This is a genomic window from Streptomyces albidicamelliae, assembly GCF_025642175.1.
Lineage (GTDB): Bacteria > Actinomycetota > Actinomycetes > Streptomycetales > Streptomycetaceae > Streptomyces > Streptomyces albidocamelliae.
The window spans coordinates 3,940,857-4,171,542 of sequence record NZ_CP106795.1 but is presented as its reverse complement, the minus strand read 5'-3'; the positions used below and the strand labels follow the sequence as shown (position 1 = coordinate 4,171,542).

General features: G+C 72.1%; 179 protein-coding genes, 14 tRNA genes, 3 rRNA genes, 1 other RNA gene, 13 pseudogenes and 1 riboswitch (2 of these 211 only partly in view). Of the genes and pseudogenes, 109 read left to right on the top strand and 101 right to left on the bottom strand.

Annotated elements, in window-relative coordinates; genetic code table 11:
- A pseudogene (locus N8I86_RS19240) lies at positions 1 to 4,416 on the bottom strand (PAS domain-containing protein); it reaches 172 nt to the left of the window's first position.
- 308 nt (positions 4,417 to 4,724) lie between these two features.
- Complete coding sequence (locus tag N8I86_RS19235; protein WP_073887094.1) at positions 4,725 to 5,225, bottom strand: SSI family serine proteinase inhibitor; 501 nt, start codon at positions 5,223 to 5,225, stop codon at positions 4,725 to 4,727.
- Between the two features lie 219 nt (positions 5,226 to 5,444).
- Between N8I86_RS19235 and N8I86_RS19230 the strand changes: the two genes are divergently transcribed.
- Together N8I86_RS19230 and N8I86_RS19225 are read left to right on the top strand one after the other, a co-directional pair.
- A tRNA-Ser gene (locus N8I86_RS19230) sits at positions 5,445 to 5,535 on the top strand.
- Between the two features lie 196 nt (positions 5,536 to 5,731).
- A tRNA-Arg gene (locus N8I86_RS19225) sits at positions 5,732 to 5,804 on the top strand.
- A gap of 148 nt (positions 5,805 to 5,952) precedes the next feature.
- Here N8I86_RS19225 and N8I86_RS19220 read toward each other — a convergent pair.
- Positions 5,953 to 6,444 carry a MarR family transcriptional regulator gene (locus N8I86_RS19220; protein ID WP_073887092.1) on the bottom strand — a complete coding sequence of 164 codons (492 nt, stop codon included), beginning with the start codon at positions 6,442 to 6,444 and terminating at the stop codon, positions 5,953 to 5,955.
- 84 nt (positions 6,445 to 6,528) lie between these two features.
- Here N8I86_RS19220 and N8I86_RS19215 point away from each other — a divergent pair, with 84 nt between their 5' ends.
- The 8 genes from N8I86_RS19215 (at position 6,529) to N8I86_RS19180 (ending at position 16,417) form a co-directional block, all read left to right on the top strand.
- Positions 6,529 to 6,900, top strand: a complete 372-nt coding sequence (locus N8I86_RS19215) for an HGxxPAAW family protein (RefSeq protein WP_073887072.1) — start codon at positions 6,529 to 6,531, stop codon at positions 6,898 to 6,900.
- 100 nt (positions 6,901 to 7,000) lie between these two features.
- Entirely contained in the window at positions 7,001 to 7,879 is an 879-nt protein-coding gene (locus tag N8I86_RS19210) for a DUF2797 domain-containing protein (RefSeq protein WP_263278304.1), read from the top strand.
- 100 nt (positions 7,880 to 7,979) lie between these two features.
- Positions 7,980 to 8,720 carry a response regulator transcription factor gene (locus N8I86_RS19205; RefSeq protein WP_176985666.1) on the top strand — a complete coding sequence of 247 codons (741 nt, stop codon included), beginning with the start codon at positions 7,980 to 7,982 and terminating at the stop codon, positions 8,718 to 8,720.
- Positions 8,717 to 10,351 (top strand): sensor histidine kinase, encoded by a 1,635-nt coding sequence (locus N8I86_RS19200; protein ID WP_263278303.1) that lies wholly within the window; start codon positions 8,717 to 8,719, stop codon positions 10,349 to 10,351. The genes N8I86_RS19205 and N8I86_RS19200 overlap by 4 nt, the downstream gene beginning before the upstream one ends.
- Before the next feature lie 14 nt (positions 10,352 to 10,365).
- Entirely contained in the window at positions 10,366 to 11,883 is a 1,518-nt protein-coding gene (locus tag N8I86_RS19195) for a bifunctional glycosyltransferase family 2/GtrA family protein (RefSeq protein ID WP_263278302.1), read from the top strand.
- Positions 11,880 to 14,099, top strand: coding sequence for an ArnT family glycosyltransferase (locus tag N8I86_RS19190; protein WP_263278301.1), 2,220 nt, complete (start codon positions 11,880 to 11,882; stop codon positions 14,097 to 14,099). Before N8I86_RS19195 ends, N8I86_RS19190 begins: the two co-directional genes overlap by 4 nt.
- Positions 14,100 to 14,148: 49 nt before the next feature.
- The gene (locus tag N8I86_RS19185; RefSeq protein WP_263278300.1) at positions 14,149 to 15,579 is read left to right on the top strand and encodes an MFS transporter; all 1,431 of its coding nucleotides are present in this window, start codon (positions 14,149 to 14,151) and stop codon (positions 15,577 to 15,579) included.
- A gap of 79 nt (positions 15,580 to 15,658) precedes the next feature.
- Positions 15,659 to 16,417, top strand: a complete 759-nt coding sequence (locus tag N8I86_RS19180) for a TetR/AcrR family transcriptional regulator (protein WP_123437405.1) — start codon at positions 15,659 to 15,661, stop codon at positions 16,415 to 16,417.
- A 678-nt stretch (positions 16,418 to 17,095) separates the two neighbouring features.
- Here the strand turns inward: N8I86_RS19180 and N8I86_RS19175 are convergent.
- The gene (locus N8I86_RS19175; protein ID WP_073887065.1) at positions 17,096 to 17,569 is read right to left on the bottom strand and encodes a PPOX class F420-dependent oxidoreductase; all 474 of its coding nucleotides are present in this window, start codon (positions 17,567 to 17,569) and stop codon (positions 17,096 to 17,098) included.
- A gap of 193 nt (positions 17,570 to 17,762) precedes the next feature.
- On the opposite strand from N8I86_RS19175, the gene N8I86_RS19170 reads away from it, so the two are divergent.
- The gene (locus tag N8I86_RS19170; protein WP_260148149.1) at positions 17,763 to 18,458 is read left to right on the top strand and encodes a GAF and ANTAR domain-containing protein; all 696 of its coding nucleotides are present in this window, start codon (positions 17,763 to 17,765) and stop codon (positions 18,456 to 18,458) included.
- On the opposite strand, the gene N8I86_RS19165 is transcribed toward N8I86_RS19170, so the two are convergent.
- From N8I86_RS19165 to N8I86_RS19155, 3 genes are all read right to left on the bottom strand, one after another.
- Positions 18,455 to 19,276, bottom strand: coding sequence for a YceI family protein (locus tag N8I86_RS19165; protein WP_263278299.1), 822 nt, complete (start codon positions 19,274 to 19,276; stop codon positions 18,455 to 18,457). The two genes, N8I86_RS19170 and N8I86_RS19165, sit on opposite strands and share 4 nt — an antisense overlap.
- A 103-nt stretch (positions 19,277 to 19,379) precedes the next feature.
- A complete protein-coding gene (locus N8I86_RS19160) occupies positions 19,380 to 21,917 on the bottom strand; it encodes an MFS transporter (protein ID WP_263278298.1) in 2,538 nt (845 codons plus the stop codon).
- Between the two features lie 13 nt (positions 21,918 to 21,930).
- The gene (locus N8I86_RS19155; protein ID WP_073887063.1) at positions 21,931 to 22,434 is read right to left on the bottom strand and encodes a MarR family winged helix-turn-helix transcriptional regulator; all 504 of its coding nucleotides are present in this window, start codon (positions 22,432 to 22,434) and stop codon (positions 21,931 to 21,933) included.
- 205 nt (positions 22,435 to 22,639) lie between these two features.
- Between N8I86_RS19155 and N8I86_RS19150 the strand changes: the two genes are divergently transcribed.
- Positions 22,640 to 22,834, top strand: a complete 195-nt coding sequence (locus N8I86_RS19150; RefSeq protein WP_073890208.1) for a hypothetical protein — start codon at positions 22,640 to 22,642, stop codon at positions 22,832 to 22,834.
- Positions 22,835 to 22,846: 12 nt separating this feature from the next.
- On the opposite strand, the gene N8I86_RS19145 is transcribed toward N8I86_RS19150, so the two are convergent.
- The 9 genes from N8I86_RS19145 to N8I86_RS19105 all read right to left on the bottom strand — a co-directional run bounded on the left by N8I86_RS19145 (position 22,847) and on the right by N8I86_RS19105 (position 28,445).
- Positions 22,847 to 23,704 (bottom strand): ICP22 family protein, encoded by an 858-nt coding sequence (locus tag N8I86_RS19145; protein WP_263278297.1) that lies wholly within the window; start codon positions 23,702 to 23,704, stop codon positions 22,847 to 22,849.
- Positions 23,705 to 23,742: 38 nt separating this feature from the next.
- The gene (locus tag N8I86_RS19140; protein WP_073887061.1) at positions 23,743 to 24,690 is read right to left on the bottom strand and encodes an RNA polymerase sigma factor SigF; all 948 of its coding nucleotides are present in this window, start codon (positions 24,688 to 24,690) and stop codon (positions 23,743 to 23,745) included.
- A gap of 360 nt (positions 24,691 to 25,050) precedes the next feature.
- Entirely contained in the window at positions 25,051 to 25,887 is an 837-nt protein-coding gene (locus N8I86_RS19135) for an RNA polymerase sigma factor SigF (RefSeq protein WP_093696842.1), read from the bottom strand.
- 174 nt (positions 25,888 to 26,061) lie between these two features.
- On the bottom strand, positions 26,062 to 26,355 hold the full coding sequence (locus N8I86_RS19130) for a Dabb family protein (protein WP_073887059.1): 294 nt from the start codon (positions 26,353 to 26,355) through the stop codon (positions 26,062 to 26,064).
- A gap of 10 nt (positions 26,356 to 26,365) precedes the next feature.
- Positions 26,366 to 26,545: a hypothetical protein gene (locus N8I86_RS19125; RefSeq protein WP_073887058.1), complete on the bottom strand. Its 180-nt coding sequence runs from the start codon at positions 26,543 to 26,545 to the stop codon at positions 26,366 to 26,368.
- Positions 26,546 to 26,701: 156 nt separating this feature from the next.
- Positions 26,702 to 26,786: transfer RNA gene (locus N8I86_RS19120), tRNA-Ser, on the bottom strand.
- Between the two features lie 45 nt (positions 26,787 to 26,831).
- Positions 26,832 to 27,263: a tRNA adenosine(34) deaminase TadA gene (gene tadA / locus N8I86_RS19115; protein ID WP_241840762.1), complete on the bottom strand. Its 432-nt coding sequence runs from the start codon at positions 27,261 to 27,263 to the stop codon at positions 26,832 to 26,834.
- A gap of 65 nt (positions 27,264 to 27,328) precedes the next feature.
- Entirely contained in the window at positions 27,329 to 27,871 is a 543-nt protein-coding gene (locus tag N8I86_RS19110) for a tRNA adenosine deaminase-associated protein (RefSeq protein WP_073887056.1), read from the bottom strand.
- Positions 27,872 to 28,196: 325 nt separating this feature from the next.
- On the bottom strand, positions 28,197 to 28,445 hold the full coding sequence (locus N8I86_RS19105) for a hypothetical protein (RefSeq protein ID WP_073887055.1): 249 nt from the start codon (positions 28,443 to 28,445) through the stop codon (positions 28,197 to 28,199).
- Positions 28,446 to 28,539: 94 nt separating this feature from the next.
- Between N8I86_RS19105 and upp the strand changes: the two genes are divergently transcribed.
- Positions 28,540 to 29,175: a uracil phosphoribosyltransferase gene (gene upp, locus N8I86_RS19100; protein ID WP_073890207.1), complete on the top strand. Its 636-nt coding sequence runs from the start codon at positions 28,540 to 28,542 to the stop codon at positions 29,173 to 29,175.
- 308 nt (positions 29,176 to 29,483) lie between these two features.
- On the opposite strand, the gene N8I86_RS19095 is transcribed toward upp, so the two are convergent.
- Together N8I86_RS19095 and N8I86_RS19090 are read right to left on the bottom strand one after the other, a co-directional pair.
- On the bottom strand, positions 29,484 to 30,122 hold the full coding sequence (locus tag N8I86_RS19095; RefSeq protein WP_263278296.1) for a LytR C-terminal domain-containing protein: 639 nt from the start codon (positions 30,120 to 30,122) through the stop codon (positions 29,484 to 29,486).
- Between the two features lie 98 nt (positions 30,123 to 30,220).
- Positions 30,221 to 30,517: a type II toxin-antitoxin system VapB family antitoxin gene (locus tag N8I86_RS19090; RefSeq protein ID WP_004943146.1), complete on the bottom strand. Its 297-nt coding sequence runs from the start codon at positions 30,515 to 30,517 to the stop codon at positions 30,221 to 30,223.
- A gap of 114 nt (positions 30,518 to 30,631) precedes the next feature.
- Here N8I86_RS19090 and N8I86_RS19085 point away from each other — a divergent pair, with 114 nt between their 5' ends.
- Complete coding sequence (locus N8I86_RS19085; protein WP_263278295.1) at positions 30,632 to 32,209, top strand: DUF853 domain-containing protein; 1,578 nt, start codon at positions 30,632 to 30,634, stop codon at positions 32,207 to 32,209.
- Positions 32,210 to 32,231: 22 nt separating this feature from the next.
- Here the strand turns inward: N8I86_RS19085 and N8I86_RS19080 are convergent, their stop codons facing one another.
- From N8I86_RS19080 to N8I86_RS19060, 5 genes are all read right to left on the bottom strand, one after another.
- Positions 32,232 to 32,357, bottom strand: coding sequence for a hypothetical protein (locus tag N8I86_RS19080; RefSeq protein ID WP_263278294.1), 126 nt, complete (start codon positions 32,355 to 32,357; stop codon positions 32,232 to 32,234).
- A 54-nt stretch (positions 32,358 to 32,411) separates the two neighbouring features.
- Positions 32,412 to 32,732: a hypothetical protein gene (locus N8I86_RS19075; protein ID WP_241840704.1), complete on the bottom strand. Its 321-nt coding sequence runs from the start codon at positions 32,730 to 32,732 to the stop codon at positions 32,412 to 32,414.
- Positions 32,733 to 32,848: 116 nt separating this feature from the next.
- Positions 32,849 to 33,517, bottom strand: coding sequence for an HdeD family acid-resistance protein (locus N8I86_RS19070; protein WP_073887052.1), 669 nt, complete (start codon positions 33,515 to 33,517; stop codon positions 32,849 to 32,851).
- Positions 33,518 to 33,583: 66 nt separating this feature from the next.
- Complete coding sequence (locus N8I86_RS19065; RefSeq protein WP_263278293.1) at positions 33,584 to 34,177, bottom strand: HhH-GPD-type base excision DNA repair protein; 594 nt, start codon at positions 34,175 to 34,177, stop codon at positions 33,584 to 33,586.
- A 353-nt stretch (positions 34,178 to 34,530) separates the two neighbouring features.
- Positions 34,531 to 35,253, bottom strand: a complete 723-nt coding sequence (locus tag N8I86_RS19060) for a siderophore-interacting protein (protein WP_263278292.1) — start codon at positions 35,251 to 35,253, stop codon at positions 34,531 to 34,533.
- Between the two features lie 77 nt (positions 35,254 to 35,330).
- Between N8I86_RS19060 and N8I86_RS19055 the strand changes: the two genes are divergently transcribed.
- The 3 genes from N8I86_RS19055 to N8I86_RS19045 all read left to right on the top strand — a co-directional run bounded on the left by N8I86_RS19055 (position 35,331) and on the right by N8I86_RS19045 (position 40,310).
- On the top strand, positions 35,331 to 37,502 hold the full coding sequence (locus N8I86_RS19055) for a penicillin acylase family protein (RefSeq protein WP_263278291.1): 2,172 nt from the start codon (positions 35,331 to 35,333) through the stop codon (positions 37,500 to 37,502).
- A complete protein-coding gene (locus tag N8I86_RS19050; protein WP_073887048.1) occupies positions 37,495 to 38,082 on the top strand; it encodes a GNAT family N-acetyltransferase in 588 nt (195 codons plus the stop codon). Before N8I86_RS19055 ends, N8I86_RS19050 begins: the two co-directional genes overlap by 8 nt.
- Positions 38,083 to 38,246: 164 nt before the next feature.
- Entirely contained in the window at positions 38,247 to 40,310 is a 2,064-nt protein-coding gene (locus N8I86_RS19045; protein WP_263278290.1) for a copper resistance CopC/CopD family protein, read from the top strand.
- A gap of 528 nt (positions 40,311 to 40,838) precedes the next feature.
- On the opposite strand, the gene N8I86_RS19040 is transcribed toward N8I86_RS19045, so the two are convergent.
- The gene (locus N8I86_RS19040) at positions 40,839 to 41,273 is read right to left on the bottom strand and encodes a hypothetical protein (protein ID WP_263278289.1); all 435 of its coding nucleotides are present in this window, start codon (positions 41,271 to 41,273) and stop codon (positions 40,839 to 40,841) included.
- Between the two features lie 67 nt (positions 41,274 to 41,340).
- Positions 41,341 to 41,613 (bottom strand): saposin domain-containing protein, encoded by a 273-nt coding sequence (locus N8I86_RS19035; protein WP_263278288.1) that lies wholly within the window; start codon positions 41,611 to 41,613, stop codon positions 41,341 to 41,343.
- Between the two features lie 136 nt (positions 41,614 to 41,749).
- Between N8I86_RS19035 and N8I86_RS19030 the strand changes: the two genes are divergently transcribed.
- The 3 genes and pseudogenes from N8I86_RS19030 to N8I86_RS19020 all read left to right on the top strand — a co-directional run.
- Positions 41,750 to 41,872 carry a hypothetical protein gene (locus N8I86_RS19030; protein WP_263278287.1) on the top strand — a complete coding sequence of 41 codons (123 nt, stop codon included), beginning with the start codon at positions 41,750 to 41,752 and terminating at the stop codon, positions 41,870 to 41,872.
- A 94-nt stretch (positions 41,873 to 41,966) separates the two neighbouring features.
- Positions 41,967 to 42,410, top strand: coding sequence for a hypothetical protein (locus N8I86_RS19025; RefSeq protein ID WP_143611177.1), 444 nt, complete (start codon positions 41,967 to 41,969; stop codon positions 42,408 to 42,410).
- A 10-nt stretch (positions 42,411 to 42,420) separates the two neighbouring features.
- Positions 42,421 to 43,251, top strand: a pseudogene (locus N8I86_RS19020) (tyrosine-type recombinase/integrase); the annotation flags it as partial.
- 79 nt (positions 43,252 to 43,330) lie between these two features.
- On the opposite strand, the gene N8I86_RS19015 reads toward N8I86_RS19020, so the two are convergent.
- A tRNA-Ser gene (locus N8I86_RS19015) sits at positions 43,331 to 43,418 on the bottom strand.
- Between the two features lie 97 nt (positions 43,419 to 43,515).
- Here N8I86_RS19015 and ffs point away from each other — a divergent pair.
- From ffs to N8I86_RS18985, 6 genes are all read left to right on the top strand, one after another.
- Positions 43,516 to 43,610, top strand: an RNA gene (gene ffs, locus N8I86_RS19010) — signal recognition particle sRNA small type.
- Between the two features lie 70 nt (positions 43,611 to 43,680).
- The gene (locus N8I86_RS19005) at positions 43,681 to 45,975 is read left to right on the top strand and encodes a DNA polymerase III subunit gamma and tau (protein WP_263278286.1); all 2,295 of its coding nucleotides are present in this window, start codon (positions 43,681 to 43,683) and stop codon (positions 45,973 to 45,975) included.
- 134 nt (positions 45,976 to 46,109) lie between these two features.
- The gene (gene purD / locus N8I86_RS19000; protein ID WP_073887043.1) at positions 46,110 to 47,360 is read left to right on the top strand and encodes a phosphoribosylamine--glycine ligase; all 1,251 of its coding nucleotides are present in this window, start codon (positions 46,110 to 46,112) and stop codon (positions 47,358 to 47,360) included.
- Between the two features lie 302 nt (positions 47,361 to 47,662).
- Entirely contained in the window at positions 47,663 to 49,603 is a 1,941-nt protein-coding gene (locus N8I86_RS18995; protein ID WP_263278285.1) for a hypothetical protein, read from the top strand.
- A gap of 279 nt (positions 49,604 to 49,882) precedes the next feature.
- The gene (locus N8I86_RS18990) at positions 49,883 to 51,385 is read left to right on the top strand and encodes a N,N-dimethylformamidase beta subunit family domain-containing protein (RefSeq protein WP_263278284.1); all 1,503 of its coding nucleotides are present in this window, start codon (positions 49,883 to 49,885) and stop codon (positions 51,383 to 51,385) included.
- A 92-nt stretch (positions 51,386 to 51,477) separates the two neighbouring features.
- The gene (locus tag N8I86_RS18985; protein ID WP_073887037.1) at positions 51,478 to 52,377 is read left to right on the top strand and encodes a phosphoribosylaminoimidazolesuccinocarboxamide synthase; all 900 of its coding nucleotides are present in this window, start codon (positions 51,478 to 51,480) and stop codon (positions 52,375 to 52,377) included.
- Between the two features lie 67 nt (positions 52,378 to 52,444).
- On the opposite strand, the gene N8I86_RS18980 is transcribed toward N8I86_RS18985, so the two are convergent.
- The 8 genes from N8I86_RS18980 to N8I86_RS18945 form a co-directional block, all read right to left on the bottom strand.
- Positions 52,445 to 52,520 (bottom strand) — tRNA-Gly (locus N8I86_RS18980).
- 23 nt (positions 52,521 to 52,543) lie between these two features.
- Positions 52,544 to 53,158: a response regulator transcription factor gene (locus N8I86_RS18975; protein ID WP_263278283.1), complete on the bottom strand. Its 615-nt coding sequence runs from the start codon at positions 53,156 to 53,158 to the stop codon at positions 52,544 to 52,546.
- On the bottom strand, positions 53,155 to 54,411 hold the full coding sequence (locus N8I86_RS18970) for a sensor histidine kinase (protein ID WP_263278282.1): 1,257 nt from the start codon (positions 54,409 to 54,411) through the stop codon (positions 53,155 to 53,157). Before N8I86_RS18970 ends, N8I86_RS18975 begins: the two co-directional genes overlap by 4 nt.
- A 33-nt stretch (positions 54,412 to 54,444) precedes the next feature.
- On the bottom strand, positions 54,445 to 55,311 hold the full coding sequence (locus N8I86_RS18965; RefSeq protein ID WP_263278281.1) for an ABC transporter permease: 867 nt from the start codon (positions 55,309 to 55,311) through the stop codon (positions 54,445 to 54,447).
- Positions 55,308 to 56,246: an ABC transporter ATP-binding protein gene (locus tag N8I86_RS18960; protein WP_073887031.1), complete on the bottom strand. Its 939-nt coding sequence runs from the start codon at positions 56,244 to 56,246 to the stop codon at positions 55,308 to 55,310. The genes N8I86_RS18965 and N8I86_RS18960 overlap by 4 nt, the downstream gene beginning before the upstream one ends.
- Positions 56,247 to 56,384: 138 nt before the next feature.
- A tRNA-Gly gene (locus tag N8I86_RS18955) sits at positions 56,385 to 56,457 on the bottom strand.
- A gap of 82 nt (positions 56,458 to 56,539) precedes the next feature.
- Positions 56,540 to 56,611, bottom strand: a tRNA-Gly gene (locus N8I86_RS18950).
- A gap of 168 nt (positions 56,612 to 56,779) precedes the next feature.
- Positions 56,780 to 57,097 (bottom strand): histone-like nucleoid-structuring protein Lsr2, encoded by a 318-nt coding sequence (locus N8I86_RS18945; protein WP_031164632.1) that lies wholly within the window; start codon positions 57,095 to 57,097, stop codon positions 56,780 to 56,782.
- A 310-nt stretch (positions 57,098 to 57,407) separates the two neighbouring features.
- Here N8I86_RS18945 and purS point away from each other — a divergent pair, with 310 nt between their 5' ends.
- The 7 genes from purS (at position 57,408) to purM (ending at position 65,374) form a co-directional block, all read left to right on the top strand.
- Positions 57,408 to 57,680 (top strand): phosphoribosylformylglycinamidine synthase subunit PurS, encoded by a 273-nt coding sequence (gene purS, locus N8I86_RS18940; protein WP_073887029.1) that lies wholly within the window; start codon positions 57,408 to 57,410, stop codon positions 57,678 to 57,680.
- Positions 57,677 to 58,357, top strand: coding sequence for a phosphoribosylformylglycinamidine synthase subunit PurQ (purQ, locus tag N8I86_RS18935; protein ID WP_073887027.1), 681 nt, complete (start codon positions 57,677 to 57,679; stop codon positions 58,355 to 58,357). The genes purS and purQ overlap by 4 nt, the downstream gene beginning before the upstream one ends.
- Positions 58,354 to 60,612: a phosphoribosylformylglycinamidine synthase subunit PurL gene (gene purL / locus N8I86_RS18930; protein WP_263278280.1), complete on the top strand. Its 2,259-nt coding sequence runs from the start codon at positions 58,354 to 58,356 to the stop codon at positions 60,610 to 60,612. Before purQ ends, purL begins: the two co-directional genes overlap by 4 nt.
- Positions 60,613 to 61,251: 639 nt before the next feature.
- Positions 61,252 to 62,049 (top strand): maleylpyruvate isomerase family mycothiol-dependent enzyme, encoded by a 798-nt coding sequence (locus N8I86_RS18925; protein ID WP_263278279.1) that lies wholly within the window; start codon positions 61,252 to 61,254, stop codon positions 62,047 to 62,049.
- A gap of 56 nt (positions 62,050 to 62,105) precedes the next feature.
- Positions 62,106 to 62,540 carry an META domain-containing protein gene (locus N8I86_RS18920; protein WP_241840701.1) on the top strand — a complete coding sequence of 145 codons (435 nt, stop codon included), beginning with the start codon at positions 62,106 to 62,108 and terminating at the stop codon, positions 62,538 to 62,540.
- Positions 62,541 to 62,741: 201 nt separating this feature from the next.
- Positions 62,742 to 64,271 (top strand): amidophosphoribosyltransferase, encoded by a 1,530-nt coding sequence (gene purF / locus N8I86_RS18915; RefSeq protein ID WP_073886973.1) that lies wholly within the window; start codon positions 62,742 to 62,744, stop codon positions 64,269 to 64,271.
- Between the two features lie 35 nt (positions 64,272 to 64,306).
- Positions 64,307 to 65,374 (top strand): phosphoribosylformylglycinamidine cyclo-ligase, encoded by a 1,068-nt coding sequence (purM, locus tag N8I86_RS18910; RefSeq protein ID WP_123437428.1) that lies wholly within the window; start codon positions 64,307 to 64,309, stop codon positions 65,372 to 65,374.
- A 64-nt stretch (positions 65,375 to 65,438) separates the two neighbouring features.
- On the opposite strand, the gene N8I86_RS18905 is transcribed toward purM, so the two are convergent.
- Together N8I86_RS18905 and N8I86_RS18900 are read right to left on the bottom strand one after the other, a co-directional pair.
- Positions 65,439 to 65,690, bottom strand: coding sequence for a DUF3073 domain-containing protein (locus tag N8I86_RS18905; protein WP_073886969.1), 252 nt, complete (start codon positions 65,688 to 65,690; stop codon positions 65,439 to 65,441).
- A gap of 320 nt (positions 65,691 to 66,010) precedes the next feature.
- Complete coding sequence (locus N8I86_RS18900) at positions 66,011 to 67,108, bottom strand: Leu/Phe/Val dehydrogenase (protein WP_123437429.1); 1,098 nt, start codon at positions 67,106 to 67,108, stop codon at positions 66,011 to 66,013.
- A gap of 199 nt (positions 67,109 to 67,307) precedes the next feature.
- Here N8I86_RS18900 and N8I86_RS18895 point away from each other — a divergent pair, with 199 nt between their 5' ends.
- Positions 67,308 to 68,150, top strand: coding sequence for a hypothetical protein (locus N8I86_RS18895; RefSeq protein WP_073886965.1), 843 nt, complete (start codon positions 67,308 to 67,310; stop codon positions 68,148 to 68,150).
- Positions 68,151 to 68,668: 518 nt separating this feature from the next.
- Positions 68,669 to 68,875 (top strand): developmental transcriptional regulator BldC, encoded by a 207-nt coding sequence (gene bldC / locus N8I86_RS18890; RefSeq protein WP_003949541.1) that lies wholly within the window; start codon positions 68,669 to 68,671, stop codon positions 68,873 to 68,875.
- Positions 68,876 to 69,292: 417 nt separating this feature from the next.
- On the opposite strand, the gene N8I86_RS18885 is transcribed toward bldC, so the two are convergent.
- The 3 genes from N8I86_RS18885 to hrpA form a co-directional block, all read right to left on the bottom strand.
- Positions 69,293 to 69,484 carry a DUF6274 family protein gene (locus N8I86_RS18885; protein WP_073886963.1) on the bottom strand — a complete coding sequence of 64 codons (192 nt, stop codon included), beginning with the start codon at positions 69,482 to 69,484 and terminating at the stop codon, positions 69,293 to 69,295.
- 153 nt (positions 69,485 to 69,637) lie between these two features.
- Positions 69,638 to 69,712, bottom strand: a tRNA-Asp gene (locus N8I86_RS18880).
- Between the two features lie 96 nt (positions 69,713 to 69,808).
- On the bottom strand, positions 69,809 to 73,765 hold the full coding sequence (hrpA, locus tag N8I86_RS18875) for an ATP-dependent RNA helicase HrpA (protein ID WP_263278278.1): 3,957 nt from the start codon (positions 73,763 to 73,765) through the stop codon (positions 69,809 to 69,811).
- Between the two features lie 150 nt (positions 73,766 to 73,915).
- Here hrpA and N8I86_RS18870 point away from each other — a divergent pair, with 150 nt between their 5' ends.
- Complete coding sequence (locus N8I86_RS18870; RefSeq protein WP_263278277.1) at positions 73,916 to 74,971, top strand: ABC-2 transporter permease; 1,056 nt, start codon at positions 73,916 to 73,918, stop codon at positions 74,969 to 74,971.
- Between the two features lie 13 nt (positions 74,972 to 74,984).
- Here N8I86_RS18870 and N8I86_RS18865 read toward each other — a convergent pair whose 3' ends face one another.
- From N8I86_RS18865 to N8I86_RS18845, 5 genes are all read right to left on the bottom strand, one after another.
- A complete protein-coding gene (locus N8I86_RS18865; RefSeq protein ID WP_185091316.1) occupies positions 74,985 to 75,308 on the bottom strand; it encodes a hypothetical protein in 324 nt (107 codons plus the stop codon).
- A 113-nt stretch (positions 75,309 to 75,421) separates the two neighbouring features.
- A tRNA-Phe gene (locus N8I86_RS18860) sits at positions 75,422 to 75,495 on the bottom strand.
- A gap of 24 nt (positions 75,496 to 75,519) precedes the next feature.
- Positions 75,520 to 75,594, bottom strand: a tRNA-Asp gene (locus N8I86_RS18855).
- 36 nt (positions 75,595 to 75,630) lie between these two features.
- Positions 75,631 to 75,703, bottom strand: a tRNA-Glu gene (locus tag N8I86_RS18850).
- 80 nt (positions 75,704 to 75,783) lie between these two features.
- Positions 75,784 to 77,388, bottom strand: a complete 1,605-nt coding sequence (locus N8I86_RS18845; protein ID WP_263278276.1) for a metallophosphoesterase family protein — start codon at positions 77,386 to 77,388, stop codon at positions 75,784 to 75,786.
- 116 nt (positions 77,389 to 77,504) lie between these two features.
- Here N8I86_RS18845 and N8I86_RS18840 point away from each other — a divergent pair, with 116 nt between their 5' ends.
- The 4 genes from N8I86_RS18840 (at position 77,505) to N8I86_RS18820 (ending at position 82,676) form a co-directional block, all read left to right on the top strand.
- Positions 77,505 to 77,855, top strand: a complete 351-nt coding sequence (locus N8I86_RS18840; protein WP_185091318.1) for a metallopeptidase family protein — start codon at positions 77,505 to 77,507, stop codon at positions 77,853 to 77,855.
- A gap of 858 nt (positions 77,856 to 78,713) precedes the next feature.
- Positions 78,714 to 80,831: a DEAD/DEAH box helicase gene (locus N8I86_RS18830; RefSeq protein WP_263278275.1), complete on the top strand. Its 2,118-nt coding sequence runs from the start codon at positions 78,714 to 78,716 to the stop codon at positions 80,829 to 80,831.
- A 167-nt stretch (positions 80,832 to 80,998) separates the two neighbouring features.
- Complete coding sequence (locus N8I86_RS18825; protein ID WP_073886955.1) at positions 80,999 to 82,504, top strand: amino acid permease; 1,506 nt, start codon at positions 80,999 to 81,001, stop codon at positions 82,502 to 82,504.
- Between the two features lie 99 nt (positions 82,505 to 82,603).
- A tRNA-Lys gene (locus tag N8I86_RS18820) sits at positions 82,604 to 82,676 on the top strand.
- Between the two features lie 104 nt (positions 82,677 to 82,780).
- On the opposite strand, the gene N8I86_RS18815 is transcribed toward N8I86_RS18820, so the two are convergent.
- The 3 genes from N8I86_RS18815 to N8I86_RS18805 all read right to left on the bottom strand — a co-directional run bounded on the left by N8I86_RS18815 (position 82,781) and on the right by N8I86_RS18805 (position 84,768).
- Complete coding sequence (locus N8I86_RS18815; RefSeq protein ID WP_123437435.1) at positions 82,781 to 83,365, bottom strand: TetR/AcrR family transcriptional regulator; 585 nt, start codon at positions 83,363 to 83,365, stop codon at positions 82,781 to 82,783.
- Between the two features lie 94 nt (positions 83,366 to 83,459).
- Positions 83,460 to 84,125 (bottom strand): GTP cyclohydrolase II, encoded by a 666-nt coding sequence (locus N8I86_RS18810; RefSeq protein WP_073886951.1) that lies wholly within the window; start codon positions 84,123 to 84,125, stop codon positions 83,460 to 83,462.
- Positions 84,126 to 84,207: 82 nt separating this feature from the next.
- Positions 84,208 to 84,768 (bottom strand): MarR family winged helix-turn-helix transcriptional regulator, encoded by a 561-nt coding sequence (locus tag N8I86_RS18805; protein WP_263278274.1) that lies wholly within the window; start codon positions 84,766 to 84,768, stop codon positions 84,208 to 84,210.
- A gap of 77 nt (positions 84,769 to 84,845) precedes the next feature.
- On the opposite strand from N8I86_RS18805, the gene N8I86_RS18800 reads away from it, so the two are divergent.
- The 4 genes from N8I86_RS18800 to N8I86_RS18785 all read left to right on the top strand — a co-directional run bounded on the left by N8I86_RS18800 (position 84,846) and on the right by N8I86_RS18785 (position 88,681).
- On the top strand, positions 84,846 to 85,979 hold the full coding sequence (locus N8I86_RS18800; RefSeq protein ID WP_123437438.1) for a dihydrofolate reductase family protein: 1,134 nt from the start codon (positions 84,846 to 84,848) through the stop codon (positions 85,977 to 85,979).
- Between the two features lie 90 nt (positions 85,980 to 86,069).
- Positions 86,070 to 86,143 (top strand) — tRNA-Met (locus N8I86_RS18795).
- 302 nt (positions 86,144 to 86,445) lie between these two features.
- A riboswitch (cyclic di-AMP (ydaO/yuaA leader) is annotated at positions 86,446 to 86,613 on the top strand.
- Positions 86,614 to 86,622: 9 nt separating this feature from the next.
- Positions 86,623 to 87,669: a M23 family metallopeptidase gene (locus N8I86_RS18790; RefSeq protein ID WP_073886947.1), complete on the top strand. Its 1,047-nt coding sequence runs from the start codon at positions 86,623 to 86,625 to the stop codon at positions 87,667 to 87,669.
- Positions 87,670 to 87,736: 67 nt separating this feature from the next.
- Positions 87,737 to 88,681, top strand: coding sequence for an aldo/keto reductase (locus N8I86_RS18785; protein WP_073886945.1), 945 nt, complete (start codon positions 87,737 to 87,739; stop codon positions 88,679 to 88,681).
- A 72-nt stretch (positions 88,682 to 88,753) separates the two neighbouring features.
- On the opposite strand, the gene N8I86_RS18780 is transcribed toward N8I86_RS18785, so the two are convergent.
- The 4 genes from N8I86_RS18780 to N8I86_RS18765 all read right to left on the bottom strand — a co-directional run bounded on the left by N8I86_RS18780 (position 88,754) and on the right by N8I86_RS18765 (position 93,740).
- A complete protein-coding gene (locus N8I86_RS18780; protein ID WP_123437441.1) occupies positions 88,754 to 90,064 on the bottom strand; it encodes a PrsW family intramembrane metalloprotease in 1,311 nt (436 codons plus the stop codon).
- 110 nt (positions 90,065 to 90,174) lie between these two features.
- A complete protein-coding gene (gene trmB / locus N8I86_RS18775) occupies positions 90,175 to 90,999 on the bottom strand; it encodes a tRNA (guanosine(46)-N7)-methyltransferase TrmB (protein WP_073886942.1) in 825 nt (274 codons plus the stop codon).
- 39 nt (positions 91,000 to 91,038) lie between these two features.
- Positions 91,039 to 92,256 (bottom strand): L-2-hydroxyglutarate oxidase, encoded by a 1,218-nt coding sequence (gene lhgO / locus N8I86_RS18770; RefSeq protein WP_263278273.1) that lies wholly within the window; start codon positions 92,254 to 92,256, stop codon positions 91,039 to 91,041.
- A gap of 59 nt (positions 92,257 to 92,315) precedes the next feature.
- Positions 92,316 to 93,740 carry an MFS transporter gene (locus N8I86_RS18765; RefSeq protein WP_073886938.1) on the bottom strand — a complete coding sequence of 475 codons (1,425 nt, stop codon included), beginning with the start codon at positions 93,738 to 93,740 and terminating at the stop codon, positions 92,316 to 92,318.
- Between the two features lie 747 nt (positions 93,741 to 94,487).
- On the opposite strand from N8I86_RS18765, the pseudogene N8I86_RS18760 reads away from it, so the two are divergent.
- Positions 94,488 to 96,564: pseudogene (locus tag N8I86_RS18760) on the top strand (asparagine synthase-related protein).
- Positions 96,565 to 97,458: 894 nt separating this feature from the next.
- A complete protein-coding gene (locus N8I86_RS18755) occupies positions 97,459 to 100,794 on the top strand; it encodes an AfsR/SARP family transcriptional regulator (RefSeq protein ID WP_263278272.1) in 3,336 nt (1,111 codons plus the stop codon).
- 3 nt (positions 100,795 to 100,797) lie between these two features.
- On the opposite strand, the gene N8I86_RS18750 is transcribed toward N8I86_RS18755, so the two are convergent.
- Both N8I86_RS18750 and N8I86_RS18745 read right to left on the bottom strand, forming a co-directional pair.
- Positions 100,798 to 102,735 (bottom strand): sigma-70 family RNA polymerase sigma factor, encoded by a 1,938-nt coding sequence (locus N8I86_RS18750; RefSeq protein ID WP_263278271.1) that lies wholly within the window; start codon positions 102,733 to 102,735, stop codon positions 100,798 to 100,800.
- Between the two features lie 316 nt (positions 102,736 to 103,051).
- Positions 103,052 to 103,840, bottom strand: a complete 789-nt coding sequence (locus N8I86_RS18745; protein ID WP_263278270.1) for a TetR/AcrR family transcriptional regulator — start codon at positions 103,838 to 103,840, stop codon at positions 103,052 to 103,054.
- Positions 103,841 to 104,217: 377 nt separating this feature from the next.
- On the opposite strand from N8I86_RS18745, the gene N8I86_RS18740 reads away from it, so the two are divergent.
- Positions 104,218 to 105,594, top strand: a complete 1,377-nt coding sequence (locus N8I86_RS18740; RefSeq protein ID WP_073886929.1) for an NAD(P)/FAD-dependent oxidoreductase — start codon at positions 104,218 to 104,220, stop codon at positions 105,592 to 105,594.
- Positions 105,595 to 105,728: 134 nt separating this feature from the next.
- Positions 105,729 to 107,375 (top strand): ATP-binding SpoIIE family protein phosphatase, encoded by a 1,647-nt coding sequence (locus N8I86_RS18735; protein ID WP_073886927.1) that lies wholly within the window; start codon positions 105,729 to 105,731, stop codon positions 107,373 to 107,375.
- A gap of 97 nt (positions 107,376 to 107,472) precedes the next feature.
- On the opposite strand, the gene N8I86_RS18730 is transcribed toward N8I86_RS18735, so the two are convergent.
- Positions 107,473 to 108,729, bottom strand: coding sequence for an MFS transporter (locus tag N8I86_RS18730; RefSeq protein ID WP_198960332.1), 1,257 nt, complete (start codon positions 108,727 to 108,729; stop codon positions 107,473 to 107,475).
- A 134-nt stretch (positions 108,730 to 108,863) separates the two neighbouring features.
- On the opposite strand from N8I86_RS18730, the gene N8I86_RS18725 reads away from it, so the two are divergent.
- The 4 genes from N8I86_RS18725 to rrf all read left to right on the top strand — a co-directional run bounded on the left by N8I86_RS18725 (position 108,864) and on the right by rrf (position 115,214).
- A complete protein-coding gene (locus N8I86_RS18725; protein ID WP_073886901.1) occupies positions 108,864 to 109,412 on the top strand; it encodes a MarR family winged helix-turn-helix transcriptional regulator in 549 nt (182 codons plus the stop codon).
- Positions 109,413 to 110,058: 646 nt separating this feature from the next.
- Positions 110,059 to 111,584 (top strand): 16S ribosomal RNA (locus N8I86_RS18720).
- Positions 111,585 to 111,889: 305 nt separating this feature from the next.
- Positions 111,890 to 115,011: ribosomal RNA gene (locus N8I86_RS18715) — 23S ribosomal RNA — on the top strand.
- Between the two features lie 86 nt (positions 115,012 to 115,097).
- Positions 115,098 to 115,214: ribosomal RNA gene (gene rrf, locus N8I86_RS18710) — 5S ribosomal RNA — on the top strand.
- Together the 16S, 23S and 5S rRNA genes form the textbook arrangement of a ribosomal RNA operon.
- A gap of 69 nt (positions 115,215 to 115,283) precedes the next feature.
- On the opposite strand, the gene N8I86_RS18705 is transcribed toward rrf, so the two are convergent.
- Positions 115,284 to 115,832 (bottom strand): cysteine hydrolase family protein, encoded by a 549-nt coding sequence (locus N8I86_RS18705; RefSeq protein WP_073901287.1) that lies wholly within the window; start codon positions 115,830 to 115,832, stop codon positions 115,284 to 115,286.
- Positions 115,833 to 115,915: 83 nt separating this feature from the next.
- Between N8I86_RS18705 and N8I86_RS18700 the strand changes: the two genes are divergently transcribed.
- Positions 115,916 to 116,479, top strand: coding sequence for a GNAT family N-acetyltransferase (locus N8I86_RS18700; protein WP_073901285.1), 564 nt, complete (start codon positions 115,916 to 115,918; stop codon positions 116,477 to 116,479).
- On the opposite strand, the gene N8I86_RS18695 is transcribed toward N8I86_RS18700, so the two are convergent.
- The 7 genes from N8I86_RS18695 to N8I86_RS18665 all read right to left on the bottom strand — a co-directional run bounded on the left by N8I86_RS18695 (position 116,476) and on the right by N8I86_RS18665 (position 124,607).
- Entirely contained in the window at positions 116,476 to 118,098 is a 1,623-nt protein-coding gene (locus N8I86_RS18695) for a type VI secretion protein (RefSeq protein WP_263278269.1), read from the bottom strand. The two genes, N8I86_RS18700 and N8I86_RS18695, sit on opposite strands and share 4 nt — an antisense overlap.
- Positions 118,099 to 118,110: 12 nt before the next feature.
- On the bottom strand, positions 118,111 to 119,523 hold the full coding sequence (locus N8I86_RS18690) for an ATP-binding protein (RefSeq protein WP_073901282.1): 1,413 nt from the start codon (positions 119,521 to 119,523) through the stop codon (positions 118,111 to 118,113).
- A gap of 14 nt (positions 119,524 to 119,537) precedes the next feature.
- Entirely contained in the window at positions 119,538 to 121,094 is a 1,557-nt protein-coding gene (locus N8I86_RS18685; protein WP_123437449.1) for an SCO6880 family protein, read from the bottom strand.
- The gene (locus N8I86_RS18680; RefSeq protein ID WP_263278268.1) at positions 121,091 to 122,410 is read right to left on the bottom strand and encodes a hypothetical protein; all 1,320 of its coding nucleotides are present in this window, start codon (positions 122,408 to 122,410) and stop codon (positions 121,091 to 121,093) included. The genes N8I86_RS18685 and N8I86_RS18680 overlap by 4 nt, the downstream gene beginning before the upstream one ends.
- On the bottom strand, positions 122,400 to 123,230 hold the full coding sequence (locus N8I86_RS18675) for a hypothetical protein (RefSeq protein WP_263278267.1): 831 nt from the start codon (positions 123,228 to 123,230) through the stop codon (positions 122,400 to 122,402). Before N8I86_RS18675 ends, N8I86_RS18680 begins: the two co-directional genes overlap by 11 nt.
- 164 nt (positions 123,231 to 123,394) lie before the next feature.
- A complete protein-coding gene (locus N8I86_RS18670; RefSeq protein WP_014673544.1) occupies positions 123,395 to 123,703 on the bottom strand; it encodes a hypothetical protein in 309 nt (102 codons plus the stop codon).
- Positions 123,704 to 123,992: 289 nt separating this feature from the next.
- A complete protein-coding gene (locus N8I86_RS18665; protein WP_385326983.1) occupies positions 123,993 to 124,607 on the bottom strand; it encodes a TetR/AcrR family transcriptional regulator in 615 nt (204 codons plus the stop codon).
- Between the two features lie 98 nt (positions 124,608 to 124,705).
- On the opposite strand from N8I86_RS18665, the gene N8I86_RS18660 reads away from it, so the two are divergent.
- The 4 genes and pseudogenes from N8I86_RS18660 to N8I86_RS18645 all read left to right on the top strand — a co-directional run bounded on the left by N8I86_RS18660 (position 124,706) and on the right by N8I86_RS18645 (position 128,679).
- Positions 124,706 to 125,632: an oxidoreductase gene (locus tag N8I86_RS18660; RefSeq protein WP_073901278.1), complete on the top strand. Its 927-nt coding sequence runs from the start codon at positions 124,706 to 124,708 to the stop codon at positions 125,630 to 125,632.
- A 218-nt stretch (positions 125,633 to 125,850) separates the two neighbouring features.
- Positions 125,851 to 126,620 (top strand): annotated as a pseudogene (locus N8I86_RS18655) (trypsin-like serine peptidase).
- 122 nt (positions 126,621 to 126,742) lie between these two features.
- Complete coding sequence (locus N8I86_RS18650; RefSeq protein ID WP_073901276.1) at positions 126,743 to 127,744, top strand: C40 family peptidase; 1,002 nt, start codon at positions 126,743 to 126,745, stop codon at positions 127,742 to 127,744.
- Positions 127,745 to 127,974: 230 nt separating this feature from the next.
- On the top strand, positions 127,975 to 128,679 hold the full coding sequence (locus tag N8I86_RS18645; RefSeq protein WP_263278266.1) for a phosphatase PAP2 family protein: 705 nt from the start codon (positions 127,975 to 127,977) through the stop codon (positions 128,677 to 128,679).
- 70 nt (positions 128,680 to 128,749) lie between these two features.
- Here N8I86_RS18645 and N8I86_RS18640 read toward each other — a convergent pair whose 3' ends face one another.
- Positions 128,750 to 130,324, bottom strand: a complete 1,575-nt coding sequence (locus N8I86_RS18640; protein ID WP_263278265.1) for an FAD-binding oxidoreductase — start codon at positions 130,322 to 130,324, stop codon at positions 128,750 to 128,752.
- Between the two features lie 323 nt (positions 130,325 to 130,647).
- Between N8I86_RS18640 and pstS the strand changes: the two genes are divergently transcribed.
- From pstS to pstB, 4 genes are all read left to right on the top strand, one after another.
- Entirely contained in the window at positions 130,648 to 131,781 is a 1,134-nt protein-coding gene (gene pstS / locus N8I86_RS18635; RefSeq protein ID WP_263278264.1) for a phosphate ABC transporter substrate-binding protein PstS, read from the top strand.
- 124 nt (positions 131,782 to 131,905) lie between these two features.
- The gene (gene pstC, locus N8I86_RS18630; protein WP_123437457.1) at positions 131,906 to 132,913 is read left to right on the top strand and encodes a phosphate ABC transporter permease subunit PstC; all 1,008 of its coding nucleotides are present in this window, start codon (positions 131,906 to 131,908) and stop codon (positions 132,911 to 132,913) included.
- Complete coding sequence (pstA, locus tag N8I86_RS18625) at positions 132,910 to 133,971, top strand: phosphate ABC transporter permease PstA (protein WP_073901272.1); 1,062 nt, start codon at positions 132,910 to 132,912, stop codon at positions 133,969 to 133,971. Before pstC ends, pstA begins: the two co-directional genes overlap by 4 nt.
- A gap of 47 nt (positions 133,972 to 134,018) precedes the next feature.
- Positions 134,019 to 134,795, top strand: a complete 777-nt coding sequence (pstB, locus tag N8I86_RS18620) for a phosphate ABC transporter ATP-binding protein PstB (protein ID WP_073901271.1) — start codon at positions 134,019 to 134,021, stop codon at positions 134,793 to 134,795.
- Between the two features lie 273 nt (positions 134,796 to 135,068).
- Here pstB and N8I86_RS18615 read toward each other — a convergent pair whose 3' ends face one another.
- Positions 135,069 to 136,067: an inorganic phosphate transporter gene (locus N8I86_RS18615; protein WP_073901270.1), complete on the bottom strand. Its 999-nt coding sequence runs from the start codon at positions 136,065 to 136,067 to the stop codon at positions 135,069 to 135,071.
- A gap of 7 nt (positions 136,068 to 136,074) precedes the next feature.
- A complete protein-coding gene (locus tag N8I86_RS18610) occupies positions 136,075 to 136,695 on the bottom strand; it encodes a DUF47 domain-containing protein (RefSeq protein ID WP_015493282.1) in 621 nt (206 codons plus the stop codon).
- A gap of 218 nt (positions 136,696 to 136,913) precedes the next feature.
- On the opposite strand from N8I86_RS18610, the gene N8I86_RS18605 reads away from it, so the two are divergent.
- Entirely contained in the window at positions 136,914 to 137,219 is a 306-nt protein-coding gene (locus N8I86_RS18605; RefSeq protein WP_073901267.1) for a metal-sensitive transcriptional regulator, read from the top strand.
- 49 nt (positions 137,220 to 137,268) lie between these two features.
- Here the strand turns inward: N8I86_RS18605 and N8I86_RS18600 are convergent, their stop codons facing one another.
- Together N8I86_RS18600 and N8I86_RS18595 are read right to left on the bottom strand one after the other, a co-directional pair.
- Entirely contained in the window at positions 137,269 to 137,436 is a 168-nt protein-coding gene (locus N8I86_RS18600) for a hypothetical protein (RefSeq protein ID WP_185091321.1), read from the bottom strand.
- Positions 137,437 to 137,528: 92 nt separating this feature from the next.
- Positions 137,529 to 138,398 carry an SCO4651 family lipoprotein gene (locus N8I86_RS18595; RefSeq protein WP_263278263.1) on the bottom strand — a complete coding sequence of 290 codons (870 nt, stop codon included), beginning with the start codon at positions 138,396 to 138,398 and terminating at the stop codon, positions 137,529 to 137,531.
- A 194-nt stretch (positions 138,399 to 138,592) separates the two neighbouring features.
- Here N8I86_RS18595 and N8I86_RS18590 point away from each other — a divergent pair, with 194 nt between their 5' ends.
- Entirely contained in the window at positions 138,593 to 138,778 is a 186-nt protein-coding gene (locus tag N8I86_RS18590) for a hypothetical protein (RefSeq protein WP_073901314.1), read from the top strand.
- Between the two features lie 6 nt (positions 138,779 to 138,784).
- Here the strand turns inward: N8I86_RS18590 and N8I86_RS18585 are convergent, their stop codons facing one another.
- The 8 genes and pseudogenes from N8I86_RS18585 to mshD all read right to left on the bottom strand — a co-directional run bounded on the left by N8I86_RS18585 (position 138,785) and on the right by mshD (position 146,941).
- Complete coding sequence (locus tag N8I86_RS18585) at positions 138,785 to 139,210, bottom strand: NUDIX hydrolase (RefSeq protein ID WP_263278262.1); 426 nt, start codon at positions 139,208 to 139,210, stop codon at positions 138,785 to 138,787.
- A 17-nt stretch (positions 139,211 to 139,227) separates the two neighbouring features.
- Positions 139,228 to 140,296 (bottom strand): annotated as a pseudogene (locus N8I86_RS18580) (CHAD domain-containing protein).
- Positions 140,277 to 142,631 carry an RNA degradosome polyphosphate kinase gene (locus N8I86_RS18575; protein ID WP_263278261.1) on the bottom strand — a complete coding sequence of 785 codons (2,355 nt, stop codon included), beginning with the start codon at positions 142,629 to 142,631 and terminating at the stop codon, positions 140,277 to 140,279. The pseudogene N8I86_RS18580 and the gene N8I86_RS18575 overlap by 20 nt, the downstream one beginning before the upstream one ends.
- A gap of 176 nt (positions 142,632 to 142,807) precedes the next feature.
- Positions 142,808 to 143,560, bottom strand: coding sequence for a hypothetical protein (locus N8I86_RS18570; RefSeq protein WP_073901262.1), 753 nt, complete (start codon positions 143,558 to 143,560; stop codon positions 142,808 to 142,810).
- Positions 143,557 to 144,579: an ABC transporter permease gene (locus N8I86_RS18565; protein WP_263278260.1), complete on the bottom strand. Its 1,023-nt coding sequence runs from the start codon at positions 144,577 to 144,579 to the stop codon at positions 143,557 to 143,559. The genes N8I86_RS18570 and N8I86_RS18565 overlap by 4 nt, the downstream gene beginning before the upstream one ends.
- A gap of 398 nt (positions 144,580 to 144,977) precedes the next feature.
- A pseudogene (locus N8I86_RS39600) lies at positions 144,978 to 145,472 on the bottom strand (ATP-binding cassette domain-containing protein); the annotation flags it as partial.
- Positions 145,469 to 145,912: a GntR family transcriptional regulator gene (locus N8I86_RS18555; RefSeq protein WP_073901312.1), complete on the bottom strand. Its 444-nt coding sequence runs from the start codon at positions 145,910 to 145,912 to the stop codon at positions 145,469 to 145,471. The pseudogene N8I86_RS39600 and the gene N8I86_RS18555, both read right to left, overlap by 4 nt.
- Positions 145,913 to 146,014: 102 nt before the next feature.
- Entirely contained in the window at positions 146,015 to 146,941 is a 927-nt protein-coding gene (mshD, locus tag N8I86_RS18550; protein ID WP_073901259.1) for a mycothiol synthase, read from the bottom strand.
- Positions 146,942 to 147,119: 178 nt separating this feature from the next.
- On the opposite strand from mshD, the gene N8I86_RS18545 reads away from it, so the two are divergent.
- From N8I86_RS18545 to N8I86_RS18525, 5 genes and pseudogenes are all read left to right on the top strand, one after another.
- Positions 147,120 to 148,910 carry a bifunctional metallophosphatase/5'-nucleotidase gene (locus N8I86_RS18545; protein ID WP_073901258.1) on the top strand — a complete coding sequence of 597 codons (1,791 nt, stop codon included), beginning with the start codon at positions 147,120 to 147,122 and terminating at the stop codon, positions 148,908 to 148,910.
- Positions 148,911 to 149,036: 126 nt separating this feature from the next.
- Positions 149,037 to 149,480: pseudogene (locus N8I86_RS18540) on the top strand (ATP-binding cassette domain-containing protein); the annotation flags it as partial.
- A gap of 104 nt (positions 149,481 to 149,584) precedes the next feature.
- Positions 149,585 to 150,421 carry an endonuclease III gene (nth, locus tag N8I86_RS18535; RefSeq protein WP_073901257.1) on the top strand — a complete coding sequence of 279 codons (837 nt, stop codon included), beginning with the start codon at positions 149,585 to 149,587 and terminating at the stop codon, positions 150,419 to 150,421.
- Positions 150,422 to 150,475: 54 nt separating this feature from the next.
- A complete protein-coding gene (locus tag N8I86_RS18530; protein WP_073901310.1) occupies positions 150,476 to 151,171 on the top strand; it encodes an NUDIX hydrolase in 696 nt (231 codons plus the stop codon).
- 13 nt (positions 151,172 to 151,184) lie between these two features.
- A complete protein-coding gene (locus N8I86_RS18525) occupies positions 151,185 to 152,384 on the top strand; it encodes a MarP family serine protease (protein ID WP_073901256.1) in 1,200 nt (399 codons plus the stop codon).
- A 38-nt stretch (positions 152,385 to 152,422) separates the two neighbouring features.
- Here the strand turns inward: N8I86_RS18525 and N8I86_RS18520 are convergent, their stop codons facing one another.
- The 6 genes from N8I86_RS18520 to N8I86_RS18495 form a co-directional block, all read right to left on the bottom strand.
- Positions 152,423 to 152,602, bottom strand: coding sequence for a hypothetical protein (locus N8I86_RS18520; RefSeq protein WP_263278259.1), 180 nt, complete (start codon positions 152,600 to 152,602; stop codon positions 152,423 to 152,425).
- 160 nt (positions 152,603 to 152,762) lie between these two features.
- Positions 152,763 to 153,695 carry an alpha/beta fold hydrolase gene (locus N8I86_RS18515; protein WP_073901254.1) on the bottom strand — a complete coding sequence of 311 codons (933 nt, stop codon included), beginning with the start codon at positions 153,693 to 153,695 and terminating at the stop codon, positions 152,763 to 152,765.
- On the bottom strand, positions 153,692 to 154,180 hold the full coding sequence (locus N8I86_RS18510; RefSeq protein WP_073901253.1) for a phage holin family protein: 489 nt from the start codon (positions 154,178 to 154,180) through the stop codon (positions 153,692 to 153,694). Before N8I86_RS18510 ends, N8I86_RS18515 begins: the two co-directional genes overlap by 4 nt.
- A gap of 55 nt (positions 154,181 to 154,235) precedes the next feature.
- On the bottom strand, positions 154,236 to 155,678 hold the full coding sequence (gene nhaA, locus N8I86_RS18505) for a Na+/H+ antiporter NhaA (RefSeq protein WP_263278258.1): 1,443 nt from the start codon (positions 155,676 to 155,678) through the stop codon (positions 154,236 to 154,238).
- 205 nt (positions 155,679 to 155,883) lie between these two features.
- Complete coding sequence (acs, locus tag N8I86_RS18500) at positions 155,884 to 157,839, bottom strand: acetate--CoA ligase (RefSeq protein WP_073901251.1); 1,956 nt, start codon at positions 157,837 to 157,839, stop codon at positions 155,884 to 155,886.
- 117 nt (positions 157,840 to 157,956) lie between these two features.
- On the bottom strand, positions 157,957 to 160,515 hold the full coding sequence (locus tag N8I86_RS18495; protein ID WP_263278257.1) for a SulP family inorganic anion transporter: 2,559 nt from the start codon (positions 160,513 to 160,515) through the stop codon (positions 157,957 to 157,959).
- 339 nt (positions 160,516 to 160,854) lie between these two features.
- Here N8I86_RS18495 and N8I86_RS18490 point away from each other — a divergent pair, with 339 nt between their 5' ends.
- Positions 160,855 to 162,117 (top strand): polysaccharide deacetylase family protein, encoded by a 1,263-nt coding sequence (locus tag N8I86_RS18490; RefSeq protein WP_263278256.1) that lies wholly within the window; start codon positions 160,855 to 160,857, stop codon positions 162,115 to 162,117.
- Positions 162,118 to 162,120: 3 nt separating this feature from the next.
- Here N8I86_RS18490 and N8I86_RS18485 read toward each other — a convergent pair whose 3' ends face one another.
- The gene (locus tag N8I86_RS18485; protein WP_198960550.1) at positions 162,121 to 163,101 is read right to left on the bottom strand and encodes an ATP-binding protein; all 981 of its coding nucleotides are present in this window, start codon (positions 163,099 to 163,101) and stop codon (positions 162,121 to 162,123) included.
- Positions 163,102 to 163,201: 100 nt separating this feature from the next.
- On the opposite strand from N8I86_RS18485, the gene N8I86_RS18480 reads away from it, so the two are divergent.
- On the top strand, positions 163,202 to 164,026 hold the full coding sequence (locus N8I86_RS18480) for a Fic family protein (protein ID WP_073901249.1): 825 nt from the start codon (positions 163,202 to 163,204) through the stop codon (positions 164,024 to 164,026).
- Between the two features lie 407 nt (positions 164,027 to 164,433).
- On the opposite strand, the gene N8I86_RS18475 is transcribed toward N8I86_RS18480, so the two are convergent.
- Positions 164,434 to 165,264, bottom strand: a complete 831-nt coding sequence (locus N8I86_RS18475) for an HAD family hydrolase (protein ID WP_073901248.1) — start codon at positions 165,262 to 165,264, stop codon at positions 164,434 to 164,436.
- A 591-nt stretch (positions 165,265 to 165,855) separates the two neighbouring features.
- On the opposite strand from N8I86_RS18475, the gene ssd reads away from it, so the two are divergent.
- The 7 genes and pseudogenes from ssd to N8I86_RS18440 form a co-directional block, all read left to right on the top strand.
- The gene (gene ssd, locus N8I86_RS18470) at positions 165,856 to 166,962 is read left to right on the top strand and encodes a septum site-determining protein Ssd (RefSeq protein WP_263278255.1); all 1,107 of its coding nucleotides are present in this window, start codon (positions 165,856 to 165,858) and stop codon (positions 166,960 to 166,962) included.
- A complete protein-coding gene (locus N8I86_RS18465) occupies positions 166,959 to 168,158 on the top strand; it encodes a TadA family conjugal transfer-associated ATPase (protein WP_263278254.1) in 1,200 nt (399 codons plus the stop codon). The genes ssd and N8I86_RS18465 overlap by 4 nt, the downstream gene beginning before the upstream one ends.
- Positions 168,146 to 169,027, top strand: a complete 882-nt coding sequence (locus N8I86_RS18460; protein ID WP_404830817.1) for a type II secretion system F family protein — start codon at positions 168,146 to 168,148, stop codon at positions 169,025 to 169,027. The genes N8I86_RS18465 and N8I86_RS18460 overlap by 13 nt, the downstream gene beginning before the upstream one ends.
- A 100-nt stretch (positions 169,028 to 169,127) precedes the next feature.
- Positions 169,128 to 169,906 (top strand): annotated as a pseudogene (locus tag N8I86_RS18455) (type II secretion system F family protein).
- 77 nt (positions 169,907 to 169,983) lie between these two features.
- Positions 169,984 to 170,205, top strand: coding sequence for a DUF4244 domain-containing protein (locus tag N8I86_RS18450; RefSeq protein ID WP_263278253.1), 222 nt, complete (start codon positions 169,984 to 169,986; stop codon positions 170,203 to 170,205).
- A gap of 22 nt (positions 170,206 to 170,227) precedes the next feature.
- Positions 170,228 to 170,569, top strand: coding sequence for a TadE family type IV pilus minor pilin (locus N8I86_RS18445; RefSeq protein WP_317633611.1), 342 nt, complete (start codon positions 170,228 to 170,230; stop codon positions 170,567 to 170,569).
- 266 nt (positions 170,570 to 170,835) lie between these two features.
- A pseudogene (locus N8I86_RS18440) lies at positions 170,836 to 171,267 on the top strand (Rv3654c family TadE-like protein); the annotation flags it as partial.
- A 1-nt stretch (position 171,268) separates the two neighbouring features.
- Here N8I86_RS18440 and N8I86_RS18435 read toward each other — a convergent pair.
- Positions 171,269 to 173,905 carry a DEAD/DEAH box helicase gene (locus N8I86_RS18435; protein WP_263278251.1) on the bottom strand — a complete coding sequence of 879 codons (2,637 nt, stop codon included), beginning with the start codon at positions 173,903 to 173,905 and terminating at the stop codon, positions 171,269 to 171,271.
- 80 nt (positions 173,906 to 173,985) lie between these two features.
- Here N8I86_RS18435 and bldG point away from each other — a divergent pair, with 80 nt between their 5' ends.
- The 13 genes and pseudogenes from bldG (at position 173,986) to N8I86_RS18370 (ending at position 195,160) form a co-directional block, all read left to right on the top strand.
- Positions 173,986 to 174,327 carry an anti-sigma factor antagonist BldG gene (gene bldG, locus N8I86_RS18430; RefSeq protein ID WP_010986038.1) on the top strand — a complete coding sequence of 114 codons (342 nt, stop codon included), beginning with the start codon at positions 173,986 to 173,988 and terminating at the stop codon, positions 174,325 to 174,327.
- Between the two features lie 165 nt (positions 174,328 to 174,492).
- On the top strand, positions 174,493 to 174,927 hold the full coding sequence (locus N8I86_RS18425; protein WP_263278250.1) for an ATP-binding protein: 435 nt from the start codon (positions 174,493 to 174,495) through the stop codon (positions 174,925 to 174,927).
- A 298-nt stretch (positions 174,928 to 175,225) separates the two neighbouring features.
- Positions 175,226 to 177,631: a sodium-translocating pyrophosphatase gene (locus N8I86_RS18420; RefSeq protein ID WP_123437476.1), complete on the top strand. Its 2,406-nt coding sequence runs from the start codon at positions 175,226 to 175,228 to the stop codon at positions 177,629 to 177,631.
- Between the two features lie 225 nt (positions 177,632 to 177,856).
- Entirely contained in the window at positions 177,857 to 178,447 is a 591-nt protein-coding gene (locus N8I86_RS18415; RefSeq protein WP_317633610.1) for a small secreted protein, read from the top strand.
- Positions 178,448 to 178,475: 28 nt separating this feature from the next.
- Positions 178,476 to 179,996: a N5-glutamine methyltransferase family protein gene (locus N8I86_RS18410; RefSeq protein ID WP_263278249.1), complete on the top strand. Its 1,521-nt coding sequence runs from the start codon at positions 178,476 to 178,478 to the stop codon at positions 179,994 to 179,996.
- 268 nt (positions 179,997 to 180,264) lie between these two features.
- The gene (locus N8I86_RS18405) at positions 180,265 to 180,462 is read left to right on the top strand and encodes a hypothetical protein (RefSeq protein ID WP_073901147.1); all 198 of its coding nucleotides are present in this window, start codon (positions 180,265 to 180,267) and stop codon (positions 180,460 to 180,462) included.
- Between the two features lie 268 nt (positions 180,463 to 180,730).
- A complete protein-coding gene (gene topA, locus N8I86_RS18400) occupies positions 180,731 to 183,562 on the top strand; it encodes a type I DNA topoisomerase (RefSeq protein WP_263278248.1) in 2,832 nt (943 codons plus the stop codon).
- Positions 183,563 to 183,706: 144 nt separating this feature from the next.
- Positions 183,707 to 187,011, top strand: a pseudogene (gene tmk / locus N8I86_RS18395) (dTMP kinase).
- Between the two features lie 174 nt (positions 187,012 to 187,185).
- A complete protein-coding gene (locus N8I86_RS18390; protein ID WP_073901144.1) occupies positions 187,186 to 188,391 on the top strand; it encodes a DNA polymerase III subunit delta' in 1,206 nt (401 codons plus the stop codon).
- A gap of 147 nt (positions 188,392 to 188,538) precedes the next feature.
- Positions 188,539 to 190,158 (top strand): alpha/beta hydrolase, encoded by a 1,620-nt coding sequence (locus N8I86_RS18385; protein ID WP_073901143.1) that lies wholly within the window; start codon positions 188,539 to 188,541, stop codon positions 190,156 to 190,158.
- Between the two features lie 107 nt (positions 190,159 to 190,265).
- Positions 190,266 to 190,342 (top strand) — tRNA-Thr (locus tag N8I86_RS18380).
- Positions 190,343 to 190,570: 228 nt separating this feature from the next.
- On the top strand, positions 190,571 to 191,464 hold the full coding sequence (locus tag N8I86_RS18375) for a glycosyltransferase family 2 protein (protein WP_263278247.1): 894 nt from the start codon (positions 190,571 to 190,573) through the stop codon (positions 191,462 to 191,464).
- 412 nt (positions 191,465 to 191,876) lie between these two features.
- A pseudogene (locus tag N8I86_RS18370) lies at positions 191,877 to 195,160 on the top strand (BTAD domain-containing putative transcriptional regulator).
- 31 nt (positions 195,161 to 195,191) lie between these two features.
- Here N8I86_RS18370 and N8I86_RS18365 read toward each other — a convergent pair.
- Complete coding sequence (locus N8I86_RS18365; RefSeq protein WP_263278246.1) at positions 195,192 to 196,889, bottom strand: bifunctional 3'-5' exonuclease/DNA polymerase; 1,698 nt, start codon at positions 196,887 to 196,889, stop codon at positions 195,192 to 195,194.
- A 47-nt stretch (positions 196,890 to 196,936) separates the two neighbouring features.
- Positions 196,937 to 197,734: a Clp protease N-terminal domain-containing protein gene (locus N8I86_RS18360; RefSeq protein WP_263278245.1), complete on the bottom strand. Its 798-nt coding sequence runs from the start codon at positions 197,732 to 197,734 to the stop codon at positions 196,937 to 196,939.
- A 235-nt stretch (positions 197,735 to 197,969) separates the two neighbouring features.
- On the opposite strand from N8I86_RS18360, the gene N8I86_RS18355 reads away from it, so the two are divergent.
- Entirely contained in the window at positions 197,970 to 199,079 is a 1,110-nt protein-coding gene (locus N8I86_RS18355) for a DUF2786 domain-containing protein (protein WP_263278244.1), read from the top strand.
- 14 nt (positions 199,080 to 199,093) lie between these two features.
- Here N8I86_RS18355 and N8I86_RS18350 read toward each other — a convergent pair whose 3' ends face one another.
- Complete coding sequence (locus N8I86_RS18350; RefSeq protein ID WP_263278243.1) at positions 199,094 to 199,603, bottom strand: DUF4232 domain-containing protein; 510 nt, start codon at positions 199,601 to 199,603, stop codon at positions 199,094 to 199,096.
- 191 nt (positions 199,604 to 199,794) lie between these two features.
- Entirely contained in the window at positions 199,795 to 200,280 is a 486-nt protein-coding gene (locus N8I86_RS18345) for a hypothetical protein (protein ID WP_241841373.1), read from the bottom strand.
- A 229-nt stretch (positions 200,281 to 200,509) separates the two neighbouring features.
- Here N8I86_RS18345 and N8I86_RS18340 point away from each other — a divergent pair.
- The 4 genes and pseudogenes from N8I86_RS18340 to N8I86_RS18325 all read left to right on the top strand — a co-directional run bounded on the left by N8I86_RS18340 (position 200,510) and on the right by N8I86_RS18325 (position 202,143).
- A pseudogene (locus N8I86_RS18340) lies at positions 200,510 to 200,880 on the top strand (VOC family protein).
- A gap of 11 nt (positions 200,881 to 200,891) precedes the next feature.
- Positions 200,892 to 201,248, top strand: coding sequence for an ArsR/SmtB family transcription factor (locus N8I86_RS18335; protein ID WP_073901136.1), 357 nt, complete (start codon positions 200,892 to 200,894; stop codon positions 201,246 to 201,248).
- A complete protein-coding gene (locus N8I86_RS18330) occupies positions 201,245 to 201,727 on the top strand; it encodes an SRPBCC family protein (protein WP_073901135.1) in 483 nt (160 codons plus the stop codon). The genes N8I86_RS18335 and N8I86_RS18330 overlap by 4 nt, the downstream gene beginning before the upstream one ends.
- Before the next feature lie 146 nt (positions 201,728 to 201,873).
- Entirely contained in the window at positions 201,874 to 202,143 is a 270-nt protein-coding gene (locus tag N8I86_RS18325; protein ID WP_073901134.1) for a DUF397 domain-containing protein, read from the top strand.
- Between the two features lie 99 nt (positions 202,144 to 202,242).
- Here N8I86_RS18325 and N8I86_RS18320 read toward each other — a convergent pair whose 3' ends face one another.
- Positions 202,243 to 202,719, bottom strand: coding sequence for an ATP-binding protein (locus N8I86_RS18320; RefSeq protein ID WP_263278241.1), 477 nt, complete (start codon positions 202,717 to 202,719; stop codon positions 202,243 to 202,245).
- Between the two features lie 365 nt (positions 202,720 to 203,084).
- Between N8I86_RS18320 and N8I86_RS18315 the strand changes: the two genes are divergently transcribed.
- The 4 genes from N8I86_RS18315 (at position 203,085) to N8I86_RS18300 (ending at position 206,819) form a co-directional block, all read left to right on the top strand.
- Positions 203,085 to 203,909, top strand: a complete 825-nt coding sequence (locus tag N8I86_RS18315) for a helix-turn-helix domain-containing protein (protein ID WP_073901297.1) — start codon at positions 203,085 to 203,087, stop codon at positions 203,907 to 203,909.
- A gap of 109 nt (positions 203,910 to 204,018) precedes the next feature.
- Positions 204,019 to 205,479, top strand: coding sequence for an aldehyde dehydrogenase family protein (locus N8I86_RS18310; protein WP_073901131.1), 1,461 nt, complete (start codon positions 204,019 to 204,021; stop codon positions 205,477 to 205,479).
- Between the two features lie 134 nt (positions 205,480 to 205,613).
- Positions 205,614 to 206,153, top strand: coding sequence for a DinB family protein (locus N8I86_RS18305; RefSeq protein WP_073901129.1), 540 nt, complete (start codon positions 205,614 to 205,616; stop codon positions 206,151 to 206,153).
- A gap of 24 nt (positions 206,154 to 206,177) precedes the next feature.
- A complete protein-coding gene (locus tag N8I86_RS18300; protein WP_123437487.1) occupies positions 206,178 to 206,819 on the top strand; it encodes a PadR family transcriptional regulator in 642 nt (213 codons plus the stop codon).
- Positions 206,820 to 206,839: 20 nt separating this feature from the next.
- On the opposite strand, the gene N8I86_RS18295 is transcribed toward N8I86_RS18300, so the two are convergent.
- Together N8I86_RS18295 and N8I86_RS18290 are read right to left on the bottom strand one after the other, a co-directional pair.
- Positions 206,840 to 208,246: a glutamate decarboxylase gene (locus N8I86_RS18295; protein WP_263278240.1), complete on the bottom strand. Its 1,407-nt coding sequence runs from the start codon at positions 208,244 to 208,246 to the stop codon at positions 206,840 to 206,842.
- A gap of 26 nt (positions 208,247 to 208,272) precedes the next feature.
- The gene (locus N8I86_RS18290; RefSeq protein WP_263278239.1) at positions 208,273 to 209,559 is read right to left on the bottom strand and encodes an ion channel protein; all 1,287 of its coding nucleotides are present in this window, start codon (positions 209,557 to 209,559) and stop codon (positions 208,273 to 208,275) included.
- Positions 209,560 to 209,671: 112 nt separating this feature from the next.
- On the opposite strand from N8I86_RS18290, the gene N8I86_RS18285 reads away from it, so the two are divergent.
- The gene (locus N8I86_RS18285; RefSeq protein WP_263278238.1) at positions 209,672 to 210,436 is read left to right on the top strand and encodes a MerR family transcriptional regulator; all 765 of its coding nucleotides are present in this window, start codon (positions 209,672 to 209,674) and stop codon (positions 210,434 to 210,436) included.
- Between the two features lie 15 nt (positions 210,437 to 210,451).
- Here N8I86_RS18285 and N8I86_RS18280 read toward each other — a convergent pair whose 3' ends face one another.
- Positions 210,452 to 210,817, bottom strand: coding sequence for a YbjQ family protein (locus N8I86_RS18280; RefSeq protein WP_073901121.1), 366 nt, complete (start codon positions 210,815 to 210,817; stop codon positions 210,452 to 210,454).
- A 142-nt stretch (positions 210,818 to 210,959) separates the two neighbouring features.
- On the opposite strand from N8I86_RS18280, the gene N8I86_RS18275 reads away from it, so the two are divergent.
- A complete protein-coding gene (locus N8I86_RS18275; protein ID WP_404830816.1) occupies positions 210,960 to 211,991 on the top strand; it encodes a DedA family protein in 1,032 nt (343 codons plus the stop codon).
- An 18-nt stretch (positions 211,992 to 212,009) separates the two neighbouring features.
- On the opposite strand, the gene N8I86_RS18270 is transcribed toward N8I86_RS18275, so the two are convergent.
- Positions 212,010 to 213,665, bottom strand: a complete 1,656-nt coding sequence (locus N8I86_RS18270) for a threonine/serine exporter family protein (RefSeq protein WP_073901117.1) — start codon at positions 213,663 to 213,665, stop codon at positions 212,010 to 212,012.
- A 115-nt stretch (positions 213,666 to 213,780) separates the two neighbouring features.
- Positions 213,781 to 214,272 carry an inorganic diphosphatase gene (locus N8I86_RS18265; protein WP_073901115.1) on the bottom strand — a complete coding sequence of 164 codons (492 nt, stop codon included), beginning with the start codon at positions 214,270 to 214,272 and terminating at the stop codon, positions 213,781 to 213,783.
- A 124-nt stretch (positions 214,273 to 214,396) separates the two neighbouring features.
- Between N8I86_RS18265 and dacB the strand changes: the two genes are divergently transcribed.
- From dacB to folE, 6 genes are all read left to right on the top strand, one after another.
- Complete coding sequence (gene dacB / locus N8I86_RS18260) at positions 214,397 to 215,947, top strand: D-alanyl-D-alanine carboxypeptidase/D-alanyl-D-alanine endopeptidase (protein ID WP_263278236.1); 1,551 nt, start codon at positions 214,397 to 214,399, stop codon at positions 215,945 to 215,947.
- A gap of 100 nt (positions 215,948 to 216,047) precedes the next feature.
- The gene (locus tag N8I86_RS18255) at positions 216,048 to 217,181 is read left to right on the top strand and encodes a zinc-dependent metalloprotease (protein ID WP_073901109.1); all 1,134 of its coding nucleotides are present in this window, start codon (positions 216,048 to 216,050) and stop codon (positions 217,179 to 217,181) included.
- A gap of 191 nt (positions 217,182 to 217,372) precedes the next feature.
- Positions 217,373 to 218,404 (top strand): tRNA lysidine(34) synthetase TilS, encoded by a 1,032-nt coding sequence (gene tilS / locus N8I86_RS18250; protein ID WP_263278235.1) that lies wholly within the window; start codon positions 217,373 to 217,375, stop codon positions 218,402 to 218,404.
- A 77-nt stretch (positions 218,405 to 218,481) separates the two neighbouring features.
- Complete coding sequence (hpt, locus tag N8I86_RS18245; protein ID WP_073901105.1) at positions 218,482 to 219,042, top strand: hypoxanthine phosphoribosyltransferase; 561 nt, start codon at positions 218,482 to 218,484, stop codon at positions 219,040 to 219,042.
- A gap of 219 nt (positions 219,043 to 219,261) precedes the next feature.
- Entirely contained in the window at positions 219,262 to 221,301 is a 2,040-nt protein-coding gene (ftsH, locus tag N8I86_RS18240) for an ATP-dependent zinc metalloprotease FtsH (RefSeq protein WP_073901103.1), read from the top strand.
- Between the two features lie 107 nt (positions 221,302 to 221,408).
- On the top strand, positions 221,409 to 222,011 hold the full coding sequence (gene folE, locus N8I86_RS18235) for a GTP cyclohydrolase I FolE (protein ID WP_073901101.1): 603 nt from the start codon (positions 221,409 to 221,411) through the stop codon (positions 222,009 to 222,011).
- 22 nt (positions 222,012 to 222,033) lie between these two features.
- Here folE and N8I86_RS18230 read toward each other — a convergent pair whose 3' ends face one another.
- The 6 genes from N8I86_RS18230 to N8I86_RS18205 all read right to left on the bottom strand — a co-directional run bounded on the left by N8I86_RS18230 (position 222,034) and on the right by N8I86_RS18205 (position 227,204).
- On the bottom strand, positions 222,034 to 222,522 hold the full coding sequence (locus N8I86_RS18230; RefSeq protein ID WP_073901099.1) for a DUF3180 domain-containing protein: 489 nt from the start codon (positions 222,520 to 222,522) through the stop codon (positions 222,034 to 222,036).
- Between the two features lie 59 nt (positions 222,523 to 222,581).
- The gene (gene folK / locus N8I86_RS18225; RefSeq protein ID WP_073901097.1) at positions 222,582 to 223,193 is read right to left on the bottom strand and encodes a 2-amino-4-hydroxy-6-hydroxymethyldihydropteridine diphosphokinase; all 612 of its coding nucleotides are present in this window, start codon (positions 223,191 to 223,193) and stop codon (positions 222,582 to 222,584) included.
- Positions 223,190 to 223,549: a dihydroneopterin aldolase gene (folB, locus tag N8I86_RS18220; RefSeq protein WP_073901096.1), complete on the bottom strand. Its 360-nt coding sequence runs from the start codon at positions 223,547 to 223,549 to the stop codon at positions 223,190 to 223,192. Before folB ends, folK begins: the two co-directional genes overlap by 4 nt.
- A 271-nt stretch (positions 223,550 to 223,820) precedes the next feature.
- Positions 223,821 to 224,357 carry a nuclear transport factor 2 family protein gene (locus tag N8I86_RS18215; protein ID WP_123437494.1) on the bottom strand — a complete coding sequence of 179 codons (537 nt, stop codon included), beginning with the start codon at positions 224,355 to 224,357 and terminating at the stop codon, positions 223,821 to 223,823.
- The gene (gene folP, locus N8I86_RS18210; RefSeq protein ID WP_263278234.1) at positions 224,354 to 225,268 is read right to left on the bottom strand and encodes a dihydropteroate synthase; all 915 of its coding nucleotides are present in this window, start codon (positions 225,266 to 225,268) and stop codon (positions 224,354 to 224,356) included. The genes N8I86_RS18215 and folP overlap by 4 nt, the downstream gene beginning before the upstream one ends.
- Before the next feature lie 121 nt (positions 225,269 to 225,389).
- Positions 225,390 to 227,204: a phosphatidylglycerol lysyltransferase domain-containing protein gene (locus N8I86_RS18205; protein WP_263278233.1), complete on the bottom strand. Its 1,815-nt coding sequence runs from the start codon at positions 227,202 to 227,204 to the stop codon at positions 225,390 to 225,392.
- A 227-nt stretch (positions 227,205 to 227,431) separates the two neighbouring features.
- Here N8I86_RS18205 and N8I86_RS18200 point away from each other — a divergent pair, with 227 nt between their 5' ends.
- On the top strand, positions 227,432 to 228,559 hold the full coding sequence (locus N8I86_RS18200; RefSeq protein WP_073901089.1) for an alpha/beta hydrolase: 1,128 nt from the start codon (positions 227,432 to 227,434) through the stop codon (positions 228,557 to 228,559).
- A gap of 196 nt (positions 228,560 to 228,755) precedes the next feature.
- Positions 228,756 to 230,133 (top strand): annotated as a pseudogene (locus N8I86_RS39595) (hypothetical protein).
- An 85-nt stretch (positions 230,134 to 230,218) separates the two neighbouring features.
- Here N8I86_RS39595 and N8I86_RS18190 read toward each other — a convergent pair.
- Positions 230,219 to 230,686: the 3' portion of a PH domain-containing protein gene (locus N8I86_RS18190; protein ID WP_263278232.1), read on the bottom strand. Its footprint extends 864 nt past the window's final position; 468 of the gene's 1,332 nt are visible here — the last part of the coding sequence; its start codon lies beyond the right edge, outside the window — the gene reads right to left on this strand; its stop codon occupies positions 230,219 to 230,221.

The following is a 230,686-nucleotide window of genomic DNA, read 5'->3' as shown; positions in this document are numbered from 1 at the left end:
GCACGCAGCCAGTCGATGATCCCGGTGGCGCCGGTCTGCCGCCGCTGCACCTGCATCAGGTCCATCACCACGAGGTTCGGCCGGAACTGCCCCGCCAGCGTCACCGCGTCGTTGTCGTTCGCGGCCCGCGCCACCTGCATCCCGCGCCGCTCCAGCGTCGAGGTCAGCGCCAGCGCGATCTCCGCGTGCTCCTCGATGAGCAGCACCCGCGGCGGATGCTGCTCGGAGTCCCGCGGCGCGAGCGCCTTCAGCAGCACGGCCGGGTCGGCGCCGTACGCCGCCTCCCGGGTCGCCTGCCCGAGCCCGGCCGTGACCAGCACCGGCACCTCGGCCGCCACGGCGGCCTGGCGCAGCGACTGGAGTGCCGTGCGCGTGATCGGCCCGGTCAGCGGGTCCACGAACAGCGCGGCGGGGAAGGCCGCGATCTGCGCGTCGACCTCCTCGCGGGAGTGCACGATGACGGGCCGGTAGCCGCGGTCGCTCAGCGCCTGCTGGGTCGTCACGTCCGGCGCGGGCCACACCAGCAGCCGCCGCGGGTTGTCCAGCGGCTCGGGGGGCAGCTCGTCGTCGAGCGGCTGCGGCCGCGGGGTGTCCGCCACCTCGACGGCACCGCCGGGACCGTCCAGCGGCTCGGGCCCCTCGGCCGAGTTCGGCTCGGGTGCGCCTATGGCGTACGACCGTCCGGCGCCCTCCGTGCCCGGGACGAGCCGGGACTGCCCGGCGAGCGACGGCGGGGAGACGGGCGCCTGGCCGCCGAGCGAGGGCTGCGGCACGGGCACCTGCCCGCCGAGCGAGGGCTGTTCGGCGGCCGGGTGCGGCCGGGCGCCCTGCTCCGGCTGCGGCTCCGGCCGGGTGGCCGGGTCCGGCGGTGTGCCCAGCTTGCGGCGCCGGCCCGAACCGCCCGGGGTGTGCGGGGGCGGGGTGGCCGTGGGCTGCTGCACCTGCGCGGCCTGCCGCGCGAACGGCACGCCCTGTCCCAGCGTGCGGACGCTGATCGCCCTGCCCTGGGTCGAGTTGGGGTCCGCCGAGGCCTCGGCGGGGAGCGGTTGCGCGGCCCGCTGCGGCGGGGTGCCGGTGTGCTCGGCGGGCAGCGCGGTGCCCGCGGCGGGGGTGCCGGCCGGGTTCACCCGCGATACGGGCGTACCCGCGCCGGAGGTGTCACCGGAACCGGGCCACTGCTGGGGCACGGTGGCCGCGGGCGTCCGGCCGGTGGCCGACTCGGCGGGCAGCGGCTGTGCGGCCGGCGGAGCCACCGGGGTACCGGCCGGCGGGGTGCCGGGCTGTGCCGCGGGGGCCTGCTGCGCCTGGGCCGGGGGGCCGGCACGGACTGGCCGGCGGTGCCCTGCGCGGGAACAGAGGGCTCGGCGACGGCCACCTGCCGGCCGGGCACGTCGGCAGCGGGCTGGGCGGTGGGCCCGGTGCCGGGCATCGGCTGCGCGGCGACCGGGGCCGGTGCGGGCGTCCGGCCGGCGGGTGCGACCGGGCCCGCCTGGCCGGGGACTGCCGGCGCGACCTGGGCGGGAGCCGCCGGAACGCCCTGGCCGGGGGCGGCCTGGGCGGGCACGACCGGGACGGCCTGGGGCGCGGTGCCCTGGACCGCGGCCGCAGCGGGAGCGACCTGTCCCGGCACGCCCTGTTCGGGCGCGGGCGCCACCGGCTGGGCGTCCTCGGCGGGCTGGGCCACGGCCCGGCGGCGCCGGCCCGTGGGGGCAGTGGTGGGATGCGGCTGCGGCGGGGTGTGGTCCTCGTCCTGGCCGAGCGGTACGGCGTCGTGGCGGCCGTCGTCCCCGGCCGGTGCCCCGACGGACACCGGCGGCTGCGCGGGCACCTGCGCCGGTCCGGGCATTACCCCCGCCACCGGAGCGGGAGCGGCACCGGGCTCCACGGGCACACCGGCGCCGGGACCGTTCACGACGGCGGCACCCGGACCCACCGGCGCCCCGGTGCTCGGGCCGACCGGCACACCGGCACCTGTGCGGTCGGCCGGCACACCGGGACCCACGGGCGTACCCGGAGCCGCGGCGGCCGGGTTCGGCGTCGCACCCCGTCGGGCACGGCGACCGTGCCGACGGACTCCGGTGAGCGGTCCGCGTCGGCCGGGGGCAGCGCGAAGACCGTACGGGCGCCGGCCGCCTCCGCTTCCTGGGCCGCGGCACGCTCGGCCGCGGCGGCCAGCGCGCGCCGGCGCCGTCCGGTCGGCTGCGCGTCCTCGGTCGTGCCGGCCTCCGCGGGCACCGGCTCCGCACCGGCCGCGGGCAGGGCGGGCGGCAGGGCCGCCTGCGGTGCGTCGGCGTCGGGGAGGGCACGGTGGCCCGTCGTGGGCACGGGGACGCCCTGCGGCGGTACGGCACCGCCCAGTCCCGTGTGGGAGGCGGCGGCCCCGGCGGCGTGCTCGGCCGCGGTCACCACGGCACCCTCGGTCACACCCTGGCCGTCACCGGTGCCGCCGGCGATCTCGGCGGGACGCCCGCGACGGCGCCCGGTGCCACCGGACGCGCTCTCCGGGCTCTCGGCGGGAACCGCCACGACCTCGTCGGCGGGCGCACCGGCGCGCCGGCGGCGCCGGCCCGTCGGCGTGGGCGCCTCGGTGTCACCGGCCGCCTCACCGGCGCCCGGCATCTCGCTCTCCAGGAAGGCGTCCGTCGAGGACCGCCTGGCCCGCCGCCTGCCGCCGGCCGAACCGCCCGGCTCGACCGGCGAGGACTCCTGCGGCGCCCGCTCGAGCGCGGCCGGAAGCTGCGCGGCGACCGCACCGGCGCCACCGCCGAGCGGCACCTCCAGCACGTACGCGCTGCCGCTCATGCCCGGCACGTCGTGCGTCTGGAGCACGCCGCCGTGGGCGCGCACGATGCCGCGCACGATCGGCTCGTGCACCGGGTCTCCCCCGGCGTACGGCCCGCGCACCTCGATCCGCGCCACCTCGCCGCGCTGGGCGGCGGCGACCACGACGGTGTTGTCGAGGTAACCGCCCGCCGACAAGGGCGTGTTGCCGGTCGCGTCGACACCCGCCACGTCCGCCACCAGGTGGGCGAGCGCGGTGGCGAGACGCTGCGGGTCGACCTCGGCCTCGATGGGCGGCGCGTGCACCGCGAACTGCACCCGGCCGGGACCGATCAGCTCCACCGCCCCGTCCACACCGGCGGCGACGACCGCGTCCAGCATCACCTTCGTCCGGGTGACGTCGTCGGCGCCCGCGTCCAGCCGCTGGTACCCGAGGACGTTGTCGATCAGGGTCGTGATCCGCGAGTAGCCGGCCGAGAGGTGGTGCAGGACCTGGTTGGCCTCGGGCCACAGCTGTCCGGCGTCGTCGGCGGCCAGGGCGGACAGCTCGCGGCGCAGCTGGTCCAGCGGCCCGCGCAGCGAGTGCCCGAGCAGGGTGAGCAGCTGTTCGTGCCGTCCGGCCAGGGCGTCGAACCGGTCCTTCTCCCGCTCGGCGAGCGCGGCGTACCGCTCCTCGCCCGCCGCCAGCGCCTCCGCGTGCTTCTCGTCGAGTTCCTCCAGCTCGCTGACGTGCTGCTGGCGCAGCGCGGTCAGGTCGGAGGCGTGCTCCTCGGACAGCCGCTCCAGCTCGTCGGCGTGCGCCTTCTCCAGCGCGTCCTTCTCCTCGACGAGGGTGTCGTACGGCCGCCGGTCGGTGAAGGTCATGACGGCGCCGACGAGCTGGTCGCCGTCGCGCACCGGCGCGGTGGTCAGGTCGACCGAGACCTGCTCGTCGCCCTTGGACCACAGCACCTGCCCGCGCACCCGGTGCTTGCGCCCGGAGCGCAGGGTGTCGGCGAGCGGCGACTCGTCGTACGGGAAGGGGGACCCGTCGGCGCGGGAGTGCAGCACGAGGGTGTGCAGCTCCTTGCCGCCCAGTTCGCCCGCCCGGTATCCCAGTATCTGCGCGGCGGCCGGGTTGACGAGCACGATCCGCCCGTCGGTGTCGGTGCCGACGACGCCCTCCGCCGCCGCGCGCAGGATCATCTCGGTCTGCCGCTGGGAGCGGGCCAGCTCCGCCTCGGTGTCGACGGTCCCGGACAGGTCCCGTACGACGAGCATCAGCAGCTCGTCGCCGGTGTAGCCGTAACCGTCGTACGCCTGCTGCCCGTTCTCCAGGTTCGCGCTCGTGACCTCGACCGGGAACTCGCTCCCGTCGGTGCGCCGGGCGATCATCCGCGTCGGCTTGGTCCGTCCGCGCGGGTCCATGTGATCGGGCCGCCGCATCGATCCGGGGATGAGCCTGGAGTCGAACTGCGGGAGCAGATCGAGCAGCCCGCGCCCCACGAGCGCGGTCCCCGGTGCCTCGAACGCCTCCAGCGCGATGGTGTTGGCGTTGACGACGGTGCCGTTGGCGTTGACCAGGACCAACGCGTCCGGCAGCGCGTCGAGTATGGCTGCGAGGCGAGCAGCGCCTCGGGATGGCCTGCTGCTCACGAGACGCTTCCTCCCTGTTACCGCACCTTGCCGACCGCTCGGGCCATCTTGCCAACCGGCCCGCGACGTGTCACGCGAGGGAGTCTAAGCGCACGGGTTGCGGTTGCGACGCCGGATGAGAGGGAGGTCCCACGAGGAAGTGACGGCGAACGCGTGACCGCCCCCTTTGACTTCGCCGTACCTTCGCGGGACCTTTACGTCCCCGTTGATCCCGCGAGGAGCACGCCGTGGCTGGCCACGGCGCCGGTGGAGGGGTCCCCGGGTGCCGTGGACGTCCCCCGCCGGACCTGCGGGCGTGGCCGGGGGGCCTACGCGGAGGGTTGCGCGCCGAGGCGTGGCAGCAGCGGCACCATCCGGTCCCACCGCCCGATCTCGCACCCGTTGCTGCGGTCGTACGAGGCGTCGACCGGGTGTCCGGCCCAGGTGCCGGTGACATGGGCGGTGGCCGGCCCGCCGTAGACCATGGTGCAGGCGCTGCCGGGGTCCACCGGGGCGAACGGGTCCCGGCCCCACCGGGTGTGGGTGTCGAGCACCTGGCAGGCTCCGGCCACGTCCGGGTGACGGCCGGCCCCGGGGTGACAGGACACGTCGTAGGTGCCGTCCCGTCCGGTGCCGGCGTGGCGGACGACGACGGTGAGGTGATCACCGCCGTGGCGGGCGGTCTGCGGGGCCCGGTCCTCGGGCCGGACGGGCGGCGGCGCGGCACCGGCCGCCAGGGCGGGTACGGCGGTGAGCGGGACGAGGGAGGCGGCGGCGGCGAGGGACGACACGAGGACGCGGCGCCCGGCGACCTGCAGAACGGAAACCATGCCCTCTCCAACGCCCCGGCCCGCCGGACGTTGCGCCACTGCCCGGGGGCTCCCGCACCCGGCGGCACCGCCGTGCCCCGCCACCAGGCACGCCCGACGGGGAAGCCCTTTGCCCTGCGGCCCGACTGCCTAGTACCGTGGGGGGCGATTGGTGACACCGCACCCGACTGTGTCATCATCTGCACGCACCGATCGCGCGCTCGCGTGAGCGGTTGTGCTGGAGGCGTCGCCTAGTCCGGTCTATGGCGCCGCACTGCTAATGCGGTTTGGGCCTTAAAGCCCATCGAGGGTTCAAATCCCTCCGCCTCCGCACCGATCCCGAAGCCCCGGTCCTGTGGACCGGGGCTTCGGCGTTCTCGGCCCGCACCCCCCACTGGGCGTTTTCGCAGGTCACAAGGGGTGTGCGGATCGGATTTCACATGACGGCGGCAGTCATGTAATGTTCTTCCTGTCGCCGAGAGCGGGCCGGAAGGGCCGGGAGCGGAGACGGAAAACAGAATAAACAAGCACTCGTAGCTTAACGGATAGAGCATCTGACTACGGATCAGAAGGTTGCAGGTTCGAATCCTGCCGAGTGCACATAGGACCAGAGGCCCCGCGGATCACTCCGCGGGGCCTCTGGCTTTTGCCGTTCGGTCAGCCGGTGTGGCCTTCGTTGCGGCCGGCGCACCCGAAGGCGTCGAGCTCGCTGTGCTCCCGTGTTGAGGGCCAAAGGCGGGGGAGCGGCTCAGCACTCCTCCTCGGGATCGTTCCGGTTCAGCTTCTCCAGGTACTCGTGGGCCAGGGCGGTGGCCCGGGTGAACCAGTCCGTGATGATCGCCAGTTCGTCCGCGGAGTAGTCGGCGAACAGCACCGTCAGGCGCTCGTAGTGGCCCGCGTACACCGCCTCGACGCGGGCGACGGCGGCCGGTACGGCGGCCACGCGCACCCGGCGGCGGTCCGCGGGGTCGGGGCGGCGGGTGACGTATCCGGCGCGTTCCAGGCGGTTCAGGATGCCCGTCACCGCGCCGGTGGTGACGTGGGCGCGGGCCGCGAGATCACCGGCGGTGAGCAGGTTCTCCCCGGCCTCCAGGACGAAGGCGAAGCACGTGAGGTCCGTGACGTTCAGGCCCAGCCGCCGGGCCAGCTCCTGCTGGCCGATCAGGTGGGCGGCGATGAGGTGGTCCATCGCCGACAGCGCCTGGGCCGGGGTGGCGGGCGGTCGGGGCGTGCCGTGCATCTTTCGGAATCCCTTAGTTCGTGAGATATTCGGAGAGCCAAACTTCTTAGTGCGTGAGGGAATCTCTTCCCTGGAGGCGGCTCCATGAGTCTGTACGACGAGGGTCACACGATCGCCGGCTGGACCGGTGTCGGTATCGCCACACTCGGAAGCGCTGTGGCGGGGTGGGGGGTCTGCGCCGCCTCGGTGCCGCTGATCGGTGCGGGGCTGGCGGTGGTGGCGGTGAGCGCCCTGGTGACGTGGTTCCTCCACCTCACCGGCTGGGGCAAGCCGCCGGGCGTACGGCCCCGCGGCGAGTGGGGCATGCGGACCCGCGACACGGAGGCCCGCGCGGGCCACCCGGGCTGCGTGGGCTGCCGCCTCGCGGGCCGCGGACGCCGATCACTGGCCGTGACACCCGCCGCCGCCCCGGCGCCGATCCGCGCCGAATCGGTCCCGCTGTCACCCGTCGAGTGACGGCACCGTCCACGGGGTCGCGGCTCCGGGCCCCGGCCACCCGTAGCCCCGGCGGCCGCTCCCGTCCCGTTGTCAGTACCCGGTCCTACCCTCGTGGGTGATGGCGCGGATGTGGAAGTGCTCGGGGCTGCGGTGGGACGTGGACGGCCCCGTGCTCGTGTGGGACGGCGGGCGGCGCAGTGCGCTGCCCCGGGGGAAGCGGGTCGCCTTCGCGGTGCCGGAGGCGGGCGGGCGGACGTGCACGGGGGCGCGGGGGCACGCCTGTCCGGTGCGGGCCGCCGTGCCGGGGCGGAGTACGGGGGCCCGCTGCGAGGAGTGCGCGCGGCTGGACCGGGCGCACTCCGTGGCCGCCGACACCCTGGCCGACGACCCCCGCCCGTACCGCGTCTACCTGGCCTGGTTCGGTCCCGGCATGGTCAAGGTCGGCATCACCGCCGTCGAGCGCGGCCCGGCCCGGCTGCTGGAGCAGGGTGCCGTCTGTTTCAGCTGGCTCGGCTCCGGCCCGCTGATGGCCGCCCGGCGCACCGAGGAGCTGCTGCGGGCCGCGTTGCGGGTGCCCGACCGGATCCCGTACGCCGAGAAGCGGGCGGTGCGGTCGGCGCTGCCGGTGGCGGAGGCGGACCGCGCCGCCGAGGTGCGGGAGCTGCACGCGCGGGCCACCGCGCTCGCCGGGTGGCCCGAGTCGCTGCGTCCGGCGCCGTGCGAAGTCGTCGATCACGTCCGGGTCTTCGGGCTGGACGGCGTCCCGGCGGCGCTCGGTGAGGTCGTGGAACTGGTGCCGGGCGGGGCGTTGAGCGGTGAGCTGGTCGCCGCCGCCGGTCCCGATCTGCATCTCGCCGTCGGCGCGCGGGGTGTCGTCGTCCTCGATACCCGTCTGATGGCCGGCTGGGAGCTGACGCCCACGGCCGGCCCGGTCGACGGACTCACCCTGCCCGCAAGGGAGTTCAGGCGGAAGCGGGAGCAGGAGGGGCTTTTCTGACGGGCTGCCAGGAGGATCCCGGAGAGACGCCTGGGGTTTCTCAGAAAAATCACAGACGGGGGAAAGCCTCCTCTCAGAGGGCCCCGACATGGTGTGCACCATGACCACGACCTCGCCCCAGGGGCGCACCGAACTGCTGAGGCCGGACGGGAGCCCCGTCCGCGTGCTTGTGGTGGACGACGAGCTGTCGATCACCGAACTGCTGAGCATGGCTCTTCGTTACGAGGGCTGGCAGATCAGGAGCGCGGGGGACGGGCAGGGGGCCGTCCGGACGGCCCGCGAGTTCCGGCCCGACGCCGTGGTGCTCGACATGATGCTGCCGGACATGGACGGACTCGCCGTCCTCGGGCGGCTGCGCCGCGAACTGCCGGACGTACCGGTGCTGTTCCTGACCGCCAAGGACGCGGTGGAGGACCGTATCGCGGGGCTCACCGCCGGCGGCGACGACTACGTCACCAAGCCGTTCAGCCTGGAGGAGGTCGTCGCCCGGCTGCGCGGACTCATCCGCAGGTCCGGCGCCGCCGACCGGCGCTCGGAGTCCGTCCTCGTCGTCGGGGACCTCACCCTCGACGAGGACAGCCACGAGGTCTCGCGGGCCGGCGAGTCCATCCACCTCACCGCCACCGAGTTCGAGCTGCTCCGCTTCCTCATGCGCAACCCGCGGCGCGTGCTCAGCAAGGCGCAGATCCTGGACCGGGTCTGGAGCTACGACTTCGGCGGGCAGGCCAACGTGGTCGAGCTGTACATCTCGTACCTGCGCCGGAAGATCGACGCCGGCCGGGAGCCGATGATCCACACCCGGCGCGGGGCCGGCTACCTGATCAAGTCCGCCGTGTCATGAGCGGGCGACGGCGGACGCGTCCGCGGAAGCGCCGGGCCGGACAGCCGCGCACCCTGCGGACACGGCTCGTCGTCGCCTCCGTCGTGCTGATCGCGGTGGTGTGCGCGGTGATCGGCACGGTGACCACGCTGGCCCTGCGCAGCCATCTGAACGAGCAGCTCAACGGGCAGCTGAACGAGGTGGCCTCGCGCGCCTCGGGCTCCTTCGGGCCCCCGGGGCAGCGGCCGCGCGGCGGTGCCGTACCGGGCGGGCAGTCGTTCGGGAAGCACCCCACCGAGCTCGCCGCGTTCGTCACCGTGGGTCCGCAGCCCCAGGGCACCATCGCGGCCAAGGTCGAGAACGGTGTCATCACCGACGCCAAGCGCGGTGAGAAGTCCGCCAGCGACCTCCAGATGAGCGCCAGGGCGCTGACCGGCGAGCAGCTCGCCGCCCTCCGGTCCGTCCCGCGGGTGGACGGTCAGCAGCACACCGTCGACATTCCCGGGGAGGGCCGGTACCGGGTCGAGTACCGCACGGGCGACAACGGCTCCTTCTACGTCGCCATACCGACGTCCGGCGTCGACAACACCATCGACACCCTGATCCTCGTCGAGGTCAGCGTCACCGCCGCCGGTCTGGTCGCCGCCGGCATCGCCGGGTACGTGCTGGTCGGCGTCGCCACCCGCCCCCTGCGCAGGGTCGCCCACACCGCCACCCGGGTCGCCGAACTCCGCCTGCACACCGGCGAGGTGAACCTCAGCGAGCGCGTCCCCGACTCGGAGTGCGACCCGCACTCCGAGGTCGGCCAGGTCGGCGCCGCGCTGAACCGCATGCTGGACCACGTCCACGGCGCCCTGCACGCCCGCCAGCAGAGCGAGACGCGGGTACGGCAGTTCGTGGCCGACGCCAGCCACGAGCTCAGGACCCCGCTCGCCTCCATCCGCGGCTACGCCGAACTCACCCGGCGCGGACGCGAGCGCGTCGGCCCCGACACCCGGCACGCCCTCGGCCGGATCGAGTCCGAGGCCGGCCGGATGACCCTGCTCGTCGAGGACCTGCTGCTGCTCGCCCGGCTCGACGCCGGCCGGCCGCTCCAGTTCGAGCAGACCGATCTGATCCCGCTGGTCGTCGACACCGTCAGCGACACCCGCGCGGCCGGCATGGACCACAGCTGGCGCCTCGACCTGCCCGACGAGCCGGCCCTGGTCTCGGCGGACGCGGCCCGGGTCCAGCAGGTGCTGGTCAATCTGCTGGGCAACGCCCGCAAGCACACCCCGCCCGGCACCACCGTGATCGCGCGCGTCCAGCGACGCGGCACGTGGATGTGCGTCGACGTCGAGGACAACGGACCGGGGATCCCGGACGAGCTGCTGCCGCACGTCTTCGAGCGGTTCGCGCGGGGCGACTCCGCGCGCTCCAGGGCCACCGGGTCCACCGGGCTCGGACTCGCGATCGTGCAGGCCGTCGCGGCCGCGCACGGCGGTGCCGTGACCGTGGACAGCGTCCCGGGACGCACGGTCTTCACCGTGCACCTGCCCGCGCTCGGCCCCGCCGGGCCCCGGCCGGTGCCCGTGGCGAGGACGACGGACGACCGGGCCCCGCACTCACAGGCACAGCACAGTCCCACCACATGGGCGCGACAGGGCACTTGACGAAAGTCGGTCCCATGCGAACCGACTCTTCTCCCGGCACCCTGCCGGCGCGGGAGCACCTCCCGGCCGCAGACGCCGGAACGCCTGTCCTGGACGTAGTGATCCCCGTCTACAACGAGGAGAAGGACCTCCGGCCGTGCGTCCGCAGACTGCACGAGCACCTCACGCGGACCTTCCCGTACGCCTTCCGCATCACCGTCGCGGACAACGCGTCCACGGACGGCACCCCCCTGGTGGCGGCACGGCTGGCGGCGGAGATCCCGGAGGTCGCCACCTTCCGGCTGGAGCAGAAGGGCCGCGGCCGCGCCCTGAGGACCGTGTGGTCCGCGTCCGAGGCGCCGATCCTCGCCTACATGGACGTCGACCTGTCCACCGACCTCAACGCCCTGCTGCCGCTGGTGGCTCCCCTCATCTCCGGCCACTCGGACCTCGCCATCGGCTCCCGGCTCGCCCGTAGCTCCCGGGTCGTGCGCGGCCCCAAGCGGGAGTTCATCAGCAGGGCCTACAACCTGATCCTGCGCGGCTCCCTCCAGGCCCGTTTCTCCGACGCGCAGTGCGGCTTCAAGGCGATCCGGCGGGACGTGGCGCAGGCGCTGCTGCCGCTGGTGGAGGACACCGGCTGGTTCTTCGACACCGAGATGCTCGTCCTCGCCGAGCGGGCCGGGCTGCGCATCCACGAGGTGCCGGTCGACTGGGTCGACGACCCCGACTCCACCGTGCGCATCGTGCGGACCGCCACCGACGACCTCAAGGGCGTCTGGCGGGTCGGCAAGGCGCTGACCACCGGTTCGCTGTCGCTGGACCGGCTGGCCCGGCCCTTCGGCGACGACCCCAGGGACCGCGAACTGCCCGACGTGCCGCGGGGACTGGCCCGTCAGCTCGTCGGGTTCTGCGTGGTCGGCGGTCTGTCGACGCTGTTCTACCTGGCGCTCTACAGCGTCTTCCGGCAGTTCTCCGGCTCCCAGGTCGCCAACGCGCTCGCCCTGCTGGTCTCGGCGGTGGCCAACACCGCCGCGAACCGACGGCTCACCTTCGGGGTGCGCGGGCGCGGCGGGGCCGTACGGCACCAGGCGCAGGGCCTGGTCGTCTTCGGCATCGGGCTCGCCCTGACCAGCGGCTCCCTGGCCGCCCTCGGCGCGGCCACCGACAGCCCGGCGCACTCCACCGAACTGGCGGTGCTCATCGCCGCCAACCTCGCGGCGACCGTGCTGCGCTTCCTGCTCTTCCGCGCCTGGGTCTTCCCGGACCGGACCGAGTCCGACGGCCCCTCGCCGGTGGTCGCCACCCCGACCGTGGTCGCCGCCTCGCCGGCGGGGGCCGCCTCGCCGGTGGTCGCCGGCCACATCCCTTCCGTACCGGGCCCCGTGCCGGCCGCGCCGCTCCCGCACCGCCCGGTGCCCCACCTGTCGTACGACCCCTACCCGACCACCCAGGTCCGCGCCGGTGAGGCCGCGGACGGCAACCGGAGGGACGCCACGTTGCGGCTGCAGCCGGTGCGCCCCCACGACACAGAGCCGGGGGACCCCCGATGACCACCCACTACGACCAGCCGGCCGGCGAGCAGGCCGGCGCCACCGCCTGGGGCCCGCCCCCGGCCGCTCCCCCGCGTGCTCCGGAGGCCGGCGAGCCCGGACGGCCCTTCGCCCGCCGGCTGTGGCGCGGCCGGCCCGAGGACCCGCGCTGGGCGCGCCCCGCCTTCCTCGGGCTGCTGGCCACCACCCTCCTGCTGTACCTGTACGACCTGAGCGCCTCCGGTTACGCCAACTCCTTCTACTCGGCGGCCGTGCAGGCGGGCAGCAGGTCCTGGAAGGCGTTCTTCTTCGGCTCGCTGGACGCGGGCAACGCCATCACCGTCGACAAGCCCCCGGCCTCGCTGTGGCCGATGGAGCTGTCGGTGCGGGTCTTCGGCCTGCACTCGTGGGCGATCCTCGCGCCCGAGGTGCTGATGGGGGTGGCGACGGTCGCCGTCGTGTACGGCGGGGTGCGCCGCCGCTTCGGCCCGGTGCCCGGTCTGATCGCGGGCGCGGTACTCGCGCTCACCCCGGTGGCGGCGCTGATGTTCCGGTTCAACAACCCGGACGCCATGCTGGCGCTGCTGATGGCCGTGGCCTGCTACCTGGTGGTGCGGGCGGTCGAGGACGGCCGGACGAAGTGGCTGGTGTGGGCGGGTGCCGCGATCGGTTTCGCGTTCCTCGCCAAGACGCTCCAGGCGTTCCTGATCCTGCCGCCGCTCGCGCTCGTGTACGCGGTCTGCGCGCCGGTGCCGCTGAAGAGGCGTTTCGGGCAGCTGGCCGCCGCGACGCTCGCGCTGGTCGTGTCCGGCGGCTGGTGGGTCGCGGTCGTGGAGCTGTGGCCGGCCTCCTCCCGCCCGTACGTCGGCGGTTCCCAGAACAACAGCTTCCTGGAGCTGACCTTCGGTTACAACGGACTCGGCCGGCTGAACGGCGAGGAGACCGGCAGCGTCGGCGGCGGTGGCGGCACCGGCATGTGGGGCGAGACCGGCTGGGACCGCATGTTCGGCTCCGAGGTCGGCGGCCAGATCTCCTGGCTGCTGCCTGCCGCGCTGATCCTGCTGGCCGCGGGTCTCGTGGCCACCGGGAAGCGGAAGCGGACGTCGGTCACCCGTGCCTCGTTCCTCGTCTGGGGCGGCTCCCTGCTGATGACCACGGCCGTCTTCAGCTACATGGCGGGCATCTTCCACCAGTACTACACCGTGGCCCTCGCCCCCTACCTCGCGGCCGTGACCGGCATGGGTGCCGGGCTGCTGTGGGAGAAGCGGCGGGAGACGTGGGCGTCGATCACCCTCGCCGCCTCCGTGGTCGCGGCGGCGGCCTGGGGATACGTGCTGCTCGACCGCACCTCCGACTACCTGCCCTGGCTGAAGTGGCTGGTGCTGGTCGGCGGTCTGGCCGCCGCGCTCGGTCTGATCTTCGCCGGCCGTATCCCGCGGCGGCTCGCCCTCGGGGCGGCGGCGGTGGGCCTCGTGGCCGCGCTGGCCGGGCCGACGGCGTACACGCTCAGCACGCTCCAGCAGGGCCACAGCGGCTCGATCGTCACGGCCGGTCCGGCCGGCGCCAGCACGATGGGCGGCCGGGGCGGGGGTCCTGGTGGTGGCGGTATGCGCGGCGGGTTCCCCGGCGGCATGCCGGGCCAGAACCAGCAGAACGGCAACGGCAACGCCAACGGCGGTACGCAGGGCCAGAACCCGCAGGGCCAGAACCCGCAGGGCCAGAACCCGCAGGGCAACGGCTTCCCGGGCGGCGGCATGCCGGGGCAGCAGGGTCAGCCGGGCCAGAACGCCAACGGCTTCCCGGGCGGCGGCGTTCCCGGCGCCGGCCGGACGGGCGAGGGCGGCATGGGCGGCGGCGGTGGCGCCGGCGGCCTGCTGAACGGCGCGAGCGTGTCCGCCGCGGCCAAGAAGCTGCTGGAGACGAACGCGTCCGACTACACCTGGGTGGCCGCGTCCGTCGGCTCGCAGAACGCGGCGAGCTACCAGCTCGCCACCGGGGACCCGGTGATGGCCATCGGCGGCTTCAACGGCACCGACCCGTCGCCGACCCTGGCCCAGTTCAAGAAGTACGTGGCGGACGGGCGGATCCACTACTTCATCGCCGGCGGCGGCATGGGCGGCGGCGGGAACAGCGGCACGTCCTCGCAGATCAGCTCCTGGGTGCAGAGCAACTTCAAGAAGGTGACGGCGGGTTCGGCGACCTTCTACGACCTCACGCGCGCGACGACGTCCGGCTGACCGGAAACTACGTTGTACACCGTATAGCGCTCGCTATACGGTGTACAACATGTCCGCTCCCCAAGGCCGCCCCGGCCCGACCGTCCCAACGGGCCCAGCCGGCCCGCCCGGTCATCCCCAGCGCTGGCTGATCCTCGGCGTCATCTGCCTCGCGCAGCTCACCGTGCTGCTCGACAACACCGTCCTGAACGTCGCCATCCCGTCGCTGACCCGCGAACTGCACGCGGCGACCTCCGACATCCAGTGGATGATCAACGCCTACTCGCTGGTCCAGTCCGGGCTGCTGCTCACCGCGGGCAGCGCGGCCGACCGCTACGGCCGCAAGAAGATGCTGATCGCCGGGCTCGCCCTGTTCGGGATCGGTTCCCTGGTGGCGGGCCTGGCCGACTCGACGCCCCAGCTGATCGCCGCCCGGGCCGGCATGGGCGTCGGCGGCGCGCTGCTGCTGACCACCACCCTGGCCGTGGCCATGCAGATCTTCGCGCCCGAGGAGCAGCCGAAGGCGATCGGCATCTGGAGCGCCGTCAACGCCCTGGGCTTCGCGGGCGGCCCGCTGATCGGCGGCTTCGTGCTCGACCACTTCTGGTGGGGCGCGATCTTCCTGATCAACCTCCCGGTGGCGGGGCTCGCTCTGGTGGCGGTGGTGGCCCTCGTCCCCGAGTCGAAGGCACCCCGCGGCGACCGCCCGGACCTGCTCGGGGCGCTGCTGTCCACCATCGGCATGGCCGCGCTCGTGTACGCGATCATCTCCGGGCCCGGTCACGGCTGGACCTCGGCACGCGTGCTCGGCGCCGCGACCGTCGCCGTGCCGGCGCTGGGTGCCTTCGCCTGGTGGGAGAACAGGACCGACGAGCCCATGCTCGACCTCCGCTTCTTCGCCGACCGGCGGTTCACGGGCGCGGTGGCCGGGGCCGTGCTCATCACCTTCGGCATGGGCGGCGCGCTCTTCCTGCTGACCCAGCACCTGCAGTCGGTGCTGGGGTACGGGCCGTTGGAGGCCGGTCTGCGGACGGCTCCGCTGGCGCTGACGGTGGTGGCGCTCAACTTCACCGGCATCGCCGCGAAGTGGTCGGCCCGGCTGGGCACGCCGGGGTCGATCGCGCTCGGCATGGTGCTGATGTCGGCGGGTCTGGTGGCCATCGCCGAGATCGACACCGGCGGCTACGCCGGCACGCTGGCCGGACTGCTGCTGATCGGCGCGGGGTGCGCGGTCGCCAACCCGGCCATGGCGCACGCCATCATGAGCGCGATACCCCCGGAGCGGGCCGGGGTGGGGGCGGGCATCAACGGGACGCTCGCCGAGTTCGGCAACGGCCTCGGTGTGGCCGTGCTCGGTGCCGTGCTCAGTTCGTCCGTGGCCTCGGGGGAGTCCCTCTCGGAGGGTCTCGGGGCCGGGCAGCTGGTCGGCGCCGTCGCCGTCCTGGCCGGCGGTTTCGTGGCGGCGGGACTGTTGCGGCGGGCGGAGCGGGTGTCCGCCTGACGGCTGCGGGGGACAGGTAGGGGTGCGGCCCCGCGCGCCTAGGGTGGGGACGGTCGTCGGAATCGAGGAAGGTGCGCCGGTGGCGAAAGCAGCAGGTCGGTCGGCGCGGGCCAGTGTCTGGCTGGAGGGCGGGACCCGCCGGGGCGGGCGCAGCGGGCAGCCCTCGGGACTGGACCGGGAGCGGATCACCGAGGCGTCCGTACGGCTGCTGGACGCCGAGGGGCTGGCCAAGTTCTCCATGCGCCGCCTGGCCGCCGAGCTGAACGTCACCGCGATGTCCCTGTACTGGTACGTCGACACCAAGGACGACCTGCTCGAACTGGCCCTGGACGCGACCTACGGCGAGCTGCGGCTGCCCGACCCCGAGGACACGGAGCAGGACTGGCGGCAGCAGCTGCGGGAGCTGGCCACCGCCTACCGGGGGTTGCTGGTCCGCCACCCCTGGCTGTCCCCGCTGGCCGGGCGTTACCTCAACATCGGTCCGCGGTCGCTCGCGTTCGCCCACGTGATCCAGCGGGTCGTCCGCCGGACCGGGCTGCCCGCGCACGGCGTGACGGGGGCGATCGCGGCCGTCTTCCAGTTCGTCTACGGCTACGGCACGATCGAGAGCCACTTCTCCGCCCGGATCGCGGACACCGGGCTGACCCCCGACGAGTACTTCCGGCAGGCCATGACCGCCGTGTCCGAGGTCCCGGGGACCGCCGCGGTCGTCAAGGAGTCCGCGGACCTCATGGCGGCCCGCGGCGGCGACACCGTCGCCGAGATGCTGGAACGCGACTTCACCTTCGCCCTGGACCTCCTGATCGCGGGCATCGAGGCGATGGTCGCCCGCGGCTGACCACGCCGCCGTCCACCGGCCGCACCGCCGTCCGCCACCGCCCGAGTCGCGAAGGCGCTCACGGCCGACTGCCCGTCACCCCTGGGGCCACGCCGGCGTTGCGGCGCGCCGCTGAGCCGGACGCCCGGTGGGCGGGGCGCCGTCACCGGTCCGTCGCCGGTCGCGCCGGGATGCCGCCCGCGGCCGACTGCCCGCGTCCACCGGCTCGGTGCCTGCCGGCCGCCCGCGGCCGACTGCCTGCGCCGACCGGCCCGTGGCCTGCGAGCCGCCCGTCCCAGGACAGGGCGCGGCAGTGGCGATCACCTGGACCGGGCGCCGGCCCGTGTAGCCACGTGTGCCCGACCGGGGGCCGGGGCCGGTCGTCGGCCCTCCTCCGCCTCGCCGTCCGGGCGGCCGACCGCCTGCGCCGACCGGCCCGTGGCCTGCGAGCCGCCCGTCCCAGGACAGGGCGCGGCAGTGGCGATCACCCGGACCGGGCGCCGGCCCGTGTAGCCACATGAGCCCGACCGGGCGGCCGGGGCCGGGGCCGGTCGTCAGCCCTCCTCCGCCTCGCCGTCCGGGCGGCCGACCGCCTGAGCCCACCGGCCGGGGCCCGGCCCGCCGGCCGCCCTCGGCCGACTGCCCGTCGCCCGCCATCGGACCGCGCCGGGATTCCGCGCCGGAAGCCGAACCAGCCGGCTACGCGTCGTCTCCCGTCAGGCGTGCCGGGAAGCCGCCCGTGGCGATGGGGCCCCAGCGGTCGGGGGTCACCCGGATGATCGACTTGCCCTGCTTGAGCATCGCCCGCCGGTACTCGTCCCAGTCGGGGTGCTCGCCGGCGATGTTGCGGTAGTACTCGACCAGCGGCTCCACCGAGTCCGGGGCGTCGATGACCTCGGCGGTGCCGTCGACCTGAACCCAGGGGCCGTTCCACTCGTCGCTGAGGACGACCAGGGCAACCCGCGAGTCCCGCTTGGCGTTACGGGTCTTGGCGCGCTCGGGGTAGGTCGAGACCACGATCCGGCCCGAGTCGTCGACGCCGCAGGTCAACGGGGAGGCCTGCGGGCCCCCGTCGGCCCGACGGGTGATCAGGAGGGCCCGGTGGCGGGGGCGTACGAAGTCCAGCAGCTCGTCCAGCGATACACGGGTGTTCGTCGCGATGTTCGGTGCCATGGGCGCAGCCTAGGGGCAGCGCCGCGGGTTCGGCCCGACCCTGCTGGGCACAGGTTCACCGCGTCGGTGGATCTCCCGCACCACCGCGTCGGGCGAAGGTCACTTCACCGCAATGGAGCAGCTAAAGTGCTGATGTCCTGTGCTCGCAGTCGGGAATGTGCTGCGGAGCTCTCCTGCGCACGGCCGTACGGCCGTGTCATTCGAGAGGTTCGTGGTGGCTGCGTCCGACTTTTCCGATCTGACCGGATTTCCGGTCGGCCTCGAGCTGGCCGAAGCGCTCACCGCGGCGGCCCATGAGCTGCACGGGACGACCACTCCCGACGCCACCCTGACCACCGCGGTCCGGCTCGCGGTGCACCTGCTGCCCGGCGCCGAGCACGCCGGGGTCTTCGAGATCGAGCGCGGGGACACCCTGCGCACGGTCGCCTGGTCCGACGACGTCGTGCGGGACGCGGGCCACCCGGACCCGCCGTACTGGGAGCGGCTGTGGACCTCGCCGGTGGTGCGCATGGCCGACAGCGGCGGCCCGGACGGTGACCGGCCGGGACTGCGCTCGGTGCTCTCCATGCGGCTGCGGGCCGACAAGCGCCGGATGACCGTGCTGACCGCCTACGCCCGCGAGCCGCACGCCTTCGACGAGCGGACCGCCCGCCTCGGCCGGCTGTTCACCACCCATGTGAGCCTCGCCCTGAACTCGGCTACGGTCCGCGAGCAGTTGACGGAGGCCATGCACACCCGGGACCTGATCGGACAGGCCACGGGCATCCTGATGGAACGCCTCGACATCGACGCGGCGGCGGCCTTCGAGAGCCTGGTCCGTGCCTCCCAGCGGGAGAACGTCAAGCTGCGCGACCTGGCCCGCCGCATCGTGGGGTCGAGCGAGAACTAGGCGGTGGGCAGGAACTCGCCCTGGACCGCCTGGATGTCCAGCTCGATCCGCAGCGTGGTGCCGATGGCGGCGATGCCGGCCTGGAGGACCTGGTTGTAGTTCATCGCGAAGTCCTCGCGGCGCAGTTCGGCCGTGGCGCGGAAGGCGGCCCGGGTGCCGCCCCACGGGTCGGCGCCGGTGCCGAGGTAGGCCAGGTCCAGGTCGACCGGGCGGACCACGCCGTGCATGGACAGCTCGCCGTGCACGGTCCAGCGGTCCGGGCCGGCCGCGGTCACGCCGGTCGAGCGGTAGGTGATCTCCGGGTGCCGCTCCACGTCGAGGAAGTCCGCGGACCTCAGGTGCGTGTCGCGCATGCCGTTGCCCGTGTCGACCGAGGCCGCGCGGATCACCGCCGCCACCCGGGACCTGGTGACGTCGTCCGGCGCGATCTCGATGGTGCCGCCGAACTCGGTGAACCGGCCGTGCACGCTGGAGATCCCCAGGTGCTGGGCGACCGCGGCGACGGAGGAGTGCACCGGGTCGATCGTCCAGGGGCCGGGCGGCGGCAGTTCCGTGCCGCCCTGCCGGGCCAGCGTGACCGTGCCGACCTCGGCCCGGCCGCTCGCGGTGACGATCGCACTGGACGCGGCGGGCGCGTAGCCGACGGCCGTCACGATCACGGTGTACGCCCCCGGTGCCAGCTCGGTCGTGTCCCGTACGGCGCCCTCGGCGTCCGTCTCGGCCCGCAGCACCTGCGTGCCGGTCATGTCGGTCACCGTGACGACCCCGTGCGACACGGCCCACCCGTCCCGCGTACGGATCTTCGCGGTCAGTCCCATCCCGTTTTCTCCCTGCAAAGCATTACAAAATGGTCGTATGAAATCGGCCCGTGGCACACGCCGCAGCTTTCAGGAGCGGCGCGTGCCACGGGCCGTGGCCGAACTACTCGCCGGGGTGGGCGAGTTCGATGTCGTGGCCGTCGACTCCGGGGCCGGCGACGGTCAGGGCCGTGGCCACCGGCGGGTAGCCCGTCGCGATGACCGTGTACTCGCCGCCGTTGAGGTCGGTGAAGGCGTACGCACCGTCGGAACCGGTGGTGGCCGTGCCGACCACGTTGCCCGCCTGGTCGACCAGGGTCACCCGCGCGTCGGCCAGCGGACCGTGCGGGGCCCGCACGACACCCTGCAGCCGGGCACCGGCGTCCAGGTCCACCTCGATCCGGGTGACGCCGGTGGCGCCGACCTCGACCGGCAGCGCACGCGGGCGGAAGCCGCTCGCGTTGACGGCGACGGTCATCGTGCCGGGCACCAGGTCGGTGAGGGCGAACTCGCCCTGTTCCCCGGTGGCGGCGGTGGCCAGCAGGTCACCGCGCACGTCGGTGACGATCACCATGGCGTCCTTGACCGGCAGCGCGCTGCCCGCGGCCCGGACCACACCGGTCAGCCCGCTGGTGCCGCTGAGCAGGATGTCGTACGCCAGCGGCTCCTCGCCCACCACGATGGTGGAGGCCTGCGGCTGGTAGCCGTCGGCGGAGGCGATCAGGACGTAGCTGCCCGTGCCCGGGGCGGGCACCGCGTAGGAACCGTCGGCCTGGGCGACCGAGCGGCCCAGCTGCCGGCCGGACAGCGAGATCAGCGTGACCGCGGCCTGCGGGACCGGGGCGCTCTCGGCGCCGCGGACGAAGCCGTGCACCGGGGTGCCGCCGGCACCGCCGGGCTCGGCGGCCGTGGCGACGGCCGACAGCTGCCGGGTGGCCGTGGCGACGGCCGTGCCGTCGGTGCCCTCGGACAGCGGGGCTGCGGCCACGGCGACCGGGATCCGCTCGGTGGCCTGGGCCTCGGCGACGACCGGAGCGGCGGCCGGGTCGGCCACCACGGGGGCCTCGCCGTCGGCGGCCTGGGCGAGCCCGCCCAGGGTCCGCAGCGGGACCTCCTTGATGAACAGCGTGATCAGGAAGGCGAGCGCGGCGAGGGCGGCCGCGATCAGGAAGACGTCGGCGATGCCGTGGCCGTAGGCGCTCTCCAGCAGCGTCCGGATGGGCTTCGGCAGCGCGTCCATGTCCGGGATGCTGTCCGTGGAGCCCGAACCGCCGGCCAGGGCCTTCTGGTACTTGGGGCTCAGCGCGGAGACGCCGTCCTGGACGTAGTGCGTGATCCGGCGGGACATCACCGCGCCGAGGGCGGAGACGCCGACCGCACCGCCGAGGGAGCGGAAGAAGGTCACCGTGGAGCTGGCCGCGCCGAGGTCGGACGGCGCCACCTGGTTCTGCGTGGCGAGGACCAGGTTCTGCATCATCATGCCGATGCCGAGACCCAGCAGGGCCATGAAGATGGCCATCTTCCAGTAGTCCGTGTCGTACCGGATGCCGCCGAGCAGCGCCAGACCGGCCGTCACCAGCACGCCACCGCTGACCAGCCAGGCCTTCCAGCGGCCGGTGCGGGTGATGAACTGACCCGAGACGGTGGAGGAGACGAACAGACCGCCGATCATCGGGATGGTCAGGACGCCGGACATCGTCGGGGACTTGTCGCGGGCCAGCTGGAAGTACTGGCTGAAGAACACCGTGCCGGTGAACATCGCGACACCGACGAACAGCGAGGCCAGCGAGGCCAGCGTGATGGTGCGGTTGCGGAACAGGCGCAGCGGGATGATCGGCTCGCTGGCCTTCGCCTCGATGAGGACGAAGATCGCGCCGAGCACGACCGAACCGCCGACCATCGCGTACGTCTGCCAGGACACCCAGTCGTACTTGTCACCGGCGAAGGTGACCCAGACGAGGAGCAGGGAGACGGCGGCGGAGATGAAGGTCGCGCCGGCCCAGTCGACCTTGACCTCGCGCTTGACCACGGGCAGGTGCAGGGTCTTCTGCAGGACGATCAGCGCGATGACCGCGAAGGGGACACCGACGTAGAAGCACCAGCGCCAGCCCAGCCAGGAGGTGTCGGTGATGACACCGCCGAGCAGCGGGCCGCCGACGGTGGCGACGGCGAACGTGGCGCCCAGGTAGCCGGAGTAACGGCCGCGCTCACGCGGGGAGATCATCGCCGCCATGACGATCTGGGCGAGGGCCGACAGACCGCCCACGCCGATGCCCTGCACCACACGGCAGGCGATCAGCATGCCGGGGTTCTGGGACAGGCCGGCCGCCATCGAGGCGACCACGTAGATGACGAGGGCTATCTGGACGAGAGCCTTCTTGCTGTACAGGTCGGCGAGCTTGCCCCACAGGGGAGTGGCCGCGGTCATCGAGAGCAGGGCGGCGGTGACGACCCAGGTGTAGGCGGACTGGCCGCCGCCGAGGTCTCCGATGATGTGCGGCAGCGCGTTGGAGACGATCGTGGACGACAGGATCGCCACGAACATGCCGAGCAGCAGCCCGGACAGTGCCTCCATGATCTGCCGGTGGGTCATCGGGGCGTGACCCGAGCCTCCCCCGTGCTTGGCGTGGGCCCGCACACCGGCTGGTGTGGTCGTTGCCATGGGCTTCCTTCTCTTACGTGCTTGCGGGTGTACGGGTGGTCTCTTCGAATGCGGGGGCCGTGGCGGACGTGTGCCGCAGCGGGACGGACCGGCAGTCGCCGAAGGACGCGCGCAGGCGCGTCATCAGCCGGATCAGCTGGCCGACCTCCTCGTCGGTCCAGTCCGCCAGCCGTTCGGCGAGCAGGTGCGTGGTCCGCCGGGACAGCTCGTCCAGCTGCTCGACGCCCTCGGGCGTCAGGTGCAGGATGCGCGAGCGCTTGTCCGCGGGGTCCGGGTGCCGCTCGATCCAGCCGCGTGCGGCGACGTGCGCCACATGCCGGCTGGTGACCGACATGTCCACCGCGAGCAGCTCCGCGAGCTTGCTCATGCGCATGTCGCCATGGCGGCCGAGCAGGGTCAGCACGGCGGCCGAGCCGGTCGGGCAGTCGGGCGGCAGGATCCGCCCCATGTCCCTCTTCACGGCTCCGACGGCGCTGAGCTGACGCGCCAGCTCTTCGAACTGCGCCGGCTCGGCCATCACACCTCCCGTATTCGTTGCTTGGGGCAACCATAGACGTGTTTGGTTGCTGCAGGCAAACAAGTGGGGATGGGGCGGCGCAAAAACTTGGCAAAGGCAAGTATTGCGAGTGTAAATATGCAGGTGATGGCGGGTGGGGTGCCCCCCTCTGTCCCGGTGGCCCCGCACTTGGGTCGCTCAGCCGAATTCGCTAGTGTCTCGGGCCATGGCTAACACCCAGGGCCCTCAGGGCAATTACGACCCCGCCGGCAGCACCCAGATGTTCCGCGCGTTCGTCGACGAGACTCCCCAGGGCCGGCAGCAGCAGGCGGCTCCCTCGGGCCCCCGCGTCGGCCTGATCATCGGCATCGTGGTGGCGCTCGTCGTGGTGGCGGGCGTCGCCTGGCTGGCGTTCAAGTAGGACCCGCGGTCGCTACCGCCACCGGACGGTGACGTCCCGCGTCTCGATGTGCATGCCGAGCGGCACGCGCCAGGCGTCGACGCACACCGTCCAGGTGTGGTCCGTGCGCGCCCCCGGCCCGATCGGCGCCGGCAGGTCCTCGGTCGACTCGACCGTCCCCCAGTCGATGCCGAGTCCGCCGATGATGTGCGTCCCGAACGTCACCGAGCCGGAACGCACCGCCGTGCCGCCAGAGTTGTGGAAGCCGACGGTCACCTTCTGGCACCAGCGCTGGTCCGCGTCCGCCGTCGCGGGGTCGCCCCAGGAGAGGTCGGCCGGGGACGGCCGCGGGGCGGAGGTACGGCTCGGGGACGGGTCCGGGGCGTGAGTCGTCGGGCCGGGTGCCGGTGTCGCCCGGCCGGTCCCGTCGCCCGTGTGACCGGTCCGGCCGGTGTCGTCGGCCGGGTGTGAGGCGTCGGCGTCGCTTCCGGACCCCGGTGTGCCGTCCCGGGCGGGCTCCTGGGGGCCACCCGTCGTGCCCCGGTCGCCTGCCGGACCCGAACCGGCCGTGCGCGGGACCCTGCCGTCCCCGGCGCCCTTGCCGCCCTCGTCCCTCCCGTCGCCCTGCCGGCCGCCCGTGCCCTCGCCGTTCTCCCCGTCGAGGGGGACCAGCGTCACCGACCCGGTCGGGGTGCCGGTGCCCGGACCGGTGCCGTCGCCCGCGCCGACCGCGGCATAGCCGCCGCCCGGACCGCCGCCCGCGCACGAGGCCAGGACCCCGCCCAGACAGAGGGCGGCCGCCGAAGCCGCCGTAACGGCGCCCCGGCGGCCACGGTTCCCTCTCGGACACGCCCTGTCCGTGGCCCTGCCCGACCCTGTCGCTCGCAGCATCGAGCCAGTGTGGCTGACGGACCGTCAGAACAGAACCCTCAGTCGGAGATCAGTCCTTCGCGCAGCTGGGACAGGGTCCGGGTGAGGAGCCGGGAGACGTGCATCTGGGAGATGCCGACCTCCTCGCCGATCTGCGACTGGGTCATGTTGGCGAAGAAGCGCAGCATGATGATCCGGCGCTCCCGGGGCGGCAGCTTGGCCAGCAGCGGCTTGAGGGACTCGCGGTACTCCACGCCCTCCAGCGCGGTGTCCTCGTAGCCGAGCCGGTCGGCCAGGGAGCCCTCGCCGCCGTCGTCCTCGGGGGCCGGGGAGTCCAGGGAGGAGGCGGTGTAGGCGTTGCCGACCGCGAGGCCGTCGACCACGTCCTCCTCGGAGACGCCGAGCACCGCGGCCAGCTCGGTCACCGTCGGGGACCGGTCCAGCTTCTGCGACAGCTCGTCGCTCGCCTTGGTGAGGGCGAGGCGCAGCTCCTGGAGCCGGCGCGGGACCCGCACCGACCACGAGGTGTCGCGGAAGAAGCGCTTGATCTCGCCGACCACCGTCGGCATCGCGAACGTCGGGAACTCCACGCCCCGTTCGCAGTCGAAGCGGTCGATCGCCTTGATCAGGCCGATGGTGCCGACCTGGACGATGTCCTCCATCGGCTCGTTGCGGGAGCGGAAGCGCGCGGCCGCGTAGCGGACCAGCGGCAGGTTCAGCTCGATCAGGGTGTCCCGGACGTAGGCCCGTTCCGGGCTGTCCTCGTCCAGGGCGGCGAGCCGCAGGAACAGGGAGCGGGACAGGGTGCGGGTGTCGATGTCCCCCGAGGCCGGCAGGGCCGGGGCGGTCTCCTCGGGAGCGGCGGAGGGAACGGCCGTGGCCGGCGCGGCGTCGAGAGCCGGTACGCCTCCGAGGCCGTCGAGGACGTCGAGAGTGTCGAGCTCCTTGGGCGCTGCCTCACTCGTCGTCGGCGTAAGCACCTTCGAGCTGCCCTTGTCTGCGGACATGCCACCCCCTTTGGGTCGCGGGACGGTCGCGGCGGTGCTGCCTTTCGAGCAACGCAGCCTTCACCTGAATACCGGAGCCGGAGCCCCGGCAAACGCTCTTCCCGCAGAATGTCACATGTCGGCAACGCGCTGTAGTGACATGTCGACACCTGAGTGACGAATCGGCCCTGGAAAGAAGGGGTCTGACGGCTTTTCGGGACACAACTGTCGGCAACAGCCCTGGTGAGCGATTCGCTCGTGCCGGTTACCACTCGCTCGGGTTTGCGATGCAGTGCTGTTCGGGCCGTGCTCCCGTGCGCCCCGCCATGCACCGGCCGAACACCCGCCGTGCATCGGTCCGACGGCGACGGACTCCGCGGCCTATGCGTCGATGCGATTCGCCGAGCGGAGGCGCTGGAAGCTGCGGGCGAGCAACCGCGAGACGTGCATCTGGGAGACGCCGAGTTCCGCGCTGATCTGCGACTGGGTGAGATTGCTGTAGTAGCGCAGCAGAAGGATGCGCTGTTCCCGTTCGGGGAGTTGGACCAGGAGATGCCGGACCAGATCGCGGTGCTCCACGCCGTCCAGGGCGGGGTCCTCGTAGCCGATGCGGTCCAGCAGTCCGGGCAGTCCGTCACCCTCCTGCGCGGCCTCCAGGGAGGTGGCGTGGTACGAGCGTCCCGCCTCGATGCAGGACAGCACCTCCTCCTCGCTGATGCGGAGCCGCTCGGCGATCTCGGCGGTCGACGGCGAGCGCCCGAAGGCCGTGGTGAGGTCCTCGGTGGCGCTGTTGACCTGTACCCACAGCTCGTGCAGCCGGCGCGGGACGTGGACGGTGCGGACGTTGTCGCGGAAGTACCGCTTGATCTCGCCGACGACGGTCGGCATGGCGAAGGTCGGGAACTGCACGCCCCGGTCCGGGTCGAAGCGGTCGATGGCGTTGATCAGGCCGATGGTGCCGACCTGGACGACGTCCTCCATCGGCTCGTTGCGGGAGCGGAAGCGGGCGGCCGCGTAGCGCACGAGCGGGAGGTTCGCCTCGATCAGCGCCCCCCGTACCCGGTCGTGCTCCGGCGTGCCCGGCTCCAGTTCCTTCAGCTCGCCGAAGAGCACCTGGGTGAGGGCACGGGTGTCGGCGCCACGGCGCTTCTCGGGAGCCGGAGGCGCCTCAGCGGGCGCCTCCTCCTGGGGCGGCGCAGTACTGGCCGACACGGTCAACGCCACCTCTTCATCGGTCAATCATCCGTCAAAAGCGGTCATAGCATCACAAGACATGTGCACTGTGTGCAAGCACCGCATAACGCCGTGTTGTGGGTAAACTCCGACAAGTTGAGGGGCTGGACACGCGAAAGCCCCCCGCCGGTACGGCGGGGGGCTGCTGCTTGGAAGAGGTCAGAATTCGTAGTCGGCCATCACCCACGTGGCGAACTCGCGCCACAGCGCGACGCCCGCCTGGTGGGCCGGGTGCTCCAGGTACCGCTTGAGGGCGTCCGGGTCCTCGACGGCCGAGTTGATCGCGAAGTCGTAGGCGATCGGCCGGTCGCTGATGTTCCAGCCGCACTCCCAGAAGCGCAGCTCCTCGATCTGCCCGCCGAGGGCCCGGAAGGCCTCCACGCCCGCGACGACCCGCGGATCGTCGCGCTCGACGCCCTCGTTGAGCCTGAAGAGGACCAGGTGGCGGATCATGGGGATTACCTCAGCTCTTTCCTCCGTTGGCGACCCACGTCATGAAGTCGCCGATGGCCTTCGCCGCGTCCGAAATACCCTCGAAGCCTATCTGGACGTAGTCGGCCGCCTTGGCCGGGTCCGTGATGATCAAGTACAGCGCGAAGACCACGAGCACGTACACGGCGATCTTCTTGGCGTTCACCGCCACCGCGGCCTCCCCTGTCCCTCTGTCCCGTAGGCCCTGCTGCCGGCGGCGAGTGTAACCTTCACGCCTTTTCCGGGGGCCAACCGCCCGCCGTCCCGGGCTTCTTGTCCGCCCGGAACGCGGAAAGGGCCCCGTCTCGCGACGGGGCCCTTTTTCCAGCGGTAGCGGAGGGATTTGAACCCTCGGTGACTTGCGCCACACTCGCTTTCGAGGCGAGCTCCTTCGGCCGCTCGGACACGCTACCGAGGGAGACCCTACAGCACGGTGGGGCGTGGTCAGAAATCGGTATTCAGCGGTCCCGGAAAAACTCGGTGAGGAGCCGGGAGCAGTCGGCCGCGAGAACGCCTTCGACGACCTCCGGCCGGTGATTGAGCCGACGGTCGCGGATCACGTCCCACAGGGAGCCGGCCGCGCCCGCCTTCTCGTCCCGGGCGCCGTAGACGACCCGGTCCACCCGGGACTGGACGAGCGCGCCCGCGCACATCGTGCACGGCTCCAGGGTGACCACCAGCGTGCAACCGGTCAGCCGCCACTCCCCGAGCCGGGCGGCGGCCCGCCGGATCGCGAGGACCTCCGCGTGGGCCGTGGGATCGCCGGTGGCCTCGCGCTCGTTGTGCCCGGCACCCAGCACCGTCCCGCCGTCCGGGGACAGCAGAACGGCGCCCACGGGCACGTCCCCGCCCCGGACGGCCCGTTCGGCCTCGTCCAGGGCGAGTCGCATCGCGGGGTGCCAGGGGTCGCGCACGGGGTCCGGTGGGCCGGTCGTGACGTGGGCGTCCCGGCCGGTCAGCGGACGGTCTCCAGCACCTCCGAGGCGCCCAGCGCCTCGGCGATGGTGCTCAGCGCGTCCTCGGCGTCCAGGATGCGCAGCTCCTTCTCGCCGATCCCGAGATCGTCGAGGATCTGGCTGTCGCCCACGGGGCTGTGCGGCACCGCGTCGCCGCCGCCGCCCTCCTCCTCCTCGTCGTCGTCGTTCTCCTCGGACTCGCCGTCCTCGGTGCCGTCGAGGTCCAGGGCGTCCAGGTCCGGGCCGTCGTCGGCGCCGGGCTCCCGGCCCAGCAGTTCGTCGGTGAGCAGCAGCTCACCGTACGCGCTGCGCTGGGCGGCGGCGGCGTCCGAGACGTAGATGCGAGGGTCGTCCTCGCCGTCCACGCGGACGACGCCGAACCAGGCGTCCTCCTGCTCGATCAGGACGAGCACCGTGTCCTCGTCGGGAGAGGCTTCCCGGGCCAGGTCGGCCAGATCCGACAGGGTCTCCACATCGTCGAGCTCTGTGTCGCTCGCTTCCCACCCGTCTTCGGTGCGCGCGAGCAGTGCGGCGAAGTACACCGTGACTCTCCCACTGGTCATAGGCGTGCCGGTTGGGGGTCCCCCCGGCGGAGGTACGTGGGTGGAGAGAGCCTGGGCTCCGAGCCCCACCCACTCGGAATCGTGGCAGAAACAAGGCGTTCAGGGGACGTCTTCGGCTCCCTGTGTCTGGCTGTTTCGATCGTGGATCGGTCATCGACTCAGCAGCGCGCTCGTTGCCGCCACCTGCGGATCGTACGCGGCTTTGCGAAGCGCTCACGCACGCCCCGCCTCGGAAACGTCGGCGCGGGCCGGGATCTTCCGCGGCGCCAACTCCCTTACCGGGTCCAGCTCACGGCTTTCCTCCCTACCAGCGGAACGTCCGCATGCGCATCGCGTGGCGCAGGCGCGCGGCCTTGGCGCGTCGCGGCTGGACCCGGGCGCGCAGCTCACGGGCCTCGGCGAGATCACGGAGGAACTGGGCGCGCCGGCGCCGGCGCTCGGCGTCCGTCTCGGGTGCCGTGCGATCGCGGACCCGGGCGCCGGGTGTCGCGGGCGCGGCCGAGTCCGTGGTGTTCCCGGGCGCGTCCTCGGGAAGATCAGGCAGATCAGGCACGTCACACCACCCCAGTCCGTCCCTCCCACTTTCCCCCTTACGGGCGGTTTGACGCCAGCACGATGGAGCGCGGGGCGCAGGTACCGTTATGGGCATGCGTCTCCACGTCGTCGACCACCCCCTGGTCGCCCACAAGCTCACCACGCTGCGCGACCAGCGCACGGACTCTCCCACCTTCCGCAGGCTGGCCGACGAACTCGTCACCCTGCTCGCCTACGAGGCCACGCGGGACGTGCGCACCGAGGCGGTCGACATCGAGACCCCCGTGGCCAGGACCACCGGGGTCAAGCTCGCCCGGCCGCGTCCGCTGGTCGTGCCGATCCTGCGGGCCGGTCTCGGCATGCTGGACGGCATGGTGCGGCTGCTGCCGACGGCCGAGGTGGGCTTCCTGGGCATGATCCGCAACGAGGAGACCCTGGAGGCCTCCACGTACGCGACGCGCATGCCCGAGGACCTCTCCGGCCGCCAGGTGTACGTCCTTGACCCGATGCTGGCCACCGGCGGCACGCTGGTCGCGGCGATCCGGGAGCTGATCAAGCGCGGTGCCGACGACGTGACGGCCGTGGTCCTGCTCGCCGCCCCCGAGGGCGTCGAGGTCATGGAGCGCGAGCTGGCGGGCACCCCGGTGACGGTCGTGACGGCGGCGGTGGACGACCACCTCAACGAGCACGGCTACATCATCCCGGGCCTCGGCGACGCAGGCGACCGCCTGTACGGCGCAGCCGAGTAACGACCGGCGCCCCGCAAGGGGCGCGTGTCCCGTCCCGTATCAAAAGAACGACGCCCAGGGCGCCCCGTCAGGGGCGCGGGGAACTGCGCGAACAGCCACGACGGACCGGCGGCGGAAGTACGACGCCCAGGGGCGCCTCGTAAGGGGCGCGGGGAACTGCGCGAACAGCCACAACGGGCCGGCACTCAAGTGAAGACGGCTCCCCCGGCCAGGGGCCCCGCAGGGAGCCGCGGGGAACTGCGCGCCCAGCCCGACGGACCGGCACTCGATGAAACGGCGCGCGGCTCCCCGTCCAAGCCCCGCAGGGCTCAGCAGGCCTTCTTCGGCCGATCCGCCGAAGCCGCGGGAGCGGTCAGCGCCGTCAGCGCCTGCTGCGCCGCCGCCGGCTTGGCCAGCCCCTTGAACGCGTCCCCGATGATCAGGTCGAGGACGGCACCCTTGCGCCCCGCGTCCGTGCGGCGCTCGGCGTCGGCGAGCTGCGTGGCGAGCACCGGCAGCGAGGTGCTCTGCGCGGTGATGGGGCCGAGGAGCATCCCCGTGCCCTTGATCTTCTTGTCGAACTCCTTCGCCGCGTTGCCCACGTCACCGATCTTGAAGCCGCGCTTCTTCAGCTCGTCCGCGGTCTTCTTGGCGAGCCCGCCGCGGGTGGTGGCGTTGTAGACGTTCACGGTGATCGCGCCCGGGGCGGGCACGTCCTTCACCCGGGCCTCCGCGGCGGCCTTGGTCCGGCACTCCGTCTTCGCACCGGACGCCGCGGCCTTCTTGCCGCCGCCGGTGAAGACGTCGATGAGCTGCAGGGTGCCCCAGCCGACCAGGCCGAGCACCGCGACGGACGCCACCACGGCGGCCACGAGCCTGGCCCGGCGCCGGGGAGGGCGCATCCGAGGGTATTTGTCCCCCGTGATCCGGTACTTGCCGCCCATGCCGGGGGGCGTCAGCATGCTCATGGGCGCAGCGTAGTGCGCCCGAGCGGCGATGCCTATTAGATGATCAGTCGATGCCGCTCAGCGGAACCCGAAAGGGCCAACGGCCGTGTCGCGCCGCGTCAGTCGAGTTCGAGCACGCGCGCGTGCAGCACCTGGCGTTGCTGGAGGGCCGCACGGACCGCGCGGTGCAGGCCGTCCTCCAGGTACAGGTCGCCCTGCCACTTGACGACGTGCGCGAAGAGGTCGCCGTAGAACGTCGAGTCCTCCGCCAGCAGTGTCTCCAGGTCGAGCTGCTGCTTGGTGGTCACGAGCTGATCGAGGCGGACCGGGCGCGGCGCGACGTCCGCCCACTGCCGGGTGCTTTCCCGGCCGTGGTCGGGGTACGGCCGGCCGTTTCCGATGCGCTTGAAGATCACACGGAAAGCCTACCGGTCAAGACGTTCCGGGCGCAGCCATGGCGGCGGAGTGCGACGCTTGAAAAGGTGCCGCAAAACGGCCAAACGGGCTACTACCGGGAACTGGGGCCTGCGATGAGTGACAGCGAGACCGCTCCGCCCGCCGCCCCCGAGGGGGCCGACGCCCTCCCCGAGGAGGCGCGGAAGATCGCCTCCGGCTACGCGTTCACCGGCCCCGCCCTCGACCTGGGCGCCCTGTTGTGGGACGGGCGGTGCCACCCCGGCGCGCCGGTCCGCATCCCGCTGCCCATGCTCAACCGGCACGGTCTGGTCGCGGGCGCCACCGGCACCGGCAAGACCAAGACCCTCCAGCTGATCGCGGAGCAGCTGTCGGCGCAGGGCGTGCCGGTGTTCCTCGCGGACATCAAGGGGGACCTGTCCGGCATCGCGCGGCCGGGGCAGGACGGCGACCGGGTCCACAAGCGGTCCGGCGAGGTCGGCCAGGAGTGGGCCCCGGCCGCCTTCCCGGCGGAGTTCCTCGCGCTCGGCGGCCTCGGTCACGGCATCCCGGTGCGCGCCACGGTCACCAGCTTCGGCCCGGTGCTGCTGGCCAAGGTGCTGCGCCTCAACCAGACCCAGGAGCAGTCCCTCGGCCTGATCTTCCACTACGCCGACACCAAGGGCCTGGAGCTGGTCGACCTCAAGGACCTGCGGGCGGTCGTCGCCTTCCTCACCTCCGACGAGGGCCGGGCCGAGCTGAAGGACATCGGCGGTCTGTCGAAGGCGACGGCCGGGGTGATCCTGCGTTCCCTGACCGCGTTCGAGACGCAGGGCATGGCGGACTTCTTCGGTGAGCCGGAGTTCGACACGGCCGGCTTCCTGCGTACGGCCGAGGACGGCCGGGGTGTCGTCTCCGTCCTCGAACTCGCGGCCGTGCAGGACAGGCCGCAGCTGTTCTCGACGTTCCTGATGTGGCTGCTGGCCGACCTCTTCCACGACCTGCCCGAGATCGGCGACACCGACAGACCGCGGCTGGTCTTCTTCTTCGACGAGGCGCATCTGCTGTTCGACGACGCCTCCAGGGCGTTCCTGGACTCGATCACCCAGACCGTGCGGCTGATCCGTTCCAAGGGCGTCGGCGTCTTCTTCGTCACCCAGACCCCGAAGGACGTGCCCGCCGACGTCCTCGGCCAGCTCGGCAACCGCGTCCAGCACGCCCTGCGCGCCTTCACGCCCGATGACCAGAAGGCGCTGAAGGCCACCGTGCAGACCTTCCCCAGGTCGGCGTACGACCTGGAGGAGCTGCTCACCGGTCTGGGCACCGGCGAGGCCGTGGTGACGGTCCTCAGCGAGAACGGCGCCCCCACCCCGGTCGCCGCCACCCGGCTGCGCGCCCCGGAGTCCCTGATGGGACCGGTGGACACCGACGAACTGGACCGGGCGGTCCGCGCGTCCTCGCTCCACGGCCGTTATGCACAGGCTGTGGACCGGGAGTCGGCGTTCGAGCGGCTGAGCGCACGGCCGGCGCCGGCCGAGGCCGCGGCGTCCACGCCCGCACCTGCGAAAGCTCCGAAGGCCCCGAAGGAGGAGCCGTCGCTGGTCGAGCAGGTGGTGGGCAGCGGGATGTTCAAGTCCCTGGCCCGTTCCGTCGGCACGCAGATCGGCCGTGAGATCACCCGCTCCCTGTTCGGCACGGCCCGGCGGAGGCGGTAGCCCGCCCCCGCCGGGCGCGGTTTCAGCGGTCCCGCTGCTCGCGTGGCCGCTGGGCCTCCGGCCGCCGCTGGTCCGGCTTGGCCGTGGCGGTGCGCCTGGCCTCGGCGCGCAGCAGGGCGCGCAGGACGGCGTAGGGATCCATGGGCATGACGGTGCTGCTCCTTGCGTCGAGCCGACTGACCTGTGCGGGGGCGCGGGTCTGTCAGCAGCGCAGGACCACCGTGCGCAGCAGGCACGGGGCGTACGGCGTCCCCGGCGCCGGGTGGCGCACGGGTGCGGCGGGCCGGGCGGGCGCCGGGTCGGGCAGGGGCGCGGGACGTTCGGGCACGTCGGCCCGGTGGACGGCGCGGGCCGGCGGCCGCAGCGCCGTGTCGAGGACCTCGTGCTCGGCGGTCTCGGCGGCCGCGGTGAACGACGGCGCCGCCAGGGCCTGCACATGGGCGCCGGGCACCCACAGGGCGAGAAGCAGCACGAGCACCCGCAGCCGGGCACGGCCTCCGGGGGTGTTCGCGGTCCTGCTCACACCGGGTGTCTCCCCGGTACGGAGGGGGAGCGCAGCACCTCGTGCGCCGGATTCGCTGGCTCGGCGTACCGGCGGGGCGCCCGGTTGACGCGGGCGGAGGGCGTGGGACCGGCCGGTCACACGTTCTGCGGCACCTGCCGGGCGACCGAGCGGATGCGGAACGCCGTGACGATCTCGACGAGGCCCACCGCGATCAGCCAGATGCCGCCGACGAGGGTGAGCACGGCGACGGACTCGAAGGGCGAGACGATGAGCACGACGCCCGCGAGGAAGGTGACGATCCCGAGGAAGATCTGCCAGCCGCGGGCCGGCATCCGGGAGTCGTGGGCGGCGGCCAGGGTCTGGGTGATGCCGCGGATGAGCCAGCCGATGCCGATCCACAGGGCGAGCAGCAGGATCGACTCCATGGGGCCGCGGAAGCAGAACAGGCCGAGCAGGATCGACAGGGCACCGCTGACGAAGGCCAGCACGCGCAGGGACGTCGTCCGGTGTGTGCCGAAGGCGGCCGCCAGCTGGAAGACTCCGCTGATCAGCAGGTAGAGGCCGAAGAGGACACCGGCCGCTAGCAGGGAGGGTCCGGGCCAGATCAGCACCAGGATCCCGAGGATCAGGGAGACGATGCCGGTCAGCAGGACGACCTGCCAGGCGGCCTGCGACAGGGCGTGGAGGGGGCCCTCGAACGCCGGCTCGGGCTCATGGCGGGCGCCGGGCGGGTGGGCCGCGTGGACGTGCCGGTCGTCGTACTCGCGACCCCATCCGGGGCCGCTGTTGGGTGCCTCGGTCATGGTCCATGCTGCGAACGCGTGACGGCGTTCCGCCACTCGGACGGGCCACTCGGCTTACCCGGCCGCTCAGCCGCCCGCGGCCTTGGCGGCCTTCGCCGCCGCCTTCATCTCCTGCTTGTGGGCGCGCACCTTGGCCAGTGACTCGGGCCCGGTGATGTCGGCGACGGACCGGAAGGACTTCGCCTCGCCGTACGCGCCCGCGGCCTCCCGCCAGCCCTTGGGCGCGACCCCGAGCTGCTTGCCGAGCAGCGCGAGGAAGATCTGCGCCTTCTGCCGGCCGAACCCCGGCAGGTCCTCCAGCCGCTTCAGCAGCTCGGCCCCGCTCGCGACGCCCCGCCAGACGGCCTCGGGGTCGCCGTCGTAGTGCTCGGTCAGGTACTGGCACAGCTGCTGGACGCGCTTGGCCATCGAGCCGGGGTAGCGGTGGACGGCGGGCTTCTCGGAGAGCAGCGTGGCGAAGGCCTCGGGGTCCATCGCCGCGATCTCGTGCGCGTCCAGGTCCGCGGTGCCGAGCCGGTCGGCGATGGTCCGGGGGCCCTTGAACGCCCACTCCATCGGCACCTGCTGGTCGAGCAGCATCCCCACCAGCGCGGCGAGCGGCGATCGCCCGAGCAGCGCGTCGGCCTCGGGATCCTGGGCGAGATGCACGGTGACGTCCATGGGTCGATGATCCCCCGCCCCGGTCCGGCCCGCGCGCCCGGCCCCGCCCGGACGCACGCCGCCCTCCGGTACGCCCACGGCGGCCGCTTCCCGGTCCGCGTGGCGGGCGTGCCCCAGGGCCGTCGGTCAGGGCCCGGTCCGCGTGCGTGCCCGCGTGCCGGGCGCGCGCTCCCAGTCCGCGGTTCGGCGCGTCCCAGGGCCCCAGGTCCGGTGCCGTGCGCCTGACCGGCCGGGCGTCCACCCCTTCGCGGTGCCGTCGGCCCGGGGCTTGTGGCCGGCGGGCGTGCCCGACCCCTGGGGCCGGGCTGTCCGTCGCTCCGGTCGTCCGGTCGTCCGGTCCGCCGGGGCTCCGGTCAGTCCGCGCGCCAGTAGCCCAGGGCGTGCAGCCGCTGCTTCGGGACGCCCAGTTCCCTGCGGACGTACGACGCCAGCGTGCGGGTCGTGGCGGTGTCGCAGGCGATCCAGACGTACGGGTCCGGGGTGGCGGCGAGTACGGCGGGCAGTTCGGCGCGGACCCGTTCGACCAGGTGGGCGCCCGCGTCCCGGCGCGGGACCTCGCGTATCTCGTGGCGGTGCGGGTCGGCGTGGGAGGGGAGACCGTCCAGGCCGCCCTCGAACCAGAGCGTCGCCGGTGCCGAACCCAGCGCGCCGAGCAGGGAGTTGACGGCGGGCAGGGAGGCCGGGTCGCCGATCGCGACGAGGTGCGAGGGCGCGGGGTCGGGCCGCTGGAAGCCGGTGCCCTGCACGGTGGCCTCGATGGTGTCGCCGGGCCGTGCCGCCCGTGCCCAGTCGGAGGCGACGCCCTCGTGCAGGGCGAACTCCAGGGCGAAGGTGCCGGCCGCCGGGTCCGGGTCGACCAGGGTGTAGGCCCGCTGGTGCGGCCGGCCGTCGGCGGTGAACCACAGCCGCACCCACATCGTCGGGTGCACCCCGGTCGCGGCGAGCAGCCCACCGTCGCTCAGCAGCAGCCGCCGGTAGTCCGCGGTGACGTCCTCCGCCTCCGTGACCGTGAGCACGAAGTCCTTGGCGCGCAGCAGTTTGAGTACCGCGCCCTCCCAGCCCCGCCCCTGCCCCATGACCCCTCCACGGTTCGCGTACGATTCCCCACCAATACTTAGGCAAGGCTAACCTAAAGTAAGAGAGGGGCTCCCCGGTGACCACCGAGACCTACCGCGACGCCTGGGGCATTCCCCATCTGCGTGCGTCCGGCGCCCGTGAACTCGCCCGCGCCCAGGGCCGGGTGACGGCCCGTGACCGGGCCTGGCAGCTGGAGGTCGAACGCCACCGGGCCCGGGGCACGTCGGCCTCCTTCCTCGGCGTCGGCGCCCTCTCCTGGGACGTCCTCGCCCGCCGGGCCCGCCTCGACGACACCGCCCGCCGCTGCTTCGCCGCGCTGGAACACCGGGACCCCGAGACGGCCGACTGGGTCCGCGCGTACACCGACGGGGTCAACGAGGGCCTGGCCGCCGGCGCCCGCCGCGACCCCGCGTTCGCCCGCACCGGCCTCACCCCCGGCCACTGGCGGCCCTGGACCCCGCTGGGTGTCTGGCTCGCCACGCACATCCTGTTCGCCGGTTTCCCCGCCAAGCTCTGGCGCGAGCAGGCGATCCGCCACCTCGGCCCCGCCGCCGTCGGCCTGTTCGCCACCGACGGCCCCGGCACCGCGGGCAGCAACGGCTGGCTGGTCTCCGGCGAGCGCACCGCCACGGGCCACGCCCTCATCGCCGGCGACCCCCACCGCTTCATCGAGGACCCGGGCGTCTACCAGCAGATCCGCCTCGCCTGCCCCGAGTTCGACGTCGTCGGCCTCGCCGTGCCCGGCGTCCCCGGCATCGCCCACTTCGGCCACACCGGCACCGTCGCCTGGGCCATCACCAACGCCATGGCCGACTACCAGGACCTGTACCGCGAGCGGCTGCGCCGTACCGGGGCCGGGGTCGAGGCGCTCGGACCGGACGGGACCTGGCACCGGGCCGCACGGCACACGGAGACCGTGGAGATCGCGGGCGAGTCCCCGGTCGAGATCGAGGTGATCGAGACGGACCGGGGCCCGGTGATCGCGGGCGGCCCGGAGGGCCTGGACGCCGGTGTCCCCGCGTACGGCGGCACCGCTACCGCGGCCGGCGCGACGGACCCCGACGGGGGCGAGGCCCGGGCGCTCGCCCTCCGCTACCCGCCCCGCGTCACCGGGGACCTCGGCTTCGGCGCCCTGCTCCCCCTGCTGCGCGCCCGCACGGTCGGCGACGTCGACCGCGCCCTGGACGCCTGGACCGAGCCCGTCAACGTGGTCCAGGCCGCCGACACCGCCGGGGGCACCCTGCACCGGGTCGCCGGCCGCGTCCCCGACCGCGCGGCGGCCAACCGCCTCCACCCCGTCCCCGCCTGGCGGCCCGGCCACGCATGGCACGGCACGCACGAGACGCCGTACGCCGGACTGACCGACGGCGTCGCGGTGATGGCCAACCAGCGCGGCCCCGCCACCCCCCTCGGCGTGGAGTTCGCCCCGCCGCACCGCGCCGACCGCATCCACGCCCTCCTCGACGCGCGCCGCACCTGGACCGCCGACGGCATGGCGGAGATCCACACCGACACCCTCCTCGGCTCCGCCGGGGCCCTTCTGGACCACCTCGCCGCCCTCGACGGCCTCACCCCGGCAGCGGCCCGCCTGCGCGACCGCCTGCTCGCCTGGGACCGCCGGATGGACGCCGGCAGCACCGACGCTGCGGCCTACGCGGCCGTGCGCGGCGCGGTCGTACGGAACCTCGCCGCGGACCCGGTGTTCGCCCCGCTCACCGAGCCCCCGGCCTACCCGGAGGTCCTGCTCCCGTGGCTGGCCCTCGTCCCGCGCATCGGCTTCGCCCTCGAACACCTGCTGCGCGCGGAGGAGTTGTACGGCGTCGACCGTCCCGCCGCCGTGCGCGCGGCGCTGGAGGAGGTGGCCGCCGGGCCGCCCGCCGGCACCTGGTCCGACACCCACCGCCTGGCCCCCTGGCGGGCCCTGCCGTACGAACCGGGCCAGGCGGCGGGGCCGTACGAGCCGGGGGAGCCGTACGCCGAACCCGGACTGGGCGGCGACCACGACTGCGTGCTGTGCACCTCGGCCGTCCCCGGCCTCACCGACCGCGCGGCCCGCGGCCCGGCCGCCCGCTACGTCTGGGACCTGTCCGACCGCGCCCTGAGCCGCTGGGTGGTCCCCTTCGGCGCGGACGGCGTCCCCGGCGCCGCGCACCACCACGACCAGCTCCCCCTGTGGCTCGGGGGCGAACTCGCCCCCGTCGTCACCGACTGGGCCCTTCTGGAACGCACCGAGGAGACCGATGACTGACCTCCACGAACAGCACATCGACGGCTACGGAACCGTCGGCGTCCGCCCCCTCGACCCGCAGGCGGACGCGGACGTGGTCCACGCCTGGGTGAGCGAGGAACGTGCCTCCTTCTGGGGCATGAACGGCCTCACCAGGTCCCAGGTCGCCGAGATCTACGCCCACATGGCCGGCCTCGACACCCACCACGCCCATCTGGTCACCAAGGACGGCGCACCGGCCGCCCTGCTCCAGACCTACGAGCCGGCCGCCGACCGGGTGGGGGAGTGCTACGACGTACGACCCGGCGACCTCGGCGTGCACCTCCTGCTCGCCCCCGCCGGCGCCGACGGCGCGCACCCCGGCTGGACCGCGGCCCTGCTGTCCGCGATCGCGTCGTACGTCCTGCTGACCCTGGACCGGCGGCGGATCGTGGTCGACCCCGACGTCCGCAACACCAAGGCGATCGCCCGCTTCGAACGCCAGGGCTTCGCCCGCGGACCGGTGGTCGTCCTGCCCGAGGTGGACATCCCCGACGTGTACCTGCCGGAGAAGCACGCCCAACTCGCCTTCCTGGAACGGGAGGCGGCCTTCCCCGCCTGACGAGGGCCGAGGGCCCGACGCACCGGCGGTGGAGGGCCGGGTGACCACCCGGCCCGTCCGGTGAGCATCCCGGCCGGTCCTTGCGTACCTACAGGGAGGCCCGTCGGCCGATGCCGCTAGCGGGGCGGCGGGCGAAAGGCACGCGGGCGGTCGGGAGGGGCGACGTGCGCGACGGAATCCGGTGGCTGCGGCGGCTGACGCTGCTGGGGGCGGGCCTGCTGCTGGTGCTGCTCGGCGCGGCGGCTCCCGCCACGGCCCACGCGGCCCTGCGCGAGAGCGACCCCGGCGACGGCACCGTCCTCAGGACGGCACCCCGGCACGTGACGCTCACCTTCACCGAGTCGGTCGGCCTGCTCACCGACTCCTTCCGCGTCTACGACCCCGAGAACCACCGCCTGCGCACCGGCACCGCCGACCACGCCCCCGGCCGCTCCGACACGGCCCGCGTCCCCCTTCCCGCCAAACTGGCCACCGGCACCTACACGGTCGCCTGGCGGGTCGTCTCGGCCGACAGCCACCCGGTGTCCGGCGCCCTCACCTTCTCGGTCGGCAAACGCACGGCGACGGCGGCGAGCCCGGTACCGGACGAAACGGAGAACCCCGCCACGACGGCCCTGTACAACATGGCCCGTTACCTCGCCTACCTCGCCGTGGCCCTCCTGCTGGGCATCGCCGCCTTCGTGGCGTACTGCCGGCCGCCCACGGCCGCGCCGCTGCGCACCCCGGCCCTCGCCGCCGCCTGGACCCTCCTCGCCGCCACCGCCGCCCTGCTCCTGCTGCGGTCGCCGTACGAGCAGGGCACCTCCCCGGCGGACGCCCTCTCCGTCTCCTCCCTCACCCACACGGCGACGAGCCGCCCCGGCGCGCTGCTCCTCGCCCGGCTGGCCCTCCTGCTGCTGGGCGGAGCCGTCGTGGCGCTCCTCAGGGCCCGCCGCAGAAGGCTGCCCCGCCGCTTCACCCTGGCGGCGACCGCGCTCTTCTCCACCGCCCTGGCCGCCACCTGGTCGGCGGCCGAGCACGCCTCGGCGGGCCTCCAGGTCCCGCTGGCGATCACCTCGGCCACCCTGCACCTGCTGGCCATGGCCGCCTGGCTCGGCGGTCTGGTCGCCCTCCTGCGCACCCTGCGCCGGCTCGAGTCCGCCGCCGTCCCCGTGCTCACCCGCTTCTCCCGGATGGCCCTCGCCTCCGTGACGGTCCTTGTCCTGACCGGCGTCTACCAGTCCTGGCGCGGCCTCGGCTCCTGGCAGGCGCTCACGGACACGACGTACGGCCGCACCCTGCTGGCCAAGCTGGCCGCCGTGACCGCCCTGCTGCTGGCGGCGGCCTGCTCCCGGACCTGGACGAACCGCCTGACCGGGGCGGCCCGGGCAGCGCGCGCGGACACCGGGCGGGCCGCGGTGCCGGCCCGCACGCCGGAGGTGGCGACGGTGCCGGCCCGGGGCCCGGAGCCCGCGCCGGCGAGTGCGGCGGTGCCGGCCGACCCCCGAACCGGCGACGGCCGGGGCCTCGCTACCGCCGACTCCCCCGCCCCCCGCCGCCACCTTCCACCTGCTGCGCCGCTCGGTGCTGGCCGAGGCCGCCGTGGGCGTGCTCGTCCTGGTCCTGACGACGCTCCTGACCAGCACCCTGCCCGGCCGTGCGGCCACCGAGGCGGCGCAGACCGACACCGTGACGACCGGCATCCCGACGGCCTCGGTCACCACGGTCCCGTTCGACACCGGCGCCGCCGGCGGGACCGGCAAGGTGCAGATCACCCTCGACCCGGGCCGGGTCGGCCGGAACTCCGTCCAGGCGGTGGTCTACGGCCCGGACGGCGGCCTGGCCGCCGTGCCCGAGCTCCGTGTCTCCTTCACCCTGCCCGCCCAGCGGGTCGGCCCCCTGGACACGAAGGTCACCGACCGCGGCGGCTACTGGGTGGCCGACTCCTTCGCCCTGCCCATCCCGGGCACCTGGACCCTGAAGGTGACCGTCCGGATCTCGGACCTCGACCAGGTGACGGTGACGGCCCCGGTGCGGGTGACGAAATAGGAACCACGAACCACTCGCCGGCGGCCGACGAAGCAAAAGAAATCAGGGAGGGTGTGCTCGGTCACACCGCCGTGTTCTCTCCCCCCCCCCCCGAAGTCGGGCCGCCGGACGGCACCCGGCGCACGAAACGCCAGAGGGCCGGGCCGCTTTCACGGTCCGGCCCTCTGGGCTGGCGGAGGATACGAGATTCGAACTCGTGAGGGGTTGCCCCCAACACGCTTTCCAAGTCTGTTGGCGGTTGTTGGAGCTGTGTCCTGGGGCGTTCACCTGCGTTCAGGCGTGTCCGGTGCTTTGGCGCGGAAGGTCGTCCGGTCCCGGCTGAACGCCGATGGCCGCTGATGAATGAGACGGAAAGGAAACTGAGACGGACCGGCGCCGACGCCTTTTGCGGTTGGCTGGTGGCCGCCTGGTACCGGTGCGACCGTAACCGCATGGGCCTGTGGATGTCGTGGACGCTGGAGGGCGCGGGGAGTGCTGGTCAGACAGTGCTCGATGTCTCGGCGGCTGTCAGGGCCCTGTATGGCTCCGTCGAACGGTCACGTCGGGCTTTCGGCTCCAACGAGCAGGAGTGGCAGGAGCTGAGGAACGCGGCAGATCAGGTGGGCGCGCGAGTACTCGCTGAGGGCCTCACGGTCCTCAAGCGGGGCCAGCCATGGTCGCTATCCCTCGGCGGCGTGTCTGTCCTACTTATCCCCCGGTGAACGTGTATCGGCGGAGCCCTAAGAACCTCAGACCTCGTTTGCCTCCTGATTCGGGCGAGCGGTGCCGAGGTCAACCGGCTCGGCGGTGATCACGGCAAGGGCGTCCGGGAGTCGGCGGACGGCATCCTCCGCCTCCTTGTATTCCTCAGGACTGGGGAGGACAGTGCCGAAGCTGCCGCCGCGGTCGGCTGGCATGGCGCGCCAGCGCAAAACTGGGTCAAGCGCATTGAGAGCGCCAGAGACAAACCAGGCCAGACGACCGTGAGTACGCGCGAGGGAAATGGCCAGGACGGCGAGGGTTTCGCGCAGGTGTTCGAGCCGCTTGATCTGCGACGAATCCTCTTGCTGATCATTCCAAAAGAACGGGCTTGATGCATGGGCCTCGGCCGACCCAAGGACGGCCCGGAAACAACGCGGGATGGCCCTCGCACAGTGGGTTACGGGATTGCCAGGGTGAGCCACCTCGGGGCGTGCTGAGTGCCACCCGCCCGGTGGGACCAGTAGACCGACCGCCCCAGCGGTGTAGGGCTCATGACCTCAGGCCCAGCGCGGCCGCGATCTCCTGCGGAGACAAGTCCTGCTCGATCAGGGTGATCACGAGGCCTCCGTAGACGTCGACGTAGTTGAGGCACTGGTCGTGATCCATGGGAACGACCTCGCACACCTGCTGCATGGCCTCGGTGATTTCTTGGGCGGACACTGCCGGAGCCGGCTCTGGCCCTTCGTCGGCCATCGCCGGGGCGGCCAAACCGCCGGCCATCACGGCCCCGGCAAGTGCTGCAGCGATCATCGTGTACTTCATGTCAGGGAACCTCTCCGAAGCAGTGCTCGTCACGGTCATGCGGCCTGAGCGCTTGCCGCCCGGAACAGCACTGTTCCCTGTCTAACTAGGTCCCTGCCTGCGAAGATTTGAAGGATCACCCATATTTCGCATCAGGTTGACCCTCCCAGTTCTCGGGGTGCGGCATCCCTTCGAGCAGGCGCTGCCCCTTGTCGAGCGCTACCTCGACCTGACCGCGGTCCCCGATCCCGCGCCCACGCCGGGAAGGGTGCACGGTTAGGTCATCTGGGTGTATTCGCCGGTTCCGCTTCAGTGGGGTCATCGCTGTCCGTTACGGTGATCATGATTTTCGTCACCGTTTTGGGGAGCGATTCGTGACCCGTGCCGCCGTACGCCAGCGACTCACAGCCGCTGTGACCGCAGGCGTGGCCATCCTGGCCGTTCCGCTCGCTGCCAGTCCCGCGCAGGCTGCCCCCGTCACTGTGAACGTGACGTACGTCCACCGGCACTACGACGTCCAGTTCAAAGGCACCGTCAGCCCCGACGGTCCGACGGGATACACCATCAAGGGCACGTTCAATGCCCGCTGCGCTGCCGGTGCGCTGACCACCCAGTACGTGACCTTCGGCTACGGCCCGGCCAGTAAGGGCTGGTTCTGGAAGACCCTGTCCTGCGACAGCGATGACCTCCCCGCCCACATGGAAATCCGCGGCAACCGCCCCGCTGGCGACAAGATCGACCTGCAGGTCGGCGCTACCAGCGGCGTGGGCAACATCTACCAGTACGGGGACAAGGTCGTTGCCGACATCGGGAACTGACCTCTCCCCCGGGAGCTCCGCCGGCACAGCCCACCACGTCCACCGGACGATCCGGGTCGCCTCGGTGAGGCGGTGCGGCGCGGGCACGTCGCCACCAACGTGGCTGAGATCGCCAAGGCTCCTCGCCTCGAGGAGGAGGACATCGAGCCGTACACGATCGAAGAGGTTCAAAGCCTCCTCGTGGAGGCGGCCAAGCTCCGCAACAGCGCGCGCTGGGTCGTCGCCCTGGCCCTCGGTCTCCGCCAAGGGGAAGCGCTCGGGCTGCACTGGGAGGACGTCGACCTGGTCGCAGGGTATGTCCGTATCCGCAAGAACCGGTTGCGGCCCAAGTACGCGCACGGCTGTGGTGCGGATCCGTGTGGCAGGAAGGCGGGCTACTGCCCCAAGCGGTCGCAGATCCGATGCGAGCACAAGTCGACCAAGTCGCGCGCGGGGCGGCGCACCATCGGGCTGCCTGACCCATTGATCAAGATTCTCCGCCAGCACCAAGAGGCACAGGACCGGGAGCGGATCGCGGCCGGGACGGACTGGGAGGGCAAGGGCCCCGGTCGGCGGGCCGCTGAGCCCGAACACGGACTTCCACGTCTGGAAGCGGCTTCTCCGGGACGCGGGCGTGCGAGACGGCCGTCTCCACGACGCTCGCCACACCGCCGCGACCGTGCTCCTGATCCTCGGTGTCCCGGACGTCGTGATCGACGCGATCATGGGCTGGGAGCCTGGGGGAGCGGCGAGAATGCGCGCCCGCTACATGCATGTGACGGGAGTCATGCTCCGGAAAGTCGCTCAGCAAGTTGGAGACGCACTCTGGGCGCTGCCTGGCACCGAGGAAAAATCCGACTGAGACGGAAACTGAGACGGACAACGTCGAAGGGCCCCACTGCGAACAGTGGGGCCCTTCGACATCGTGCCCGGTGAGGCACTGGCGGAGGATACGAGATTCGAACTCGTGAGGGGTTGCCCCCAACACGCTTTCCAAGCGTGCGCCCTAGGCCTCTAGGCGAATCCTCCGCCGGAAACATTACATGACCGAGGAGGGTGCTCGCGAACCCGTTCCCGCAGGCCGTCATCGGGTACTGACCGTCGGCCGCAATCGGGTACTGTGGGCGCAGCCCCTCACGCGGCGCTATCTGACTGAACTCCCCCAGGGCCGGAAGGCAGCAAGGGTAGGTCGGCTCTGGCGGGTGCGTGGGGGGCCCTTGCGTTTCCGGGCCCGTCCCCCGGGTCCCGCGGGCGGGACCCGTTGTCGGTGGACGCCATTAACCTCGTATGCGTGTCGTCTCTCGCGCTGTATCGCCGCTATCGCCCGGAGACCTTTGCCGAGGTCATCGGGCAGGAGCATGTCACCGACCCGCTGCAGCAGGCGCTGCGGAACAACCGGGTCAATCACGCGTACCTGTTCAGCGGGCCGCGTGGGTGCGGGAAGACCACCAGCGCGCGCATCCTGGCCCGCTGTCTGAACTGCGAGCAGGGGCCCACCCCGACGCCGTGCGGAGAGTGCCAGTCCTGCCAGGACCTGGCGCGCAACGGCCCGGGCTCGATCGACGTCATCGAGATCGACGCCGCTTCCCACGGTGGTGTGGACGACGCCCGTGAGCTGCGCGAGAAGGCCTTCTTCGGGCCCGCCGCCAGCCGGTACAAGATCTACATCATCGACGAGGCCCACATGGTCACGTCGGCCGGCTTCAACGCGCTGCTGAAGGTCGTCGAGGAGCCGCCGGAGCACCTCAAGTTCATCTTCGCGACCACCGAGCCCGAGAAGGTCATCGGGACCATCCGCTCGCGTACCCATCACTACCCGTTCCGGCTGGTCCCGCCGGGGACCCTGCGGGACTACCTGGGCGAGGTGTGCGGGCGGGAGGACATCCCCGTCGAGGAGGGCGTGCTCCCGCTCGTCGTCCGCGCGGGCGCCGGATCCGTGCGTGACTCCATGTCCGTCATGGACCAGCTCCTCGCCGGCGCCGCGGCCGAGGGTGTGACGTATGCCATGGCCACCTCTCTCCTCGGCTACACCGACGGCTCCCTCCTCGACTCCGTCGTCGAGGCCTTCGCCACCGGGGACGGCGCCGCCGCCTTCGAGGTCGTCGACCGTGTCATCGAGGGCGGCAACGACCCCCGCCGGTTCGTCGCCGACCTGCTGGAGCGGCTGCGCGACCTGGTGATCCTCGCCGCCGTGCCGGACGCCGTCGAGAAGGGCCTCATCGACGCCCCCGCCGACGTCCTGGAGCGCATGCAGGCCCAGGCCTCGACCTTCGGCGCCGCCGAACTGAGCCGGGCCGCCGACCTCGTCAACGAGGGCCTGACCGAGATGCGCGGCGCCACCTCGCCCCGCCTCCAGCTCGAACTCATCTGCGCCCGCGTCCTGCTCCCCGCCGCCTACGGCGACGAGCGGTCGCTGATGGCCCGCCTCGACCGTCTGGAGCGCGGCGTCGCCTTCTCCGGCGGCGCCGGCGCGCCCGCCATGGGCTACGTGCCCGGCCCGGAGGCCCACGGCGGCGGCGCGCCCGTACCGTCCGGTGGCGCGCCCGTACCCCCGGCGGCGGCCCGGCCGCGGCACGCGCGGCGGTCCGGGGCACCGGCGGCCCCGGGGACGGCCCCGCCGCCCCTGCTCCGGCAGCCCCCGCGGCTCCGGCCCCCGCACCTGCCGCCCCCGCCCCCGTCCCGGCCCCTGCCGCGACCCCGTCCGCGGACCCCGAGACTCCCGCGCCCGCCGCCCCGGCCCCGGCACCGGCCGTGTCCGCCGCCCCCGCGGCGGCCGCCGCACCGGGCGCCTGGCCCACCGCCGCCTCCGCCGGCGGCGGGCGGCGCCCCGGCGGCTGGCCCACGGCGGCCGCGGCGGGCGGCGACCGGCAGGACCAGGCTCCCGCCCGGCCCGAGGCGCAGGCCCAGCCGCGGCACCAGCCGGCCCCCGCGCCGACGGCACCGGCGACCCCGGCGCCCGCCGCCCCGGCGGCCCCGTCCGGCGGTGTCGACCCCGGGCCCTCTGGCCGAACATCCTGGAGGCCGTCAAGAACCGCCGCCGCTTCACCTGGATCCTGCTCAGCCAGAACGCCCAGGTCACCGGCTTCGACGGCACCACCCTCCAGGTCGGCTTCGTCAACGCCGGCGCCCGCGACAACTTCGCGAGCAGCGGCAGCGAGGACGTGCTGCGCCAGGCGCTGAGCGAGCAGTTCGGCGTGCAGTGGAAGATCGAGGCGGTCGTCGACCCGTCCGGCGGCGGCTCCGCCCCGGCGCCCGGCGGTCCGTCGGGCTTCGGCGGAGGCGGTGGCTACGGCGGCGCCCCCACCGGAGGCGGTGGCTACGGCGCCCCGGCCGCCCCCGCCCCGCGGCTCCCCAGCCGTCGGCCCCGCAGCCGTCGGCGACCCCGCAGTCCGGCCCGTCCGGCACCGCGGCGGCGTCCAGACCCTCGCCCCGCCCCGCCGCCGCGCCCGAACCGCCCCCGGTGTCCCTCGAGGACGACATCCCCGAGGACGACGACCCGGACCTGGACGAGTCGGCCCTGTCGGGCCACGAACTGATCGTGCGGGAACTGGGGGCGACGGTGATGGAGGAGTTCTCCAACGAGTAGCCGGCGGGGACCGGCGAGGGGTCCGCGCGGCGGCCGGGCACGGTGCCCGGCGCACCCGCACCCCGCCCCTTGGTAGGAACGTACGGATCGACCGGCCCCCGGCCTTCGGCGACCTTGCCAGTAGGCTGACCCCCGTGAAGGTCCTCGTCATCGGCAGCGGCGCCCGCGAACACGCCCTGTGCCGCTCCCTGTCCCTCGACCCCGACGTCACCGCGCTGCACTGCGCCCCCGGCAACGCCGGCATCGCCGAGGTCGCCGAGCTGCACCAGGTCGACGCGCTCGACGGCGCCGCGGTGGCCGCCCTGGCCACCGGCCTCGGTGCCGACCTGGTCGTCGTCGGCCCGGAGGCCCCGCTGGTCGCCGGTGTGGCCGACGCCGTCCGCACCGCCGGCATCCCCGTCTTCGGCCCGTCCGGGGAGGCCGCGCAGCTCGAGGGCTCCAAGGCCTTCGCCAAGGACGTCATGGCCGGTGCCGGCGTGCCGACCGCCCGCTCCTACGTCTGCACCACCGCCGAGGAGGCCGCCGAGGCCCTCGACGCCTTCGGCGCGCCCTACGTCGTCAAGGACGACGGGCTCGCCGCCGGCAAGGGTGTCGTCGTGACCTCGGACGTCGAGGCCGCGAAGGCGCACGCGGCCGCCTGCGAGCGCGTCGTCATCGAGGAGTTCCTCGACGGCCCCGAGGTGTCGCTGTTCGCCGTCACCGACGGCGAGACCGTCGTCCCGCTCCAGCCGGCCCAGGACTTCAAGCGCGCCCTGGACGGCGACGAGGGCCCGAACACCGGCGGCATGGGCGCGTACTCGCCGCTGCCCTGGGCCGACCCCAAGCTGGTCGACGAGGTGCTGCAGACCGTGCTGCAGCCGACCGTGGACGAGATGCGCCGCCGCGGCACGCCGTTCTCCGGACTGCTCTACGCCGGCCTCGCGATCACGTCGCGCGGTGTCCGGGTCATCGAGTTCAACGCCCGTTTCGGCGACCCCGAGACCCAGGTCGTGCTGGCCCGCCTGAGCACCCCGCTGGCCGGCGTCCTGATGGCCGCCGCCACCGGCAACCTCGCCGATCTGGCGCCCCTGCGCTGGAGCGAGGACGCGGCCGTCACCGTCGTCGTGGCCTCGCACAACTACCCCGGCACCCCCCGCACCGGCGACCCCATCACCGGACTGGACGAGGTGGCCGCCGAGGACGCCCCGCACGCGTACGTGCTGCACGCCGGGACCAGGCGGGACGGCGACGCGGTCGTCAGCGCCGGCGGACGCGTGCTGTCCGTCACGGCCACTGGCACGGACCTCACCGAGGCGCGCGAGCGGGCGTACCGGGCGGTGGGCCGGATTGGGCTGGACGGTTCGCAGTACCGCACCGACATCGCGGCGAAGGCGGCCCAGGAGTAGGGCGTCTCCCGGGGCGCCCCCCCGAACGCGCCGGTCGCGCGCACTCTCGACCTCGTCGGGCCCCGGAAGCGGAATCCGGGGCCCGATCTTTGCTTTCTGTCATGCAGCTCTGACCAAAGCCATTCCATCGAGTGAGCAATCCCCCATCCGGCTGACGGGGGCCGAGGCCCCAACTAGGGTGCCGCGCAAGCGTTCCGGCACTTGGCCCACCGACATTGCGATGTCGGTGGCGGGTGCCACAGTGGGGGAGTGAGCAAGTCCAGGACAGCACGGCATCGACGGGGAGGGGGTGAGGTCGGCACGTGACCGGAATCGGTGTGGAGATGGGCGCGCAGGCCGCGCGCTCCCGGGCCCTGGCCGTGCTGCGGGTCCGCGGCCGGGCGCTGGGCGTGGCCCTGCTGCCCGCGGCCGCCGCGGTGATCCTGCTGGCCGGCGGCGCGACGGACCATCTCGTCGGCGAGGGCTGGGACACCGCCCGCTGGGTCGTGGGCGTACTCGCCGTGGTGGTGCTGCTGGCCGCCGTCGGCATCGGCCTGGTCGTCGCCCGCGCCCGCCCGGCGACGAGCCCCACCGTGCCGATCGCGGAGGAGTCCGCCCCCGATCTCTACCGGATGGTGCGCGACCTCGCCGACCGCCTGGACGTTCCGGCCCCCTCGTCCATAGCGCTGACCCCGGACTGCGACAGCTGGCTGGAGGACCGCGCCCATGCGGCGCACGGTCCGCCGTCGCGCCCGGCGCCGGACGAGATAGCGGGCCCCGCCCGGCGTTCCCACCGCCGCACCCCGGTGGCCCCGGTCCTCGTCATCGGCTCTCCGTTCCTGTGGTGGATGCGGGTCGGTGAGCTGCGCGCGGTCCTCGCCCCGGTCATCGCCGGCACGGGCCCGTCCGCCCAGCCGGACATAGCGGCCGCCCGCCGCTTCGTACGCGGGCTGGACGCGGCGGTCGCCGTCGCCTCGACATCGGGCCGCTGCCCGCTCACCCGCGGGATCTGCGCGACGCTCGGCTGGGTGGCGCGGCTGCTGCTGCGCGGCTGCCGGGAGCACGCGACGCAGATGGAGCGGGGCGTGGCCGCCGCCGCTGCCGAGCGGGCCCAGGCCGTCGACTACGGCCTGCGGATCGTCGCCCAGGAGCAGGTGGGCCTCGCCTACGCCGGCTGGGACCGGCTGCTGACCCGGGTCGCCCTGCCCGCCTGGCGGATGGGCCGCTGGCCGGCCCGGCTGGACGCGGGCGTGGTGGCGGCCCTCACCGAACTGTCCCGACGCGACCGTCTCGCGGAGGGCTTCGCCTCCCGGCTCGGCGAGCGCCCGGCGTGCGACCTGCTGGAGGAGCCCGGCACGATCGACGAGGCCGCCTCGCTGCTCGCCGCGCGCCTCTTCCACGGCGGCCCGGCCGAGGCGGGCCCGGACTGGGCCCCGGTGGACTGGCAGGCCTATCCGGAAGAGGTCGTGGACCGCACCTGGCGCGCCGACGCGGCCCGCCTGCACCGCGTCCTGGACACCCTGGGCGTCCGCCCCGCCCCCGGCCCCCACACCCCCGAACCGGGCGGCCCCACCCTGGCCCGGGTCCTCGACCACCTCGCCGAACCGGCCGCCCCCGACGGCACGGCCACGGACACCGCCGGTCCGGCGGCTCAGGGGAGCGGCACCCGCGGCGGCACGCGCGCGGACTCCGCGAGCCCCACGGACGAGCCCGTCGCGCCCGGCACGCGCGAAGCCCCCGGAGCCCGCGGTGCCCAGGACGCCCCCGAGGCCGCAGGCATCGCCGACCTCGCCGATACCGCCGACACCCTCGGCCCGCCGGAGCCGTACCTCGGATTCGGCGACGAGGACGACGCCGTTCCCGGTACCGAGCGCAGCGCCGCCCTCGCCGCCGGGATCAGTGCCGAGCTGGCCCGCGAGGAGGCCCTCGTGCCGAAGGGGGCCACCGCCGCCGGGCAGAGCCCCGAGAGCGCCCTGTGGGACGACGGCGGGCTGCCGTTGTTCCCCCTGCAACCCCCGCGCACCGGCCGTGAGCTGCTCGCCGACCACGTGACGGCGATGGTGTGCTGCGCGGCCGTCGACACCGCGGGCGCGGTTCCGGCCCTGGACTGGCTCGACGGCCCGTCCCTGCTGCTCGGCGGGGAGCGGGCGGCCGACCTCGGACCGAAGGTGCTCAGCCTGATCGAGGAGGGCGACCCGGGCCCACTGCGGGCCTGGCTGACCGCGTCCGGGATACGCCCGGAGAAGCCCGTACGGCTCGTCTGACCCGCACGGCCTCCCGCGTCGCACCGCCGTCGGCCGTCGCCGCGCCGCGCACCGGACCGGAGACGCGACTTCCACTTCAGGTCAATTCGCAACGACTAGTGACCGGGCCCGTGCGTTATGTGATGTGCTGGGACAGACCACGCCTTTGGCAAAGGCTTGCGACATACGACAGACCGACCGCACACGGCACGGCCGGAAGCAGCACGGCCGGGCCCGGTACGACCGGCACAGCGCGCACCACCGGGACAGGACACGGGGGCACGAGGGAGGGGAGCGACCATGGCCTCGGAGCACATCCGCCGCTGGGAGTCCGGAGCGCTCGCGCACGCCGTCACGGACCCCTTCGGTCAGGGCCCGGTGCCCTGGCTGCGTGGCAGTGAGACCTACTTCGACGACACGGGGCACGTCGTGCCCTGGTACGTCGATCCGAGCCCGCAGCAGGCCACCGGCGCCGGGGGCAGGGGCCGTGTGCCCGCGCCGCGTTCGGCCTACTCGGGCCCCCGCTCCGCGGACGACGTGCACCGCCAGATCAAGGGCTTCACCTCCACCGGCGCGGTCACGCCCGGCCAGGCGATCGACTTCCACATCACGGTCGACCCGCCGCAGGAGTTCAGTGTCGACATCTACCGGATCGGTCACTACGGCGGCGACGGCGCGGCCAAGATCACCACGAGCCCCCGGCTGTCCGGCATCGTCCAGTCCCCGCCGCTGGCCGCCGACCGCACGGTCTCCTGCCACCACTGGTGGCTGTCCTGGCGCCTGCAGGTGCCCTCGCACTGGAGCATCGGCGCCTACGTGGCGGTCCTGACCACCGCCGACGGCTACCGCTCCCACGTGCCGTTCACGGTCCGCGACGACCACCCCGCCGACCTTCTCCTGCTGCTGCCGGACATCACGTGGCAGGCGTACAACCTCTACCCGGAGGACGGCCGTACCGGCGCCAGCCTCTACCACGCCTGGGACGAGCAGGGCCGGCTGCTCGGCGAGGCCGACGCGGCCACCACCGTCTCCTTCGACCGCCCGTACGCGGGCGCCGGCCTCCCCCTGCACGTCGGCCACGCCTACGACTTCATCCGCTGGGCCGAGCGCTACGGCTACGACCTCGCCTACGCGGACGCCCGCGACCTGCACGCCGGCCGTGTCGACCCCGCCCGCTACCGGGGCCTGGTCTTCCCCGGGCACGACGAGTACTGGTCGGTGCCGATGCGCCGTGCCGTCGAGGACGCCCGCGACCGGGGCACCTCACTGGTCTTCCTCTCCGCCAACACCATGTACTGGCAGGTGGAGTTGGGGCCGTCACCGTCGGGTGTCCCGGACCGGCTGCTGACCTGCCGCAAGCGCAAGGGCCCCGGGAAGCCGGTGCTGTGGCGCGAGATCGACCGACCCGAGCAGCAGGTGGTCGGCATCCAGTACGCGGGCCGGGTGCCCGAGCCGCACCCGCTGATCGTCCGCAACGCCGACCACTGGCTGTGGGAGGCGACCGGCGCCCACGAGGGCGACGGCATCGAGGGACTGGTCGCCGGCGAGGCCGACCGGTACTTCCCGCGCACCCCGCTGCCCGAGCACGAGGAGCGCGTCCTGCTCGCCCACTCCCCCTACACCGACGGCGACGGCGCCCAGCGCCACCAGGAGACCTCGCTCTACCGCGCCCCCTCCGGCGCCTGGGTGTTCGCCTCCGGCACCTTCGCCTGGTCGCCGGCCCTGGACCGTCCCGGCCACGTAGACCCCCGTGTCCAGCGCGCCACGGCGAACCTGCTGGACCGTATCTGCAAACGCGACTGAGCACCCGCGGAACCCTGCCCACCCCCTGTCCGAAACCGATCGCCCCGATAAGGGAGAATCGAGGCACTTGGACAGAACCACGGGGAGGAACCGTGTCCGGATTCGTAGAAAAGCCCGAGCCGCCACAGGTGCCGGGCCTGGTGCACCTGCACACCGGCAAGGTGCGCGAGCTGTACCGGAACGAGGCGGGCGACCTCGTGATGGTCGCCAGCGACCGCATGTCCGCCTACGACTGGGTGCTGCCCACCGAGATCCCCGACAAGGGCCGCGTCCTCACGCAGCTCTCCCTGTGGTGGTTCGACCAGCTGCGCGACCTGGCCCCCAACCATGTGATCAGCACGGAGCTGCCGGCCGGCGCCCCCGCCGACTGGGCGGGCCGCACCCTGATCTGCAAGTCGCTGAAGATGGTCCCGGTGGAGTGCGTGGCCCGCGGCTACCTCACCGGCTCCGGACTGCTGGAGTACGACGCCTCCCGCACGGTCTGCGGTCTCGCCCTGCCCGAGGGCCTGGTCGACGGCTCCGAGCTGCCCGCCCCGATCTTCACCCCGGCCACCAAGGCCGAGGTCGGCGAGCACGACGAGAACGTCTCCTACGAGGAGGTCGCCCGCCAGGTCGGCGCCGAGACGGCCGCCCAGCTGCGCCAGGCCACCCTGGCCGTGTACGCGCGCGCCCGGGACATCGCCCGTGAACGGGGCGTCATCCTGGCGGACACCAAGTTCGAGTTCGGCTTCGACGGCGACACCCTGGTCCTCGCCGACGAGGTCCTCACCCCGGACTCCTCCCGCTTCTGGCCGGCCGACCAGTGGCAGCCGGGCCGCGCGCAGCCGTCGTACGACAAGCAGTTCGTCCGGGACTGGCTGACCTCGGCCGAGTCCGGCTGGGACCGCAGGAGCGAGCAGCCCCCGCCGGCGCTGCCGCGGCAGGTCGTGGACGCCACCCGCGCCAAGTACGTGGAGGCCTACGAGCGGCTGACGGGCACCGCCTGGGCGTAGCGGAAGGGCCCCGGCGCGAGCCGGGGTACACGCGAGAAGCCCCCGGCCGGAACCGGGGGCTTCTAAATGGAGCGGACGACGAGGCTCGAACTCGCGACCTCAACCTTGGCAAGGTTGCGCTCTACCAACTGAGCTACGTCCGCACTGCGCCGTGGCGCGAGAGCAACTATACCCAACCTCGCTCCCGTGCGAGACGCACTGCCGTATGACGGTTCTCCGCGCCGAGCTTCGTGACGGCGGAGGAGAGGTAGTTCCGCACGGTCCCCGGCGACAGCGCGGCCCGCTCGGCGATCTCCGCGACCGGCGCCCCGTCGGCGGCCAGCTCCAGCACCTCGGCCTCCCGCGCGGTCAGCGGGGAGTCCCCGGCGGAGATCGCGTCGGCGGCCAACTCCGGGTCGACGTAGCGGTTCCCGGCGTGCACGGTCCGGATGATCTCGGCGAGCCGCTGGGCGCTGACCGTCTTCGGGACGAACCCGCGCACACCGGCCGCGAGCGCCCGTTTCAGGTGTCCGGGCCGCCCGTGACCGGTGACGATCAGCACCTGGCAGCCCGGCAGTTCGGCACGCAGGGATGTGGCGACCTTCACACCGTCGGCGCCGGGCATCTGCAGATCGAGCACGGCCACGTCGGGCTCGTGCGCCCGGGCCATCGCCAGCGCCTCGGGTCCGCTCGCCGCCTCCGCGACGACGAGCAGATCGGCCTCCAGGGACAGCAGGGCGGCCAGCGCGCCCCGGATCAGATGCTCGTCGTCGGCGAGCAACAGCCGTACCGGACCGCTCATGACGTCACTTCACTCACTCTCTTCCCCAGCGCCGCGCCGTCCCCCAGCGGCACCTCGGCCACCACCCGGAACCGGTCCGCGTCGACCACCCCGGCCTCCAGCGTCCCGGCCACGGCGGCCAGCCGCTCCCGCAGCCCGGTGAGCCCGGAACCACCGCCGCTGGGGGCGGAGGCGCGGGCCGCCACCCCGTCGTTCTCCACCGTCAGCACCACATGCCCCTCCCGCACCCGCAGACCCACCGTGCAGCGGCCCGCGTCACCGTGCCGCAGCACGTTGGTGGTCGCCTCGCGCACCACCCAGCCCAGCGCCGACTGCACCTCGGCCGGCAGCTCCGCGGACTCCGCGCGCACCTCGCAGTCGATCCCCGCCGCCGTCAACACGCCTTGCGCTCCGGCGAGTTCCACGCCGAGGTCGGCTTCGCGGTAGCCGCGTACGACGTCCCGCACCTCCCGCTGCGACTCCTGCGCGATGCGCTGCACCTCGATCATCTGCTCCACGGCCTCCGGCCGTCCCCGCCGGGCGAGTTGCACGGCCAGCTCGCTCTTGAGGGAGATCACGGACAGGTTCCGCCCCAGCACGTCGTGCAGGTCCCGGCCGAACCGCAGCCGCTCCTCGGCGACGGCCAGCCGGGCCTCGACCTCACGGGCCCGTTCCGCCTCCCAGAGGACGGACAGCGTCCAGGCGCCGCAGCGGCAGGCGAGCAGCGAGAAGAGGGTGTGGAAGGCGGTCATCAGCCCGGTCGCGAGGATGCCGGCGGCGCTGCGGTCGGTGAGCCCGATGAGGCCCATGAGCACCCCCGCGAGCACCGCCGACCGGCGCAGGAACACCCGGACGGGAACCGTCAGTCCGTAGAGCAGCCCGAACGGCAGCAGACAGGCGCCGATCGCCAGCCGGACGGTCATCGGGTCGGCCGCGTGCAGCGCGGAGAGGGTGACGGTCAGCCCCAGGGCGAGGCCCAGCAGGACGCCCGGGGCGCGGTGGGCACCGGCCGGCAGTTCGGCGCGCCCGAGGTAGTGGTCGAGCACGGGCCGGGTGAGCCGGTTGCAGACCGCGCACTGAAGGACCGCCACGACGACGAGCAGCGCACCGAGGACGGCCGCCACGGGCCGGTGGCCGAGCCCGCCGAGCAGCGGCAGGAGCAGCCAGCAGAGCGAGAAGAACCAGGTGGTGACGTACCAGGTGACGACCGTGTACAGCTCGACCCGCTCGGCCTTGCTCCGCTCCCGCCAGTGCCGCTGCTGCCACCGCCGCATCCGCCTCAGCATCCGCGCGTCCCCCCCCGTTCCTCAGCGCCTCGGCTCCCAGCGGAACCACCGCCGTACAGCAAACACCGCCACGATCGTCCAGGCCAGCGCGGTCGCGAGGGCGCCCAGCGTCTCGTACGCGGTCAACTGGCCCGTCCAGCCGCCGCGGACCAGGCGGATCGCCGGGGACAGCGGCAGGAGTTCGCAGAGGGAGGCGAGCCGGTCGGGCAGGAACTCCGTGGGGACGGTGATCCCCGAGCCCAGCATGGACACGAACACCAGCGGCAGCGCGGTCACCTGGGCACTCTCGGCGGTCCGGGTGAAGGACGCGGTGAGCGCGGCGAGCGCGGCGCTGACCACCAGTCCGGCCAGCACCCCGGGCAGGAGCAGGTACGGCGCCTTCGGTGCCCCGGTGTGCAGCAGCACGGCGCAGCCGACGCTCAGTACGAGGGCCTGGGCGAGGCCGAGGGCGGTCGCGGGCAGGGCGGTGCCGACGAGGATCTCGGTGTCGGACGGTTCGCCGGTGCGCAGCCGTTTGAGGACGAGCTCCTCGCGGCGGGCGACGTAGGCGCCGACCAGGGAGGTGTAGACGGCGAAGAGGAAGGCGAAGCCGATGGCGGCGGTCAGCAGGACCGTGCCGATGCTCAGGCCCTCCTTCTCCAGGTCCAGCTGGTCGAGTGCCGGCCGCACGGTGAACGGCAGGGCGAGCGGCACGGCCAGCGCGGTGAACACCGCGCCCCGGTTGCGGCCGAGGAGCGTGAGTTCGGCCCGGCCCAGCGCCCGCAGCCGCCGCGCCGACGGCTTGAGCGCGCCGAGGGCCCCGCGGTCCGCCGCTCCGGCTCCGCCCGCCGCTTGCGTGCGGACCCCGCGCACGCGGTCGCCGCCCGTCTCGGTTCCGGTCCCGTTCATGCCGCCGCCTCCCGCTCCCCGGCGATCCCGAGGAACGCCTCCTCCAGTGAGGCCGACCGCACGTCCAGCGCGCCCAGCTCGACCCCGGCCCGCTCGGCCCACGTCAGCACCCCGGTGGCGGTCCGCTGCAACCGTGTCGTGCGCAGCCGTACGACCCTGCCGTCGCACTCGTGCCCGCAGACGCCGAGGTCGGCCAGGGGCGGCAGGTCGCCGAGGAAGTAGCCGTCCGGCAGCTCGAAGGACATCCGGGCGGGGCGCCCCGCGGTGACCTCGGCGGGCGTCCCCGAGACGGCGATACGGCCCTCGTGCAGGATGGCGAGCCGGTCGGCGAGCCCCTCGGCCTCCTCCAGGTAGTGCGTGGTGAGCAGCACGGTCGTGCCCGCGGCGCGCAGGGTGCGCACCAGTTCCCAGGTGGCCCGGCGGCCCTCCGCGTCGAGGCCGGTGGTCGGCTCGTCCAGGAAGAGCACCTCGGGGTCGCCGAGCAGGGCGAGCGCCAGGTCCAGCCGGCGGCGCTCACCGCCGGAGAGCTGCTTGACGCGCACCGACCGCCGGCCCGCCAGCCCGACCAGGTCCAGCGCCTCCGCCTCCGGACGGGCCCCGCTGGTGCAGCCCGCCCACATGCGGGCGGTCTCCGCGACGGTCAGCTCGGAGGGGAAGCCGCCCTCCTGGAGCATCACGCCGGTGCGGGGGCGTACGGCGGCCCGCTCGCGGAACGGATCACGGCCGAGGACCCGGACCCGGCCGCCGGCCGGCGCTGCGAGTCCCTCCAGCAGTTCGACCGTGGAGGTCTTGCCGGCCCCGTTGGTGCCCAGCAGGGCGAAGATCTCCCCGCGTGCCACGGAGAAGGTGATTCCGCGTACGGCCTCGAACCCGCCCCCGTAGACGCGCCTGAGGCCGGTGACCTCGATCACGTGCTCGCGTTCGTCTGTGTCCATGACCCCAGCGTCCCGGCGCCGCGAGCGGTCCGGCAGTGCGCGGTGTCATCGCCCGGCATGACAAATGTCAGAGGTGCGGCGGACACCTGCCGGGGACACGAAAAGACCCCGGTCCGATGGACCGGGGTCTTTTTCCCGAGCGGACGACGAGGCTCGAACTCGCGACCTCAACCTTGGCAAGGTTGCGCTCTACCAACTGAGCTACGTCCGCACTGCTCCCGACCGGCTCCCACCGATCGGTGCGAGCACCAGCCTACCTGATCCACAAGCGTGGTCGGCACGGCCGGTGCCAGAGCGGGTGACAGGGATCGCACACTGCGCCTTCCCCCTGGAAGGGGGATGTTCTACTACTGAACTACACCCGCATGTCCTCGGGATCCGGCCTTTCGGCCTCGCCCCTCGGCGTGTCCCAGACATTAGCTGATCAGCAGGGGGGTAGCGCAAGTCGGTTCCCCCGACGGCCCCGCCCGCCCGTCAAGTGCACGGCCCCCAGGGCCCGCTGACGGACCCTGAGGGCTGCCCCTTCGCGGGCTTCACTGCGCGGCGCTGAACGCCTCGTAGACCTTCTTGGGGATGCGGCCCCGGGCCGGGACGTCCATCTTGTTGGCCTGGGCCCAGGCACGGACGGCCGCCGGGTCGGGGGCGACCTCCGTCTGCTTGTACGCCTTGCCGGACCGGGACCGCTTGCGGCCGGCCTCGACGTAGGGCGCGAGCGCCTTGCGCAGTTTCTTGGCGTTGGTTTCGTTCAGGTCGATCTCGTACGACTTGCCGTCGAGTCCGAAGGCGATCGTTTCCGCCGCTTCCGAGCCGTCGATGTCGTCAAAGAGAGTGACCACGACCTTTTGCGCCACGAATATCGGTCCCTTCGTGCGGCACGTCGATACAGCTCACCGGCGTTGACGTGCCGAGTATCGGCTATTGCCAATTCATTTGTACAGTGCCCGGCAATGCAAAGTGAAGCCCGACTAAATCCGTCCGCGTGTCCGAGCACAATAGGCGCCGCGGATGGTCTCCCGAACTTTCCCAGAACTTTTCTCGGGTGCCGCGCTCCGACACCCGATCGTGATGCGGCTCACGTAGTTTCCTACAACTCTACTCGCGTAGAAATTTTGTGCGGGTAGTCTGAAGGAACCTGCTCAGCACCACACACCGGGAGTGCCAGTGGCACGCGTCGTAGTCGACGTCATGCTCAAGCCGGAGATCCTCGACCCCCAGGGCCAGGCGGTCCAGCGTGCGCTGCCGCGCCTGGGTTTCGAGGGGATCTCGGACGTACGTCAGGGAAAGCGTTTCGAACTGGAAGTTGACGGGCCGGTCGACGAGGCCGCGCTCGCCCGCATCCACGATCTTGCGGAATCCTTCCTCGCCAACACCGTGATCGAGGACTTCATCGTCAAGGTGGAAGACACGGTGGAAGTCGCGGAGGCCGCGAAGTGACCGCTCGTATTGGCGTCGTCACTTTCCCGGGCAGTCTCGACGACCGGGACACCCAGCGCGCGATCCGTGTCGCGGGCGCCGAACCGGTCGCCCTCTGGCACAAGGACAAGGACCTCAAGCAGGTCGACGCCGTCGTCCTTCCCGGCGGATTCTCCTACGGCGACTATCTGCGCGCCGGAGCCATCTCCCGGTTCTCGCCGGTGATGGAGTCCGTCATCGAGCAGGCGAAGGCCGGCCTGCCGGTCCTCGGCATCTGCAACGGCTTCCAGATCCTCACCGAGGCCCACCTCCTCCCGGGCGGCATGCTCGGCAACGACCACCTCCACTTCATCTGCCGCGACCAGAAGCTGCGGGTGGAGAACGCGGAGACCTCGTGGACCGGCGACTACCGCCAGGGCCAGGAGATCCACATCCCGCTGAAGAACATGGACGGCCGGTACGTCGCCGACGAGTACACGCTGGACAAGCTGGAGGCGGAGGGCCGGGTCGTCTTCCGCTACCTGGACTTCAACCCCAACGGCTCGCTGCGGGACATCGCCGGCATCACCAACGAGGCCGGGAACGTCGTCGGCCTCATGCCGCACCCCGAGCACGCCGTCGAGCCGCTGATCGGTACGGGCCGTACCGACGGCCTGCCGTTCTTCACCTCGATCCTCAAGAAGCTGGTCAACGCATGAGCCGGACGCCTCTGGACACGGTCGAGCACGCGGCCGCGACCCCCGACGTCGAGCTGCCCTGGGCCGAACTCGGCCTGAAGAAGGACGAGTACGAGCGGGTGGTGGAGATCCTCGGCCGCCGCCCGACCGGCGCCGAGCTCGCCATGTACTCGGTCATGTGGTCCGAGCACTGCTCGTACAAGTCCTCCAAGGTCCACCTGCGCCAGTTCGGCGAGAAGGCGCCCGAGTCGGACGCGCTGCTCGTCGGCATGGGCGAGAACGCCGGCGTGGTGGACGTCGGCCAGGGCTACGCGGTCACCTTCAAGGTCGAGTCGCACAACCACCCCTCGTACGTGGAGCCCTACCAGGGCGCGGCCACGGGTGTCGGCGGCATCGTCCGCGACATCATCGCGATGGGCGCCCGCCCGGTGGCCGTGGTGGACCCGCTGCGCTTCGGCGCGGCCGACCACCCCGACACCAAGCGCGTCCTGCCGGGCGTCGTCGCCGGCATCGGCGGCTACGGCAACTGCCTGGGTCTGCCGAACATCGGCGGCGAGGTCGTCTTCGACGCCTGCTACCAGGGCAACCCGCTGGTCAACGCCGGTGCCATCGGTGTGATGCGGCACGAGGACATCCACCTCGCGAAGGCCTCCGGCGCGGGCAACAAGGTCATCCTGTACGGCGCCCGCACCGGCGGCGACGGCATCGGCGGCGCCTCGATCCTCGCCTCCGAGACCTTCGACGACGCCAAGCCCTCCAAGCGCCCGGCCGTCCAGGTCGGCGACCCCTTCCAGGAGAAGCTCCTCATCGAGTGCACCCTGGAGGCCTTCCGGGAGAAGCTGGTCGTCGGCATCCAGGACCTCGGTGCCGCCGGTCTCTCCTGCGCCACCTCCGAGCTGGCCTCCAACGGCTCCGGCGGCATGCGCGTGACCCTGGACGACGTCCCGCTGCGCGACTCGACGCTCTCGCCCGAGGAAATCCTCATGAGCGAGTCGCAGGAACGCATGTGCGCCGTCGTCGAGCCGGAGAAGGTCGACCGTTTCCTGGAGATCTGCGAGAAGTGGGACGTCATCGCCACCGTCATCGGTGAGGTGACCGACGGCGACCGCCTGGAGATCTTCTGGCACGGCGGCAAGATCGTCGACGTCGACCCGCGCACGGTCGCCCATGACGGCCCGGTCTACGAGCGCCCCTACGCCCGTCCCGAGTGGCAGGACGCCCTCCAGGCCGACGACGCGAACAAGCTGCCCCGGCCCGCGACTTCGGCCGAGCTGGAGGAGCAGGTCCGCAAGCTCGTGGCCTCGCCGAACCAGGCCTCGAAGAAGTGGATCACCTCGCAGTACGACCACTTCGTGCAGGGCAACACGGTCCTCGCCCAGCCCGAGGACTCCGGCATGATCCGGATCGACGAGGAGAGCGGCCTCGGTGTCGCCATCGCGACCGACGGCAACGGCCGGTACGCCAAGCTCGACCCGTACCACGGCGCCCAGCTGGCCCTCGCCGAGGCGTACCGCAACGTCGCCACGACCGGTGCCAAGCCGCTCGCCGTCTCCGACTGCCTGAACTTCGGCTCGCCCGAGGACCCGGCCGTCATGTGGCAGTTCGCGGAGGCCGTCCGCGGTCTCGCCGACGCCTGTCAGCAGCTGGGCACCCCGGTGACCGGCGGCAACGTCTCGCTCTACAACCAGACGGGCGAGGCGGCCATCCACCCCACCCCGGTGGTCGCCGTCCTCGGCGTGATCGACGACGTCGCCCGCCGCACGCCGGTCGCCTTCCAGGAGGACGGGCAGCTGCTCTACCTCCTCGGCGACACCCGTGAGGAGTTCGGCGGCTCGGCCTGGTCCCAGGTCGTCCACGACCACCTCGGCGGTCTGCCCCCGCAGGTCGACCTGGAGCGTGAGCGCCTGCTGGCCGAGATCCTGATCTCCGCCTCCCGCGACGGCATGATCGACTCCGCGCACGACCTGTCCGACGGCGGCCTGGTCCAGGCGGTCGTGGAGTCCGCGCTGCTCGGCGGCAAGGGCGCGCGGCTGATCGTCCCGGACGGCCTGGACGCCTTCACGTTCCTGTTCTCCGAGTCGGCGGGGCGCGCCGTCGTCGCCGTGCCGCGCTCGGAGGAGGTCCGCTTCAACGACATGTGCGGTGCGCGCGGCCTGCCGGCCACCCGCATCGGTGTCGTGGACGGTGACGCGGTGGAGGTCCAGGGCGAGTTCGCCCTCTCCCTCGCCGAGCTGCGCGAGGCCCACGAGGGGACGATCCCGGCGCTGCTGGCGTAACTCCCGCCCGCTGCACGAAGGCCCTGTCCACCACACCGGACAGGGCCTTCACCAACCCCCCGAAGCCCGCACCCGCCCCAAGTCCCGCCCTCGGCCCGGCCCGGCCTGGTCGTGCCCTGCCAGGTCAGGTCCGGTGGTGTGGCCTGACGCGCCCCTGCGCCCAGCCCAACCTGGCTGACCTCGGCCCTACTCGATCCGGCCTGGCCTTGCCCTGCCCGACCTGGCCTGCCCTGGCCCGTCTGGCCCAGGCCCGGCCAAGCCCTGCCCTGCCCTGCCAGGTCCGGTGGTCCTATCCGGCCTGGCCGGGCTCGACCTTGCTGGTGCTGCCCGGTCCGGTGGTGCTGCCCGGCCCACCGGGCCCGGTCCCATCCGGCCCGCCCGATCCGGCCAGGGCGCGGCCCACTCCGGCCCGGCCCGGCGTTGTCCCAGCCGGTCTGGCCCGACCCTGCCCGGCCTGGCCCGGCCTCATCCGGCCCGGACTCGGCCTGCTCGGCCATGCTGGTCCGGTCCGGTCCGGTCCGGTCCGGTCCGGTGGTCCGGTCCGACCTGACCCGACTCGGCCCGGCCCAACCCGTCCCCCCGGCCCGCGCAGTCGTATTCGCTCGCGGTGTGGGCGGGGGCCTGCATAGGGTCGGCGGCATGCCACCGGCCAAGAAGCGTGCCCGTAGGTACGACCCCGTCCGGACCCGTGCCGCGGTCCTCGCCCAGTTCGCGAACGTCCGGGAGGCCGTCGGCGGTCTCGGGCCCGACCAGCTCGCGCTGCCGACCCGGCTCGGCGACTGGACCGTACGGGACCTCGTCGCGCACATCGGCATGGCGCTCACCGCCGTGCACCGCGCGCTCGACCTGCCCGCGCCGCCCCGCCAGAACGTCACGGTGGTCGAGTGGCCCTTCGCCACCGCCGCCAACTCCACGGCCATCGACGAGTTCACCCGCCGCCTCGCCGCCGGCCACCCCGACCTCGACGCCTACCTCGCCGACGTCGACCGCAGCCTGCGGGCCCTCCTCGACGAGCACCCCGGCGGCCGGCTGCTGGAGACCAGCGCCGGCGCGATGCCGCTCGACGACTACCTCGTCACCCGCGCCGTGGAAATCGTCGTCCACACCGACGACCTCACCGCCGCCGTCGCCGGACTCGACGTGCCCCACGACCGCCAGGCCCTGGCCGCCACGACCCGGCTGCTCGCCGACGCCCTCGCGGTGAAGGCGCCCGGCGGCTCGACGGAGGTGCGCGTGCCGCCGTACGCGGTCGTGCAGTGCGTCGAGGGGCCCCGGCACACCCGCGGCACCCCGCCCAACGTCGTGGAGACCGACCCGCTGACCTGGATCCGGCTCGCCACCGGGCGGCTGGCCTGGAAGGACGCCCTCGCCGAGGCGAAGGTCAGCGCGAGCGGGGAGCGGGCGGACCTCGGGGATCTGCTGCCGCTGCTGGCGTAGCGGAACCGGTCGTACCGCCGATCCGTCGAACCCGTATGAACCGGTACAAGCAGCGCATGACCCTGACGGCGGCCGCCGCGCTCGTCCCGCTCGTGGTGGCCTGTGGGACCGGGAAGGCGGAGAGTGGAGCGGTGAGCGTCCAGCAGCCGGTGACCGGGATCGACTGGCGGGTCGACAGCCTGACCGTCGGCGACACGACCCGGCACGCGCCCGCCTCCGCCCGCCTGCGCGTGGAGGACGACGGGAAGGCGGCCGGCAATCTCGGCTGCAACCAGTTCAGCGCCCGCGCCACCGTGCACGGCGACCGGATCACCTTCGGCGACCTGCGCACGACGCGGATGGCCTGCAGCCCGGAGCGGATGGCCTTCGAACGCGCCCTCGCCCGGACCCTCACCACCGGCACGCTCACCGCGCGGACCGAGGACAGGAAGCTGACGCTCACCGACGGCGACGGCGACCGTGTCCACCTCAGCCGCAGCGCACCCGAATGATGTGCGACACCTCACTCACAAACGAGTCGAAGGGGACCCGGGCCGCCCCGCGGGAGGCGTCCCACGCCCCGTCGATTCCCGGCGAAATCGCCCTGACCTGGGGAAACGTAGAATCCGCCAAGGTGATCGACTGATCCCGGAGCGGCAGGGCCGCGCATCCCCAATTCGGACCAGTGGTCGACCTCGCCTACACTCGGTGGCGTGCCACGTGGTGACGGTCGACTCAATCACGATCTGCTTCCCGGCGAAAAGGGCCCCCAGGACGCTTGCGGCGTCTTCGGCGTCTGGGCTCCGGGTGAAGAGGTCGCAAAGCTCACGTACTTCGGGCTCTACGCCCTCCAGCACCGGGGTCAGGAATCCGCGGGAATCGCGGTCAGCAACGGCTCCCAGATCCTCGTCTTCAAGGACATGGGCCTTGTCTCCCAGGTCTTCGACGAGACCTCTCTCGGTTCGCTCCAGGGTCATATCGCGGTCGGACACGCCCGCTACTCGACCACCGGGGCCTCCGTGTGGGAGAACGCCCAGCCGACGTTCCGTGCCACCGCGCACGGCTCGATCGCGCTCGGCCACAACGGCAACCTGGTCAACACGGCGCAGCTCGCCGAGATGGTCGCCGCACTCCCCAACGACAACAACAGCCGCTCCACCCGGGTCGCGGCCACCAACGACACCGATCTGCTGACGGCCCTGCTGGCCGCCCAGGTCGACGAGGACGGCAAGCCGCTGACCATCGAGGAGGCCGCGCACGCGGTGCTCCCGAAGGTGAAGGGCGCGTTCTCCCTCGTCTTCATGGACGAGCAGACCCTGTACGCCGGCCGTGACCCGCAGGGCATCCGCCCGCTGGTCCTCGGCCGCCTCGAGCGCGGCTGGGTGGTCGCCTCCGAGTCCGCGGCCCTCGACATCTGCGGCGCGAGCTTCGTGCGGGAGATCGAGCCGGGCGAGTTCGTCGCCATCGACGAGAACGGCCTGCGCAGCTCCCGATTCGCGGAAGCGAAGCCCAAGGGCTGTGTCTTCGAGTACGTGTACCTGGCCCGTCCGGACACCGACATCGCCGGCCGGAACGTGTACCTCTCCCGGGTGGAGATGGGCCGCCGCCTCGCCAAGGAGGCACCGGTCGAGGCCGACCTGGTCATAGCGACCCCGGAATCCGGCACCCCCGCCGCCATCGGCTACGCGGAGGCGTCCGGCATCCCCTTCGGCGCGGGCCTGGTGAAGAACGCCTACGTCGGCCGGACCTTCATCCAGCCCTCGCAGACCATTCGCCAGCTGGGCATCCGCCTGAAGCTGAACCCGCTGAAGGAAGTCATCAAGGGCAAGCGTCTGGTCGTCGTCGACGACTCGATCGTCCGCGGCAACACGCAGCGGGCCCTGGTCCGCATGCTCCGCGAGGCCGGCGCCGCCGAGGTCCACATCCGGATCTCCTCCCCGCCCGTGAAGTGGCCCTGTTTCTTCGGCATCGACTTCGCCACGCGCGCGGAGCTGATCGCCAACGGCATGACCATCGAGGAGATCGGCACCAGCCTCGGTGCCGACTCCCTGGCCTACATCTCCATCGACGGCATGATCGACGCGACGACGATCGCCAAGCCGAACCTGTGCCGCGCCTGCTTCGACGGCGAGTACCCGATGGAGCTGCCGGACCCGGAGCTGCTCGGCAAGCAGCTGCTGGAGACGGAGCTGGCGGCCGGTCCCGCCGCCACGGCCGCGGCCGACGCGATCCGTCGCCCGTAACACCCCTGCAGTACGACACGAAAGCTCTCACAGTCATGTCTGAGACAACTGGTGCCAGCTACGCAGCGGCGGGCGTCGACATCGAGGCGGGCGACCGCGCCGTCGAGCTGATGAAGGAGTGGGTGAAGAAGACCCAGCGCCCCGAGGTCCTCGGCGGCCTCGGCGGTTTCGCCGGACTCTTCGACGCCTCCGCCCTCAAGCGCTACGAGCGCCCGCTGCTCGCCTCCGCCACGGACGGCGTCGGCACGAAGGTCGACGTCGCGCGCCGGATGGGCGTCTACGACACCATCGGGCACGACCTGGTCGCCATGGTCATGGACGACATCGTGGTGTGCGGCGCCGAGCCGCTCTTCATGACCGACTACATCTGCGTCGGCAAGGTCCACCCCGAGCGCGTCGCGGCCATCGTGAAGGGCATCGCGGAGGGCTGTGTGCTGGCCGGCTGCGCCCTGGTGGGCGGCGAGACCGCCGAGCACCCGGGCCTGCTGGGCGCGGACGACTTCGACGTCGCCGGCGCCGGCACGGGCGTGGTGGAGGCCGACCGGCTGCTCGGCGCGGATCGTATCCGCACGGGTGACGCGGTGATCGCCATGGCGTCCTCCGGGCTTCACTCGAACGGGTACTCCCTGGTCCGCCACGTCCTGCTGGACCGCGCGGGCCTCGCCCTGGAGGCGGAGGTCGCCGAGCTCGGCCGCACCCTCGGTGAGGAGCTGCTGGAGCCCACGAAGATCTACTCCCTGGACTGCCTGGCCCTGACCCGCACCGCCGAGGTGCACGCCTTCAGTCACATTACCGGTGGCGGACTCGCGGCCAACCTGGCCCGGGTGATCCCGGACGGGCTGCACGCGACCGTCGACCGCTCCACCTGGACGCCGGGCGCGATCTTCGACCTGGTCGGCCGGACCGGGAACGTCGAGCGCCTGGAGCTGGAGAAGACCCTGAACATGGGCGTCGGCATGATGGCGATCGTCCCGCAGGAGTCCGTCGAGGTGTCCCTGACGGCCCTGGCCGACCGGGGTGTCGACGCGTGGGTCGCCGGTGAGATCACCGACCGCGGCGACCGGGAGACGGGCGCCGAGCTGGTCGGGGACTACGCCGGCTGAACCTGCGGGCAGCACAGAACCCGGTCGGTGGCAGTGCCACCGACCGGGCAGGTGCAGTACTGGGTCAAGCGCCGCGACGGTGCTGTGAGGGACCTTCGTCCTCGTCCTCGTCGTCGTCCTCATAGAGGTCGGCGTACCGAGAATAGAGATCGTCTTCGTCGTCCTCATCGTCCTCGAACGGCTCGCCGTTCGGCGGCTGGCTCGAAGTCGATGCGCCCAGTTCACTGGCCAGACGTGACAGGTCAGTCCCACCGCTGTTGTACTTCAGCTGGCGGGCGACCTTTGTCTGCTTGGCCTTGGCCCGGCCGCGCCCCATGGCTCGACCCCCTCGGTGACGGGGCTCGACGGCCCCAGAGTCTGACACGCGTTCATGATCCGAAACGGACCCTCCGCAGAGAGGCCGGTCCGTAGGGCTTCCACGGTACCTGAGCCCGCGCCCATACGGTACGTCGCCCGCAGCAAGCGCGTGTGCCCCGGACCTTCGAGGCGCCCTGTCCTCGCTGGTCAGTGGCGATTTTAACCACTTATCGGGGAGCGACCCGCCGACGGAAGTGAGAGTTCTCTCCAACTTCCCGCCGACGGGTACCGCTCACCTGTGCGATCGGACACCCGTCCGGGGTCGCCGCACGGCCCGGCTCAGCGCGCCGTGCGGGCCTCGGCCATCCGCTGCTCGGCGATCCGGTCGGCCGCGGCGGCCGGCGGGATCCCGTCCTCCTTCGCACGTGCGAAGATGGCCAGCGTGGTGTCGAAGATCTTCGCCGCCTTCGCCTTGCACCGGTCGAAGTCGAACCCGTGCAGCTCGTCGGCCACCTGGATCACCCCGCCCGCGTTGACCACGTAGTCCGGCGCGTAGAGGATCCCGCGGTCCGCGAGGTCCTTCTCCACCCCCGGGTGGGCGAGCTGGTTGTTGGCCGCGCCGCACACCACCCGGGCGGTGAGCACCGGCACGGAGAGGTCGTTCAGGGCGCCGCCCAGGGCGCAGGGGGCGTAGATGTCCAGCCCCTCGACCCGGATCAGCTCCTCGGTGTCCGCGACGGCCGTCACGCCCTCGGGGTGCTGGTCGAGGATCCGCCGCACGGCCTCGGCACGCACGTCGGTGATCACGACCTCGGCGCCCTCGTCGAGCAGGTGCCGCACCAGGTGGTGGCCGACCTTGCCGACGCCCGCGACACCGACCTTGCGGCCGCGCAGCGACGGGTCGCCCCACAGGTGCTGGGCCGAGGCGCGCATGCCCTGGTAGACACCGAAGGCGGTGAGCACGGAGGAGTCGCCGGCGCCGCCGTTCTCGGGGGAGCGGCCGGTGGTCCAGCGGCACTCGCGGGCCACGACGTCCATGTCGGCGACGTAGGTGCCGACGTCGCAGGCGGTGACGTAGCGTCCGCCGAGCGAGGCGACCATGCGGCCGTAGGCGAGGAGGAGCTCCTCGGTCTTGTCGCGCTCCGGATCGCCGATGATCACGGCCTTGCCGCCGCCGTGGTCGAGACCGGCCATGGCGTTCTTGTACGACATCCCGCGCGCCAGGTTGAGGGCGTCGGCGACGGCCTCCGCCTCGGTCGCGTACGGGTAGAAGCGGGTGCCGCCGAGGGCCGGGCCCAGGGCGGTGGAGTGGATGGCGATCACGGCTCTGAGGCCGGACGCACGGTCCTGGCAGAGCACTACCTGCTCGTGGCCTCCCTGGTCCGAGTGGAACAGGGTGTGCAGGACATCAGCAGGTGCGCCGGTTACGTCGGTCACTGTGGTGACTCCTGTGTAAGTAGCGGCGGGTGGGGCGTAGCCCCCGTGCGGGTGGCGGGGTGCTGGCATGAGAGTAGAGCCTCGGCACGACCACCATCCGCGCAGTGTTCAGGATCACTCTTCCGTACGGTGTGCGCACGCATGGCCGTGGCACGATTCGCCTGGGTTTCGAGCCGGGTCCGATGGGGAGGGAGCAGGCGTGCCCAAGGTGTCCTCCGTGGTCGTCCCCTACGCCGCGTACCTGCGCGTGTACGAGCCGCTGGGCGCCTTCCCGGAGCCGGAACGCGGCCACTGGGAGCGCTACGCCCGCCGCGCCGACCGCCCGTCCTACCAGGACGAACTGCGGCGCTCCCTCGCGGACTTGCTGCCCACCCCGCCGATCGCGGTACCGGTGCACGAGAGCGCCGACGCCTTCGTGGCGGAGGTCGACGGGGTGACCTGTGTGTGCCCCTGGCGGACCCGGCTGCGCGGCTGGCTGGCCCTGGACGAGCTCGGCGAGGAGCTGCCGCCGCCGGTGCTGGACGCGGTGCTGCCGCCCGTGGTGCGCCGGCAGGCCGCCCAGGACTACGAGCGCTGGCTCGCCCGCAACCCCGACGCCCGCCCGTGGATCCGCACGGCGACCTGGCAGATCCCGCTGAACTGGTTCGTCCTGGTCGGGGACGAGGAGCGGCGGTACGACAAGGGGACCGCCGAGGTGCCCCCGATGCTGCGCTACCGCACGCCCATGGTGCAGGCCCGCCGCCGGGTGGCGCGGGCCCTGCGCACACTGAAGGAGACCGTCGAGGAAGGCCCGCTGATCGACGGGCTGCTGGACGTCGGCCGCTGGCTGGAGGAGTTCCACCCGCGCTCGCTGGTGGAGCTGGACTACGGCGGGCTGGTGCACGTGCTCCCGGCGGGCGAGCTGGAGGACGACCACTCGGCGGCGGACGTGGCCGACGGCGTCGAGGCGCTGCGGCGGGGCGACGGGGTGGCGGCCGGAGCGGCCTACGGGCGGCTCGTGGAGCGGTGGCGGACGGTACGGGACCGGCGTTCCGCGAACTGAGTGACGTACGTCACGGCTCGAACGCCGTCGAACGACGTACGGTCTACGACACATGACCATCTGACGGGATGTTGGTCCCGATCTGGACTTTTGCCCCAAGGGTGATGGACGGCACTTACGCGGCCCTTGCGTCTCTTGCCGCCCCTCATGCCAAAATAGGACAAGGAGTCCGGGGAGGGCTCTGTCCGTCCAACTATGCTCCATCATGGGCGGATTCTCAGCATTGCACGCTTTGGGGGGTCTTGTGACTCCTGATCGCCCTGTGACTGATCGTCACAGTGGCGTGACTGTCCGCTATGGCATGGTCCATCGGCTTCCGTCGCTGATGAACACCTGGGAGGGCAATTCCATCGGTTTGGCCGACGCGGCTGGACAGATGGTGTAGTTGTAGTGCCGAGGACAAGCCGTTCGTCCTATAACCGACTCGACTCGCGTCCGCCATTTCGGGCAACGCGGGTCAAGGTGCAGAATTTAGAGGAAAGAACCGAGAAGGTTCGGTTCTCCCGAGGAGGCCGCTCATGACCGCTCGCACCCCTGATGCCGAGCCGCTGCTGACCCCGGCTGAGGTCGCCACCATGTTCCGTGTCGACCCCAAGACGGTCACGCGGTGGGCGAAGGCCGGCAAGCTCACTTCCATCCGTACGCTCGGCGGGCACCGCCGCTACCGCGAGGCCGAGGTCCGCGCACTGCTCGCGGGTATCCCGCAGCAGCGCAGCGAGGCCTGAACAACTGAATAACCGGGCAAAACGGCTGGTCCCCCAACTGGTCGTGGCGTCCGAACCCTAGCTCCGAGCGACGCGGGACCTGCCCCAACAGGACCCACGCCCAAGCCGAACAGAACGTTGTAGGCAGCGACACAGGGTGCGTCGTAGATCGCGCTGGACTCCGCCGGGTCCAGCGCGATCTTTTTTGTGCGCTGTTCGCGGGCCGTCCGGGCACTCGGTGAGCGGCCTTGTCGGAGTCTGGGGAGGGGTGTCGGAAGCGCTGTGCGGGACTCCTGGGGCCGGTGCAATTGCACATATTAAATTGACCAGTTGTATGAAGGGGGTAAGTACCGCCCTTTCAAAAACTCATGCGGTGACTCCCGTCACACGCGGGTCCGCTTGTCGCCCGTGGCGCGGGTGGGTTAGAGGAGGCGGACCTCAGGCGCTGCGGGGGCTCTCGTCCTCCGCCGGCTCGTCGTCCACGTCCTGGGGGCAGGGGCCGGCGTCCATCGCCAGGCGCAGTAGGCGATGACAGATGGCGCAGTGACGGGTGAAGTGCCGGTAGGACGAGGCGGCCGACAGATGCGCCCTCAGAAGCGCCCCTGTCTCGTGCCTGGCCGATGCCGCCATACGCCACCTCCAGGGGCCGCACAGGAAGAACGGGCCCTGCTCCCTGGGTACCGAGCGAATGTGACGCCGTCAAGGCCGCGAGCGCCTGCGCCGGTTGACGGACGGCATGCGAGAGGGCCCCCATCCGACTGACGGATGAGGGCCCTCTTCTTGCGGTCCTGACGGGATTTGAACCCGCGGCCTCCACCTTGACAGGGTGGCGAGCACTCCAAACTGCTCCACAGGACCAGGTTTCGCTGCGCTTGACTTGCCGTCCTGCGCTGCGAAACAGACTGTACAGGAGGTGGGCCCGCCTGGTCGAACTCACCCCCTGTGAGCGCTCGGCTACGGTACGGCCGCGTCGATCGCCTTCACGATCCGCTTGTCGGAGACGGGGTACGCCGTGCCCAGGGCGTGGGCGAAGTAGCTGACCCGCAGCTCCTCGATCATCCAGCGGATGTCCAGGACCTGCCGCGGCACCGGCCGGCCCTTGGGCAGCTGCTCCAGCAGCCAGGCGTACTCGTCCTGCATCTCGCGGACCTTCTCCATACGGGTCGTGTCCCGCTGGACGCCGGTCGGCATCTGCTGGAGGCGCCGGTCTGCGGCCACCAGGTAGCGCAGGAGATCCGGCAGCCGCCGTATCCCCGCCCAGGTCACGAAACCGGGCTTCACGAGGGCGTCCAGCTGCTTGCGCACGTCCGTGAGGTTCGCGAGCAGCGCCGGGCTGCCGACGGCCTTCAGGCGCCGCTCACAGGCCTGCCAGGCGGCGAGGACCTGCTGCACCTGGCCGACCGCGCGGACCGTCGTGTCCACGATCTCGGCGCGCACCTTGTCGAACAGCTTCCGGTACGACTCCTCGTCCCACGCCGGTCCGCCGAAGTCGCCGATCAGCTTGTCCGCCGCGGCCATCGCGCAGTCGTCGAACAGCGCCTGGACGGACCCGTGCGGGTTGGCCGACAGACCGAGCTTCTGCTGGTTGGTCAGCTTGTCCGAGGCGAACTTCGCCGGGTTCACCGGGATGTTGCGCAGGACCAGCCGGCGGGTGCCCTTCCACATGGCCTCCGCCTGCTCGGCCTCGGTGTCGAAGAGCCGGACGGAGACCGTGTCGCCGTCGTCCACCAGTGCCGGGTACGCCTTGACGGGCTGGCCGGCCCTGCGGGTCTCGAAGACCCGGCTGAGCGTGCCGATCGTCCAGTCGGTCAGGCCCGTGCGCTCCAGCGACTCGCCGCCCTCCCGGGACGCGGTCGCGGCCGCGGCCTGGGAGAGGGCCTTGCGGGCCTTCGGCTTCAGCGAGAGCTTCAGTGCCTCCAGGTCCTTGTCCTCGGCCAGTTTGCGGCGCCGCTCGTCGACGATCCTGAAGGTGATCCGCAGGTGGTCGGGGACCCGCGCCCAGTCGAAGTCCTCCGCCTCGAAGGGCACGCCGACCATCCGCTTGAGCTCGCGGGCCATCGTCACGGTCAGCGGCTCCTGCAGGGGCACCGCCCGCTCCAGGAACGCCTTCGCGTAGTTCGGCGCGGGCACGTAGTTGCGGCGCACGGGCTTGGGCAGGGAGCGGATCAGCTCCGTGACCACCTCCTCGCGCAGGCCCGGGATCTGCCAGTCGAAGCCCTCGTCCGTGACCTGGTTGAGGACCTGGAGCGGGATGTGCACGGTGACACCGTCGGCGTCCGCGCCCGGCTCGAACTGGTACGTCACCCGGAACTTGAGCTGCCCCTGCCGCCAGGAGTCCGGATAGTCGGCCTTGGTGACGGCCTCCGCCGACTCCCGGATGAGCATCTCCCGCTCGAAGTCCAGGAAGTCGGGCTGCTCGTGCCGCTTGTGCTTCCACCACGAGTCGAAGTGGGCCCCGGACACCACGTGCTCGGGCACCCGCTGGTCGTAGAAGTCGAAGAGCGTGTCGTCGTCGACCACGATGTCCCGGCGCCGCGCCCGGTGCTCGAGTTCCTCGACCTCGCTGAGGAGCCTGCGGTTGTCGGCGAAGAACTTGTGGTGCGTGCGCCAGTCGCCCTCGACCAGGGCGTTGCGGATGAACAGTTCGCGGCTGACCTCGGCGTCGATCCGGCCGTAGTTCACCTTCCGCTGGGCGACGATCGGGACGCCGTACAGCGTCACCTTCTCGTACGCCATCACGGCCGCCTGGTCCTTCTCCCAGTGCGGTTCGCTGTACGTCCGCTTCAGGAGGTGGCCGGCGAGCGGTTCGACCCACTCGGGCTCGATCTTCGCGTTGACCCGTGCCCACAGCCGGCTCGTCTCGACCAGCTCGGCCGACATCACGAACTTCGGCTGCTTCCTGAAGAGCGCCGAGCCCGGGAAGAGGGCGAACTTGGCGCTGCGGGCGCCCAAGTACTCGTTCTTGTTGCCGTCCTTCACGTCCTTCATCCCGATGTGGGACAGGAGGCCGGCGAGGAGGGAGACGTGGACGCGGTCGGCGGGGGCCTCGGCACCCGCCGGGTGCTCCTCCAGGTGCATGCCCATCTGCTTGGCGACCGTGCGCAGCTGGGTGTAGATGTCCTGCCACTCGCGGATGCGCAGGAAGTTCAGGTACTCCTGCTTGCACATCCGGCGGAAGGAGCTGGAGCCCCGCTCCTTCTGCTGCTCGCGGACGTACCGCCACAGGTTCAGGTAGGCGAGGAAGTCGCTCGTCTCGTCCTTGAAGCGGGCGTGCTGCTGGTCGGCCTGCGCCTGCTTGTCGGCCGGGCGTTCGCGCGGGTCCTGGATGGACAGCGCGGCCGCGATGACCATGACCTCGCGGACACAGCCGTTCTTGTCCGCCTCCAGCACCATGCGGGCGAGCCGCGGGTCGACGGGCAGCTGGGCCAGCTTGCGGCCGGTGTCGGTGAGCCGCTTGCGGACGTCCTTCTGGGCCGGGTCCAGCGCGCCGAGCTCCTGCAGCAGCTGCACGCCGTCGCGGATGTTGCGGTGGTCCGGCGGGTCGATGAAGGGGAACTTCTCGATGTCGCCGAGGCCCGCGGCGGTCATCTGGAGGATGACGGAGGCCAGGTTCGTACGGAGGATCTCGGCGTCCGTGAACTCCGGGCGGGCGACGAAGTCGTCCTCGGAGTACAGGCGGATGCAGATGCCGTCGCTGGTGCGGCCGCAACGGCCCTTGCGCTGGTTGGCGCTGGCCTGCGACACCGGCTCGATGGGCAGCCGCTGGACCTTGGTGCGGTGGCTGTAGCGGCTGATACGGGCGAAACCGGGGTCGATGACGTACTTGATCCCGGGGACGGTGAGGGAGGTCTCGGCGACGTTGGTCGCCAGAACGATCCTGCGTCCGGTGTGCGGCTGGAACACCCGGTGCTGCTCGGCGTGGGACAGCCGGGCGTACAGGGGGAGTACCTCGGTGAACCGGTACTTCTTCTTCTCCAGGGCGTCCGCCGTGTCCCGGATCTCCCGCTCGCCCGAGAGGAAGACGAGGATGTCCCCCCGGCCCTCCCCCATCAGTTCCTCGACGGCGTCGGTGATGGCGGTGATCTGGTCCCGGTCGGAGTCGTCCGAGTCCTCTTCGAGCAGCGGCCGGTAGCGCACCTCCACCGGGTAGGTGCGGCCGCTGACCTCGATGATCGGGGCGTCGCCGAAGTGCCGCGAGAAACGCTCGGGGTCGATGGTCGCCGAGGTGATGACGACCTTGAGGTCCGGCCGCTTCGGGAGCAGCTGGGCGAGGTAGCCCAGCAGGAAGTCGATGTTGAGGGACCGCTCGTGGGCCTCGTCGATGATGATCGTGTCGTAGGCGCGCAGCTCGCGGTCGGTCTGGATCTCGGCGAGCAGGATGCCGTCCGTCATCAGTTTGATGAAGGTGGCGTCCGGGTTCACCTGGTCGGTGAAGCGGACCTTCCAGCCGACGGCCTCGCCGAGCGGGGTCCGCAGCTCGTCCGCGACCCGCTCGGCGACGGTACGGGCGGCGATCCGGCGCGGCTGGGTGTGGCCGATCATGCCGCGGACGCCACGGCCGAGCTCCACGCAGATCTTCGGGATCTGCGTGGTCTTACCGGACCCGGTCTCACCGGCGACGATGACGACCTGGTGATCGCGGATGGCGGCCGCGATCTCGTCCTTCTTCTGGCTGACGGGCAGCTGTTCCGGATACGTGACCGCGGGCACGCGCGAGCGGCGCTCGGCCATCCGGGCCTCGGCCTTGCCGATCTCGCCTTCGATCTCGGCGATGACGGTGGCGCGGGCCTCCGGCTTACGGATCTTGCGCGCGCCCTCGAGCCGCCGCCCGAGCCGGTGCGCGTCGCGCAGCGAGAGCTCGGTCAGACGGGGGGCGAGGGGGCCGAGGGCGGGGGCGGGATGCGTAGACATACGCGGTCCAGGATCTCACCTCGGCCAAAAGAGAGGCGAACGATTTGACCGTGGGTGCCGCCACCGGCGGGGGAGAGCGGTGAACGGGCCGGCCGGACGGGGGCGGCCCGCACCCGGCGAGCACCGCACAACGATGGGAAAGTATCCGGTATGCCCGATTCGCCGCATGGAGAGCACGGTCGGCCGCCCACCGGCGCGGAGCGCTTCGCCCGGTTCCGCACGTCCCCCTTCCTCCCGGCGACGGTCCTGCTGCTGCTCATCGCCGCCGCGGCCGGCCTCTTCGCCGGTTCCTACACGTACGCCATGGCCAATCCGACCCCGCACAGGATTCCCACGGCGGTGATCGGCCCCTACGGCGATCCGGCGGCCCGGCGGTTCGTCGAGGGCATGGAGCGGGCCCTGGACACCTCCCTCGAGCTGCGCGAGTACGGCGACAGGACGGACGCGGTGCGCGCGGTGGACGAGCAGGAGGTGTTCGCGGTGTTCGAGGCGCCCGTCGGCCGGGCGATCACCCTGGACGTGTCCTCGGCGTCCGGGGCGTCGGTCGCCCAGGTGCTCGGCGAGGCGGCACTGAAGGTGGGCACGGCCACCGGCACGCCCGTGGTGGTGCACGATCTCAAGCCGTTGCAGAAGGGCGATCCCAGAGGGCTGGCGATCTTCTACATCTCCCTCGCGGCCGTCATCATCGGCTTCGTCGGCGCGATCCAGCTCAGCGTGCACGCACGGGCGCTGAACCCCGTCGAACGCATCGGGTTCACCGCCGCCTACGCCGTGCTCGGCGGGTTCGTGATCGCCGCCGTGGTGGACTGGCTGCTGGGGGCGCTCGACCTGCCGTTCGTGGAGTCGTGGGCGATCCTCAGCCTGACGATGTTCGCGTCCGGCATGGTGTTCACGATGTTCAACACCCTCGTCGGGCGCTGGGCCATGCTGCCGACCTGGGGCCTGATGGTGCTGCTGGGCAACCCGTCGTCCGGTGGTGCGGTCTCCTGGCCGCTGCTGCCGTCCCCGCTCGGCCTCGTCGGACGCTGGCTGCCGCCCGGCGCGTCGGTGAACGCCCAGCACACGGCGGTGTACTTCCGCGGGCACCAGCACGCCTTCCCGTTCCTGGTGCTGGCCGGCTGGGCGGTCGTCTCCTGCGCGGTCTTCCTGATCTGGCGGCACCGGCATCCGGGTGGCCGGCCGAGCGGCCCCGCGCACGCGGCCTAGGGGTGCGCGGTGCTTAGGGGGCGCGCGGGGCGGGTGGTGCCGCCGGGACGGCTTCCGCGTGCCGGCGGGCCGCCGCGTCACCGAGGGCGATCGACTTCGCGGTGTTGGAGATCGCCTTGATCCCCAGATAGGCCGTGGTCATGCTGCTGACCGCGGTGAACGCGGCGGTCAGCACACCGACGATCACGGCCTTGTCGCCGTCCAGCCGCCATACGCCGAAGATCGCGACCCCGGCGATCGCGAGATTGCTGACGAGGATCGCGAGCAGCCCGTAGCGCGCCCGGTCCTTCTCCAGTTCGGTCTCCCGAATGGCTCTTGCCTCGTCGTCCCGGCTCATCTCTTCCCCCCGGCAGCCGCCCGCGGACCCACCGGTCCGATCAGCCTGAACGTAGCGCTGTCCCGGAGACGACGAAACCCCTTCCGGTAACCCGGAAGGGGGTTTCGCTGCGGTGGCTGGGGCCGGGGTCGAACCGGCGACCTTCCGCTTTTCAGGCGGACGCTCGTACCAACTGAGCTACCCAGCCACGAGGTTTCACGTGAAACCTCAGCGGTCCTGACGGGATTTGAACCCGCGGCCTCCACCTTGACAGGGTGGCGAGCACTCCAAACTGCTCCACAGGACCAAGCGTGTGTGCAACAGTGTCGCACACGATCTTGCGTGCCCCCAACGGGATTCGAACCCGTGCTACCGCCTTGAAAGGGCGGCGTCCTAGGCCGCTAGACGATGAGGGCTATCGGCCCGCCTGGGCGCTTCTCAGCGCGTCGGGGACGTGAGAAGCATATGGGATGGCGGGGAGGATCGCCAAAACGGTTTACGGGGCCCGACGGGACGCCGGACCGGAGGGCGTGCCCGAGCGCGTGCCCGAGGGCGTGCCGGACAGGGTCCCGGACGGTGTGGGGCCCTGGGACGCCCCGATCCCGTTCTCGTCCGCGAGGTGGCGGCTGACCTCGGCCGTCGTCAGCCCCAGACCGCCCAGCTTGATCGCGTCCCAGGCCTGCAGGCGCTTGCTGTCGCGGTCGAAGTAGAGGATCGAGGCCTCGATGGGCGCGGGGTACTGCCGCTCGACCGCGCGCAGTCCGCTGCCGCCGGTCGAGCCCTCCATGCGCAGCCGGGTGCCGTACTTCAGCATCTCGGTGCCCTGGTGGTGCAGGTGCCCGCAGAGCACCAGCGGCACCTCGCCGTCGGTCTCGCGGGCCGCGGCCGGCTCGTGGGCGATCGCCACGTCCGCCGGGGTGCCGGCCGCGCGCTGGTCCCGCAGGGCGCTGGCCAGCCGGTCGCCCGCCAGCTCCTCCGCCTTGTCCCCGCCGGGCACGGCCGAGCGGTCGGGGGTGAACTGCGGATCGCCCATGCCCGCGAAGCGCAGCCCGCCGACGGTCTCCGCCCGGCCGTCGTCCAGGACGTGCACGTTCTTGATGCGCTCCAGGTAGCGCTGGGTGGTGCGCGAGTCGTGGTTGCCCCGCACCCAGACGTACGGCGCCCCCAGGTCGCCGATCGGGTCGAGGAAGCCGTTCTCCGCCGCCGCGCCGTGGTCCATGGTGTCGCCGGAGTCGACGATCACGTTCACCCGGTACTGCTTCACCAGCGAGGCGATGATCTTCCAGCTCGCCGGGTTCAGATGGATGTCCGACACGTGCAGGACCCGGATCGTGGAGGGGTCGGGCTGGTAGGCCGGGAGCGTGGACGTGACGTCGTAGAGCTTGGTCACGTTCGTCACCAGGCGGGCCAACTCCTTCTGGTAGACGTCGAATTCCGTGACGATGCTGCGTGCGTTGCCGACCACGGACGGGGCCGAGCTCAGCAGTCCGGAGAACTTCGGCTCCAGGACCGACTTCGGGTTCCAGGTGGCGTACGCCGACGCGCCCGAGGCGGCCAGCAGCGCCAGGGCCAGCCCGCCCGCCGCGAGGGCGCGGCGCGGACGGCGGTAGACGGCGAGGCCGAGGGCGGTCGCGCCGGTGACGACGGCGACGCACGAGCGCACGGCCAGGTCGAGCGTGCCGTGCTCGACGTCGTCGGTGACCTCGTCCTGGAGGCCGGACAGCCGCTCGGGATGGTCCACCAGGGCCTGCGAGCGCAGCGGGTCCAGCTGGTCGACGTTCACGTCCAGGCGGACGGGGGCCACATGGCTGTCGAGCGTCAGCGCGCCCAGCGGGGAGATGTTGATCTTCGTGCCGCCGGTGAGGGACGGGCGCAGCGCCATCGTGGTGTTCATCGGGCCGACCGGGGCCCGGACGTTGCCGACGATCAGCAGGCCCAGCCAGGCGCCGATCAGCACCACCGTCGTCAGGCCGAGGGCACTGAGCCAGGGCCGGGGGCGGACGGCGAGTTCGAGGGCGGGCGGTTTACCGCCGCGGCGGCGGTTGCGGTTCGGGGTGCGGTTCAGCATGCGGTCCAGGGCTGCGACGGGGACGCGGGCCATTGGACCCGTATGCCCATGTCCCCACGGCGGTATGCGGCACCCCGGCAGGCGCCGGCGACTTCCCGCGCGCGTGCGCGGGCCCCGCGATCCAGCCTTCCGTACCGGACAATGACCGTGTGCTGGAGATGACGCGCGAGGAGTTCGAGGAACTGGTCGCCGAGGCGCTGGACCGGATCCCGCCGGAGCTGACGCGGCTCATGGACAACGTGGCGGTGTTCGTCGAGGACGAGCCGCCCGCCGACGACCCCGAGCTGCTCGGGCTGTACGAGGGGACCCCGCTGACCGACCGGGGCGAGTGGTACGCGGGCGTGCTGCCCGACCGGATCACCGTCTACCGGGGTCCGACGCTCAGGATGTGCGCGTCCCGCGAGGACGTCGTCGCGGAGACCGAGGTGACCGTGGTCCACGAGATCGCCCATCACTTCGGCATCGACGACGCGCGGCTGCACGCGCTGGGCTACGGGTGAGCCACGGCTGAGCGCCGATTCGAACGCGGCGCGTGTCCTCTTGCGGGCGGCGGGAGTTGGGGAGGTTGACTCCTTTTCCCGCCCCCGGAGGTGGCCGCCGTGCGCCCCTTGTCCGTACCCGCCCGTCTGGCCGCCGCGGTGCTGACCGTCGCCGCCGCCGCCGGCTGTGTCAGCGTGGGCGACGACGCGGGGCCCGCCCGGCCCTCCCACTCCGCCGGGCAGCACGGGGGCGGAGCCCCGAACGGCGGTCCGGGCGGCGGCCCCGGCGGGTTCGGGTACGGCGGCGGGGCGGGTGACGGCAAGCACGGGCACGGCGGCAAGGCGAAGCACGGGAAGTCGGCGTCGGCCTCGGCCACGCCGTCCGGGACGGCCGGTACGACCACCGCGCCCGCGAAGCCGGGGAAGACGGTCAAGCCCGGCGACCCCGCGCCCACCGGCGCGGAGCCGACGCCCCCGCCCACCTCCGCCCCGCCCGAGCCGCCGCCCGCCTCCACCCCGCCGCCGCCCGCCTCGGAGCCGCCGTCGGCCCGAGCCGTCCTCCTCGGCGCACGAGGAGACGGGGCCGCAGCTGGTCCAGCGGGAGCCGGCGCCCGCGGCGGGCGCCGCCGCGTGAGGGTCCCGTGCGGCCGACGGGTGAGGAGGCGGTGTGGCGGGCGTCTCCTGCGATCGGTTTGCCTTCGGGGGTGGGGGGTGCGTATGGTGGTAGATCGTTTGATCCCATTTGCCCGGCGCCACCACAGAGCGCGCCGTGTGGCGCGTACTCTCCCTTGCCGTGGCGGACCGCATTGAGGCGGTCGTGAGCGAATCACGGAGTTGACGGGCGCGTGCCGAAGAGACTCCGGAAGGTTTCGCATTCGCATGTCCGTGTCCAGTACTGATCAGTTCGTCGTGTCCGAGAACGAGAACGAGCTCGTTGACGTGACGTCCGAGGTCACCGAGGCCCCCGAGGCCCCTGACACCACCCCCCAGACCACCTTCGCCGACCTCGGCCTCCCCGAGGGCGTGGTGCGCAAGCTCGCGCAGAACGGCGTCACCACCCCCTTCCCGATCCAGGCCGCGACCATCCCGGACGCCCTGACCGGCAAGGACATCCTCGGCCGGGGCCGCACCGGCTCCGGCAAGACCCTCTCCTTCGGTCTGCCGACCCTGGCCATCCTGGCCGGCGGCCGCACCGAGAAGAAGCGGCCGCGTGCCGTCATCCTCACCCCCACCCGTGAGCTGGCCATGCAGGTCGCCGACGCCCTGCAGCCCTACGGCGACGTCCTCGGCCTGAAGATGAAGGTCGTCTGCGGCGGTACGTCCATGGGCAACCAGATCTACGCCCTGGAGCGCGGCGTCGACATCCTCGTCGCCACCCCGGGCCGCCTGCGCGACATCATCAACCGCGGCGCCTGCTCCCTGGAGGACGTCCAGATCACCGTCCTCGACGAGGCCGACCAGATGTCCGACCTGGGCTTCCTGCCCGAGGTCACCGAGCTGCTCGACCAGGTCCCGGCCGGCGGCCAGCGGATGCTGTTCTCCGCGACCATGGAGAACGAGATCCAGACCCTCGTCGACCGCTACCTGAACAACCCCGTCTCCCACGAGGTGGACGCGGCCCAGGGCGCGGTGACGACCATGTCGCACCACATCCTCATCGTGAAGCCCAAGGACAAGGCGCCGGTCACGGCCGCGATCGCCTCCCGCAAGGGCCGCACGATCATCTTCGTCCGCACCCAGCTGGGCGCCGACCGCGTCGCCGAGCAGCTGCGCGAGTCCGGCGTGAAGGCCGACGCGCTGCACGGCGGCATGACCCAGGGCGCCCGTACCCGCACCCTGGCCGACTTCAAGGACGGTTACGTCAACGTCCTGGTCGCCACCGACGTCGCCGCCCGCGGTATCCACGTCGACGGCATCGACCTGGTCCTGAACGTGGACCCGGCCGGTGACCACAAGGACTACCTGCACCGTGCGGGCCGTACCGCGCGTGCCGGCCGCACCGGCACCGTGGTCTCCCTCTCGCTGCCGCACCAGCGTCGCCAGATCTTCCGTCTCATGGAGGACGCCGGCGTCGACGCGGGCCGCCACATCATCCAGGGCGGTGCCGCCTTCGAGCCGGAGGTCGCCGAGATCACCGGCGCCCGCTCTATGACCGAGGTCCAGGCCGAGTCCGCCGGCAACGCCGCCCAGCAGGCCGAGCGGGACGTCGCCCAGCTCAGCAAGCAGCTGGAGCGCGCCCAGCGCCGTGCGACCGAACTGCGCGAGGAGGCCGACCGTCTGGTCGCCCGGGTCGCCCGTGAGCGCGGCGAGGACCCCGAGACCGCGGTGGCCGAGGCCCAGGCGGCCGCGGCGGAGGCCGTGGTCGAGGCGGCCGCCGCCGTCGAGCAGGCGGCCGAGCGCGAGGCTCAGCGCGAGGAGCGTCCGGCTTCGGCGCCCTACGAGCGCAAGGAGCGGCGTGGCTTCGACCGCCGGGACGACCGCGGTGACCGTGGTGGCCGTTCCTTCGAGCGTCGTGACGACCGTGGTGGCCGTTCCTTCGAGCGTCGTGACGACCGCGGTGACCGTGGTGGCCGTTCCTTCGAGCGTCGTGACGACCGTCGTCCGTTCGACCGCGACCGTGACCGTGGGTTCGAGCGTCGTGACGACCGCGGCGACCGCGGTGGCCGTTCCTTCGAGCGTCGTGACGACCGCGGCGACCGGGGCGACCGGGGTGACCGTGGCGGCCGTGGCTTCGAGCGCCGCGAGGAGCGCCGTCCGTTCGACCGTGACCGTGGTGGCCGTTCCTTCGAGCGCCGTGACGACCGCGGCGGCTTCCGCCGGGACGAGCGCGGTGGGCACCGGGGCAGCGACCGTCCGTTCAACCGCGACCGCCGCGACGACCGCCCGGGCTTCCGCTCCGGTGGTCACGACCGCCCCTTCGGCCGTCGTGACGACCACCGCGGCACCGGCTCCTTCGGCCGCCGCGACGACAAGCCGCGCTGGAAGCGCAACGGCTGACGCCGAGTGACCTGAGGGAAGGGCCCGTACGACTCCGGTCGTGCGGGCCCTTCCGCGTGTCCGGGCACCGGTCTCCGGCGGCCGGCGGGGCCGCACGGGCCTCCTGGGGTCACACCGGTACCAGCAGTGGCGCATGTCACGCCCCCGGCGAGGGAATTGCTGGGGGCATGACAGATGACGCGAGCGCGAGCGGGCCGTCGGACGAGGAACGACTGGCCCAACTCGGCTACACCCAGGTCCTCGCCCGCCGGATGTCGGCGTTCTCGAACTACGCAGTCTCCTTCACCATCATCTCGGTGCTGTCCGGCTGCCTCACCCTGTACCTCTTCGGCATGATCACCGGCGGCCCCGCGGTGATCACCTGGGGCTGGGTCGCGGTCGGTCTGATGACCCTCCTCGTGGGCATGTCGATGGCCGAGATCTGCTCCGCCTACCCGACCTCGGCCGGCCTGTACTTCTGGGCGCACCGCCTCGCGCCCCCGCGCTCGGCGGCGGCCTGGGCGTGGTTCACCGGCTGGTTCAACGTCCTGGGCCAGGTCGCGGTGACCGCGGGCATCGACTTCGGCGCGGCCTCCTTCCTCGGCGCCTACCTGAACCTCCAGTTCGGCTTCGAGGTGACGCCCGGCCGCACGGTCCTGCTGTTCGCGGCGATCCTGGTGCTGCACGGCCTGCTGAACACCTTCGGCGTCCGCATCGTCGCCTTCCTGAACAGCGTGAGCGTGTGGTGGCACGTCCTCGGGGTCGCCGTCATCGTCGGCGCGCTGGCGTTCGTGCCCGACCACCACCGGTCGGCGTCGTTCGTCTTCACGCACTTCGTCAACGAGACCGGCTGGGGCAGTGGCCTCTACGTCGTCCTGCTCGGCCTGCTGATGGCCCAGTACACCTTCACCGGCTACGACGCCTCGGCCCACATGACGGAGGAGACCCACGACGCCTCCACGGCGGGGCCCAAGGGCATCGTCCGTTCCATCTGGACGTCCTGGATCGCGGGCTTCGTCCTGCTGCTGGGTTTCACCTTCGCGATCCAGTCCTACGACCGCGAACTCGCCTCGCCCACCGGCGCACCGCCCGCCCAGATCCTGCTCGACGCCCTCGGCGCCACCACCGGCAAGCTCCTGCTGCTGGTGGTGATCGGCGCCCAGCTCTTCTGCGGCATGGCCTCCGTCACCGCCAACAGCCGGATGATCTACGCCTTCTCGCGGGACGGCGCGCTGCCCTTCTCGCACGTCTGGCACACCGTCAGCCCGCGCACCCGCACCCCCGTGGCGGCGGTCTGGCTGGCCGCGCTGGGCGCGCTCGCCCTGGGCCTGCCCTACCTCATCAACTCGACGGCCTACGCGGCGGTGACCTCGATCGCGGTCATCGGCCTCTACATCGCGTACGTCATCCCGACCTTCCTGCGGGTGCGCAAGGGCGACGCCTTCGAACGCGGGCCCTGGCACCTGGGCCGCTGGTCGAAGCCGATCGGGGTCGTCTCGGTGGTCTGGGTCGCCGCGATCACGATCCTGTTCATGCTCCCCCAGGTCGCCCCGGTCACCGGGAAGACCTTCAACTACGCCCCGGTCGCCGTCCTCGTCGTCCTCGGCTTCGCCGCCACCTGGTGGCTGGCCTCGGCACGCCACTGGTTCCTCAACCGGACCCCGGCCCCCACCCTGGAGCCGGTCGAAAAGTGACCAACCTGCCGCTCCGTCCCCGTCCGACGCGGCCGGGTCGCCGATACCCGATCGGAGACCCGGCCTCGTCCGGCTATGCTCGGACGAGCAACATCGCCAGGGCCCTTAGCTCAATTGGCAGAGCAGTGGACTTTTAATCCATTGGTTGTGGGTTCGAGTCCCACAGGGCCTACGGTCCGCAGGCGGGCTTCATGCCCTCTGGCCTGCGACGCGGCGCCCGGTTCGGCTTCGGCCGTCCGGGCGCCGCGTTGTGTTCCGGGCGCGGGCGAGGCCGCGTCAGGGCGCCGTACTCCGGACGATCCGCTCGACCGCCGCCGCCACCAGTTCCTCCCGCTCCGCCTCGGTGAGGACGTCGGGCAGGGTGAGCTGCTCGACGATCAGCCAGTTCAGGGCGAGATAGAGCAGTTTGACGGCCGTCGCGTCGCCGGGCAGGCCGGAGGCCTCGTGGTACGCGACATTGGCGTCGAGGTCCGCGCGGACGCGCTCGGTGAGGACCGCGCGCAGTTCCGGGCGCCGGGTGGCCTCCAGGCGGAGCTCCAGTAGCGCGAGGTAGCCGGTGCGGAAGGAGGCGACCCGGCCGACGAGTTCGCGCATCAGCCGCGTGTACGTCGCCCGGTCGCGGCCGGCGTCGCGCTGGCGGGCGAGGGTCGCCTCGTCGGGCTGGAGCCGCTCGTAGACGCGGGCGCCGGCCTGGGTGAGCAGGTCGTCCCGGCTGGAGAAGTAGTTGGACGCCGTACCGACGGGCACGGCGGCCGCGGCGTCCACGGCGCGGAAGGTCAGCCCACGGGCGCCGTCCCGGGCCAGTACCTCGATCGCCGCGTCCACGAGCGCGGCGCGCCGCTGGTCGTTCCGTCTCACCACGGGTCACGGCTCCCTGCAGTACGCGCTGACACCACTGCGGGCAGAGTACTGCACCTGCAGTTGTCCGTGGCTTCTCGGGCCCGTCCGGCCCGGCTCATCCCGCCGGGCTCAGCTCGTTCCGCTCGTTCCGCTCGTTCCGCTCGTGCAGTTCGGCCAGGGGCAGCGTGTGCTGGGTCTGCAGGACCTTGGCGCGGAGGTAGCGGACGTTGTGGGCCGTGGTGAAGACACCCGTCGGCACCCGGTCGCGGACGACGGCGCCGAGGGCGCGCAACTGCCCGGCCTTGTCGGGGTTGTTGGACAGCAGGTCCAGTTCCCCGATGCCGAGGGCGGCGAGCATCTGCGCGGCGGCCGTGTAGTCGCGGGCGTCCTCCGGGAGGCCGAGGGCGGCGTTCGCCTCGTAGGTGTCGAGGCCCTGGTCCTGGAGGGCGTAGGCGTCGAGCTTGTTGTAGAGGCCGATGCCGCGTCCCTCCTGGCGGAGGTAGAGCAGGACGCCGCCGCGCTCGGCGATGCGCTCGACGGCCTCGCGCAGCTGGGGGCCGCAGTCGCAGCGGGACGAACCGAAGACGTCGCCGGTCAGGCACTCGGAGTGCAGGCGCACCAGCGGGACCGGGCCGGGGTCGCCGAGGACGACGGCGACGTGCTCCTGGCCGTCGGTGAGCCCGTGGAAGGTGACGAGCTCCGCGTCGGTGCTGTAGCCGTCGGGGAAGCGCAGCGGCACCCGGACGCGGGCGCGCGGGGTGGCGGCGGGGGTGTCGGGCATACGGGCCTCCGGTGTCGTCCCGTCTGTTTCAGATTTGAAGCAGACGCTCGGCCGGGACCCTATCGCATGCTTCAAAGTTAAATCAACGACCTTCGGGGGCGCGTCCCGCCGGCGGCTCCGGCTGGGCTCCCGAGCAGGGCGAGGACCGCCGACGCCACGGCACGTCCTCGGTGGTCGGCCGCTCGTCGTCCGCCCCCTGGAGCCCGCGCGCGATCCCCGTGCAGATCTCCTCCAGCTGCCCCACCTGCTCCGGCGTGAGCCGGTCGAAGAGGGTGGCGCGCACCGTGTCGACGTGCCCCGGTGCCGTACGCTCCAGCACGGCCGTCCCCGCGTCGGTCAGCACCGCGAGACTGCTGCGCTTGTCCCAGGGGCAGTCCTCCCGGCGCACCAGTCCGTCCCGCTCCAGCCGCGTCACCACGTACGTCAGCCTGCTGCGGGTGATCTTCAGCGTCTCGGCGAGGTCGGTCATGCGCAGCCGCCGCTCGGGCGCCTCGGAGAGGTTGGCCAGCACCGAGTAGAACAGGTGGGGCATGCCGCCCTCCTGCTGGAGCTGACGGTCGATCGCGTCCTCCAGGAGGCGGGAGGCGGCCATGTAGGCGCGCCAGGCGCGCTGCTCCTCGGGGGTGAGCCAGCGGGTCGTCATGCTGTCAGTGTAAGTTTGTTTCAAAGTTGAACCAAGATCCGGTGAGGTGCGCCGGGTCACCGTGAGGGAGTACGCCGATGCCCCTGCCGTACGTACTGCTGTCCGCCGCCGTCTCCCTCGACGGCTACCTGGACGACACCGGCCCCGATCGGCTGCTGCTCTCCAGCCCGGCCGACTTCGACCGGGTCGACGCGGTGCGGGCCTCCGTCGACGCCATCCTGATCGGCGCCGGCACCATTCGCGCCGACAACCCGCGGCTGCTGGTCAACTCCGCCGAGCGCCGCGCCGCCCGGGTGGCGTCCGGCCGGCCCGCCTACCCCCTGAAGGTGACGGTCACCGCCACCGGCGACCTCGACCCCGGGGCCCACTTCTGGCACACCGGCGGCGAGAAGCTGGTCTGCACGACCGACAAGGGCGCCGAAGTGGCCTCCCGCCTCCTCGGGGACACCGCGGACGTCGTCGCGCTCGGCGCCGACCTCGACTGGCGGGCCCTGCTGGAGCACCTGCACGACGTGCGCGGGGTCGAACGCCTCATGGTCGAGGGCGGCGGCCGGGTGCACACCCAGCTCCTGACGCAGGGCCTCGCCGACGAACTCCAGCTGGTCCTCGCCCCGCTCCTGGTCGGCGACCCGGCGGCCCCGCGGCTGTTCGGCCCCGGGGAGTACCAGGGCGGACGGCTCCGTCTGGTCGAGACCCGCCGGATCGAGGACGTCGTCCTCATGCGGTACGAGCCCACCGCCCCCGGCGCCGGCCCGGTCCCCACCGCCGCCGACCGCCGCTGGCTGCGCACCGCCTGTGAGCTCGCCGCCCAGTGCCCGCCCTCGGAGACGGCGTTCAGCGTCGGCGCGGTCGTGGTCGCCGCCGACGGCACCGAGCTCGCCCGCGGTCACTCCCGGGAGGGCGGCGACCCCGTGGTCCACGCGGAGGAGGCGGCCCTGGCCAGGATCGACCCGGCCGACCCGGCACTGCCCGGCGCCACCGTCTACAGCAGCCTGGAACCCTGCGCCCGCCGCGCCTCCCGCCCCGCCCCCTGTGCCGAGCTGATCCTGCGGTCCGGGGCGCGCCGGGTGGTCACCGCCTGGCGGGAGCCGGACACCTTCGTGGCCGGGGCCGACGGCACGGGCGTCCTGCGCGACGGCGGGGCCGAGGTCGTCGTGCTCCCGGAGTTCGAGGCGCTCGCCAAGGCCCCGAACGCCCACCTGACGGCCTGACCGGCCCCGCCCCGCGGCACGCCGGAAAGGGGCCCCGGGAAACCGATTGGCTCATGGTCCCGTGCATGACGTATGCTGAAGACACAACGACGCGGGGTGGAGCAGCTCGGTAGCTCGCTGGGCTCATAACCCAGAGGTCGCAGGTTCAAATCCTGTCCCCGCTACTGAAGGCTCAGGGCCGGGATCCAGTTCATGGATTCCGGCCCTGAGTGTTTCCCGGGCCCGGTCCGGGCACCGTTCACCGACAGTGATCGGACGAGCGCCGAGCGCAGGGCATCTGAGTCACCATCAAAACTTCTGTGACTCCTGAATCGCGGCCAACTCGCCCGGTTTGCAAGGATGGCAGCGCTTAAGTCCACGGCGGAAAAGGTTAATGATCAAGCCGAACGGCTTGGAAAGTGCCCCGCGGGTCTATTAACGTTCGATAACGCAGCGCGGTCGTCCCAGCCGTCACCCGCGACGGCTCCGTGCGCACGCGCCGAATCCCGTAAGGGAACCGGGGAACCACCACCCTGGGGTGAATCACGCGGCTGCCTGGGTGAACTCCCTTGAGTCCACGCCGGGTATACGCGCGTAGGAGACCTTCCTGCTCCGAACCCGTCAGCTAACCCGGTAGGCGGAGGAAGGAAAGGAGCGCGCCCGCGTGGCGTCCAACCGGCCTGCCCCAGAAGTCCCGTTCATACCGGCTCAAGCCGAGAGCGAGACCTTCGGTTACGCCTCCTACCGTGCCGAGGAGGGCCCCTGGGAGGAGTGGAACCCCACCGAGGAGTCCCTCACCCCGGTCCGCGGGCGGCACCGCGTGGCCAAGCAGCGCGGCGGGTTCGCCCGCAGCTCCACCGTCCTCGGCGTCGGCGTGATCGCTGCGGTCGGCGCGGGCGGGATGGCCAGCGCCAACACCGGCAAGCCGCCGGTCTCCATCTCCCTGCCGGACCTGCCGAACGTCGGCTCCCTCTTCGACGACGGTTCCGCCAAGACCTCCGAGGCCACCGGGCTCAGCGACGTCGGGGTGACCTCCGCCGGCAGCGAGCAGGACACCGACGCGGGCGAGGCCCTGCGCAGCCGGATCATGGCCCAGGCCGAGCAGCAGAAGGGCCAGGCCGAGAGCAAGGCCACCGCCGCCAGGCTCGCCACCGCCGAGAAGCTGACCGCCGACGCGGCCGCGAAGGCGGAGAAGGAAGCCGCCGCCAAGGCCGCCGCCGCGAAGGAGAAGGCCGAGGCCGCGGCCGCCAAGGCGCAGGCCGAGGCCAAGAAGGCGGCCGAGGAGAAGCGGCTGGCCGAACTGGCCAAGCAGTACACCCTGCCGACGTCCTCGTACACGATCACCTCGACGTTCGGCCAGGCCGGCTCGATGTGGTCCTCCGGGTACCACACCGGCCTCGACTTCGCGGCCCCCACGGGCACCCTCATCAAGGCCATCCACAGCGGCACGATCACGCAGGCGGGCTGGGCCGGCTCCTACGGCTACCGCACGGTCCTGACCCTGGACGACGGCACCGAGCTGTGGTTCTGCCACCAGTCCTCGATCAGCGTCTCCGTCGGCCAGAAGGTCTCCACCGGCGAGCTCATCGGCCGGGTCGGCGCGACCGGCAACGTCACCGGCCCGCACCTCCACCTGGAGGTCCACCCGGGCGGCGACGCCACGGGCATCGACCCCATGGCCTGGCTGCGGGGCAAGGGCCTCACCCCCTGACACCCTTTCGCGGGAACCCGGCGCCGACGGCGGAAGAGATCATTCGCCGTCGGCGTTGACTTGGACCATGACTTCTCTGCGCACACTCGGTTCCTCCGACCTCGAGGTCTTCCCCCTCTCCCTCGGCGGCAACGTCTTCGGCTGGACCGCCGACGAGCAGACCTCCTTCGCCGTGCTCGACGCCTACGCCGCCGCGGGCGGCAACTTCGTCGACACCGCCGACAGCTACAGCGCCTGGGTGGAGGGCAACTCCGGCGGCGAGTCCGAGACGATCATCGGTAAGTGGGTCAAGGCCCGCGGCAACCGCGACGACGTCGTCATCGCCACCAAGGTCAGCCAGCACCCCGAGTACCAGGGCCTGTCCGCGGCCACCATCAAGGCCGCCGCCGACGCCTCCCTGCGCCGTCTCGGCACCGACCGCATCGACCTCTACTACACGCACTTCGACAAGCCCGAGGTGCCGGTCGAGGAGATCATCGGCGCGCTGGACGAGCTGGTGAGGGCGGGCAAGGTCCGGCACATCGCCGCCTCCAACATCAGCCCCGAGCGGCTGCGGGCCTCCCTGGACTTCTCCGACCGCGAGGGCCTGGCCCGCTACGTCGCCCTCCAGCCGCACTACAACCTGGTCTCCCGCGACACCTACGAGGGCCCGCTGCAGGACCTGGCCGCCCGCGAGGGCCTGGCCGCGGTGCCCTACTACTCCCTCGCGGCGGGCTTCCTCACCGGCAAGTACCGCCCCGGTACGACCGTCGACAGTCCCCGCGCCGGCACGGGCGCGAAGTACGCCCGGTCCGAGCGCGGCGGGCGGGTCCTGGCCGCCCTGGACGAGATCGCCGCCGCCCACGGGGCCCCGGTCGCCACGGTCGCCCTGGCCTGGCTCGCCGCCCAGCCGACGATCACGGCCCCCATCGCCTCGGCCCGCACGGTCGAACAGCTCCCGGACCTCCTGGGCGTGGCCGGCCTGACCCTGACGGACGACGACCTGAAGAAACTGACGGACGCGTCGGCCTGACACCGCGCCCACCGCCGGCCCCGCCGGACCGGCCTCCCGGCCGGCGGGCGCCCGGGCCGGCCGGGCCCGCGCTCAGGTGCGGTACGGGTTGTACGCCGAGTAGGGGCCCGCCGGGTACCCGGCGTACCAGTGGGGTGCCGGGGCGCCGTACGGCGGGCGGGCCGGCGCCAGCGTCCGCGCCGCGTACTCCAGGGCGGGGCGTGCCAGCTCCCGGCGCCGCCACAGCTCCGTCAGCAACTCCCGCTCGCGCACGACGAAGTCGGCCCGGGCCCGTCCCTGCCGGCCGCGGTGCCGCAGGAACGCGAGCGAGGTCGCGTACGCCTCGTAGCGGGCCACCGTCCGTGCCGCGGGCCGCCCCCCGAAGTGGTGCCGGGCGTAGTCGCGGGCCATCCGCCGCGCCCGCATCGACCCCAGCGCGTACGGCTCGGCCGGTCCCAGCCACCCGGCCAGCACGTACGCCGGCAGCTCCTCCCGCACGGTCCGCAGCTCCCGCTGCCGCGTCCAGATCACGAGCCAGGTCAGCAGGGCGAACGCGGGCACCATGAACCCGCCGTAGACGGCGAAGAACCCGAGCGGGCCGAAGGTGGAGGACCCGTTCCAGAACGCGTGCATGCTCATCGCGAGCAGCAGCCCGCAGACCGGCAGCAGCACCCGCCTCAGGTGCTGGCGCTCCCCGGACAGCGCGGCGATGCCGAAGCCGATGCCGGTGAACACGGTGAACAGGGGGTGCGCGAACGGGGACATCACGATGCGCACGAAGAAGGTGGCGGCGGTGACGGACGCGATACCGCGGCCGCCGGTCAGCTGGTCCGCCCCGAAGGCCGTACCCAGGTAGAGGATGTTCTCGGTGAACGCGAACCCGGTGGCGGTGATCCCGGCTATCACCACGCCGTCCACCAGCCCGGTGAAGTCCCGTCTGCGGAAGAGGAAGACCAGCAGCACGGCGGCGGCCTTCGCGGACTCCTCCACGATCGGCGCTATCACCGTGGCCCCGAGCGTGTCGGCGCCAGCCGGATCCGCGGTGGAGGTCGCTATCCACTTGGTCGCGAAGCTGTTGGCGACGATGGCTATGAGCGCCGCCGCGCACGCCCCCCAGGCGAAGGCGAAGACCAGGTTCCGCCAGGGACCCGGTTCCACCCGGTCCAGCCACCGGAAGGCGGCCGTCAGCCAGGGCACCGGGAGCACGGCCAGCCCGAGGCCCACCAGGAACCCCTCCGTGCCGGTCTGCCGCCGCACGAGCGCGAGGATCACCAGCCCGGACAGCGCCAGCAGCGTGATCAGCGCCCCGTACCGCACCCATCCGCGCTGCCACCAGTGCGGGTGGCGGAGCCCCCCGGAGACGGGGCCCGCGGGAGGAGTGGGGTACGGAGGACTGGTGGCCACGGCATCGACCCTAACGGTCACGGAACGACAGGCTGGAGCGGATTACCGGACCGGGGGCCGCCCCGGCCGCCTGGGCCGTCGGCCCCGCCCCGCGCTGTCGTCGACGGCGACTATCGATCCCGGTGCGGTACGCGCCGGAAGAGCAGATCGTTCACGACATGTCCCTTGTCCAGTCCCTGCCCCTCGAAACGGGTCAGCGGCCGGAACTCGGGACGTGGCGCGAAACCGCCCTCTGCCTGCGTGTTCTCGAAGTCGGGATGCGCACTGAGCACCTCGAGCATCTGTTCGGCGTACGGCTCCCAGTCGGTCGCGCAGTGCACGACGGCGCCGGGCCTGAGCCGGGTCGCCGCGAGCGTCAGGAACTCGGGCTGGATGAGCCGCCGCTTGTGGTGCCGCTTCTTGGGCCAGGGGTCCGGGAAGTAGACGCGCAGCCCGTCCAGCGAGTCGGGCCGGAGCATCTCCCGCAGCAGGATGATGGCGTCGCCGTTGCCCACCCGGACGTTGGCGAGACCGTTGTGGTCGGCGAGGTTGAGCAGGTTCCCCTGCCCCGGGGTGTGCACGTCGACGGCGAGGATGTTGGTGTCCGGGTCGGCGGCGGCCATCTGCGCGGTGGCCTCGCCCATCCCGAAGCCGATCTCCAGCACGACGGGGTTGGCGTTCCCGAACAGCTCGGCCGGGTCGACGACCCGCTGCCCGTCGATGTCCAGTCCCCACTTGGGCCACAGCCGCTGCAGCGCGTCGGCCTGCCCGGACGTCACCCGGCTGCGCCGCGGCTGGAAGCTGCGGATCCGCCGCTCGAAGTGCGACCCGGCCGGATCGGCCTTGGGCCCGTCGGGGAACCGCGGTTCCCCCTTGGCCCGGGTGTGCCGAACGGACACACCGGGCGCGTGCGCGGCCGGCGAGGGGGCTTCGGGAGCGTTGAGGAAGTCAGACACAGTGAGACAGATTTTACGGGGCCCCGCGGGCGCGCCCGCTCACAGCGAACCGAGCAGGTCCAGCACCCGCCGCCCCACCTCCCGGCCGATCGGGAGCGAGGCGGTCGCCGCGGGGGACGGCGCGTTGAGCACGTGCACGGCCCGCGTCCCCTCGCGGATCAGGAAGTCGTCCACCAGCGTCCCGTCCCGCAGCACCGCCTGCGCGCGCACCCCGGCGGGCGCCCGCACCAGGTCACCGGCCTCCGCGGCGGGCAGCAGCCGGCGCACCGCCTTCAGGAACGCCTCCTTCGACAGCGAGCGGCGCAGCTCCCCCGCGCCGTACCGCCAGTGCTGCCGGGCGATCGACCAGGACCCCGGCCAGGCGACGGTGCCGGCCAGCTCCCGGGGCCGGACGACGCCCCAGTCGTACCCCTCCCTGGCCAGGGCCGGGACCGCGTTCGGCCCGATGTGCACGCCTCCGTCGATGCCCCGGGTCAGGTGCACCCCGAGGAACGGGAACGCCGGGTCCGGCACCGGGTACACCAGCCCGCGCACCAGCTCCGGCCGCGCCAGCTCGTAGTACTCCCCGCGGAACGGCACGATCCGCACCCCGGGTTCGTCGCCGGTCAGGCGCGCCACCTCGTCGCAGTACAGCCCCGCGCAGTTCACCAGCACGCGCGCGCGGACGATCTCCCCGCTCGCGGTGAGCACGGCCACGCCCCGCTCCGGCCGCCGGTCCACCCGGACGACCCGCGCGCCGTACCGGATCTCCGCGCCGGACGCGTGGGCCAGCTGCCGCGCGACCCCGACGTAGTCGCACACGCCGGTCGAGCCCACGTGTATCGCGGCGAGGCCGCGCACCTCCGGTTCGTACTCCGCGATCTGGGTGGGGCCCAGCTCGCGCACCGGGATGCCGTTCTCCCGGCCGCGCTGCACGAGCGCGTGCAGCCGCGGCAGCTCCTCGCGCTCGGTGGCGACGATCAGCTTGCCGGTGACGGCGTGCGCGATGCCGTACTCGGCGCAGAACTTCACCATCTCGGCGGCGCCCCGCACCGCGTACCGCGCCTTGAGCGAGCCCGGGCGGTAGTAGATCCCGCTGTGGATGACCCCGCTGTTGCGCCCCGTCTGGTGGCGGGCCGGCCCCGGCTCCTTCTCCAGCACGGTCACGCGCGTACCCGGCGCCGCCCGGGTGATCGCGTACGCCGTGGACAGCCCGACGATGCCCCCGCCGATCACCAGCACGTCGCAGTCGTACGCGCCCTGCCGCACCTGCACCACCTCCCACCTCGATAGTGCACTGCGCCACTGACAACGCGTTCAAACGCCCCAGGCGTCGGCTACGCCGGTGCCATCAGAAGCGGCCGGGCCCGCTCGCGCAGCTCCACCACCCGTGGCTCGTCCCCGTACGGCTCCAGCCGGTGCAGGAGGTCCTTCACGTACTCCGTGGTCCGCGCCGAGGAGATCCGCCCGGCCACCTCCACGGCCCGCACCCCCTGCTCGCAGGCGGCGTCCAGGTTCCCCGACTCCAGCTCGGCGACGGCCGAGACCACCAGGCGCAGCCCGTGCGACCGCACGAACTCCTCCGTCGGCTTCGACAGCGCCTGCTCGGTGAAGCGGCGCACCTGCCGGGGTGCCTTCAGGTCCCGGTAGCACTCGGCGGCGTCCGCGGCGAACCGGTCGTAGCCGTAGAAGCCGAGCCAGGAGGGGTCGTTGTCGCCCTCCCGGGACCGCTCCAGCCAGCCCTCGGCGGCCTTCAGCGCCGTGCCCGCGGCCTGCGCGTCCCCCGCGCGCGCGTGCGCCCGGGCCTCCACCAGCCGGAAGAAGCTCATCGTGCGCGCGGTCGCCAGTCCCCGGTTCCGCTCCAGCGCGGCCTGCGCCAGGTCGACGCCCTCGTCGCCGAAGCCCCGGTACGTCGCCTGGAGCGACATGGAGGCCAGCACATAGCCCCCCAGCGGGACGTCGGCCGCCGCGCGCGCGAGCCGCAGTGCCTGGATGTAGTACCGCTGCGCGGCCTCCTGCTGCCCGGTGTCGAAGGCCATCCACCCGGCGAGCCGGGTGAGTTCCGCGGAGGCGCCGAACAGGGCGCGGCCGACCTCGTCGGAGTAGGAGCCGAGCAGCAGCGGCGCCGCCTCCACCCGCAGGCACTCCGGCACCATCGACGAACGCCAGTCCCCGCCCCCGTACTTGGAGTCCCACCGCCTGGCGTCCTCGGCGGCCTCCCGCAGCTTCTGCACATCGCTGTGGCCGACTTTGATCGGTGCGCCGGAGCCCTCGGTGGTGTCCGTGTCCCGCGCGACCGAGCTGTCGGCGGGGGTTATCAGCCATCGTGAGGCGGGCGTCGCGTACGCACTCACCGCGAACGATCCGGCGAGCGACTGCCAGATGCCGCCCGCGCCGGCGCGGCGCCCGGCGAAGTCGAGCCGGTACAGCTCCGTCGCCGATCTCACCGCCTGTGCCACGTCCCGGGGGAAGGCGAGGCCCACCTCGGGTGCGGGGTCCGCGTCCGCCAGGCCGATCTCGTGGAGCGGCACCGGGCGGCCCAGCTTCTGTCCGATGGCGGCCGCGATGAGGTGGGGCGCGGCACCCTGCGGCACCATGCCCTTCGACACCCAGCGCGCCACGGAGGTCTTGTCGTAGCGAAGAGTCAACCCGCGTTGAGCGCCAAGGTCGTTGACGCGTCGCGCGAGTCCTGCGTTGCTGATTCCCGCGAGGGCGAGAACGGCGCCGAGCTTTTCGTTCGGCCCGCGTTGCTCCCTGGACATGCGCCACCCCTCGACACAGACGGCTGCCGTGCTGGCATAACCACGCGGCATTCGTAAACCCAGCGTAGTTCGCCGGATCCCAAGCGTTAAGGGGCTTTGTTCCGGATGGCGGGATTGTGGTCGGTACGGAGCCGCGGGCATGTACGCACCGTGCACGGTGTGTCGCCGCGTGCCCCCGCGCGTGTGGCCGTGCGCCCGCCCGTGCGCTCTTCTCCGGCCATCCGGGGAGCGGTTCCATGGGTCCTGCGTGGGTCGGCCCGCTGTACTGGATCCAGTGGGCTGGGGGACACCGCCACCTACATCCCCGCGGGTGGCGGACCGGTCCGGGAGGCGATGCCCGCCTCCCGGACTGTGCGCGTGCACGCTCCGCCGCGCGCTCCGCAGGCCTGTACGGAGCGTGCTCAAATCCGATGATGCTTTCGTGATTTGGCCGAAAATCGATCCCGCCCGTCACGGTTGATTCCGGCTCCCACCATGCAACTTGAGGGCGTGAAGGGCGTTTTGGGGGAGCGTACCGGGGGCGCATTCAAGTCGCGATGATCAGGTCGCCACGCGCCCCGGCCGGGCCCGCGCCCGCCAACTCCCCACCCGGTGACCATGACTCCCGCCCGGCGCCGCTCGCCGTCTCCCGCGGATTTTCCCTCGATCGAAGGCGGCGCCACCGCCCCTCCACAGCGCGTTCTTCATGGCAGCATGGGGACCCGGTTCGTACGGTGCACTGGTGGTCCACAGCCTGTGGAGGCGTCGATGCGGTGGTTGGTGGGGTGGAGCAGCACCGCCGCGGGCACCTCCGGGCTCGGCACCGCCGGCGCCCTCGGCCACGACGGCGAGACCCTGCACCCGGTCGGCTCCCAACTGCTGTGGGGCGACCCCGACCCGTTGTGGGCCGTCGGCGACTGGCGCCCCGACGAGGTGCGCGTGGTGCACGCCGACGGACAGAACCGGATCGCCGTCCTCGGCATCTGCGGCGCCACCGACGAGGAACTGCGCCGCGCCCTGGTCACCGCGCGCGGGGGCGCACTGCGCCATCTGACGACCTGGTCCGGCAGCTACACGGCCGTCGTCCAGGTGGGCCGCCGGATCACCGTCTGCGGCGACCTCGCGGGCGTGCGGCCGGTGTTCCACACCCCCTGGGCGGGCGGCACGGCCTACGCCACCGCCGCGCTGCCCCTCGCCGACCTCATCGAGGCCAACCTCGACTTCGGCCACCTGGCCGCCCTGCTCGCCGCCCCGGACGTACCGGCCGCGCTGCGCGACACCACGCCGTACGACGGCGTGCGGCGCATCCCGCCGGGGCACGCGCTGGTGCTGCGCGCCGGAGTGCGCGAGGTCACCGGGTACGAGCCGGTCGCCTCCTCGCCGTGGCCGCGCCCCCGGCCGACCCCGACCGCGCGGTCGACGCCGTACGGGACGCCCTCGTGGAGGCGGTGCGCACCCGGCTCTCGGCGCCACGGCACGTGCCCGACCTCGATCCCGGACCGGTGCCCGGCATGGGGCCCGCCGAGCGGCGGGCCGCGCGCGGCATGCCGGTACCCGGCATCGGCGCCGACCTGTCCGGCGGACCGGCCTCCGGCACCCTCGCGCTGCTGGCCGCCGGACTGCCCGGCAGACCGGGCACACTCCTCGGCCACGGTACCGGCGCGGGCGAACGGCTCGTCGCCGTCACCTTCAACGACCTGGCCGTGGCCGGCCGTGAGGCCGAGGTCGAACGCGCCGGCACGCTCGCCGCCAATCCCCGGCTGCACCACGTCGTGGTCACCGGCGGCGAGGAGACCCTGCCGTACGCCGAACTCGACGGTCCCCTCACCGACGAGCCCGGACCTTCGCTGGTCTCGGCGTTCCGGCACCGCGCCCGGCTCGCCGCCGGCAGCGCCGACCACTTCACCGGCCACGGCGCCCGCCAGGTCCTGGACGCGCACCCCGCCCGCCTCGCCGACCTCCTCATGGACCGAAGACGGCGCCATCTGGTCCGGCCGGTCGCCGCCCTCGCCCGGGCCGACGGTTCGGTGCTGGTCCCCGCGCGCGTGTACGGCGCGGCCCGGCGTCTCGCCCGCACCCCTACCGGGCCGGCCTGGACGAGCTGGCGGAGCGGCTGATGCGGCGCCGCTTCGACGAGCCCGAGGGGGCGGTCGGCGCGTCCCTCGCCGCGCTGACCTGGGCCGGACCCGGGCCGGCCGCCCGGTGGCTGACGGGTGAGGCACTGGCTGAAGTATCGGTTCTGCTGCAGAGCGCGGCGGAACGCTCGGCATCCGGACCCGACCGCCGCCCCGGAGAGCACCGCGCGCGTGCCGCCCTCGCCCGGTACGCCGCCGATCTGCGCGTCCTCGAACAGGCCGCCGAGATCCGCTCCCAGCGCCTGCACGCGCCCTTCCTCGACAACCAGGTCGTCCGCGCCTGCCGTGCCCTGCCGGAGGCCCTGCGCGTCCAGCCGGGCGCCCGGGCCGCCATCCTCCGCACGGTCCTGGAGGGCGCCGGGGTCACCGACCTCCCGCCCGGCTGGGGCGCGCCCTCCCACGCCTCGTCCGCGGCCGCCGCGCGCGTGGGCCTGCGCGTCGAGGCCGACCCGCTGCTGGACCTCTTCTCCACCCCGCTGCTGGCCGACGCCGGCCTGGTGGAGGCCCGCGTCGTCCGCAAGGCGCTGCGCGCTGCGGCGGCGGGCGAAGCCCTGCCCCTGGACGGCCTCGCCGACCTGGTCTCCCTCGAACTCTGGCTGCGCCGCCTCCTGTCCCGCCGCGGCACCTGCTGGACCGGCACCCCGGCCCGCGCCCGCGCGGTGCCCTCCGGGATCCAGCCGCGAAGAGGAGCCCTGGCACCGGGCGCGTGACCCGTTCGGCTCCGCCCGGCCTTCACCTCCCCGGGTTCCGCTCTGCCGCGGGCTTCATCTCCGCAGGGTCCGCTGCGGGTGCCCGCCCGGGTCGCGCCCGGAAGCGCGGTCACCGCGCCCCGCACGGGCACCGCCGGTAAGTCGTCCGGCCCGCCCGGTCTTTGCCCCCCCCGGCGGGGGTCCGCGGGTCTGCTGCGGGTGCCCGCCCGGGCTTGCCCCCGTGCGGCCGCGGGTTCCCCGCGGGTGCCCGTCCGGGTCGCGCCCGGAAGCGCGGTCACCGCGCCCCGTACGGGCACCGCCGGTGAGTCGCCCGGCCCGCCCGCCCTTCGCCCCCGGCTGGGGTCCGCGGGTGTGCTGCGGGTGCCCGCCCGGGTCATGCCGCGGGAGCGAGGCCACGGCGCCCCGCGCGGGCACCGCCGACGAGGCATCCGGCCCGCCCGCCTTTCACCCCCGCGTGGTTCGCGTGTCCGCTGCGGGTGCCCGCCCGGGCTTGCCCCCGTGCGGCCGCGGGTTCCCCGCGGGTGCCCGTCCGGGTCGCGCCCGGAAGCGCGGTCACCGCGCCCCGTACGGGCACCGCCGGTGAGTCGTCCGGCCCGCCCGCCCTTCGCCCCTGGCTGGGGTCCGCGGGTGTGCTGCGGGTGCCCGTCCGGGTCGCGCCCGGGAGCGCGGTCACCGCGCCCCGTACGGGCACCGCCGGTAAGTCGTCCGGCCCGCCCGGTCTTTGCCCCCGCGGGTCGGCCGCGGCCGCCCGTCCGGCCTGGACCCCCGCAGCGGCCGCGGGTCCCCGTGGCCGCCCGTCCGGGGCGCCTCGGAAGCGGGGCCACCGCACGCCGCGCGGGCATCGTCGGCGAATCTCTCGTGCTCCTCCCCCCACCGCACCGCCACAATGACCGGGTGCGGTACAGAATCCTCGGCCCGACGCAGGCGATCGACGACCGGGGCATCCCCCTGCCGGTCGGCGGCCGGCGTCTCCGCACGCTCCTCGCGGTCCTCGCCCTCCGCGCCGGCCGCACCTCCACCCCCGACACCCTCATCGATGAGATCTGGGCGGACGACCCGCCCCAGGACGCCCCCGCCGCACTTCAAGCCCTGGTCGGCCGGCTCCGCCGCACCCTCGGCCGGCAGGCGATCGCCTCCGCCCCCGGCGGCTACCGGCTGGAGGCGACCGAGGAGGACGTGGACCTGCACGTCTTCGAACGGCTCGCCCACACCGGCACCAAGGCCCTCACCGACGGCGACCCCGCCACCGCGCACCGCACCCTCACCCGTGCCCTCGCGCTCTGGCACGGCCCCGCCCTCGCCGACCTCCCCGACCGCACCGCCGCCACCCGCCCCGAGGCCCTGCGCCTGGAGGCGACCCGCGCCCGCGCCGCCGCGGCCCTCGACCTCGGCCGCGCCCAGGACGCCATACCGGAACTGCGGGAACTGACCACGGCGCACCCGTACGACGAACCGCTGCACGCCCTCCTCATTCGCGCCCTGCGCGACACGGGGCGAGGGGCCGACGCCCTCACGGCCTACGAGTCCGCCCGCCGGACCCTCGCCGAGGCCCTCGGTACCGATCCCGGCCCGGAACTCACGGCGCTGCACGCCTCGCTGCTGGACCAGCCGGGCCCGCGACCAGGACACCGGCCGCCGAAGCCGGCCGCGGCGCCCCCGCCCGCCCAGCCCCCGGAGCGCACCGGCAACCTCCGCCCCCGTCTGACCTCCTTCGTCGGCCGGGAACCGGAACTGAAGGCCATCCGTTCCGACTTGCACAGGGCCCGCCTGGTCACGCTCACCGGACCGGGCGGCTCGGGCAAGACCCGCCTCGCCGAGGAGGCCGCCGCGGGGCTCTCCCAGGCATGGCTGGTCGAGCTGGCCCCGCTCGACCACCCGGAGGCGGTGCCCGGCGCGGTGGTCAGCGCCCTCGGCCTGCGCGAGACCGTGCTGCTCGCCAACGACCTGGCGACCGGACCCGCCGACCCCACGGCCCAGCTGATCGAGTACTGCGCCCCGCGCAGCCGGCTCCTGATCCTCGACAACTGCGAGCACGTCGTCGACGCGGCCGCCGCCCTCGCCGAGACCCTCCTCACCCACTGCCCGGAGCTCACGATCCTCGCCACCAGCCGCGAACCCCTGGGCGTCCCCGGCGAGTCGGTGCGCCCGGTCGAACCCCTCGTCCCGGAGCAGGCACACCGCCTGTTCACCGAGCGCGCGCAGGCCGTCCGTCCCGACGCCGGCGCGGTGCTCGCCGACACCGATGCCGTGGGAGAGATCTGCCGCCGTCTCGACGGGCTGCCGCTCGCCATCGAGCTGGCCGCCGCCCGGCTCCGGCTGCTGACCCCGCGGCAGATCGCCGACCGGCTCGACGACCGCTTCCGTCTGCTCACCACCGGAAGCCGCACGGTCCTGCCCCGCCAGCAGACCCTGCGCGCGGTCGTCGACTGGTCCTGGGAGCTGCTGGACGAGCGGGAGCGCACCGTGCTGCGCGAGGTGTCGGTGTTCGCCGGCGGCTGGGACCTCGCCGCCGCCGAGGCGGTGTGCACCGGCCCGGCGGCGGACCTGATCGGCGCGCTCGTGGACAAGTCCCTGGTCGTGGCCGCCCCGCACGGCCCGGCGGCGGACGGCGGCCTGGGGACCGGCATGCGCTACCGCATGCTGGAGACCATCCACGAGTACGCCACCGAGCGCGCGGCCGAGGTCCCCGGTCTGCGGGCCGCGGCCGAGCGCCGGCACCGCGCGTGGGTGCGGGCGCTGGTGCGGGAGGCCGAGCCCCTGCTGCGGTCCGCCGAGCAGCTGCCGTGGATCTCCCGCCTGGAGACCGAACTCGACAACATCCGGGCGGCCCTGGACCGCGCCGTGCGGGCCGGCGACGAGGCGGAGGCCGGTGCGATCTGCCTGTCCATGGGCTGGTTCTGGTGGCTGCGCAACTACCGCCAGGAGGCCGTCGCCCGGGTCCGCGGGGTGCTCCGCCTGGGGGTGGCCCTCGACGGCGCCCCCGCGTCGGCGTCCGGGAGCGAGCTGACGGCACGGGCGGAGTCCGCCGACCCGGTCGGCGCCTTCCTCGCCGCCCCCGAGGGCGAGTCCGGTCATCCCCTGCGGGAGCTGCGCATGGACCTGCGCATGCTCGACCTGTTCCTGACGTCGGAGTCGAGCGCGGACAACCTCGCGACCGACGAGCGGGCCGCTGAGTACATCGCGCGCGTACGCGCGGCCTACGAGCACGGCGGTCCGCAGTCCGCCCGGCTCCCGGGCATCGTCTGGCCGCTGACCGCCTACTACCTGGGCGGTCCCGCGGACGTGGGTCCCGACATGACCGCCTCCGTCGCCAACTGCCGGACGTACGGCGGCGACTGGGAGATCGGTGTCGCTCTCATGTACCGCGCCCACGTGGCCGTCGACTCCCCGGGCAACCTGCGCGGCGTCGACGAGGACCTGGCCGAGCTGCGCGTCCTCAGCCGGCGCGTCGGCGACCGCTGGATGCGGGCCCAGGTGTGCAGCGCGGCGGGCGAGGCGGCCATGGCGCGCGGCCGGTTCGACGAGGCGGGCACCGAGTACGAGGAGGCGCTGCGGCTCGCCTACGAGGTGGGCGCCTACGCCGAGTCGCCGTTCCTGATGGCGCGGCTCGCCGAGATCGCCTACCGCTCCGGCGACCGGGACACCGCGCTGGCCACCCTGGAGGAGGCCGGTGCGGCGGCCGACCGGTACGCGGTGCCGGAGTCCCGCGCCTTCGCGCTGCTGCTGCGGGCCCACATCGCGCTGCACGACGGTCTGCCCGGCCAGGCCCGCGAACTGTACGAGGCGACCCTCGCGGTGATCCGCGGAGGCACTCCGCCACCGCAGTTCGTGGCCGCCCTGCGAACCGTCGACGCGCTTGTCACGGCCGCCGAGTCGGGCCCGGAACAGGGGCTGCCGGTCGTCGCCGGCGCCCTTCGCGAGGCCGTGGCCCAGCGCTGCGCCGAGTCGATCACCGCAGGTCTGGTGGACATCGGTGCCGGTCTGCTGGCCCGGCTCGGTGATCTGCCGGGCGCGCTCCGGCTGTTCGCGGCCGCCGACCACTGGCGCGACGGCCTGCCACGGCCCGAGCCCGAGCGCGGGGAGGCCGCCCGGGTGCACGCCGATGCCCGCGCGGTCCTGCCCGCCGAGCGGTTCGCCGCCGAGTGCGCCCGCGGCGCGGCCATGGACGTCGCGGACGTGCTGCGCGAACTGGACGAGAGGGCGGCGGCGGTCGCCCCGGACCGGCGGTGACGGCTACCGGCAGGTGAACCGGGACTGCGCCCAGTCCGCCAGCGCGGCCTTGTCGAAGACGTCGCGGTGCGGCTCCACGACGAGCCGGACGGTCCTGCGCCCGGTCAGGTCCACATGGACCGGGACGGCCCGGTCGCGGCCCGCGACCGTCCCCGACCGCCACAGCCGGACCCCGTCGGCGTACACCGAGAACGACACCTTGCCGAGGCCCAGCGTCAGGTCGTCCACACCGGCCAGCGCGTCGTAGGCGGTGCACCGGCGGTTGAGGGCGACGGTGACGGAGGACCGGCCGTGCACGGTCGCCCCGCGCGCGTACCGCTCGCCGCCGATCCCCATGCCGTGGCGCTGCCACACCCAGCTGCTCCCGCGCAGCACGATCTCCGGGCGGCTGCCGTCCCCGAGGAGGTCGTACCGCAGATCGCTCAACGCGTAGACGGTGGGCGCCGGCGGGGGAGCGGGTGTCGGGGGAGGCGGCGTGGGAGTGGGTCTCGGCGTCGGGGTGGGCGGCGGCGGTGTCGGCGTCGGCGTGGGAGTCGGCCGGGGCGCCGGCTCGTGCGCCTGCGCGTGGGTGGGCGCCGGGGTCGGGGCCGGTACGGGGGCGAGCACCGCGGGCACCGGCGCCGGGTGCCGCCGCGGGGGCTTCGGCGCGCGGGTGGGCGTGGGCGCCGGTGCCGCGGACCCGATCGCGGGCGGGGACGGTGACGGCTCGGCCACCTCCTTCGCCGGACGGCCGTCGTTCACCAGGGCCAGCGCCACCGCCGTGGCGGCCACCGCGACCACACCGGCCGCGATGCCCGCCTTCACCGGCGCACCGAGGCCCTCGGAAGCCACCGCTCCGGCCCCCGCGCCGCCCGCTCCGCCGGACGCCCCGGCGGCCGCCGCGGCTCCGACGCCCGCGCCGCCGGCCACGATCCCGAGGGCCTTGGCGTACCCGGCGGCACCGAACCAGCCGATGACCGCGACCGGGACGACACCGGGGATACCGCTCGCGACCTCCTCGATCTGCGCGGCCGCCAGCCGGCACCGGGCACACTCCTCCAGGTGCTTGCGCAGACCCCGCTCGGCACGGATGCGCAGCTTCCGGCGGGCGTACGTGCCGAGCTGGTCGGCGTAGCGGGCGCACTCCTCGTCGTCTGAGAGGGTGGTGCTGACGTGGGCCTGGAGATAGGCCTGCTTCAGGCCCTCCCGGGCCCGGCTGGCCAGCACCCGGGTGCCGTTGGCGTCCAGCCCGAACAGGACGGCCACCTCGCTCGGCGACTCGTCCTCGACCTCCGTGTGCCACAGCACGGCCTGCCAGCGCTCGGGCAGCGAGCGGAAGGCCCGCATCGCCAGGGACTGCTCGGCGTCGTGCATCGCGCGGACGTCGGCGCCCAGGGAACCGAGGGACGCGGAGCCGCCCGGCACCTCGGGGACCTGGGTGGCCTGCTGGGCGAAGAGGGCGAAGTCGTCGACGAGTTGCTCGCGCCGTGCGGACCTGGTCCAGTGCGCGGCGACCCGGCGTACGGAGGTCAGCAGATAGGCGCGGACGGCGTGTTCGGGTCCCGAACCGCCCCGCACGGCCTGCAGCATCCGGGCGAACACCTCGGCCGTGAGGTCGTCGGCGGTGTGCCCGTCCCGGCAGCAGGTCCGCGCGTACCTGCGCACGGCGTCCGCGTGCCGGCGGTACAGCTCCTCGTACGCGGAGTCGTCACCGTCGCGCATCCGCGCGATCAGCTCACCGTCGGCGGGCGGTGCCTCCCGGGGCGGCGGCAGGACGCTCCCCCCGCGCTGGGCAGGCACGCTCCGGTCGTCCGGCACGCTCCGGTCGTCCGGCGCACTTCTGTCGTCCGGCACACCGGAGTTCGCGGCACGGCCGCCCTGACTCGGCACCTGGGGCGAGGTCAGCCCGGCCGTCTCCGCGTCACCGTCACCGCGGGACTCGTCCCACCCGTCAACGCTCATCGCGGAAAGCCCCCGACACCGGCCCAGCCCATCCCGTCACCGGCTCAGAGTGACACACGGCACCGCACCCGAGGGCCGTCGTCGCACGCCATCCACTCGTCCGAGCGGACTTGTCAGCAGCTCCTGCAGAATCCCACCCGAACGAGCTACCCATCCTCGCGAAACCCGTTCCGCCGCCCGCACCGACCGCGAAGGCTGCGGAAGGTGCGGACGGCGGACGGTGTCCCCGGCGCCGGTGCCAACGGCGCGTGCGACGTGGGACGTGCGACATGGGGCGCGCGACCAGGGCATGCGCCCCGGGCGCGCGCCCGGTGACTCACGCCGGCCGGGACCGCAGTCCCTCCAGCAGGATGTCCAGCAGCCGCGCGGACGCCGCCGCCTGCTGCGCGGCGTCCGGCAGGGACGGCGCCGCCGTGGCGATCACGAGCAGCACGTCGGACACGGACACGTCCGTCCGCAGTTCACCCGCCGCCCGCGCCCGCTCCACCAACTGCCCGACGACCTCGAGCAGCGCCCCGACCCCGGTGTCGTCGGCGGCCACCGTGGCCTCGTCGGTCACCAGCCGCAGTTCACCGCCCCCGGGCTGGATCCGCTGCTGCGGCACCCGCGCCGCGTCGACGGAGCCCGCCGGGCCGGCCGGCACCTCCGGCAGACCGGAGTCGGCCGGACCGGTGGAGCCGACACGCAGCACCTGCGGCGGCAGCAGCCGCCCCGCCCCCGACGCCACCGACGTCCGCAGGAACCGGGACAGCGCCGACCACGGCTCGTCCTCCTGTCCGAGCGCGGTCCGCGCCTGCTCGGTCAGCCGTGCCGTCTCCTCCTCGGCTATCCGCCGGACCAGCACGTCCTTGCTCGGGAAGCGCCGGTACACCGTGCCGACACCGACCCGCGCGCGCCGCGCCACGTCCTCCATCGGCGCGCCGTAGCCCAGCTCGCCGAACACCTCACGCGCCGCACGCAGCACGTGTTCCAGATTGCGCTGTGCGTCCACGCGCAGCGGCGCCGTACGCGACCCGTCCGCGCGTCCGCTGCCCGCCGCGCTCATCGCGCCGCCATGAGGCGCGACAGCGGTTGCAGATGACCAATGCGTGTCCTGAACATGCATGTGTTCCCCCGGTAATGACGTCTCCCCCCGGAGACTCCCCGCCTGAATGCCGGAGCGCGCGGAACCGGCGTCGGTCCCGACCGGACCCGCCCGTCGCGGACCCGTTCGACCACATTCCCTACACTCCGTCGACACACGAACATAGTTGAGAGGGAGTCAATTCAGAAGGGGCAGGTTCCGCACAGTGCGCCCCCCGATCGGAGTACGGGTCATGTACGTCCCGATTCCGCACCTTCGCTCCCCGTCGTCCGTCCCCGCTGACCTGGTCCCTTTCGTCCCGCCCCAACGGCGCCGCCGGCTCCGCCCCCGCCCGGCCGCCGGTCACACAATTTGCCGGGGCTGTGGACAAACCACAGCGCCGGGTGCGTCATGGGACGGTGAAGGAACGTGCGCGCATTCTGGTTGTCGGCGGCGGCTACGTCGGGATGTACACCGCCCTGCGCCTCCAGCGGAAGCTGAAGTCCGAGCTCAGGCGGGGCGAGGTCGACATCACCGTCGTCACTCCCGATCCCTACATGACGTACCAGCCGTTCCTTCCCGAAGCGGCCGCCGGTTCGATTTCTCCTCGTCATGTCGTCGTACCGCTGCGCCGCGTTCTGGACCAGTGCCATGTGGTCGTCGGCGAAGTCACCTCCATCGACCACCGGATGCGCACCGCGGCCGTCACCACGCTCGCCACCGCGGAGGAGGGCAGGGCCGCCGAACTCCTCGGCTACGACGAGCTCGTGCTCGCCCCCGGATCGATCGCCCGCACCCTGCCCGTCCCGGGCCTCGCCGAGTACGGCATCGGCTTCAAGACCGTCGAAGAGGCCATCGGGCTGCGCAACCACGTCATCGAGCAGATGGACATCGCCTCCTCCACCCGTGACCCCTCGATCCGCGACGCCGCCCTGACGTTCGTCTTCGTCGGCGGGGGCTACGCGGGCGTGGAGGCGCTCGGCGAGCTGGAGGACATGGCCCGCTACACCGCGCGCTACTACCACAACGTCCGTCCCGAGGACATGAAGTGGATCCTCGTGGAGGCCACCGACCGGATCCTCCCCGAGGTCGGCGCCGAGCTGGGTCGCTACACCGTCACCGAGCTGCGCCGCCGCAACATCCAGGTGCTGCTGGAGACCCGCCTGGAGTCCTGCGCCGACCGCGTCGCCGTGCTCAGCGACGGCCAGCGCTTCCCGACCCGCACGGTCGTGTGGACCGCCGGCGTCAGGCCGCACCCGCTGCTCGCCGCCACCGACCTGCCCCTCACCGCGCGCGGCCGCCTCCGGTGCACCGCCCAGCTGACCGTCGACGGCACCGAGCACGCCTGGGCGGCGGGCGACGCGGCGGCCGTCCCCGACGTCACCGCGGCCGAACCCGGCGCCGAGACCGCCCCCAACGCCCAGCACGCCGTCCGCCAGGCCAAGGTCCTCGGCGACAACATCGCTCACGCGCTGCGCGGTGAACCCCTGGAGACGTACGCGCACGCGTACGTCGGCTCCGTCGCGTCCCTCGGCCTGCACAAGGGGGTCGCCCAGGTCTACGGGCGCAGGCTCAAGGGCTACCCTGCCTGGTTCATGCACCGCGTCTACCACCTCAGCAGGGTGCCCACCTTCAACCGCAAGGCCCGCGTCCTGGCCGAATGGACGCTCGCCGGGCTCTTCAAACGGGAGATCGTCTCGCTCGGATCCCTCGAACATCCGCGAGCGGAGTTCGAACTCGCGGCCGGTGGAAAGCCTCCTCACAGTCCCTCCGGCGACCCGAAGGGGTCGTCCTGACCGGACCCAGGAACTCCACGGCCCGCCCCGGCGTCTGACGGATGTCGCTCGCCGCGGCCCGCTCCCTGCCAGACTGCCCTACGACGTCGGACGGGCCACCCGCCCGCCTTAGCACCCACGAGGCCTTCCCCACAGTGAACTTCACGCGCTGGAGCGCCCGGCTCCCCGGAACGCAGCGCCGCGCCGCAGCGCGGACCGAGACCGCGGTCTCCCCGGACCGGCGGGGTGAAGGCTCGGTGCCCGCGGCCCGCGCCGAACAGCCGGCCGAGGACACCCCCGCCGTACCGGCCGTCGACGAACTGCCCGCACGCGACGTCCTCGACCGCGTCCCGGCCCTCGTCGCCCTGCTCCACGGCCCCGACCACCGCCTCGCCTACGTCAACGACGCCTACGCGACCGCCTTCGGCACCCGGACCACCGGCGCGCCCGCCCGCGAGGCGCTGCCCGAACTGGCCGAACTGGGCCTGCTCCCGCTCCTCGACCAGGTGCTGCGCAGCGGCAAGCCCCGCACCCTGAAGTCCCGCAAGGCGGTGGACGGCCGCTCGTACACGTTCACCTGCACCCCCGTCACCGAGGGCGGCGACCGCGACGGCGGGGTCCTGGTCTTCGCCACCGACGTCACCGACCACGCCGAGGCGGCCGAACGGCTGCGCGCCAGCGAGCGCCGCCAGCGGGAGACCGCCGTCACCCTCCAGCGCTCCCTGCTCCCGCAGGAACTGGAGCAGCCCGACGACCTGCGCATCGCCGCCACGTACCAGCCGGGCGGCACCGAGGCCGCGGTCGGCGGCGACTGGTACGACGTGATCACCCTCGGCGGCGGCCGCACCGCCCTGGTCATCGGCGACGTCATGGGCCGCGGGGTGCGCGCGGCGGCGGTCATGGGCCAGCTCCGCACCGCCGTGCGCGCCTACGCCCGCCTCGACCTCCCGCCGCACGAGGTCCTCCAGCTCCTCGACGGTCTCGCCACCGAGATCGACGCCAACCAGATCGCCACCTGCGTCTACGCCGTCCACGACCCCAACGAGGGCCGGCTGGTGTACGCCTCCGCCGGCCACCTGCCGATCCTCGTCCGCGACGAGAGCGGCTCGGTCTCCCGCGCCGACGAGCCCACCGGCCCGCCGCTCGGCACGGGCGGCTGGATGCACGCCTCCGGCTCCATCGCCCTCGGCCCCGGTGCCACGGCCGTTCTCTACACGGACGGCCTCGTCGAGCGCCGTGACGAGGACCTGGACGAGGGCATCGCCGCCCTGGAAAGAGCTCTGTCCGGCGCGACCGGCACCCCGCAGGTCGTCTGCGACCGGCTGGTCCGCTCGGCGGGCGTCACCGCCGACCACGACGACGACGTGGCCGTCCTCGTCCTCCAGCACCCGGCGCGTACGGGCCACGAGAGCGACCTCTTCCGCAACGCGGCCCTGGAGCTCCTCGGCGGCGTCGAGGCGGCCCCCCGCGCGCGTGCCTTCGCCTCCGGCGTGCTGACGAGCTGGCGCTTCCCGGTCGAGCTCCACGACCTCGGGGTCCTCGCCACCAGCGAGCTGGTCGCCAACAGCCTCCAGCACGGCACCCCGCCCATGCGGCTCCGGCTCCGCCGCACCGACCGCCGCCTGATCGTCGAGGTCACCGACGGCGACGACCACCTGCCGAGGCGCCGCCGGGCGGAACCGGGCGACGAGTCCGGCCGGGGCATCGCCATCGTGGCCACGATCGCGTCCGGCTGGGGGTCCAGACGGACCCCGGGCGGGGGCAAGGCGGTCTGGTGCGAGTTCGTCCTGCCCAAGGGCTAGGGCCTGTCGTTCGGATCATGCCCGAAGGGGCGCGAACCGATCCCGGTCCGCGCCCCTCTGTACGACCTGCGTCCAGCCCGCCTACGGCCCGCACCGCCTAAGCGGCCAGGGACTCCGCGGGTGCCTCGCCCCGGGCGACGACCCGGCTGGTGCGCAGCCACGGCTGGTCCTGCACCTCCGTGAGCCGCCGTCCCAGCCGCAGCGCCAGCGCGGTGATCCCCAGCGAGAACAGCAGGAAGGTCACGATGTACGGCGCGTGCAGCGAGGCGCCCATGGGGCCGCCCACCGCCGGCCCGACCGCCAGCGCCAGCTGCTTGACCAGGGCGAACGCCGAGTTGTACTGACCGGCCATGCCCTCCGGCGCCAGATCGGCGACCAGCGGCGCGACTGTCGGCGACAGCATCGCCTCACCCAGTCCGAACAGCGCGTACGTCGACACGAACGCGGCCGTGGCCATCTCCTGGCTGCCGTGGCCCAGCCCCGCGTACCCGGCAGCGACCCAGGCCACGGCCCAGATCAGCCCGACCGCGGCGATCACCCGGGACCGGCGGCGCCGCTCCACGAACTTCAGCACGGCGAACTGCGCGACCACGATCATCAGCGTGTTCGCGGCCAGCGCCGTACCCAGCGCGGACGTCGAGATCCCGGCGGCCTCCACCCCGAAGGCGCTCAGCCCCGACTCGAACTGGCCGTAGCAGGCGAAGAACAGCACGAAGCCCAGGACGGACAGCTGCACCATCGCGCGGTTGCCGAGCAGCTGCTTCCACCCGCCCCTCGCCGACGGCGCGGGCGCGTCCTCCATGCGCGGGGAGTGCGGCATCCGCACCGTCGCCATCACCGCGACGAGGACGAGGAACATCGCCGCCTCGATCGCGAACAGCAGCGTGAACGAGGACACGCGCGTGGTGTCGACCAGGTGACCGCCGATGAGCCCACCGACGCCGAGCCCGAGATTCTGCAGGAAGAACTGCGTGGCGAACGCGCGCGAGCGGGTGTCCGCCGTGGAGCAGTCCACGATCATCGTCGCCAGCGCCGGCTGCATCACGGCCTGACCGGCACCGAGCGCCGCGGCGGCCAGCAGTACGGCGGTGGCGTTGCCCGCGAGGCCGAGGCTCAGCGATCCCAGAGCGGCGGAGACCAGGGCGGCGAGCAGGACCGGGAGCGGGCCGCGCCGCACGATCGCCCGGCCGGCGAACGGCAGCACGATCAGCGCGGCCACGGCGAAGACGGCGAGCACGAGTCCCGCCGTCATCGACCCCAGGCCCCGCACCTGCGCCACGTAGACGTACAGGTAGGGGACCGTGAAGCCGAGCCCGAATGCGCTGAGTGCGTTGCCCACGTGGATCCGGCGCATCGCTGCGCCCATCGCCCTGGTCACGTTCACCTCTCTCACTAGTTAAGCCTGAAGACTTCAAAGCTAAAGTTCGAAGCTAAAGAGTACACAGTGAAGGACTTCAAGGCAAAGGAGCTGCGTGTCATACTGCGGCCATGGCCGAGACCCCCGGCATCCCTGAGCCGACACTCGAAGAACAGATCGCCGCCTACCAGCGCGAGTTCCAGGACCTCGACCCCCAGGTCGAGAAGATCGTGTCGGCGCTGTCCAGGCTCAACCGCCGGATGAACGTCGCCTACGGCCGCCAGACCTCCGCCCTCGGCATCAGCAACGCCGAGTGGGAGGTCCTCAAGGCACTGGTCCTCTCCGGTGCCCCGTACCGACTGGGTCCCAGCGACCTCGCCAAGCGGCTCGGCCTCACCCCGGCCGCGATGACCCACCGGATCGACCGCATGGTCACCGAGGGTCTGGTCACCCGGGAGAGGGACGAGTCCAACCGGGTCCGGGTCATTGTCGAGCTGACGCCCGAGGGCCGGGAGAAGTGGCTGGAGGCCATGCGCCTGGCGACGGTCTTCGAGGAGGACCTGCTCCAGGACCTCACTCCGTCGGAGCGGGCGGTCCTCGGCGAAGTGCTCACGACGCTCCTGCGCCGGGTCGAGCACGCCCAGCCGGACGCCGGCGGCCGGCTCAGTGACCTGGACTGATGCCCGCCCCGCGGCCGGGTAGAAAAGATCTTGACAGAAGGGGGTTGACACGCCCCCAGGCGATCCGTAGAGTTCTTCGGGTTGTCAGCGAGCCGTAACGGTTCACCGGCAGCACTCCGCCACCTCGAGCGGCACTCACACCACAGCAAGATCCTCTGACGAGATTGATTTCGGCGTGCCCGAATTCAATTCGAATGCAGGGCCGGTCGCCCGATTGGGAATCGCCGGCCGGATCCGCTAAGGTTTGAGACGTCGGAACGGCCCAAGGGCCGGGAAGACAAGCCCCGCTGACTGGGGGTCAGACGCCGAAAGGATCTGATAGAGTCGGAGTCGCCGGAAAGGGAAACGCGAAAGCGAGAACCTGGAAAGCACCGAGGAAATCGGATCGGAAAGATCTGATAGAGTCGGAAACACCGAAGGGAAGCCCGGAGGAAAGCCCGAGAGGGTGAGTACAAAGGAAGCGACCGTTCCTTGAGAACTCAACAGCGTGCCAAAAATCAACGCCAGATTAGTTGATACCCCGTCTCCGGTCTTCACGATCGGGACGAGGTTCCTTTGAAATAACACAGCGAGGACGCTGTGAACCATCGGATTATTCCTCCGGTGGTTCCGCTCTCGTGTGTGTGCGCCGGATTACCGGTAAACATTCACGGAGAGTTTGATCCTGGCTCAGGACGAACGCTGGCGGCGTGCTTAACACATGCAAGTCGAACGATGAACCACTTCGGTGGGGATTAGTGGCGAACGGGTGAGTAACACGTGGGCAATCTGCCCTTCACTCTGGGACAAGCCCTGGAAACGGGGTCTAATACCGGATATCACTCCTGCAGGCATCTGCGGGGGTCGAAAGCTCCGGCGGTGAAGGATGAGCCCGCGGCCTATCAGCTTGTTGGTGAGGTAATGGCTCACCAAGGCGACGACGGGTAGCCGGCCTGAGAGGGCGACCGGCCACACTGGGACTGAGACACGGCCCAGACTCCTACGGGAGGCAGCAGTGGGGAATATTGCACAATGGGCGAAAGCCTGATGCAGCGACGCCGCGTGAGGGATGACGGCCTTCGGGTTGTAAACCTCTTTCAGCAGGGAAGAAGCGAAAGTGACGGTACCTGCAGAAGAAGCGCCGGCTAACTACGTGCCAGCAGCCGCGGTAATACGTAGGGCGCAAGCGTTGTCCGGAATTATTGGGCGTAAAGAGCTCGTAGGCGGCTTGTCACGTCGGGTGTGAAAGCCCGGGGCTTAACCCCGGGTCTGCATTCGATACGGGCAGGCTAGAGTGTGGTAGGGGAGATCGGAATTCCTGGTGTAGCGGTGAAATGCGCAGATATCAGGAGGAACACCGGTGGCGAAGGCGGATCTCTGGGCCATTACTGACGCTGAGGAGCGAAAGCGTGGGGAGCGAACAGGATTAGATACCCTGGTAGTCCACGCCGTAAACGGTGGGAACTAGGTGTTGGCGACATTCCACGTCGTCGGTGCCGCAGCTAACGCATTAAGTTCCCCGCCTGGGGAGTACGGCCGCAAGGCTAAAACTCAAAGGAATTGACGGGGGCCCGCACAAGCAGCGGAGCATGTGGCTTAATTCGACGCAACGCGAAGAACCTTACCAAGGCTTGACATACACCGGAAACGTCTGGAGACAGGCGCCCCCTTGTGGTCGGTGTACAGGTGGTGCATGGCTGTCGTCAGCTCGTGTCGTGAGATGTTGGGTTAAGTCCCGCAACGAGCGCAACCCTTGTCCTGTGTTGCCAGCATGCCCTTCGGGGTGATGGGGACTCACAGGAGACCGCCGGGGTCAACTCGGAGGAAGGTGGGGACGACGTCAAGTCATCATGCCCCTTATGTCTTGGGCTGCACACGTGCTACAATGGCCGGTACAATGAGCTGCGATACCGTGAGGTGGAGCGAATCTCAAAAAGCCGGTCTCAGTTCGGATTGGGGTCTGCAACTCGACCCCATGAAGTCGGAGTTGCTAGTAATCGCAGATCAGCATTGCTGCGGTGAATACGTTCCCGGGCCTTGTACACACCGCCCGTCACGTCACGAAAGTTGGTAACACCCGAAGCCGGTGGCCCAACCCCTTGTGGGAGGGAGCTGTCGAAGGTGGGACTAGCGATTGGGACGAAGTCGTAACAAGGTAGCCGTACCGGAAGGTGCGGCTGGATCACCTCCTTTCTAAGGAGCACTTCTCACCAGCTTCGGTTGGTCAGAGGCCAGTACATCGGCGAATGTTCGATGCTGGTTGCTCATGGGTGGAACGTTGATTATTCGGCCGGATGTCACGGGTCGGAGGCTGCAAGTACTGCTCGCAAGAGCGTGGAAAGCATGATCTTCGGACGGGATCCGGTCGGGCACGCTGTTGGGTGTCTGAGGGAATGATCTTCCTTCAGTCGCCGGCCCCAGTAAACTCACTGGTTTCCAGTGGGGTGATGGGTGGCTGGTCGTTGTTTGAGAACTGCACAGTGAACGCGAGCATCTGTGGCCAAGTTTTTAAGGGCGCACGGTGGATGCCTTGGCACCAGGAACCGATGAAGGACGTGGGAGGCCACGATAGTCCCCGGGGAGTCGTCAACCAGGCTTTGATCCGGGGTTTCCGAATGGGGAAACCCGGCAGTCGTCATGGGCTGTCACCCGCTGCTGAACACATAGGCAGTGTGGAGGGAACGAGGGGAAGTGAAACATCTCAGTACCCTCAGGAAGAGAAAACAACCGTGATTCCGGGAGTAGTGGCGAGCGAAACCGGATGAGGCCAAACCGTATGCGTGTGAGACCCGGCAGGGGTTGCGCATGCGGGGTTGTGGGATCTCTCTTCTGCGGTCTGCCGGCCGTAGGACGAGTCAGAAACCGTTGATGTAGGCGAAGGACATGCGAAAGGTCCGGCGTAGAGGGTAAGACCCCCGTAGTCGAAACGTCAGCGGCTCGTTTGAGAGACACCCAAGTAGCACGGGGCCCGAGAAATCCCGTGTGAATCTGGCGGGACCACCCGCTAAGCCTAAATATTCCCTGGTGACCGATAGCGGATAGTACCGTGAGGGAATGGTGAAAAGTACCGCGGGAGCGGAGTGAAATAGTACCTGAAACCGTGTGCCTACAAGCCGTGGGAGCGTCGGATACGTGCTTGCACGTGTCTCGTGACTGCGTGCCTTTTGAAGAATGAGCCTGCGAGTTTGCGGTGTGTTGCGAGGTTAACCCGGGTGGGGAAGCCGTAGCGAAAGCGAGTCCGAATAGGGCGTTTCAGTAGCACGCTCAAGACCCGAAGCGGAGTGATCTAGCCATGGGCAGGTTGAAGCGGAGGTAAGACTTCGTGGAGGACCGAACCCACCAGGGTTGAAAACCTGGGGGATGACCTGTGGTTAGGGGTGAAAGGCCAATCAAACTCCGTGATAGCTGGTTCTCCCCGAAATGCATTTAGGTGCAGCGTCGTGTGTTTCTTGCCGGAGGTAGAGCACTGGATAGGCGATGGGCCCTACCGGGTTACTGACCTTAGCCAAACTCCGAATGCCGGTAAGTGAGAGCGCGGCAGTGAGACTGTGGGGGATAAGCTCCATGGTCGAGAGGGAAACAGCCCAGAGCATCGACTAAGGCCCCTAAGCGTACGCTAAGTGGGAAAGGATGTGGAGTCGCACAGACAACCAGGAGGTTGGCTTAGAAGCAGCCACCCTTGAAAGAGTGCGTAATAGCTCACTGGTCTAGTGATTCCGCGCCGACAATGTAGCGGGGCTCAAGCGTACCGCCGAAGTCGTGTCATTGCAGCATATAGCCCCAACGGGTGCTGTGATGGGTAGGGGAGCGTCGTCTGCCGGGTGAAGCAGCACCGGAAGGTAGTTGTGGACGGTTGACGAGTGAGAATGCAGGCATGAGTAGCGATACAAACGTGAGAAACGTTTGCGCCGATTGACTAAGGGTTCCTGGGTCAAGCTGATCTGCCCAGGGTAAGTCGGGACCTAAGGCGAGGCCGACAGGCGTAGTCGATGGATAACCGGTTGATATTCCGGTACCCGCTGTGAAGCGTCAAACATCGAGCATCGTGATGCTAAGGCCGTGAAGCCGCCCTGATCTCTTCGGAGTTGAGGGGAGTGGTGGAGCCGCCGAACCAAGCGGTTAGTAGGTGAGTGATGGGGTGACGCAGGAAGGTAGTCCATCCCGGGCGGTGGTTGTCCCGGGGTAAGGGTGTAGGACGCAAGGTAGGCAAATCCGCCTTGCACATAGTCTGAGACCTGATGCCGAGCCGATTGTGGTGAAGTGGATGATCCTATGCTGTCGAGAAAAGCCTCTAGCGAGTTTCATGGCGGCCCGTACCCTAAACCGACTCAGGTGGTCAGGTAGAGAATACCGAGGCGTTCGGGTGAACTATGGTTAAGGAACTCGGCAAAATGCCCCCGTAACTTCGGGAGAAGGGGGGCCACACTCGGTGATCCGATTTACTCGGTGAGCTGGGGGTGGCCGCAGAGACCAGCGAGAAGCGACTGTTTACTAAAAACACAGGTCCGTGCGAAGCCGTAAGGCGATGTATACGGACTGACGCCTGCCCGGTGCTGGAACGTTAAGGGGACCGGTTAGCTCCATTTCGGTGGGGCGAAGCTGAGAACTTAAGCGCCAGTAAACGGCGGTGGTAACTATAACCATCCTAAGGTAGCGAAATTCCTTGTCGGGTAAGTTCCGACCTGCACGAATGGCGTAACGACTTCTCGACTGTCTCAACCATAGGCCCGGTGAAATTGCACTACGAGTAAAGATGCTCGTTTCGCGCAGCAGGACGGAAAGACCCCGGGACCTTTACTACAGTTTGATATTGGTGTTCGGTTCGGCTTGTGTAGGATAGCTGGGAGACTTTGAAGCAGCCACGCCAGTGGTTGTGGAGTCGTCGTTGAAATACCAGTCTGGTCGTGCTGGATGTCTAACCTGGGTCCGTGATCCGGATCAGGGACAGTGTCTGATGGGTAGTTTAACTGGGGCGGTTGCCTCCCAAAGGGTAACGGAGGCGCCCAAAGGTTCCCTCAGCCTGGTTGGTAATCAGGTGTTGAGTGTAAGTGCACAAGGGAGCTTGACTGTGAGACCGACGGGTCGAGCAGGGACGAAAGTCGGGACTAGTGATCCGGCGGTGGCTTGTGGAAGCGCCGTCGCTCAACGGATAAAAGGTACCCCGGGGATAACAGGCTGATCTTCCCCAAGAGTCCATATCGACGGGATGGTTTGGCACCTCGATGTCGGCTCGTCGCATCCTGGGGCTGGAGTCGGTCCCAAGGGTTGGGCTGTTCGCCCATTAAAGCGGTACGCGAGCTGGGTTTAGAACGTCGTGAGACAGTTCGGTCCCTATCCGCTGTGCGCGTAGGAATATTGAGAAGGGCTGTCCCTAGTACGAGAGGACCGGGACGGACGAACCTCTGGTGTGCCAGTTGTTCTGCCAAGGGCATGGCTGGTTGGCTACGTTCGGGAGGGATAACCGCTGAAAGCATCTAAGCGGGAAGCCTGCTTCGAGATGAGTATTCCCACCTCCTTGAGAGGGTAAGGCTCCCAGTAGACGACTGGGTTGATAGGCCAGATATGGAAGCCGGGTAACCGGTGGAGTTGACTGGTACTAATAGGCCGAGGGCTTGTCCATTGATGCTCGCGTTCACTGTGTTGGTTCTGAAACCACGACCAGGTCGCCGCCGTGTGGTGGCGTTTCGGTTGAGAGTTTCATAGTGTTTCGGTGGTCATAGCGTGAGGGAAACGCCCGGTTACATTCCGAACCCGGAAGCTAAGCCTCACAGCGCCGATGGTACTGCAGGGGGGACCCTGTGGGAGAGTAGGACGCCGCCGAACAATTCTTGGGAAAACCCCCGCATCCACGGATGCGGGGGTTTTCTGCGTTGTTCGCGTTGTTCGCTTGGTTCAGAAACTTACTTCCGACGTTTCCACCGTTCCACCCTGCCGGCCGGGGGCACTCTGCCACTGCCAGTAGAGGTTGGTGTGGGCGATCACCTGCTCCGGTGCCGGAGCGCCGAACTTCGTCAGGTCCTCCGTGGTGTGGGCGTCGGAGACCAGCGTCGCGTCGTACCCGCGCACGATCGCGCCGTGCAGCGTCGAGCGGATGCAGGCGTCCGTCTGGGCGCCCGAGACGAGAAGCCGGCCCACCTGGTGCTCGGCCAGCACGGCCTCCAGGTCGGTGTCCTCGAAGGAGTCCCCGTACTTCTTGTGGACGAGCGGCTCCGCGTCGCGGCGGGTCAGCTCGGGCACGAACCGCCAGCTCTCGCTGCCATGTTCGAGCTCGTCGCTCGAGTGCTGCACCCAGACGACCGGTACACCCGCCGTGCGGGCCTTGTCGATCAGGGTGTTGATGTTCGCGATGACGCCGTCGCGGTCGTGGGCGTCCGCCACCACGCCGTTCTGGACGTCGATGACGAGGACGGCGGTGTTCGGCCGATCGGGAAGTGTGGTCATGCGCCCACCCTAGGAGCGTGCACTGACAGTGGGCACCGGTATATGGGGTGAGAGAAGCCCCGGGGCGTGGCTACCGTGGCTGCATGAACACCCCCACCAGCGACTACACCGTCCGCGCGATACGACCTGACGACTGGGCGGCCGTGCGGCAGCTGCGCCTCGACGCGCTGCGGGACCCGGTCGCCCACCTCGCCTTCCTGGAGACCTACGACGAGGCCGCCGCCAAGACGGACGCCTTCTGGCAGGACCGGGCGATCGGCTCCGGAGAGGGTTCGTCCACCGCCCGGCAGATCATCGCCGAGGCCCCGGACGGCACCTGGGCCGGCACCGTCACCGTGCTCGTCGAGGAGGCCGGCACGGAGGACTGGGCCGGACACCCGGTCGAGCGGCGGCAGGGACACGTGGTCGGTGTCTTCGTGCGCCCCGAGCACCGCGGGAACGGGCTCATCAAGGCGCTGTTCGACGCCGGTGTGGAATGGGCGTGGCAGCGCGGCGCAGAGCGGGTACGCCTGTTCGTCCACGCCGACAACGCGCGGGCACAGGGCGCCTACCGCAAGGTGGGCTTCGTACCGAGCGGGCTGGTCGTGGCGTTCACCAAGGACGAAGGGGAGACCGAGAGGGAGTTCGTCCTGGAGCGACGGCCCTAGGCCACCCCCGGACGGCCCCCGGACCGCTCCTGGGCCATGAGCTCCTGCTGCGGCCAGCGGGAGCGGGCCTGTTCCCGGGAGCGGAGCAGGGCCAGCGTCGGCAGCCCCTGGCCCGGGCCGGCGGCGAGCAGCGCCGGCAGCTCGGGGAAGGGCGCGACGGCGGCGATGTCGTCCAGGACCACCGTGAGTGGTGGGTCGAGCCGACCGGAGGATGACCGTTCGGCCATGCGCCGGCCGCGCTCGACCACGCTGGAGACGAGGGCCGTCAGGAGCGGCATCGCGCCGGGGTTGCTCCGTGGGTCCTCGATGGATTCACCGACCACATAAAGCGTGCCCCCTTCGTGGACGAAGGAATCCAAGGCGAGCGCATCAGTTCGGTTGGGAGTGCATGCCTCGCGGACGTTGACCGTGAAGAGGGCGGACAGGGCCCGGCTGGTCAACTCCTGGGCGATGTCCCGGCGTTCCGGATGCGCGGTCAGGGCCGCCTCCAGTTCCCCGGCGGCGCCCGGCGCGGCCTTGGGATGGGTGCGCAGGGTGCGTACGGCGTCCTGCACCTGGGTGCCCTGGGACCAGCGGTGGACATGACGGACGGTGCGGTTCTCCAGGGCGGCGGCGTGGAGGTAGCTGCGCAGGAGGGTTATCGCCGTGTCGGCCACCGCCTGGTCGATCCTCGCCGTGGGCCGCACGGGACCGAGGAGGGCGGTGGCCCTGTTCACCGCCGTCTGGCGGTCCTCGCAGCCGGCGGTGGGCGACCAGTGGAGGCGGGCCGGGGTGTCGCAGAGGTGCGTGGGGTCGTAGAGGAGCGTGGGGCCGAGTTTGGCCCTGGCGTCCTTGGTGTCCTGCCACAGCGCCGGGTTCGAGGTGACGACGAGGGCCGGCCCCTCCGCGTCCCGTACGGCTCGGGCCGCGGCCGGCCGACGGGTCTCCCGGGAGCCGTAGCGCACCGGGCCCTCGTCGCGGGCCGCTTCCGGTCCTTCCGACCCGCCCGCACGCCCCGCGTCCAGGGCGACGGCGTCCAGGGCGACGGCGTCGAGGCCGGCCGGCGCGGGCGCCCGTCGCGGTGCCTCTGCCGATGCCGCGTTCACCGCGCCCACAGCCTCCACCGCCTCCACCGCGGGAGTTGGCACCGCCTCCGTCGGCCGCGCCTCCGGGACCGGCTCCGGGCGGGGCTCGGGGACCTCATGGGGCCGCTCGGGGACCTCTGCGGGCCGCTGGGCCCCCGCGGGCGTCGGAGCGGCCGTGTGCGTCCTGTCCGTGGCCCGCCGCGTCTTCCCCGCGCGCCAGCGTGTCACCACGCCCAGCGCGAAGACGGTGAGGACGAGCAGGATCATCAGCTGGCCGATGAACAGGCCCCAGAACAGGCCCCAGCCGGACAGCTGGGCGGCCGGGGTGTCCGGCCAGGCACCGGGGACGTCGTGCGGACGGCCGATGAGATGCCGCATGGCGAGCGGGGTGCGGGTGAACGTGACGCCGTCGGGCCAGGCGCCCTGGGCGAAGAGGGCCGCCAGTCCGGTGGCCGTCCAGACGAGCACGGTCATGCCGAGGAGGAACGCGAGTATGCCGACCAGCAGGCCGTCGGGGATGCCGCCCTGGCCGTCGCGGCGGTCGTCCGGTCTCACCCTGTTCTCTCCCTACGCCACCGTCGATTCCGAGTCGCCGAGGTGCTGCTCCACGAAGGCCGCCGCCCGCTGCTCGGCCTCCAGCTCGGCCGCGTGCAGGGCGTCGTCGTCCGTGAGGTCGCTGGCGGACTCGGTCATCGCGCGGTCGGTGAAGACCAGTGGCCGTTCCGTCTCCGTGACCAGGTGCTTGACCACCTGGACGTTTCCGTTGACGTCCCACACGGCGATGCCGGGCGTCAGCGTCGGAATGATTTCCACCGCCCATCTGGGCAAACCCAGCACCCGGCCGGTGGCCCGTGCCTCGTCCGCCTTCTGGGCGTAGATCGTCCTGGTCGACGCCATCTTCAGGATCGCCGCGGCCTCCTTCGCCGCGGCCCCGTCGACCACGTCGGACAGGTGGTGGACGACCGCCACGAAGGACAGGCCGAGCCGGCGGCCGAACTTCAGCAGGCGCTGGAACAGCTGGGCCACGAAGGGGCTGTTGATGATGTGCCAGGCCTCCTCGACCAGGAAGATGCGCTTCTTCCGGTCGGGGCGGATCCAGGTGTGTTCCAGCCACACGCCGACGATCGCCATGAGGATGGGCATGGCGATGGAGTTGCGGTCGATGTGGGAGAGGTCGAAGACGATCAGCGGCGCGTCCAGGTCGATGCCGACCGTGGTCGGGCCGTCGAACATGCCCCGCAGGTCACCGTCGACCAACCGGTCCAGCACCAGGGCGACGTCGAGCCCCCAGGCCCGTACGTCGTCTATGGCGACGTTCATCGCCTCCGCCGACTCCGGCTCGGGGTGCCGCAGCTGCTCGACGATGTCGGTCAGGACGGGCTGGCGGTCGAGGATGGTCTCGTTGACGTAGCTGTGGGCGACCTTGAGGGCGAAGCCGGAGCGTTCGTCCAGGCCGTGGCCCATCGCCACCTCGATGATCGTCCGGAGCAGCGCGAGCTGGCCGGTGGTGGTGATCGAGGGGTCCAGGGGGTTGAGCCGGATCCCGTGGTTCAGGGCGGCCGTCGGGTCGAGCCGGATGGGGGTTATCCCCAGCTCCTGCGCGATGAGGTTCCACTCGCCGACCCCGTCCTCGCCCTGCGCGTCCAGGACGACGACCTGGCGGTCCCTGAAGCGCAGCTGGCGCAGCACGTACGTCTTCTCCAGCGCCGACTTGCCGTTGCCGGACTCGCCGAGGACGAGCCAGTGCGGGGCCGGCAGCTGCTGGCCGTAGAGCTGGAAGGGGTCGTAGATGTAGCCCTTTCCGGAGTAGACCTCGCGGCCGATGATGACGCCGGAGTCGCCGAGGCCGGGCGCGGCGGTGGGCAGATAGACCGCCTGGGCCTGGCCCGTGGAGGTGCGCACCGGCAGCCTGGTCGTCTCCACCTTCCCGAAGAGGAAGGAGGTGAAGGCCTCGGTGAGGACGGACAGCGGATCCCGCATCGGCGAATCAGCCCCTACCTTCGGATGCCGGTGGCGAAGGGAAGTGTGTTCACGAACGCGCGGTGGTGCTCACGGTCGCACCACTCCAGCTTGAGGTACGACTTGCCCGCGGAGGCTCTTATCGTGCGCTTGTCGCGGGCCAGGGAGTCGGGGGTGCGGGAGGAGACGGTGATGTAGCCGACGAGGTTGACGCCCGCGGCGCCGCTGGCGAGGTCCTCGCCCCGCTGGTCGAGGCGGTTGTGCGCGGCGATGTCCCGGGGGTCCACGGTCCGGTTCATCTTGGCGGCGCGGGAGGCCTCGGCCTCGTCGTTGGTCTTCTCGGTCAGCATGCGTTCGATGGCTACCTCGGTGGGCTCGAGATCCATCGTCACGGCGACCGTTCGGATGACGTCCGGGGTGTGGACGAGGAGCGGGGCGAGGAAGTTGACGCCGACGGGGGTCATCGGCCACTCCTTCACCCAGGCGGTGGCGTGGCACCAGGGGGCGCGGGTGCTGGACTCCCGGGTCTTGGCCTGGAGGTAGGTGGGCTCCATGGCGTCGAGCTCGGCCGGCCAGGCGTTGCGCCGGGTCATCGCCTGGATGTGGTCGATGGGGTGGTCCGGGTCGTACATGGAGTGGATCAGCGAGGCGAGCCGGCCCTGGCCGAGCGGCTGCCGGACGCGGATGTCGGCCTCCTGGAGCCGTGAGCAGATGTCGGTCAGCTCGCGGGCCATGACCACGGCGAGCCCGGCGTCCCGGTCGACCTTGGCGCCGTGCGCGCGGACGGCGCGGGCCATCGCGTTGGCCTCGGCGGCCAGATCGCGGTTGAAGTGCATGCAGGCGACGAGGTAGGCGCGGTGCTGCTCGCTGCTGGTGGACACCATGGACTGGAGCTGTTCGTACGACCCCTGCAGCCAGTCGGGGGAGCGGCCGTCGCCGCGCAGGGCCACGTCCTTGGCGTGCGCGTCCGGGTCGGCGGGCAGCGTGCGGGCGAGCATCTGGAGCCGGGTGACGAAGCCGTCCCCGTTGGCCACGTGCTTGAGCAGCGTGCCGAAGCGGTCGACCAGGGCCTCCTGGTCCTCGGAGTCGCGCAGGCCCACGCCGGGGCCCTCGATCTCGATGGCGGCCGTGACGGTCTTCCGGTCGGCGTGCAGCAGTACGGCGATCTCGTCCGGTCCGAAGGGGGCGGCGAGCCAGGTGATGCGGCCGATGCCGGGCGGTGGGCCGATCTCCACCTCCCGTCCGTCGATCCGGGTGCCGGCGTCCATGGCGCCGGAGCGGTAGGTGGCGCCGCGCTTGACGGTGCGCTTGTAGCTGCGGTTGATCTCGAACCACCGGTAGAAGGTACGGCGCTTGTACGGCACGTAGACCGCGGCGAGCGCGAGCAGCGGGAAGCCGGTCAGCAGCACGATCCGCAGGGACAGGACCGGGACGAGGAGTCCGCACATCATGCCGAGGAACGCGCCGGCGATGATCAGCGCGATCTCGCCGGACTCGCGGTTCCGGCCGACGATCGCGTTCGGCCGGGCGCGGCCGATCAGATACGTACGGCGGGGCGTGACCGGATGGGACAGGTGGGACTCGGTCGTCAACGCCCTTCACCTCCCGAGCGGTTGTTGCGGGTGTTGCTTGCGTGCGGGGTGTTCACCGGGCTGGGCGCGCGGGGCGCGGGCGCGGCGGAGGGGACGGCTCCGCCGTTGCCCCCGGCGGGGGTACGGCTGCTGTGGGCGGCGACACCGCCGCTGGCGGGGTTGGCCGGGCGTGGGGTGCCGGATCCGCCTGCTCCCGCGTTGCTGTCGGCGCGGGTGCTGTGGGTCTTGATGCCCTGGGCGACCAGGGTGGCGGGGGAGCTGATGACGGCCGCGGCCTTGCCCTCGGCGCCCTGCATGATGCGGTTGTTGCGGGAGCCGGCGAGTTCGTCGCCGAAGCCGGGGACGAAGCGGTAGATCATCGCGCTGGCGAAGATGGCGAGCAGGATGATGGCGAGGCCGGAGACGACGGCGGAGAAGGCGTCGGGGCCGTTGTCGCCGGAGAGGGCGCCGGCCAGTCCGAGCACGATCACGATGACCGGTTTGACGAGGATGACGGCGATCATGACGCCGGCCCAGCGGCGGACGTGTCCCCACAGGTTCTTGTCGACCAGGCCCGCGTAGACGACGGTGCCGAGGAGGGCGCCGACGTAGAGGAGGGCGGCGCGGATGACCAGCTCCAGCCAGAGGATGCCGGCGGCGAGGATGCTGACGAGGGAGACGACGATCAGCATGATCGGTCCGCCGCCGATGTCGTTGCCCTTGCCGAGGGCGCCGGAGAAGGTGCCGAAGAACGTGTCGGTCTGGTCGCCGGTGGCTTTCGCGAGGACGTCCGTGACGCCGTCGGTGGCCGAGACGACGGTGTAGAGGATCAGGGGGGTGAAGGCGGAGGCGAGCACGGTGAGCCACAGGAAGCCGACGGCTTCGGAGATGGCGGTGGTGAGGGGGACGCCGCGGACGGCTCGCTTGGCGACGGCCAGCAGCCACAGCAGGAGCGTGAGGATCGTGGACGCGGCGAACACGACGGCGTACTGCTGAAGGAACTTGGTATTGGTGAAGTCGACGTTGGCGGTCTCCTTCACGGCGTCACTGAGCTTCCCGATGGTCCAGGAAGCGGCGTCGGCACACCCCTTGGCGAGCGAGGAGAGGGGGTCGAGGGTGTCGGTGAGGGGGTTGCCGGGGGTGACGCCTTTGCTTGCGCCGCCGCCGCGGTCCTTTTCGCAGTACTGCTTGGCCGGGCCGACGATGAGATCGCATTTGTCGGATGAAGGGCGGGGCGAGGGAGCGGCGACGGCCCGTGCGGCCAGCAGGAAGAGGGCTCCCTGGACAGCACTGGTGGCGGCGGCGACCTTGAGCGCACGGCGCGGGCTACCGGGCATAAGTGAAGCCTCCGTACTCCTCGACGGCCTTGGCCATTTCGTCGGCGTTCGATGCTTTGTCGTCACCAGGAACGGGCGCGGGGCCGTCCTTCTGGGAGAAGCTGTCGACCTTCCAGTCACCGTCCGACCAGCGCAGCTGAAGCGTCATGGTGAACCAGTCGCTGGTGACCGGGTTCGTCGAATTGGCCCCGGCGGTACCGAACACCCCCGTGCACCAGACCTCGACAGTCGCAGCCGCGTCCGCGTAGCTGGTGGTCCTGGTGCCGAGCGGCGCGGTACGTGAGACGTAGGTATGCCCGGCGGCCGCATTGCCGTTCGCGTCCAGGCCGAGGTTGCTCAGGAACTGTTTGCTGTACGCCTTGTTGAACTTGTCCGTCAGAGAGGCCTGCCGGTCTGCTGCGAACACCTGGGTGACGATCTCGCCCCGTCTAACGGACTTGAGAATGTCGGCCGAGACCAGCACGACGGAGTAATTCGCCGCCGCGCTCTCCGCCCCCTGCTGGGTGTGGGGGAAGCCCGAGGGGATCGTGCCGGTCTGGGTTTGTACCGGCTTTGTTCCGGTCGCGGCCGTCGGGGCCGCTTTGGCTTGGGGTTGTTTGTTCGTCGGGGTGTCGGACGACGCGTCGTCGCCGCGGTTCGCGAAGGCGATCGCCGCGATGAGGAGGACGACCACGCCGACCACCGTGACCAGGCTCCGGGAGGAGGAGCGGCGGCCGCCGCGGCGTGGAGCGCCGCCGTAGGGGTCGCCCTCGGGCAGCCGGGTACGGGTGTGACCCGTGTCGCCGTAGTCGGTGTAGCCCTGCTCGTCTCCGAGACTCATGCCGCCTGCGCCCCCTCACCCTCGTAGACGTACGACGGTAGCCGTGCTGGTTCCCGCGCGGGCGCGGTGTGGTGACTCGACATCAGGGAAACGCAACCTCAGCCGGTGGGCACGACGGGTGGGTGGGGTGGAGGGGACGGCCGGTTGCCGCGGATGAGCGGGCGTCAGACCGCCATGCCGTACACGATGGTGAACAGTGTGCCGAGGGAACCGATGATGAAGACACCGGTGAGACCGGCGATGATGAGGCCCTTGCCCTGTTCCGCGCTGAACGTGTCGCGCAGGGCCGTCGCTCCGATCCGCTGCTTGGCGGCACCCCATACCGCGATGCCGAGGCAGAGGAGGATGGCCACGGCCATGACCACCTCGATCATCACCTTGGCCTCGTTGCCCAGGCTGCCGAAGGGGCCCCAGTCCGGAGCGATCCCGCCGATGATGGTGTTGATGTCTCCCTTGTCGGCCGCAAAGAGCATGTAAGTCACCGCCCCTGGTGGGTAGTTCCGCGAGCGCCCCTGCGGTGTGCAGAGGACAGGCCTCATTGTCGCCGACAACTCCGCCAAGGTATGTCGACTTGACGTCATTGACTGGCGGGTTTCGTACGAATGGCGCGTACGGTCACTCTGTGTATCACGGCAGGTCACCGCGGGCAACGAGGTCCGACCGGAACCTGTCGTGTGGTTCTGTCGTTGACCCCCTCTACGGCCTTGTCCGTTTTCTGACGGCTGGTCGGGTGAGGCGTCGAGACGATGTTCTCACGGCCCGTCAGCGGGGCTTGAGGCCGTGCAGGAGCAGGTGGACGTGGGCGTCCAGGCCGGCCAGGGTCTCGTCCGCGTCCAGCGCGCAGCCGGCGATGAGCGCGGCCAGCCCGTGCAGGCTCGCCGCGGCGACGGTGGTGATGCGCTCGGGGTCGCCCTGGACGATCTCGCCCCGCTCCTGGGCGTCCGCGATCATCCGCGTGAAGGAGCCGAGGGACTGGTCCACGGCGGCGGCGAGCTGGGCGGAGCTGTCCGGGTCGTGCTTGCGCGCGAACATCAGCTCCAGGAGCTCGGGGTTCTCGACGGCGAACCCCAGGTAGGCCCGGGCGAGCGCGGTCATCCGCTCCTCGAAGGACTGGTCCGGGCGGTCGGCGGCGCTGCTCAGGGCCTCGTTCAGGCGCTCGTACCCGTCGAGGGCGAGGGCGTCGACCAGGGCCTGCTTGTCCTTGAAGTGCCGGCCCGGGGCCGCGTGGCTCACGCCGATGTCGCGTGCCATCTCGCGCAGCGAGAGCGCGCCCGCGCCCTTCTCGCGCAGCGTGCGCTCGGCGCTTTCGAGCAGGGCGGCGCGCAGGTCTCCGTGGTGGTAGGGGCGGTTCGCGGGTGACGGGGACATGCGGGACATGCGCGCCATCGTATCCCGATGTAGTCGGCGCCAATATAGTTGGCACTGCCATCATTGTTGTCATTGACAGCATTGTTGCCGCTGCCTACATTGGCGTCATGACCGACACGAGCGCGGCGCGCGGCAGGCGCGCCAAATGGAACGCGACCGACCTCCCCGACCTGAGCGGCCGTACGGCCGTGATCACCGGCGCCAACAGCGGTATCGGCCTCACCGCCGCCCAGGCGCTGGCCCGGGCCGGTGCCCATGTGGTGCTGGCCGTACGGGACCTCGGGCGGGGCGGGGCCGCGGCGGCCAAGGTGGACGGCAGCACCGAGGTGCGCCGGCTGGACCTGGCCGACCTGGACTCGGTGCGCGAGTTCGCCGCCGGCTGGGACCGCCCGCTGGACGTGCTGATCAACAACGCGGGTGTGATGCTGCTGCCGGAGCAGCGGACGAAGCAGGGCTTCGAGATGCAGTTCGGCACCAACCACCTCGGCCACTTCGCGCTGACCAACCTGCTGCTGCCCCACGTGACCGACCGCGTGGTGACCGTGGCGTCCGCCGCGCACCGCATGGGCGACGGGCGGATCTCCTTCGAGGACGTCAACCTGACGCGCGGCTACGGCCCGCAGCGCGCCTACTCCCAGTCCAAGCTGGCGAACCTCCTGTTCACCCTGGAGCTGCAGCGGCGCCTCACCGAGGCCGGGTCCGGGGTGCGCGCCCTGGCGGCCCACCCCGGCTGGTCCGCGACCAACCTGCAGAACCACGCCGCCAACCCGGTCGTCCGGGCGCTGATGCGGACCGGCAACAAGTTCCTCGCCCAGGACGACAGGGCCGGCGCCCTGCCCACCCTCTACGCGGCGAGCCAGGACCTGCCCGGAGCGGCCTACGTCGGCCCCGACGGCCTGGGCGAGATGCGCGGCGCCCCCACCCTGGTCGGCCGTAGCGCCGCGGCGAGCGACCCGGAGGCGGCCCGCAGGCTGTGGACCCTGTCGGAGGAACTGACGGGCGTGAGGTGGGGGCTGCCCACGACCGTCCGATGACCGGCCCCGCCCCGGCCGCACGCGAGTGCCGGGGCTGCGGGCCGGCCTGCCGGCCCCGCTCCCGCACCGGTACGACCGCCGGTCCGGCGATGCCGCTCCGCCCGCGGCCGGCCTCCCGCGCATGAGCATCGGCGGTGGCGGGCAGACGGGGGTTTCACAGGAAAATCTCAGTGAAGCCGGAGCGGGAATCTCACCTTCGTGGGACAGAGTGGGGCCTGATGAAGCGCATCTCACGCAGCTCGGTCACCTCGCGTCCCGCGCTGCTCGGTGCCGTGGTGCTGCTCGCCCTGACCTCGGCCTCCGTGGCCGCCGCCGACGACGGACCGGGGCCCCTCGGGGTCACCGCGGACGCCGCCGTGACCCGGCAGAGCGTCCGGGTGGGCGCGCTCTTCGCCGCGGACCGGGCGGACCGGCTCGCCGGGGGCCACTTCTGTACCGCGTCGGTGGTGCACGGCTCACGCGGCGACCTGATCGTCACCGCCGCCCACTGCGTGGACGGACCCGACACCGACCTGGTGTTCGTGCCGGGCTACGGGACGGGCGGGCGCCGTACGGGGTGTGGCGGGTGACGCGCCGCTTCCTGCCCGACGGCTGGACCGGGGGCCGGGACGAGGACAGCGACCTCGCCTTCGCCACCGTCGCCGGACCGGACGGCCGGCACGTGGAGGACGTGGTCGGCGCCTACCGCTTCGCGACCGGGACGGCCACCGGCGCCACCGCCGTGACCGTCACCGGCTACCCGGACTCCCGGGAGGTGCCGGTGCGGTGCACCAACAAGCCCGCCCCGCACAGCCGTACGCAGCAGCGCATCGACTGCCCCGACCTCACCGGAGGCACCAGCGGCAGCCCCTGGGTCAACGGCGACAGCCAGGTCGTCGGGGTCCTCGGCGGCCACGAGAAGGGCGGCGCCACGGCGGACGTCTCCTACAGCGTGGTCCTCGGCGGCGAGGCGGCGGAGCTGTACCGGGACGCGTCGAACGCCTCCTGAGCCGGGCGGCCGCCCGCCGCAGCCGACTGAGGGGGCGTCACTCCCAGCCGCTCACCTGTGAAATGGCGCCACTTCGCGTCCAAATGGCGGTGAACCGCGCGCGCATGGGGGAAAGTTGAACCGTGCGGAAGGTATGGGTGATCGGTGGGGCGGCCGTCGGGCTCGGCATGGGGTTCGTCATGCTGCTCGTCGTCGGGGTGTACATCGTCGCCGGGAACCTCGTCAACGGGGTGACCTCCGGGGGGCGGGGGCTGGCCAAGGGAGCCGTACCGGCCGCCTACAAGCAGCTCGTGCAGCAGTGGGGCAACCTGTGCCCGGCGCTCAGCCCGGCGCTGCTCGCCGCCCAGCTGTACCAGGAGAGTGGCTGGAACCCGACGGTCGTCAGCCCGGCAGACGCGCGCGGCATCGCCCAGTTCATCCCGAGCACCTGGGCGACGCACGGCATCGACGGCAACGGCGACGGCAAGCGCGACATCTGGGACCCGGACGACGCGATCCCGTCGGCCGCCTCGTACGACTGCGAGCTCGCCAAGTACGTGAAGGACGTGCCCGGGAACACCTCCGACAACATGCTCGCCGCCTACAACGCGGGGGCCTACCGCGTCATAAGGGCGGGCGGGGTGCCGGCCATCAGCGAGACGCGGAACTACGTCCAGCGGATCCGCAGCCTGGAGAAGAGCTTCGCCGCCCCGGTCACCCGGCTCGACCCGACCCGGCAGGCCGCCGGCGCCATCGCCTTCGCCCAGGGCAAGCTCGGCACGCCCTATCTGTGGGGCGGCAACGGCACCGCCGACCAGGGCGGACGCTTCGACTGCTCGGGCCTGACCAAGGCCGCCTACGACAAGGTCGGCATCGCCCTGCCCCGGGTGGCCAACGACCAGTACAACGCGGGCGCGCACCCCTCACGGGACCAACTGCTCCCCGGCGACCTGGTGTTCTTCTCGGACGACCTCACCGACTCCCGGGCCATCCGGCACGTGGGCATCTACGTCGGCGGCGGGTACATGATCGACGCACCCAGGTCGGGGGCCGTGATCCGGTTCGACCCGATCGACACCCCCGACTACTTCGGCGCCACACGGGTCACCGAGGATGGCGCGAAAGCGCTCCCCACGGCGGTGTGAACCGAGCGTGAACCCACCCCCTGAGCTGCGGAGATGAGTCTCTCTTCGATAACGTCTGAGTGATCATTCAGTGGAGAGTGGAACGTATTGATGGTGGCTGTGCGTTCCTGTTGACGTAGCCGAGCGGACGTCAGTACGGCAGTGCAGCCGAAGCGGGTCTACGAACCACGGGGGGCAGGACCGACGCACGCCCGGTGCGTCCGGAATGACGACGAAGGGGCCGCAGCACCATGGCTGTACTCGCCGAATCCGGATCGAACCCCGACGTCGACCTGCTCTACGACATCAATGGCCTGGCCAAGGATGCCCCGCACTGGTTCGACCGGATCATGGAGTTCGTGGGCGAGTACGGCCTGCTGCTCGCGATGGTGCTGCTGATCCTGTGGTGCTGGTGGTCCGTGCGGCGCCGCGGCGGCGAGGAGGCGGCGCCCTCGGTGGCCGCGCTCGTGTGGGCCCCGCTCGCGGCAGGCCTCGCGGTCCTGGTGAACGTGCCGATCCGCGGCTTCGTCGAGCGCCCCCGCCCCTTCGTCGACCACCAGGGCCTGGACGTCCTCGTCTCCGGCAAGACCGACTTCTCCTTCGTCAGCGACCACGCCACGATCACCATGGCCCTCGGCGTCGGTCTCTTCGTCGCCAACCGCAGGTTCGGCCTCGCCGGCATCGGACTGGCCCTGCTGGAGGGCTTCTGCCGGGTCTACATGGGCGTGCACTACCCGACGGACGTCATCGGCGGCTTCGCCCTCGGCACGGCGGTCGTCCTGCTGCTGTCGCCGCTCGCCTCGGCACTGCTCACCCCGCTGATGCGGGCCGTGGAGCGCTCGCCGCGCGCCGGCTGGATCGTGCGCCGGCGCCCGGCGGAGCGGGCGCACCGGGACGCCCTGCTGCCCGGCACCCGCAAGCCCCTGGAATCGGAGGAGCGCGACCTCGCGGCGTAGCCGGACGCTCCCGCGCAGGACTCCGAACGACGCCAATGCCCCCCTGCCCCGCCCCGGCGGGGCAGAGGCGCTACAGCCCCTGCGCGTAGGAGAAGAAGCGCTGCGGATCGTAGCTCTTCTTCACCTTCGCCAGCCGGGCCGCCGCGTCGCCGTAGTACGCCTTGCGCCAGTCCTTGAGCGTCGGGTCCGTGTAGTTCTGGTACGCCGCACCGGACGCGTACGGCTTCATCGCACCGTGCGCCGCGGTCAGCCAGGACTGGGCGGTGGCGCCGGAGGCGCCCGCGCCCCAGGAGGCGATGTACTGGGCCAGCATCCGGGAGCGGCGGTGGACGAAGGCCGTCGCGGTGGGGGAGACCCGGTTGACCGCTCCGCCGAGGGCCGTGAACGCGATGCTCCCCGCCCCGCCCCGCACCGAGGCGATCTGCTTCAGCACCGTCTGGATGCCCGCGGCGGACAGCGAGCGGTCGAAGAAGTCGGAGCGGGCGGCGTAGGTCTCGCGGCCCAGCTTGCCTTGCGGGGAACGGCCCGGGGTGGAGCCGGGCAGATGGCACTGGGCGTCGGTGGAGAAGGAGGAGCAGCCGGCGTAGATCTCCATCGCCTCCTCGTAGCCGCGGCGGCGCAGCGAGACGGAGGAGGCGTTCGCCCCGGCCTTGTGGGCCAGGCGGTCCACGGCGTTCTGCAGCTCGCCGTAGGTGCCGAGGGAGAAGCAGGCCACGGAGACGGTCGGGGTCCTGCCCGGGGAGCAGGCCAGGTGCAGGGAGGACCAGATCTCGTCGGGCTGGGTCGGGCCCCACTCCTGCCAGGCCTTGAGCACCGCGGCCGCCTTCGACCACGGCCACGTCATGTACGCGGTGACCGCCTGCGGCGCCGCGTGGGTCTTGAAGTGCAGCTCGGTGACGACGCCGAAGTTGCCGTTGCCCGCGCCGCGCAGCGCCCAGAAGAGATCGGAGTGCTGGGTGGCGTCGGCGGTGACCTGGGTGCCGTCGGCCGTGATCAGTGTGGCCTGGGTGAGGCTGTCGCAGGTCAGGCCGTAGGCGCGAGAGGCGACACCGTGGCCGCCGCCGAGCACCAGGCCGGAGACACCGACGGTGGGGCAGGAGCCCGCGGGTATGGTCACGCCCTTGGCGGCCAGCGCGCGGTAGACGTCGATCAGCTTCGAGCCGGCGCCCACGACCGCCTGCCCGCCGCTGACCCGGATCCGGTTCAGCTTGGAGACGTCGAGGATCAGACGGTTGTCGCCGGAGGAGTAGCCCGCGTAGGAGTGCCCGCCGTTGCGTATGGACACCCGGATGTCGTGCGCGCGGGCGTAGCTCAGGGTCGTACGGATGTCGGCGGCGTGCGCGACGTAGGCGACCGCGGCGGGCTTCAGGCCGTCGAAGCGGGTGTTGTACAGCTGGTGCGCCGTCTTCCAGGTGGCGTCGCCGGGCCGCAGCAGCTGGCCGTCGAGATCACGGGCGAGGGCCGCCCAGTTCGCGGCGGCGCCTGCGCTGGTGGTCTTCAGGGAGGTAAGAGACGATGAGCCGGGCGACGGCGTGCGGCTGTGCGCCGTCGCGGAGGCGGAGTCGCCCCCGCCCGCACCGCACGCGCTCAGTGCGGTCGTCGCCAGGGCGGCCGCGCCGCCCGAAATGAACGTACGCCGTTCCATGTCCGTCGCCTTTCCTCGGCTCTCCTGGAACGAGACGACGGCGCGTGCGGCAGGGTTCCCCCGAACGAGCTAAGAGCGTCGAATATGTGTGCGTGCAACCCCAAGGTTGGAACCTCCACGTGCCCTCCCCGTAAGCATTCCGTGACCTCACCGGGCCGACGGCAGGGGTTCACCCGCCGTTCACTTCCGGCCATCGGCGGCTTCACCTGTTCTGCCTAATTTCGGCCGTGCACGGTGCGGAGGGGCGGCAAGACATGCGCCCATCCCGCCTCACGACCTCGCACGCCGCCGACAGCGGCGGCTTCAGGAAGGAACACCCGAAAGTGAAGCTTCAGCGCAAGAACCGGCTGCGCGCCCTCTCCCTCGGTGCTGTCGCCGTCTCCGGCGCCCTGGCCCTCACGGCGTGCGGCTCGGACGACAACGGTGACGGTGGCAAGGCGACGGGCAGCTCGAGCGCGGCCGCGAACGCCGGCTCGATCAAGTGCGACGACGCCAAGGGTCAGCTGCTCGCCGACGGCTCCTCCGCGCAGAAGAACGCGATCGACGCCTGGGTCAAGGAGTTCTCCAAGGCCTGTGGCGTCCAGATCAACTACAAGGGTGGCGGCTCCGGCGCCGGTGTGACCGCGTTCACGCAGGGCCAGGTCGCCTTCGCCGGTTCCGACTCCGCGCTGAAGCCGGAAGAGGTCACCGCCTCCAAGAAGGTCTGCAACGGCGGCCAGGGCATCGACCTCCCGATGGTCGGCGGCCCGATCGCCCTCGGTTACAACGTCCCGGGTGTCGACAACCTGGTCCTGGACGCCCCGACCCTTGCGAAGATCTTCGACAGCAAGATCACCAAGTGGAACGACCCGGCGATCGCCAAGCTGAACAAGGGCGTCAAGCTGCCCGACCTCAAGATCCAGGCGTTCCACCGCTCGGACGAGTCCGGCACCACGGACAACTTCACCAAGTACCTGATCGCCACCACCCCGGGCAACTGGAAGTACTCCGGCGGCAAGGCCTGGCAGGCCAAGGGCGGCCAGTCCGCTCCGCAGTCCGCGGGTGTGGCCCAGCAGGTCAAGCAGACCTCCGGTGCCATCGGTTACTTCGAGCTGTCCTACGTCAAGGACGGCATCAAGGCCGTCTCCATCGACACCGGTGCCAGCAAGCCGGTCGCGCCGAGCACCGACAGCGCCACCGCCGACATCGCGGCCGCCAAGGTCGTCGGCACCGGCAAGGACCTGACGCTGCAGCTCGACTACAAGACCAAGGCCGAGGGCGCCTACCCGATCACCCTGGTCACGTACGAGATCGTCTGCGACAAGGGCAACAAGGCGGACACCCTGCCCGCCACCAAGGCCTTCCTCCGCTACATCGCGAGCGAGGACGGTCAGAAGGTCCTCTCGGGCATCGACTACGCGCCCGTCCCCAACGAGATCATCGCCAAGGTCCGCACCACCATCGAGGGCCTGAGCTGACCTGATCCGAGAGTGCGACCCGGTCCACACGGCCTCCCCGAGGACCGGGTCGCACCGTCCGGTGCACCGCCGCCAAGAGTCGTCACCCCTCGTGGGCGCACGGCTCAGCAGACCGGAGAACCCGATGGACATATCGACGAAGACGACAGACGCCTCTCCCCCCACCCCTCAGCCTTCCGTGGTCGAGCTGAAGCGCGCCGCCCGCGGCGCCACCCGGCCCGGTGACCGGATCTTCCTCGGCCTCACCCGCGGCTCGGGCATCCTGCTGCTGGTGATCATGGCCGCGATCGCGGTCTTCCTCACCTACCGTGCCTCCCTCGCGATCAGCAAGGACCACGGCAACTTCCTGACCACCTTCGAGTGGAACACCAACCTCATCCCGCCGACCTTCGGCATCGCGGTCCTGGCGTTCGGCACGATCGTCTCCTCGATCGTCGCCATGCTGCTCGCGGTCCCGGTCGCGGTCGCCATCGCGCTGTTCATCACGCACTACGCGCCACGCCGGCTCGCCGGTCCGGTCGCCTACGTGATCGACCTGCTCGCCGCCGTGCCGTCCATCGTGTACGGCCTGTGGGGCGCGCTGGTGCTCGTCCCGCACATGAACGGCCTCTTCGGCTGGCTCAACGACTTCTTCGGCTGGACCGGCCTGTTCTCCTGGGACGAGGGCGCCCCGCGCTCGATGCTCACGGTGGGCATCCTGCTCGCGATCATGATCCTGCCGATCATCACCAACGTGAGCCGCGAGGTCTTCCGCCAGGTCCCGCAGATGCACGAGGAGGCGGCCCTGGCCCTCGGCGCCACGCGCTGGGAGGTCGTCCGCATGTCCGTGCTGCCCTTCGGGCGCTCCGGCGTGATCTCGGCCTCGATGCTGGGCCTCGGCCGTGCGCTGGGCGAGACGATGGCCGTGGCCACCGTGCTCTCCCCCTCCTTCGACATCCAGGCCAGCCTGCTCAACCCGGGCGGCGGCACCTTCGCGCAGAACATCGCCAGCAAGTTCAGTGAGGCGACGGAGTTCGGCCGGGACGCGCTCATCGCGTCCGGTCTGGTCCTGTTCGTCATCACCCTGCTGGTCAACGGCGCGGCCCGGCTGATCATCGCCCGCCGTGCGGAGTACTCGGGGGCCAACGCATGAGCACCGCAGCCGTCAGCCACAAGCGTCACAGCACCCTGCGCGGCGCCAGCCTGCCCAAGTGGTCGCCCTGGGCGATCGCCGCCGGCTCCGTCGCCCTCGGCATCGGCATCTCGCTGGCCGCCGGACTGCACAGCAGCATCCAGTGGGGCCTGATCGCCGCCGTCCTGTTCGTCCTCGGCACGTACGGGATCGCCGCGCGCGTCGAGGGCCGCCGGCAGGCCAAGGACCGCATCGCGACCAGCCTCGTCTGGGTCGCCTTCGTGGTCGCCGTGGTGCCGCTGGTCTCCCTGATCTGGGTGACCGTCGCCCGCGGTGTGAAGGTCCTCGACGTCTACTTCCTGACCCACTCGATGGGTGTCGTCGCCGACACCGAGCCCGGTGGCGGCATCTACCACGCCATCATCGGCAGCCTGGAGCAGGTCGGCCTCGCCACCCTGATCGGCGCCCCGATCGGCGTGCTCACCGCGATCTACCTGGTGGAGTACGGGCGGGGCAGGCTCGCCAAGGCGGTCACCTTCTTCGTCGACGTCATGACGGGCATCCCGTCGATCGTCGCGGGTCTGTTCATCCTCAGCCTGATGCTCATCTTCAAGATGCAGCCGTTCGGCTTCGCCGGTTCGCTGGCCCTGGCCATCCTGATGATGCCGGTCGTCGTCCGCTCCACCGAGGAGATGCTGAAGCTCGTCCCGAACGAGCTGCGCGAGGCCTCCCTGGCCCTCGGTGTGCCGAAGTGGCGCACGATCCTGAAGGTGGTCCTGCCGACCTCGATCGGCGGCATCACCACCGGCATCATGCTGGCGGTCGCCCGTATCGCCGGTGAGACCGCGCCGGTGCTGCTGCTGGTCTTCGGCAACCCGTTCATCAACAACAACCCCTTCGAGGGTGCGCAGGCGTCGCTGCCGCTGTACATCTACCAGCAGTTCGCGAACAGTGCTGGTAGCGGTGCGGCGTACGACCGTGCGTGGGCGGCGTCGCTCGCGCTGATCGCCTTCGTGATGATCCTCAACCTGGTGGCCCGCGGAATCGCCCGCTGGAAGGCCCCGAAGACCGGTCGCTGACGCGGCCACACAGCGACCGAGCCTGAATTTCTGGAAGTGAAGTAGACATGGCCAAGCGAATCGACGTAAGCGGACTCACCGCCTACTACGGATCCCACAAGGCGATCGAAGACATCTCGATGACCGTCGAGCCGCGCTCGGTGACGGCGTTCATCGGCCCCTCCGGCTGCGGCAAGTCGACGTTCCTGCGCACGCTGAACCGCATGCACGAGGTCACCCCGGGCGGCCGCGTCGAGGGCAAGGTGCTCCTGGACGACGAGGACCTGTACGGCGCGGGCATAGACCCGGTGTCGGTGCGCCGTGAGGTCGGCATGGTCTTCCAGCGCCCGAACCCCTTCCCCACGATGTCGATCTTCGACAACGTGGCGGCGGGTCTGCGCCTGAACGGCAACTACAAGAAGAGCGAGCTCAGCGACGTCGTCGAGAAGTCGCTCAAGGGCGCGAACCTCTGGAACGAGGTCAAGGACCGCCTGAACAAGCCGGGCTCCGGGCTCTCCGGTGGCCAGCAGCAGCGTCTGTGCATCGCGCGGGCGATCGCGGTCGAGCCGAAGGTGCTGCTCATGGACGAGCCGTGCTCCGCGCTGGACCCGATCTCCACCCTCGCCATCGAGGACCTGATCGGTGAGCTGAAGGAGCGCTTCACGATCGTCATCGTGACGCACAACATGCAGCAGGCGGCGCGTGTCTCGGACCGTACGGCGTTCTTCAACCTGGCCGCCGTCGGGCAGCCGGGCCGGCTGATCGAGATCGACGACACCGAGCGGATCTTCTCCAACCCCTCCGTGCAGGCCACGGAGGACTACATCTCCGGCCGCTTCGGCTGACGGACACCGCGGTCCCGGCCGGTCCGAGGACACGCGGACGAACCCCTCGCGGTGCTGCATGGCGGTGCCACCGCGAGGACGCAAAAGGGCCCGCCCCCGGTCTACGGGGGCGGGCCCCTGCGTTTCCCCTCCGGCGGGATGACGATCGGCGTGCCGGGCGGTGCCTCGGCTCCGCGGCCGAAGCGGTACGGCCCGGAAGCCGAGCGCCCACCCCCTGTCCCGGTCGCGGCCGGGGACGGAGGTGGGCGGGGGCCTCGCGGAGAGGGGGAGGCGCTACAGGACCGTCAGGTTGATCAGGCCGAAGGCCGCCGCGGCCACCAGGGCCGCCGCCGGCATCGTGATGAACCAGCCGAGGACGATGTTCTTGGCCACGCCCCAGCGGACCGCGTTGACCCGCTTCGTCGCGCCGACGCCCATGATCGCCGAAGTGATGACGTGGGTCGTCGAGATCGGCGCCTTGAAGATGAACGCCGTGGTGAACATGATCGACGCACCGGTCGTCTCGGCGGCGAAACCCTGCGGCGGGTCGAGCTCGATGATCTTGCGGCCGAGGGTGCGCATGATGCGCCAGCCGCCCGCGTACGTGCCCAGCGACAGCATGATCGCGCAGACGATCTTCACCCACACCGGGATCGGGTCGCCGTACGTCTCGTGGCCGGAGATCACCAGCGCCATCACCACGACACCCATCGTCTTCTGGGCGTCCTGGAGACCGTGGCCGAGTGCCATGCCGGCGGCCGACACGGTCTGCGCGATGCGGAAGCCCCGCTTCGCCTTGTGCGGGTTGGACCGGCGGAACAGCCACATGATCGCCGTCATCACCAGGTAGCCGACGATCAGACCGACGACCGGCGACAGGAACATCGGGATGATGACCTTGTCGACGACGCCGTTCCACAGCACCTCCGTGCCGCCCGCGAGGGCCGCGCCCACCAGGCCGCCGAACAGGGCGTGGGAGGACGAGGAGGGCAGGCCGAAGTACCAGGTGACCAGGTTCCAGACGATCGCGCCGACCAGGGCCGCGAAGAGGATGCCCATCCCCGTGGAGCCCTTGGGGGTCTCGATCAGGCCCTCGCTGACGGTCTTGGCGACCCCGGAGCCCAGGAAGGCACCGGCGAGGTTCATGACGGCGGCCATGGCGAGAGCCGCCCGCGGGGTCAGCGCCCGCGTCGACACCGAGGTCGCGATCGCGTTCGCGGAGTCGTGGAAGCCGTTCGTGTACGTGAAGAAGAGCGCGACCGCGATGGTCACGATCAGGGCGAAGGTGTCCATCGACGCCTCAGGACTCCTTGACGGCGATGGTCTCCACCGTGTTCGCCACGTGCTCGAACGCGTCCGCCGCCTCTTCCAGGACGTCCACGATCTGCTTGAGTTTGAGCACCTCGATCGCGTCGTACTTGCCGTTGAAGAGGTGGGCGAGCAGCTTGCGGTGGATCTGGTCCGCCTGGTTCTCCAGCCGGTTGACCTCGATCCAGTACTCGGTGAGGTTGTCCATCGTGCGGAGGTTCGGCATGGCCTCCGCCGTCAGCTCGGCCGCTCGGGCCAGCACCTCGATCTGCTGCTCGACGCCCTTCGGCAGCTCCTCCACGTTGTAGAGGACGACCAGGTCGACGGCCTCCTCCATGAAGTCCATGATGTCGTCGAGCGACCCGGCGAGGGCGTAGATGTCCTCCCGGTCGAACGGCGTGATGAAGGAGGAGTTCAGCTGGTGGAAGATCGCGTGCGTGGCGTCGTCACCTGCGTGTTCCGCTGCCCGCATACGCTCCGCGATCTCGGCCCGGGCGGAGGAGTCCGCCCCGAGCAGTTCCATCAGGAGCTTCGAGCCGGTGACGATGTTGTCCGCGGATGCGGCGAACATGTCGTAGAAGCTCGTCTCCCTGGGGGTCAGACGAAAGCGCACGTGGGGTCCTCGGGGTGCTTCGGTTTCGGTCAGGCTGATGCTAGGCGCATCATCCGGCCACGGCTATCGGGCCGCATCCCAGTGTCGCCCATCGGGCAGAGTGATCAGCACGGGGGCGTACCAAGGGCTCTGTACCCCGCAAAATTGGTTACCATATACCCACCAGGGGTATGTATCCCGGATTGTGTCCACACCTCGTCCCGAGACGGAGGCCCGCGATGACGACGACCGAGGCCGGCGCCACGCACGGCTACCACAAGCAGAAGGACGAGCACCTCAAGCGGCTGCGCCGGATCGAGGGGCAGATCCGCGGGCTGCAGCGGATGGTCGAGGAGGACACGTACTGCATCGACATACTCACGCAGGTCTCCGCCTCCACCAAGGCCCTGCAGTCCTTCGCGCTGCAACTGCTGGAGGAGCACCTGCGGCACTGCGTGGCCGACGCGGCCCTCAAGGGCGGTGACGAGATCGACGCGAAGGTCGACGAGGCGACCAAGGCGATCGGCCGTCTCCTGCGCACCTGAGCCGGGCGCCCGGGGGCCGGCGTCCGGAGGGCGGATCCGTTCCGGCGGCTCAGCCCTGCCGCTCCTCGGCCACCCGCAGCACCTCGTCGATGCTCTCCAGGCTGAGCCGGTCCTCGGCCGCCGAGGCCGCGATGATCAGCTCTCCGCACAGCTCGATCTCGGCGAGGGCCACGTGGTCCTGTACCGCCGTACCGCCGACCGGGGCCACCCGCCTCACCTCTCCTCCGCCGTCACCGACTTCCTAGAGTAGGCAGGGCTCCACACACCGCGCATGGCACGGACGGGCTACTTACGGGGTGGTGTCCCGGACTAGTGCGCCGGTTCGCCGCCGGCCGTCGCGTCCCCCGCGATCCGGCCGGCGTAGATGTCCGACCCGCGTGGCAGGCGTACGTCCGCGGGGGCGCCGAAGGCGTAGAGCAGCGTCGTCGAGGCGACCGCCACCGCGTTCTTCTCCCGGCCGTTGACGAAGCTGAAGCGCTGCCGGAGCTTGCGGATGCGGCCCTGGTCGTCCAGGTAGGCGTCGAACGGCACCCGGGCGCTGGCGAACCCTGTCGCCGCCGCCGCGAGGGCCGCCCGGCCCTCGGCGGAGGCGTAGCGCGCCGCCACCCCCAGGTCGGCCGTCCCCCGGTAGTGCCGCACCGGCGTGCCGGCGACCTCGGTCCGGCCCAGGTAGGCCGCCGTACGCGTGCCGCGCAGCACCTCGGCCGCCGCGTACGGGTCGGTCGCGCCGCCGGTGACCAGGTTGCCGTCGGACAGGGTCGCCGTCTCCACCCGCACCCATTTGTCGGCCGGTACTCCGGCGCCCCGGTTCTTCATGAACAGGGCGCCGGGGGCCAGGAGCTCGGTGATGGGCCGGTGCTCCGAGGTACCGGTGGGGTCCTCCGGGAGCACGACGGTGAGCCGGCCGAGCCGGCGCCGGTAGTCGTAGACCCCTCTGCCGCGGATGGTGACGCGGGTGCCGCCGGTCGCCATCTCCATCGAGGTGGTGGCCTTGGAACTGCCCGCGCCGCGCAGGGTGTCGGCCGCCCGGTGCAGCACGGCCACCGGGTCGCCGCCGCCCTTGACGTCCTCGGCGGCGGCTCCGCTGGGGGAGCAGCCCGTGGCGACCGTGCCCAGGCCGAGCATGATGCCCACCGCGACGACCGTCCTGCCCGCGTGCCTGTGCTGCCGCCGATCCATGGCCTGCCTACCCCCAGCCGGTACGTCCGTCACGGGCACCCTGTCGACCGGTTAACGACCGGTAGGGGGCGCCGTCACGCACGGCGGGGGGCGCGGGGGAAGGCGTGGGGAGCCCGGGGTGGCGCGAGAGGGCGGGCGGGGAACGGGGGAAGACCGTGTGCCTCCCCGGCCGCGGCCTCGGTAACGTTGTCGCCGTGGCAGTCGAAGCGGCACAGCAGGACGGGCCGGAGCCTGCCCGCTCCGGGGGGCAGCACCTCACCACGACGTCGGAGCAGGGCCGCTTCTGTGTCGCCAGATGCAGCTGCGGCTGGCGCGGTCCCGCCCGCCGGGCCCGGAGCCAGGCCCGCACGGACGCCGAGGGGCACGCGGCGGCGCCGTGACGGGGCTCAGCCGCCCCGTCCCAGGTGTTCGGACGGCCGGAGCAGGGCGTCCACCAGGTCCCGGTCGCGGGGCTGGGTGAGCCGGCCGCGGGCCGCCGCGGGGGAGAGCCACAGGATCCGGTCCACCTCGTCGTTCGGGGTGAAGTGGCCGGAAACCGCCTCCGCCGCCCAGTACCGCACCTGTTTCGGGCGGCCGCTCGCCAGGTAGTGCATGGTCGGCAGCTCGCCGCCGGGCTCCGCCGTGTACCCGGTCTCCTCCGCGACCTCGCGCAGGGCGCCCGCGAGCGGATCCTCACCCCGTTTGAGCTTGCCCTTGGGGTGGGACCAGTCGTCGTACTTCGGCCGGTGGACCAGGCAGATCTCCAGGTCGCCGGCGACCGGGGAGCGGCGCCACAGCACGCAGCCCGCGGCCCGGACCGGGGTCTCCTCCACACCGCCTCCTCGGGGGATCAGGGCACCTTGGCGGTCTGCTTCTGCCAGGCCTGCTGGAAGGCGAACCGGGCCGCCTCCACCTCGTGCCGCTGGTCGGCGTGGAGCACCCCGAGCGCGTAGGCCGTCGCGGGCGCGATGCGGGGGTGCGGGCCGCCTGCGCGGCCGCCGCGGCCGCCTCCGAGGCGTCCCGGTGCCGGTTCAGGGCCTGGCCCGCCGTCAGCAGCCGCATCTCGACCGGGAGTTTGCCGCCGTGCAGCACCTCGCGGGCGTACCGGTGCAGGCGCAGCAACAGGCGGACCTGGTGCCAGGGGCCGTCCTGGGGGTGCGGTGCCGGGTCCGGGGACAGTCCGTGGACCAGGGCCTCCGCGTTGTAGGGGTGGCCCGCGGTGACCAGCGGGAGGGCGGTGACGGCGTCCGTGAGGCGTTCCTCCGCGGCGGCGGCCGGCGGCCGCAGGTCCGCGGTGGCCGCGGCCGGGGTGAGGGGCACCTCGCTGGCGAGTACGGCGACCCTGTCGGCGACGGCGTGGAAACGGCTCGAACCGAGCGCCTGGAGGGCGGTGGAGTGGGCCCGGGTCCGGGCGAGGGTCAGCTGGCGTTCGAGCAGCGCGCCCGCTTTCGCCGCGCCCACCGTGAGGTTGCCGCGCTCCTGGGCCGCCGCCGGATGGGCCGGGCCGGCGGAGTTCGCCGGCGCCGACGTGGTGGCGACGGCCTGCGCGGGGAACACCGCGGCCCCCGACAGGCGGTGCAGCGCCAGCAGCAGCCGCTCCAGCCGGCCCTCGTAGGCGTGCTCCAGTCCCAGCGTGCCGGACAGCCAGGCCAGTTCGGGCCGCATCTCCTCGGACCAGTCGGGGTCGAGGAGGGGGCGGAAGGTGTGCAGGCTGCCGCTGATGCGGCGGGCCGAGCGGCGCAGGGCGCGCGCCGCGTCCACGGACCCCCGGCGCCGGCCGCGGAGCCGCCGCCGGTCTCCCGGTGCAGGCGCAGCGCGCGGAGGAACTCCGTGGCCTGGGCGCGCAGGTAGCCCGCCAGGGACTCTCCCGTCACCACCCCGGCCGCGGGGTCCGTCGGGTCAAGGTGTTGCTGTGCCACGCCGGCGCCTCCGGGCGTCTATGAGCATCTCCTGGATGTTGCGCAGGGGTTGGCCGTCCGCGTCGGTCGCGTGTCGCGTCCACTCGCCGTCCGGGCCGAGGTGCCAGGAGGCGGTGCCGTCGGACATGCCGGTGTCCAGCAGCCGGTTGAGGGCTGCGCGGTGGCCGGGGTCGACGACCCGGACCAGGGCCTCTATCCGGCGGTCGAGGTTGCGGTGCATCATGTCGGCGCTGCCGATCCACACCTCCGGCTCACCGCCGTTGCCGAAGGCGAAGACCCGGGAGTGCTCCAGGAAGCGGCCGAGGATCGAGCGGACCCGGATGTTCTCCGACAGGCCGGCGACTCCGGGGCGGACGGCGCAGATGCCGCGCACCCAGACGTCGACCGGGACGCCGGCCTGGGACGCGCGGTAGCAGGCGTCGATGACCGCCTCGTCGACCATCGAGTTGACCTTGATGCGGACGAAGGCCGGGCGGCCCGCACGGTGGTGCTGGACCTCCTTGTCGATCCGCGTGACCAGTCCGTCCCGCAGGGACTTGGGGGCCACCAGGAGCCGGCGGTACGTCTCGCGGCGCGAGTAGCCGGACAGGCGGTTGAAGAGGTCGGACAGGTCCGCGCCGACCTGGGGGTCGGCGGTCAGCAGGCCGAGGTCCTCGTACAGGCGGGCCGTCTTCGGGTGGTAGTTGCCCGTGCCGACGTGGCTGTAGCGGCGCAGGGTCTCGCCCTCCTGGCGGACCACCAGGGAGAGCTTGCAGTGCGTCTTCAGGCCGACCAGGCCGTAGACGACGTGGCAGCCGGCCTCCTCCAGCTTGCGGGCCCACTTGATGTTGGCGTGCTCGTCGAACCGGGCCTTGATCTCGACCAGGACCAGGACCTGCTTGCCGGATTCGGCGGCGTCGATGAGCGCGTCGACTATCGGGGAGTCGCCGGAGGTGCGGTACAGGGTCTGCTTGATCGCGAGGACGTCCGGGTCGGCCGCCGCCTGCTCCAGGAAGGCCTGCACGGAGGTGGAGAAGCTGTCGTACGGGTGGTGCAGCAGCACGTCACGCGCGCGCAGGGCGGCGAAGATGTCCGGCGCGGACGCCGACTCGACCTCGGCGAGGTCGCGGTGGGTGCCGGCGATGAACTTCGGGTACTTCAGCTCCTGCCGGTCGAGGCTGTGGATGCGGAAGAGGCCGGTGAGGTCCAGCGGGCCGGGCAGCGGGTAGACCTCCGCCTCGGAGACCTTCAGCTCGCGGACCAGCAGGTCCAGCACCTCGCGGTCGATGGACTCCTCGACCTCCAGGCGCACCGGCGGGCCGAAGCGGCGCCGCATGAGCTCCTTCTCCAGGGCCTGCAGGAGGTTCTCGGCGTCGTCCTCCTCGACCTCGAGGTCCTCGTTGCGGGTGAGGCGGAAGGCGTGGTGCTCCAGCACCTCCATGCCCGGGAACAGCTCTTCCAGGTGCGCGGCGATGACGTCCTCGATGGGGACGTAGCGGCCGGGGCTGCTCTCCAGGAAGCGGGACAGCAGCGGCGGCACCTTCACGCGCGCGAAGTGCTTGTGGCCGCTGACCGGGTTGCGTACGACGACGGCCAGGTTCAGCGACAGGCCGGAGATGTACGGGAACGGGTGCGCCGGGTCCACCGCCAGCGGGGTGAGAACCGGGAAGATCTGGTGCCGGAAGAGCGTGAAGAGCCGTGCCTGCTCCTTCTCGGTCAGCTCGCTCCAGCGGACCAGGTGGATGCCCTCCTCCGCGAGTGCGGGGGCGACGTCCTCGTGGTAGCAGGCGGCGTGCCGGGCCATCAGCTCGCGGGAGCGGGCCCAGATCATCTCCAGCACCTCGCGCGGCTGGAGGCCGGAGGCGGAGCGGGTGGCGACCCCCGTGGCGATCCGGCGCTTCAGACCGGCCACCCGGACCATGAAGAACTCGTCCAGGTTGCTGGCGAAGATCGCGAGGAAGTTGGCGCGTTCCAGCAGGGGGGTGTTGGGGTCCTCGGCCAGTTCCAGGACGCGCTCGTTGAAGGCGAGCCAGCTGCGCTCCCGGTCGAGGAAGCGCCCCTGCGGCAGGGGCGTGCCGTCGGCCCGCGACTCCTCGTAGGCGTCGAGGTCGGCGTCGAGGTCGGGCTCGAGGTCGGAGACCGCCGCGGACACCGCGTGCTGGCGGTGCGCGGCGATGGAGCCCACGGAGGGCTGCGGGTGCTGAACCTCTGCCTGGGTGTCTTGCTGACTCATGAACCCATTCTTCCGCGCGAGGGGCGTCACAGGCGCGTCGGAACGTGCGGGCGGGAGCGTCACGGCCCCGTTCGGCGCGGACCCCTCGGGGGGCGGCGAAGGCTCTGGCACGGCGGGCTTCATTGGCCGAGCGTCGCAAGCCTGGCTGAATCGATGGTTACGGAGACATGACGTGCGGGATAGCGCGGGGCGGCTCCCGGGGGTCTTCGTCGCGAAAGCGACGGATTTCGCACCGGAAACGACGATCCCGTGCGTCCCTCCCCCCGCGGAGGGACGCACGGGCCCGGGGCGCGGCCGTCTCAGACGGCCCGGCGGCGCAGTACGGCGTAGGCCGCGGCGGTCGCGAGCAGGGTCAGGACGAGGACCATGCCGGTGGCCGCGAGGTTCAGGGAACGGAATCCGTGCAGCGTGCCGCGCAGCGGCTGCCAGAGGTCGCGCAGGGAGGACCGCAGGAGCAGGGTGGCGGCCAGGGCGACGCCCAGGGCGGGCAGCGTGCGGCCCAGGGCCAGCCCGGCGAGGACACCGGCGGCGAGGGCGAACAGCACCAGCGCGGGCAGCAGCGGGCCGCGCGGGACGAAGACGCGGTCCCAGCTCCAGTTGGTGACCAGGACGTCCCGGTCGGCGCTCCACACCCGGTCGAAGACCACGGCGAGGACGGCGCCGCCGGTCAGCAGCGGTACGGCGGCCACGGTGAGCTTCGCGGTGAGCCAGCGGGCGGGGGAGGCCGCCTGGGTCCAGGCCAGCTTCGCGGTGCCGGACTCCAGCTCGCGGCCGACGAGGGCGCCGCCCGCCCAGGCGGCGACCGCGCACGGGGCGTAGGTGAGGACGGTCCCGACCAGGTTCATGACGTTGTTGACGTCGGTGAGGGCGGTGTAGCTGCACCAGCCGCCCGGCCGCCGGCAGGCCCGGTCCCGGGGCGCCCCGGAGAGGTGCACCCAGAGCAGTTCCCCGACGACGAGGACGACGAAGGCGGCCCAGACGAGCAGGGCGGGGCGGTGCAGTCGCAGCAGGGTGCGGCGGACGGCCGGGCGGGTGGGGGCGAGGGCGGTCACGCGGCGGCTCCTGCGAGGGTGTCGGTCGACGGGGTCCCGGCGGCCGCCCCGGCGGTCCGCAGGGGGCCGGTCAGCCGGCGCAGCGCCAGGAAGGAGCCGGCCGCCAGCAGCCCGGTGACGGCCAGCAGCAGCGCGGTGGTGGTGAGCTGGAGCGGCCAGTAGTGGGAGACGGGATGGTAGGTGGTGAAGTAGCCCACCGCCCGGTCGTAGGCGGCGCTGCACCCGGCGCCGGTGTCGCAGTCGGGGATCGGCAGACGGGCGCCCGTGGCGGACACCAGGCCCTGGTCGACGACGAGGCCGTCCACGTTCGGGTAGTCCTCGTCCAGAGCGCTGGTCAGGGTGACCGCCGGCCACAGGCGGGGCATGAGCAGCGCGGCCGCCCCGGCGATGCCCAGGGTGGCCACCGCGCCGGCGATCAGCGCGGGCAGCGTACGGCGCAGCAGCAGCGCCGCCAGGGTGCCGGCCGCGAGTCCGGCGAGGGCCAGGGCGGCGACGGTGGGGCCGCCGGCGTTGAAGGTGAGGAGGTCGTACCAGCGCTTGGCGGTGTCGATGCGGCCGTCGCCCGCGGCCCAGGCGAGGCGGTGCAACCGGCACAGCAGGCCGGTGCCGACGGTGACGGCGGCCGCGGGCAGTGCCAGCCGGAGCGTCAGCCAGCGGGCCGGTGAGGTGCTCTGCGTCCAGGCCAGCCGGGCCGTGCCGGACTCCAGCTCGCGCCCGATCAGGGCGGCGCCCGCCCAGGCGGCGACCAGGACGGGCAGCGCGTTCAGGGCGAGGTTGGCGTAGCCGGCGAAGTCCTTGTAGCGCAGGATCGCGTCCTGGTCGTAGGTGCACCGGCCGCGGCCCTGGCAGGCGTTGTACTGCCGCCAGCCCTCGGCGGCGGCGTCGGTGAGCGGGCCGCGCAGGGCGAGCAGCAGGGCGGCCAGCGCGACCACCAGGCACGCCCAGACGATCAGCGCGGGGCGGTGCAGGCGCAGCAGCCAGCGGGCCGTGCGGGGCCGGCCGGCGGGGGCGGCCGTCACGCGGCACTCTCCTCGGCCGGGGCGGTGGCCGCGGTCAGCGCGGGGGCCTGGGGGTTGCGCAGGTGGGCGAGGACCAGCTCCTCCAGGGACGGTGTGGAGCGGAGCCAGTCGGCGGGGAGCGGTCCGGCGGGGCGGACCAGCGCGGTGAGCTGGCGGCCGGTCACCCGGGACTCGACCACGGTGTGGGGGTCGAGGCCGGCGGAGTCGGCGGCGCCGCTCACCCGCACATGGGCGGCGAGCAGGTCGTCGATCTCCCCGGACAGCCGTATCCGGCCGCCGCCGACCAGCAGCAGGTGGTCGCAGGAGTCCTCCAGCTCGGCGACGACGTGCGAGGACATCACGATCGTGGTCCCGTGCCGGGCGGCCTCGGCCATCAGCGTCCCCATCAGCTCGTGCCGGGCCAGCGGGTCGAGGTCGGCCATCGGCTCGTCCAGGAGCAGCAGTTCGGGCCGCTTGCCGAGGGCCAGGGCGAGGGCGACCCGGGTGCGCTGGCCGCCGGAGAGGGTGCGGACGCGGGACCCGGGGTCCAGGTCACCGCCCGCGACGACCTGCTCCGCGAGGGCCGCGTCCCAGCGGCCGGGGTTGAGGTCGGCGCCCATGCGCAGCGTCTCGGCGATGGTGAGCTGCGGGTACAGCGGCTTGTCCTGGGCGATGAAGCCGACCCGGGGGCGGGCCTCGGCCGGGCCGGTGCCGAGCACCCGTACGCGGCCCTCCGTGGGGGGCAGCAGTCCGGCGGTGAGGGCGAGCAGCGTCGACTTGCCGGCGCCGTTGGGCCCGACGACGGCACACACCCGGCCCGTGGGCAGCCGGAAGGCGCAGTCGCGCAGCGCCCAGCCGCCCCGGCGCCCGAAGCGCCTGCCGAGGCCGATGGCCTCGATCGCCGTGTCGCTCATGAAGGTTCTCCCTGGAAGTGCTGTTCGGGTGCCTGACGGAGGGGCGCCGGCGGATGCGGGGCGGGCGCCGCGAAGTGCTGGTCGAGTACGGCGGTGAAGAGCGCGGCCACGTCGTCCCGGTCCAGGCCGGCCGTGGCGGCCCGCGCCGCCCATTCCTCCAGCTCCGCGCGGAGGGGGGAGTCGGCCGGAGCGGCGCCCAGTGAGCGCCGGACGAAGGTGCCGAGTCCGCGCCGCGCCTCCACCAGGCCCTCGCGTTCGAGTTCGCGGTAGGCCTTGAGGACGGTGTTGGGGTTGATCGCGGTGGCCTCGACCACCTCGCGGGCCGTCGGCAGCTTGTCGCCCGGCCGCAGCAGGCCGAGGCGGAGCGCCTGTTTGGTCTGCTGGACGATCTGGACGTACGTGGCGACCCCGCTGTGCCGGTCGATGCGGTACTCGACCACCCGGTGCACCACCCTTTCACTAATTGAGTAGTGAAAGGGTGGTGCAAAAGAGGGGCGGCCGTCAAGCCGGCCGCCCCTGGCCCTCCGGAAGAGGGGTGTCCGTCAGGTCTCGGTGCGGTACATCAGGTCGGTCTCGTGCACCGTGAACCCCAGCCGCTCGTACACCGACACCGCCGCCGTGTTGTCGGCGTCGACGTAGAGCATCGCGGTCGGCAGCTGCTGGGCCGCCAGATGGCGCAGGCCGATGGTGGTGAGGGCCTTGCCGAGGCCGCCGCCCTGCTCACCGGGCCGCACCCCGAGGACGTACACCTCGCCCAGCCCCTCCTCGGCGTGCACCTTGGTCCAGTGGTAGCCGATCAGCTCCCCGCGCCGCTCGGCGAGGAAGAACCCGGACGGGTCGAACCACGCCTGGCCCTTGCGGTCGTCGAGGTCCCGCTGGGTCAGTGAGCCCTGCTCGGGATGGTGGGCGAAGGCGGCCGCGTTGACCGCCAGCCACCCCGCGTCGTCCTTGCCGGGCACGAAGGCGCGCACGGTCACGCCCTCGGGGAGCACCGGGTCGGGCAGCGCGAGGCCGGTCAACGGGCGCCTCATCTGCCGCAGTTCACGGAACAGGGTCAGGCCCAGCACCTGGGCGAGGTGCCGGGCGGCCGCGTGCCCGCCGTGCGCCCACACCCGCAGCCGCTTGCCGGAGGCCGCGAGCAGTGCCGCGCCGAGCGCCCGCCCGTGCCCGTGACCCCGGTGGGCGGGGTGCACGACCAGTTCGGCGGCGGGTGCCTCCACCGGGTCGGTGTCCTCCAGCTGCGCGTAGCCGACGAGTTCGCCGTCCACGTCCAGCAGTAGATGCGTGACGCCCTCGCGGGCGCCGCCGCGCAGCTGGAGCCGGCCCTGCTCGGACACCGGCTGCTGGCCGTCGACCCGGGCGGCCTCGGCGAGCAGGTCGAGCACGGCCTCGGCCCGGTCGGGTGCGAGTGCGTCGTAGGTCTCGATGGAGCGGGAGGGGAAGGCCCGTACGGTGTCGTCGCTGCTCATGCGTACGAGGGTACGGCGCGGCCGGGGCGAAGTCCCGGTACCGCAGCCGGTACGGGAACGGCAAAGAATCCGGCAAAGGGAAACCAGGATGTAACCACGAACCCCCTGTCGCGCTACGCGCGTTGACCTTAGGCTGCGCTGCCGGTCCACTCATCACCGCGACCCACAGGGGGGTCCCATGCCAGCCGCACTCCGGCGCAGACGCCGTACCTCGGCGCTCCTCGCGACGACCGCCGCACTCGCCACGGCCGCAGCCCTGGCCGCCGCGCTGCCCGCGCAGGCGCACACCGACAAGGGCGGCCACGGCCGTCCGAGCCGCTACCAGGACGTGCAGCTGCTGTCCTTCAACGACCTGCACGGCAACCTCGAGCCCCCGTCGGGCTCCTCCGGCCGGGTCACCGAACTCCAGCCGGACGGCACCACGAAGACCGTCGACGCCGGTGGTGCCGAGTACCTCGCGACGCATCTGCGCACGGCCCGGCAGGGTCACCCGTACTCGATCACCGCGGCCGGCGGCGACATGGTCGGCGCCTCCCCTCTGCTGTCGGGCCTGTTCCACGACGAGCCCACCGTCGAGGCGCTCAACAAGCTGAAGCTGGACGTCACCTCGGTCGGCAACCACGAGTTCGACGAGGGCGCCCGGGAACTGGCCCGCCTCCAGAACGGCGGCTGCCACCCGACGGACGGCTGCTACACCGACAAGCGGTTCGAGGGCGCCGACTACCCGTACCTGGCGGCGAACGTCCTCGACGAGAAGACGAAGCGGCCGATCCTGAAGCCGTACTGGGTCTGGAAGAAGAAGGACGTCAAGATCGGCTTCATCGGCGTCACCCTCGAGGGCACGCCGAACATCGTCTCCGCCGACGGCGTCAAGGGCCTCGCCTTCAAGGACGAGGTCGAGACGATCGACAAGTACGCCAAGGTGCTCCAGCGCCAGGGCGTGCAGTCGATCGTGGCCCTGATCCACGAGGGCGGCTTCCCGGCCTCCGGCGCCTACAACTACGACTGCGACGCCGCGGGCGCGGGCTCCGGCATCTCCGGTCCGATCGTGGACATCGCGAAGAACGTCACGCCGGCCGTCGACGCCCTCGTCACCGGCCACACCCACAACGCGTACGTCTGTGACATCCCGGACCCGTCCGGCCGTCCCCGCATGGTCACGTCGGCCGCCTCCTTCGGCCGCCTGTACACGGACACCACGCTGACCTACGACCGCCGCACCGGGGACATCGCCCGCACGGCCGTGAAGTCCGCGAACCGCGTGGTCACCCGGGACGTCCCCAAGGCGCAGGACATGACGGACCTGATCGCCCGCTGGAACACCCTGGCCGCCCCGATCGGCAACCGCCCCATCGGCTGGATCTCCGGCGACATCGGCAACACCGGCACCGAGTCGCCGATGGGCGACCTGATCGCCGACGCGCAGCTCGCCCACGGCAAGGAGCTGGACCCGAAGACCAGCCTCGCGCTGATGAACCCGGGCGGCGTGCGGGCCGGGCTGACCTACGCGGCCAAGGGCGCCGAGGGCGACGGGGTCGTCACCTACGCCGAGGGCTTCACCGTGCAGCCGTTCGCCAACACCGTGAACCTCCAGGACTTCACCGGCGCGCAGCTCGTCCAGGTCCTCAAGGAGCAGGTGAGCGGGCCCAACGCGGCCGCGCCGAAGATCCTGCAGCCGTCCGCCGGACTCACCTACACCCTGGACATGACCAGGTCCGGCGCCGACCGCGTGGTCACCGACTCCATCCGTCTGAACGGTGCCGCGATCGACCCCGCGGCCACCTACCGCGTCGCCACCAACAGCTTCCTCGCGGGCGGCGGCGACGGCTTCCCGACGCTGGGCCAGGGCACGAACGACGTGGTCGGCTCCGACGACCTGGCGGCGCTGGAGAAGTACCTGACGGCGAACTCCTCGGCCGGCAGCCCGATCGCTCCTCCCGCCACCGACCGGATCACCGTCGTGCAGTAGGAATCACCCGGTGAAACCTGTGTGAACACCTCCACGGTTCCGAAATACCCCTGAGAATTCCTCTCAGGGGTATTTCATTGAGGTCTCAGCGGATTCGGCCTCTCGCGGCTTTCTGGTGTCGCCCCGATCGCCCCCGGCACCGCCGCCCTCTCCGGCGGCCAGCTCCAGCGCATCGCCATCGCCCGCGCGATGCTCCGCGGCGCCCCGGTCCTCGTCCTGGACGAGCCCACGGCCGGGCTGGACGCGGTGGCCGCCCGCCAGGTGGTCCGGCCGCTGCGCCGCCTGACGGCGGGCCGTACGACGATCATGATCACGCACGATCCGAGCCTCGCCCCCGACGCCGACCGCGTCCTGGTCGTCGAGTACGGCCGGCTCGTGGAGAGCGGCTCCCACGAGGAGCTGCTCGCACGGGGCGGCGCCTACGCGCGGCCGGCATCCCCGCTGCCGCGGGCCGCCGCCGCACCGCCCGCCCCCACGGCCCCGACGCTGCCGGTGACCCCGACGCTCCCGGTGTCCCGTCCCAGGCGTCCCCGGTGTCCCCCGTGCCTCCGGCGCACGAGGACACGGTGATCCCCCGGTGGTGACCCGGGCGGCCACCGGCGATCTCCGGCCGTCCGGCCCGCCCTCGCGGTGATCCACCACCGGTGCCCCCGACGTCGGCGTAGCCTTCGTGCATGGCAGTGAGCAAGGTGCGCAAGGCGGCCGCGTCGGTGACCGAGGCCGTGAAACCGTGGAAGCCGGAATCGCGGACGGCCCTCGTACGGCGGGCACGCAAGATCAACCGCGAACTCGCCGAGGTCTACCCCTACGCCCACCCCGAGCTGGACTTCACGAACCCCTTCCAGCTGCTGGTCGCCACCGTGCTGTCGGCGCAGACCACCGACCTGCGGGTCAACCAGACCACCCCGGCGCTGTTCGCGAAGTACCCGACCCCCGAGGACCTGGCCGCCGCGAACCCCGAGGAGGTCGAGGAGATCCTGCGCCCGTGTGGCTTCTTCCGCGCCAAGACCCGATCGGTCATAGGGCTGTCCAAGGCGCTCACCGAGGACTTCGGCGGCGAGGTGCCCGGAAAGCTGGAGGACCTCGTCAAGCTGCCCGGCGTGGGCCGCAAGACCGCCTTCGTCGTGCTCGGCAACGCCTTCGGACGGCCCGGGATCACCGTGGACACCCACTTCCAGCGGCTGGTACGGCGCTGGCGGTGGACCGAGGAGACCGACCCGGACCGGATCGAGACGGCCGTCGGCGCGCTGTTCCCGAAGAGCGACTGGACCGACCTGTCCCACCACGTGATCTGGCACGGCCGCCGTATCTGCCACGCCCGCAAGCCCGCCTGCGGTGCCTGCCCCATCGCCCCGCTCTGCCCCGCCTACGGCGAGGGCGAGACCGACCCGGAGAAGGCGAAGAAGCTCCTGAAGTACGAGAAGGGCGGCTTCCCCGGCCAGCGGCTCAACCCCCCGCAGGCCTACCTCGACGCGGGCGGCAGGCCGGCCCCGCCACTGGGGGCCGCGTGACGGAACGAACCCGGGACCCTCGGGCGTTGGACAGGCGAAGCGACGGGGGTGGCGATGACGAGGGCCAGTGAGACACGGGGCGACGCGGTGACGCTCAGCAAGGAGGGGCTGCCGGACTGGCTCGACCCGGTCGCGCGGGCCGCCGAGACCGTCGAGCCGCTCCAGCTCAGCCGCTTCCTGCCGCCGGAGAACGGCTCGGGCCGCCAGTCCGCGGTGCTCATCCTGTTCGGCGAGGGCGAGCGGGGCCCCGAGCTGCTGCTCATGGAGCGTGCCGGCTCCCTGCGCTCGCACGCCGGGCAGCCGTCCTTCCCGGGCGGTGCGCTCGACCCGGAGGACGGCGACCCGCACGGCGACGGCCCGCTGCGTGCCGCGCTGCGCGAGGCCGAGGAGGAGACCGGCCTCGATCCCTCCGGGGTGCAGCTCTTCGGCGTCCTGCCCCGGCTGTACATCCCGGTCAGCAGATTCGTCGTGACGTCCGTGCTCGGCTGGTGGCGCGAGCCGAGCCCGGTCGGCGTCGTCGACCCGAACGAGACCGCGCGGGTGTTCACGGTCCCCGTGGCGGATCTCACGGACCCCGCCAACCGCGCCACCACCGTCCACCCCAGCGGACACCGAGGTCCGGCATTCCTGGTCGAATCCGCCCTGGTCTGGGGCTTCACGGCCGGAGTGATCGACCGGCTGCTGCACTACGCGGGCTGGGAGCGCCCCTGGGACCGGGAGAAGCAGGTCCCACTCGACTGGCGCTCATGACAGGGTGTCGTTTGTGAACGTGCTGGACATCCTGTTGCTGGTCGCGGCCGTGTGGTTCGCGGTCGTGGGCTACCGCCAGGGCTTCGTCGTCGGCATCCTGTCGGTGATCGGGTTCCTGGGCGGTGGTCTCGTCGCCGTGTACACGCTGCCGGTCGTCTGGGACGCCATGACCGAGAACTCGGAGGTCGGCACCACCGCGGCCGTCGTCGCCGTGATCGTCGTCATCGTCTGCGCCTCGGTCGGCCAGGCCCTGACCACCCACCTCGGCAACAAGCTCCGCCGGCACATCACCTGGTCCCCGGCCCGCGCCCTCGACGCCACGGGCGGCGCGCTGGTCAACGTCGTCGCGATGCTGCTGGTCGCCTGGCTGATCGGTTCCGCCCTCGCCGGTACGACGCTGCCGACGCTCGGCAAGGAGGTCCGCGGCTCCAAGGTGCTCCTCGGTGTCTCCCGGGCGCTGCCCGCGCAGGCCGACACCTGGTTCGCGGACTTCTCCTCGGTCCTCGCGCAGAACGGCTTCCCGCAGGTCTTCAGCCCGTTCTCCAACGAGCCCATCAAGGACGTCCAGCCGCCCGACCCGGCCCTCGCGCACAGCGCCGTCCCCACGCGCGCCCAGCGGTCCATCGTCAAGGTCACCGGCACCGCGCAGAGCTGCGGGAAGGTCCTGGAGGGCACCGGGTTCGTCTTCGCCGACCGCCGGGTCATGACCAACGCGCACGTGGTGGGCGGGGTCGACGAGCCGACCGTGCAGATAGGCGGCCAGGGCCGCAAGTACGACGCCAAGGTCGTGCTGTACGACTGGAAGCGCGACATCGCCGTCCTCGACGTACCGGACCTGAAGGCGACCGCCCTGAAGTTCACCGGCCGGGACGCGACCGGCGGTGACGGCGCGATCGTCGCCGGCTTCCCGGAGAACGGCTCCTACGACGTCCGCGCCGCCCGCGTACGCGGACGCATCACGGCCAACGGCCCGGACATCTACCACCGCGGCACCGTGCGCCGTGACGTCTACTCGCTGTACACGACCGTCCGTCAGGGCAACTCCGGCGGACCGCTGCTCACGCCCGACGGCAAGGTCTACGGCGTGGTGTTCGCCAAGTCCCTGGACGACGCGGACACCGGGTACGCCCTCACCGCGGACGAGATCCGGGCCGACGCCGACCGGGGAAGGACGGCGAACGAGCAGGTGGGTACGGACAGCTGCGCCCTGTGAACGCCCGCCGCATCAGGGGCGGGAGCGCAGCCGGGTGTTCAGCCCCGGGGGTGCCGCAGACGCATCGACACCCACCGGGCCCGGCGGCGCAGGATACGCGGGATCCCCACCCGGAGGTCCGCTTCCGCGAGTTGCGGGGTGCCTCGCTGAGGCGTGCTCAGCCCGCCGGCCGAGCGGCGGTTGCGGGGTGCGTCACTGTAGTCGTGCGTCCAGCCCATACCCCGACGTGTGCCCCCGCCCGAAGGTCGATAACCGCCTCGGCGGCCCCCAATTGGCCTATGCGGCAGGCATGTGGCCGTTCGAGGGACAAGTGTTCAGCAACCGGATACTCCGCGCATCGATACCGTCACGGAACGGTCATCCGGGCGGGCCGTCCCGTCACCGGTCCGGTTCGGGATCCTTCAGCCAGTTGACCAGTTCCGTGGAGAACGCCGACGGGTCCTCCTCGTGCGGGAAGTGCCCGAGACCGTCGAACAGCCGCCAGCGGTACGGCGCTTCGACGTACTCGCCCGAGCCGGCCGCGCTGCGCACCCGGCTGACGGGGTCCAGGGAGCCGTGCAGATGCAGCGTGGGCACCCGCACCGGCCGCTTCATCCTGCGGTAGAACTGGACGCCGTCCGGACGCGCCAGGGAGCGCACCAGCCAGCGGTACGGCTCGATCGAGCAATGCGCCGTGGACGGGATGCACATGGCCCGCCGGTACGTCTCCACCGCCTCGTCCTCCGGCGGCCGCGGCCCGGACCACTCCCGGATCAGACGTCCCACCAGCGCCCCGTCGTCCGCGGTGAGTTGACGCTCCGGCAGCCACGGCCGCTGGAAACCCCAGATGTAGGAGTTGGCGGCCGTCTGCCGGGCGTCCCGCAGCATCGCCGCGCGCCAGCGCCGCGGATGCGGCATCGACACCACGGCGAGGCGGCGGACCAGCTTGGGCCGCATCGCGGCCGCCGTCCACGCCAGATATCCGCCGAGGTCGTGCCCGACCAGCGCGGCGTCCGGCTCGCCGAGCGAGCGGATCACCCCGGTGACGTCGAGGGCGAGGTTCGCCGGGTCGTACCCGCGGGGCGTGCGGTCGCTGCCGCCGACGCCCCGCAGGTCCATCGCCACCGCCCGGTACCCGGCGTCAGCGAGCGCGACGAGCTGGTGCCGCCAGGTCCACCAGAACTGCGGGAAGCCGTGCAGCAGCAGCACCAGCGGGCCGTCGCCGAGTTCGGCGATGTGGAATCGGGCGCCGTTGGCGGCGACGTCCCGGTGGGTGACCTGCCGGCCGTGGGGCAGATCGATCCGGACGGCCGAGGGGGCGGGTTCGGTCATGACGACGAGCGTGCCACAGCCTCGATGGCGGCGGGGGTCCGCTCCTCGGGCAGCTCAGGGCGCGGGTGCGGCTTGGCGTTCTGCAGGACGCTCGCCGACTCCTTCATCGAGGACGCCACCTTCTGCGGGCCCTGCTCCTTCTTCGCCTTCTTCGCGAACACCACGCCGATGAGCGCGAGCAGGCCGGCGACCAGCACATTGGCCGCGAACGACAGCAGGAAGCAGACGGCCAGGTTCCAGCCGCTCCAGGTACGGATGCCGTACGCCAGCGCGAAGTTGAGCATCGGCAGGGAGAACACCAGCACGGCGCCCGCCAGCGAGAAGGCCCCGCCGCTCGTCGCGCCGCGCTTCACGTCGCGCTTGAGCTGGGCCTTGGCCAGCGCGATCTCGTCGTGCACCAGCGCCGACAATTCGGTCGTCGCCGAGGCGAACAGCTGGCCGATGCTGCGTTCGGCGCCGACCGGGCTGCCGTCGGGTGCGCTCATCGCGTACTCCCTCTGAGGTCTCTCGTGCCGTCTGGTTTTGTACCGTCTCGTCAGATCATGCCGGACGGTCGCCCTCCTCGCCTGCCCCGCCCGCCACTTCCTGAAGCCCGTGGCGGGCCGCGGCGGCCCTCTCGGCGGCGATCCGCCGGTGCTCGGCGGCCTTGTTCTCGTGGATCTCGGCCATGCGCAGGTGGTACGCCGGGTCGTCCTGCTCGTAGACGTCGGGGACGCCGTCGTGGTCGTCGTCGCGCTCCTCCTCCGCGCACAGCCGGCGGTACCGGGCGTTGCGGATCTTCAGCAGCGCCGTCGCGCACACCGCCGCGATCAGCGATCCGCAGAGGACCGCAGCCTTCACCTCGTCGGTGAGGACGGCGTTCGGGGCGAAGGCCAGCTCGCCGATGAGCAGCGAGACGGTGAAGCCGATCCCGGCGAGGGAGGCCACCGCGAACACGTCCGCCCACGCGAGGTCCTCGCTGAGGGAGGCACGGGTGAACCGGGCGGTGAGCCAGGTGCCGCCGAAGATGCCGAGGGTCTTGCCGACGACCAGGCCGAGGACCACGCCCAGCGTCTCCGGCTGGGTGAACACGTCCCGCAGCGCCCCGCCCGAGACCACCACGCCGGCGCTGAACAGCGCGAACAGCGGCACACAGAGGCCGGCCGACAGCGGCCGCACCAGGTGCTCGATGTGCTCGCCGGGCGCGTGCTCCTCGCCGTCCCGGGTGGTGCACCGGAGCATCAGGCCCATCGCCACGCCGGCGATGGTCGCGTGCACGCCGCTGTTGTACATCAGCGCCCAGATCACCACGGCGAGCGGGACGTACACCCACCAGCCGCGTACGCCCTTGCGCAGCAGCAGCCAGAAGACCAGCAGGCCGGCGGCGGCCCCGCCGAGCGCGGCGAAGTTCAGCCGGTCGGTGAAGAAGACGGCGATGATCAGGATCGCGAAGAGGTCGTCGACCACCGCGAGGGTGAGCAGGAAGGCGCGCAGGGCGCTGGGCAGCGAGGTGCCGATGACCGCGAGGACGGCGAGCGCGAAGGCGATGTCGGTGGCGGTGGGCACGGCCCAGCCCTGGGTGGAGCCGTGCCCGGCGAGGTTGGTGAGGGTGTAGACGAGCGCGGGTACGGCCATGCCGCACAGTGCGGCCACCACGGGCAGCACCGCCGCCTTCGGGTCGCGCAGGTCCCCGGCGACCAGTTCCCGCTTGAGTTCGATGCCGGCGACGAAGAAGAACACGGCGAGGAGGCCGTCGGCGGCCCAGTGGGCGACGGAGAGGTGCAGGCCGAGCGCGGCGGGGCCGAAGTGGAAGTGACCGACCGCCTCGTAGCTGTGCCGCAGGGCGGGGACGTTCGCCCAGACCAGCGCGGCGACCGCGGCGAGCAGCAGCAGGACGCCGCCGACGGTCTCGGTGCGCAGGGCGTCCGCGACGAAGGTCCGCTCGGGCAGCGACAGGCGCCCGAGGACCTTGCGGGGGGAAGCGGGGCTGCGGGGCGCGGTCACGGCGGGACCTCCGGTGGGTGGCAGGACGGCTCACATGCCGACCAGACTTCCCGGCGCACCCATGACTCTTCTCGGACCTTTGACGCTTTCCTTACTTTACCCAACGTCCGGGCGGGCCGCCGTGCCGGTGATCCGCCCCCGGACGCCGAGGGGGGGCACCCGGCGCCATCGCGTCCGGGTGCCCCCTCGGGTCCTCCTGTGCCGGTCAGTCCTCGCTGGACGCCGCCGGCAGCTTGGTCTGGATGAGGTCCATGACCGTGGAGTCGGTCAGCGTGGTGACGTCACCGAGCTGCCGGTTCTCGGCCACGTCGCGCAGCAGACGGCGCATGATCTTGCCGGAGCGGGTCTTCGGCAGCTCCGCCACCGGAAGGATCCGCTTGGGCTTGGCGATCGGCCCGAGCGTGGCGCCCACGTGGTCGCGCAGCTCACCGACGAGCGCCTCGGTCTCCGCGGCCGTGCCCCGCAGGATCACGAAGGCGACGATCGCCTGGCCGGTGGTGTCGTCCGCGGCGCCGACGACGGCGGCCTCGGCGACCGACGGGTGCGAGACGAGCGCCGACTCCACCTCGGTGGTGGAGATGTTGTGCCCGGAGACGAGCATGACGTCGTCGACCCGGCCCAGCAGCCAGATGTCCCCGTCGTCGTCCTTCTTCGCACCGTCACCGGCGAAGTACTTGCCCTCGAAGCGGGACCAGTAGGTGTCGAGGAAACGCTGGTCGTCGCCCCAGATGGTGCGCAGCATCGACGGCCACGGCTCGGTCAGCACCAGGTAGCCACCGCCGCCGTCGGGCACCTCGCGCGCCTCGTCGTCGACCACCGTCGCGCTGATGCCGGGCAGCGGGCGCTGCGCCGAACCGGGCTTGGCCTCGGTGACGCCGGGCAGCGGCGAGATCATCATCGCGCCGGTCTCGGTCTGCCACCAGGTGTCCACGACGGGCGTCCGGTCGGCGCCGATGTGCTTGCGGTACCAGATCCACGCCTCGGGGTTGATGGGCTCGCCCACCGATCCGAGCACCCGCAGGCTGCTGAGGTCGAACTTGGCGGGGATGTCGTCGCCCCACTTCATGAACGTCCGGATCGCGGTGGGTGCGGTGTACAGGATCGTCACGCCGTACTTCTGCACGATCTCCCAGAACCGGCCCTGGTGCGGGGTGTCCGGCGTGCCCTCGTACATCACCTGCGTCGCGCCGTTGGCCAGCGGGCCGTAGACGATGTAGGAGTGCCCGGTCACCCAGCCGACGTCGGCCGTGCACCAGTACACGTCCGTCTCCGGCTTGAGGTCGAAGACCGCCCAGTGGGTGTACGCCGTCTGGGTGAGGTAGCCGCCGGAGGTGTGCAGGATGCCCTTGGGCTTCCCGGTGGTGCCGGAGGTGTAGAGGATGAACAGCGGGTGCTCCGCCTCGAACGCCTCCGGGGTGTGCTCGGCGGACTGCCGCTCGACGAGCTCGTGCCACCAGGTGTCGCGCTCGCCGTTCCAGGCCACGTCCTGCCCCGTACGGCGCACCACGAGGACGTGCTCGACGTTGCCCGCCTTGGCGACCGCCTCGTCGACGGCCGGCTTCAGCGCGGACGGCTTGCCGCGCCGGTAGCCGCCGTCGGACGTGATGACGACCTTGGCGTCCGCGTCCTGGATGCGGGTCGCGAGCGCGTCCGCGGAGAAGCCGCCGAAGACGACCGAGTGCGCGGCGCCGATGCGGGCCGAGGCCAGCATCGCGATCGCCGTCTCCGGGATCATCGGCATGTAGATGGCGACCCGGTCGCCCTTGCGGACGCCCAGCTCCAGAAGGGCGTTGGCGGCCTTGGAGACCTCGTCCTTCAGCTCCGCGTAGGTGATCGCGCGGCTGTCGCCGGGCTCACCCTCGAAGTGGATGGCGACGCGGTCCCCGTGCCCGGCCTCCACGTGCCGGTCCACGCAGTTGTACGCGACGTTCAGCTCGCCGTCCTTGAACCACTTGGCGAACGGCGGGTTCGACCAGTCCAGGGTCTCGGTCGGCTCCTTGGCCCAGGTCAGCCGGCGGGCCTGCTCGGCCCAGAAGCCGAGCCTGTCAGCCTTGGCCTGTTCGTACGCCTCCGCGGTGACATTGGCGTGCGCGGCCAGGTCGGCGGGCGGCGCGAACCTGCGTTCTTCCTTGAGCAGGTTGGCCAGGCTCTCGTTGCTCACGACATCTCCCTTTCCAAGGGTGTCCGTTGTGTCCCAGGCCACAGCTCATCAGACGCGGGGGTGCGATGACAAGGGTCGACGGAAAAATTGGTTTAGACCTGTCCGGCGGTCCGCCGCTCACGCCGGACTGCGTACCTCCTCCTCCTGCTCGGCGGCGCCTTCCACGTTCCCCTCCACGCCGTGTTCGAAGCCCGCGGCCGGTCCTGGGGCGACCTCCGCCGGATGGTCCTCCATGACGCCCTCGAACACCCCGCCCCCTTCCGTTCCCGTCAGCAGATACGCCTGCGCCTCGCCCACGTGGAAGTACATCCCGTGCAGCTCGAGAGCGCCGCCGGCCAGCGCCCGGGCGACCGGGGGGTGCGCCCGGAGATGATCCAGCTGCTGGACGACATTGGTCAGGCACAGCTCCTCCACCGCGTCCGCGGGCGCCCGCCCGGCCAGCCGGGGCCGGGTGTGGCGGTCACCGGCCATCCGCGCGAGGCTCGGCAGCCCGTGCCGCAGCCAGCGCCGCAGCGGGGTGTCACCAGCGGCGGCGCCCCCGCCCGGGCCGACGCCGTCCGGGCTGACACCGTCCGGGCTGACACCGTCCGAGCCGACACCGCGGCCCGTGCTCGCGTGGCCGGCGTCCGTACCGCCGGCGCCGGCGGTGTCCGCGTCCGTGGTGTCGCCGTCCGTGTCCCCGCCCCTCGTCTCCGCGGCCAGCAGCGCGTGCACGGCCCCGCAACCGGAGTGCCCGCACACGGTGATGGAGCGCACCCCCAGCACGTCCACCGCGTACTCGATGGCCGCCGCGACCGAGTCGTCGCCGTGCTCCTCACCCGGCGGCGGCACCAGATTGCCGACGTTGCGGACGACGAACAGGTCGCCGGGACCACTGGCGGTGATCATCGACGTGACGAGCCGGGAGTCGGCGCAGGTGAGGAAGAGCTGCGAGGGCTGCTGGCCCTCCCGGGCGAGCCGCGCCAGCTCCTTGCGCACCAGCGGCGCGGTGTTCCGCTGGAAGGAACTGATGCCGCGCGCCAGCTCCCCTCTCGGCGCACGCCCTTCCGGCGCGCGGGCGCTCTCGCCCGCCGCGACGCAGGACTGATGGTTGCGCCAGGGCGTCCAGGGGCCGCACCGGCAGCCGGCGTGCGTGGCCGGCTCGGCGGTCCGGATCCCCCCGCGCCGGCCCGACAGCTCGGCCGTACCGCCCCGTGCGGTGTGGGTGTTGCGCCAGTCCTGCAGTGACTCGTACGCCGCGTGGTCCATGAACGACCCGCTCAGTTCCACGACGGCGTGGGCGCCCTGGGGCACGAGATGCAGGGCTCTGCTGAGCCGGGGAACGGCGAGGAACGTCAACTGGCCCCGGACGCGTACGTGATGGACTCCCTTCATCTCTTCGTGGGTGATGCGGGTGCGGGTGAGGCGGTGCAGGGCGACGGCGACCGCCACGGCGACCCCGAGGAGCACGCCCTCCAGGACGCCGAAGGACACCACGCCGAGGGTGGTCACGACGTAGACCGGCACTTCGCGGTGGCGCGTCACCGTGCGGATGTGGTGCAGGGACACCATCTGGATGCCGACGGCCATCACCAGGGCGGCGAGGGAGGCGAGCGGGATCGCCTCCAGGAGCGGGACCATCAGCAGCGCGGCCGCCACTACGAGAACGCCGTGCAGCATCGTGGAGTTCCGGCTGACGGCACCCGCGTTGACATTCGCCGTGCTGCGCACGGCGACCCCCGCGACCGGCAGTCCGCCGAGCGCCCCCGAGAGGATGTTGGCGGCACCCTGGCCCAGCAGTTCCCGGTCCAGGTCGGACCGGCCGACGCGGGACTGGGCGCCGGGCCGCGCCGCGACCAGCTTGTCCACGGCCACCGCCCCGAGCAGCGACTGCACGCTGCACACCAGGGTGGTGGTGAGCACGGCGGCCACCACGCCGAGCACCGGGCCGTCGGGCAGCCCGGCCAGCGCGTGGCTGCTCCAGGACGGCAGGCCGACCCGGGGCAGGGACAGCCCGGTCAGGGCGGCGGTCACGGTGGCCCCGGCGACCGCGACGAGCGCGGCCGGCACCTTGCGCAGCCCCCGTCCGACGCGGCCGGGCAGCCGAGGCCAGGCCAGCAGCAGGGCCAGCGTCAGCACGCTCACGAACACGGCGGCCGGCTGGACGCGGACCAACTGGGCGGGCAGGGCGCGCAGGTTGGCGAGGACGGAGCTGTCCGGGCTGCCGCCGAGGACGATGTGCAGCTGGGCCACGGCGATGGTGATGCCGATGCCCGCGAGCATGCCGTGCACCACGGCCGGGCTGACGGCGAGCGCGCCGCGTGCCACGCGCAGGCAGCCGAGGCCGAGCTGGGCGAGACCGGCGAGGACGGTGATGCCGCAGGTGGCCCGCCAGCCGTACTGGTGGATCAGGTCGGCGGTGACGACGGTGAGTCCGGCGGCGGGCCCGCTGACCTGAAGCGGGCAGCCGCCGAGCCGGCCGGCGACGATTCCGCCCACGGCGGCGGCGACCAGTCCGGCCTGGAGCGGGGCGCCGGTGGCCAGGGCGATGCCGAGGGACAGCGGCAGGGCGATCAGGAAGACCGCGACGGCCGCGGACACGTCGGCGCCCTCGACCGGGAGGCGGCGGCGCCCCGGCGCGGGGCTGGGCGATGGCGGGGAGTGCTCGGTGTGCGGGGGTGCGCAGGCTGATGGCATGTTCCCGTCTCCTCCGGGGCGGCGCGGTCGCGGACTGGATGGGGCCCCCGTCCAGGGGCGGGGGTCGGTCGCGGCCGTGGGTCACGGCGTGCAGCGGCGGGATGGAGCAACGCTCGGTAAATGAACCGTAATGCCACGTAAAGACAATGCATAACTTTTCGGGGCAAATGGCGCATCCGTTCACCCTGCCGAGCGAAGTAATCATTTGATCGGCTTGTCGTACTAATTCCTTCTCGGTCCCGTGCGACCTTGGCGGCGCTGTCGGTGCAAGCCCGGCACATGCGCAGAAATGACCCACGGTCAGCGTGTGCCTGAGAGAAGGAAGAAGGTGGGCGGAACATGGCCGCCACCCAGAGGATCGCCGTCGGCGCCACGGTCGCCGCGGCCTGTGCCGCGTCGCTCGCCGGTTGCGCGAACGGCTCCCACGCGTCGAAGGAAGGGGTGTCCGGCCCGAAGGGGGCGCCCGCACCCCAGAGTGTGGTCCGGCTGATCGGCGACGGATCCACCGCGTACACCGGTACCCAGCCGCACCTGCCCCGCCCCGAACGGCTGAAGCCCGGTCAGAAGCCGCCCCAGTTCGTCGTGTTCTCCTGGGACGGCGCCGGTGAGGACAGCCAGAAGCTGTTCTCGCACTTCCGCAAGGTCGCCAAGGAGAACCACGCGACCATGACGTACTTCCTCAGCGGTGTGTACCTGCTCCCCAAGGAGAAGCGGAACCTGTACAAGCCGCCGCAGCACTCACCGGGCAGCTCCGACATCGGCTTCAACGACGCGCAGGGCATCGCCGACACCCTCAAGCAGGTACGACTGGCCTGGCTGGAGGGCAACGAGATCGGCACCCACTTCAACGGCCACTTCTGCGGGCCCGAGGGCGGCGTCGGCACCTGGTCGGTGGACGAGTGGAAGAGCGAGATCGCCCAGGCCAAGCAGTTCGTGAAGAACTGGAAGACCAACACCGGCATGACGCAGGCGGCGGCCCTGCCCTTCGACTACGACAAGGAGCTGATCGGCGCCCGCACCCCCTGCCTCGAAGGGAAGAAGAACTTCACCGAGGCGGCCCGCCGGCTCGGCTTCCGCTACGACTCCAGCGGTGTCGACGACCAGCTCTGGCCCAAGAAGAAGGCGGGCCTGTGGGACCTGTCCATGCAGCTGGTGCCCTTCCCCGGCCACACCTTCGAGCAGCTGACCATGGACTACAACTTCATGGCCAGCCAGTCCGGCACCGAGACCCAGGGCGACCCGGACATGTACGACTACTGGGGCGACCAGATGCGCGACGGCCTGATCAAGGGCTTCTACCGGGCCTATGACGGCAACCGCGCGCCCCTGATCATCGGCAACCACTTCGAGTCCTGGAACGGCGGCACCTACATGCGCGCCGTCGAGGAGGTCGTACGGGAGGTGTGCAACAAGCCCGAGGTGCGCTGCGTGTCCTTCCACCAGCTGGCCGACTGGCTGGACGCCCAGGACCCGGGGACGCTGCAGAAGATGCGCACCCTCAAGGTGGGCGAGGCACCCCGGCAGGGCTGGGCGTCCTTCCTCTCCGGCCGCCCGGCACCGGCGCCCAAGGGCGTCCCCGGGGCGCCGGCCGTCAGGCAGTAGGCGTCAGACCGCGGCCGCCACGCCCTCGCGGAGCACGAACCCGGGGTCGACCTGCGCCGCCAGGTCGGCCCCGGTGCGCTCGTTGCCCCACGCCTCGGCGTTGCGCAGGTGGAAGTGCACCATCTGACGGGTGTACCGCTCCCAGTCGCGCAGCCCGTACGTGGCGTCGGCGGTGGCGCGCAGGGTCTGCAGGGCGCCGGCGTTGGCCTCCTCCAGCAGATCGAACCGGGGCGGGCGGCCCTTCTCCATGGCGCGCACCCAGTCCGAGCGCCCGACCGTCACCAGCAAATCCTCCCCGACCTCCGCGCGCAGGAAGTCGACGTCGTCCTGCTCCTGGATCTTGTTGCCGACGACCTTCAGCGAGACGCCGAAGTCGCGGGCGTACTCCTTGTACTGGCGGTAGACGGAGACCCCCTTCCGCGTCGGCTCGGCGACGAGGAACGTCATGTCGAACCGGGTGAACATCCCCGAGGCGAAGGAGTCCGAGCCCGCGGTCATGTCGACCACCACGTACTCGTCGGGGCCGTCGACGAGGTGGTTCAGGAACAGCTCCACCGCTCCCGTCTTGGAGTGGTAGCAGGCGACCCCCAGGTCGGCTTCGGTGAAGGGGCCGGTGACCATCAGCCGGACGGCGCCGCCGTCGAGCTCCACGGGGCGCGCGCAGGCGTCGTAGATCGGGTTGGGCTCGCGCACCCGGACGAGCCGCGAGCCCTCGCCGGGCGGGGTGGTCTTGATCATCGTCGCGGACGAGGTGATCCGCTGGTTGCTGCCGCGCAGATGCTCCTTGATCTCGGGCAGCCGTTCGCCCATCGCGGGCAGCGCGGCCGCCTCCGCCTCGTCGAGGCCGAGGGCGGGTCCGAGGTGCTGGTTGATGTCCGCGTCGATCGCGAGGACCGGGGCGCCGGCGGCCACGAGATGCCGGATGAAGAGGGAGGAGAGCGTGGTCTTGCCGCTGCCGCCCTTCCCGACGAAAGCAATTTTCATGTTCACCAAGGGTAGTCGGGTGATAGCTCTGCGTGGCAGGGGGAGTGAAGAAGACCACTCCATCGTGGGGCGGCCCGCCGGGGTGCGTAGTGTCGTACTCATGAGTACGACAGGCGCGACCGCCGATCCGCTCGCGGCCCTGGGCTCGCTGCCCGGCGTGCCCGAATCCGTGGAGTCCGTGCGCAAGGCCGTGGACCGGGTCTACGGGCACCGGATCATGCGGCGCCGCAGCAACGCGATCACCTCCGAGGCCGCCCTGCGCGGGGCCCGCGGTTCGGCCGCCCTGTCCGGCGCCGACTGGGCCCTGGAGGAGGTGCGGCGGCGCACCGACTTCGGTGCCGACGACGAGGCCCGTGTGGTCGGCGCGGCCCTGCGCCTGGGTGCCGAGGCCGGCCAGCTGCTCTCCATCTGGCGGCAGTCCCCGCTGCGGGTCCTGGCCCGGCTGCACCTGGTGGCAGCGGCGGACGGCGACGAGCGGGTGGGCCGGCCCCGCCAGGCCGGTGAGGCCGTGGACGAGCCGCTGGTCGAGCTGCCGCTCCCGGACGCCGCCGAGGTCTCCGGCCGCCTCGAGGGGCTCGCGGACCTGATCATCGCCGGCACGTCCGCGCCCGCCCTGGTCACGGCCGCCGTCGTGCACGGCGAACTGCTCGCCCTGCGCCCCTTCACGTCCCGCAACGGCCTGGTGGCGCGCGCGGCCGAGCGGATCGTGCTGATCGGCAGCGGTCTCGACCCGAAGGCCGTCTGCCCGGCCGAGGTGGGGCACGCCGAACTGGGCCGCGCCTCCTACCTGGCCGCACTGGACGGTTACGTCTCCGGCACCCCGGAGGGTATGGCGGCCTGGATCGCCCACTGCGGCAGGGCCGTGGAGCTGGGCGTGCGCGAGTCGACCGCGGTGTGCGAGGCGCTGCAGCGCGGCGCGGCCTGAGAGAACTCCCGGAAAAGGGTTGCGGCGGTACGAGTTCCTCGTACCGCCGCTGGCATGTTCACCGGGTTACCAAGCGTCCTCGATATGTGCCCATCAGGCCGGGGTGCTTTGCCCGTCACCTGGTGCGGCTGGCCCGTAATCGACGGGTCGACGTCGCGTGGGTGCCCGATGTCCATGCGGGGTCCGTGGGGCCAAGTGCGTAGTGGTAGGTGATCCTCGCGGATGTCCTTTGGTCTCGCGGGCCTAGGTTCTTTGTACCGCGACCCCCGAGTAAGCGGAACCCCTGCCCGCACATCTTTACTTTCAGGTTCAAACAGGGGTGAAGCGGACGCCCGTCACAGGTACCCGGGCGGCCGCCGCCAGGCCGTATGCCGGAGGCCCGGGCGCGTGTGCGGGAGGCGCGAGGGTCAGGCGGTGCTGCGCCGCCTGCTGGCGTACCAGACGAGGCCCGCGGTGGCGGCCGCCGCTCCCACGGCCGCCATGGCGACGAGCGCCGGGCGGGGCGGGACCGAGAACCCGGGCAGCCGCTTCTTGAGCGGCACCGGGCGCCGGAACTCCAGCACCGGCCACCCGCGCGCGGTCGCCTCGCGGCGCAGTGACCGGTCCGGGTTCACGGCGTGCGGGTGCCCGACCGCCTGGAGCATCGGCAGGTCGGTCGCGGAGTCGCTGTAGGCGTAGCAGCGGTCCAGGTCGTAGCCCTCCGAGGCGGCCAGCTCCCGGATCGCCTCCGCCTTGGTCGGGCCGTAGGCGTAGTACTCCACCTCGCCGGTGAAGCAGCCGTCCTCGCCGACGACCATGCGGGTGGCGACCACCCGGTCCGCGCCCAGCAGCTCCCCGATCGGCTCGACCACCTCGGCGCCCGAGGTGGACACGATGACCACGTCCCGTCCGGCCATGTGGTGCTCTTCGATGAGGGAGGCGGCCTCGTCGTAGATGATCGGGTCGATCAGGTCGTGCAGCGTCTCGGCGACGATCTCCCGCACCTGCTGGACGTTCCAGCCGCGGCACAGGGTGGACAGGTACTCACGCATACGCTCCATCCCGTCGTGGTCCAGGCCGCCGGCCAGGAAGACGAACTGGGCATATGCGGTACGCAGTGCGGCCCTGCGGTTGATCAGCCCTCCTTGGTAGAAGGACTTGCTGAAGGTGAGCGTGCTCGACTTCGCAATGACCGTCTTGTCCAGGTCAAAGAAGGCTGCGGCGCGGGGCAAGGAGTGGTTTTCCACGCCCCTGAGCATAGGCGCCCACCATTCGGCGTAAGGTGGGGCGCGTGGGTTTGCCTGAGAAGGCTCTCGGGTACACCATGGAAGTCACGGATCGTTCGCGACCGTGCTAACCCGGTCCGGCTCCTCCCCCCCCGAGTCGGCCGTGGGGACGACCCCCGCTCTCCCCCCCGGCGGGGGTCGTCGCATGTCCGGGTGGGTTTTCTCGCTCCTCTCCGCTCCCCGCAGGGCTCCGCGACCGATGCTGTGGCGTACCGGCCGCGGCTTCCGTGCGCCCGCGTTTCGTTACTCACGGTAATCATTGCGCTGCGCTGAGGAACTCGCACGGCAACCGCACAGGGCTCACCGGTATGGGTGACGGCGATATTCACAGCCCCCTGGTTGTCCACCGTTTTGGACCAAGATCCCCACGATTTCGCGGATCGCTGCACCGTGATTCCCGCGCACCCCGGCCGTGGCGAGTTCATGGCCGGTTCCGATTGCCGGAGTGCGTTTGGCCGGTTCCTATCGGCCGCTCATATGGAGGCCGCTTGCCGGTTCTTCACATCGTCGGGATTCCCGTGGCCGCAGGGGCCGCGTGGAGCACGCAGCGAAGGGGGAACACACGTGACCGGAATCGTCACCCACGACCCGCCGCCCACCGGCGCGGGCCGGCCGGGGCGTCCGCTCATCGTCACCGAGGACGCCGAGCTGCTGGACGATCTGCTGCGCCTGTGCGCGGCGGCCGGCGCCACGCCCGAGGTCCACCACGGTGTTCCGGAACACGGCGACGGCTGGGAGGCGGCCCCGCTGGTCCTGGTCGGCGACGACGCCGCCCGTCGCATCCGCGGGGCCGCGCGGCGGCGCGGAGTGGTGCTGGTCGGCCGCGACCAGGACGACTCGGAGGTGTGGAAGCGCGCCGTGGGAATCGGCGCCGACCACGTCCTGATGCTTCCCGACGGCGAGCAATGGCTGGTCGACCGCATCGCGGACGTCGCCGAGGGGGTCGGCCGCCCCGCCCTCACCGTCGGGGTGATCGGCGGCCGGGGCGGGGCCGGCGCGTCCACGCTGGCCTGCGCCCTCGCGGTCACCTCGGCGCGGGAGGGACTGCGCACCCTGCTCGTGGACGCCGATCCGCTCGGCGGCGGACTCGATGTACTCCTCGGCGGCGAGAGCGCCGACGGGCTGCGGTGGCCCGCCTTCGCCGCCTCCCGGGGCCGGCTCGGCGGCGGCGCCCTGGAGGAGTCGCTGCCGGAACTGCACGCCCTGCGTGTCCTCAGCTGGGACCGCGGCGACTGCGTCGCCGTTCCGTCCCAGGCGGTGCGCGCGGTCCTCGCCGCCGCCCGGCGGCGCGGCGGAACCGTCGTGGTCGACCTGCCCCGCCGCCTCGACGACGGGGTCGCCGAAGCACTCGCGCAGCTCGACCTGGCCCTGCTCGTCGTCCCCGCCGAACTGCGGGGGATCGCGGCCGCCGGGCGGGTCGCGTCCGCCGTCGCCATGGTCGTCCGCGATGTGCGGGTGGCGGTCCGCGGACCGTACGCGCCCGGTCTGGACGACCACGGGGTGGCCCGGCTGCTCGATCTGCCCCTGGCCGGCGAGATCCCGGTCGAACCGGCCCTGTCGCGCCCCGAGGGCGGCGCGAAACCACCCGGTGCCACCGGACGGGGCCCGCTCGCCCGTTTCTGCCTGAACTTCTGGGAGCGGGCCCTGGCCGAGGCGGGAGGGGTCCGATGACGCTCCCAGGCCTCGACCGGGCCGACGGCGCGGCCCTGCTCGACGGTGTCCGGCGCCGGCTGGCCGAGAGCGGTGCCGAACCCACCCCCGCGCGGGTGGCGCAGGCCCTCCGCGAGCAGGGCCGGGTGCTGGGCGACGCCGAGGTCCTCGGGGCGGCACGGCAGCTGAGGAGCGAGCTGGTCGGCGCGGGCCCGCTCGAACCGCTGCTCGCCGACCCGCGCGTCACCGACGTCCTGGTGTCCGCGCCGGACCGGGTGTGGGTCGACCGAGGGGGCGGCCTGGAGCTGACCCCGGTGACCTTCCCCGACGCGGCGGCCGTACGGCGCCTCGCGCAGCGGCTGGCCGCCGTGGCGGGACGCCGGCTGGACGACGCCCGGCCGTGGGCGGACGCCCGGCTTCCCGACGGGACCCGGCTGCACGCGGTGCTGCCGCCGGTCGCCGTCGGCTGCACCTGTCTGTCCCTGCGGGTGGTACGGCCCCGGGCGTTCACCCTGGCGGAGCTGGTGGAGGCGGGCACCGTGCCGCCGGGCGGCGAGGTGGTCCTGCGGGCACTGCTGGACGCCCGGCTCTCCTTCCTCGTCAGCGGCGGCACCGGAAGCGGCAAGACGACGCTGCTCAGCGCCCTGCTGGGGCTGGTCGGCCCGGGCGAACGGCTCGTGCTCGCCGAGGACTCCGCCGAACTGCGGCCGGACCATCGCCACGTCGTACGGCTGGAGACCCGCCCCGCGAACCAGGAGGGCGCCGGCCTGGTCACCCTGGAGGACCTCGTCAGGCAGGCACTGCGGATGCGGCCCGACCGGCTGGTCGTCGGAGAGGTGCGCGGCCCGGAGGTCGTGCACCTGCTCGCGGCGCTCAACACCGGCCATGAGGGCGGTTGCTGCACGGTCCACGCCAACGCCGCCGGGGACGTACCGGCCCGCCTGGAAGCGCTGGCCACGGCCGCCGGACTGGACCGGGCCGCACTGCACAGCCAGTTGGCGGCCGCCCTCTCCGTGGTGCTGCACCTCGTCCGGGACCGGTGCGGCCGGCGCCGGATCGCCGAGGTGCACGTGCTGGAGCGTGAGGCCGCGGGGCTGGTGCGGACGGTGCCGGCACTGCGCTGGGGCGAGCGGGCCTTCGCCCGGGAGCGCGGCTGGGAGCGACTGGAGCACCTGCTGGGCCTGTCGGGCGGGCTCACGAGCGAATGGGGACGGTGACGGAAGTGACCGGTGAGATGTCGCTGGCGGCGGCGCTGATCTGCCTGGGGACGCTGGCCTGGCTGCTGGGCGAACGACACTACGGGATGCGGCGCGCGCGGCTGCTGCTCGCCGGCGGGGGCACGGTGGCCGCCGGGCCGCCCTCCTGGAAGCGGGCTCTCGGTGAACTGCGGCGGCTGGCCGGCCGCTTCGGACCCGAGTGGTGGGCGCTCGCGGCCGGGCTGCTGCTCGCCCTGCTGGGTGCCTCGGTGATTCCGGTCGTCGCGGGGGCGGCTGGGGTGCCGGTGCTGCGCCGCGTGCGGCTGGCCCACCAGGAAGGGTGCGCCCGGGAGCGCCGGGCGGACGCGGTGATCGCCCTGTGCGGGGCCCTCGCCGGGGAGGTGCGGGCGGGACGGCAGCCCGGGGAGGCGCTGCTGCGGTCCGCGCGGGACTCCGGCGGGCTCGGCGAGGCGCGGTCGGCCGTGGTCGCGGCCGCCCGGTTCGGTGGGGATGTGCCCGGATCCCTGGCCGCGGCGGCCCGGCAGCCGGGCGCCGAGGGGCTTCGCGGGCTCGCCGCGTGCTGGCGGGTGGCCGTGGACCAGGGCGCGGGACTGGCGGCCGGCCTGGACCGGCTGGACGCGGCCCTGCGGGCCGAGCGGGACCAGCGTGCCGACCTGCGCGCGCAGTTGTCCGGCGCCCGTGCGACCGCGGTGCTGCTGGCCGCCCTCCCCGTGCTGGGGCTGCTACTCGGCGCGGCCATGGGCGCCGACCCGCTGCACGTCCTCCTGCACACCGGCGCCGGCCTCGGCTGCCTGGTGACCGGCGCGGTGCTGGAGGCGGCCGGGACGTGGTGGGCGACGCGGATCGTGCGAGGAGCGGAAGCGGTGTGAGGGCTGCCCGGGTGGCGCGGCGGGGACGGCCGGGTCTTCGCGGGGTGGATGCGGCCGAAAGGTCGGGAATCGGGCGGGTCGTACGGAACGGGAGGGTGGAATGAGCGGGGAAATCGTCCACAGGCTGGGGATGGCCGGGGCCGTGGTGCCGGCTGTCGGCTGGGGTCTGCGGCGCCTGGAGATCGCGCGACGGCGACGGCGGGTACGGCGCCGGATGGCCGACCTGCTGGGCCTCGAAGCGCCGTCACACGCAACGGCGTTCGCGGTGCCGGACGGGCTGCGAAGGTGCCTGCCCCTCGTCGGCGCGGCGGGCGGTGTCTGGGTGCTGGTCGGTGGGGTCACCGGGGCGCTGTCGGCGCTGGTGGTGGGTGTGGTGCTGTGGCGGTGGCGCGAGCGCAGAGCGTCGGCCGGGCGGGCCCAGGAGATCGACACCGCCGGGTCCGCGCGCCAACTTCCGCTCGCGGCGGACCTGCTGGCCGCCTGCATCGCGGCCGGTGCCGGTCCGGTGGTCGCCGCCCAGGCGGTGGGGAGGCCCTCGGCGGTCCGGTCGGCGAAGCACTGGCACGGGGCGCGGCGGAGGTACGGCTGGGCGGCGAACCGGGCGACTCCTGGAAGCGGTTGGCCGCGCTGCCCGGAGCCAGGCCCTTGGCCCGGCTGCTGGAGCGGGCCGACGAGACCGGACTGCCGGCGGCCGGCCCGGTCGCCCGTCTCGCCTCGGACGCACGCGCGGACTGGGCCCGCGCCGCGACGGTCCGGGCGCGCAGGGCGGCCGTACTGATCTCCGCGCCGGTCGGGCTGTGCTTCCTGCCGGCCTTCATCGCGATCGGCGTCGTGCCCGTCGTGATCGGCCTGGCCGGCGGGGTGATGGGAGGGAAGTAGGCGCACGACGACGACCGGACGCACACCCACGGATCACTACAGGAAGGACAAAAGCAATGCGCCTCAGGGGAGTTGGCATGATGACGATCACCGGCAGGGAGTTCGGGCGAGCGGTCGCGCGGCTGCGCGGAGCGGGCGGCCGGTGCCGGCGGGACGCCGGGATGGTCACGTCCGAGTACGCGATGGGGATCATCGCGGCCGTCGGATTCGCGTTGCTGCTCTACGAGGTCGTCACCAGCGGCCAGGTCAGGGCGGAGCTGCAGGCCATCGTGAAGAAGGCTCTCAGTGCGCGGATGTGAGCGGGGGAGGGACCGCGGGTTCGTGACCGCGGAGGCTGCCGTGGTGCTGTCCGTGCTGGTGGTGTTCACGATGGCGCTGGTCTGGGGGCTGCTCGTGGTGGCGGCGCGGATCCAGTGCGTGGACGCGGCCCGCGTCGGCGCCCGGGCCGCCGCCCGTCAGGATCCGGTCGACGCGGTGGTCACGGTGACCCGGGAAGCGGCACCGGACGGGGCGCGGGTCACGGTCGGCCGGGAGGGCGACCGGGTCCGGGTGACGGTGGTGGCAAGACCGCCGATGTTCGGCGGACTGCCTGTCGAGTTGCGCGAGGAAGCCGTGGCACTGGCGGAGGAGACGGTGGGAGCGGCGGGGGAGGGGGAGCGGTGAGAGTTCCTGCGGGGGGTGAGGGCTGCCGGGTCCGCGAGGGCTGCAGGGCCGTGGGGGACCGGGTCCGTGAGGGTTGCCGGGTGCGGGAGGGTTGCTTGCGCGAGGCTCATGTGGCGTGGCGACCCGGACTCCGGCTCTCCGGACTCCGGCTCTGCGGGCCCCGGCTCTCCGGGCTCCGGCTCTGCGGGCCCCGGCCTCCGAAACGTCGGCCCTCGGGGCACCTGCCCTCTGGGGCTCCGTCCTCCAGGTATCTGCCCTTCGGGCATCTGTCCTCGGGCCGTGCGCCTTCCAGCCGGCAGCCCGCTCAGCGGCGGCCCGCCGGTCCGAGGCCCGCCGCCGGGGCGAGCGCCGACCGAGGTTCCGCGACCGTCTGGAGCCTCGGCGCCATCGCCGTGCTGTGCCTGGTGTTCGGAGCGGTGCTGGCCCTGGGGCAGGCCGTCGTCGTCCGGCACCGGGCGGCCGGCGGTGCGGATCTGGCGGCGCTCGCGGCGGCGGACCACTGGGCCGAGGGCGGCGCGGAGGCCTGTGCCCGGGCCGAACGGCTGGCGGTGGCCCAGCGGGTGCGGCTGCTGCGGTGCGCGATCGTGGGCGAGACCTCGGACGTGACGGCGGCCTCCGGAGGGGGACCGTTCGCGGCGGAGGTACGGGCGAGAGCGGGCCCGGCGGGGCCCGTACCGGCAGCACCCGTACCGCCCGCGCTCAGTGGTGCGGCACCTGCCGCGGGTTCGGAACGTCCTGAGATGCAGGACCCCGGAGGTCGGTCTCCCGGCCCTCGGCACCCTCGCTCCAAGCACCCTCTTGGCCCACCCGGCCCGCCCCGCCCTCCTGGGCGTCCTCAGCATCCTGGGCAGCGTCCTGGGCCTCCTGCGTCTCCTGGTCCTCCTGCTCCTCGGGCGCCCCGCGGAGCAGCACCGTGAGGAGTCGGACCGCGCCCCTCTTGTGCAGCGGATCGTTGCCGTTGCCGCACTTGGGGGACTGGATGCAGGACGGGCAGCCGGCCTCGCACTCGCAGGACGCGATGGCCTCCCGTGTGGCGGTGAGCCAGGCACGGGCGGTGTGGAAGGCGCGCTCCGCGAAGCCCGCGCCGCCGGGATGGCCGTCGTAGACGAAGACGGTGGGCAGCAGGGTGTCCGGGTGGAGCGGCACCGAGACGCCGCCGATGTCCCAGCGGTCGCAGGTCGCGAAGAGGGGCAGCATGCCGATCGAGGCGTGCTCGGCGGCGTGCAGGGAGCCGCCGAGGATCTCCGGGATGATCCGGGCCTCGTCCAGCTGGTCCTCGGTGACCGTCCACCACACCGCGCGGGTGCGCAGCGTGCGGGGAGGCAGGTCGAGTTTGGTCTCGCCCAGCACTTCACCGGTGATGAGCCGCCTGCGCAGGTAGGAGACGACCTGGTTGGTGACCTCGACGGACCCGAAGCACAGGCGGCCGGAGCCCCAGGGGATCTCGGTGTCCGTCTCCAGGATGGAGATCGCGGTGGTGTCGCGGGCGACCGTCGAGTACGGCGGGTCGGCCTGCTCGACGAGGGCCACCGAGTCCTCCAGGTCCAGGGCGCGCACCAGATAGGTGCGGCCCTGGTGCAGGTGGACCGCGCCCTCGTGGACCGTGGAGTGCGCGGCGGCCGCGTCGACGGTGCCGAGCAGCCGGCCGGTGCCGGTCTCGACGACCTGCACCGGGCGGCCGCCCGCGCCGCGGATGTCGGTGAGGTCGGCGGCCCGCTCCCGGCGCGTCCAGTGCCAGGCCCTGGTCCGCCGGCGCAGCAGCTTCGCGGCCTCCAGCTGCGGCAGCACGTCCGCGCAGGCGGGGCCGAAGAGATCCAGGTCCGCCTCGGTCAGCGGGATCTCGGCGGCGGCCGCGCACAGGTGCGGGGCGAGGACGTAGGGGTTGTCGGGGTCGAGGACGGTGGATTCGACGGGCCGGTCGAACAACGCCTCGGGATGGTGGACCAGGAACGTGTCCAGCGGGTCGTCGCGGGCCACCATGACGGCCAGGGCGCCCTGGCCGGAGCGGCCCGCGCGGCCCGCCTGCTGCCACAGGGAGGCGCGGGTGCCGGGATAACCGGCGATCACCACCGCGTCCAGGCCGGAGACGTCCACGCCGAGCTCCAGGGCGGTGGTGGCCGCGAGACCGAGGAGCTCCCCGGAGTGCAGGGCGCGTTCCAGGGCCCGGCGCTCCTCGGGCAGGTAGCCGCCCCGGTAGGCCGCGACACGCCGGACCAGGGAGCGGTCGACCTCGGCCAGTTTCTCCTGGGCGATCACCGAGATCAGCTCGGCGCCGCGCCGGGAGCGGACGAAGGCGACCGAGCGCACGCCCTGCACGGTCAGATCGGTCAGGAGGTCCGCGGTCTCGGCGGTGGCGGTCCGCCGTACGGGCGCGCCCTTCTCGCCGTGCAGCTCGGTGAGCGGGGGCTCCCAGAGGGCGAAGACGAGCTCGCCGCGCGGGGACGCGTCGTCGGCGACCTCGACCACCGGAAGGCCGGTCAGCCGGCGGGCGGCGACGGCGGGCTCGGCGGCGGTCGCCGAGGCCAGCAGGAAGACCGGCGAGGAGCCGTAGCGGGCGCACAGGCGGCGCAGCCGGCGCAGCACCTGGGCGACGTGCGAGCCGAAGACGCCCCGGTAGGTGTGGCACTCGTCGATGACGACGTACCGCAGCGACTTCAGGAAGGAGGACCAGCGCGGATGGGACGGGAGTATCCCGCGGTGGAGCATGTCGGGGTTGGTGAGGACGTAGTTGGCGTACTGGCGGACCCACTCGCGTTCCTCGAACGGAGTGTCGCCGTCGTACACGGCTGGGCGAACGGCATTGCCCAAAGGTTGTGAAAGTTCCTTCACCGACCGGCACTGGTCCGCGGCGAGCGCCTTGGTGGGGGACAGGTACAGGGCCGTGGCGCCGCGTCCGTTCGGCGCCTCGGAACCGTCCAGAAGGGTGGAAAGGACGGGTACGAGGTAGGCGAGGGACTTGCCGGAGGCCGTGCCGGTGGCGACGACCACCGATTCGCCGTCCAGCGCGTGCTCGGCGGCCCGGGCCTGATGGGCCCACGGGTGCTCGATGCCGCACGCCTGCACGGCCGCGATCACTTCTGAGCGAATACGGTCTGGCCAGACGGCATGGCGGCCCGCGCGCGGGGGCAAGTGCTCCGTATGAGTGATGCGCGCAGACCGGCTCGGCCCGGAGGCGAGGCGGTCCAGGACCGTGCCCGGAGAGGGGCGGGACGCCGGGTCCGCCGGGGTTCGATCGGATCGGTGATTCTTGGCCATCGGCACCGAGTGTGTCACTGACGTGACGGACAATGGAGTCAAGGCGTCGTGCACGCCTGCCGGTAAGTGATTGAATGCCATCGCGGCTGGCGTTGCGTCCCGGGGGCCGCAGCCGAGGTGCCCGAGGGGCGACCGCTCGATAGCAAGGTGCTGGAGGATCCGTGGACCTGTCCCTGTCGACCCGTACCGTCGGCGATCGTACGGTCGTCGAGGTCGGTGGCGAAATCGATGTATACACCGCGCCCAAGCTGCGCGAGCAGCTGGTCGAGCTGGTGAACGACGGCAATTTCCACCTTGTCGTCGACATGGAGGGCGTGGACTTCCTCGACTCCACCGGTCTCGGCGTGCTGGTCGGCGGCCTGAAGCGAGTGCGTGCCCACGAGGGCTCGCTGCGCCTGGTCTGCAACCAGGAGCGCATTCTCAAGATCTTCCGTATCACCGGCCTCACCAAGGTGTTCCCGATCCACACCTCGGTCGAGGAAGCGGTGGCGGCCACCGACTGACCCTGGGCCGTTCGCCGGCGTCGGGCTCCGTGAGGGGCCCCGGCGCCGGCCGGTCCCGTCCTGGGCCACGCACGATCTGGCGGCCCGGACCCAGACGTACACAGGGGGTGCGGGTCCTCGGCGACCCCGCCCCCGACCGCACGCCCGTAGCCGCGAGGGGGATGCATGGCCACCGTCGAACTCCGCTTCAGCGCGCTGCCCGAGCACGTCAGGACCGCCCGTCTGGTGGCGGCGGCGGTGGCGCGCAGGGCCGGGGTGGACGAGGCCGTCCTGGACGAGGTCCGGCTCGCCGTCGGCGAGGCCTGCTCCCGTGCCGTGGGACTGCACCAGAGCCACGAGATCACGTCTCCGGTGAAGGTGGCGCTGATCGAGGAGGAGAAACAGTTCTCCATCGAGGTCGGCGACGAGGCCCCGCACGCCTCCGCGGGTGGCGACACGCCCGGGGCCGCCCAGGAGAGTGACGTGGATGCCGAGGAGGACGAGATGGGCCTCGCGGTCATCAGCGGCCTCGTCGACGACGTCGAGGTGACCACCGGGCGCAACGGCGGACTGATCCGTATGACCTGGCCGGCCACCCCGCCGGCCACGGCCGCTCTCTGACCGGCACGCACCTCACGACCCCCAGGGCCCTGCTGAGCAGGGCCCTTCGGTGTTTTCCGACGACACCCGGGAATTCGTGAAGGAATTCACGATCGATACCCCGATTATTGGATCAAGCGCCAATGCGGTCGTCAATGCTTTTGGGGCATTACCGCTTTCGGGTTCCCCGGCGTGACCTCGATCGTTTACTGAAGAGCACGAGAAGGCCGATTCCGTTTACCGTCCCCTGTTTAGATCACTCGCGGGTACCTAGAATCCGTCCACATCTTGAGCTCAGCCCAAGCGTCAAGGAGGACGAATGGCGGGGCTTTCTACCCCTCATCAGTCGGGTCACCCGACGAATCTCGCTGCCGCGGTCCTGACCGACGACAACAGGATCATGGTGGCCGTCATCGCGGCGGTCGCCCTGGCCGCGCTCGTGGTCGCGGGGATCCTGGTGCGCCAGGTGCTGGCCGCCGGCGAGGGCACCGACAGCATGAAGCGGATCGCGGAGGCGGTCCAGGAAGGTGCCAAGGCGTACCTCGCCCGGCAGCTGCGCACGCTCGGCGTATTCGCCGTCGTCGTCTTCTTCCTGCTCCTGCTGCTGCCCGCGGACGACTGGAATCAGCGTGCCGGACGGTCGGTGTTCTTCCTGATCGGAGCCGTTTTCTCGGCGGCCACCGGTTATATCGGCATGTGGCTGGCCGTGCGCAGCAATGTGCGTGTCGCCGCCGCGGCCCGGGAAGCCACTCCGGCGCCGGGCGAACCCCAAAAAGATCTCACCACCGTCTCGCACACCGCGATGAAGATCGCATTTCGCACGGGCGGCGTCGTCGGCATGTTCACGGTGGGCCTCGGCCTGCTGGGCGCCTCCTGCGTGGTGCTGGTGTACGCGGCCGACGCGCCGAAGGTGCTGGAGGGCTTCGGCCTCGGTGCCGCCCTGATCGCGATGTTCATGCGCGTGGGCGGCGGCATCTTCACCAAGGCCGCCGACGTCGGCGCCGACCTGGTCGGCAAGGTCGAGCAGGGCATTCCGGAGGACGACCCGCGCAATGCCGCGACCATCGCCGACAACGTGGGCGACAACGTCGGCGACTGCGCGGGCATGGCGGCCGACCTGTTCGAGTCGTACGCCGTCACCCTGGTGGCCGCACTCATCCTCGGCAAGGCCGCCTTCGGCGACTCCGGGCTGGCCTTCCCGCTGCTGGTGCCCGCCATCGGCGTGATCACGGCGATGATCGGCATCTTCGCGGTGGCGCCCCGGCGCTCCGACCGCAGCGGCATGACCGCGATCAACCGCGGCTTCTTCATCTCCGCGGTGATCTCCCTCGTGCTGGTGGCGGTCGCGGTCTTCGTCTACCTGCCGTCGTCCTACGCGGACCTCGGCGGCGTCACCGACGCCGCCATCAAGGCCAAGGACGGCGACCCGCGGATCCTCGCGCTGGTCGCGGTGGCCATCGGCATCCTGCTGGCCGCCGTCATCCAGCAGCTGACCGGCTACTTCACCGAGACCAACCGCCGCCCGGTCCGGGACATCGGCAAGACGTCCCTCACCGGCCCGGCCACCGTCGTCCTCTCCGGGATCTCGCTCGGCCTGGAGTCGGCCGTCTACACCGCCCTGCTGATCGGGCTCGGGGTGTACGGCGCGTTCCTGCTCGGCGGTACGTCGATCATGCTGGCGCTGTTCGCGGTCGCCCTGGCCGGCACCGGCCTGCTCACCACGGTCGGCGTGATCGTCGCCATGGACACCTTCGGGCCGGTGTCCGACAACGCCCAGGGCATCGCCGAGATGTCCGGTGACGTCGAGGGCGCGGGCGCGCAGGTGCTCACCAACCTGGACGCGGTCGGCAACACGACCAAGGCCATCACCAAGGGCATCGCCATCGCCACCGCCGTACTCGCCGCGGCGGCGCTGTTCGGGTCGTACCGCGACGCGATCACCACCAACGTGCAGGACGTCGGGGCGAAACTGAGCGGGCCGGGGGCGCCGTTGAGCCTGTCGCTGGACATCTCGCAGCCCAACAACCTCGTCGGCCTCATCGCGGGCGCCGCGGTCGTCTTCCTCTTCTCCGGACTGGCCATCAACGCCGTGTCCCGCTCCGCGGGTTCGGTGGTCTTCGAGGTGCGGCGGCAGTTCCGTGAGAAGCCCGGGATCATGGACTACAGCGAGACGCCCGAGTACGGCAAGGTCGTCGACATCTGCACCAAGGACGCCCTGCGGGAGCTGGCCACGCCGGGTCTGCTCGCCGTCATGGCACCGATCTTCGTCGGGTTCACGCTCGGCGTCGGCTCGCTGGGCTCCTACCTGGCCGGCGCGATCGGCGCGGGCACGCTGATGGCGGTGTTCCTCGCCAACTCCGGTGGCGCCTGGGACAACGCCAAGAAACTGGTCGAGGACGGCCACCACGGCGGCAAGGGCAGCGAGGCCCACGCCGCCACGGTGATCGGCGACACGGTCGGTGACCCCTTCAAGGACACCGCGGGACCGGCGATCAACCCGCTGTTGAAGGTCATGAACCTGGTGTCGCTGCTCATCGCGCCCGCGGTGATCAAGTTCTCGTACGGCGACGACAAGAGCATCGGCGTACGGATCGGCATCGCGATCCTCGCGCTCCTGGTGATCGTGGTCTCCGTGTACATCTCCAAGCGGCGCGGCATCGCCGTCGGCGACGACGAGAGCGCCGAGCGGGTCGCCAACACGCCCGATACGGCGGTGGTTTCGTAGGCCGCGAGGACACGGCCTGATCAACGGGTGGGCGGGCGGCGCTTACGGACGCGCCGCCCGCCCGTCTCCTTTGTGCGGCTCGTCCGTGGGCCCGCCCACTGGTGAGCCTTCTCTCCCATGGTGCGAAGAGTCACAAAAGCTGACTTTTACTCCGTCCGGTGGGTGGAGGGTGTCGGTCTGCCGTGTAGATTCCGGGGGCCGAGAGCCATGGAAGGGACCGATCCGGTGAACAAGAAGCTCGCGGCCGCGCTGTCCGGCGGTGCGGTACTCGTGGTGGCGCTGTCGGGATGCACCAGCAGCGAAGACAAGGGGCCCGACCCCAAGCTCGTGGCCTGGGCCAAGACGGTGTGCGACCCGCTGCCCGCGCAGCAGTCGAAGATCTCGGAGGCCTTCGACGCGCTCGCGGCGGTGGCCAAGGACGGCCCGCCGAAGGAGGTCCAGAAGACCGACTCGAAGGCCTTCCAGGAACTTGCCGACGGCTTCAAGGCCCGTGCCGCCACCCTCACCGACGCCGGGGCGCCCCCCGGTGTCGAGGACGGCAAGCGGAAGCAGCAGGACGCGGTCAAGAGGCTCACCGCCCTGTCGGGTGCCTACACCGACCTGAAGGATCAGGTCGACGGGCTCGACACCAAGAACCAGACGAAGTTCGCCTCCGGTCTGAGCAAGCTCTCGGAGCGGATGAAGGCGGTGTCGGCGCAGTACGACGGCGCGATCACCGCCCTGCAGAACCTGGAGAAGGGCGATGTCAACGAGGCGGTGACCCAGCAGCGGGGCTGCACGAAGACCTCCGCGTCGCCGTCGGCCGCCAAGGGCTGACCCGGCCGCCACGGGACACAATGGGGGCGTGACTGACTCCGGACTCGCCCCCCTGCCCGCTTCCGACCGGCCCGGGGCCGCCGCGCGCCTGCGGGACGCGCTGCTGGCCGCCTCCTTCACCGCCGACGGGCTGCTGGACCTGCTCGGCGCCCCCGCCTACGCGGCGCTGGCCCGCAGCGAGACCGTGCCCGCCCTGCGGGCCACCCGCGGCGACACCCCGCTGGAGACCCTCGTCCGGCTGTTCCTCCTCCAGCAGCCGGTGCCGCACACGCGCGTGGCGGCCGTACTGCCCGTCGAGGAGGCCCTGGAGGCCGGCTGGCTGCGCCGCGTGGGCGGCGACGAACTGGCCGCCACCGTGGACGTACGGCCGTACGGCGGTCCCGGCGGCGAGGACTGGTTCATCGTCTCCGACCTCGGCTGCGCGGTCGGCGGCGCCGGCGGCATCGGACAGCGCGACGAGGGTGTCGTCCTGGGCGTCGGCGGCGCCTCCACGACCCTCGCCGGCATCACGGTCCGTACGCCCGTCGGCTCCGCCCTCGACCTCGGCACCGGCTCCGGCATCCAGGCGCTGCACGCCGCCCAGCACGCCACGCGCGTGACGGCGACCGACCTCAACCCGCGCGCCCTGCACATGACCGCGCTCACGCTCGCGCTCTCCGGCGCCCCCGCCGCCGAGCTGCGCGAGGGCTCCCTCTTCGAGCCCGTCGCCGACGACGAGATGTTCGACCTCATCGTCTCCAACCCGCCCTTCGTCATCTCCCCGGGCGCCCGCCTGACCTATCGGGACGGGGGCATGGGCGGGGACGATCTGTGCCGCTCGCTCGTCCAGCAGGCGGGGGAACGGCTGAACGAGGGCGGGTTCGCGCAGTTCCTCGCCAACTGGCAGCACGTGGCGGGGGAGGACTGGCAGGACCGGCTCAGGTCGTGGGTGCCGCGCGGGTGCGACGCCTGGATCGTGCAGCGCGAGGTGCAGGACGTCACGCAGTACGCCGAACTGTGGCTGCGGGACGCCGGTGACCACCGCGGCGACCCGGCGGAGTACCAGGCGCGCTACGACGCCTGGCTCGACGAGTTCGAGGCGCGCAAGGTCAAGGCGGTCGGCTTCGGCTGGATCACCCTGCGCAGGACCGGGGCCGCCGAACCGAGCGTCACGGTGGAGGAGTGGCCGCACCCGGTCGAGCAGCCCCTCGGGGACGCCATCCGGGCGCACTTCGACCGGCTCGACTACCTCCGGGAGCACGACGACGCGGCGCTGCTGGCGAGCCACTTCAGCCTCACCGCCGAAGTGGTCCAGGAGCAGGTCGGCCTGCCCGGCGCCGAGGACCCGGAGCACGTGGTGCTGCGGCAGCACCGGGGCATGCGCCGGGCCACCAAGGTGGACACGGTCGGCGCCGGGTTCGCGGGCGTCTGCGACGGCTCGCTGAGCGCGGGCCGGATCCTCGACGCCATCGCCCAGCTCATGGGCGAGGACCCGGTGGTGCTCCGCGACCAGACGCCCGCGCAGATCCGCCTGCTGGTGGAGCAGGGCTTCCTGGAGCCCGTCCGCTGACACCGGGCGCCCGCCGGCGGCCCCGCCCGGATCATCGTCGTATGCCGGTGGCACGGGCCGGGGCGCGCGCCCGCCTCCGAGCCCTTACGGGCGGGTGGCGGGAAAAAGGCCGGAAAAATATGTCCGGCGGTCCGGCCCCTCCACTGCGACCGGCTCTCGTGCGCCGGGTCGATCTTCCGTTCACCTCGATGTCGCCCGCCGGTCTCCCGGGCGTGGCACCCTCCCCGCGCTGGGCAGAGGCGAACCGGACGGAAGAGGTGGGCGGGGGATGGAGAGCGCACCGGCGATCTTCGCGGGACTGGTGTTCGCCCTGTTCGGAGGGGCTCTGCTGGCGTGGACCGGGGTTCGTCTCCGCCGCGGCGAGCCGGTGGCCCACGGTGTGAGCCGAGTCGCATCGGCGACCCTCGCGAGCCTGGCCGGCACGGTCGCGCTGGCCCTCGGTGTGTACTGCCTGACCCGCCTCTGACGTCGGCGGGCGCGCGGCCGCCGCGATGCCGCGAGAGTAAAGGGAGCATCACGCTCCGGACAGGCGCCGGCGGGGTACCCGGCAGTCCGGGCGGCAGGAATGCCGGTAGTCGGGTTACCGTTCGAGTGGCCGTTGTGGGCTTTTCCCGTTTGACACGGGAGCGGGATGTACCGTCACACTCCGCAGCGTCACACGAGCCAGAAGCACGCCGCGACCCCGGGACGAACGCCTGGGGAGGGCAAAGCGTCGACCGGAGAGAAGAGCCAAGTTGTCCCCGACCAGCGAGACCGCACAGGGCGGCCGCCGACTCGTCATCGTCGAGTCGCCTGCCAAGGCGAAGACGATCAAGGGCTACCTCGGCCCCGGCTACATCGTCGAGGCGAGCGTCGGGCACATCAGGGACCTTCCGAACGGCGCCGCGGAGGTGCCGGAGAAGTACACCGGCGAGGTCCGCCGCCTCGGTGTGGACGTCGACCACGACTTCCAGCCGATCTATGTGGTCAACGCCGACAAGAAGGCCCAGGTCAAGAAGCTCAAGGACCTGCTGAAGGAGTCCGACGAGCTCTTCCTCGCCACCGATGAGGACCGGGAGGGCGAGGCGATCGCCTGGCACCTCCAGGAGGTCCTCAAGCCGAAGATCCCCGTCAAGCGGATGGTCTTCCACGAGATCACCAAGGACGCGATCCGCGAGGCCGTCGCCAATCCGCGCCAGCTCAACCAGAAGCTGGTCGACGCCCAGGAGACCCGCCGCATCCTCGACCGCCTCTACGGCTACGAGGTCTCGCCGGTCCTGTGGAAGAAGGTCATGCCGCGCCTGTCGGCCGGCCGCGTCCAGTCCGTCGCGACCCGGCTCGTCGTCGAGCGGGAGCGCGAGCGCATCGCCTTCCGCTCCGCCGAGTACTGGGACCTGACGGGCACCTTCGCGACCGGCCGCGCGGGCGATTCGTCCGACCCGTCGTCGCTGGTGGCCCGGCTGCAGACCGTCGACGGCCGGCGGGTCGCGCAGGGCCGCGACTTCGACTCCCTCGGGCAGATCAAGAGCGCGAACACCCTCCACCTCGACGAGGCGAACGCCCGCGCCCTCGCCGCCGCGCTGGAGGACACCCGCTTCTCCGTGCGCTCGGTCGAGTCCAAGCCGTACCGCCGCTCGCCGTACGCCCCGTTCCGTACGACGACGCTGCAGCAGGAGGCGAGCCGCAAGCTCGGCTTCGGCGCGAAGGCGACCATGCAGGTCGCCCAGAAGCTGTACGAGAACGGCTACATCACGTACATGCGTACGGACTCCACGACGCTGAGCGACACCGCCGTGTCGGCCGCCCGTGCCCAGGTCACCCAGCTGTACGGCGCCGACTACCTGCCCCCGCAGCCGCGCACCTACGCCGGGAAGGTCAAGAACGCCCAGGAGGCGCACGAGGCGATCCGCCCCTCGGGTGATCGTTTCCGCACGCCCGCCGAGACCGGTCTGACCGGCGACCAGTTCAAGCTGTACGAGCTGATCTGGAAGCGGACCGTCGCCTCCCAGATGAAGGACGCGACCGGCAACAGCGTGACCGTGAAGATCGGCGGCACCGCCGCCGACGGCCGGGACGTGGAGTTCAGCGCCTCCGGCAAGACGATCACCTTCCACGGCTTCCTCAAGGCCTACGTCGAGGGCGCCGACGACCCGAACGCCGAGCTGGACGACCGCGAGCGCCGGCTGCCGCAGGTCTCCGAGGGCGACGCGCTGTCCGCCGAGCAGATCACGGTCGACGGCCACGCCACCAAGCCCCCGGCCCGCTACACCGAGGCCTCCCTGGTCAAGGAGCTGGAAGAGCGCGAGATCGGCCGCCCCTCGACGTACGCGTCGATCATCGGCACGATCCTCGACCGCGGCTACGTGTTCAAGAAGGGCACGGCCCTCGTGCCGTCCTTCCTGTCCTTCGCCGTCGTCAACCTCCTGGAGAAGCACTTCGGGCGGCTCGTCGACTACGACTTCACCGCCAAGATGGAGGACGACCTCGACCGCATCGCCCGCGGCGAGGCCCAGGCCGTGCCGTGGCTGAGGCGTTTCTACTTCGGCGAGGGCATGGGCGGCGTGGGCAGCGCCGCCGAGGCCGGCAACGGCGACGGGGACCACCTCGGTGGCCTCAAGGAGCTGGTGACCGACCTGGGCGCGATCGACGCGCGCGAGGTGTCGTCGTTCCCGGTGGGCAACGACATCGTGCTCCGCGTCGGCCGCTACGGCCCCTACATCGAGCGCGGCGAGAAGGACAGCGAGCAGCACCAGCGCGCCGACATCCCGGACGACCTGGCGCCCGACGAGCTGAGCGTCGAGCTGGCCGAGGAACTGCTGGCCAAGCCCAGCGGCGACTTCGAGCTGGGCACCGACCCGGCCAGCGGTCACACGATCGTCGCCAAGGACGGCCGTTACGGCCCGTACGTCACCGAGGTGCTCCCCGAGGGCACCCCGAAGACCGGCAAGAACGCGGTCAAGCCGCGCACGGCCTCCCTCTTCAAGTCCATGTCGCTGGACACGGTCACCCTGGAGGACGCGCTCAGGCTGATGTCGCTGCCGCGGGTCGTGGGCACGGACGCCGACGGGGTGGAGATCACCGCGCAGAACGGCCGCTACGGCCCGTACCTGAAGAAGGGCACGGACTCGCGCTCGCTGCAGACCGAGGACCAGCTCTTCACGATCACGCTGGAGGAGGCGCAGGCGATCTACGCCCAGCCGAAGCAGCGTGGCCGCGCGGCCGCCAAGCCGCCGCTGAAGGAGCTGGGCGAGGACCCGGTCTCCGGAAAGCCGGTCGTGGTGAAGGACGGCCGCTTCGGCCCGTACGTCACCGACGGCGAGACCAACGCGACCCTGCGCTCCGGCGACAGCGTCGAGGAGATCACCCCGGAGCGCGGCTTCGAGCTGCTCGCCGAGAAGCGTGCCAAGGGTCCCGCCAAGAAGACCGCGAAGAAGGCGGCGGCCAAGAAGACCGCCCCGGCGAAGAAGACCGCGGCCAAGAAGACGGCGGCGAAGAAGACGACGACCGCCGCGAAGAAGACGACCGCCAAGAAGACCACCGCGAAGGCGACGGCCTCGAAGGCGACCGCTTCCGGCGCGGAGGACTGACACTCCGTCGGCACCTCCCACGGACCCGGCGGACCCCCTCCGCCGCTTCGCGAATCGCACGCCCCGGCATCACTTTGGTGTCGGGGCGTGCGCATGCCAGGAGAGGCGAGGTGTGGTGTCCGTGGCTGCGGATAGGCTGAACGCATGACGCGAGCCGAGCAGCCAACGGCCCCCACCACAGCACCGGACGACGCCCTCGTCGCGGACTCCCGCGAGCGTGCCGTACGTTCCCTGCTGCGACGACCGCAGTTGAGGCGCTTGTGGAGCGCGCAGCTGGTGAGTGGTGTCGGTGACACCCTCGCCCTCCTCGTGCTGGTCCTCCTCGCCCTCCAGGCGGCGATCGTCGAAGGCACCTTCGGCGGCGGCTACCGGGGCGTGGCGTTCGCAGTGGCGACGGTCTTCGGGGCGCGGGTCCTCGCCACGCTGCTCTTCGGCGCGGTCCTCCTCGGGCCCCTGACCTCGCTCACCGCGCAGGACGGCCCGCTCGACCGGCGCTGGACCATGGTCGGCGCCGACGGCGTGCGCGCCGCGCTGCTGATCGTGGCGCCCCTGTGGATCGACTGGACCCCGGACAACGCGCTCGCGGTCCTGCTGGTCACCGCCTTCGTCGCCGGCATCGCCGAGCGGCTGTGGACGGTGTGCCGGGAGAGCGCGGCCCCCGCGCTGCTGCCCGCCCCGCCCCGGAGGGCGCCACCGTCCGGCCGCTGCCCGACCACCTGGACGCCCTGCGCCGCCTCGCGCTGCGCACCAGCTTCCTCGCGGTCCCGCTGGCCGCCGCCGCCCTGGTCGCCGCCGCCCTGCTGAACAACCTGCTGGGCACCGGCCTCGCCTGGTTCGACCAGCACCAGGCGGCCCTCGGCGCCTATGTGGCGGCCGGCCTGTTCGCCGCGTCCCTGTCCCTGCTGACCTTCCTGGAACTGCCCGGCACGCGCACCCCGCGCCCGCGCTCCCCACTGGAGGGCCTGCGCCGCCCGCGCACCGGCACCGGCGTCGACAAGGGCCGCACGGGCGCCATCCCGCTGCTCGTCCCGGCCTGCGCCGCGGTCGCCGGAGCCATCGCCGCCGCCGTCGCGGTGTGCGTCCTGCACACCAAGGACCTGGGCGGCGGCCCCGTCCTCTACGGCCTGCTGGTGCTGGGCCTGACCGGGGGTGTCGCCGTCGGCATCCGCACGGCCCCCGCTCTGCTGCCCTCGCTCTCGCGCCGCCGGCTGCTGGCCCTCGCGATCGCCTTCACCGGCATCGCGCTGCTCGCCGCCGGGCTGGTCCCGGACGTCACCACCGTGCTGCTGATCGTCACGCTGGCCGGCGTCGCCGCGGGCGTGGCCGCCAACACCGGGCACGCCCTGCTCGACCAGGAGACCGAGGAGTACCGCCGGGCGCGCACCACCGAGCACCTGCACGCGGTGGTCCGCGTCTTCATAGCGCTCGGCGTCATCGTCGCGCCCCTGGTCGCGGCGCTGATCGGCCCGCACCGGCTGGAGAACGGCAAGTTCGTCTTCGCCCACGGCGGCGCGGCCTTCACACTGATGCTGGTCGGCGCGCTGCTGCTGCCGGTGGCCGCGCTGGTGCTCGCCAAGGTCGACGACCGCTCCGGCGTACCGCTGCGCCAGGACCTCAGGGACGCGCTGCTCGGCGGCGACGACCCGGACCAGACACCGGCGACCAGCGGCTTCTTCATCGCCCTCGAGGGTGGCGACGGCGCCGGCAAGTCCACCCAGGCCGAGGCGCTCGCCGAGTGGATCCGGGCCAAGGGCCACGAGGTCGTGCTCACACGCGAGCCCGGCGCCACGCCGGTCGGCAAGCGGCTGCGCTCCATCCTGCTCGACGTGTCCTCGGCCGGCCTGTCGCACCGCGCGGAGGCGCTGCTGTACGCGGCGGACCGCGCCGAGCACGTCGACACCGTCGTACGGCCCGCCCTGGAGCGCGGCGCGGTGGTCATCTCCGACCGCTACATCGACTCCTCCGTCGCCTACCAGGGCGCCGGCCGCGATCTGTCGCCGACCGAGATCGCCCGCATCAACCGCTGGGCGACCAACGGGCTCGTCCCGCACCTGACCGTCCTGCTCGACGTCTCCCCGGAGACTGCCCGCGAGCGGTTCACCGAGGCGCCGGACCGGCTGGAGTCGGAGCCCGCGGAGTTCCACGCGCGCGTACGGGCCGGTTTCCTCACGCTGGCCGCCTCGGACCCCGGCCGCTACCTCGTCGTGGACGCGGGCCAGGAACCCGAGTCCGTCACCACGGTGATCCGGCACCGCCTCGACACCGTCCTGCCCCTGTCCGAGGCCGAGATCCAGGCCCGGGAGGAAGCCCGCAGGAAGGCCGAGGAGGAGGCCCGCCGCAAGGCCGAGGAGGAGGCCGCCCGCAAGGCCGAGGAGGAGCGGCTGGAGCGCGAGCGCCAGGAGCAGCTCGCCAAGCTGCGTGCCGAGGAGGAGGAGCGCAAGCGGCGCGAGCTGGAGGAGGCGCAGCGCCGCGAGGCCGAACGGCAGGCGGAGGAGGCCCGGCAGCGGGCCGAGGAAGCACACCGGCGGGCGGAGGAGGAGCGGCAGCGGCTCCTCGCCGAGGAGAAGGCCCGCGCCGAGGAGGAGGCCCGCCGCAAGGCGGAGGAGGAGCGCCGGCGCCGGCAGGCCGAGGAAGAGGCCCGGCTGCGCGCCGAGGAGGAGGCCCGGCAGGCCCGGGTGCGCGCCGAGGAGGACGCCCGGCGTCTGGAGGCGCAGCGCAAGGCCGAGGAGGCACTGCTGCGCGCCGAGGAGGCCCGGCGGCAGGCGGCCGAGGCCGCGGCGGCCGCCGACGTGGCGGCCCGCAGGCCCAGCACCCCCGGCCGTCCGCGCCGGGCGTGGCCGCGGACGCGGCGACGGTCGCGACGCCGGTGGTGTCGCCGGGCGGGCGCGACGGGAGCGGACCGGACGGGACGGAGCGCGCCGCCGACGAGACCGCGGTGCTGCGCCCGGTGCGCGAGGAGCGCGGCGGCGCCGCCGGCCGTGCCCGGGGTGCGCAGTCCGACGCCGAGGTGACCACCGAGCTGCCGCAGCCGGCGGACGCCCCCGGCGCCGCGGACGAGACGGCGGTCCTGCCGCCGGTACCCCCGTGGGCGCCGCGGACGAGACGGCGGTCCTGCCGCCGGTACCCCCTGCGGGCGCCGCCGACGAGACGGCCGTGCTGCCGCCCGTCCGGGACGACCGCCCGGGGGCCGGGTGCCGCCCGGCTACTTCCGGGACGAGCGCTCCGGCGCGGGCCCCAACGGTCCCGAGGACCGCACGCGCGAGATGCCGCAGATCGACGCCGACGGCACGCCCCGCCGCCGGCCGCGTTCGGACTGGGCCGAGGAGACCCCGCTGGACGACCTGCCCTCGCTGGCGGACGAACTGCTTGGCTCGTACGACGAAGGGGAGTACGGGGACACCGGCGACGAGCAGGGCCGCAAGGGCGGTGGCCGGGGCCGCCGAGGCTGACCGTCGCCGCCGCCGGGCTTGCGCGCCGGGGTGTGAGCGCCGAGCGGCGCCCGTCGCAGCGGCGACGGGCGCCGCTCGTTCCGCTTCGGGGCCCGGCCGCCGCGCCGCGCTGTCGGTGCCGACCCGCACAATGGAGTGCGGAACGCGCAGTGCGACGGAAGGACGGCGTGACCCATGACCGTGTGGGACGACCTCGTCGGGCAGGAGAAGGTGAGCGCGGTGCTCGGTGCCGCCGCGCGGGACGCCGACGCCCTCGTCACGGCCGCCGCGGCCGACGAGCCGCTGCCCGAGGCGTCCGCGATGACGCACGCATGGCTGTTCACGGGCCCGCCCGGCGCGGGCCGCAACCAGGCGGCCCGGGCGTTCGCCGCCGCCCTGCAGTGCGTGAGTCCCGACCGCGCCCTGGGCGGGGTCCCCGGCTGCGGCTTCTGCGACGGCTGCCACACCGCCCTGCTCGGCACCCACGCCGACGTCAACCCGGTCGCGGCGGTCGGCGCCGAGATCCTGGTCAAGGACATGCGGGACACGGTCCGCAAGTCGTTCACCGCCCCGGCGAACGGCCGCTGGCAGATCATCCTCGTCGAGGACGCCGAGCGGCTGAACGAGAAGTCGGCCAACGCGGTCCTCAAGGCCGTGGAGGAGCCCGCCCCCCGCACGGTGTGGCTGCTGTGCGCGCCCTCCGTCGAGGACGTCCTGCCGACCATCCGCTCCCGCTGCCGGCACCTGAACCTGCGGACGCCCTCGGTGGACGCGATCGCCGACATGCTCGTCCGCCGCGACGGCGTCGAGCCGGCGGTCGCCGCGGCCGCCGCGCGCGCCACCCAGGGCCACGCCGACCGGGCCCGCCGGCTGGCCACCGACCCGGCGGCCCGCGAGCGCCGGGCCGCCGTGCTGAAGCTGCCGCTGCGCCTGGACGAGGTGGGCGCCTGCCTGAGGGCCGCGCAGGAGCTGGTCGACGCGGCCGCCGAGGACGCCAAGCAGCTCGCCGAGGAGATGGACGGCAAGGAGTCCGAGGAGCTGAAGGCCGCGCTGGGCGCCGCGCAGGGCGGGCGGCTGCCGCGCGGGACGGCGGGCGTGATGAAGGACCTGGAGGACATGCAGAAGCGCCGCCGGACCCGTACGCAGCGCGACAGCCTCGACGTCGCCCTCGGCGATCTCACCGCCTTCTACCGCGACGTCCTCGCCCTCCAGCTCGGCTCCCGTGTGGCCATCGCCAACGCCGACGCCGAGGACGCCCTGGAGCGGCTGGCCCAGGGCAGCACGCCGGAGTCCACCCTCCGCCGTATCGAGGCGATCGCCGGCTGCCGGGACGCCCTCGACCGCAACGTGGCTCCGCTGCTGGCGGTGGAGGCGATGACGATGGCCCTGCGTGCGGGCTGAGCGGTCCGGATGCGCGGGCGGGCGGACCGGGGAGCGGGGTCACCCGAGGGTGCCGGAGCTCCGGCCGCGCCCCCGGTGCCGTCCCCCGTACGAGCCACAAAGCGCACGTACCGCACTCGTTCCGTCGCGCAGCGTTACGCTCGCCTGATGCACACCTGGCCTTCCGCCCACCGCCGACCACCCCGCCGTACCCGGGGCACCCGCACCCGGACGACGGCCCGTCTCACCGCCTCGCTCCTCACCGCGGCCGCCCTGCTGATCTCCGCCTGCTCCGCCGGCGGTTCGACCACGTCGGCGGGCGGGACGGTGGAGGCGGCGCTGGCCGCGCTGCCGCGTTCGACGCCCTCGGCGCTGGCGCCGTACTACGCGCAGACCCTGAAGTGGCGCGACTGCGGCGCACCGGGGTTCCAGTGCGCGACCCTCAAGGCCCCGCTGGACTACGACAAGCCCGGCGCGGGCGACGTCCGGCTCGCTGTCGCCCGCAAGAAGGCCACCGGAAAGGCGAGGCCGATCGGCTCGCTGCTGGTCAACCCGGGCGGCCCGGGCGGCTCGGCCGTCGACTACCTCCAGCAGTACGCGGGCGTCGGCTACCCGGCGGACGTCCGCGCCCGCTACGACATCGTCGCGATGGATCCGCGGGGTGTCGCCCGCAGCGAGCCCGTCAAGTGCCTCGGCGGACGCCAGATGGACGCGTACACGCAGACGGACACGACACCCGACGACCAGAAGGAGCGGGACGCCCTCGTCACGGCGGACAAGAAGTTCGCGGAAAGCTGCGGCGCGCACTCGGCGCGACTGCTGCGGCACGTCTCCACCGTCGAGGCGGCACGGGACATGGACATCCTACGGGCGGTGCTGGGCGACCCGAAGCTGAACTACGTCGGGGCGTCGTACGGCACCTTCCTCGGGGCGACCTACGCCGGTCTGTTCCCGGAGCGGGTCGGCCGGGTGGTCCTGGACGGCGCGATGGATCCCAGCGTCGACGCCCGCAGGCTCAACCTGGACCAGACGGCGGGCTTCGAGACGGCGTTCCAGGCGTTCGCGAAGGACTGCGTCAAGCACACCGACTGCCCGCTCGGCGGCAAGGGCACGACGCCCGCGCAGGTCGGCGAGCACCTCAAGGCGTTCTTCCGCAAGCTGGACGCCCACCCCATCCCGGCGGGCGACAAGGACGGCCGCAAGCTCGGTGAGTCGCTGGCCACCACCGGTGTGATCGCGGCGATGTACGACCAGGGGACCTGGGAGCAGTTGCGTGAGGCGCTGGGGCAGGCGATGAGGGACAACGACGGCTCGGGTCTGCTCGCGCTCTCCGACAGCTACTACGAGCGGGACGGGAACGGCGGTTACAGCAACCTGATGATGGCCAACGCGGCCGTGAACTGCCTCGACCTGCCGCCGGCCTTCACCGGCCCCGATCAGGTGAGGAAGGCGCTGCCTGCGTTCGACAAGGCGTCCCCGGTCTTCGGTGACGGCCTGGCCTGGGCCTCGCTGAACTGCGCGTACTGGCCGGTGAAGGCCACGGGCGAACCGCACCGGATCGAGGCGAAGGGTGCGGCGCCGATCGTCGTGGTCGGCACCACCCGGGACCCCGCGACCCCCTACCGCTGGGCGCAGTCCCTGGCCCGCCAGCTCTCCTCGGGCCGCCTGCTGACCTACGTCGGGGACGGCCACACCGCCTACGGCCGGGGCAGCTCCTGCATCGACGACGCGATCGACACCTACCTGCTGCGCGGCACCCCGCCGGCCAAGGGAAAGCGCTGCTCGTAGCCCTGTCACCCGCCCCCGGGCCCCTGGCCCGGGGGCGGGTACGAAGCACCCCGGGAAACTGTGTAGACTTACCGACGTTGCTGATCGCACCATGGTGCGGACAGCGCGCCGCTTTAGCTCAGATGGCCAGAGCAACGCACTCGTAATGCGTAGGTCTCGGGTTCGAATCCCGAAAGCGGCTCCACTGGAACCCCAGGTCAGGCACCAACTGACCTGGGGTTCTGTCGTTCGGTCCTGTAAGGCTTCGCGGGCGTGCGCGGCGCGCGGGAATACGACGGACAAAACCGGAGCAAAGCCACCGCAAAGTGAATCGGTATCAGCTGAACCCGCGGACCTGAGGCAACATCTTGGTGAACGGCGGGCGCCGCGCGGTCAGGTGCGGTGCCGCCGTCGGCCGGATGGGATGAGGGACGTGGTGGAGCCGAGGATCGCCGTCGCCGTGGTGACCATGGGCAACCGGCCCGCCGAGGTCGACGCCCTCCTGGAGTCCGTCGCCAAGCAGGATCTCCCCCCGGCCCGGATCGTGATCGTCGGCAACGGCTGCCGGCTGCCCGAGTTCGCCCGGCGGCTCGGTCTGCCCGGCGAGGTCACCACCGTCGACGTGGACGAGAACCTCGGCTGCCCGGGCGGGCGGAACGTCGCCCTCGCCCGGCTGCGGGAGTACGGGGACGTCGACGTCGTCGTGGAACTGGACGACGACGGGCTGCTCGTCGACCCCGACGTGCTGCGCCGCGTGGCCGAGCTGTACGCCGCCGACCCCCGCCTCGGCGTCGTCGGCTTCCGTATCGCGGACGAGCACGGCGAGACGCAGCAGCGGCACGTGCCCCGGGTGGGGAAGTCCGACCCGCTGCGCGGCGGCCCGGTCACCGGGTTCCTCGGCGGCGGGCACGGCCTGCGCATGACGATGCTGGCCGAGACCGGGGACTGGCCCGCCGAGTTCTTCTTCGCGCACGAGGAGACGGACCTCGCCTGGCGGGCCGCCGACGCCGGCTGGACCATCCTCTACGCACCCGAGCTGCTGCTCCAGCACCCCAAGACGTCTCCGGCCCGGCACGCCATCTACTACCGGGTCAACGCCCGCAACCGCGTCTGGCTCGCCCGGCGCCGGCTGCCCCTGCCGCTCGTCCCCGTGCACCTGGGCGTGTGGACGCTGCTCACCCTCGCCCGCACCCGTTCCGCGGCGGGACTGAAGGCGTGGTTCGGCGGGTTCGTGGAGGGTCTGCGGGAGCCGGCCGGCGAGCGGCGGCCGATGCGCTGGCGTACGGTCTGGCGGCTGACCCGGCTCGGACGCCCGCCGGTGATCTGAGGCACGCGAGTCCGACCGGCGTACGGGAACGGGACGGAGCCCCGGTCGTTCACCTCCGCCGACCGGGGCCCCTCTGTGCCCCCGGATCCGGCCTGCGGCGACACTCCCCCGAGCTACGCGATCACGCGCGCGCCGTCGGGCCGGTTCCGATGGACATGATCACATCAGGGAGCACCAACGGATCGCTAACATGTGGCCAACGGTTCGACAGCAGGTCGCGGGTCGGTTGGCCGGAAGTCGTCGGGCGGCAGCGGGAACGGGCCGCCGGACGGGCGTTCCGGAGACCGGGCCGGCGATCGACGGTGGCGGAAAACCGTGGTGGGCAGGCGGAATTCCGCCAGGAACGGTGGGCGGAGGGCCGCCCCGGAGCGTGGCCGGTGCGGGCCGTGCGGGAAGGCAGTGGAGCGGCGTGATGCGGCGGTACGAGCTGCGGTTCGGACTGCTGGGACCCCCGGTCCTCTACGACCGACCGCCGTACGAGATCTCGTACGACCCCTCCTCCGACGTCACGGCGGCCGCCGACACCCGCGACGACGGTGTCCGTGCCATCGGCAGCCCCAAGGTGCGCGCCCTCCTCGCTGCCCTGCTGCTGGAGCCGGGCCGGGTGGTGTCGGTCGAGTCCCTGAAGGACGCCCTGTGGGGCGGGGCGCCACCCGCCTCCGCGCAGGCGTCCCTGCACAACCACGTCGCCCGGCTGCGCCGGCTCCTGGACGACCCCGACCGGCTCAGGGCCGTACCGCCGGGGTACCTGCTGCGCATCGACCACGGTGAGTTGGACGTGCACGTGTTCGACGGCCAGGTCGCCGAGGCGCGTGCCGCACACGCGAGGCGGGAGTGGCCGGGCGTGGTCCGGGCCTGCACGGCGGCACTCGCGCTCTGGCGCGGCACCCCGCTCGGCGGCCTCCCCGCCGACTTCGGCGGCTACGCCCTCGTGGAGCGACTGGAAGAGGCGCGACGGCTCCTGCTGGAGTGGCGCTACGACGCCGAAGTGGCCCTCGGCGGCGCCCGGATGGTCGCACTAGTGCCCGAGCTGACGGCCCTCGTCGCCGAGTACCCGCTGCGCGAGGCGTACCACCGGCAGTTGATGCTCGCCCTGCACCGCACCGGCCGTCAGGCCGAGGCCCTGGCCGTCCACCGCGACCTGCGCGCCCGGCTGGTCGAGGAGCTCGGCGTCGAGCCCGGTCCCGCGGTCCGGGCGGCGCACGCCGAGGTGCTGCGGGAAAGCGGTGAGGAACCGCGGCCGGGGGAGGAGCACGGCGACACCCCGGAGCGTGACCTCGGCACGGCGCCGCAGCGGCCGCCCGCCGCGGGCCGCCCGGACGGCGGCGCCACGACGGCGTCCGCCGCGACCACGCATCCGGACGGCACGGCGCGGCAGACCCCGCGGCCCGCCCAACTGCCCCTCCGCCGGCGCACTTCACGGGCCGCGCGGACGTGCGCGGAAAGCTGCGCCAGGCGCTGACCGAACCGCCCGCACCGGCCCCCGCCGTCGCGGTGATCAGTGGCATGGCGGGCGTCGGCAAGAGCGCGCTGGCCCTGCACGTCGCCCATGAACTGCGGGAACGCTTCACCGACGGCCAGCTCTACGTCAATCTGCACGGCGCCACGCCCGGCATGGCCCCCCTCACCGCCGCGCAGGCCCTCGCCGCCCTGCTGCGGGACATGGGGACGGAACCCCGGAACATCCCCGAACACCCGGACGCGGCCGCCGCGTTGCTCCGCTCGCTGCTGGCGCCGGCCAGCGTCCTGCTGGTGCTGGACGACGCGGCCAGCGCGGCCCAGGTACGGCCCCTGCTGCCGGCCGGGCCCGGCTGCGCGGTGATCGTCACCAGCCGTTCGCCGCTGACCGCGCTCGACGGCGCCCGGCGCTTCCCGCTCGGCCCGCTCACCGGCGAGGACAGCGCGGCCCTGCTGCGCGCGGTCAGCGGACGCGCCGGGCTGGACGCCGGTCACGCCCTCGTCGAGCTGACCGGCCGACTCCCGCTGGCGCTGCGGGTGGTCGCCGCCCGCCTCGCCGCCCGCCGCGCCCTCACCCCGGACACCCTGGCCGGCCAACTGGCCGCCACCGGAGGGCGGCTGCACCACCTGGAGTACGACGACCTGAGCGTCCGGCGCTCCCTGGCCGTCGCCCATGACGCGCTCGCCGCCGCCGAGCGCGAGGCGGACCGGGACGCGGCCCTCACCCTGCGGCACATCGGCGCGCTCGACCTGCCGGCGTACGGCGCCCCGCTGATCGCCCGGCTCACCGGCACGGACGAGCGCCGCGCCGAAGCCGCCCTGGACCGCCTGGTCGACGTCGCCCTGCTGGAGGAGACGGCGTACGGCCGCTACGCGCCCCACGACCTGGTCCGCGACTTCGCCCGTGAACTGGCCGACGGGGGAGCACGGTCCGCCCCCGGGCCTCCTCCGCCCCGGCATCCCCGGGCGGCCGCCGGACCGTCGGCGCGGTCGGCGGCACGCCCACCCCCGCAGGTTCCGGACCGGACCCCGCCACGGCGCCCGTGCCCCCGATCTGGCCGCCCTGCGCTGGTACGCCGCCGTTGCCGAGCGGGTGCTGACGGCGGTCGTGGAGCCGGGGCTCGACCAGGACGACCGGCGCCGGCCGACCTTCGCGCCGGCGGCCGGGCACGCCGAGGACCTGGCCGCCGTACCGCCCTTCGAGTCGGCCGAACACGCCCTGGCCTGGGGCGAGGTGGAGCTGGAGAACATCGTCGCCCTGGTGGCGCGGAACGCGGACACGACCGACGTGCACCGGGCCGCCCAGCTGTCGGCGCTCGTACGGCTGATCCATCCGTACGTGCAGCGCAGCGGGCGGGTCGCCGAGCTGGAGGTGCTGGGGCGGGCCGCGCTCGGGACGGCGCGGCGGCTCGGTGACGCGGCCGCCGAGGCGTACGCGCTCGGCGACCTGGCGGGCCTGCACTTCCTGGCCGGCCGGCAGAACGACGCGCTCGCCCTCACCGACCGGGCCCTGGAGATCTGGCGGCGGCTGGGCATGGCGTCCAGGATCCGGCGCTGTCTGAACAACCGCGGGCTGCTGCTGGAGAGCCTGGGGCGGTTCGCGGAGTCCGAGGAGGCGCTGCGACAGAGCCTCGCGTACTCGCGGCAGCTGAACGACGCCTACGGCGAGGCCGTCACCCACAGCCATCTCGGCAACCTCCACGAGCACACCGATCCGCGCGCCGCCATCGAGCAGCACCGGCGCTCGCTGGCGATCGGGGACGCGATCGGCGCGGTCGTCGTGCAGCACTCGGCACACTGCAACATCGGTTTCGCCCATCTCAGGCTCGGTGAACCGGCCGCCGCCGCCCGGCACTTCGAGGAGAGCCTGCGCATCCTCGGCGGCAACGGCGACTGGCACGGCGAGTCACAGACCCGGCTCGGCCTGGTCCGCGCGCTGCGCGGGCTCGGAGACACGGGCCGGGCGGGCCGCGAGTGCGCCGAGCTGCTGCACCGGGCCGACGCCCGCGCCGACCGCTACGTCGGCGGTCTCGCCCGGCACCAGCACGGGCTGCTGCTGCGCGAGCGGGGCGGCGGGCCGAGGCGCACGACGTCTGGCGCGCGGCGCTCGCGGCGCTGGACGGCACGGACGAGGAGACGGTGTCGGCGGAACTGCGCACCCTGCTCGCCGAGGAGCCGGCGGAGGGCGACGGGCCGGCGAAGGGCGACGGGCCGGCGAAGGGCGGCGGGCCGACGTAGGCCGACCGGCCGGAGGGCCGCCGTACCGTGCTCACTTGGCGTCGGCGTAGCACTCCACCACCGCCGTGGTGAACGGGAACCGCACCGGTGTCTCGCCGAAGGTCAGCCGTCCGGCGAGGTCGGCGGACTCGCGGATGGCCCGGACGACGGCGTCGGCCTCCTCGGCGGGGCAGTGCACGATCACCTCGTCGTGCTGGAAGAAGACCAGTTCGGCCTTGAGGCCGGCGCAGGCCCGGCGCAGCGCGGCGAGCAGTAGCAGGGCCCAGTCGGCGGCGCTGCCCTGCACGACGAAGTTCCGCGCGAAGCGGCCCCGCGCTCGGGAGTTCGCGGAGGCGTAGCCGGGGACCCAGCCCTGGCTCTCGGCCTGCGTCTCGGTGTCGTCCTCGCCGACGGGGATGCCGGCCTCCTCCGCCGCGTCCCCGCCCGCGCCGGCGGCGGGCGGACAGGTCCGGCCGAGCCAGGTGCGCACCAGGCGGCCCTCCTCACCCGCGCGTGCCGCGTCGTCGACGTAGGCGACGGCTCTCGGGAAGCGGCGGCGCAGCGCGGCCAGGTTCTTCAGGCCGTCTCCGGAGGTCTGGCCGTAGACCGCGCCGAGGACGGCGAGCTTGGCCTGGTTCCGGTCGCCGGAGAAGGCGCGGTCGGAGACGGACTGGTACAGGTCGCTCTCGCGGCCGGCCACCTCCATCAGACCGGGGTCGCGGGAGATGGCGGCCAGGACCCGCGGCTCCATCTGGTCGGCGTCGGCCACCACGAGCCGCCAGCCGGGGTCGGCGACCACGGCCCGGCGGATCACCTTGGGGATCTGCAGGGCGCCGCCCCCGTTGGTCACCCAGCGCCCGGTGACGGTCCCGCCGGCGTGGAACTCGGGCCGGAAGCGGCCGTCGCGGACCCAGTCCTGCAGCCAGGACCAGCCGTGCGCCACCCAGATGCGGTACAGCTTCTTGTACTCCAGCAGGGGTTCGACGGCCGGGTGGTCGACGGACTCGAGCTCCCAGCGGCGGGTGGATCTCACCTTGATCCCGGCCTGCGCGAAGGCCTTCGTCACGTCGGCCGGCAGGTCCGGCCGCACTCGGCGGCCGAAGGCGGCGGACACCTCGTCCGCCAGCTCGGCCAGGCGGCGCGGTTCGCCCCCGCCCGTGTACCGGTCGCCGAGCAGGCCGTGGAGCAGCTCGCGGTGGACCGGCGCGCTCCAGGGCAGCCCCGTGTGGTTCAGCTCGGCGGCCACCAGCATCCCGGCGGACTCGGCGGCCGTCAGCAGGCGCATCCGGTCGGGGTGGGCGGCCTGCCCGTGCCGCCGCTGCTGTTCGGCGTAGACGGCGAGGAGGTCGGTCAGGGGCAGACGGGTGCCGGTGGGTTCGAACAGCGGGGGCTGGGCGCCGGGTTCGGCCGCGCGCTGCGGCGGGTCGGGTGGTACGGGGCCGCCGCGGAGGCGGGCCAGGGCGGCGGCGGCAGAGCGTGGCTCGCCGTACCTGCCCTCGTGGCCCAGCAGCAGGGTCTCGGCGTCCTCGACGTCGTAGCACCGCTCCACTCGCACCCCCGTGGCGAGCAGACGCGGGTAGACCTCGGGGGTGGACCGCCACACCCAGCGCGTCACCTCCGGGCGGCTCCGCACCGCCCCGGCGAGATCGCTCTCCCGCCGCACCGGCCCGGCGGGCAGCCCGTCCGGGCCGAGGGGGGCGACGTCCACGCCACCGTCCTCGGCCGGTGCGAGCGCCCACCGGTCGGTCATGACGCGAGTGTGGCACGCAGCTCTGACAATGGGTCTGACCTGCGGTTTCAGTCCTCCGTGGACTCCGTGTCGGCGGTCGCCGAACCGGCCGCCTCCGCCGCCTCCGCCGCCTTGGCCGCCTCCGCCTTCTGCTCCAGCAGCAGGGCCAGCACCTTGCCGACGTACTCCTCGGTCGCCGCCTTGGTGATGCCGAGGCCGCTGAGGACTCCCTCGCCGTTCTCGTGCTCCAGGAGGGCCAGCAGGATGTGCTCGGTGCCGATGTAGTTGTGGCCCAGCCGCAGGGCCTCGCGGAAGGTGAGTTCCAGGACCTTCTTGGCGTCGGGGCCGTAGGGGATCAGGTCCGGGACGTCGTCCGCGGCCGGCGGGAGCGCGGCGCCGGCGGCCTGCCGTACGGCGTCCAGGAGGACGCCCTGGGCGGTGATCGCCTTCGCGGCGAGGCCGTCCGGCTCGGCCAGCAGCCCGAGGGCCAGGTGCTCCGGCCGGCCTTCCGGGGTACGGGCGGCGACGGCCTCGCTGTGCGCGGCCATGACCACGTTCCGCGCGCGTGGGGTGTAGCGGCTGAAGCCCTGGCTGAGGTCGAGGTCGGCGGACTCCTTCGGCACGAACCGCTTCTGTGCCGCCTGCCGGGTCACGCCCATGCTCCTGCCGATGTCGGTCCAGGACGCGCCGGAGCGGCGGGCCTGGTCGACGAAGTGGCCGATGAGGTGGTCGGCCACGTCTCCGAGGTGATCGGCGGCGATCACCGCGTCCTGGAGCTGTTCGAGGGGCTCGGTGTGGGCCTTCTTGATGGCCTCGATCAGGTCGTCGAGGCGCACGGTCGCCGTGGTGTTCCGGTTGGTCGCCATGTGTCAACCGTAGGTTGCGCCTGTGGGGCTGTCAACCGATGGTTGACAGCTATTTGGGGTGCCCGCGCGTGCCCGTGCCTGCCCGTCGGTAGGGGTGTCCGGCCGCCGGAGCTCCGGGGGCGCGGCCTCATATCCGGGCCAGGATCCGCCCTCCGCACTCCCCGCACCGAGAAGTTGTCCACAGGCTGTGGACGGACTCCGCGCACTGTCGGCGGGCCATGGCACGATCGACGGCGTGACCAGCACTGCCAGCACCGTCGAGCGCGCCTTCCGGGCCGCCCTGTACGACGACACCGACACCGGCCTCGACACCGGCGCCTCCCTGCTCGCCGCCGACCCCGCGGCGGACGCCGAACTCGCGCGGCGGGGCGAGGAGTTCACGGCCGCCGCCTGGCAGCGCGGCTGGCAGCCCGCCGACGTGGTCCGGCTGGTGCGGCGCGAGCTGGACGAGACGCACGTCGGCCTGGCCGCCGCGCTGATCCGGGCGCAGGCCGGCCGTGACCGCCCGCGCGGACGCCGCTGGGCCGCCCAGCTGGAGGCGCTGCCCGAAGGCCGCGCGCGCGGGGCGGACCGCTTCTCGCACGCCACGGCCGTCCTGGAGCTGTACCGCCTGCTGCTGCGCCTGCCCGCCCTGGAGCCGCTGGACGACGAGTCCCGCCGCGCACCCGGCCCCGGCGCCTCCCGCATGCTCACCCGTATCCGCGCGCTGCTCGCCAAGGCCGAGGCGACCGGCTACCCGGAGGAGGCCGAGGCGCTCAGCGCCAAGGCGCAGGAACTGATGGCCCGGCACAGCGTCGACGAGGCCCTGCTCGCCGCGGGGGCGCCCGAGCCGGACACGCCCGGTGCCTGCCGGATCGGTGTCGAGCCGCCCTACGAGCAGGCCAAGGCGGTCCTGCTGGACGCCGTGGCCACCGCCAACCACTGCCGCGCGGTGTGGAACGAACCGCTCGGCTTCTCCACGGTCGTCGGGTTCGAGGCCGACCTGGAGGCGGTCGAGCTGCTCCACACCTCGCTGCTGGTGCAGGCCACGCACGCGATGGCCAGGGCGGAGGCGACCCAGAGAGCCGGCGGACGGAAGCGGACCAAGACTTTCAGGCAGTCCTTCCTGGCCGCTTACGCCCACCGCGTCGGCGACCGGCTCGCTGCCGTCGCCGAGACCCAGGTGACCCGGGATCTGCTGCCGGTGCTGGCCACGCGCGAGGTGGCCGTCACCGGCCGCCTGGAGCGCATGTTCCCCGAGACCACCACGACACGGATGCGGGGCGTGAGCGACGCGGCGGGCTGGACGGAGGGCACGGCCGCGGCCGACCGGGCCCAGGTCGAGCGCCGCCACCGGCTGCCCTGAGGCCTGCGCCCGCCTCAGTCCCCGACCTGCTGGAAGGCGCTGACGGAGGCGTCCGGCCCGCTGCCCTTGAGGGCGACGGGGCCGTAGGACCAGGGGAAGCTCCGGGTCGTCGCGGAGCCGGGCAGGGCGATCGTCACCGTCTTGGCCGCCACCGCGTTCGCGTCGCCCTCCTTGCCGCGGACGTAGGCGATGGTGAAGGACGCCGAGTCGCCCTTGGCGAGCTTCAGCTTCTGCGCCTTGGCACCCGCGAGCACGGGCAGCTTCTCCTTGGCGGTGCCGGCTTCCAGCACCGCGCCCGGGAAGTCGTCCAGGGTGCAGGGGGTGCTCTGGTTGGTGATGCTGACCGGCACCTCACCGGCGTCACCGGCGGCCGGTGCGACGCTCGCCGACCCGATCTGCACCGAGACCCCGCCGATCTCGCAGGCGGAGCTGTTCTTGTCGGTGCTCTTGCCGCCGCCGTCGTCGCAGGCGGTGAGCAGCAGGGCGGCGGCGAGGGCGGTGACGGTGAGCGGAAATGCGCGCATGAGCGGTCCTCAACGAGATCGTGACGGTGCCACAAGCATCATGGCGCCTGCGCTCGGGCTCCGATCGCGCGCCCCTCCCGGATCACCGCTTCCGGTGCCCCGCCGGAGCGCCGCCGCAGGGCGTCCACCCGGTCAGCGGATCACCTTTTCGGGTGCACCGCCATTCGGTGCACCGCCGAGGGTGCCGTACGTCACTGCGTGAACGCGGTCGGCAGTCCCGACGGCAGCTTGCCGCCCTCGGCCTTGCTGTACGTCTCCTGGCCGAGCTTGCCCGACCAGGTGACCTTCATGGTCTTGGCGCCGACCTGGTCGACCATGCCGGTGACCCGGTCCTTGCTGCCGTCGGCGCAGGTCAGGTGGATCATCCGCATGCCCGCCTCGCTGCCCGCGGTACCGCTGCACACGGTCCCGCCGGTCGCGAAGACGCCGGCCTGCTTCCCGGTGATCACCAGGGCCACGACCTTGCCGCCCGTCGTGGTGATCCAGCTGCCCTGCAGTTCGTCGGAGGCGCCGGTCACGGCGGAGGAGCCCGACGAAGGAGCCTTGGAGGCGTCCGACGGGGAGGGGGACGGTGAGCCGTTCCCCGAGTCGCCGCCGCTGCACGCCGTCAGTGTCAGCGCGCCCGCCACCGCCGCGGCCAGGGCCGCGCTCCGCACTCGCGCACTCGCAGAAGTCACCGGAAAGCTCCCATGCTGTAGCGGGCGGACGCCCTCGGCCGGACGGCCCGCAGCAAGCTACCAGCAGGAGCCCGCAGCCCTCGGAGGAGGCGGCTGCCGGACCCGTTCCCTCCCGGGCAGCGGCCTGCATCCCCCCGGCGGTCCCGGCCTCGGCTCGCAGCCCGTTCGCGATGGGTAGGGATTCTCCTACGCTTGACTAGTAGGAGAAAGCCTACCTATCGTGTGTCCCATGCACATCACCCACGCCTCCTTCGTCACCCTTCCCGTCGCCGACCAGGACCGAGCCTCCGCTTCTACCGGGACGTCCTCGGCTTCGAGGTCACCGCCGACCTTCCGATGCCGCCCGGGCGGTGGCTTCAGGTCGCGCCCCGGGGCGCGCGGACCGTCTTCACGCTCTCGGGGCCGGGCATGGGGGATTTCGAGCCCGGCTCGGCCCGGGGGATCATGTTGGTGACGACCGATGTCGACGCCGACTGCGCCAGGCTCACCGAGGCGGGTGCAGAGGTGAGGGGTCCGGACGACCACCCCTGGGGGCGGATGGCCTCCTTCCGGGACCCGGACGGCAACGGTCTGATGCTGCTCACGGAGGCCCACCAGTAGAAAGGCCGGACATGCCCGTAGCCGGGGTCCGAGAGGCCGCCGCGCAGGACCGTGTCTTCGCCGCGCTCGCGAACGCCACCCGCCGCGAGGTCCTGCGCCTGCTGCGCGAACGCGGACCGCAGCCCGTGCAGGCGCTGGCCGACCACTTCGACATGCGCCGCCCCAGCCTCTCGGAACACCTCAAGGTGCTCCGGGAGGCCGGCCTCGTCTCCGAGCAGCGCTCGGGACGGCAGCGGATCTACCGCCTGGAGGCGGCCCCGCTCGCCGAGGTGCAGGACTGGCTCCATCCGTACGAGCGGTTCTGGCGGGAGCGGTTGAAGGGCCTCGGCGATCTGCTGGACCGCATGCCCGACGATGACCAGCCATGAGCACACCGTTCGAGGGTGACGGGGACGACCCGGGCGACCTCACCACGATCCACGTCGACCAGTTCTTCCCGCACCCGCCCGCCAAGGTCTGGCGCGCCCTCACCGATCCCGCACTGCTCGCCCGCTGGCAGATGCCGGGCGCCGAGGGCTTCCGGCTCGAGGTGGGCCACGAGTACCGGATGACCTCCGTCCCGCGTCCCAACTCCCGCTTCTCCGGCGTCGTCCGGGTGCGGGTACTCGCCTACGACACCGAGCGGATGCTGTCCCTCCGGTGGACCGACGCCGATCCGGCCAATCCCGCGGACTGGACCATTACCTGGACCCTGGAACAGGAAGGGCGCGGTACGCGTCTCTTCCTAGTGCACGAGGGGTTCGATCCGGACGATCCGGCGCAGACGATGGCGCGGAAGATCATGGACGGGGGCTGGAGAGGGCATGTCATGCCTGCTCTCGGGCAGGTGCTGGGACGGCTCGGGTAAAGCGCTCGTCAAAGCTGTAACCGCGGCACCACTACGCGTGCACGTGCATCTGCTCATGCAACTGCACGTGAACGGGGCTATGATCCGCATCAGTTGACTACAGCATCTATGGCCACATCAGCCAACGCACCACCGGGGAGCGACCTGTGGACCGCGACGTTGACGGCGTTTACGGGGGGTACGACGTGCACAACGGCATGGCTGCCACGCAGCTGGACGGAGTGGCCTGGCAGAAGAGCAGGCACAGCAACTCGCAAGGGTCCTGTGTGGAGTTCGCGCGGTTGCCGGGTGGTGAGGTCGCCGTACGCAACTCGCGATTCCCGGACGGACCGGCGCTCGTCTACACGCGCGCGGAGATCGAGGCCATGCTCCTCGGCGTCAAGGACGGCGAGTTCGACCATCTGATCGCGAGCTGACCGGCCGGTGCGCGGCGCTCCCCGGTGGCAACGATGTCGGTGCCGCCGGGACCGGGGTGACGCGCGTAGAACCGGTACGTCGGAACGTGCGGCGTGCTGTCAGCCGGCCGGCAGGAGCCGGAACATCGCCCAGACGACCTTGCCCTGGAGCGTGCCCGCGAGCGGGTGCCAGCCCCAGCCGTCGGCGAAGGAGTCGACCAGGAACAGGCCCCGCCCCGACTCGGCCGAGAAGTCGTCCGAGTCGCGCGGCACCGGCGTGTCGTGGCTCGGGTCGCGCACCGCGCACACCAGCCGCTCGGTCCAGCGCAGCAGATGCAGCCGCACGGACGGGTTGCGCTCGTCCCCGCTGTCCTGCTCGGCCGGCGTCGCGTGGCGCAGCGCGTTGGTGACGAGTTCGGAGACGACGAGGCATATGTCGTCGAAGCGGTCGCCGACGTCCCACTGGTCGAGGGTGCCCCGGGTGAAGCGCCGGGCCTCGCGCACCGCCTCGTAACGGGCGGGCAGGGCGCAGGAGGCGGCATCGGACACGGCCGTGGGGTCCAGAGGCGGAAGGCCCTGCCGTAACGGCTTGAGCATGGTCGATCCATTCGTTCCCATGCGAGGCACTCCCGGGAATTCGCGGTCGTTGCGAGGCAGCGGTGGCGCGGCACCATGGTTTCGGAAGCGCAGAGCAGATGCAAGGGCAGATGCACGTGCACGCGACCGAAATGGTCATGCCCGTACCGCTTCTTGGCCATTTTTTCTGCCATCTTCCCGCAGACCTCCGCCAGTGGTCCGGACCTCTTCCCGGCACGGAGGGGCAGAAACGGCCGCACTCTTTCCGTTTCCGTAACCGGACGAGTACTGCTCGAAGTGTTTTAGTGGCAGACTGCGGCCCTTGAAGACGGTTGGGGAGGCTGGCGAACGTGAGCGCGGGAGAGCCCGGATCGGTGGTGCGGCGGATGCTGCTCGGCTCGCAACTCAGGCGACTGCGTGAGGCACGGGGGATCACGCGTGAGGCCGCGGGTTACTCGATCCGCGCGTCCGAGTCGAAGATCAGCCGGATGGAGCTGGGCCGGGTGAGCTTCAAGACCAGAGACGTGGAAGACCTGCTGACGCTGTACGGCATCACCGACGAGGCCGAGCGCGAGTCGCTGCTCTCCCTCGCCCGGGAGGCCAACGTGGCCGGGTGGTGGCACAGTTACACCGACGTCCTGCCCACCTGGTTCCCCACCTACGTGGGCCTGGAGGGCGCCGCCTCCCTGCTCCGCGCCTACGAGGTGCAGTTCGTCCACGGCCTGCTGCAGACCGAGGAGTACGCCCGCGCCGTGGTCCGGCGCGGCATGAAGGGCGCGAGCGCCGCCGACGTGGAGCGGCGGGTCGCGCTGCGCCTGGAGCGGCAGAAGCACCTGCTCGCCGACAACGCCCCCGAGTTCCACGTCGTCCTCGACGAGGCCGCCCTGCGCCGCCCCTACGGCGACCGCGAGGTGATGCGGGGCCAGCTCCAGCACCTGATCGACCTGTCCGAGCGGCCCAACGTGCGGCTGCAGGTCATGCCGTTCGGCTTCGGCGGGCACTCCGGCGAGAGCGGCGCCTTCACCATCCTCAGCTTCCCCGACGCCGACCTGTCCGACGTGGTCTACCTGGAGCAGCTGACCAGCGCCCTCTACCTGGACAAGCGCGAGGACGTCGCCCAGTACGAGCAGGCGCTCAAGGAGCTGCAGCAGGACAGCCCGGGCCCGGACGAGAGCCGGGACCTGCTCCGGGGCCTGCGGCAGTTGTCCTGAGAGACCGCTCGTCTTGAGAGGACACTCTCAACTCCCTTTGATCACAAGTAGGATGACGTGCGATCAGACATGGCGTAGATCTGGTGTCCGCTAGCGATTGAGGGATCACATGTCGTCCTACTTCACCGACCTGGCCCGGCAGTACATCGACGGCGAGTGGCGTCCGGGCAGCGGGTCCTGGGACGTGATCGACTTCAACCCGTACGACGACGAGAAGCTGGCCTCGATCACGGTGGCCACCGTCGACGAGGTGGACCAGGCCTACCGGGCCGCCGCCCGCGCCCAGAAGCAGTGGGCCGCGACCAACCCCTACACCCGGCGCGCGGTCTTCGAGCGGGCGCTCAGGCTGATCGAGGACCGCGAGCAGGAGATAGCCGACCTGATCATCGCGGAACTGGGCGGCACGCGCGTGAAGGCCGGCTTCGAACTCCATCTCGCGAAGGAGTTCCTGCGCGAGTCGATCCACCTCGCGCTGCGCCCCGAGGGCAGGCTCCTGCCCTCCCCGACGGACGGCAAGGAGAACCGCGTCTACCGGGTGCCGGTCGGCGTGGTGGGCGTGATCAGCCCCTTCAACTTCCCCTTCCTGCTGTCGCTGAAGTCGGTCGCCCCGGCCCTCGCGCTCGGCAACGGCGTGGTCCTCAAGCCGCACCAGAACACCCCGATCGCCGGCGGCACCCTGCTCGCGAAGATCTTCGAGGAGGCCGGGCTGCCGGGCGGCCTGCTCAACGTCGTCGTCACCGACATAGCCGAGATCGGCGACGCGTTCATCGAGCATCCCGTCCCGAAGGTCATCTCCTTCACCGGCTCCGACAAGACCGGCCGGCACGTGGCCACCGTCTGCGCCCAAAACTTCAAGCGCGCGGTACTCGAACTCGGCGGGAACAGCGCCCTGGTGGTGCTGGACGACGCCGACATCGACTACGCGGTGGACGCGGCGGTCTTCAGCCGGTTCGTGCACCAGGGCCAGGTCTGCATGGCCGCCAACCGGGTCCTCGTGGACGCCTCCGTGGCCGACGAGTTCACCGAGAAGTTCGTCGCCAAGGTCAGGACGCTCAAGGTCGGCGACCCGCGCGACCCGGAGACCGTCATCGGCCCGGTGATCAACTCGGCGCAGGCGAACGCCGTCTCGGGCACGGTCCGGCAGGCGATCGCCGAGGGCGCCACGGCCCTCGTGCACGGCTCCACGACCGACAACCTGGTCGAGCCCAGTGTGCTCACCGGTCTGCCCGCCGACTCCGCGCTGCTGCGGCAGGAGGTCTTCGGACCGGTCGTCTTCCTCGTCCCGTTCGACGGCGAGGAGGAGGCGGTCCGGATCGTCAACGACACCCCGTACGGCCTCAGCGGCGCCGTCCACACGGGCGACATCGAACGCGGTGTCGCCTTCGCCAAGCAGATCGACACCGGCATGTTCCACGTGAACGACGGCACGGTCCACGACGAACCGCTCGTCCCCTTCGGCGGGGAGAAGCAGTCCGGCATCGGCCGCCTCAACGGCGAGACGACGCTGGAGGCCTTCACCACCGTCAAGTGGATCTCCGTCCAGCACGGCCGCAGCGGCTTCCCGTTCTGACCCGCGACTCCCGGCCCGGCCCTTTTTCGCGGACCCGGGCCATTGAGGACAGCCGCTGACCGCAATGGCCCGTAGCGTCGTCGGTGTCGGGGAGAACGGCCCCGGCGCACCGATTCCACGAAAGGCGGCGGGTCATGGTCACTCACGTGCCGGCGGAGGCGCAGGGCGACGAGCGGGGAGCGCTGCTCGCGTTCATCGAGGAACAGCGCGGCGGGATCCGCCGGGCCCTGCTCGGGCTGACGGACGAGCAGGCCCGCACCCGTCCCAGCGCCAGCGAGCTCTCGCTCGGCGGCCTGCTCAAGCACGTCGCCGAGGTGGAGCAGAGCTGGCTCGCCCGGGCCAGGCAGGAGCCGCCCGCGGTGCGCCGTGACGAGACGAACTGGCACGAGACGTTCCAGCTGGTCGGCGACGAGACGGTGGCCTCGCAGCTGGCGTACTGGGAGCAGGTGGCCGCCGACACGGAGAAGTACATCCGCTCCGCGCCGAGCCTCGACGACACCTTCCCGCTGCCGCCGGACCCCTGGTTCCCGCCGGAGGGCCGTGTCTCGCTCCGGTGGCTCTGCCTGCACCTGATCCGCGAGACGGCCCGGCACGCCGGTCACGCCGACATCATCCGCGAGTCCCTGGACGGCAAGACCGCGTTCGAGCTGGTGGCCCTGGAGCAGGCCGGCTAGCCCCGCGGCCATAACCTGGACGGCATGTCAGCGATCCGTCTCCTCGTGCTCGGCGCGGTCCGCCAGCACGGCCGGGCCCACGGCTACCAGGTGCGGGGCGACCTGGAGTACTGGGGCGCGCACGAGTGGTCCCAGGCCAAACCGGGCTCGATCTACCACGCGCTCAAGCAGCTGGCCAAACAGGGACTGCTGCACGCGCACGAGATCGCGCCGTCCACCGCCGGAGGGCCGCCGCGCACGGAGTACGAGCTGACGGAGCGGGGCACCGAGGAGTACTTCGCCCTGCTGCGCGAGGCGCTCGTCTCCTACGACCAGCGCGGTGACGTCAAGACGGCGGCCCTCGGCTTCATGGTGGACCTGCCGAGGGCCGAGGCGGTGGCGCTGCTGAAGGAGCGCACCCGCCGGATCGAGGCGTGGCGCTCCTCGGTCACCGAGCACTACGTGCCCGCCGAAGGACCCGAACGGCTCGGCCACATCGGCGAGATCATGAGCATGTGGGTCCACACGGCCGACTCCGAGGCCGAGTGGACCCGCGGCCTCGTCGAGCGCCTGGAGAACGGTGCCCACACGTTCGCGGGCGAGGGCGAACCGTTCGTCGGCGTGCTCGCCGAGGGCCAGGAGAACCCGTACGCGACGGGCGAGCGGCACCCGGAGGACGACCGCTGACCGGACGCGGCCGCCGGCTGTCAGTGGTGGAAGCTCGTGGCCGCCCCCTTGTCCCGGGTCTGCGGGTGCGACTGCCGGCGCAGCTCCGGCAGCAGCCGGCTCAGGTCGTCCAGGAACAGGTCGGCCAGGTCGTGGGAGAAACCGTTGCGGCACACGATCCGCAGCACGGACAGGTCCTCGCGGTTCGCCGGGAAGGTGTACGCGGGCACCAGCCAGCCGCTCTCGCGCACACGCCGGGACACGTCGAAGACGTCGTACGCCGTGACGTCGTCGGCCGTGGTGAGCGCGAACACCGGCAGCTCGTCGCCGCGGGTGAGGAGCCGGAAGTCGCCGAGCGCCGCGATCCGGTCGGCCAGTGAGGTCGCCACGTCCCGCGTCGACTGCTGCACGGCCCGGTAGCCCTCGCGCCCCAGCCGCAGGAACGTGTAGTACTGCGCCACCACCTGGGCGCCGGGCCGGGAGAAGTTCAGCGCGAAGGTCGGCATGTCCCCGCCCAGGTAGTTGACCCGGAAGACCAGCTCTTCGGGGAGCGCCTCCTTGTCCCGCCACAGCGCCCAGCCGACACCCGGGTACACCAGCCCGTACTTGTGCCCGGAGGTGTTGATCGACGCCACCCGCGGCAGGCGGAAGTCCCAGACCAGGCCCTCGTCGAGGAAGGGGGCCACCATGGCGCCCGAGGCCCCGTCGACGTGCACGGGGACGTCCAGGCCGGTGCGCTCCTGCAGGGCGTCCAGAGCCGCGCACAGCTCGGCGATCGGCTCGTAGGAGCCGTCGAAGGTCGAGCCGAGGACGCCCACGACCCCGATGGTGTTCTCGTCGCACAGCTCGGCGGCGGCCTGCGGGTCGAGGTGGTAGCGGTCGCCGTCCATCGGGACCAGCCGGGCCTCCACCTCCCAGAAGTTGCAGAACTTCTCCCAGCACACCTGGACGTTGATCCCCATGATCAGATTGGGCCGCGCACCGGGGTACCGGTCGGCGTTCCGCTTCGCCCAGCGCCGCTTGAGGGCCATCCCCGCGAGCATGCACGCCTCGCTCGAACCGGTCGTGGAACAGCCCACCGCCGCCGACGGGTCCGGCGCGTTCCACAGGTCGGCGAGCATCGCCACGCAGCGCCGCTCCAGTTCGGCCGTGCGCGGGTACTCGTCCTTGTCGATCATGTTCTTGTCCCGGCACTCCGCCATCAGCACCCCGGCCTGCGGCTCCATCCAGGTGGTGACGAAGGTGGCCAGGTTCAGCCGGGAGTTGCCGTCCAGCATCAGCTCGTCGTGCACCAGCTGGTAGGCGGTCGACGGGGGGAGCGGGCCGTCCGGCAGCCGGTGCGTGGGCGGGGCCTCGGTCATGCCGGCGACGGGGTTGGCCTCCCCGAAGAACGGGTTGACCGACACCGTCCGCTGCTCGTGCTTCTCGGGACCTTTGTGCAGGGCCATGGACGTGCCTCCAGGGGGAGAGGGGGTCAGCGGATCGAGGTGCCGTCCGCCCGCAGCTGCATCTGCGGGCGCCCCGTCACCAGCAGCCAGGCCGGCAGCGAGGCGATGCACAGCAGGGCGATGATGGCGGGCGAGGCGACCAGGACGGCCGCGGTGAACAGGCTCACCCAGCCCTGCCGGGTGATCGCCAGGAGGATGCCCAGGACGCCCGTCGCCACGCCCAGCGAGGGATGTACGGCGGGAACGAGCGCGTGGGCGCACAGGCCCAGGGCGGTGCCGATGAAGACGGCCGGGAAGATCCGGCCGCCGCGGAAGCCGCAGGACGCGGCGACCAGCAGCGCGGCCAGCTTCACCACCGTCATGGTGGCGAACTGGCCCGCCGACCAGCCGTCCGGGTTCGCCGCGAGCACCCCGACCTCCGACAGCCCCTTGAACAGGGTCAGATGGCCGCCCACGGCCGCCAGGGCGCCGAGGACCACTCCGCCCGCCGGGAGCATCAGCATCGGATGCCGCAACCGCTGGAAGGCCGCGTGGACGTACGGGAACGCGCGGACGGCGCACATGCCGAGCAGCGCGGCCACCGGGGCGATCACCAGCGCGGCCAGCACGTCCCTGCCGTTCGGGTGGCCCAGGGGCGGCAGCCCGAGGTCGAAGGTCGGATGGGCCACCAGGGTGGTCGTGATCGCCCCGAACGCGCCCGCCGTCAGCGGCGCGAACAGGTTGTCCCACAGCAGACCGGGCATCGGCTTCCCGGCCAGCGCCTCGGAGATCACCAGCGCCGCCGCCACCGGCGTGCCGAACAGCGCCCCGATGGTCGCGGCCTCGGCGAGCACCGGCCACAGGGCGCCCGGTCTCCGTGGCAGGAAGCGCGTCCCGAGCCAGGCCACGAGTCCCACGTTGACGGCGATGATGGGGTTCTCCGGGCCCAGGCTCGGCCCGCCGGCCAGCATCAGCCCGGCCGCCAGCACCAGGCCCGGCAGCACGTACAGCGGCAGGACCGGGGCGTTCAGACCGGTCGTGGCCGGGTCCGGCCCGGCGTGCCCGGGCACCTTCCAGACCACCAGACCGACGGCGGCGCCGGTCGCCACCAGCATGACGAACATCCACAGCACCGAGTACGGCCCCACGCCCAGCGCCTTCGGCAGCGGCCCCCACAGCACGCGCTGCAACTGCTCGGCGGCCGAGCTGACGCCGACGAAGGTGAGACTCGCGAGCACGCCGACGGCGGCGGCGGGCAGGATGGACGGCAGCAGCGCCCGCGCCGGGGCCGCCGGCCGGGTCGAGGGAGCCTGCTTCTCGGTCTCCTGGGCCACGGGCTCACCATAAGCGGACATAACGCACCCAACATCCCGAGTGGAATCCGGCTTGCACCTCACGTGACGTCAGGCCTCAACGTGAAGGCGTACCGACGACAAGGAGCGGAAAGTGAGCTACTCCGTGGGACAGGTCGCGGGGTTCGCCGGGATCACGGTGCGCACCCTGCACCACTACGACGAGATCGGTCTGCTCGTGCCCAGCGAGCGCACGTACGCCGGCCACCGGCGCTACAACGACGCCGACCTCGACCGGCTCCAGCAGATCCTGTTCTTCCGGGAACTCGGCTTCCCGCTCGACGAGGTCGCGGCCCTGCTCGACGACCCGGACGCGGACCCGCGCGCGCATCTGCGCCGCCGGCACGAACTGCTGACCGTCCGGATCGAGAAGCTGCAGAAGATGGCCGCGGCCGTGGAGCACGCCATGGAGGCACGCACGATGGGCATCAACCTCACCCCCGAGGAGCGGTTCGAGGTCTTCGGCGACTTCGACCCCGACGAGCACGCCGCCGAGGCCGAGGAACGCTGGGGCGGCACCGAGGCCTACCGGCAGTCGCGGCGCCGGACCGCCTCGTACACCAAGGAGGACTGGAAGCGGATCAACGAGGAGATGGGCGCGATCCACGGCCGCATGGCGGACCTGCTCGCCGAGGGCATGCCCGCCGGCTCCGCGGCGGCCATGGACGTCGCCGAGGAGCACCGCCGGTTCATCACGCGCGCGTACTACGACTGCCCGCACGAGATGCACGCGTGCCTGGGGGAGATGTACGTGGCCGACGAGCGGTTCACCGCGACGTACGAGGCCGTCCGCAGCGGTCTCGCCGGGTACCTGAGGGACGCGATCGTGGCGAACACCGCGCGGCACACGGCCTCCTGAGGTCCTGGCCCGGGGTCACTCCCGGGCCAGGACCACCGCCGTGCCGTAGGCGCACACCTCCGTGCCGACGTCCGCGGCCTCCGTCACGTCGAACCGGAACATCAGCACCCCGTTGGCGCCACGCGCGCGTGCCTGCTCCACCAGCCGTTCCATGGCCTGGTTGCGGGTCTGCACGAGCGTCTTGGTGAGGCCCTTCAGCTCGCCGCCGATCATCGACTTCAGCCCGGCGCCGATCTGGCTCCCGAGGTGCCGGGAGCGCACGGTGAGGCCGAAGACCTCGCCGAGCACCTGCTGCACCCGGTACCCGGGCACGTCGTTCGTCGTCACGACCAGCACGTCCGGCTGGGGCCCCTGGCCGCCGCCGTAGTCATCGAGTCCCATGGCTCACAGCTTTGTGCCAGTCCGCCCACAGTGCATCCTGGAGACACCGGTGGAACCTGGGTCGGACACATCGCGTTGATAGCTTTGTGCGGCCCACATGGATGCCGCAGCCGCCTCACCCCCTCAGGAGCCCGGACCCGTGATGACACTCGCCCTAGGCCCGAGCTGGCTGGATCCCAACTATCTCCTCGACACCTACAGCATCTGGGGCCTGCTGCTCATCGTCTTCGCCGAGTCCGGACTGCTCATCGGGTTCTTCCTGCCGGGTGACTCGCTGCTGTTCACCTGCGGTCTGCTGATCACCTCGGACCAGCTGGACTTCCCGCTGTGGGGGGCGATCGCCCTGATCTGCCTCGCCGCGGTCCTGGGCGACCAGGCGGGCTACATGTTCGGCAAGAAGGTCGGCCCGTCCCTGTTCAACCGGCCCGACTCCCGCCTGTTCAAGCAGGAGAACGTCACCAAGGCGCACGAGTTCTTCGAGAAGTACGGCCCGAAGTCCCTGATTTTGGCCCGCTTCGTGCCGATCGTGCGGACGTTCACGCCGATCATCGCCGGCGTCAGCGGCATGAAGTACCGCTCGTTCCTGACCTTCAACGTCATCGGCGGCGTCCTGTGGGGCGCGGGCGTCACCCTCCTCGGCTCCTGGCTGGGCAACATCCCCTTCGTCAACAAGAACATCGAGGCGATCCTCATCCTGATCGTCCTCGTCTCCGTCGTCCCGATCGCGATCGAGTTCCTGCGCGCACGCGGCAAGAACAAGAAGGCCGAGCAGGCGGAGCCGGCCGCGGCGCAGGCCCCGTACCGGCCGCAGCAGCCCGCGTACCAGCGGCCCGCCGCGCACCAGCAGGCCCCCGCCATGGACGACGCCACGACGCAGCTGCGCCGCGTCGAGCCGGAACAGCCGTACCAGCAGCCGTACCAGCAGGACCCGCACCCGCAGCAGCACTGGAACCAGGGCTACGGCGACCAGGGCTACGGCGATCAGGGCCACCCCGATCAGGGCTACGGCGACCAGGGCTACTCCGGCCAGGGCTACGGCGACCAGTACTACGACCCGCAGCAGTACCCCCAGCAGCCCTACCCGCAGCAGCAGCACCCCGAGCAGCAGTACCCGCAGCACCCGCGGCAGGGGAACGGCCAGAGCCCGTACCCGTACGACCACCGCAACCACTGACGGGGGCCGGGCAGCGCCCTAGAAACCCCTCGTCCGCTTCGCGGCCCGGCGCTTCCCGGCGGAGCCGACCCGCAGGAACAGCCGCGAGATCTCCGACCCCAGATTGACCCCGATGGCGATGGCCATGGCCAGTGACGCGGCCTTGGCCAGCGACACCAGCCCCTTGTCCACGTCGTTCTGCGCGATGGACAGCAGCCCGAAGTAGGTCGCCGAACCGGGCAGCAGGGGGCCGATCGCCGCCGTCGTGTACGGCAGCGCGGACGCGAACCGGTACCGCGACAGCAGCTGCCCGAACAGACCCACCAGCCCCGCCGCCACGGCCGTGGACGCCACCGGTGAGATGTCGCTGACGACGTGCATGGCGCCGTACACCGACCACGCCACCCCGCCGCTGAGGGTCACCCACAGCACGGTGGACCGCTCCTGCTGAAGCAGCACCGCGAAGGTCAGCGACAGGACCATCGACGCCGCGATCTGCACCAGCGGCCGGTCGGAGCTGCCGAGCGCCGCGTCCGGGTTCAGCTGGCCGCCGACCTTCACCCCGAAGTACAGGACCACCAGCACCCCGGCGACGATGCCGACGAAGAAGTACATGACCTCCAGCAGACGCGCGGACGCGGTGATGTAGAAGCCCGTCAGGCCGTCCTGCACGCCCGCCACCAGCGCCCGCCCCGGCAGCAGCGCGAACAGCCCACCGGTGACCACCGCGGACGCCTTCAGGTCCACGTCGGCCAGCGCGAACGCCACACCGATCGCCGCGGGCGGCATCGCGGCCACCGTGAACTGGTAGAACTCCGGCAGCCCGCGCCCCGCGCACAGCCACGCGAGCCGGTCGCCGAGCATCGCGCCCAGCGCCGCCGCCACGAAGACGATCAGGTCACCGCCGACCAGCACGGAGGCCGCGCCGGCCAGCAGCCCGGAGGCCAGCGTCAGCGCCCAGCCGGGGTAGGGGTGCCGGTTACGGCGGATCTCCGCCAGGCGCCGGTAGGCCTCCTCCAGCGAGACATGGGTCTCCGGGTCGGTCAGATCGTCCACCAGCCGGAACACCGCCGCCAGCCGCGTGTAGTCGGTGCCCCGGCGCCGCACCGTGCGGGACGCCGTCACCGGGTCCTCCACCAGGGACGGCTGGTGCGAGATCGACAGCAGCGTGAAGGTCACGTTCGGCTCGCAGCGGTCGAGGCCGTAGGACCGGCACACCGCGAACATCGCGGCCTCCACGTCCTCGGCGCCCTCGCCGCCCGCCAGCAGCAGCTCCCCGATACGCAGCGTCAGGTCGAGCACGCGCGGGACGGCCGGACCGCCCTCCTCCACGCGCTGCACGTGTTCCGGCGCCGGGCGCTCGGTCACCGGCATGCGCAGCATCGTGCGCATCCGGTCCTGCCACGGCGCGTCCTTGATCAGGCTGACCATCGGCACGCCGGTGGCCGGCGTGAACGCGACCGGGGCCCCGCTGGCGCTGTACGTGCGCGGCGTGCTGAACGCCGACCCCTCCGGTTCCGCGCTCGGGGGCTGCGGCGTCTCCAGCCCCCGGGGCACGGTGAACTCGGAGGTCGTCTCCGGCTCACCACCCGTCCTCGGTACGTCGAGCCCCACCGGAATGGCGAACTCGGACGTGATCTCCGGGTCGTACCGCGCCTCGTCGGACCGGGGCTTGCGGTCCTCCGCCTCCATCACCTCGCACCGCTCCCTGAACGACACCTTCCGTAGGCCTCAGTATGCGCATGAGCACGCAGACGGGCCGCGTCACCCCACCCAGGGTGCCGCGGCCCGTCGGAGACAAACCGGCCGGTCAGTGGCCGCCCTGCTCCTTGAAGCGCTTGTACGACCGCTCGATCTCCACCTCGGCGTCCGTACGGCCCACCCAGTTGGCGCCCTCGACGGACTTGCCGGGCTCCAGGTCCTTGTACACCTCGAAGAAGTGCTGGATCTCCAGGCGGTCGAACTCCGACACGTGGTGGATGTCGCGCAGGTGCTCGACCCGCGGGTCGGTCGAGGGCACGCACAGCAGCTTGTCGTCGCCGCCCGCCTCGTCCGTCATCCGGAACATGCCGATCGCACGGCACTTGATGAGGCAGCCCGGGAAGGTCGGCTCATCCAGGATGACCAGCGCGTCCAGCGGGTCGCCGTCCTCGCCGAGGGTGTTCTCGACGAAGCCGTAGTCGGCCGGGTAGGCGGTCGAGGTGAAGAGACGGCGGTCCAGGCGGATCCGACCGGTCTCGTGGTCCACCTCGTACTTGTTGCGCGAACCCTTCGGGATCTCGATCGTGACGTCGAACTCCACCGGTGGCTCCTCCATGATCAACACATAGTTCTGGTGATTAAGTGTCCCTCACGCAGGTGTGTGATCGCGAAAGGGGCTGGTGGTCGTGCCAGAGCTGAGGCCTTGGCGAGCCGCGGGACCGCAGGTGAGGCGGATCGCGAGCGCCGTACGACCGCGTCTGGCAAGGGCCGCGGCCGCCGCCGGGCCGCGGGTCGCGCGGCTGGCGAAGGCCGTCCGTCCGCGGTCGGCGCCCCGCCCGAAAACGGCCCGGACCTGGCAGTACACCGCGGGCGCCGCCACCGCCGGCCTGGCACTGGCCGCCGGCGTGGTGACCGTGGCAGGCCCCTGGGACGCCAACGGTCAGCGTACGGCCGAGCGGGAACGGGCCGCCGCCCTCGAGCGGTCGGGTGGCACAGATCACGCAGGCTCCGGCACCGCGGCGGGCGCACCCCGCCCGGCCCCGAGCGCCGCACCCGTCCTGACCGGCCTGGGCGGTGCCGACGGCGCCGTCGGCACCACGAACGACGCCTCCGGCGCGAAACCCTTCGCCGACGTCCTCGGGCCCCTCCTAAACGCCCCCGCCCTCGGCGGCACCCGCACGGCCGCCGTCGTCGACGTGACCACCGGCAAGCGCCTCTACGCCACCGATCCCGGCAAGGCCCTCACCCCCGCCTCCACCACCAAGATCGCCACCGCCGTCGCCGCCCTGTCCGCCCTCGGCCCCGACCACCGCCTCACCACCCGCGCCGCACTCGAACCCGACACCGGCGAACTCGTCCTGGTCGGCGGCGGCGACCCCACCCTGACCGCCCGCGCGAAGTCCGACGGCTGGGCGAGCCTGCGCACCCTGGCCGCCGGCACCGCGAAGGCACTCCACGCGCGCGGCATCGGCGAGGTCACCCTGTCGTACGACACGACGCTGTACTCCGGGCCCGCCCAGCACCCCATCGGCGTCAACGAGAACCTCGCCCCCGTCAGCGCCCTCATCGCCGACGAGGGCCGCACCGACGCCTCCGTCAGCGGACCGGCGACGCGCGTGAGCGACCCCGCGAAGGACGCGGCGGGCAAGTTCGCCGGCTTCCTCGCCGACGCCGGAATCAAGACCACGCCCCCCGGCACCTCCAAGGCCACCACCCGCGCCCAGACCCTCGCCACCGTCTCCTCGCCCCCGCTGGCCGCCCTGGTCGAACGCATGCTGACCAACAGCGACAACGACATCGCCGAGGCGCTCGCCCGCCAGACCGCGCTCACCAGCGGCGAGCCCGCCAGCTTCGCCGGCGGCGCCAGGGCGGTCTCCGCCCGGCTGACCAAACTGGGCCTGCCGCTGTCCGGGGCCGCCTTCCACGACGGCAGCGGACTCGACCGCGACGACAAGCTCACCGCCGACCTGCTCACCGCCCTGCTGGTCGAGGCCGGCAACCCCGAGCGCCCCGGCCTGCGCCCGGTCCTCACCGGCCTCCCCGTGGCGGGCTTCACCGGCACCCTGGCCCGCCGCTACACCGACGGCGCGTCCGGCGTCGTACGCGCCAAGACCGGCACCCTGACCGGCGTGAACACCCTCGCGGGCACCGTCGTCGACACCGACGGCCACCTCCTCGCCTTCGCCTTCCTGACCTCCGGCACGGCGAACCCCCCGGAGGCCCAGGCGGCCCTCGACACGGCGGCCACGGCCCTGGCGGCCTGCGGCTGCCGATGACGGCGGCCGGCCCCGTGCCACCGCCCGGCGACCGGGCCGCCCACCCCCGGCGGCCCGCACGGTCTGCCCCAAGCCGGGACGCTCACGTACGGTTGACGGCATGACTGGCTTCGGCGGCACCGCATCTTCCGGGATGGTCGACTGGAACCTCGCGGTGGCAACCGCGACACGGCTCGTACGACCGGGCCCCGACGTCAGCCGTGACGAGGCGAGGGCCGTCGTCGCGGAGCTGCGCCGGCACGCGAAGGCCTCGGAGGAGCACGTCCGCGGCTTCACCCGGATGACCACCGAGGAGACCCACGACACCCCCGTCCTCGTCGTCGACCGGCCCGGCTGGGTCCGCGCCAACGTCGCCGGCTTCCGCGAGATCCTCAAACCCCTCCTGGAGAAGATGCAGGAGCGGCGCGCGGGCAGCCCCGGCAGCGCGGTGCTCGGCGCCGTCGGCGGCAAGGTCACCGGCGTCGAACTCGGCATGCTGCTGTCGTTCCTGTCCTCCCGGGTCCTCGGCCAGTACGAGACCTTCGCCCCCGCCGGCCGCGACCTGCCCGCCGGTGAGAACGGCGGCGGCCGGCTCCTCCTCGTCGCCCCCAACATCGTCCACGTCGAACGCGAACTCGACGTGGAGCCGCACGACTTCCGGCTGTGGGTGTGCCTGCACGAGGAGACCCACCGCACCCAGTTCACCGCCGTGCCCTGGCTGCGCGACCACCTCGAGGGCGAAATCCAGTCGTTTCTCGCGGAGACCGACGTCGACCCGATGACCTTCCTGGAGCGCATCCGGGAGGCCGCCCAGTCCCTCGTCGGCGGCCGCCCCGAGGGCGAGGAGGAGGACGGCGGACGTTCCTTCGTGGAACTGGTGCAGACCCCCGCCCAGCGCGAGATCCTCGGCCGTCTCACCGCCGTGATGTCCCTGCTGGAGGGGCACGCCGACTACGTCATGGACGGCGTCGGACCCAGCGTCGTACCGACCGTCGCGGAGATCCGCGAGAAGTTCCAGCAGCGCCGCGCCAAGGGCGCCTCCCGCCTCGACCAGGCCCTGCGCAAACTGCTCGGCCTGGACGCCAAGCTCAAGCAGTACCGGGACGGCGAGCGCTTCGTCCGCGCGGTCGTCGGGGACGTCGGCATCGACGGGTTCAACCGCGTGTGGACCTCCCCGAACACCCTGCCCACCAAGGCGGAGATCGCCAAACCGGCGGACTGGATCGCGCGGGTGCACCGCAGGACCGAGCCGTGAACGCCGCGGGGAGTCGTGGGAGGAATCCGGCCGACGGCAGACGGACGCCCCTTCAATCACCCGTCCGAGGGACCGTGGGCCATGCGTAGGCGTGCAATGCTCGGGGAACGGCCCGGTTCTGTCACCATCTACACACTCTGAGTGACCGAGCTCGGACTCGCCCCCCGAAAACTTCATGAAGGGAACCGGACATGGGTCCCCATCCTGCGGTCGCGGCGATACGCCTGGCGGTTCGCCGCGTACTCCACGACCTCCTCAACGACCAGCAGAACCCCGGCGCGCACCCGGATCGGCCGGCCGAGCGGCCCCCCTCCCCGCTCGTGCTCGTCGCGTGCTCCGGCGGCGCCGACTCCATGGCGCTCGCCTCCGCCCTCGCCTTCGAGGCTCCGAGACTCGGCATCCGAGCGGGCGGTGTCACCGTCGACCACGGCCTCCAGCCCGGCTCCGACCTCCGCGCCGACGAAGTGGTCCTGCGCCTTCGCCAACTCGGTCTCGACCCCGTCGAGTCCGTCGCCGTGACCGTCGGCCGCGAAGGAGGGCCCGAGGCCGCCGCCCGCGACGCCCGCTACGCCGCCCTGGACGCGCTGGCCGAACGCCACGGCGCCGCCGCCGTCCTGCTCGGCCACACCCGTGACGACCAGGCCGAGACCGTCCTGCTGGGCCTCGCCCGCGGCTCCGGCATCCGCTCCCTGTCCGGCATGGCCGCGGTCTCGGGGGCCGGCGGCCGTTACCGGCGGCCCTTCCTGCACGTCGACCGCCAGACCGCCCGCAAGGCCTGCATGGTCCAGTCCCTGCCCGTCTGGGACGACCCGCACAACGCCGACCCGGCCTACACCCGCTCCCGGCTCCGGCACGAAGGCCTGCCCGCCCTGGAGAAAGCTCTCGGCAAGGGTGTCGTCGAGGCGCTCGCCCGCACCGCCCAGCTCTCCCGCGACGACGCCGACGCCCTCGACAGCTGGGCCAGGCAGGCCGAGTCCTCCGTACGGGACGCCGGCGGGCTGCTGGAGTGCGCGAAGCTCTACGCCCTGCCGCCCGCCGTCCGCCGCCGCATCCTGCGCCGGGCCGCGATCGAGGCCGGTGCGCCGGCCGGTTCGCTGTTCGCCCGGCACATCGAGGAAGTCGACCGTCTGATCACCGGCTGGCGCGGCCAGGGAGCCATCAATCTCCCGGGCAAAGTCGTGGTCCAGCGGCAGGGTGGCAGACTGGTGATTCGGCAGGGCTGAATCCCGACCTCCCGGAGCGATCCTCCGGCGGCCGGTCCGGGCAGCCGGAGGCCGTAAGTGCGGGACGACCGAAAGTGATGCGGGTGGACGCGAAAGACATGGGTGCCGACCTCCAGCAGGTGCTCATCACCAAGGAAGAGATCGACGCGAAGCTGGCCGAGCTGGCCGCGAAGATCGACGCGGAGTACGCGGGCAAGGATCTGCTCATCGTCGGCGTCCTCAAGGGCGCGGTGATGGTCATGGCCGACCTCGCCCGAGCGCTGTCCACCCCCGTCACGATGGACTGGATGGCCGTGTCCTCCTACGGCGCGGGCACCCAGTCCTCCGGTGTGGTCCGCATCCTCAAGGACCTCGACACCGACATCAAGGGCAGGCACGTCCTGATCGTCGAGGACATCATCGACTCGGGCCTGACCCTGTCCTGGCTGCTCAACAACCTCGGCTCCCGCGAGCCCGCCTCCCTGAAGGTGTGCACGCTGCTCCGCAAGCCGGACGCCGCCAAGGTCGCCATCGACGTGGAGTGGGTCGGCTTCGACATCCCCAACGAGTTCGTCGTCGGCTACGGCCTGGACTACGCCGAGAAGTACCGCAACCTGCCGTTCGTCGGTACGCTCGCGCCGCACGTCTACGGCGGCTGACCCCGGAGCGGACCCCCGGGCTGCGCCAGTCGGCCCAAGCCCGGTGGGACGATCGGGAACCCCGGCGGGGCCCGCGCCGTTGAAGCATGCAGAGACGGGTTTCCCGGCCCTCGAAACGGCTTCGTGCGGCTTCGGGCAACAATGCTGGGGTACCGTCAGAAGAACTGTCTTATCAAACTCACTATGGCAGGAGGGACGGGGCGACACCGCTCCGTATGGATGGACGTGAAGCGATACTTCCGTGGGCCGGTCATGTGGATCGTGCTGGCCGTCCTTGCCGTGGTCGTGTTGATGCAGGTCGTCGGCTCGTCCGGCGGCTACAAGACGGTGGACACCGGTCAGGTCGTCGCGGCGATCAATGACAACAGGGTCCAGTCGGCGAAGCTGACCACAGGCGACGAACAGACCATCAAGGTCAATCTCAAGGACGGCCAGAAGGTCGACGGCAGCTCGAAGATCCAGGCGAGCTACATCGGCGACCAGGGCGTGACCATCGCCAGCCAGCTGCAGACCAAGTACCAGGACAAGCAGATCCCGGACGGCTACACCGTCTCGCCGTCGAAGCAGAACCCGTTCGTCGGCGTCCTGCTCTCCCTGCTGCCCTTCGTCCTGATCGTCGTCGTCTTCCTGTTCCTGATGAACCAGATGCAGGGCGGCGGCTCCCGGGTCATGAACTTCGGGAAGTCCAAGGCCAAGCTCATCACCAAGGACACCCCCAAGACGACCTTCTCCGACGTCGCCGGCTGCGACGAGGCCGTCGAGGAGCTCCAGGAGATCAAGGAGTTCCTCCAGGAGCCGGCCAAGTTCCAGGCCGTCGGCGCCAAGATCCCCAAGGGCGTGCTCCTCTACGGCCGCCCGGGTACCGGCAAGACGCTCCTCGCGCGCGCCGTCGCCGGCGAGGCCGGCGTCCCCTTCTACTCGATCTCCGGTTCCGACTTCGTCGAGATGTTCGTCGGTGTCGGTGCCTCCCGGGTCCGTGACCTGTTCGAGCAGGCCAAGGCGAACGCCCCGGCCATCGTCTTCGTCGACGAGATCGACGCGGTCGGCCGCCACCGCGGCGCCGGCCTCGGCGGTGGTCACGACGAGCGCGAGCAGACGCTGAACCAGCTGCTCGTCGAGATGGACGGCTTCGACGTCAAGGGCGGCGTCATCCTCATCGCCGCCACCAACCGCCCGGACATCCTCGACCCGGCGCTGCTGCGCCCCGGCCGCTTCGACCGCCAGATCGCGGTCGACCCGCCGGACCTGCAGGGCCGCCTGGAGATCCTCAAGGTCCACCAGAAGGGCAAGCCGGTCGCGTCCGACGTCGACCTGGCCGCCGTCGCCCGCCGTACTCCCGGCATGACCGGCGCCGACCTGGCCAACGTCCTCAACGAGGCCGCCCTGCTCACCGCCCGCGGTGACCAGAAGCTGGTCGACAACAAGGCGCTGGACGAGGCGATCGACCGTGTGGTCGCGGGCCCGCAGAAGCGGACCCGGATCATGTCGGACAAGGAGAAGAAGATCACCGCGTACCACGAGGGCGGTCACGCCCTGGTCGCGGCGGCCTCGCCGAACTCCGACCCGGTCCACAAGATCACGATCCTGTCCCGCGGCCGTGCCCTCGGGTACACGATGGTCCTGCCGGACGAGGACAAGTACTCGACCACCCGCAACGAGATGCTCGACCAGCTCGCCTACATGCTGGGCGGCCGGGCGGCCGAGGAACTGGTCTTCCACGACCCGACCACCGGCGCCGCCAACGACATCGAGAAGGCCACCAACCTGGCCCGCGCGATGGTCACGCAGTACGGCATGACCGAGCGGCTCGGCGCGATCAAGTTCGGCGGCGACAACAGCGAGCCCTTCCTCGGCCGTGAGATGGCTCACCAGCGCGACTACTCCGAGGAAGTCGCCGCGCTGGTCGACGAAGAGGTCAAGAAGCTCATCGAGACCGCGCACAACGAGGCCTGGGAGATCCTGGTCGAGAACCGCGACGTGCTCGACCAGCTCGTCCTTCACCTGCTGGAGAAGGAGACCCTGGGCAAGGAGGAGATCGCCGAGATCTTCGCCCCGATCCACAAGCGCCCGCCGCGGCCCGCGTGGACCGGGTCCTCCCGCCGCACCCCGTCCACCCGCCCGCCGGTGCTCTCCCCCAAGGAGCTGGCACTGACCAACGGTGCGAACGGCGCGACGGCCTCGATCAGCACGGCCAAGTCCACCGCCTCGGAGTCCGCCCCGGTGACGGAGCAGACCCCGGAGGACCGCCCCGAGAGCTGAGGCACCCGGCCGACAGGCCCGGAATGAATGCCGCGCCCCCCAGGTTTTAGCCTGGGGGGCGCGGCATTCGTATGTCCGCGGCAAGACGTACAGGAACGAGGCATCAGATGACCGACCCCGTGACGCTGGCCGGCGACGGCTTCATCGGCGAGTTCGACGAGAAGCGGGCCGAGAACGCCGTACGCGAACTCCTCATCGCGGTGGGTGAGGACCCCGACCGCGAGGGCCTGAAGGAGACGCCGGCACGGGTGGCGCGCGCGTACCGGGAACTGCTGGCGGGACTGTGGCAGGAGCCCGAGGACGTTCTGACGACGACCTTCGATCTGGGGCACGACGAGATGGTCCTGGTGAAGGACATCGAGATCGTCTCCCTCTGCGAGCACCACCTGCTGCCGTTCCACGGCGTGGCGCACGTCGGGTACATCCCGGCCGAGACGGGCAAGATCACCGGACTGTCCAAGCTGGCCCGGCTGGTCGAGGTGTTCGCCCGCCGCCCGCAGGTGCAGGAACGACTCACCACCCAGATCGCGGACTCGCTCGTGCGGATCCTGGAGGCGCGCGGCGCGATCGTCGTCATCGAGGCCGAGCACATGTGCATGTCGGTGCGCGGCATCCGCAAGCCCGGCGCCAAGACCACCACGTCGGCGGTGCGCGGCCAGCTGCGGGACGCCACCACCCGCGCCGAGGCGATGAGCCTGATACTGGCGTGAGCCCCGTGACCGGGGGCGGCGGTCAGGCCACCGGCTCCGCGCCCGGGTGGTTCTGGTCGTCGTCCTCCGGGAGCTTGCAGACCCGCTCCAGGAACAGGGCCGCCACTATCACGCCGAGCGCGGACACCACCGAGAAGCCGGCGTAGATGGCCTGGTCGCGGCGGGCGGGGATGTCGAGAAGTTCCAGGAGGAACACGCCCGTCCCGGCGTACATGCCGGCGACGAGGGCGGCGACCAGGGCGCTGGCCTGGCCGAAGACGACCGCGCGGGCGGCCATCAGGGGGTCGACGCCCTTCGCCCCGGGACGGCGCTCGCGCTGGGCCCGCAGACGGGCGCGCAGCGAGAGCGCGGTCGCGAGCAGGACGACGGCGATCAGCGCCAGGACGATCGGCGCGGCCAGGGGGACGCTGGGGAGTGTCCCGATCGAGTTCCAGAGGCGGGCGCCCGCCCAGGACAGGATGCCGGCCACGAAAAACACACCGACCAGCACCCTGATGCGCAGCTCTCTCACGGTGTCCCTTCAGCTCCCCCCGGACCGTCCCGGATCGTTGGTCGTCTTGACCTTAACGACTACTCGGGCAGTCGGAGTTCCAGGTCCGCGCGTGCCTCCACGCCTTCGCGGGTCACGGACGCGAGAAGGGTGGCCACGGTGCCGCGGCCGGGCAGCTGCGCCTGCGGGTCCACGTCGTGCCACGGCGCGAGGACGAAGGCCCGCTCGTGGGCGCGCGGGTGGGGCAGGGTGAGGTGCGGGTCGTCCGAGGTGACGTCGGCGTAGGAAACGATGTCGACGTCCAGGGTGCGCGGGCCCCAGCGTTCGTCGCGGACGCGGTTGAAGGCCTCCTCGACGGCGTGCGCCCGCTCCAGCAGGGAGGCGGGGGGCAGGGTGGTCTTGAGGACCACGACCGCGTTGAAGTACGACGGCTGGCTGCCGGGCTCGACGCCCCACGGCTCGGTCTCGTAGACCGGGGAGACGGCCTTCACCCGGACGCCGGGGGTGTCCTCCAGGGCGTCGACGGCGCCCTGGAGGGTCTCCAGGCGGTTGCCGAGGTTGGAGCCGATGGAGATCACGGCCCATTTCGGGTTCTGCAGGGTCGTGTCGGCGGCGTCCACCCTCTCGACGACCGAGGCGGGCACCGGCTGGACGGTCGGGTCGCTGTGACCCTGGAGGAAGGATCGGGTCATACTCGGCTCCGGGTGATGGTGACGGTCACGTCGTCGAAGGGGACGGTGATCGGCGCGTCCGGCTTGTGGACGCAGACCTCGATCTCGTGGACCCCTTCGTGCTTCAGGCAGGTCTGGGCGATCCGCTCGGCGAGCGTCTCGATGAGGTTCACGGGCTCGCCCTCGACCACGGCCACGACCTCCTCGGCCACGATGCCGTAGTGCACGGTCTTCGCCAGGTCGTCGTCGGCCGCGGCCGGCCGGGTGTCCAGGCCGAGGACGAGGTCGACGATGAAGGTCTGGCCCTCCTCGCGCTCCTTGGGGAACACACCGTGGTGCCCGCGGGCCTTGAGGCCGCGCAGCGCGACACGATCCACGCGAATCACTCCTGCAATCGTCGGGAACGACCGGGTCGTACCGCGTGCGGGCGGCACACCGGTCACAGACGAATCTACCTGCGGGCGCCGACAGAGCCGGGCCACCGGGGCGTGGGCTCGGGCCGGGACCGCAGGGTTCACCCCGTGTTTCCCCCGGGGAACCCGGACGCGTCATGGGGTGGTAGCCGCTCATACCCGGGGGTAGGTGATTCCAACCACTTCTTGGTCCCTGCGGGCCCTTCCGGTGCCCTCGCCGGGTGCGCCGGCGTGTTCAGGCGAGGGTGCCGTCGTCCGGGTCGGTGCCGTTCACGCCGCCCTCCGAGTCGTCCGAGTCGTCGGTCTCGGCGAGCACGGGGGAGGCGTGGTGCGACCAGAGTTTCCAGCCGGAGGGCGTGCGCCGGAACACGTTGGTGGCGACGACGAGCTGGCCGACCAGGGGTCCCAGTTCGGCCCCCTCCTCGGGGGCGGGGCCGCCGCTGAGGATGTTCTCGGTGCAGGTCACGAGGGCGGTGTCGCCGGTCACGGAGACGTGCACGTCGGTGAGGAAGAACTGGATGTAGTCGGTGTTGGCCATGATCAGGGCGTACGACCTGAGGACCTCGCCGCGACCGGTGAGCACCGGCCAGCCCGGGTGGACGCAGGAGATCACGCCGGTGTCCGCGGGGTCGTGGTACTCCTCGTCGACGCCCAGGTCGGCGGGGGTGAGCCAGAGCGAGGAGACCTCCTCGAAATCGCCGCGTTCGAGCGCCTCGTAGAAGGCGGTGTTGGCGGCCTCGACCTGCTCGACGTCGGTATGGGGGGCGCTCACCGGCTTCCTTCCGCCCCGCGCTCGCCGTTCGCGCTCCGCGCCGGTTCCCCGGTGCGCGCCCCCTCGACGGCCCGTGCGACCCGTACCGCGTCCGCGGTGGCGCGCACCTCGTGGACGCGCACCGCCCACGCGCCGGCCTGCGCCGCGAGCGCGGAGACGGCGGCCGTGGCGGCGTCGCGCTCCCGGGCGGGCGGGGGCGCGCCCTCCGGGCCGGCGAGGACCCGGCCGAGGAACCGCTTGCGGGAGGCGGCGACCAGCAGGGGATGTCCGAGGGTGTGCAGACGGTCGAGGTGGGCGAGGAGGGTGAGGTCGTGGTCGGCCTCCTTGGAGAAGCCGAGGCCCGGGTCGACGACGATGCGGTCGGGGCTGATGCCGCCCGCCAGGACGGCGTCCACGCGCGCGTGCAGCTCGTCCACGACCTCGGCGACGACGTCCTCGTAGGTGCCCTTGACGTTGCCGCCCTCGAGGAAGCCGCGCCAGTGCATGACGACGAACGGGGCGCCCGCGTCGGCGACCACCGGGATCATCGCGGGGTCGGCGAGGCCGCCGCTGACGTCGTTGACGAGGGCGGCGCCGGCCTTGAGGGACTGCTCGGCGACGGTGGCGCGCATCGTGTCGACGGAGACGGCCACGCCCTCGGAGGCGAGGCCGCGCACGACGGGGATGACACGGCGCAGCTCCTCGGCCTCGTCCACGCGCGTGGCGCCGGGGCGGGTGGACTCGCCGCCCACGTCCACCAGGTCCGCGCCCTCGGCGACCAGTTCGAGGCCGTGCTTGACCGCGGCGGTCGTGTCGAACCAGCGGCCGCCGTCGGAGAAGGAATCGGGGGTCACGTTCACGACTCCCATGACCGCGCACCGGTCCCATGCCGGAAGACCCGTCACTCGTCCGCGCCCGCTGAGGTTGTTCATACGTTCAGCGTAGGCCCAGGAGGATGCCGGTAACGCGCGGCGGCCCGGGTGGAAGCCCCGGTGCTGGAGGGGGTGGGGCTTCCACCCGGGCCGGTCTCGGGGCCGTGCCGCCGGTCCGGGGTCAGGCGGCCCGGACGTCACGCTCGGGCACGGCGTGCGCACGGGGGCGCCGGCCGGCCGCCCGGCGCCGGCGCAGGAAACGCGGCACCGGCAGGGCGAGGTCGACGAAGCCCTCCGCCTGCATCGCGGCGAAGCCGATGCGCGGCAGGTCGCCGGAGGCGCGGTAGACCACGAAGCGGGGCTCCCAGCGCGGCTGGAACTTGGCGTTGAACTTGTAGAGCGACTCGATCTGGAACCAGCGCGAGAGGAACACCAGCAGTCCGCGCCAGGCCCGCAGCACCGGACCGGCGCCGATCTTCTCCCCGCGCGCGAGGGCGGAGCGGAACATCGCGAAGTTCAGCGAGACACGGGTGATGCCGAACCTGGGGGCGGCCTGCAGCGCGGCGACGATGAGCAGTTCGTTCATGCCGGGGTCGGCGGCGCGGTCGCGGCGCATGAGGTCCAGGGAGGCGCCGTCCTTGCCCCAGGGGACGAAGTGCAGGACGGCCTTCAGGTCGCCGTACTCGCCGGGCTCGTCGTCCTGCTTGTGGGCGGTGGCGATCAGGCAGTCGCCGTCGGCCGCGTCCCCGATGCGGCCGAGCGCCATGGAGAAGCCGCGTTCGGTGTCGGTGCCGCGCCAGTCCTCCGCCGCCCGGCGGATGCGGTCCAGTTCGGCCTCGCCGAGGTCACGGATGCGCCGTACCCGGGTTTCGTAGCCGGCCCGCTCGATGCGCTTGACCATCTGGCGCACGTTGCGCATCGCGCGTCCGGCGAGCGAGAAATCCGCGACGTCGACCACCGCCTCGTCGCCCAGTTCGAGCGCGTCCAGACCGGTCTCACGGGTCCACACCTCGCCGCCCGTCTCCGAGCAGCCCATGACCGCGGGGGTCCAGGAGTGGGCCTTGGCCTCGTCCATGAAGCGTTCGATGGCGCCCGGCCAGGCCTCGACGTCGCCGATGGGGTCGCCGCTGGCGAGCATCACCCCGGAGACGACGCGGTAGGTGACGGCGGCCTTGCCGCTGGGGGAGAAGACGACGGCCTTGTCGCGGCGCAGCGCGAAGTGGCCGAGGGAGTCGCGTCCGCCGTGCTTGACCAGCAGGGCCCGCAGCTTCTCCTCGTCCTCCTCGGTGAGCCGCGCGGCCGGGTGCTCGGGGCGGAAGGCCAGGTAGATGGTGGTGACCGCGGTGATCCAGCCGAGGGCGCCGAGGGAGAAGGCCACGGTCCAGGAGGTGTTGCCCTGGTAGTCGACCGGGCCCTCGAAGCCGAACAGGCCGTAGACGACGTGCGTCAGCCGGTCGGCGAGGCTCGGGTCGCCGATCGTCCGGTGCGGGTGGACGTTGACGATGACCAGGCCGAGCAGCAGGGAACCGGCGCTCATCAGGACGAAGTTGGCGAGCGCCCGCCAGCGGCTGCGGGGGTCGGGCAGGGCCGCGAACTCGTTCCGGTGGCGCAGCAGCGGCACCAGCAGGGCGACCGCTATGAGCACGCCGACGAGCGAGTGCCGGTAGGCGAACTGGGCCGCCGCTCCGGCCGGCAGCAGCGCCACCGCGGCGCGCCACGCCCGGCGCTTGCGCCGCTTGAGGCCGTGCGCCAGCAGCAGCAACAGCACGCCCGCGCTCAGCGAGAGCGCGGCGGCGAAGGGGCCGAAGGAACCCGGCAGCACTTCGGCGAGGGCGTGCATACGGCTGTGCCGGAAGCGCGGGAACACGCCCGCCGCGATGTCCAGGGCGCCCACGATCGCGGCCGCCCTGGCGACCAGTGCGGGGACGGCCTCGGGGCGCGGGCCGCGCAGCACGCGCCGCGCCCGGCTTGATCGGCCCGGAACCCCGCCCGACATTTCCCCATCTATCCTGACAGACATCGCATCCCGTAGTTCTGCGAGAGACCTTGAACCCGGGCCCGATCGGGCATCCGGCGACATTGCGCCCTCTAGGACGGTGTCTTGGGGAGAGAGGTTCACTCCCCACCGGAAAGTCGGGTCAAAGGGCAAGGAAAGCCCCGGGCAAGTCCACGCGACGATGTGTGGGCGCGGCACGGGCGGAAAGCGCAGGCAGGAAACAGCCCATGGGTCTCACGAGCAACAAAGTGCTGGTGCTGGCGATGTTCTTCGCCGCCGTGCTGTTCGTCGGCACAGTGTGGCTGTGGCCGCGCCTGGCCCGGCAGAACTGGCGTACCGTCAGCGGTCGGGTCGGCCTGCTGCTGGCCACCCAGCTGGCGCTGTTCGCGTGTGTCGGCCTCGCGGCCAACCAGGCCTTCGGCTTCTACGCCAGCTGGGCCGACCTGTTCGGCAAGGAGACCGAGCAGGGGATCGTCGTCGACCACACGGCGCACGGCAGCACCGGCGGTCCGCTGCAGGTGGTCTCCACGTCCGACGTGCCGGGCGGGCGCGGTTCGCGGCCGGAGACGGCCGGGCAGATCCAGAAGGTCGACATCGTCGGCCGGGCGAGCCGCATCGCCGCTCCGGCGTACGTGTACCTGCCGCCGGAGTACTTCCAGCCGCAGTACCGCACGCGTACGTTCCCCGTGGGCGTCGTCCTGACCGGTTACCCCGGTACGGCGGAGTCGCTGGTCGACAAACTGAACTACCCGCGTACGGCACAGCAGCTGGCCAAGGACGGGCGGATGCAGCCGATGATCCTGGTGATGATGCGGCCGTCCGTGGCGCCCCCGCGGGACACCGAGTGCGTGGACGTGCCGGGCGGCCCGCAGGTGGAGACGTTCTTCGCCAAGGATCTGCCGGAGGCCGTGCTCGCGCACTACCGGGTCGGGAAGCGGCCGGGCGGCTGGGGGGTCATCGGGGACTCCACGGGCGGATACTGCGCGCTGAAGTTCGCCATGCACCACCCCCGGGTGTACGCGGCCGGCGCGGGCCTGTCCCCGTACTACAAGGCGCTGATCGACCCCACGACCGGCGACCTCTTCCACGGTGACCGGAATCTGGAGAACCATGCCGACCTGTGGTGGTTCATCAAGCACCGCCCGGCGCCGGACACCTCGCTGCTCGTCACCAGCAGCAAGGTCGGTGAGCGCAACTACCGGTCCACGCTCACGTTCATACAGGGTGTGCAGGCCACGAACCTGACCCGGATCTCGTCGATCATCCTGGACAGCGGCGGGCACAACTTCAACACCTGGAAGCGCGAGATCCCCCCGGCGCTCCAGTGGCTGAGCGGCCGGCTCACCGACCATTGACCCGCCGGACCCCTGACTCCCCGTGAGTCACGGGAAGTGGCCGGCTTTTTGCGGGGCGGGGGTCCGCGAATCGCCTACGCGCGGTAAGTTTCTGGCCATGCCACGTGGACGCCACCGCCATTCCCCCCCTCTGCACCGGCTGTTGCCTCCGTCGGCGATCGCCGGTGTGTCCGTCGTCTGCGCGCTGGGTCCCTGGGTGTTCTCCGAGGCCACGGTGCTGCGCGCGCTGGCCGCCGCCGCCGCGGTGACCGCTGTCGTCGGCGCGGTCGTGATGCGCCGCTGGGACGCGCAGGCGGGCCGGCAGGTCGCCGACCTCACGCGCGCGCGTGCCGGTGACGAGTGGCGGTTCGAGGAACGGGTCGCCGAACTGGAGACCGACCTGGAGGAGTCCCGCGAGCTGCGGACCAAGCTGGAGCAGCGGCTGCGCGCCAAGCGGGCCGAACTGGCGGGCCTGCGCAACGAGCACGCCTCCCTGCTGCGCCGGTACGCCACGGCGGAGACCGAGCGTGCGAGCGCCCTGGAGGGCCGCCGGCTGCTGGAGATAGAGGCTGCCGAGCCCTCGGCCTCGCCCGCCCTGCCGCCCGCGCGCAGCGCCGGGCGCGGGGCGCTGGAGGCGGCCCCGAAGACCGTGAAGGACGGCGGGAGCGCCGAGAACACCGAGGGCGTCGAGAACACCGAGGGCGTCGAGAACGCCGGGGACACCGAGGCCGGGGGCGCGAGCTCCGCGGAGGCCGAGGGATCCCGGGCGTCCGGGGACGCGCCGAAGGCGAACGCGGTGTTCTCGCCCGAGGGTTCCTGGCTGTACCAGCGGGCCCTGCTGGCGCTGGCCGGCTTCGACGGCGACGCCCCGGCCGACGACTCCGAGGCGGAGGCCGCGGTTGCCGAGGAGGAGGCCGCCGACGACGGTGAGCCCGAGCCCGAGCCCGAGCGCGCCGCCGCCGCCGACGTCCGGGGCGGACCCGTCCGGGCCCGAGGCCCCGAAGGGCGGGACGGCCGAGGCCGGGCCCGTCGCCAAAGGAGCCACTGACGGAGCCACTGACGGAGCCACTGAAGGCGCCACCGAAGGGGCAGCCGCGGGAGAAGGCGCCGCGGACGGCGTGACGGACCACTCCGCTGCGCACCGGAGCGAGGACGACGCGCCGGCGGCGCACGAGGACGGGGAGCGGGCGCAGCACGAGGTGGCCGACGGTCACGCGCGCGCGGTCGCCGTCCCGTCGGCTCAGGCGGCCCTGCCCGCCCAGTCCGCCGGACAGCCGCAGTCCGGGCACTTCACGGTGCCGACGGCGGTGGCCGTCGTACCGGCCCCGCCCGCGCGCCGCCAAGCGGTCCAGGGCGGATTCGACTTCTTCGGCACGCAGAAGGGCGAGCCGAAGGCCGCGCTGGACTCCGTGCAGAACGAGGACCTCGCCGATGTCGTCGGGCAGGAGGCCCTCGCCGTGCACAAGGCCGAGGAGGAGGCCGAGTTCAAGCCCGCCGGCCCGCACTCCCTCGGGGTCGGGCAGATCATCGACCTGACGGCGCACGACGAGACCGAGCAGATCGACGTCCAGACACTGCGCAGCGCGGCTTCCTGAGCCCCGCGGAACCGTACGGACCGAAGACAGGGCCCGGCTCCCCCAGAAAGGGGGGCCGGGCCTTCGTCACGGCCGGGCCGTTCCCTCAGCCGGTCATCCAGCGGTCGGGGAGCGCGTCCCGCCGTCCGGTGCGGGACCGCTCCGCCTGCTCGTGCAGCAGCCGCCGGGCCTCCCCGGCGTCCCGCAGCCGCGCCGTCACGGTCTTGCCGGCCCCGGTGTCCACGTGCACGTCGGCGAGCCGCCACAGGCGCTCCCAGGGCCCCTGGGTGAGCCGTACGCTCTGCACCTTGGCGTGCGGGACCAGCGACAGCCGGCGGCACAGCAGGCCGCTCCGGGTCGCGAACACGGCGCCGGTCACGGCGAGGTGGTGTCCGCGCCACCACACCGGCACGGTCCAGCGGGCCCGCCGGGGCGAGCGGGACAGCTCGCCGGGCACGGCCGCGCCGGGCAGCACGCGCGCGACGACCGACTCGGCGACCGCGCGCGGGACGACGGGCAGCAGGACCGAGTTCGAGGACCCCGCCACGTCCAGCTCGACCCGGACCCGGTCGAT

What these genes read in the sequence shown, in the direction of transcription:
- N8I86_RS18335 (WP_073901136.1), top strand. Translation starts at nt 200,892, where the DNA reads ATGCCCGTAGCCGGGGTCCGAGAGGCCGCCGCGCAGGACCGTGTCTTC.
- N8I86_RS18660 (WP_073901278.1), top strand. Translation starts at nt 124,706, where the DNA reads ATGACCGACACGAGCGCGGCGCGCGGCAGGCGCGCCAAATGGAACGCG.
- N8I86_RS19035 (WP_263278288.1), bottom strand. Translation starts at nt 41,613, where the DNA reads ATGAAGTACACGATGATCGCTGCAGCACTTGCCGGGGCCGTGATGGCC.
- N8I86_RS18925 (WP_263278279.1), top strand. Translation starts at nt 61,252, where the DNA reads ATGCCACCGGCCAAGAAGCGTGCCCGTAGGTACGACCCCGTCCGGACC.
- N8I86_RS18810 (WP_073886951.1), bottom strand. Translation starts at nt 84,125, where the DNA reads ATGCCCGACACCCCCGCCGCCACCCCGCGCGCCCGCGTCCGGGTGCCG.
- N8I86_RS18515 (WP_073901254.1), bottom strand. Translation starts at nt 153,695, where the DNA reads ATGACCGAACCCGCCCCCTCGGCCGTCCGGATCGATCTGCCCCACGGC.
- N8I86_RS18905 (WP_073886969.1), bottom strand. Translation starts at nt 65,690, where the DNA reads ATGGGGCGCGGCCGGGCCAAGGCCAAGCAGACAAAGGTCGCCCGCCAG.
- purL (WP_263278280.1), top strand. Translation starts at nt 58,354, where the DNA reads ATGAGCCGGACGCCTCTGGACACGGTCGAGCACGCGGCCGCGACCCCC.
- N8I86_RS18280 (WP_073901121.1), bottom strand. Translation starts at nt 210,817, where the DNA reads ATGGGACTCGATGACTACGGCGGCGGCCAGGGGCCCCAGCCGGACGTG.
- N8I86_RS18975 (WP_263278283.1), bottom strand. Translation starts at nt 53,158, where the DNA reads ATGAGCGGTCCGGTACGGCTGTTGCTCGCCGACGACGAGCATCTGATC.
- N8I86_RS18680 (WP_263278268.1), bottom strand. Translation starts at nt 122,410, where the DNA reads ATGCCCGGTAGCCCGCGCCGTGCGCTCAAGGTCGCCGCCGCCACCAGT.
- N8I86_RS18885 (WP_073886963.1), bottom strand. Translation starts at nt 69,484, where the DNA reads ATGGCGGCATCGGCCAGGCACGAGACAGGGGCGCTTCTGAGGGCGCAT.
- N8I86_RS18705 (WP_073901287.1), bottom strand. Translation starts at nt 115,832, where the DNA reads ATGACCACACTTCCCGATCGGCCGAACACCGCCGTCCTCGTCATCGAC.
- pstA (WP_073901272.1), top strand. Translation starts at nt 132,910, where the DNA reads ATGAGCACCGCAGCCGTCAGCCACAAGCGTCACAGCACCCTGCGCGGC.
- N8I86_RS18845 (WP_263278276.1), bottom strand. Translation starts at nt 77,388, where the DNA reads ATGGCCCGCGTCCCCGTCGCAGCCCTGGACCGCATGCTGAACCGCACC.
- N8I86_RS18605 (WP_073901267.1), top strand. Translation starts at nt 136,914, where the DNA reads ATGACGACGACCGAGGCCGGCGCCACGCACGGCTACCACAAGCAGAAG.
- N8I86_RS19065 (WP_263278293.1), bottom strand. Translation starts at nt 34,177, where the DNA reads ATGGACGTCACCGTGCATCTCGCCCAGGATCCCGAGGCCGACGCGCTG.
- N8I86_RS18495 (WP_263278257.1), bottom strand. Translation starts at nt 160,515, where the DNA reads ATGCCATCAGCCTGCGCACCCCCGCACACCGAGCACTCCCCGCCATCG.
- N8I86_RS19060 (WP_263278292.1), bottom strand. Translation starts at nt 35,253, where the DNA reads ATGGGGCAGGGGCGGGGCTGGGAGGGCGCGGTACTCAAACTGCTGCGC.
- N8I86_RS18510 (WP_073901253.1), bottom strand. Translation starts at nt 154,180, where the DNA reads ATGAGCGCACCCGACGGCAGCCCGGTCGGCGCCGAACGCAGCATCGGC.
- N8I86_RS19235 (WP_073887094.1), bottom strand. Translation starts at nt 5,225, where the DNA reads ATGGTTTCCGTTCTGCAGGTCGCCGGGCGCCGCGTCCTCGTGTCGTCC.
- N8I86_RS18475 (WP_073901248.1), bottom strand. Translation starts at nt 165,264, where the DNA reads ATGCTCAGGGGCGTGGAAAACCACTCCTTGCCCCGCGCCGCAGCCTTC.
- N8I86_RS18390 (WP_073901144.1), top strand. Translation starts at nt 187,186, where the DNA reads ATGACCGTGTGGGACGACCTCGTCGGGCAGGAGAAGGTGAGCGCGGTG.
- N8I86_RS18420 (WP_123437476.1), top strand. Translation starts at nt 175,226, where the DNA reads ATGGCGGGGCTTTCTACCCCTCATCAGTCGGGTCACCCGACGAATCTC.
- N8I86_RS18295 (WP_263278240.1), bottom strand. Translation starts at nt 208,246, where the DNA reads ATGGCCCTGCACAAAGGTCCCGAGAAGCACGAGCAGCGGACGGTGTCG.
- N8I86_RS19050 (WP_073887048.1), top strand. Translation starts at nt 37,495, where the DNA reads ATGACTGACCTCCACGAACAGCACATCGACGGCTACGGAACCGTCGGC.
- N8I86_RS19070 (WP_073887052.1), bottom strand. Translation starts at nt 33,517, where the DNA reads ATGACCGAGGCACCCAACAGCGGCCCCGGATGGGGTCGCGAGTACGAC.
- N8I86_RS18825 (WP_073886955.1), top strand. Translation starts at nt 80,999, where the DNA reads ATGACAGATGACGCGAGCGCGAGCGGGCCGTCGGACGAGGAACGACTG.
- mshD (WP_073901259.1), bottom strand. Translation starts at nt 146,941, where the DNA reads ATGAGCAGCGACGACACCGTACGGGCCTTCCCCTCCCGCTCCATCGAG.
- N8I86_RS19215 (WP_073887072.1), top strand. Translation starts at nt 6,529, where the DNA reads ATGAGTCTGTACGACGAGGGTCACACGATCGCCGGCTGGACCGGTGTC.
- N8I86_RS18365 (WP_263278246.1), bottom strand. Translation starts at nt 196,889, where the DNA reads ATGACCGACCGGTGGGCGCTCGCACCGGCCGAGGACGGTGGCGTGGAC.
- N8I86_RS18960 (WP_073887031.1), bottom strand. Translation starts at nt 56,246, where the DNA reads ATGGACACAGACGAACGCGAGCACGTGATCGAGGTCACCGGCCTCAGG.
- N8I86_RS19195 (WP_263278302.1), top strand. Translation starts at nt 10,366, where the DNA reads ATGCGAACCGACTCTTCTCCCGGCACCCTGCCGGCGCGGGAGCACCTC.
- N8I86_RS18255 (WP_073901109.1), top strand. Translation starts at nt 216,048, where the DNA reads ATGACTGGCTTCGGCGGCACCGCATCTTCCGGGATGGTCGACTGGAAC.
- tadA (WP_241840762.1), bottom strand. Translation starts at nt 27,263, where the DNA reads ATGCGACTCGCCCTGGACGAGGCCGAACGGGCCGTCCGGGGCGGGGAC.
- N8I86_RS19080 (WP_263278294.1), bottom strand. Translation starts at nt 32,357, where the DNA reads ATGCCCATGGATCCCTACGCCGTCCTGCGCGCCCTGCTGCGCGCCGAG.
- folE (WP_073901101.1), top strand. Translation starts at nt 221,409, where the DNA reads ATGACCGACCCCGTGACGCTGGCCGGCGACGGCTTCATCGGCGAGTTC.
- N8I86_RS18665 (WP_385326983.1), bottom strand. Translation starts at nt 124,607, where the DNA reads ATGTCCCGCATGTCCCCGTCACCCGCGAACCGCCCCTACCACCACGGA.
- N8I86_RS18200 (WP_073901089.1), top strand. Translation starts at nt 227,432, where the DNA reads ATGGGTCTCACGAGCAACAAAGTGCTGGTGCTGGCGATGTTCTTCGCC.
- N8I86_RS18205 (WP_263278233.1), bottom strand. Translation starts at nt 227,204, where the DNA reads ATGTCGGGCGGGGTTCCGGGCCGATCAAGCCGGGCGCGGCGCGTGCTG.
- N8I86_RS18670 (WP_014673544.1), bottom strand. Translation starts at nt 123,703, where the DNA reads ATGCTCTTTGCGGCCGACAAGGGAGACATCAACACCATCATCGGCGGG.
- N8I86_RS18465 (WP_263278254.1), top strand. Translation starts at nt 166,959, where the DNA reads ATGACGCTCCCAGGCCTCGACCGGGCCGACGGCGCGGCCCTGCTCGAC.
- N8I86_RS19150 (WP_073890208.1), top strand. Translation starts at nt 22,640, where the DNA reads ATGGCTAACACCCAGGGCCCTCAGGGCAATTACGACCCCGCCGGCAGC.
- N8I86_RS19140 (WP_073887061.1), bottom strand. Translation starts at nt 24,690, where the DNA reads ATGTCCGCAGACAAGGGCAGCTCGAAGGTGCTTACGCCGACGACGAGT.
- N8I86_RS18640 (WP_263278265.1), bottom strand. Translation starts at nt 130,324, where the DNA reads ATGGAACGGCGTACGTTCATTTCGGGCGGCGCGGCCGCCCTGGCGACG.
- N8I86_RS18275 (WP_404830816.1), top strand. Translation starts at nt 210,960, where the DNA reads ATGACACTCGCCCTAGGCCCGAGCTGGCTGGATCCCAACTATCTCCTC.
- N8I86_RS18865 (WP_185091316.1), bottom strand. Translation starts at nt 75,308, where the DNA reads ATGAGCCGGGACGACGAGGCAAGAGCCATTCGGGAGACCGAACTGGAG.
- N8I86_RS19205 (WP_176985666.1), top strand. Translation starts at nt 7,980, where the DNA reads ATGACCACGACCTCGCCCCAGGGGCGCACCGAACTGCTGAGGCCGGAC.
- N8I86_RS19155 (WP_073887063.1), bottom strand. Translation starts at nt 22,434, where the DNA reads ATGGCCGAGCCGGCGCAGTTCGAAGAGCTGGCGCGTCAGCTCAGCGCC.
- purM (WP_123437428.1), top strand. Translation starts at nt 64,307, where the DNA reads ATGTCTGAGACAACTGGTGCCAGCTACGCAGCGGCGGGCGTCGACATC.
- N8I86_RS18305 (WP_073901129.1), top strand. Translation starts at nt 205,614, where the DNA reads ATGGTCACTCACGTGCCGGCGGAGGCGCAGGGCGACGAGCGGGGAGCG.
- N8I86_RS19210 (WP_263278304.1), top strand. Translation starts at nt 7,001, where the DNA reads ATGGCGCGGATGTGGAAGTGCTCGGGGCTGCGGTGGGACGTGGACGGC.
- N8I86_RS18870 (WP_263278277.1), top strand. Translation starts at nt 73,916, where the DNA reads ATGCCCGATTCGCCGCATGGAGAGCACGGTCGGCCGCCCACCGGCGCG.
- N8I86_RS18300 (WP_123437487.1), top strand. Translation starts at nt 206,178, where the DNA reads ATGTCAGCGATCCGTCTCCTCGTGCTCGGCGCGGTCCGCCAGCACGGC.
- N8I86_RS18920 (WP_241840701.1), top strand. Translation starts at nt 62,106, where the DNA reads ATGACCCTGACGGCGGCCGCCGCGCTCGTCCCGCTCGTGGTGGCCTGT.
- N8I86_RS18750 (WP_263278271.1), bottom strand. Translation starts at nt 102,735, where the DNA reads ATGAGCGTTGACGGGTGGGACGAGTCCCGCGGTGACGGTGACGCGGAG.
- upp (WP_073890207.1), top strand. Translation starts at nt 28,540, where the DNA reads ATGCGTCTCCACGTCGTCGACCACCCCCTGGTCGCCCACAAGCTCACC.
- N8I86_RS19200 (WP_263278303.1), top strand. Translation starts at nt 8,717, where the DNA reads ATGAGCGGGCGACGGCGGACGCGTCCGCGGAAGCGCCGGGCCGGACAG.
- hrpA (WP_263278278.1), bottom strand. Translation starts at nt 73,765, where the DNA reads ATGTCTACGCATCCCGCCCCCGCCCTCGGCCCCCTCGCCCCCCGTCTG.
- hpt (WP_073901105.1), top strand. Translation starts at nt 218,482, where the DNA reads ATGCGGGTGGACGCGAAAGACATGGGTGCCGACCTCCAGCAGGTGCTC.
- N8I86_RS18315 (WP_073901297.1), top strand. Translation starts at nt 203,085, where the DNA reads ATGCTGCTCGGCTCGCAACTCAGGCGACTGCGTGAGGCACGGGGGATC.
- N8I86_RS18645 (WP_263278266.1), top strand. Translation starts at nt 127,975, where the DNA reads ATGGCTGTACTCGCCGAATCCGGATCGAACCCCGACGTCGACCTGCTC.
- N8I86_RS18450 (WP_263278253.1), top strand. Translation starts at nt 169,984, where the DNA reads ATGATGACGATCACCGGCAGGGAGTTCGGGCGAGCGGTCGCGCGGCTG.
- N8I86_RS18310 (WP_073901131.1), top strand. Translation starts at nt 204,019, where the DNA reads ATGTCGTCCTACTTCACCGACCTGGCCCGGCAGTACATCGACGGCGAG.
- N8I86_RS18785 (WP_073886945.1), top strand. Translation starts at nt 87,737, where the DNA reads ATGACTTCTCTGCGCACACTCGGTTCCTCCGACCTCGAGGTCTTCCCC.
- N8I86_RS18435 (WP_263278251.1), bottom strand. Translation starts at nt 173,905, where the DNA reads ATGGCATTCAATCACTTACCGGCAGGCGTGCACGACGCCTTGACTCCA.
- N8I86_RS19190 (WP_263278301.1), top strand. Translation starts at nt 11,880, where the DNA reads ATGACCACCCACTACGACCAGCCGGCCGGCGAGCAGGCCGGCGCCACC.
- N8I86_RS19085 (WP_263278295.1), top strand. Translation starts at nt 30,632, where the DNA reads ATGAGTGACAGCGAGACCGCTCCGCCCGCCGCCCCCGAGGGGGCCGAC.
- N8I86_RS18350 (WP_263278243.1), bottom strand. Translation starts at nt 199,603, where the DNA reads ATGCGCGCATTTCCGCTCACCGTCACCGCCCTCGCCGCCGCCCTGCTG.
- N8I86_RS18805 (WP_263278274.1), bottom strand. Translation starts at nt 84,768, where the DNA reads ATGACGACCCGCTGGCTCACCCCCGAGGAGCAGCGCGCCTGGCGCGCC.
- N8I86_RS19160 (WP_263278298.1), bottom strand. Translation starts at nt 21,917, where the DNA reads ATGGCAACGACCACACCAGCCGGTGTGCGGGCCCACGCCAAGCACGGG.
- N8I86_RS18990 (WP_263278284.1), top strand. Translation starts at nt 49,883, where the DNA reads ATGGCCTCGGAGCACATCCGCCGCTGGGAGTCCGGAGCGCTCGCGCAC.
- N8I86_RS19185 (WP_263278300.1), top strand. Translation starts at nt 14,149, where the DNA reads ATGTCCGCTCCCCAAGGCCGCCCCGGCCCGACCGTCCCAACGGGCCCA.
- N8I86_RS18480 (WP_073901249.1), top strand. Translation starts at nt 163,202, where the DNA reads ATGAGTACGACAGGCGCGACCGCCGATCCGCTCGCGGCCCTGGGCTCG.
- N8I86_RS18385 (WP_073901143.1), top strand. Translation starts at nt 188,539, where the DNA reads ATGCACACCTGGCCTTCCGCCCACCGCCGACCACCCCGCCGTACCCGG.
- bldC (WP_003949541.1), top strand. Translation starts at nt 68,669, where the DNA reads ATGACCGCTCGCACCCCTGATGCCGAGCCGCTGCTGACCCCGGCTGAG.
- nth (WP_073901257.1), top strand. Translation starts at nt 149,585, where the DNA reads ATGGCAGTGAGCAAGGTGCGCAAGGCGGCCGCGTCGGTGACCGAGGCC.
- N8I86_RS19130 (WP_073887059.1), bottom strand. Translation starts at nt 26,355, where the DNA reads ATGATCCGCCACCTGGTCCTCTTCAGGCTCAACGAGGGCGTCGAGCGC.
- N8I86_RS18545 (WP_073901258.1), top strand. Translation starts at nt 147,120, where the DNA reads ATGCCAGCCGCACTCCGGCGCAGACGCCGTACCTCGGCGCTCCTCGCG.
- tilS (WP_263278235.1), top strand. Translation starts at nt 217,373, where the DNA reads ATGGGTCCCCATCCTGCGGTCGCGGCGATACGCCTGGCGGTTCGCCGC.
- N8I86_RS18360 (WP_263278245.1), bottom strand. Translation starts at nt 197,734, where the DNA reads ATGGCGACCAACCGGAACACCACGGCGACCGTGCGCCTCGACGACCTG.
- N8I86_RS18320 (WP_263278241.1), bottom strand. Translation starts at nt 202,719, where the DNA reads ATGCTCAAGCCGTTACGGCAGGGCCTTCCGCCTCTGGACCCCACGGCC.
- N8I86_RS18700 (WP_073901285.1), top strand. Translation starts at nt 115,916, where the DNA reads ATGAACACCCCCACCAGCGACTACACCGTCCGCGCGATACGACCTGAC.
- N8I86_RS18765 (WP_073886938.1), bottom strand. Translation starts at nt 93,740, where the DNA reads ATGTCCAGGGAGCAACGCGGGCCGAACGAAAAGCTCGGCGCCGTTCTC.
- N8I86_RS19095 (WP_263278296.1), bottom strand. Translation starts at nt 30,122, where the DNA reads ATGAGCATGCTGACGCCCCCCGGCATGGGCGGCAAGTACCGGATCACG.
- N8I86_RS18425 (WP_263278250.1), top strand. Translation starts at nt 174,493, where the DNA reads ATGGCCACCGTCGAACTCCGCTTCAGCGCGCTGCCCGAGCACGTCAGG.
- N8I86_RS18460 (WP_404830817.1), top strand. Translation starts at nt 168,146, where the DNA reads ATGGGGACGGTGACGGAAGTGACCGGTGAGATGTCGCTGGCGGCGGCG.
- N8I86_RS18745 (WP_263278270.1), bottom strand. Translation starts at nt 103,840, where the DNA reads ATGCATGTTCAGGACACGCATTGGTCATCTGCAACCGCTGTCGCGCCT.
- N8I86_RS18730 (WP_198960332.1), bottom strand. Translation starts at nt 108,729, where the DNA reads ATGCGCCGGATCCACGTGGGCAACGCACTCAGCGCATTCGGGCTCGGC.
- N8I86_RS19175 (WP_073887065.1), bottom strand. Translation starts at nt 17,569, where the DNA reads ATGGCACCGAACATCGCGACGAACACCCGTGTATCGCTGGACGAGCTG.
- N8I86_RS18595 (WP_263278263.1), bottom strand. Translation starts at nt 138,398, where the DNA reads ATGGATCGGCGGCAGCACAGGCACGCGGGCAGGACGGTCGTCGCGGTG.
- N8I86_RS19145 (WP_263278297.1), bottom strand. Translation starts at nt 23,704, where the DNA reads ATGCTGCGAGCGACAGGGTCGGGCAGGGCCACGGACAGGGCGTGTCCG.
- N8I86_RS18575 (WP_263278261.1), bottom strand. Translation starts at nt 142,631, where the DNA reads ATGAAGCCCGCCGTGCCAGAGCCTTCGCCGCCCCCCGAGGGGTCCGCG.
- N8I86_RS18520 (WP_263278259.1), bottom strand. Translation starts at nt 152,602, where the DNA reads ATGGGCTGGACGCACGACTACAGTGACGCACCCCGCAACCGCCGCTCG.
- N8I86_RS18530 (WP_073901310.1), top strand. Translation starts at nt 150,476, where the DNA reads ATGACGAGGGCCAGTGAGACACGGGGCGACGCGGTGACGCTCAGCAAG.
- N8I86_RS18675 (WP_263278267.1), bottom strand. Translation starts at nt 123,230, where the DNA reads ATGAGTCTCGGAGACGAGCAGGGCTACACCGACTACGGCGACACGGGT.
- N8I86_RS18725 (WP_073886901.1), top strand. Translation starts at nt 108,864, where the DNA reads ATGGCCGAGACCCCCGGCATCCCTGAGCCGACACTCGAAGAACAGATC.
- N8I86_RS19165 (WP_263278299.1), bottom strand. Translation starts at nt 19,276, where the DNA reads ATGGGACTGACCGCGAAGATCCGTACGCGGGACGGGTGGGCCGTGTCG.
- N8I86_RS18970 (WP_263278282.1), bottom strand. Translation starts at nt 54,411, where the DNA reads ATGCGGCGGTGGCAGCAGCGGCACTGGCGGGAGCGGAGCAAGGCCGAG.
- N8I86_RS19220 (WP_073887092.1), bottom strand. Translation starts at nt 6,444, where the DNA reads ATGCACGGCACGCCCCGACCGCCCGCCACCCCGGCCCAGGCGCTGTCG.
- N8I86_RS18690 (WP_073901282.1), bottom strand. Translation starts at nt 119,523, where the DNA reads ATGCGGGATCCGCTGTCCGTCCTCACCGAGGCCTTCACCTCCTTCCTC.
- N8I86_RS18830 (WP_263278275.1), top strand. Translation starts at nt 78,714, where the DNA reads ATGTCCGTGTCCAGTACTGATCAGTTCGTCGTGTCCGAGAACGAGAAC.
- pstB (WP_073901271.1), top strand. Translation starts at nt 134,019, where the DNA reads ATGGCCAAGCGAATCGACGTAAGCGGACTCACCGCCTACTACGGATCC.
- N8I86_RS18965 (WP_263278281.1), bottom strand. Translation starts at nt 55,311, where the DNA reads ATGAACGGGACCGGAACCGAGACGGGCGGCGACCGCGTGCGCGGGGTC.
- ftsH (WP_073901103.1), top strand. Translation starts at nt 219,262, where the DNA reads ATGGACGTGAAGCGATACTTCCGTGGGCCGGTCATGTGGATCGTGCTG.
- pstC (WP_123437457.1), top strand. Translation starts at nt 131,906, where the DNA reads ATGGACATATCGACGAAGACGACAGACGCCTCTCCCCCCACCCCTCAG.
- N8I86_RS18405 (WP_073901147.1), top strand. Translation starts at nt 180,265, where the DNA reads ATGGAGAGCGCACCGGCGATCTTCGCGGGACTGGTGTTCGCCCTGTTC.
- N8I86_RS18615 (WP_073901270.1), bottom strand. Translation starts at nt 136,067, where the DNA reads ATGGACACCTTCGCCCTGATCGTGACCATCGCGGTCGCGCTCTTCTTC.
- folP (WP_263278234.1), bottom strand. Translation starts at nt 225,268, where the DNA reads ATGAACAACCTCAGCGGGCGCGGACGAGTGACGGGTCTTCCGGCATGG.
- N8I86_RS18490 (WP_263278256.1), top strand. Translation starts at nt 160,855, where the DNA reads ATGGCCGCCACCCAGAGGATCGCCGTCGGCGCCACGGTCGCCGCGGCC.
- N8I86_RS18485 (WP_198960550.1), bottom strand. Translation starts at nt 163,101, where the DNA reads ATGAAAATTGCTTTCGTCGGGAAGGGCGGCAGCGGCAAGACCACGCTC.
- N8I86_RS18330 (WP_073901135.1), top strand. Translation starts at nt 201,245, where the DNA reads ATGAGCACACCGTTCGAGGGTGACGGGGACGACCCGGGCGACCTCACC.
- N8I86_RS18800 (WP_123437438.1), top strand. Translation starts at nt 84,846, where the DNA reads ATGCCCCTGCCGTACGTACTGCTGTCCGCCGCCGTCTCCCTCGACGGC.
- folK (WP_073901097.1), bottom strand. Translation starts at nt 223,193, where the DNA reads ATGACCCGATCCTTCCTCCAGGGTCACAGCGACCCGACCGTCCAGCCG.